The sequence below is a fragment of the Geodermatophilus sp. URMC 63 genome (genome assembly GCF_053502565.1).
Map to the genome: position 1 here is coordinate 1,586,512 of NZ_CP199956.1, position 230,686 is coordinate 1,817,197.

Annotated in this window: 195 protein-coding genes, 1 tRNA gene, 3 rRNA genes and 7 pseudogenes (2 of these 206 running past the window's edge); 93 read left to right on the forward strand and 113 right to left on the reverse strand. The window is 74.6% G+C overall.

What is annotated here, in order from left to right:
* The 3 genes in view from ACWIZO_RS07740 to ACWIZO_RS07750 are tightly spaced (at most 49 nt apart) and all read right to left on the reverse strand, a layout consistent with a single transcriptional unit that may run on beyond the window.
* Positions 1-9: the 5' end (the start) of a carbamate kinase gene (locus tag ACWIZO_RS07740; protein WP_448641915.1), read on the reverse strand. The gene continues 945 nt to the left of window position 1, outside the view; only the first 9 of its 954 coding nucleotides appear in the window; it begins with the start codon at positions 7-9; the stop codon falls past the left edge of the window.
* A 49-nt stretch (positions 10-58) separates the two neighbouring features.
* On the reverse strand, positions 59-577 hold the full coding sequence (locus ACWIZO_RS07745; protein WP_448641916.1) for an N-acetyltransferase family protein: 519 nt from the start codon (positions 575-577) through the stop codon (positions 59-61).
* Positions 578-581: 4 nt separating this feature from the next.
* Positions 582-1,400, reverse strand: coding sequence for a PHP domain-containing protein (locus tag ACWIZO_RS07750; protein ID WP_448641917.1), 819 nt, complete (start codon positions 1,398-1,400; stop codon positions 582-584).
* A 79-nt stretch (positions 1,401-1,479) separates the two neighbouring features.
* Between ACWIZO_RS07750 and ACWIZO_RS07755 the strand changes: the two genes are divergently transcribed.
* The 5 genes from ACWIZO_RS07755 (at position 1,480) to rrf (ending at position 10,100) form a co-directional block, all read left to right on the forward strand.
* Positions 1,480-3,705, forward strand: a complete 2,226-nt coding sequence (locus ACWIZO_RS07755; protein ID WP_448641918.1) for a DEAD/DEAH box helicase — start codon at positions 1,480-1,482, stop codon at positions 3,703-3,705.
* Between the two features lie 38 nt (positions 3,706-3,743).
* Positions 3,744-4,367, forward strand: coding sequence for an alpha-ketoglutarate-dependent dioxygenase AlkB (locus ACWIZO_RS07760; RefSeq protein ID WP_448641919.1), 624 nt, complete (start codon positions 3,744-3,746; stop codon positions 4,365-4,367).
* A gap of 331 nt (positions 4,368-4,698) precedes the next feature.
* Positions 4,699-6,221: ribosomal RNA gene (locus ACWIZO_RS07765) — 16S ribosomal RNA — on the forward strand.
* 471 nt (positions 6,222-6,692) lie between these two features.
* Positions 6,693-9,837 (forward strand): 23S ribosomal RNA (locus ACWIZO_RS07770).
* 146 nt (positions 9,838-9,983) lie between these two features.
* Positions 9,984-10,100: ribosomal RNA gene (gene rrf, locus ACWIZO_RS07775) — 5S ribosomal RNA — on the forward strand.
* The 16S, 23S and 5S rRNA genes sit together here, the layout of an rRNA operon.
* 164 nt (positions 10,101-10,264) lie before the next feature.
* On the opposite strand, the gene ACWIZO_RS07780 is transcribed toward rrf, so the two are convergent.
* Genes ACWIZO_RS07780 through ACWIZO_RS07790 form a run of 3 tightly spaced genes read right to left on the reverse strand, consistent with a single transcriptional unit; the run spans position 10,265 to position 12,248 of the window.
* The gene (locus ACWIZO_RS07780) at positions 10,265-10,963 is read right to left on the reverse strand and encodes a hypothetical protein (RefSeq protein WP_448641920.1); all 699 of its coding nucleotides are present in this window, start codon (positions 10,961-10,963) and stop codon (positions 10,265-10,267) included.
* The gene (locus ACWIZO_RS07785) at positions 10,960-11,889 is read right to left on the reverse strand and encodes an ATP-binding cassette domain-containing protein (RefSeq protein WP_448641921.1); all 930 of its coding nucleotides are present in this window, start codon (positions 11,887-11,889) and stop codon (positions 10,960-10,962) included. Before ACWIZO_RS07785 ends, ACWIZO_RS07780 begins: the two co-directional genes overlap by 4 nt.
* Positions 11,886-12,248 (reverse strand): GntR family transcriptional regulator, encoded by a 363-nt coding sequence (locus ACWIZO_RS07790; RefSeq protein WP_448641922.1) that lies wholly within the window; start codon positions 12,246-12,248, stop codon positions 11,886-11,888. The genes ACWIZO_RS07785 and ACWIZO_RS07790 overlap by 4 nt, the downstream gene beginning before the upstream one ends.
* Positions 12,249-12,356: 108 nt before the next feature.
* Here ACWIZO_RS07790 and ACWIZO_RS07795 point away from each other — a divergent pair, with 108 nt between their 5' ends.
* From ACWIZO_RS07795 to ACWIZO_RS07825, 7 genes are read left to right on the forward strand one after another with little or no spacing between them, the layout of a single operon-like run.
* Entirely contained in the window at positions 12,357-13,487 is a 1,131-nt protein-coding gene (locus ACWIZO_RS07795) for an epoxide hydrolase family protein (RefSeq protein ID WP_448641923.1), read from the forward strand.
* Between the two features lie 57 nt (positions 13,488-13,544).
* Complete coding sequence (locus ACWIZO_RS07800) at positions 13,545-13,847, forward strand: urease subunit gamma (protein WP_091364026.1); 303 nt, start codon at positions 13,545-13,547, stop codon at positions 13,845-13,847.
* 32 nt (positions 13,848-13,879) lie between these two features.
* Positions 13,880-14,182, forward strand: coding sequence for an urease subunit beta (locus tag ACWIZO_RS07805; RefSeq protein WP_448641924.1), 303 nt, complete (start codon positions 13,880-13,882; stop codon positions 14,180-14,182).
* Positions 14,182-15,903 carry an urease subunit alpha gene (locus ACWIZO_RS07810; protein WP_448641925.1) on the forward strand — a complete coding sequence of 574 codons (1,722 nt, stop codon included), beginning with the start codon at positions 14,182-14,184 and terminating at the stop codon, positions 15,901-15,903. The genes ACWIZO_RS07805 and ACWIZO_RS07810 overlap by 1 nt, the downstream gene beginning before the upstream one ends.
* On the forward strand, positions 15,903-16,532 hold the full coding sequence (locus ACWIZO_RS07815; RefSeq protein WP_448641926.1) for an urease accessory protein UreF: 630 nt from the start codon (positions 15,903-15,905) through the stop codon (positions 16,530-16,532). Before ACWIZO_RS07810 ends, ACWIZO_RS07815 begins: the two co-directional genes overlap by 1 nt.
* Before the next feature lie 18 nt (positions 16,533-16,550).
* A complete protein-coding gene (gene ureG, locus ACWIZO_RS07820) occupies positions 16,551-17,225 on the forward strand; it encodes an urease accessory protein UreG (RefSeq protein ID WP_448641927.1) in 675 nt (224 codons plus the stop codon).
* On the forward strand, positions 17,222-17,905 hold the full coding sequence (locus ACWIZO_RS07825; RefSeq protein ID WP_448641928.1) for an urease accessory protein UreD: 684 nt from the start codon (positions 17,222-17,224) through the stop codon (positions 17,903-17,905). Before ureG ends, ACWIZO_RS07825 begins: the two co-directional genes overlap by 4 nt.
* Positions 17,906-18,161: 256 nt before the next feature.
* Here ACWIZO_RS07825 and ACWIZO_RS07830 read toward each other — a convergent pair whose 3' ends face one another.
* Positions 18,162-18,323 carry a hypothetical protein gene (locus tag ACWIZO_RS07830; protein WP_448641929.1) on the reverse strand — a complete coding sequence of 54 codons (162 nt, stop codon included), beginning with the start codon at positions 18,321-18,323 and terminating at the stop codon, positions 18,162-18,164.
* A gap of 171 nt (positions 18,324-18,494) precedes the next feature.
* On the opposite strand from ACWIZO_RS07830, the gene ACWIZO_RS07835 reads away from it, so the two are divergent.
* Positions 18,495-19,238: an SDR family NAD(P)-dependent oxidoreductase gene (locus ACWIZO_RS07835; RefSeq protein WP_448641930.1), complete on the forward strand. Its 744-nt coding sequence runs from the start codon at positions 18,495-18,497 to the stop codon at positions 19,236-19,238.
* Positions 19,239-19,293: 55 nt separating this feature from the next.
* On the opposite strand, the gene ACWIZO_RS07840 is transcribed toward ACWIZO_RS07835, so the two are convergent.
* Genes ACWIZO_RS07840 through ACWIZO_RS07850 form a run of 3 tightly spaced genes read right to left on the reverse strand, consistent with a single transcriptional unit; the run spans position 19,294 to position 23,029 of the window.
* Positions 19,294-21,678 carry a molybdopterin cofactor-binding domain-containing protein gene (locus ACWIZO_RS07840; RefSeq protein WP_448641931.1) on the reverse strand — a complete coding sequence of 795 codons (2,385 nt, stop codon included), beginning with the start codon at positions 21,676-21,678 and terminating at the stop codon, positions 19,294-19,296.
* On the reverse strand, positions 21,675-22,163 hold the full coding sequence (locus tag ACWIZO_RS07845) for a (2Fe-2S)-binding protein (RefSeq protein WP_448641932.1): 489 nt from the start codon (positions 22,161-22,163) through the stop codon (positions 21,675-21,677). Before ACWIZO_RS07845 ends, ACWIZO_RS07840 begins: the two co-directional genes overlap by 4 nt.
* Positions 22,154-23,029 (reverse strand): FAD binding domain-containing protein, encoded by an 876-nt coding sequence (locus ACWIZO_RS07850; RefSeq protein ID WP_448641933.1) that lies wholly within the window; start codon positions 23,027-23,029, stop codon positions 22,154-22,156. Before ACWIZO_RS07850 ends, ACWIZO_RS07845 begins: the two co-directional genes overlap by 10 nt.
* 101 nt (positions 23,030-23,130) lie before the next feature.
* Between ACWIZO_RS07850 and ACWIZO_RS07855 the strand changes: the two genes are divergently transcribed.
* Positions 23,131-24,507, forward strand: coding sequence for an 8-oxoguanine deaminase (locus ACWIZO_RS07855; RefSeq protein WP_448641934.1), 1,377 nt, complete (start codon positions 23,131-23,133; stop codon positions 24,505-24,507).
* On the opposite strand, the gene egtE is transcribed toward ACWIZO_RS07855, so the two are convergent.
* From egtE to egtA, 5 genes are all read right to left on the reverse strand, one after another.
* Positions 24,508-25,638, reverse strand: coding sequence for an ergothioneine biosynthesis PLP-dependent enzyme EgtE (gene egtE / locus ACWIZO_RS07860; protein ID WP_448641935.1), 1,131 nt, complete (start codon positions 25,636-25,638; stop codon positions 24,508-24,510).
* Between the two features lie 102 nt (positions 25,639-25,740).
* Positions 25,741-26,718: an L-histidine N(alpha)-methyltransferase gene (gene egtD, locus ACWIZO_RS07865; protein WP_448641936.1), complete on the reverse strand. Its 978-nt coding sequence runs from the start codon at positions 26,716-26,718 to the stop codon at positions 25,741-25,743.
* A 20-nt stretch (positions 26,719-26,738) separates the two neighbouring features.
* Positions 26,739-27,428: an ergothioneine biosynthesis protein EgtC gene (egtC, locus tag ACWIZO_RS07870; RefSeq protein WP_448641937.1), complete on the reverse strand. Its 690-nt coding sequence runs from the start codon at positions 27,426-27,428 to the stop codon at positions 26,739-26,741.
* A 2-nt stretch (positions 27,429-27,430) separates the two neighbouring features.
* Complete coding sequence (gene egtB / locus ACWIZO_RS07875) at positions 27,431-28,705, reverse strand: ergothioneine biosynthesis protein EgtB (protein WP_448641938.1); 1,275 nt, start codon at positions 28,703-28,705, stop codon at positions 27,431-27,433.
* Positions 28,702-30,024, reverse strand: a complete 1,323-nt coding sequence (egtA, locus tag ACWIZO_RS07880; protein WP_448641939.1) for an ergothioneine biosynthesis glutamate--cysteine ligase EgtA — start codon at positions 30,022-30,024, stop codon at positions 28,702-28,704. The genes egtB and egtA overlap by 4 nt, the downstream gene beginning before the upstream one ends.
* 169 nt (positions 30,025-30,193) lie before the next feature.
* Here egtA and ACWIZO_RS07885 point away from each other — a divergent pair, with 169 nt between their 5' ends.
* The 4 genes from ACWIZO_RS07885 to ACWIZO_RS07900 all read left to right on the forward strand — a co-directional run bounded on the left by ACWIZO_RS07885 (position 30,194) and on the right by ACWIZO_RS07900 (position 33,744).
* Complete coding sequence (locus tag ACWIZO_RS07885) at positions 30,194-30,676, forward strand: DUF309 domain-containing protein (RefSeq protein WP_448641940.1); 483 nt, start codon at positions 30,194-30,196, stop codon at positions 30,674-30,676.
* A gap of 40 nt (positions 30,677-30,716) precedes the next feature.
* Positions 30,717-31,157, forward strand: coding sequence for an SRPBCC domain-containing protein (locus ACWIZO_RS07890; RefSeq protein ID WP_448641941.1), 441 nt, complete (start codon positions 30,717-30,719; stop codon positions 31,155-31,157).
* An 84-nt stretch (positions 31,158-31,241) separates the two neighbouring features.
* A complete protein-coding gene (locus ACWIZO_RS07895) occupies positions 31,242-32,753 on the forward strand; it encodes a malic enzyme-like NAD(P)-binding protein (protein WP_448641942.1) in 1,512 nt (503 codons plus the stop codon).
* A gap of 136 nt (positions 32,754-32,889) precedes the next feature.
* On the forward strand, positions 32,890-33,744 hold the full coding sequence (locus ACWIZO_RS07900) for an Fpg/Nei family DNA glycosylase (protein WP_448641943.1): 855 nt from the start codon (positions 32,890-32,892) through the stop codon (positions 33,742-33,744).
* A gap of 10 nt (positions 33,745-33,754) precedes the next feature.
* Here ACWIZO_RS07900 and ACWIZO_RS07905 read toward each other — a convergent pair whose 3' ends face one another.
* Positions 33,755-34,969: an MBL fold metallo-hydrolase gene (locus ACWIZO_RS07905; RefSeq protein WP_448641944.1), complete on the reverse strand. Its 1,215-nt coding sequence runs from the start codon at positions 34,967-34,969 to the stop codon at positions 33,755-33,757.
* 58 nt (positions 34,970-35,027) lie between these two features.
* Positions 35,028-35,588, reverse strand: a complete 561-nt coding sequence (locus ACWIZO_RS07910; RefSeq protein ID WP_448641945.1) for a hypothetical protein — start codon at positions 35,586-35,588, stop codon at positions 35,028-35,030.
* 100 nt (positions 35,589-35,688) lie between these two features.
* Here ACWIZO_RS07910 and ACWIZO_RS07915 point away from each other — a divergent pair, with 100 nt between their 5' ends.
* The 3 genes from ACWIZO_RS07915 (at position 35,689) to ACWIZO_RS07925 (ending at position 38,684) form a co-directional block, all read left to right on the forward strand.
* A complete protein-coding gene (locus tag ACWIZO_RS07915; protein WP_448641946.1) occupies positions 35,689-36,258 on the forward strand; it encodes a MarR family transcriptional regulator in 570 nt (189 codons plus the stop codon).
* Between the two features lie 361 nt (positions 36,259-36,619).
* The gene (locus ACWIZO_RS07920; protein ID WP_448641947.1) at positions 36,620-37,036 is read left to right on the forward strand and encodes a DUF485 domain-containing protein; all 417 of its coding nucleotides are present in this window, start codon (positions 36,620-36,622) and stop codon (positions 37,034-37,036) included.
* The gene (locus tag ACWIZO_RS07925) at positions 37,029-38,684 is read left to right on the forward strand and encodes a solute symporter family protein (protein WP_448641948.1); all 1,656 of its coding nucleotides are present in this window, start codon (positions 37,029-37,031) and stop codon (positions 38,682-38,684) included. The genes ACWIZO_RS07920 and ACWIZO_RS07925 overlap by 8 nt, the downstream gene beginning before the upstream one ends.
* Before the next feature lie 271 nt (positions 38,685-38,955).
* Here the strand turns inward: ACWIZO_RS07925 and ACWIZO_RS07930 are convergent, their stop codons facing one another.
* The 3 genes from ACWIZO_RS07930 to ACWIZO_RS07940 all read right to left on the reverse strand — a co-directional run bounded on the left by ACWIZO_RS07930 (position 38,956) and on the right by ACWIZO_RS07940 (position 41,046).
* The gene (locus ACWIZO_RS07930) at positions 38,956-39,222 is read right to left on the reverse strand and encodes a hypothetical protein (protein ID WP_448641949.1); all 267 of its coding nucleotides are present in this window, start codon (positions 39,220-39,222) and stop codon (positions 38,956-38,958) included.
* Positions 39,223-39,320: 98 nt separating this feature from the next.
* A complete protein-coding gene (locus ACWIZO_RS07935) occupies positions 39,321-40,181 on the reverse strand; it encodes a manganese catalase family protein (RefSeq protein ID WP_448641950.1) in 861 nt (286 codons plus the stop codon).
* Positions 40,182-40,293: 112 nt separating this feature from the next.
* A complete protein-coding gene (locus ACWIZO_RS07940) occupies positions 40,294-41,046 on the reverse strand; it encodes a sensor histidine kinase (protein ID WP_448641951.1) in 753 nt (250 codons plus the stop codon).
* A 117-nt stretch (positions 41,047-41,163) separates the two neighbouring features.
* Between ACWIZO_RS07940 and ACWIZO_RS07945 the strand changes: the two genes are divergently transcribed.
* Positions 41,164-41,817 (forward strand): response regulator, encoded by a 654-nt coding sequence (locus ACWIZO_RS07945; RefSeq protein ID WP_448641952.1) that lies wholly within the window; start codon positions 41,164-41,166, stop codon positions 41,815-41,817.
* Between the two features lie 103 nt (positions 41,818-41,920).
* On the opposite strand, the gene ACWIZO_RS07950 is transcribed toward ACWIZO_RS07945, so the two are convergent.
* Together ACWIZO_RS07950 and ACWIZO_RS07955 are read right to left on the reverse strand one after the other, a co-directional pair.
* Positions 41,921-43,459 (reverse strand): PH domain-containing protein, encoded by a 1,539-nt coding sequence (locus tag ACWIZO_RS07950; protein ID WP_448641953.1) that lies wholly within the window; start codon positions 43,457-43,459, stop codon positions 41,921-41,923.
* Positions 43,456-43,971, reverse strand: a complete 516-nt coding sequence (locus ACWIZO_RS07955; protein WP_448641954.1) for a PH domain-containing protein — start codon at positions 43,969-43,971, stop codon at positions 43,456-43,458. Before ACWIZO_RS07955 ends, ACWIZO_RS07950 begins: the two co-directional genes overlap by 4 nt.
* A gap of 69 nt (positions 43,972-44,040) precedes the next feature.
* Here ACWIZO_RS07955 and ACWIZO_RS07960 point away from each other — a divergent pair, with 69 nt between their 5' ends.
* Positions 44,041-44,370 carry a rhodanese-like domain-containing protein gene (locus tag ACWIZO_RS07960; RefSeq protein ID WP_448641955.1) on the forward strand — a complete coding sequence of 110 codons (330 nt, stop codon included), beginning with the start codon at positions 44,041-44,043 and terminating at the stop codon, positions 44,368-44,370.
* On the opposite strand, the gene ACWIZO_RS07965 is transcribed toward ACWIZO_RS07960, so the two are convergent.
* The 3 genes from ACWIZO_RS07965 to ACWIZO_RS07975 all read right to left on the reverse strand — a co-directional run bounded on the left by ACWIZO_RS07965 (position 44,261) and on the right by ACWIZO_RS07975 (position 48,573).
* Entirely contained in the window at positions 44,261-45,502 is a 1,242-nt protein-coding gene (locus ACWIZO_RS07965; protein WP_448641956.1) for a glycoside hydrolase family 6 protein, read from the reverse strand. The two genes, ACWIZO_RS07960 and ACWIZO_RS07965, sit on opposite strands and share 110 nt — an antisense overlap.
* 163 nt (positions 45,503-45,665) lie before the next feature.
* Positions 45,666-47,282 carry a long-chain fatty acid--CoA ligase gene (locus ACWIZO_RS07970; RefSeq protein WP_446758206.1) on the reverse strand — a complete coding sequence of 539 codons (1,617 nt, stop codon included), beginning with the start codon at positions 47,280-47,282 and terminating at the stop codon, positions 45,666-45,668.
* Between the two features lie 94 nt (positions 47,283-47,376).
* Positions 47,377-48,573, reverse strand: a complete 1,197-nt coding sequence (locus ACWIZO_RS07975) for a cytochrome P450 (protein ID WP_448641957.1) — start codon at positions 48,571-48,573, stop codon at positions 47,377-47,379.
* 186 nt (positions 48,574-48,759) lie between these two features.
* On the opposite strand from ACWIZO_RS07975, the gene ACWIZO_RS07980 reads away from it, so the two are divergent.
* Both ACWIZO_RS07980 and ACWIZO_RS07985 read left to right on the forward strand, forming a co-directional pair.
* The gene (locus ACWIZO_RS07980; RefSeq protein WP_448641958.1) at positions 48,760-49,692 is read left to right on the forward strand and encodes a DUF5926 family protein; all 933 of its coding nucleotides are present in this window, start codon (positions 48,760-48,762) and stop codon (positions 49,690-49,692) included.
* 201 nt (positions 49,693-49,893) lie between these two features.
* Positions 49,894-50,529 (forward strand): hypothetical protein, encoded by a 636-nt coding sequence (locus tag ACWIZO_RS07985; RefSeq protein WP_448641959.1) that lies wholly within the window; start codon positions 49,894-49,896, stop codon positions 50,527-50,529.
* A gap of 6 nt (positions 50,530-50,535) precedes the next feature.
* Here ACWIZO_RS07985 and ACWIZO_RS07990 read toward each other — a convergent pair whose 3' ends face one another.
* Entirely contained in the window at positions 50,536-51,756 is a 1,221-nt protein-coding gene (locus tag ACWIZO_RS07990; protein ID WP_448641960.1) for an arginine deiminase, read from the reverse strand.
* A gap of 128 nt (positions 51,757-51,884) precedes the next feature.
* Here ACWIZO_RS07990 and ACWIZO_RS07995 point away from each other — a divergent pair, with 128 nt between their 5' ends.
* Positions 51,885-52,652 carry an SDR family oxidoreductase gene (locus ACWIZO_RS07995; protein ID WP_448641961.1) on the forward strand — a complete coding sequence of 256 codons (768 nt, stop codon included), beginning with the start codon at positions 51,885-51,887 and terminating at the stop codon, positions 52,650-52,652.
* A 13-nt stretch (positions 52,653-52,665) separates the two neighbouring features.
* On the opposite strand, the gene ACWIZO_RS08000 is transcribed toward ACWIZO_RS07995, so the two are convergent.
* Positions 52,666-56,028, reverse strand: coding sequence for a BTAD domain-containing putative transcriptional regulator (locus tag ACWIZO_RS08000; RefSeq protein ID WP_448641962.1), 3,363 nt, complete (start codon positions 56,026-56,028; stop codon positions 52,666-52,668).
* Between the two features lie 167 nt (positions 56,029-56,195).
* Entirely contained in the window at positions 56,196-57,899 is a 1,704-nt protein-coding gene (locus tag ACWIZO_RS08005; RefSeq protein WP_448641963.1) for an FAD-binding oxidoreductase, read from the reverse strand.
* Positions 57,900-57,937: 38 nt separating this feature from the next.
* On the opposite strand from ACWIZO_RS08005, the gene ACWIZO_RS08010 reads away from it, so the two are divergent.
* Positions 57,938-59,440: a glycerol-3-phosphate dehydrogenase/oxidase gene (locus tag ACWIZO_RS08010; protein WP_448641964.1), complete on the forward strand. Its 1,503-nt coding sequence runs from the start codon at positions 57,938-57,940 to the stop codon at positions 59,438-59,440.
* Positions 59,441-59,465: 25 nt separating this feature from the next.
* Here the strand turns inward: ACWIZO_RS08010 and ACWIZO_RS08015 are convergent, their stop codons facing one another.
* On the reverse strand, positions 59,466-60,503 hold the full coding sequence (locus ACWIZO_RS08015) for a diguanylate cyclase (protein ID WP_448641965.1): 1,038 nt from the start codon (positions 60,501-60,503) through the stop codon (positions 59,466-59,468).
* A 208-nt stretch (positions 60,504-60,711) separates the two neighbouring features.
* Complete coding sequence (locus ACWIZO_RS08020) at positions 60,712-61,884, reverse strand: DUF222 domain-containing protein (protein WP_448641966.1); 1,173 nt, start codon at positions 61,882-61,884, stop codon at positions 60,712-60,714.
* 130 nt (positions 61,885-62,014) lie between these two features.
* Here ACWIZO_RS08020 and ACWIZO_RS08025 point away from each other — a divergent pair, with 130 nt between their 5' ends.
* A complete protein-coding gene (locus ACWIZO_RS08025; RefSeq protein WP_448641967.1) occupies positions 62,015-62,698 on the forward strand; it encodes a maleylpyruvate isomerase family mycothiol-dependent enzyme in 684 nt (227 codons plus the stop codon).
* Between the two features lie 134 nt (positions 62,699-62,832).
* Here ACWIZO_RS08025 and ACWIZO_RS08030 read toward each other — a convergent pair whose 3' ends face one another.
* Positions 62,833-63,423: a TetR/AcrR family transcriptional regulator gene (locus ACWIZO_RS08030; protein ID WP_448641968.1), complete on the reverse strand. Its 591-nt coding sequence runs from the start codon at positions 63,421-63,423 to the stop codon at positions 62,833-62,835.
* Between the two features lie 121 nt (positions 63,424-63,544).
* On the opposite strand from ACWIZO_RS08030, the gene ACWIZO_RS08035 reads away from it, so the two are divergent.
* Positions 63,545-64,120, forward strand: coding sequence for a dihydrofolate reductase family protein (locus ACWIZO_RS08035; protein WP_448641969.1), 576 nt, complete (start codon positions 63,545-63,547; stop codon positions 64,118-64,120).
* A gap of 51 nt (positions 64,121-64,171) precedes the next feature.
* Here ACWIZO_RS08035 and ACWIZO_RS08040 read toward each other — a convergent pair whose 3' ends face one another.
* From ACWIZO_RS08040 to ACWIZO_RS08060, 5 genes are read right to left on the reverse strand one after another with little or no spacing between them, the layout of a single operon-like run.
* Positions 64,172-65,599, reverse strand: coding sequence for a glycosyltransferase family 2 protein (locus tag ACWIZO_RS08040; RefSeq protein ID WP_448641970.1), 1,428 nt, complete (start codon positions 65,597-65,599; stop codon positions 64,172-64,174).
* The gene (locus ACWIZO_RS08045; RefSeq protein WP_448641971.1) at positions 65,599-66,678 is read right to left on the reverse strand and encodes a HEAT repeat domain-containing protein; all 1,080 of its coding nucleotides are present in this window, start codon (positions 66,676-66,678) and stop codon (positions 65,599-65,601) included. The genes ACWIZO_RS08040 and ACWIZO_RS08045 overlap by 1 nt, the downstream gene beginning before the upstream one ends.
* Complete coding sequence (locus ACWIZO_RS08050; RefSeq protein WP_448641972.1) at positions 66,675-67,061, reverse strand: response regulator transcription factor; 387 nt, start codon at positions 67,059-67,061, stop codon at positions 66,675-66,677. Before ACWIZO_RS08050 ends, ACWIZO_RS08045 begins: the two co-directional genes overlap by 4 nt.
* On the reverse strand, positions 67,058-68,656 hold the full coding sequence (locus ACWIZO_RS08055) for an ATP-binding protein (RefSeq protein WP_448641973.1): 1,599 nt from the start codon (positions 68,654-68,656) through the stop codon (positions 67,058-67,060). The genes ACWIZO_RS08050 and ACWIZO_RS08055 overlap by 4 nt, the downstream gene beginning before the upstream one ends.
* Entirely contained in the window at positions 68,653-71,217 is a 2,565-nt protein-coding gene (locus ACWIZO_RS08060; RefSeq protein ID WP_448641974.1) for an ATP-binding protein, read from the reverse strand. Before ACWIZO_RS08060 ends, ACWIZO_RS08055 begins: the two co-directional genes overlap by 4 nt.
* A gap of 173 nt (positions 71,218-71,390) precedes the next feature.
* Between ACWIZO_RS08060 and ACWIZO_RS08065 the strand changes: the two genes are divergently transcribed.
* Positions 71,391-72,185, forward strand: a complete 795-nt coding sequence (locus ACWIZO_RS08065) for a methyltransferase domain-containing protein (RefSeq protein WP_448641975.1) — start codon at positions 71,391-71,393, stop codon at positions 72,183-72,185.
* Positions 72,186-72,216: 31 nt separating this feature from the next.
* On the opposite strand, the gene ACWIZO_RS08070 is transcribed toward ACWIZO_RS08065, so the two are convergent.
* The gene (locus tag ACWIZO_RS08070) at positions 72,217-73,308 is read right to left on the reverse strand and encodes an FUSC family protein (RefSeq protein ID WP_448641976.1); all 1,092 of its coding nucleotides are present in this window, start codon (positions 73,306-73,308) and stop codon (positions 72,217-72,219) included.
* A gap of 121 nt (positions 73,309-73,429) precedes the next feature.
* Complete coding sequence (locus ACWIZO_RS08075) at positions 73,430-74,185, reverse strand: MerR family transcriptional regulator (RefSeq protein ID WP_448641977.1); 756 nt, start codon at positions 74,183-74,185, stop codon at positions 73,430-73,432.
* Between the two features lie 106 nt (positions 74,186-74,291).
* On the opposite strand from ACWIZO_RS08075, the gene ACWIZO_RS08080 reads away from it, so the two are divergent.
* Complete coding sequence (locus ACWIZO_RS08080) at positions 74,292-75,203, forward strand: haloalkane dehalogenase (RefSeq protein ID WP_448641978.1); 912 nt, start codon at positions 74,292-74,294, stop codon at positions 75,201-75,203.
* A 4-nt stretch (positions 75,204-75,207) separates the two neighbouring features.
* Here ACWIZO_RS08080 and ACWIZO_RS08085 read toward each other — a convergent pair whose 3' ends face one another.
* Complete coding sequence (locus tag ACWIZO_RS08085; protein WP_448641979.1) at positions 75,208-76,050, reverse strand: helix-turn-helix domain-containing protein; 843 nt, start codon at positions 76,048-76,050, stop codon at positions 75,208-75,210.
* A 27-nt stretch (positions 76,051-76,077) separates the two neighbouring features.
* Between ACWIZO_RS08085 and ACWIZO_RS08090 the strand changes: the two genes are divergently transcribed.
* Positions 76,078-76,554 carry a VOC family protein gene (locus ACWIZO_RS08090; RefSeq protein WP_448641980.1) on the forward strand — a complete coding sequence of 159 codons (477 nt, stop codon included), beginning with the start codon at positions 76,078-76,080 and terminating at the stop codon, positions 76,552-76,554.
* An 84-nt stretch (positions 76,555-76,638) separates the two neighbouring features.
* Here the strand turns inward: ACWIZO_RS08090 and ACWIZO_RS08095 are convergent, their stop codons facing one another.
* From ACWIZO_RS08095 to ACWIZO_RS08105, 3 genes are read right to left on the reverse strand one after another with little or no spacing between them, the layout of a single operon-like run.
* Positions 76,639-77,466 carry an ABC transporter permease gene (locus ACWIZO_RS08095; protein ID WP_448641981.1) on the reverse strand — a complete coding sequence of 276 codons (828 nt, stop codon included), beginning with the start codon at positions 77,464-77,466 and terminating at the stop codon, positions 76,639-76,641.
* Positions 77,463-78,431 (reverse strand): ABC transporter ATP-binding protein, encoded by a 969-nt coding sequence (locus tag ACWIZO_RS08100; protein ID WP_448641982.1) that lies wholly within the window; start codon positions 78,429-78,431, stop codon positions 77,463-77,465. The genes ACWIZO_RS08095 and ACWIZO_RS08100 overlap by 4 nt, the downstream gene beginning before the upstream one ends.
* A gap of 42 nt (positions 78,432-78,473) precedes the next feature.
* Positions 78,474-78,866 (reverse strand): hypothetical protein, encoded by a 393-nt coding sequence (locus tag ACWIZO_RS08105; RefSeq protein ID WP_448641983.1) that lies wholly within the window; start codon positions 78,864-78,866, stop codon positions 78,474-78,476.
* A 77-nt stretch (positions 78,867-78,943) separates the two neighbouring features.
* On the opposite strand from ACWIZO_RS08105, the gene ACWIZO_RS08110 reads away from it, so the two are divergent.
* Positions 78,944-79,522, forward strand: coding sequence for a TetR/AcrR family transcriptional regulator (locus ACWIZO_RS08110; RefSeq protein WP_448641984.1), 579 nt, complete (start codon positions 78,944-78,946; stop codon positions 79,520-79,522).
* Here the strand turns inward: ACWIZO_RS08110 and ACWIZO_RS08115 are convergent.
* Together ACWIZO_RS08115 and ACWIZO_RS08120 are read right to left on the reverse strand one after the other, a co-directional pair.
* Positions 79,503-80,963, reverse strand: coding sequence for a diguanylate cyclase domain-containing protein (locus ACWIZO_RS08115; RefSeq protein WP_448641985.1), 1,461 nt, complete (start codon positions 80,961-80,963; stop codon positions 79,503-79,505). The two genes, ACWIZO_RS08110 and ACWIZO_RS08115, sit on opposite strands and share 20 nt — an antisense overlap.
* Positions 80,964-81,013: 50 nt before the next feature.
* Positions 81,014-81,613: a TMEM165/GDT1 family protein gene (locus ACWIZO_RS08120; protein ID WP_448641986.1), complete on the reverse strand. Its 600-nt coding sequence runs from the start codon at positions 81,611-81,613 to the stop codon at positions 81,014-81,016.
* Between the two features lie 322 nt (positions 81,614-81,935).
* Here ACWIZO_RS08120 and ACWIZO_RS08125 point away from each other — a divergent pair, with 322 nt between their 5' ends.
* On the forward strand, positions 81,936-83,045 hold the full coding sequence (locus tag ACWIZO_RS08125; protein ID WP_448641987.1) for an MFS transporter: 1,110 nt from the start codon (positions 81,936-81,938) through the stop codon (positions 83,043-83,045).
* 170 nt (positions 83,046-83,215) lie between these two features.
* Here ACWIZO_RS08125 and ACWIZO_RS08130 read toward each other — a convergent pair whose 3' ends face one another.
* Both ACWIZO_RS08130 and ACWIZO_RS08135 read right to left on the reverse strand, forming a co-directional pair.
* Positions 83,216-85,981 (reverse strand): diguanylate cyclase domain-containing protein, encoded by a 2,766-nt coding sequence (locus ACWIZO_RS08130; protein WP_448641988.1) that lies wholly within the window; start codon positions 85,979-85,981, stop codon positions 83,216-83,218.
* Positions 85,978-87,732, reverse strand: coding sequence for a diguanylate cyclase (locus ACWIZO_RS08135; RefSeq protein WP_448641989.1), 1,755 nt, complete (start codon positions 87,730-87,732; stop codon positions 85,978-85,980). Before ACWIZO_RS08135 ends, ACWIZO_RS08130 begins: the two co-directional genes overlap by 4 nt.
* A 122-nt stretch (positions 87,733-87,854) precedes the next feature.
* On the opposite strand from ACWIZO_RS08135, the gene pheA reads away from it, so the two are divergent.
* Positions 87,855-88,790 (forward strand): prephenate dehydratase, encoded by a 936-nt coding sequence (gene pheA, locus ACWIZO_RS08140; protein WP_448641990.1) that lies wholly within the window; start codon positions 87,855-87,857, stop codon positions 88,788-88,790.
* A gap of 109 nt (positions 88,791-88,899) precedes the next feature.
* On the opposite strand, the gene ACWIZO_RS08145 is transcribed toward pheA, so the two are convergent.
* Positions 88,900-90,996, reverse strand: coding sequence for an MMPL family transporter (locus tag ACWIZO_RS08145; protein ID WP_448641991.1), 2,097 nt, complete (start codon positions 90,994-90,996; stop codon positions 88,900-88,902).
* Between the two features lie 57 nt (positions 90,997-91,053).
* Between ACWIZO_RS08145 and ACWIZO_RS08150 the strand changes: the two genes are divergently transcribed.
* Positions 91,054-91,515 (forward strand): MarR family winged helix-turn-helix transcriptional regulator, encoded by a 462-nt coding sequence (locus ACWIZO_RS08150; RefSeq protein WP_448641992.1) that lies wholly within the window; start codon positions 91,054-91,056, stop codon positions 91,513-91,515.
* An 18-nt stretch (positions 91,516-91,533) separates the two neighbouring features.
* Here ACWIZO_RS08150 and ACWIZO_RS08155 read toward each other — a convergent pair whose 3' ends face one another.
* The 3 genes from ACWIZO_RS08155 to ACWIZO_RS08165 form a co-directional block, all read right to left on the reverse strand.
* Positions 91,534-91,869 (reverse strand): GroES family chaperonin, encoded by a 336-nt coding sequence (locus ACWIZO_RS08155; RefSeq protein ID WP_448641993.1) that lies wholly within the window; start codon positions 91,867-91,869, stop codon positions 91,534-91,536.
* 80 nt (positions 91,870-91,949) lie between these two features.
* Positions 91,950-92,297 (reverse strand): metallopeptidase family protein, encoded by a 348-nt coding sequence (locus ACWIZO_RS08160; RefSeq protein WP_448641994.1) that lies wholly within the window; start codon positions 92,295-92,297, stop codon positions 91,950-91,952.
* Positions 92,294-93,730: a GuaB1 family IMP dehydrogenase-related protein gene (locus tag ACWIZO_RS08165; protein WP_448641995.1), complete on the reverse strand. Its 1,437-nt coding sequence runs from the start codon at positions 93,728-93,730 to the stop codon at positions 92,294-92,296. Before ACWIZO_RS08165 ends, ACWIZO_RS08160 begins: the two co-directional genes overlap by 4 nt.
* A gap of 112 nt (positions 93,731-93,842) precedes the next feature.
* Here ACWIZO_RS08165 and serS point away from each other — a divergent pair, with 112 nt between their 5' ends.
* The 3 genes from serS to ACWIZO_RS08180 are packed head-to-tail and all read left to right on the forward strand — an operon-like array spanning position 93,843 to position 96,854.
* Complete coding sequence (gene serS, locus ACWIZO_RS08170) at positions 93,843-95,135, forward strand: serine--tRNA ligase (RefSeq protein WP_448641996.1); 1,293 nt, start codon at positions 93,843-93,845, stop codon at positions 95,133-95,135.
* Positions 95,132-96,058, forward strand: coding sequence for an HAD family hydrolase (locus ACWIZO_RS08175; RefSeq protein WP_448641997.1), 927 nt, complete (start codon positions 95,132-95,134; stop codon positions 96,056-96,058). Before serS ends, ACWIZO_RS08175 begins: the two co-directional genes overlap by 4 nt.
* The gene (locus ACWIZO_RS08180) at positions 96,051-96,854 is read left to right on the forward strand and encodes an HAD family hydrolase (RefSeq protein WP_448641998.1); all 804 of its coding nucleotides are present in this window, start codon (positions 96,051-96,053) and stop codon (positions 96,852-96,854) included. The genes ACWIZO_RS08175 and ACWIZO_RS08180 overlap by 8 nt, the downstream gene beginning before the upstream one ends.
* Positions 96,855-96,953: 99 nt before the next feature.
* On the opposite strand, the gene ACWIZO_RS08185 is transcribed toward ACWIZO_RS08180, so the two are convergent.
* Together ACWIZO_RS08185 and ACWIZO_RS08190 are read right to left on the reverse strand one after the other, a co-directional pair.
* Entirely contained in the window at positions 96,954-97,955 is a 1,002-nt protein-coding gene (locus ACWIZO_RS08185; RefSeq protein ID WP_448641999.1) for a type IV toxin-antitoxin system AbiEi family antitoxin domain-containing protein, read from the reverse strand.
* 153 nt (positions 97,956-98,108) lie between these two features.
* On the reverse strand, positions 98,109-98,648 hold the full coding sequence (locus tag ACWIZO_RS08190) for a bacterial proteasome activator family protein (RefSeq protein WP_448642000.1): 540 nt from the start codon (positions 98,646-98,648) through the stop codon (positions 98,109-98,111).
* A gap of 98 nt (positions 98,649-98,746) precedes the next feature.
* Between ACWIZO_RS08190 and ACWIZO_RS08195 the strand changes: the two genes are divergently transcribed.
* Positions 98,747-99,973 carry a cysteine desulfurase-like protein gene (locus ACWIZO_RS08195; RefSeq protein WP_448642001.1) on the forward strand — a complete coding sequence of 409 codons (1,227 nt, stop codon included), beginning with the start codon at positions 98,747-98,749 and terminating at the stop codon, positions 99,971-99,973.
* Here the strand turns inward: ACWIZO_RS08195 and ACWIZO_RS08200 are convergent, their stop codons facing one another.
* The 5 genes from ACWIZO_RS08200 to folP form a co-directional block, all read right to left on the reverse strand.
* Positions 99,974-100,966 (reverse strand): NAD(P)H-quinone oxidoreductase, encoded by a 993-nt coding sequence (locus ACWIZO_RS08200; RefSeq protein WP_448642002.1) that lies wholly within the window; start codon positions 100,964-100,966, stop codon positions 99,974-99,976.
* Between the two features lie 70 nt (positions 100,967-101,036).
* Complete coding sequence (locus tag ACWIZO_RS08205) at positions 101,037-102,635, reverse strand: AMP-binding protein (RefSeq protein WP_448642003.1); 1,599 nt, start codon at positions 102,633-102,635, stop codon at positions 101,037-101,039.
* 82 nt (positions 102,636-102,717) lie between these two features.
* Complete coding sequence (locus ACWIZO_RS08210; protein ID WP_448642004.1) at positions 102,718-103,140, reverse strand: PaaI family thioesterase; 423 nt, start codon at positions 103,138-103,140, stop codon at positions 102,718-102,720.
* 190 nt (positions 103,141-103,330) lie between these two features.
* On the reverse strand, positions 103,331-103,909 hold the full coding sequence (locus tag ACWIZO_RS08215) for a universal stress protein (RefSeq protein WP_448642005.1): 579 nt from the start codon (positions 103,907-103,909) through the stop codon (positions 103,331-103,333).
* Between the two features lie 179 nt (positions 103,910-104,088).
* On the reverse strand, positions 104,089-104,949 hold the full coding sequence (gene folP, locus ACWIZO_RS08220) for a dihydropteroate synthase (protein ID WP_448642006.1): 861 nt from the start codon (positions 104,947-104,949) through the stop codon (positions 104,089-104,091).
* 85 nt (positions 104,950-105,034) lie between these two features.
* Between folP and ACWIZO_RS08225 the strand changes: the two genes are divergently transcribed.
* Positions 105,035-105,496: a MaoC family dehydratase gene (locus ACWIZO_RS08225; RefSeq protein WP_448642007.1), complete on the forward strand. Its 462-nt coding sequence runs from the start codon at positions 105,035-105,037 to the stop codon at positions 105,494-105,496.
* Positions 105,497-105,600: 104 nt separating this feature from the next.
* Here the strand turns inward: ACWIZO_RS08225 and ACWIZO_RS08230 are convergent, their stop codons facing one another.
* Together ACWIZO_RS08230 and ACWIZO_RS08235 are read right to left on the reverse strand one after the other, a co-directional pair.
* Entirely contained in the window at positions 105,601-106,857 is a 1,257-nt protein-coding gene (locus ACWIZO_RS08230; protein WP_448642008.1) for a serine hydrolase domain-containing protein, read from the reverse strand.
* A gap of 155 nt (positions 106,858-107,012) precedes the next feature.
* Positions 107,013-107,297: an HU family DNA-binding protein gene (locus ACWIZO_RS08235; RefSeq protein WP_446758248.1), complete on the reverse strand. Its 285-nt coding sequence runs from the start codon at positions 107,295-107,297 to the stop codon at positions 107,013-107,015.
* A gap of 276 nt (positions 107,298-107,573) precedes the next feature.
* Between ACWIZO_RS08235 and ACWIZO_RS08240 the strand changes: the two genes are divergently transcribed.
* A complete protein-coding gene (locus tag ACWIZO_RS08240; protein WP_448642009.1) occupies positions 107,574-108,500 on the forward strand; it encodes an aldo/keto reductase in 927 nt (308 codons plus the stop codon).
* A gap of 81 nt (positions 108,501-108,581) precedes the next feature.
* Here ACWIZO_RS08240 and ACWIZO_RS08245 read toward each other — a convergent pair whose 3' ends face one another.
* Complete coding sequence (locus tag ACWIZO_RS08245; protein ID WP_448642010.1) at positions 108,582-109,679, reverse strand: EAL domain-containing protein; 1,098 nt, start codon at positions 109,677-109,679, stop codon at positions 108,582-108,584.
* 163 nt (positions 109,680-109,842) lie between these two features.
* On the opposite strand from ACWIZO_RS08245, the gene ACWIZO_RS08250 reads away from it, so the two are divergent.
* A complete protein-coding gene (locus tag ACWIZO_RS08250) occupies positions 109,843-112,581 on the forward strand; it encodes a SpoIIE family protein phosphatase (protein WP_448642011.1) in 2,739 nt (912 codons plus the stop codon).
* Between the two features lie 158 nt (positions 112,582-112,739).
* Here ACWIZO_RS08250 and ACWIZO_RS08255 read toward each other — a convergent pair whose 3' ends face one another.
* Both ACWIZO_RS08255 and ACWIZO_RS08260 read right to left on the reverse strand, forming a co-directional pair.
* Positions 112,740-113,969: a saccharopine dehydrogenase family protein gene (locus ACWIZO_RS08255; RefSeq protein ID WP_448642012.1), complete on the reverse strand. Its 1,230-nt coding sequence runs from the start codon at positions 113,967-113,969 to the stop codon at positions 112,740-112,742.
* Positions 113,970-114,060: 91 nt separating this feature from the next.
* Positions 114,061-114,777: a trimeric intracellular cation channel family protein gene (locus ACWIZO_RS08260; RefSeq protein WP_448642013.1), complete on the reverse strand. Its 717-nt coding sequence runs from the start codon at positions 114,775-114,777 to the stop codon at positions 114,061-114,063.
* Positions 114,778-115,145: 368 nt separating this feature from the next.
* On the opposite strand from ACWIZO_RS08260, the pseudogene ACWIZO_RS08265 reads away from it, so the two are divergent.
* From ACWIZO_RS08265 to ACWIZO_RS08310, 10 genes and pseudogenes are all read left to right on the forward strand, one after another.
* Positions 115,146-115,910: pseudogene (locus ACWIZO_RS08265) on the forward strand (diguanylate cyclase domain-containing protein); the annotation flags it as partial.
* A gap of 19 nt (positions 115,911-115,929) precedes the next feature.
* Positions 115,930-116,028, forward strand: a pseudogene (locus ACWIZO_RS08270) (hypothetical protein); the annotation flags it as partial.
* A 21-nt stretch (positions 116,029-116,049) separates the two neighbouring features.
* Positions 116,050-116,931: a putative bifunctional diguanylate cyclase/phosphodiesterase gene (locus tag ACWIZO_RS08275; RefSeq protein WP_448642925.1), complete on the forward strand. Its 882-nt coding sequence runs from the start codon at positions 116,050-116,052 to the stop codon at positions 116,929-116,931.
* Positions 116,928-117,827, forward strand: coding sequence for an ABC transporter substrate-binding protein (locus ACWIZO_RS08280; RefSeq protein WP_448642014.1), 900 nt, complete (start codon positions 116,928-116,930; stop codon positions 117,825-117,827). Before ACWIZO_RS08275 ends, ACWIZO_RS08280 begins: the two co-directional genes overlap by 4 nt.
* 123 nt (positions 117,828-117,950) lie before the next feature.
* A complete protein-coding gene (locus tag ACWIZO_RS08285; protein ID WP_448642015.1) occupies positions 117,951-119,708 on the forward strand; it encodes a glycoside hydrolase family 2 protein in 1,758 nt (585 codons plus the stop codon).
* A gap of 115 nt (positions 119,709-119,823) precedes the next feature.
* Complete coding sequence (locus ACWIZO_RS08290; protein WP_448642016.1) at positions 119,824-121,350, forward strand: ABC transporter substrate-binding protein; 1,527 nt, start codon at positions 119,824-119,826, stop codon at positions 121,348-121,350.
* A gap of 8 nt (positions 121,351-121,358) precedes the next feature.
* Positions 121,359-122,291 carry an ABC transporter permease gene (locus ACWIZO_RS08295; RefSeq protein WP_448642926.1) on the forward strand — a complete coding sequence of 311 codons (933 nt, stop codon included), beginning with the start codon at positions 121,359-121,361 and terminating at the stop codon, positions 122,289-122,291.
* Positions 122,288-123,238 (forward strand): ABC transporter permease, encoded by a 951-nt coding sequence (locus tag ACWIZO_RS08300; protein ID WP_448642017.1) that lies wholly within the window; start codon positions 122,288-122,290, stop codon positions 123,236-123,238. Before ACWIZO_RS08295 ends, ACWIZO_RS08300 begins: the two co-directional genes overlap by 4 nt.
* Complete coding sequence (locus tag ACWIZO_RS08305) at positions 123,235-124,233, forward strand: ABC transporter ATP-binding protein (protein ID WP_448642018.1); 999 nt, start codon at positions 123,235-123,237, stop codon at positions 124,231-124,233. Before ACWIZO_RS08300 ends, ACWIZO_RS08305 begins: the two co-directional genes overlap by 4 nt.
* Positions 124,230-125,303, forward strand: a complete 1,074-nt coding sequence (locus ACWIZO_RS08310) for an ABC transporter ATP-binding protein (protein WP_448642019.1) — start codon at positions 124,230-124,232, stop codon at positions 125,301-125,303. Before ACWIZO_RS08305 ends, ACWIZO_RS08310 begins: the two co-directional genes overlap by 4 nt.
* Before the next feature lie 10 nt (positions 125,304-125,313).
* Here the strand turns inward: ACWIZO_RS08310 and ACWIZO_RS08315 are convergent, their stop codons facing one another.
* Entirely contained in the window at positions 125,314-127,251 is a 1,938-nt protein-coding gene (locus tag ACWIZO_RS08315) for a helicase-related protein (protein ID WP_448642020.1), read from the reverse strand.
* 358 nt (positions 127,252-127,609) lie between these two features.
* Here ACWIZO_RS08315 and ACWIZO_RS08320 point away from each other — a divergent pair, with 358 nt between their 5' ends.
* Positions 127,610-128,212 (forward strand): hypothetical protein, encoded by a 603-nt coding sequence (locus tag ACWIZO_RS08320; RefSeq protein ID WP_448642021.1) that lies wholly within the window; start codon positions 127,610-127,612, stop codon positions 128,210-128,212.
* Between the two features lie 15 nt (positions 128,213-128,227).
* Here ACWIZO_RS08320 and ACWIZO_RS08325 read toward each other — a convergent pair whose 3' ends face one another.
* A complete protein-coding gene (locus ACWIZO_RS08325; protein WP_448642022.1) occupies positions 128,228-129,199 on the reverse strand; it encodes a DMT family transporter in 972 nt (323 codons plus the stop codon).
* 30 nt (positions 129,200-129,229) lie between these two features.
* Between ACWIZO_RS08325 and ACWIZO_RS08330 the strand changes: the two genes are divergently transcribed.
* From ACWIZO_RS08330 to ACWIZO_RS08340, 3 genes are all read left to right on the forward strand, one after another.
* Positions 129,230-129,781 carry a helix-turn-helix domain-containing protein gene (locus ACWIZO_RS08330; protein ID WP_448642023.1) on the forward strand — a complete coding sequence of 184 codons (552 nt, stop codon included), beginning with the start codon at positions 129,230-129,232 and terminating at the stop codon, positions 129,779-129,781.
* A 57-nt stretch (positions 129,782-129,838) separates the two neighbouring features.
* Entirely contained in the window at positions 129,839-130,378 is a 540-nt protein-coding gene (locus ACWIZO_RS08335; protein ID WP_448642024.1) for a putative immunity protein, read from the forward strand.
* A 175-nt stretch (positions 130,379-130,553) separates the two neighbouring features.
* A tRNA-Ser gene (locus ACWIZO_RS08340) sits at positions 130,554-130,640 on the forward strand.
* Positions 130,641-130,676: 36 nt separating this feature from the next.
* On the opposite strand, the gene ACWIZO_RS08345 is transcribed toward ACWIZO_RS08340, so the two are convergent.
* Positions 130,677-132,632, reverse strand: a complete 1,956-nt coding sequence (locus ACWIZO_RS08345; protein WP_448642025.1) for a methyl-accepting chemotaxis protein — start codon at positions 132,630-132,632, stop codon at positions 130,677-130,679.
* Positions 132,633-132,844: 212 nt separating this feature from the next.
* On the opposite strand from ACWIZO_RS08345, the gene ACWIZO_RS08350 reads away from it, so the two are divergent.
* Entirely contained in the window at positions 132,845-134,521 is a 1,677-nt protein-coding gene (locus ACWIZO_RS08350; RefSeq protein ID WP_448642026.1) for a purine-cytosine permease family protein, read from the forward strand.
* A gap of 19 nt (positions 134,522-134,540) precedes the next feature.
* Here the strand turns inward: ACWIZO_RS08350 and ACWIZO_RS08355 are convergent, their stop codons facing one another.
* Complete coding sequence (locus ACWIZO_RS08355; RefSeq protein WP_448642027.1) at positions 134,541-135,662, reverse strand: NAD(P)/FAD-dependent oxidoreductase; 1,122 nt, start codon at positions 135,660-135,662, stop codon at positions 134,541-134,543.
* 107 nt (positions 135,663-135,769) lie between these two features.
* On the opposite strand from ACWIZO_RS08355, the gene ACWIZO_RS08360 reads away from it, so the two are divergent.
* On the forward strand, positions 135,770-136,312 hold the full coding sequence (locus ACWIZO_RS08360) for a mycothiol transferase (protein WP_448642028.1): 543 nt from the start codon (positions 135,770-135,772) through the stop codon (positions 136,310-136,312).
* Between the two features lie 4 nt (positions 136,313-136,316).
* Here ACWIZO_RS08360 and ACWIZO_RS08365 read toward each other — a convergent pair whose 3' ends face one another.
* The gene (locus ACWIZO_RS08365; protein ID WP_448642029.1) at positions 136,317-136,895 is read right to left on the reverse strand and encodes an LOG family protein; all 579 of its coding nucleotides are present in this window, start codon (positions 136,893-136,895) and stop codon (positions 136,317-136,319) included.
* Between the two features lie 52 nt (positions 136,896-136,947).
* Entirely contained in the window at positions 136,948-137,406 is a 459-nt protein-coding gene (locus tag ACWIZO_RS08370; protein ID WP_448642030.1) for a MaoC family dehydratase, read from the reverse strand.
* Between the two features lie 48 nt (positions 137,407-137,454).
* On the opposite strand from ACWIZO_RS08370, the gene ACWIZO_RS08375 reads away from it, so the two are divergent.
* Complete coding sequence (locus ACWIZO_RS08375) at positions 137,455-137,988, forward strand: NUDIX domain-containing protein (RefSeq protein WP_448642031.1); 534 nt, start codon at positions 137,455-137,457, stop codon at positions 137,986-137,988.
* On the opposite strand, the gene ACWIZO_RS08380 is transcribed toward ACWIZO_RS08375, so the two are convergent.
* The gene (locus tag ACWIZO_RS08380; protein ID WP_448642032.1) at positions 137,966-138,787 is read right to left on the reverse strand and encodes an endonuclease/exonuclease/phosphatase family protein; all 822 of its coding nucleotides are present in this window, start codon (positions 138,785-138,787) and stop codon (positions 137,966-137,968) included. The genes ACWIZO_RS08375 and ACWIZO_RS08380 overlap by 23 nt on opposite strands.
* 247 nt (positions 138,788-139,034) lie before the next feature.
* Between ACWIZO_RS08380 and ACWIZO_RS08385 the strand changes: the two genes are divergently transcribed.
* The 4 genes from ACWIZO_RS08385 (at position 139,035) to ACWIZO_RS08400 (ending at position 142,321) form a co-directional block, all read left to right on the forward strand.
* Positions 139,035-139,925 (forward strand): 1,4-dihydroxy-2-naphthoyl-CoA synthase, encoded by an 891-nt coding sequence (locus ACWIZO_RS08385; protein ID WP_448642033.1) that lies wholly within the window; start codon positions 139,035-139,037, stop codon positions 139,923-139,925.
* A 32-nt stretch (positions 139,926-139,957) separates the two neighbouring features.
* On the forward strand, positions 139,958-140,302 hold the full coding sequence (locus tag ACWIZO_RS08390) for a hypothetical protein (RefSeq protein WP_448642034.1): 345 nt from the start codon (positions 139,958-139,960) through the stop codon (positions 140,300-140,302).
* Between the two features lie 117 nt (positions 140,303-140,419).
* Positions 140,420-141,016, forward strand: a complete 597-nt coding sequence (locus tag ACWIZO_RS08395) for a TetR-like C-terminal domain-containing protein (protein WP_448642035.1) — start codon at positions 140,420-140,422, stop codon at positions 141,014-141,016.
* Positions 141,017-141,655: 639 nt separating this feature from the next.
* Positions 141,656-142,321, forward strand: coding sequence for an HAD family hydrolase (locus ACWIZO_RS08400; protein WP_448642036.1), 666 nt, complete (start codon positions 141,656-141,658; stop codon positions 142,319-142,321).
* A 54-nt stretch (positions 142,322-142,375) separates the two neighbouring features.
* Here ACWIZO_RS08400 and ACWIZO_RS08405 read toward each other — a convergent pair whose 3' ends face one another.
* The 4 genes from ACWIZO_RS08405 to ACWIZO_RS08420 all read right to left on the reverse strand — a co-directional run bounded on the left by ACWIZO_RS08405 (position 142,376) and on the right by ACWIZO_RS08420 (position 147,057).
* The gene (locus ACWIZO_RS08405; RefSeq protein WP_448642037.1) at positions 142,376-143,350 is read right to left on the reverse strand and encodes a glucosyl-3-phosphoglycerate synthase; all 975 of its coding nucleotides are present in this window, start codon (positions 143,348-143,350) and stop codon (positions 142,376-142,378) included.
* Positions 143,351-143,438: 88 nt separating this feature from the next.
* Positions 143,439-145,601, reverse strand: coding sequence for a phage holin family protein (locus ACWIZO_RS08410; protein WP_448642038.1), 2,163 nt, complete (start codon positions 145,599-145,601; stop codon positions 143,439-143,441).
* Complete coding sequence (locus ACWIZO_RS08415) at positions 145,598-146,236, reverse strand: DedA family protein (protein ID WP_448642039.1); 639 nt, start codon at positions 146,234-146,236, stop codon at positions 145,598-145,600. Before ACWIZO_RS08415 ends, ACWIZO_RS08410 begins: the two co-directional genes overlap by 4 nt.
* Entirely contained in the window at positions 146,233-147,057 is an 825-nt protein-coding gene (locus ACWIZO_RS08420) for an MBL fold metallo-hydrolase (RefSeq protein WP_448642040.1), read from the reverse strand. The genes ACWIZO_RS08415 and ACWIZO_RS08420 overlap by 4 nt, the downstream gene beginning before the upstream one ends.
* A gap of 108 nt (positions 147,058-147,165) precedes the next feature.
* Here ACWIZO_RS08420 and ACWIZO_RS08425 point away from each other — a divergent pair, with 108 nt between their 5' ends.
* The 5 genes and pseudogenes from ACWIZO_RS08425 to nrfD all read left to right on the forward strand — a co-directional run bounded on the left by ACWIZO_RS08425 (position 147,166) and on the right by nrfD (position 153,555).
* Positions 147,166-147,420: a hypothetical protein gene (locus ACWIZO_RS08425; RefSeq protein ID WP_448642041.1), complete on the forward strand. Its 255-nt coding sequence runs from the start codon at positions 147,166-147,168 to the stop codon at positions 147,418-147,420.
* A gap of 85 nt (positions 147,421-147,505) precedes the next feature.
* Complete coding sequence (locus ACWIZO_RS08430) at positions 147,506-147,883, forward strand: MmcQ/YjbR family DNA-binding protein (RefSeq protein ID WP_448642042.1); 378 nt, start codon at positions 147,506-147,508, stop codon at positions 147,881-147,883.
* A gap of 221 nt (positions 147,884-148,104) precedes the next feature.
* Positions 148,105-151,395: pseudogene (gene fdh, locus ACWIZO_RS08435) on the forward strand (formate dehydrogenase).
* A gap of 28 nt (positions 151,396-151,423) precedes the next feature.
* Positions 151,424-152,488, forward strand: a complete 1,065-nt coding sequence (locus ACWIZO_RS08440) for a 4Fe-4S dicluster domain-containing protein (RefSeq protein ID WP_448642043.1) — start codon at positions 151,424-151,426, stop codon at positions 152,486-152,488.
* A gap of 5 nt (positions 152,489-152,493) precedes the next feature.
* On the forward strand, positions 152,494-153,555 hold the full coding sequence (gene nrfD / locus ACWIZO_RS08445; RefSeq protein ID WP_448642044.1) for an NrfD/PsrC family molybdoenzyme membrane anchor subunit: 1,062 nt from the start codon (positions 152,494-152,496) through the stop codon (positions 153,553-153,555).
* Positions 153,556-153,570: 15 nt separating this feature from the next.
* Here the strand turns inward: nrfD and ACWIZO_RS08450 are convergent, their stop codons facing one another.
* From ACWIZO_RS08450 to ACWIZO_RS08465, 4 genes are all read right to left on the reverse strand, one after another.
* The gene (locus tag ACWIZO_RS08450) at positions 153,571-155,652 is read right to left on the reverse strand and encodes a SpoIIE family protein phosphatase (protein ID WP_448642045.1); all 2,082 of its coding nucleotides are present in this window, start codon (positions 155,650-155,652) and stop codon (positions 153,571-153,573) included.
* Positions 155,653-155,934: 282 nt separating this feature from the next.
* Complete coding sequence (locus tag ACWIZO_RS08455) at positions 155,935-156,441, reverse strand: hypothetical protein (protein WP_448642046.1); 507 nt, start codon at positions 156,439-156,441, stop codon at positions 155,935-155,937.
* Between the two features lie 91 nt (positions 156,442-156,532).
* Positions 156,533-156,991 (reverse strand): hypothetical protein, encoded by a 459-nt coding sequence (locus ACWIZO_RS08460; RefSeq protein WP_448642047.1) that lies wholly within the window; start codon positions 156,989-156,991, stop codon positions 156,533-156,535.
* A gap of 25 nt (positions 156,992-157,016) precedes the next feature.
* Positions 157,017-157,544: a hypothetical protein gene (locus tag ACWIZO_RS08465; RefSeq protein ID WP_448642048.1), complete on the reverse strand. Its 528-nt coding sequence runs from the start codon at positions 157,542-157,544 to the stop codon at positions 157,017-157,019.
* A 212-nt stretch (positions 157,545-157,756) separates the two neighbouring features.
* On the opposite strand from ACWIZO_RS08465, the gene ACWIZO_RS08470 reads away from it, so the two are divergent.
* Positions 157,757-157,963: a hypothetical protein gene (locus ACWIZO_RS08470; protein ID WP_448642049.1), complete on the forward strand. Its 207-nt coding sequence runs from the start codon at positions 157,757-157,759 to the stop codon at positions 157,961-157,963.
* A 21-nt stretch (positions 157,964-157,984) separates the two neighbouring features.
* Here ACWIZO_RS08470 and ACWIZO_RS08475 read toward each other — a convergent pair whose 3' ends face one another.
* Positions 157,985-159,199, reverse strand: a complete 1,215-nt coding sequence (locus ACWIZO_RS08475; RefSeq protein WP_448642050.1) for a glycoside hydrolase family 3 N-terminal domain-containing protein — start codon at positions 159,197-159,199, stop codon at positions 157,985-157,987.
* 103 nt (positions 159,200-159,302) lie between these two features.
* On the opposite strand from ACWIZO_RS08475, the gene ACWIZO_RS08480 reads away from it, so the two are divergent.
* Positions 159,303-159,989, forward strand: a complete 687-nt coding sequence (locus ACWIZO_RS08480) for a TVP38/TMEM64 family protein (RefSeq protein WP_448642051.1) — start codon at positions 159,303-159,305, stop codon at positions 159,987-159,989.
* A gap of 54 nt (positions 159,990-160,043) precedes the next feature.
* Positions 160,044-161,108: an LCP family protein gene (locus tag ACWIZO_RS08485; RefSeq protein ID WP_448642052.1), complete on the forward strand. Its 1,065-nt coding sequence runs from the start codon at positions 160,044-160,046 to the stop codon at positions 161,106-161,108.
* Positions 161,109-161,183: 75 nt separating this feature from the next.
* Here the strand turns inward: ACWIZO_RS08485 and ACWIZO_RS08490 are convergent, their stop codons facing one another.
* The 11 genes and pseudogenes from ACWIZO_RS08490 to ACWIZO_RS08540 form a co-directional block, all read right to left on the reverse strand.
* Positions 161,184-161,816 (reverse strand): IS630 family transposase, encoded by a 633-nt coding sequence (locus ACWIZO_RS08490; RefSeq protein WP_448642927.1) that lies wholly within the window; start codon positions 161,814-161,816, stop codon positions 161,184-161,186.
* A complete protein-coding gene (locus ACWIZO_RS08495) occupies positions 161,726-162,268 on the reverse strand; it encodes a winged helix-turn-helix domain-containing protein (protein ID WP_448642053.1) in 543 nt (180 codons plus the stop codon). Before ACWIZO_RS08495 ends, ACWIZO_RS08490 begins: the two co-directional genes overlap by 91 nt.
* Positions 162,269-163,287: 1,019 nt before the next feature.
* Entirely contained in the window at positions 163,288-164,694 is a 1,407-nt protein-coding gene (locus ACWIZO_RS08500) for a hypothetical protein (RefSeq protein ID WP_448642054.1), read from the reverse strand.
* Positions 164,695-164,718: 24 nt separating this feature from the next.
* Positions 164,719-165,498 carry a glycosyltransferase gene (locus tag ACWIZO_RS08505; protein WP_448642055.1) on the reverse strand — a complete coding sequence of 260 codons (780 nt, stop codon included), beginning with the start codon at positions 165,496-165,498 and terminating at the stop codon, positions 164,719-164,721.
* A 139-nt stretch (positions 165,499-165,637) separates the two neighbouring features.
* Entirely contained in the window at positions 165,638-166,783 is a 1,146-nt protein-coding gene (locus tag ACWIZO_RS08510; protein ID WP_448642056.1) for a polysaccharide pyruvyl transferase family protein, read from the reverse strand.
* Positions 166,780-167,883: a glycosyltransferase gene (locus tag ACWIZO_RS08515; protein WP_448642057.1), complete on the reverse strand. Its 1,104-nt coding sequence runs from the start codon at positions 167,881-167,883 to the stop codon at positions 166,780-166,782. Before ACWIZO_RS08515 ends, ACWIZO_RS08510 begins: the two co-directional genes overlap by 4 nt.
* Positions 167,864-168,880 (reverse strand): hypothetical protein, encoded by a 1,017-nt coding sequence (locus tag ACWIZO_RS08520; protein WP_448642058.1) that lies wholly within the window; start codon positions 168,878-168,880, stop codon positions 167,864-167,866. Before ACWIZO_RS08520 ends, ACWIZO_RS08515 begins: the two co-directional genes overlap by 20 nt.
* Before the next feature lie 331 nt (positions 168,881-169,211).
* Complete coding sequence (locus tag ACWIZO_RS08525; protein ID WP_448642928.1) at positions 169,212-169,826, reverse strand: glycosyltransferase family 4 protein; 615 nt, start codon at positions 169,824-169,826, stop codon at positions 169,212-169,214.
* Positions 169,827-169,832: 6 nt separating this feature from the next.
* Positions 169,833-170,405 (reverse strand): annotated as a pseudogene (locus ACWIZO_RS08530) (glycosyltransferase); the annotation flags it as partial.
* Entirely contained in the window at positions 170,395-171,372 is a 978-nt protein-coding gene (locus ACWIZO_RS08535) for an NAD-dependent epimerase/dehydratase family protein (protein ID WP_448642059.1), read from the reverse strand. The pseudogene ACWIZO_RS08530 and the gene ACWIZO_RS08535, both read right to left, overlap by 11 nt.
* Before the next feature lie 500 nt (positions 171,373-171,872).
* Positions 171,873-172,696, reverse strand: a pseudogene (locus ACWIZO_RS08540) (HARBI1 family protein).
* A 330-nt stretch (positions 172,697-173,026) separates the two neighbouring features.
* On the opposite strand from ACWIZO_RS08540, the pseudogene ACWIZO_RS08545 reads away from it, so the two are divergent.
* The 5 genes and pseudogenes from ACWIZO_RS08545 to ACWIZO_RS08565 all read left to right on the forward strand — a co-directional run.
* A pseudogene (locus ACWIZO_RS08545) lies at positions 173,027-173,263 on the forward strand (Wzz/FepE/Etk N-terminal domain-containing protein); the annotation flags it as partial.
* 432 nt (positions 173,264-173,695) lie between these two features.
* A complete protein-coding gene (locus tag ACWIZO_RS08550; RefSeq protein WP_448642929.1) occupies positions 173,696-174,394 on the forward strand; it encodes a CpsD/CapB family tyrosine-protein kinase in 699 nt (232 codons plus the stop codon).
* 315 nt (positions 174,395-174,709) lie between these two features.
* Positions 174,710-176,065, forward strand: a complete 1,356-nt coding sequence (locus tag ACWIZO_RS08555) for a sugar transferase (protein WP_448642060.1) — start codon at positions 174,710-174,712, stop codon at positions 176,063-176,065.
* Between the two features lie 17 nt (positions 176,066-176,082).
* Complete coding sequence (locus ACWIZO_RS08560) at positions 176,083-176,706, forward strand: arsenate reductase/protein-tyrosine-phosphatase family protein (RefSeq protein ID WP_448642061.1); 624 nt, start codon at positions 176,083-176,085, stop codon at positions 176,704-176,706.
* 109 nt (positions 176,707-176,815) lie between these two features.
* Positions 176,816-176,977: a hypothetical protein gene (locus ACWIZO_RS08565; RefSeq protein WP_448642062.1), complete on the forward strand. Its 162-nt coding sequence runs from the start codon at positions 176,816-176,818 to the stop codon at positions 176,975-176,977.
* 28 nt (positions 176,978-177,005) lie between these two features.
* Here ACWIZO_RS08565 and ACWIZO_RS08570 read toward each other — a convergent pair whose 3' ends face one another.
* Positions 177,006-178,079 (reverse strand): LCP family protein, encoded by a 1,074-nt coding sequence (locus ACWIZO_RS08570; protein ID WP_448642063.1) that lies wholly within the window; start codon positions 178,077-178,079, stop codon positions 177,006-177,008.
* Positions 178,080-178,490: 411 nt separating this feature from the next.
* Between ACWIZO_RS08570 and ACWIZO_RS08575 the strand changes: the two genes are divergently transcribed.
* The 3 genes from ACWIZO_RS08575 (at position 178,491) to galE (ending at position 181,130) form a co-directional block, all read left to right on the forward strand.
* The gene (locus ACWIZO_RS08575) at positions 178,491-179,810 is read left to right on the forward strand and encodes a UDP-glucose dehydrogenase family protein (protein WP_448642064.1); all 1,320 of its coding nucleotides are present in this window, start codon (positions 178,491-178,493) and stop codon (positions 179,808-179,810) included.
* A gap of 63 nt (positions 179,811-179,873) precedes the next feature.
* On the forward strand, positions 179,874-180,065 hold the full coding sequence (locus tag ACWIZO_RS08580; RefSeq protein ID WP_448642065.1) for a hypothetical protein: 192 nt from the start codon (positions 179,874-179,876) through the stop codon (positions 180,063-180,065).
* Between the two features lie 75 nt (positions 180,066-180,140).
* On the forward strand, positions 180,141-181,130 hold the full coding sequence (galE, locus tag ACWIZO_RS08585) for a UDP-glucose 4-epimerase GalE (protein WP_448642066.1): 990 nt from the start codon (positions 180,141-180,143) through the stop codon (positions 181,128-181,130).
* 18 nt (positions 181,131-181,148) lie between these two features.
* Here galE and ACWIZO_RS08590 read toward each other — a convergent pair whose 3' ends face one another.
* The 4 genes from ACWIZO_RS08590 to ACWIZO_RS08605 form a co-directional block, all read right to left on the reverse strand.
* Complete coding sequence (locus tag ACWIZO_RS08590) at positions 181,149-182,225, reverse strand: putative glycoside hydrolase (RefSeq protein WP_448642067.1); 1,077 nt, start codon at positions 182,223-182,225, stop codon at positions 181,149-181,151.
* A 52-nt stretch (positions 182,226-182,277) separates the two neighbouring features.
* Positions 182,278-183,870 (reverse strand): DUF4832 domain-containing protein, encoded by a 1,593-nt coding sequence (locus tag ACWIZO_RS08595; RefSeq protein WP_448642068.1) that lies wholly within the window; start codon positions 183,868-183,870, stop codon positions 182,278-182,280.
* Between the two features lie 335 nt (positions 183,871-184,205).
* On the reverse strand, positions 184,206-186,242 hold the full coding sequence (gene pelF, locus ACWIZO_RS08600) for a GT4 family glycosyltransferase PelF (RefSeq protein WP_448642069.1): 2,037 nt from the start codon (positions 186,240-186,242) through the stop codon (positions 184,206-184,208).
* Positions 186,243-186,364: 122 nt separating this feature from the next.
* Complete coding sequence (locus ACWIZO_RS08605; protein WP_448642070.1) at positions 186,365-187,759, reverse strand: hypothetical protein; 1,395 nt, start codon at positions 187,757-187,759, stop codon at positions 186,365-186,367.
* Between the two features lie 374 nt (positions 187,760-188,133).
* On the opposite strand from ACWIZO_RS08605, the gene ACWIZO_RS08610 reads away from it, so the two are divergent.
* The 5 genes from ACWIZO_RS08610 (at position 188,134) to ACWIZO_RS08630 (ending at position 194,281) form a co-directional block, all read left to right on the forward strand.
* On the forward strand, positions 188,134-188,991 hold the full coding sequence (locus ACWIZO_RS08610) for a hypothetical protein (protein WP_448642071.1): 858 nt from the start codon (positions 188,134-188,136) through the stop codon (positions 188,989-188,991).
* A gap of 188 nt (positions 188,992-189,179) precedes the next feature.
* Complete coding sequence (locus ACWIZO_RS08615; protein WP_448642072.1) at positions 189,180-190,328, forward strand: glycosyltransferase family 4 protein; 1,149 nt, start codon at positions 189,180-189,182, stop codon at positions 190,326-190,328.
* Positions 190,325-191,212 (forward strand): glycosyltransferase family 2 protein, encoded by an 888-nt coding sequence (locus tag ACWIZO_RS08620; protein WP_448642073.1) that lies wholly within the window; start codon positions 190,325-190,327, stop codon positions 191,210-191,212. The genes ACWIZO_RS08615 and ACWIZO_RS08620 overlap by 4 nt, the downstream gene beginning before the upstream one ends.
* A complete protein-coding gene (locus tag ACWIZO_RS08625; RefSeq protein ID WP_448642074.1) occupies positions 191,209-192,612 on the forward strand; it encodes an O-antigen ligase family protein in 1,404 nt (467 codons plus the stop codon). Before ACWIZO_RS08620 ends, ACWIZO_RS08625 begins: the two co-directional genes overlap by 4 nt.
* Positions 192,605-194,281, forward strand: a complete 1,677-nt coding sequence (locus ACWIZO_RS08630) for an oligosaccharide flippase family protein (protein ID WP_448642075.1) — start codon at positions 192,605-192,607, stop codon at positions 194,279-194,281. Before ACWIZO_RS08625 ends, ACWIZO_RS08630 begins: the two co-directional genes overlap by 8 nt.
* Positions 194,282-195,484: 1,203 nt before the next feature.
* Here the strand turns inward: ACWIZO_RS08630 and ACWIZO_RS08635 are convergent.
* From ACWIZO_RS08635 to ACWIZO_RS08645, 3 genes and pseudogenes are all read right to left on the reverse strand, one after another.
* Positions 195,485-195,946 (reverse strand): annotated as a pseudogene (locus ACWIZO_RS08635) (glycosyl hydrolase family 28-related protein); the annotation flags it as partial.
* Positions 195,947-195,957: 11 nt separating this feature from the next.
* The gene (locus ACWIZO_RS08640; protein WP_448642076.1) at positions 195,958-197,124 is read right to left on the reverse strand and encodes a glycosyltransferase; all 1,167 of its coding nucleotides are present in this window, start codon (positions 197,122-197,124) and stop codon (positions 195,958-195,960) included.
* 58 nt (positions 197,125-197,182) lie between these two features.
* Positions 197,183-198,214 (reverse strand): glycosyltransferase family 4 protein, encoded by a 1,032-nt coding sequence (locus tag ACWIZO_RS08645; protein WP_448642077.1) that lies wholly within the window; start codon positions 198,212-198,214, stop codon positions 197,183-197,185.
* Between the two features lie 475 nt (positions 198,215-198,689).
* Between ACWIZO_RS08645 and ACWIZO_RS08650 the strand changes: the two genes are divergently transcribed.
* Positions 198,690-200,225 carry a polysaccharide biosynthesis tyrosine autokinase gene (locus ACWIZO_RS08650; RefSeq protein WP_448642078.1) on the forward strand — a complete coding sequence of 512 codons (1,536 nt, stop codon included), beginning with the start codon at positions 198,690-198,692 and terminating at the stop codon, positions 200,223-200,225.
* A gap of 59 nt (positions 200,226-200,284) precedes the next feature.
* Here the strand turns inward: ACWIZO_RS08650 and ACWIZO_RS08655 are convergent, their stop codons facing one another.
* Positions 200,285-200,980, reverse strand: a complete 696-nt coding sequence (locus ACWIZO_RS08655; RefSeq protein ID WP_448642079.1) for a hypothetical protein — start codon at positions 200,978-200,980, stop codon at positions 200,285-200,287.
* A gap of 525 nt (positions 200,981-201,505) precedes the next feature.
* On the opposite strand from ACWIZO_RS08655, the gene ACWIZO_RS08660 reads away from it, so the two are divergent.
* Positions 201,506-202,189, forward strand: a complete 684-nt coding sequence (locus ACWIZO_RS08660) for a glycosyltransferase (protein WP_448642080.1) — start codon at positions 201,506-201,508, stop codon at positions 202,187-202,189.
* 139 nt (positions 202,190-202,328) lie between these two features.
* On the opposite strand, the gene ACWIZO_RS08665 is transcribed toward ACWIZO_RS08660, so the two are convergent.
* The 5 genes from ACWIZO_RS08665 to ACWIZO_RS08685 all read right to left on the reverse strand — a co-directional run bounded on the left by ACWIZO_RS08665 (position 202,329) and on the right by ACWIZO_RS08685 (position 210,560).
* The gene (locus ACWIZO_RS08665) at positions 202,329-203,369 is read right to left on the reverse strand and encodes a lipid II:glycine glycyltransferase FemX (RefSeq protein ID WP_448642081.1); all 1,041 of its coding nucleotides are present in this window, start codon (positions 203,367-203,369) and stop codon (positions 202,329-202,331) included.
* Positions 203,370-203,409: 40 nt separating this feature from the next.
* Positions 203,410-204,018 carry a sugar transferase gene (locus ACWIZO_RS08670; protein ID WP_448642082.1) on the reverse strand — a complete coding sequence of 203 codons (609 nt, stop codon included), beginning with the start codon at positions 204,016-204,018 and terminating at the stop codon, positions 203,410-203,412.
* A 212-nt stretch (positions 204,019-204,230) separates the two neighbouring features.
* Positions 204,231-205,352: a DegT/DnrJ/EryC1/StrS family aminotransferase gene (locus ACWIZO_RS08675; protein WP_448642083.1), complete on the reverse strand. Its 1,122-nt coding sequence runs from the start codon at positions 205,350-205,352 to the stop codon at positions 204,231-204,233.
* Entirely contained in the window at positions 205,349-206,536 is a 1,188-nt protein-coding gene (locus ACWIZO_RS08680; RefSeq protein ID WP_448642084.1) for a Gfo/Idh/MocA family protein, read from the reverse strand. The genes ACWIZO_RS08675 and ACWIZO_RS08680 overlap by 4 nt, the downstream gene beginning before the upstream one ends.
* A gap of 142 nt (positions 206,537-206,678) precedes the next feature.
* Positions 206,679-210,560, reverse strand: coding sequence for a hypothetical protein (locus tag ACWIZO_RS08685; protein WP_448642085.1), 3,882 nt, complete (start codon positions 210,558-210,560; stop codon positions 206,679-206,681).
* An 806-nt stretch (positions 210,561-211,366) separates the two neighbouring features.
* On the opposite strand from ACWIZO_RS08685, the gene ACWIZO_RS08690 reads away from it, so the two are divergent.
* On the forward strand, positions 211,367-212,413 hold the full coding sequence (locus ACWIZO_RS08690; protein WP_448642086.1) for an alpha-hydroxy acid oxidase: 1,047 nt from the start codon (positions 211,367-211,369) through the stop codon (positions 212,411-212,413).
* A gap of 21 nt (positions 212,414-212,434) precedes the next feature.
* Here ACWIZO_RS08690 and ACWIZO_RS08695 read toward each other — a convergent pair whose 3' ends face one another.
* Positions 212,435-215,401 carry an acetoacetate--CoA ligase gene (locus ACWIZO_RS08695; protein ID WP_448642087.1) on the reverse strand — a complete coding sequence of 989 codons (2,967 nt, stop codon included), beginning with the start codon at positions 215,399-215,401 and terminating at the stop codon, positions 212,435-212,437.
* A complete protein-coding gene (locus tag ACWIZO_RS08700; protein ID WP_448642088.1) occupies positions 215,398-216,099 on the reverse strand; it encodes a 4'-phosphopantetheinyl transferase family protein in 702 nt (233 codons plus the stop codon). Before ACWIZO_RS08700 ends, ACWIZO_RS08695 begins: the two co-directional genes overlap by 4 nt.
* Positions 216,100-216,399: 300 nt before the next feature.
* On the opposite strand from ACWIZO_RS08700, the gene ACWIZO_RS08705 reads away from it, so the two are divergent.
* A complete protein-coding gene (locus tag ACWIZO_RS08705) occupies positions 216,400-219,030 on the forward strand; it encodes an alpha/beta fold hydrolase (protein ID WP_448642089.1) in 2,631 nt (876 codons plus the stop codon).
* 95 nt (positions 219,031-219,125) lie between these two features.
* Entirely contained in the window at positions 219,126-220,193 is a 1,068-nt protein-coding gene (locus ACWIZO_RS08710; RefSeq protein ID WP_448642090.1) for a glycosyltransferase family 2 protein, read from the forward strand.
* A 45-nt stretch (positions 220,194-220,238) separates the two neighbouring features.
* Here the strand turns inward: ACWIZO_RS08710 and ACWIZO_RS08715 are convergent, their stop codons facing one another.
* Positions 220,239-220,838: a glycoside hydrolase family 16 protein gene (locus tag ACWIZO_RS08715; RefSeq protein WP_448642930.1), complete on the reverse strand. Its 600-nt coding sequence runs from the start codon at positions 220,836-220,838 to the stop codon at positions 220,239-220,241.
* Between the two features lie 49 nt (positions 220,839-220,887).
* Entirely contained in the window at positions 220,888-221,226 is a 339-nt protein-coding gene (locus ACWIZO_RS08720; RefSeq protein ID WP_448643022.1) for a hypothetical protein, read from the reverse strand.
* Between the two features lie 576 nt (positions 221,227-221,802).
* Between ACWIZO_RS08720 and ACWIZO_RS08725 the strand changes: the two genes are divergently transcribed.
* The 3 genes from ACWIZO_RS08725 (at position 221,803) to ACWIZO_RS08735 (ending at position 223,991) form a co-directional block, all read left to right on the forward strand.
* A complete protein-coding gene (locus ACWIZO_RS08725) occupies positions 221,803-221,994 on the forward strand; it encodes a hypothetical protein (protein ID WP_448642091.1) in 192 nt (63 codons plus the stop codon).
* A 312-nt stretch (positions 221,995-222,306) separates the two neighbouring features.
* Positions 222,307-222,966, forward strand: coding sequence for a glycoside hydrolase family 16 protein (locus tag ACWIZO_RS08730; RefSeq protein WP_448642092.1), 660 nt, complete (start codon positions 222,307-222,309; stop codon positions 222,964-222,966).
* A gap of 80 nt (positions 222,967-223,046) precedes the next feature.
* Complete coding sequence (locus ACWIZO_RS08735) at positions 223,047-223,991, forward strand: endonuclease/exonuclease/phosphatase family protein (protein ID WP_448642093.1); 945 nt, start codon at positions 223,047-223,049, stop codon at positions 223,989-223,991.
* 74 nt (positions 223,992-224,065) lie between these two features.
* On the opposite strand, the gene ACWIZO_RS08740 is transcribed toward ACWIZO_RS08735, so the two are convergent.
* The 6 genes in view from ACWIZO_RS08740 to ACWIZO_RS08765 are tightly spaced (each overlapping or abutting the next) and all read right to left on the reverse strand, a layout consistent with a single transcriptional unit that may run on beyond the window.
* The gene (locus ACWIZO_RS08740; protein ID WP_448642094.1) at positions 224,066-224,605 is read right to left on the reverse strand and encodes a serine acetyltransferase; all 540 of its coding nucleotides are present in this window, start codon (positions 224,603-224,605) and stop codon (positions 224,066-224,068) included.
* Positions 224,602-226,452, reverse strand: coding sequence for a hypothetical protein (locus tag ACWIZO_RS08745; protein WP_448642095.1), 1,851 nt, complete (start codon positions 226,450-226,452; stop codon positions 224,602-224,604). The genes ACWIZO_RS08740 and ACWIZO_RS08745 overlap by 4 nt, the downstream gene beginning before the upstream one ends.
* Positions 226,449-226,853 carry a hypothetical protein gene (locus ACWIZO_RS08750; RefSeq protein WP_448642096.1) on the reverse strand — a complete coding sequence of 135 codons (405 nt, stop codon included), beginning with the start codon at positions 226,851-226,853 and terminating at the stop codon, positions 226,449-226,451. The genes ACWIZO_RS08745 and ACWIZO_RS08750 overlap by 4 nt, the downstream gene beginning before the upstream one ends.
* Positions 226,850-227,461 carry an acyltransferase gene (locus ACWIZO_RS08755; RefSeq protein ID WP_448642097.1) on the reverse strand — a complete coding sequence of 204 codons (612 nt, stop codon included), beginning with the start codon at positions 227,459-227,461 and terminating at the stop codon, positions 226,850-226,852. The genes ACWIZO_RS08750 and ACWIZO_RS08755 overlap by 4 nt, the downstream gene beginning before the upstream one ends.
* On the reverse strand, positions 227,458-228,837 hold the full coding sequence (locus tag ACWIZO_RS08760) for a lipopolysaccharide biosynthesis protein (RefSeq protein ID WP_448642098.1): 1,380 nt from the start codon (positions 228,835-228,837) through the stop codon (positions 227,458-227,460). The genes ACWIZO_RS08755 and ACWIZO_RS08760 overlap by 4 nt, the downstream gene beginning before the upstream one ends.
* Positions 228,834-230,686, reverse strand: partial view of a glycosyltransferase family 2 protein gene (locus tag ACWIZO_RS08765; protein ID WP_448642099.1) — the 3' portion only. The gene runs 709 nt beyond the window's last position; the window shows 1,853 of its 2,562 coding nt (coding positions 710-2,562); its start codon lies off the right edge, out of view; it ends in the stop codon at positions 228,834-228,836. The genes ACWIZO_RS08760 and ACWIZO_RS08765 overlap by 4 nt, the downstream gene beginning before the upstream one ends.

Consider the following 230,686-nt stretch of genomic DNA (forward strand, 5'->3'; position numbering starts at 1 on the left):
GGAGGACACCTCGCGCACCGTAGCGGGAGATCTCTCAGCGCTGAAGTACCCGGCGGGATCAGCGCAGCGGGCCGGGTGGGCCGTCGTTCCCGAGCGGCCGCTGGGCGAACGCGACGTCGTGCCAGCGGCCGTCCTTCCAGCCCACCCTCCGGAAGACCCCGACCGGCTCGAACCCCAGGGCGCGGTGGAATGCCTCGCTGGCCGGGTTGGGCAGCGTCACCCCGGCGACCGCGACCCGGTACCCGCGGTCGGCCAGGCGCGCCATCAGCGCCTCGTACAGCGCGCGCCCGCCGCCGCCGCGCCGCCGTCCGGCCGCCAGGTACACGCTCACCTCGCACGACCACTGCCACGCCGTCCGCGTCCGGAACGGGCCGCCGTAGGCGTAGCCGACGACGCGGCCGTCCTCCTCGAGCACCAGCCAGGCGTGCGACTGCTGCGCGACGGCGATCCGGCGGGCCATCTCCGCGGGCGGAGGCGGCTCGGCCTCGAAGCTGACCGCGGTGCCGGTGACGTAGGGCGCGTAGACCGCCGCGCAGGCCCCGTCGTCGTCGGCCGTGGCGTCGCGGACGGTCGCCACCACGTCAGCGGCGCCAGAAGTCGAAGCGGTCCCGCCCGGGCCGGAAGCCGGCCGCCTCCACGACGTCGACGGCGAGGTCGAAGCGCTGGCCCACCGCGGCCGACTGGTGGGCGTCGCTGCCGAAGCTCACCGCCTCGCCACCCTCCTCGCGGAACCAGCGCACCTGGTCGGCCGAGGCCAGCGGGCTGCTGGTGTTCACCTCGAGCGCCCGGCCGGTCCCGGCCAGCGCGCGGAACACCGCCCGGTACTCCTCCTCGTAGTCCTTCTCCACGTACCGGTGCGAGCCGCCGGGCCAGTACCGCCGCGGGAAGTCCACGTGTGCGAGCACCTGGAAGACGTCGCTGCTCTCCACCATGTCGACGACCTCGGCCAGGTAGCGGCGCATCGTGCCGTCGGCGTCGCTGTAGAGCAGCTGCCCGACGCCGTAGAGCCGGCCGGCCTCGTACAGCGAGTGCAGCGAACCGAGGACCCGGTCCACCGGGGCATCGCGCAGGTGCGCCGCGACGCTGGCGGAGAACAGGTGGGGCTCCCCGGCCTCCACGCCCGACCAGATGCGCAGCTCGGGGAAGCGCTCCCGCACCTCGGCGAGCTCGGCCCAGTACCCCTCGGTGTCGATCGGCTGGTGGCGGGAGGCGTGCCGGTCGACCAGGCCGAGCGTCGTCGCCCGGTCGTCGGGGCCCCAGACGGTGAAGTCGAGGTGCTCGGTGAAGGCGATCGCCGGCAGCCCCTGGGCGACGGCCCGCTCGCACGCGCGGGCCATCGTCACCGAGCTGGGGGTGTCCCACGACCACCCGGTGTGCACGTGGTTGTCCGGCGGCCGCATCGTCCCCAGTCTGCCCGTCGTCCCCAGGTCCCGCTCGGACGGACCCGGCTGTCGGCGGCCGCACCTACTGTCGGGAGCCGTGAGCACCGTCCTGCCCTCCGCCTCCGTGACCGACGAGGCGCTCGGCGTCCTCCGCGAGCTGACCGGCCGGCCCGACGCGGGGTTCCGCGAGGGCCAGGACGCCGCCGTCGCCGCGCTGGTCGAGCGCTCCGAGCGTGCCCTGGTCGTGCAGCGCACCGGGTGGGGCAAGTCGGCGGTCTACTTCGTCTCCACCGCGTTGCTGCGCCGCCGGGGCGCCGGCCCCACGCTGCTGGTCAGCCCGCTGCTGGCGCTCATGCGCGACCAGGTGGCCGCTGCCGCCCGCGCCGGCATCCGCGCGGTGGAGATCTCCAGCGCCAACGCCACCGAGTGGGACGACGTCGCCGCGCGGCTGGCCGCCGACGACGTCGACGTCCTGCTCGTCTCGCCCGAGCGGCTGACCAACCCGCGCTTCCGCGAGGAGCAGCTGCCCGGGCTGGTCGCCCGCTGCGGGCTGCTCGTCGTCGACGAGGCGCACTGCGTCTCCGACTGGGGGCACGACTTCCGCCCCGACTACCGCCGCATCCGCGACCTGCTGGGCACCCTCCCGGCCGGCACCCCGGTCCTGGCGACGACGGCCACCGCCAACGAGCGCGTGGTCGCCGACGTCGCCGAGCAGCTGGGCGCCGGCGGTGTCGGGGTGACCACCGTCCGCGGGCCGCTGGCGCGCGACTCGCTGCGCCTGGGCGTGCTCCGCCTGCCCACCGACCGCGCGCGGCTGGCCTGGCTGGCCGCTCACCTCGGCGACCTGCCGGGCAGCGGCATCGTCTACACGCTCACCGTGTCCGCGGCCGAGGAGACAGCGGCGCTGCTGCGCGACGCCGGGCACGACGTGCGCGCCTACACCGGCCGCCTCGACGACGCCGACCGCAAGGACGCCGAGGAGGCGCTGCGGGAGAACCGGGTCAAGGCCCTGGTCGCCACCTCGGCGCTGGGCATGGGCTTCGACAAGCCCGACCTCGGCTTCGTCGTCCACCTGGGGGCGCCGTCGTCCCCGGTCAGCTACTACCAGCAGGTGGGCCGCGCCGGCCGCGCCGTCGAGCACGCCGACGTGCTGCTGCTCCCCGGCCCGGAGGACCTCGCCATCTGGCAGTGGTTCGCCACCTCCTCGATGCCGCGGGAGGACCACGCCGCCGCCGTCCTCTCCGCGATGGCCGACGGGAAGGCGTGGTCGGTGGCGCGGCTGGAGACGGTGGCCGACGTCCGCCGGTCCCGGCTGGAGCTGCTGCTCAAGGTGCTCGCCGTCGACGGCGCGGTGGAGCGGGTGCAGGGCGGCTGGCGGTCCACCGGGCGGCCGTGGGTCTACGACGCCGACCGCTACGCGCGCGTCGCCCGCACCCGCGAGGCCGAGCAGCGGGCCATGATCGAGTACGCGCGACCGGTCGACGAGGCGCGCTGCCGCATGGCGTTCCTCCAGGAGGCGCTCGACGACCCGACCGCCGCGCCGTGCGGCCGCTGCGACGTCTGCGCCGGCCCCTGGTACCCGACCGAGGTCCCCGCGGGTGCCGCCGAGGCCGCCTCCGCCGCCCTCGACCGCCCCGGCGTGGAGCTCGCGCCCCGCGCCCAGTGGCCCACCGGCGCCGACCGCCTGGGCGTCTCGGTCAAGGGGAAGATCGCGCCTGCCGAGCAGCTCGACCCGGGCCGCGCCGTCGCCCGGCTCACCGACCTCGGCTGGGGCCAGCGGCTGCGCACCCTACTCGGCGACGACGGCGTCGGCGGGACCGTCACCCTCGACCTGGAGGCGCCCGGCCTCGAGGAGGACCCGGACGCGGCCTTCGACGTCCCCGTGCAGCGCTCGGTCTCCGACATCCCGCCCGACGAGGACCTGCTGCGCGCCTGCGGGCGTGTGCTCGGTGCCTGGGACTGGGCCGAGCGACCGGCCGCCGTGGTCGCGGTGCCCTCGCGGCGCCGTCCCCGCTTGGTGACCGGGGTGGCGCAGGGGCTGGCGCGGCTGGGTCGGCTGCCCTACCTGGGTGAGCTGTCGCTCGCGCACGGCGGGCCGACCGGCGGCCCCGGCGGCAACAGCGCCTTCCGGCTGGCGGGCGTGTGGCAGCGGATCGTCGTCGGCCCGGAGCTGCGGGCGCGCCTCGACGAGCTCGGCTCCGTCCCGGTGCTGCTGGTCGATGACCTCGCCGACTCCCGCTGGACGATGACCGTGGCCGGCCGGGAGCTGCGGCTGGCCGGCGCCTCCCGTGTGATGCCCTTCGCGCTCGCACTGACCGCCTAGGACTCGTACACACGTTCGATCCGGCGTAGCCTGCCGCCATGTCGCTCGCGCACCAGCCGTCGATGTTCGACGTCGCCGAGGAGGCCGCGCTCACGCCGCTGGTGGTGACCCGTCACCGGCTCGGCCGCGGCGCGTGGGTCGACCACCTGCCCGGCTGGGTCGCGGGGTCGGACGAGGTGCTCGAGGTGCTCCTCGGTGACATCGGCTGGCGGGCCGACCGTCGGCAGATGTACGACCGGGAGGTGGCCGTCCCGCGCCTGTTGCGCTGGTACGGACACGGCGAGGTGCTGCCCCACCCGCTCCTCATCGAGGCCCGCACCGCACTCGACGCCCACTACGCGCCCGAGCTCGGCGAGCCCTTCGTCACCGCCGGCATGTGTCTCTACCGGGACGGCCGGGACAGCGTGGCGTGGCACGGCGACCGCCTGGGGCGCAGCCGGACCCAGGACACGGTGGTCGCCATCGTCTCCTTCGGATCCCCGCGACCGCTGCTGCTCCGGCCGGTCGGTGGCGGCGCGACGCTGCGCTTCCCCCTGGGGCACGGCGACCTCGTCGTCATGGGCGGCTCCTGCCAGCGGACCTGGGAGCACTGCATCCCCAAGACCGCGCAGCCGGTCGGCCCGCGGGTCAGCGTGCAGTTCCGGCCCGCCGGCGTCGCGTGAGGTCACTGGGACCCCCGTGCACGACCCCTCCGAGGGCGTGTATGGTCCTTCCTGCACCTCGCGAGAACGGACCGGGCCGCCAGCCTGGTCAACCGCCGGGAGGGTCCCCGAGGCCCGACTGCTGCGGAGCGGGTGTACAGTGAGGACACCGCCTCGAACGAAGGCCGAAAGGCCGGAGTACGAGCGCGTCCGCTCCTTGAGAACTCAACAGCGTGCCGAAAGTCAGTGCCAAGTAGTAACCCCGGCCTGGGCCCTGTGGGGTCTGGGTGGGATTCCTTTGGTTGATGTGATCGAGATCTGTCAGGTCTCGGTTCTCGGCCTGGTTCAAGCATCTACGGAGAGTTTGATCCTGGCTCAGGACGAACGCTGGCGGCGTGCTTAACACATGCAAGTCGAACGCTGATCCATCTTCGGGTGGTGATGAGTGGCGAACGGGTGAGTAACACGTGGGCAACCTGCCCCCGGCTCTGGGATAACTCCAAGAAATTGGGGCTAATACCGGATGTCCTCTGCTGGCCGCATGGTCTGGTGGTGGAAAGGGTTTCCGGCTGGGGATGGGCCCGCGGCCTATCAGCTTGTTGGTGGGGTAGTGGCCTACCAAGGCGACGACGGGTAGCCGGCCTGAGAGGGTGACCGGCCACACTGGGACTGAGACACGGCCCAGACTCCTACGGGAGGCAGCAGTGGGGAATATTGCGCAATGGGCGGAAGCCTGACGCAGCGACGCCGCGTGGGGGATGACGGCCTTCGGGTTGTAAACCTCTTTCAGCTCCGACGAAGCGGAAGTGACGGTAGGAGCAGAAGAAGCACCGGCCAACTACGTGCCAGCAGCCGCGGTAATACGTAGGGTGCAAGCGTTGTCCGGAATTATTGGGCGTAAAGAGCTCGTAGGCGGTCTGTTGCGTCGGCTGTGAAAACCCGGAGCTCAACTCCGGGCCTGCAGTCGATACGGGCAGACTCGAGTGTTGCAGGGGAGACTGGAATTCCTGGTGTAGCGGTGAAATGCGCAGATATCAGGAGGAACACCGGTGGCGAAGGCGGGTCTCTGGGCAACAACTGACGCTGAGGAGCGAAAGCGTGGGGAGCGAACAGGATTAGATACCCTGGTAGTCCACGCCGTAAACGTTGGGCGCTAGGTGTGGGGGCCATTCCACGGTCTCCGTGCCGCAGCTAACGCATTAAGCGCCCCGCCTGGGGAGTACGGCCGCAAGGCTAAAACTCAAAGGAATTGACGGGGGCCCGCACAAGCGGCGGAGCATGTTGCTTAATTCGATGCAACGCGAAGAACCTTACCTAGGCTTGACATGCGCGGAAATCTCGCAGAGATGCGGGGTGCCTTTGGCGTCGTGCACAGGTGGTGCATGGTTGTCGTCAGCTCGTGTCGTGAGATGTTGGGTTAAGTCCCGCAACGAGCGCAACCCTCGTTCCATGTTGCCAGCACGTGATGGTGGGGACTCATGGGAGACTGCCGGGGTCAACTCGGAGGAAGGTGGGGATGACGTCAAATCATCATGCCCCTTATGTCTAGGGCTGCAAACATGCTACAATGGCCGGTACAAAGGGCTGCGATACCGTGAGGTGGAGCGAATCCCAAAAAGCCGGTCTCAGTTCGGATTGGGGTCTGCAACTCGACCCCATGAAGTTGGAGTCGCTAGTAATCGCAGATCAGCAACGCTGCGGTGAATACGTTCCCGGGCCTTGTACACACCGCCCGTCACGTCACGAAAGTCGGTAACGCCCGAAGCCGGTGGCCCAACCCCTTGTGGGAGGGAGCCGTCGAAGGCGGGATCGGCGATTGGGACGAAGTCGTAACAAGGTAGCCGTACCGGAAGGTGCGGCTGGATCACCTCCTTTCTAAGGAGCATCTCGCTCGGCAGCCGGATGGTTGTCGGGTGCAGAGCTGTGCGCGGGTCGTGACGGTCGCCCACTACCGGGTGGCCGCGGGTGCTCGTGACAGTGCTCGAGGGTGGAACGCTGACCAGTTCGGCCGGCAGCTGCTGCTGCTCCTAGTACGGCGTCATCTTCACTGGTGGCGTGGGGAACGGGGTGGCAGGGGTGGGTCGGTCGTAGGCACGCTGTTGGGTCCTGAGGGAGCGGGCGACCGTTTCTTCTGTCCGGGCCTTCCTGGTCTCAGACCGCCATGCGCGCCTCGTTGGGGTGGGCGTGGGCTGGTGGGGTCGTGTGGAGGGTTTGCGGGTTGGTCGTTGAGAACTGCACAGTGGACGCGAGCATCTTTTGATCTCTGTTTCGCAGAGTGTTTGCTTGTAGGTGTCCTGCCTCGGTCGTCGGCCCGTGTGGGCTGGTGGTTCGGGGTGGGTTGTGTGTGGTCAAGATGTTGAGGGCACACGGTGGATGCCTGGGCACCAGGAGCCGATGAAGGACGTGGGAGGCTGCGATATGCCTCGGGGAGCTGCCAACCGAGCGTTGATCCGAGGGTGTCCGAATGGGGGAACCCCGCACCAGTCATGTGGTGTGACCCGCGCCTGAACACATAGGGCGTGTGGAGGGAACGTGGGGAAGTGAAACATCTCAGTACCCACAGGAAGAGAAAACAACCGTGATTCCGTGAGTAGTGGCGAGCGAAAGCGGATGAGGCTAAACCGATGGCATGTGATAGCCGGCAGGCGTTGTGTCGTCGGGGTCGTGGGACAGTCGTGTCGCCTCTGCCGGGGTGGCGGGGAGTGAGAAAGCGGTCGGGTTAGCCGAAGGCCTCTGGAAGGGGTCGCCGTAGAGGGTGAGAGCCCCGTAGGTGAAAGCCTGTCGTCTCCTTGTTTCTGTATCCCAAGTAGCACCGAGCCCGTGGAATTCGGTGTGAATCTGGCGGGACCACCCGCTAAGCCTGAATACTCCCTGGTGACCGATAGCGGACGAGTACCGTGAGGGAAAGGTGAAAAGTACCCCGGGAGGGGAGTGAAATAGTACCTGAAACCGTGTGCCTACAAGCCGTGAGAGCCGTGAATCCGCGCTTCGTGTGCGGGCGGTGATTGCGTGCCTTTTGAAGAATGAGCCTGCGAGTTAGTGGTGCGTGGCGAGGTTAACCCGTGGGGGGTAGCCGTAGCGAAAGCGAGTCCGAACAGGGCGGTTTCTAGTCGCGTGTCCTAGACCCGAAGCCGAGTGATCTACCCATGGCCAGGTTGAAGCGCGGGTAAGACCGCGTGGAGGACCGAACCCACCAGGGTTGAAAACCTGGGGGATGAGCTGTGGGTAGGGGTGAAAGGCCAATCAAACTCGGTGATAGCTGGTTCTCCCCGAAATGCATTTAGGTGCAGCGTCGCGTGTTTCTTGCCGGAGGTAGAGCACTGGATGGCTGATGGGCCCCACAAGGTTACTGACGTCAACCAAACTCCGAATGCCGGTAAGTGAGAGCGCGGCAGTGAGACTGCGGGCGATAAGGTTCGTAGTCGAGAGGGAAACAGCCCAGATCATCGGCTAAGGCCCCTAAGCGTGTGCTAAGTGGAAAAGGATGTGGGATCGCAGTGACAACCAGGAGGTTGGCTTAGAAGCAGCCATCCTTGAAAGAGTGCGTAATAGCTCACTGGTCAAGTGGTTCCGCGCCGACAATGTAGCGGGGCTCAAGCACACCGCCGAAGCCGTGGCACTCCACCGATAGCCCGCCGGCATCCTTCGGGATGGCGGCCAGGTGGTGGGGTGGGTAGGGGAGCGTCGTGTGGCGGGTGAAGCGGCGGAGGGATCCAGCCGTGGACGCCATGCGAGTGAGAATGCAGGCATGAGTAGCGAGAGGGGAGTGAGAACCTCCCCCGCCGGAAGACCAAGGGTTCCTGGGCCAGGCTAATCCGCCCAGGGTGAGTCGGGACCTAAGGCGAGGCCGACAGGCGTAGTCGATGGACAACGGGTTGATATTCCCGTACCCGCGAAGGAACGCCCATGCTGGACCCAGCGATGCTGACCCACCGAAACCGGTGGCTCGTCTTCGGACGGGTCGCGGGGAGTAGCTGGGGACCCGGACTGGTAGTAGGCAAGCGATGGGGTGACGCAGGAAGGTAGTCGGGCCGGTGAGTGGTAGTACCGGTGCAAGGGTGTGGCCCGTCTGGTAGGCAAATCCGCCGGACATGCAGGGTGAGGCCTGACGCATAGCCGAGTGAGGCGAATCCGATGATCCTATGCTGTCGAGAAAAGCCTCTAGCGAGTTCCGAGCGGCCCGTACCCCAAACCAACTCAGGTGGTCAGGTAGAGAATACCGAGGCGATCGAGCGAACTGTGGTTAAGGAACTCGGCAAAATGCCCCCGTAACTTCGGGAGAAGGGGGACCCCTGACTGTGACCATCCGTGCGGTGGGTAGCGGTGGGGGGTCGCAGAGACCAGTGAGAAGCGACTGTTTACTAAAAACACAGGTCCGTGCGAAGTCGTAAGACGATGTATACGGACTGACGCCTGCCCGGTGCTGGAACGTTAAGGGGACGGGTTAGTGCGCCTTCGGGTGTGCGAAGCTCAGAACTCAAGCGCCAGTAAACGGCGGTGGTAACTATAACCATCCTAAGGTAGCGAAATTCCTTGTCGGGTAAGTTCCGACCTGCACGAATGGCGTAACGACTTCTCAGCTGTCTCAACCACAGGCTCGGCGAAATTGCACTACGAGTAAAGATGCTCGTTACGCGCGGCAGGACGGAAAGACCCCGGGACCTTCACTACAGCTTGATATTGGTGTTCGGTTCGGCTTGTGTAGGATAGGTGGGAGACGTGGAAGCGGGCACGCCAGTGTTCGTGGAGTCGCCGTTGAAATACCACTCTGGTCGAATTGGATGTCTAACCTGGGTCCGTGATCCGGATCAGGAACAGTGTCAGGTGGGTAGTTTAACTGGGGCGGTTGCCTCCCAAAGGGTAACGGAGGCGCCCAAAGGTTCCCTCAGCCTGGTTGGCAATCAGGTGTCGAGTGCAAGTGCACAAGGGAGCTTGACTGTGAGACCGACGGGTCGAGCAGGAGCGAAAGCTGGGACTAGTGACCCGGCACCGGCAGGTGGAAGCGGTGTCGCTCAACGGATAAAAGGTACCCCGGGGATAACAGGCTGATCTTCCCCAAGAGTCCATATCGACGGGATGGTTTGGCACCTCGATGTCGGCTCGTCGCATCCTGGGGCTGGAGTAGGTCCCAAGGGTTGGGCTGTTCGCCCATTAAAGCGGTACGCGAGCTGGGTTTAGAACGTCGTGAGACAGTTCGGTCCCTATCCGCCGTGCGCGTAAGAGACTTGAGAAGAGCTGTCCCTAGTACGAGAGGACCGGGACGGACGAACCTCTGGTGTGCCAGTTGTACCGCCAGGTGCACTGCTGGTTGGCTACGTTCGGCAGGGATAACCGCTGAAAGCATCTAAGCGGGAAGCTCGCTTCGAGATGAGGTCTCTCACCCAGTCAATGGGGTAAGGCCCCCGCCCAGACCAGCGGGTTGATAGGCCGGAAGTGGAAGCACCGCAAGGTGTGGAGCTGACCGGTACTAACAGGCCGAGGGCTTGACCACGCCACACCACCGGTCAAGCCACCAGCAAGCAGCAGAAATGTGTCGCGTCCACTGTGCGGTTCTGAACGCACCCAACCCGCCCCACCCCGCCCGCGGACATCCGCGCCGGGGGTGTGGGGGCCGGGGGTTGGTCACGTTCACAGTGTTACGGCGGTCATGGCGAGAGGGAAACGCCCGGTCCCATTCCGAACCCGGAAGCTAAGCCTCTCAGCGCCGATGGTACTGCCCTGGAGACGGGGTGGGAGAGTAGGACACCGCCGGACAACCATTCCAGGAAGGGCCCCCACCACCCGGTGGGGGCCCTTCCTGCATCCTGCGGCACCGGTGGTGTCCTCCCGGCGGCGCGCCGGCAGCACGACCACGAGCGGGCCCCGGCTCCGTGACCACGGAACCGGGGCCCAGTCGTGTGGAGCGACGGTCGCACGGGTCAGGGGACGACCCGGCGGAGGCCTGCGAAGGACAGCGCTGCCGTCGCCAGCGCCAGGACCGCCGGGATGGCGACCGCCAGCGTCACCATCGACTGCTCCAGCACCCAGGTCCCGAGGTCGTCCCAACCGTGCCGCCAGGAGATCAGGATCGCCAGGCCGCCGAGGAGGACGATCGTCGCCACGGAGAGGCTCCAGAGGCCGGTCGTGCCCCACCGCTTCATGACCACGCCGATGGCGACGCCGATGAAGGCGGCGGCGAGCATCGGAGCTCCGGAGACGACGACCTGCAGAGCGGCGTCGTCGACGTCGAACGGTCCGGGGGACCAGAAGGCGAGCCGCACACCCCACCCGCCGGTGGCGTCCTCCACGGCGGTCAGGACCGAGAGCGCGAGGCCGTAGGCCAGGGCGGTCACCACGGCGGTGAGCGCGGTGCCCAGGTAGAACGTGCGCCGGCTCAGGCTCATCCCCATCGCGAAGGGCAGCAGCTGGGTCACCGACTGGACGTAGATGACCAGCACCGTGATGTAGAGCGAGACGACGCCCCCGGTGAAGCCACCGTGGGGCTGGTCCGAGGCGGCGGTGAAGGCCCAGACCGGCAGGTTGATGGCGAAGCTGAGCAGGGCGATCCCCCACGGGATGCCGATCGTCTGCAGCGGGTTCATCAGGTGCAGGCGCGCTGCGGCCAGGACACGGTTCACCGGGTGGCCTCCTGTCGGTGGTCGGAGCGGGTGGCGGTGCTGCGGACCGCCGGCGCAGCGGCCGGTGCGGAGCGCGTGGTCAGGGCGACGACGAGCTGCTGCAGGGGCGTGCGCTCCGCCGTCAGCCCGGCGGGGAGGTCGGCCGGGTCGACCGGGCGGCGCAGGCGCACGATGGCCCGGCTGGAGCCGCCGAGGGTGTCGGTGGAGAGGAGCTCGTGCTCCCGGGCCAGTGCCGCGACCCGGTCCGCCGGCCCGGTGACCGTGAGCGCGGTGGCACGCAGGCCGTCCGCGTCGTCGTCCAGCAGGACCCGGCCGACGTCCAGGAGCAGGACGTGCTCGAGCAGGCCGCTGATCTCCTCGATCAGGTGGGTGGAGAGGACGACGGTGCGTGGGTTCTCGGCGTAGTCGGCGAGCAGTCGGTCGTAGAACAGCTGCCGCGCGACGGCGTCCAGGCCCAGATAGGGCTCGTCGAAGAGCGTGACCGGTGCCCGCGAGGCCAGCCCGATGGTGATGCCGACCGCCGACACCATGCCGCGGGACAGCTTCTTGACCGGTCGCCGGGACGGCAGGTCGAAGTCGGCGACCAGCGAGCGGGCCAGGTCCTCGTCCCACCCGGGGAACAGCGTGGCCGCCGCCGCGAGGGCGTCGCGCACGCGGAAGTGGTCGGGGTAGCGCTGCCCCTCCTTGACGAAGCAGACGCGCCGCAGGACGTCGTCGTTCTCGTAGGGGGCGGCGCCGAGCACCCGCACCTGGCCGCGGGTGGGTACCCGGTGGCCGGTGAGCAGCTGCAGGAGCGTCGTCTTGCCGGCGCCGTTGCGGCCGAGCAGGCCGGTGATGCCGTCCCGCTCGATCGAGGCGGTGACGCCGTCGAGGGCCGTGTGCTCCCGGAAGTGCACGGTGACGTCGGTGAGCGTGGCGGCGGTCATCCCTCGTCCTCCCAGCGGTCGATCATCGTGGCGAGCTCGGGGACGGAGATGCCGAGCTTCTGCGCCTCGGCCATCAGGGGGCGGACGTACTGGTCGGCGAACTCGCTGCGCCGCCGCTTGAGCAGCTGCTCGCGGGCGCCGGTGGCGACGAACATCCCGACTCCTCGTCTCTTGTAGAGGACCCCGTCGGCCACCAGTTGGTTGAGGCCCTTGGCCGCCGTGGCGGGGTTGATGCGGTGGAAGGCGCTGAGCTCGTTGGACGAGGGCGCCTGGCTCTCCTCGGGGAGGGAGCCGTCGACGATCGCGTTCTCGATCTGCGCGGCGACCTGCCGGAAGATCGGGCCGGCGTCCTCGTTCACCAGGGGTCCTGGGCGGTACCAGGGCCGTCCCGGTCCCCGGGTTCATTACTCATGTAATGAACCGTAGAGGTGATCGGTGCGCGCCGTCAACGGGTCTACGGTGACGCCGTGGACGACGCCGTCAGCCCCTTCGCCGTCGACGTGCCGCCCGAGGCGGTCGCGGACCTCCGCCGCCGGCTGCTCGGCACGCGGTGGCCGGAGGAGGCGACGGTCGGGGACTGGTCCCAGGGCGTCCCGCTGGACTGGCTCCGCGAGGTCTGCCGGTACTGGGCCGAGGACCACGACTGGGCGGCCGCGCAGGCGCGGCTCAACGCCTTCCCGCAGGTCACGACGGTGGTCGACGGCGTGGCGGTGCACCTGCTGCACGTCCGCTCGCCGCACGAGAGCGCCCTGCCGCTGGTGCTGACCCACGGCTGGCCCGGCTCGGTGCTCGAGTTCCTGGAGGTCATCGGTCCGCTGACCGAGCCCGAGGACCCGCGGGACGCCTTCTCCGTCGTCGTCCCCTCGCTGCCCGGCTACGGGTGGAGCGGCAAGCCCGACGCTCCCGGCTGGGGGCCGGGGCGGACCGCCGACGCGTGGGCGGAGGTGATGCGCCGGCTCGGGTACGAGCGCTTCGGCGCGCAGGGCGGGGACATCGGGTCGTTCGTGTCGGCCAACCTGGGTGCCCGGCACCCCGACCGGGTGGTCGGCGTGCACCTCAACATGGTGGTGACCGGCCCGCCCGAGGGGCAGACGGAGTTCGACGAGCGCGAGCAGCGGGCGCTGGACCGGCTGCGGGTGTTCCGGACCGACGGCTCGGCCTACAGCCACCAGCACCGCACCCGACCGCAGACCCTCGGCTACGGGCTCACCGACTCCCCCGCCGGCCAGGCCGCCTGGATCCTGGAGAAGTTCCACGCCTGGACGGACTGCGACGGTGACCCGGTGGCCGCCCTCGGCATCGACCGGCTCCTCGACGACGTCTCGGTGTACTGGTTCACCGGGACGGCGACGTCGTCGGCGCGGATGTACTGGGAGATGGCGCGCGCACCGGAGGAGCGCGCGCCGCAGGTGGACGTGCCCACCGGCGTCTCGGTCTTCCCGCACGAGATCTTCCAGCCGCCGCAGGCGTGGGTGGAGCGGCAGCTCACCGACCTGCGCGCCTGGCGCGAGCACGACAGCGGCGGCCACTTCGCGGCGATGGAGCGGCCGGTGGAGGTGGTGGCCGACGTCCGGGAGTTCTTCCGCCCGTTACGGTGACGGCCGCGACACATCCGCCGGTCAGCGTCCGGACTCCCCACCCCCGGAGGACCCCGCGTGCACCTCTCCCCGCACGAGCAGGAGCGCCTGCTGCTCTCCTACGCCGCCGAGCTGGCCCGCCGGCGGCGGGCACGGGGACTGCGGCTGAACCTCCCGGAGGCGACGGCGATCGTCACCGACCACGTGCTGGAGGGCGCCCGCGACGGCGTGCTCGTCGCCGAGCTCATGCAGTCGGGCCGGACGGTGCTCACCCGCGACGACGTGATGGACGGCGTCCCCGAGCTGCTGGAGGAGGTGCAGGTGGAGGCGACCTTCCCGGACGGGACCAAGCTGGTCACGGTCCACCAGCCCATCCCGTGAGCGTCAGCGAACGGGACCGTCGAGCAGGGCCCGTGATCCCCGGCGAGGTGATCCCGGCCGACGGCGTCATCGAGACGCTGCCCGGGGCGCCGCGGATCGAGCTCGAGGTGACCAACACCGGCGACCGGCCGGTGCAGGTGGGCTCGCACGTCCACTTCGCGCAGACCAACCGGGCGCTCGCCTTCGACCGCGACGCCGCGCGCGGGCACCGGCTCGACGTCGCCGCCGGCACCGCCGTCCGCTTCGAGCCCGGCATCACCCGCACCGTGACCCTCGTGCCGCTGGCCGGGGCGCGCGTCGTCCCCGGCCTGACCGCCGAGGGAGGGCTGCACTGATGGTCCGGCTGTCCCGCGAGCGCTACGCCCAGCTGTACGGCCCCACCACCGGCGACCGCGTCCGGCTGGCCGACACCGACCTGCTCGTCGAGGTGGAGGAGGACCGCTGCGGCGGTCCCGGCCGGGCCGGCGAGGAGGCGGTGTTCGGCGGGGGCAAGGTGATCCGCGAGTCGATGGGGCAGGGCCGGGCCACCCGCGCCGAGGGCGCGCCGGACCTGGTGATCACCGGCGCCGTCGTCCTCGACCACTGGGGGGTCGTCAAGGCCGACGTCGGCGTCCGGGACGGCCGGATCGTGGCGCTGGGCAAGGCGGGCAACCCCGACACGATGGACGGCGTCCACCCGGACCTGGTGATCGGGCCGGGCACCGAGGTCGTGGCCGGCAACGGCCGGATCCTCACCGCCGGCGCCGTCGACTGCCACGTGCACTTCATCTGCCCGCAGATCGTCCCGACGGCGCTGGGCTCGGGCGTGACGACGCTCATCGGCGGCGGCACCGGCCCGGCGGAGGGGTCGAAGGCCACCACCATCACCCCGGGCGACTGGTACCTGGCCCGGATGCTCGAGGCGATGGACCCGTGGCCGGTCAACGTCGCACTGCTCGGGAAAGGCAACACCGTCTCGCCGGAGTCGATGGAGGAGCAGCTGCGCGGCGGGGCGAGCGGCTTCAAGCTGCACGAGGACTGGGGATCGACACCCGCGGCGATCGACGCCTGCCTCACCGTGGCCGGGCGCCACGGCGTCCCGGTGGCGCTGCACTCGGACACGCTCAACGAGACCGGGTTCGTCGAGGACACCCTGGCCGCGATCGCCGGGCGGAGCATCCACGCCTACCACACCGAGGGTGCCGGGGGCGGGCACGCGCCCGACATCATCACCGTCGCCGGGCACCCGAACGTGCTGCCGAGCAGCACGAACCCGACGCGGCCGCACACGGTGAACACCCTCGACGAGCACCTCGACATGCTCATGGTCTGCCACCACCTGGACAGCTCCGTGCCGGAGGACCTCGCCTTCGCCGAGAGCCGGATCCGGCCGACGACGATCGCGGCCGAGGACCTGCTGCACGACCTCGGCGCCATCTCGATGATCGGCTCGGACGCGCAGGCGATGGGCCGGGTCGGCGAGGTGGTGCTGCGCACCTGGCAGACCGCGCACGTCATGAAGCGCAAGCGCGGGTCGCTGGCGGGGGACGGCGCGGCGGACAACGCCCGCGCCCGCCGCTACGTCGCCAAGTACACGATCTGCCCGGCCGTGGCGCACGGGATCGACGGCGAGGTCGGCTCGGTCGAGCCCGGCAAGCTCGCCGACCTGGTGCTGTGGGACCCGCGGTTCTTCGGCGTCCGCCCGCACGCGGTGCTCAAGGGCGGCGTCATCGCCTGGGCGCAGATGGGCGACGCCAACGCCTCCATCCCCACGCCGCAGCCGCAGCTGCCACGGCCGATGTTCGGGGCGTACGGCCGGGTGCCGGCGCGGACGTCGCTGCACTTCGTGGCGCCCGCGGCGCTGGAGGCCGGGCTGGGCGACCGGCTCGCCGTCGACCGGCGGCTGGCCGCGGTCACCGACACCACGCGGCTGACCAAGGCCGACCTGCCGGAGAACACCGCGCTGCCGGACATCCGGGTGGACCCCGACACCTTCACCGTGCGGGTGGACGGCGAGGTGTGGGAACCCGAGCCGGTGCGCGAGCTGCCGATGGCCCAGCGGTACTTCCTCTTCTGATGACGGCCGCCCTCCTCACGCTGGCCGACTCGCGGCTGCCGGCCGGCGGGCACGCGCACTCCGGCGGGGTGGAGCAGGCGGTCGCGGCCGGCCTGGTGCACGGCCCGTCGTCGCTGGCCGCCTTCCTGCTGCGCCGCCTGCAGACCGCCGGCAGGGTCGGTGCAGGACTGGCCGCTGCCGGGTGCCGCGGAGGAGACCTCGATGCCCTCGACGCGGAGGCCGACGCGCGGACGCCGTCGCCGGCGCTGCGGGCGGCGTCCCGACAGCAGGGGCGCGGGCTGGTGCGGGTGGGCCGCCGTGCCTGGCCGTCGCCGGTCTGGGACGCGCTGCCGGCCGCGCCGCACCACCCGGTCGCGCTCGGCGTCGCCGCGGCCGCGGGCGGGCTGACGCCCCGGGACGCGGCCGCGGCCGCCGCCTACCTCTCGGTCAGCGGCCCGGCGACGGCGGCGCAGCGGCTGCTCGCGATGGACCCGCTCACCGTCGCCGCCGTCACCGCCCGGCTGGCCGGGGAGATCGACGCCGTCGCCGACGCGGCGGTCCGGGAGGGACTCCCCGCCGACACCGACCCGCTCCTCGACCTGCTCGCCGAGGTGCACGCCACGAGAGGGGACCGCTTCTTCGCGTCATGAACACCACCGGGAGTGCGCATGCCACCTGACCACAACCTGACCGACTACGTCGACGCGGAGGTCCCGCACCGGCACGGCGGGCCGCTGCGCGTGGGGCTCGGCGGCCCCGTGGGATCCGGCAAGACCGCGCTGGCCGCGGCGCTGTGCCGCACGCTGGGCGCCGAGTACGACCTCGCCGTCGTCACCAACGACATCTACACGACCGAGGACGCCGACTTCCTGCGCCGCCACGCCGTCCTCCCCGACGACCGGATCGAGGCGGTGCAGACCGGCTGTTGCCCGCACACCGCGATCCGCGACGACATCACCGCCAACCTCGACGCCGTCGAGCTGCTCGAGGCGCGCCACCCGGGCCTGCAGCTGGTGCTCGTCGAGTCCGGCGGGGACAACCTGACGGCGAGCTTCAGCTACGGGCTGGTCGACGTACAGGTGTTCGTCGTCGACGTCGCCGGCGGGGACAAGGTGCCGCGCAAGGGCGGGCCGGGGGTGACCGCGTCGGACCTGCTGGTGGTGAACAAGACCGACCTCGCGCCACTGGTGGGCGCCGACCTCGACGTCATGCGGCGCGACTCGGCCGCGGTGCGGGGGGACAGGCCGACGCTGCTCGTCTCGCTGCGGGAGGACCCGGCCGCCACCGAGGTGGCCGAGTGGGTGCGCGCGCAGGTGCGCGCCCGCGCGCTGCAGCAGGCGTGAGGACCCGGGTCGAGGTCGTCGCGCGGCGCGGCCCCGGCGGGCGGACGGTGCTGCCGGTGCTGCGCGCGAGCGGTCAGCTGGCGGTGCGCCGGACCGGACCGGCGTCGGTGCACCTGGTGGCGACGGCGTTCGGCCCGCTGGGCGGTGACGACGCGGAGGTCCGGCTGGTGGTCGAGGAGGGTGCCCGGCTGGCGGTGCGCTCGGTGGCCGCCGCCGTCGCGCTGCCCGCCCGGGACGGCGACCGGCCCTCCGTGCAGCACGTCGTCGCGGAGCTGGCCGGGGAGCTGGACCTGCGGCCCGAGCCGACCGTCGTCGCGCGCGGCGCACACCACCGGGCCTCGGTGGTGGCCACGCTCGAGCCCGGCGCCGTCCTCACCGCCACCGAGCAGGTGCTGCTCGGCCGCACGGGGGAGGAGCCCGGCCGCTGGACCGGCACGACGCGGGTGGTCGTCGGCGGGCGGCCGCTGCTGCACACGACCGTCGGTCTCGGCCCGGGCGCGCCGGCCTGGCTGCCGCCGGTGGCGCCCCGTGCGTACGCGTCCACCGTGCACGTCGGGCAGGCCGCGGGGGTGTCGACCGCCGAGGACGCCGTCCGGCTGCCGCTGGAGGGCGGCTGGGTGGCCACCGCGTGGGGCGCCGAGCTACACCGCGTGCTGCGCGCGGTGCAGACGGTCGCGTGAGCCTCGTCGTCCGGGTCCGGCGGGCGGTGCTGCCGTTCACCGTGGGCCGGCTCGAGCACCGCAACCCGGTCCCGCCCCACGCGGGCCGCCAGCTCATCGGCGTCGTCCGGCGGACCTGGCGGCGCGGGCAGCAGGCCGACGGCAGCCCCTCGGCGGCTGCCGAGCCGAGGCTGGGAGGACCCCCTCCTCCCCACCCTCGCTCCGCTCGGGGCGGTGCCCTGGAGGGGGCCGGAGGGTGCGGAGGAGGGTGCTCCGCTCAGCTCTGCTGCTCACCCTCCTCGCGGGCGGCCTCGTCGAGGACCTGGGGGTCGTCGGTCACGCCGCCGGCGGGGTCGGCGTTGCCCAGCGCGGTCTCGGCGGGCAGCTGCTGGACGTGCTCGCGGGCGCGCTCGCGCAGGTCGTCGGTCGGTTCGGACACGGGTCCTCCTCGGGTTCTCGCGGTACGCGGGAGCCCTACCCCACCCGTGACACGGTGACCCCCGCGGCCGACGCGTTCGACCTGCCCGACCTCGCCGTGCGGTCCCAGCGCGGTGCCGTGGTGGCCCTGCAGCACCGGTGGGAGGCCACCGCTCGCGGGTAGGCCCGCACCATGGCGACCATCGCGATCACCGGCTCCACCGACGGCATCGGGCGCGCGGCGGCCCGGCGGCTGCTCGGCGAGGGGCACACCGTCGTGCTGCACGCGCGGAGCGAGGCGCGCGGCGCGCCCGTCGCCGAGGAGCTCGGCCGGCTCGGCGACGTCCGGCTCGCCACCGGCGACCTGGCCGACCTCGACGAGGTGCGCGCGCTCGCCGGGCAGCTCGGGGACGTCGACGTGCTCGTCCACAACGCGGGTGTCTGGCCCGACGAGGGGGCGCCGCCGAGCCGCCAGGGCCACGAGCTCGCGTTCGCGGTGAACGCGCTCGCCCCGCACCTGCTCACCGCCCTGCTGCGCGACCGGGTGAACGAGCGGCTGGTGTTCCTCGGCAGCGGGATGGTCGGCTCGGGGCGCGTCGACCCCGACGGCCTCGGCAGCCCGCGCGAGCCGGGACGCGCCTACGCCGACTCCAAGGCGCTCGACGTGGTCCTCTCGCTCGGCTGGGCCCGGCGGCTGCCCGGGCTGCGCGTGGGCGCGGTCGACCCGGGCTGGGTGCGCACCAAGCTGGCCTCCGCGGGCGCACCGGGGGACGTCGAGGACGGCGGGGCGCGGGTGGCGCTGGCCGCGGCCGGCGACTGGCCCGGCGGCTACACCGCCGGCCGCCGCCCGGCGCGGACGCCGCGCGCCCTGGAGGACACCGGCCTGCAGGACCGGGTGTTCACCGCGATGGACCGCCTCGCCGGGATCGCCGGCTGAGCCTGTGCGCCGACGCTTCGCTCGCGTGCGTGGAGTGCGGCGTCAGCGCACACGCTCAGGTCCTGGTGACGTGCTCGGGGCGGACGGGGACGCGGCGCAGCGGCAGCCCGGTCGCGGCGCGGATCGCGGCCAGCACCGCCGGGCCCGAGGAGATGTTGGGCGCCTCGCCCACCCCGCGCAGGCCGTACGGGGCGTGCGGGTCGGCGCACTCCAGCACCTCGATGCGCATCGGCGGCACGTCGAGCACGGTCGGGATCAGGTAGTCGGTGAACGACGGGTTCTGCACCCGGCCGTCGCGCACCAGGATCTCCTCCATCACCGCCAGCCCGAGCCCCTGCGCGGTCCCGCCCTGGATCTGCCCGATCACCGCCTGCGGGTTGATCGCCTTGCCGACGTCCTGGGTGCAGGCCATCTCCACGACCTTGACCAGCCCGAGCTCGGTGTCGACGTCGACCACCGCCCGGTGCGCGGAGAAGGCGTACTGCACGTGCGCGAAGCCCTGCCCGGTCTCGGGGTCGACCGCTTCGGTGGGCCGGTGCCGCCACTCCAGGGTCTCCTCGACCGCCTCGTCGCCGAGCACGTCGGCCAGCGGCAGCTCCAGGCCCTCGGCCACCACGGCGCCGTCGAAGAGCCGCAGGTCCCCGGCCGGGCGGCCGGTCAGCCCCGCGGCCCGTTCCAGCACCCGGGCGCGCACCGCCTCGCAGGCGGCCTTGACCGCGCCGCCGGTGACGTAGGTCTGCCGGGACGCCGACGTGGAGCCGGCCGACCCGACGCCGGTGTCCTTGGGGTGGACGACGACGGCGTCGACGCCGAGCTCGGTGCGCACGATCTGCTGCTCGACGGTGACCAGGCCCTGGCCGACCTCGGCGGCCGCGGTGTGCACCGTGGCGACCGGCTCCCCGCCGGCCACCTCGAGCCGCACCCGGGCGGTGGAGTAGTCGTCGTAGCCCTCGGAGAAGGCGACGTTCTTGTACGCCACGGCGTAGCCGACGCCGCGCCGGACGCCCTCGCCGTGGGTGGTGTTGGAGACCCCGCCGGGCAGGTCGCGGAGGTCGAGGGTGGTGGGCGGCGCGGGCAGCGGCATGGCCTGCAGCCGGCGCAGCAGCTCGGCCACCGGCGCCGGGCTGTCGATCACCTGGCCGGTGGGGGTCGGCGAGCCCTCCTCCATCGCGTTGCGGCAGCGCAGCTCGACCGGGTCCATGCCGAGCTCGGCGGCGAGCGCGTCCATCTGCGCCTCGTAGGCGAAGGCGGTCTGCACCGACCCGAAGCCGCGCATGGCGCCGCACGGCGGGTTGTTGGTGTAGGCGCCGTAGCAGTCGACGTGCACGTTCGGGACGACGTAGGGGCCGACGCCCATCGTCCCGCCGTTGCCCACGACCGCCGGGGTGCTGGAGGCGTAGGCGCCGCCGTCGAAGTAGATCGCCGCCCGCACGTAGAGCAGGTCGCCGTCGCGGGTGGCGCCGTGCTCGTAGCGCATGGTCGCCGGGTGCCGGTGCACGTGGCCGAAGAAGGACTCCTCGCGGTTGTAGGACATCTTCACCGGCCGCCCGGTGCGCAGTGCCAGCAGGCAGGCGTGCACGTGCATCGAGAGGTCCTCGCGGCCGCCGAACGCGCCGCCCACCCCGGCCAGGGTCAGCCGGACCCGCTCGGGCGGCAGGCCCAGCGCCGCGCAGATCTGCCGCTGGTCGACGTGCAGCCACTGGGTGGCCACGTACAGGTCGACGCCGCCGTCCTCGGCGGGCACCGCCAGCCCCGACTCGGGGCCGAGGAACGCCTGGTCCTGCATGCCGACCTCGTACTCGCCGACCACGACGACGTCGGCGGTGGCGTCCGGGTCGCCCCTGCGCACCTTGAGGTGGCGCACCAGGTTGCCCTGCGGGTGCAGGTGGGCGCTCTCCCGGCTCAGCTCGGTGACCGGTGCCGCGGACTCGTGCACCTGGTCCCTGGGTGGGGACGTGTCCGGGTGGTCGGTTGTGGGGTGCCCCAGCGCCGTCCGGGCGTCGGTGACCGGCTCCCACGGCTCGTAGTCGACGGCGATCCGCGCCGCGGCCCGGCGGGCGGTCTCGGGGTGGTCGGCGGCGACCAGCGCCACCGGCTCGCCCTGGTAGCGCACGACATCGAGGGCGAGCACCGGCTGGTCGGCCAGCTCGAGGCCGTAGACCTTCTCGCCGGGCACGTCGTCGGAGGTGAGGACGGCGTGCACCCCGGGGACGGCCAGCGCCGGGCCGACGTCGATCGAGCGGATGCGCGCGTAGGGGTGCGGGCTGCGCAGCGTGACGCCCCACAGCATGTCGTCGGTCCACAGGTCGCTGCCGTAGGCGAACTCGCCGCGGACCTTGAGCACGCCGTCGGGGCGCGCCGCGTCGTCGCCGACCCGCCCGCCGCCGGGGCCGGTGAGGTGCGCGGGCGCGCCGCTGGGGGTGCGGGTGGGGCTGCTCATCGCGTCTCCTCCGCCGTGCGGTCGGCGGCCAGCCGGACGGCGTCCAGGATCTTCTCGTAGCCGGTGCAGCGGCAGAGGTTGCCGGCCAGCGCCTCGCGGATCTCGGCGTCGGCGGGCCTGCGGCCCTCGGCCCGCGCGCGGGCGAGCAGGTCGTCGGTGGCCACCAGCAGGCCGGGGGTGCAGAAGCCGCACTGGACGGCGCCGGCGTCGAGGAAGGCCTGCTGCACCGGGTGCAGCCCGTCCTCCCCGGCCAGCCCCTCCACGGTGCCGACCTCGCGGCCCTCCGCCTGCCCGGCGGCGACCAGGCAGGCGCAGACCGGCAGCCCGTCGAGGTAGACGGTGCACGAGCCGCACTCGCCCTGCTCGCAGGCGTTCTTCGAGCCGGGCAGTCCCATCCGCTCGCGCAGCACGTAGAGCAGGCTCTCGCCCTCCCAGACGTCGTCCACCTGGTGCTCGGTGCCGTTGACGGTGCAGGTCAGGCGCACGTGCGGTCTCCCTCCCGGTACTCCGCCCAGGCCCAGGTCAGCGTGCGGCGGGCCATGACCGACAGCGCGTGGACGCGGTAGCGGGCGGTGCCGCGGACGTCGTCGATGGGGGCGGCGGCCCCGGCGACCAGCTCGCCGAAGCGGGCGGCGGTGGTGGCGGGCAGCTCGGCGCGGGACTCCCAGAGCCCGTCGAGCTCGCCGGCGAGGAACTCCTCCGCCTCGGGTGCCCGGCGGGGGGTGGGCGCGGCCGAGCCGATGCCGGTGCCGACGGCGCGGCGGTCGGGGTGCAGGGCCAGCCCGAACGCGGCGACGGCGATCACCATCGCGTTGCGGGTGCCGATCTTGCTGTACTGCTGCGGGCCGCTCGGCGGGGTGATCCGGACGGCCGCGATGAGCTCGTCGCCGGCCAGGGCGGAGCGCTTGACGCCGCGGTAGAAGTCGGCGACCGGGATGCGGCGGGTGCCGCGGACGCTCGCCACCTCGACCTCGGCGTCGGCGGCCAGCAGTGCGGGGTGGGCGTCGCCGGCCGGGGAGGCGGTGGCCAGGTTGCCGCCGACGGTGCCGCGGTTGCGGATCTGCGGCGAGCCGATGGTGCGGGCGGCCATCGCCAGGCCGGGCAGCCGGTTCCCGAGCTCGGTGATGACCCGGGCGTAGGGGACGCCGGCGCCCAGCCGCACGACGCCGTCCTCGATGTCCCACTGCCGCAGCTCGGGGACCCGGGTGAGGTCGAGCAGCCGCGGCGGGCGCAGCCGGCCGAAGTTGACCGCGACCATGACGTCGGTGCCCCCGGCGATCGGGACCGCGTCGGGGGAGGCGGCCTTCGCCTCGACCGCCTCCGCCCACGTCGTGGGCTGCAGGAACTCCATGCGCCGCTCCTCCTGGTGCACCGGGGGAGGGCCACGGTAGCGCCGCTGCGTCACAGGAGGGTCGCGCGTCGCGGTCGGTCCCCCGTGGGCAGGATGCGCTCGTGGAGACGACTGCCGACCTGCTCGTGCACGATGCCGACCTGCTGGCCACCGTCGACGACGACCGCCGCGAGCTCGCCGGCGGCTGGGTCGCCGTGACCGGCGGGGTGGTGAGCGGGGTCGGGGGACCGGGCGACCCGCGGCCGGCCGCCGTCCGCACGGTCGACGCGCGCGGCTGCCTGGTGACGCCGGGGCTGGTCAACACCCACCACCACCTCTACCAGAACCTGACTCGCTCCTACGCCCCGGCGCTGACCGGCGGGCTGTTCGACTGGCTGGTCACCCTCTACCCGCTGTGGGCGCGGCTGGACGAGGAGGCCGCGTACGTGTCGGCCTACGTCGGGCTCACCGAGCTCGCGCTGGCCGGCTGCACCACCTCCACCGACCACCTCTACGTGCACCCGCGCGGCGCCGGCGACCTGATCGCCGCCGAGGTGCGCGCGGCGCAGGACCTCGGCGTCCGCTCGCAGTTCACCCGCGGGTCGATGTCGCTGTCGGAGAAGGACGGCGGGCTGCCGCCGGACTCCGTCGTCCAGGACGACGACGAGGTCCTGGCGGACTCCGAGCGCCTGGTGGCCGCCCACCACGACCGGTCCCCGCACGCGCTGACCCGGATCGCGCTGGCGCCGTGCTCGCCGTTCAGCGTGTCGCCGGCGCTGATGAGCCGCACCGCCGAGCTGGCCGAGCGGCTCGACGTCCGGCTGCACACGCACCTGGCCGAGACGCAGGACGAGGACGCGTACTGCCTGGAGCGCTTCGGCCGCCGCCCGGTCGACCACCTCGCCGACGTCGGCTGGATGAGCGACCGGGTCTGGCTGGCGCACGTCGTCTGGCCCTCGCCGGACGAGGTGGCCCGGCTCGGTGCCGCGCGGGTCGGGGCGGCGCACTGCCCGTCGTCGAACATGGTGCTGGGCAGCGGGCTGGCGCCGGTCGCCGAGCTGCGGGCGGCCGGGGCGCGGGTGGGGCTGGGCGTGGACGGGTCGTCGTCGGCGGACGCCGCCTCGCTGTGGCTGGAGGCCCGCACGGCGATGCTGCAGGGCAAGCTGCGGCACGGCGCGGCCTCGTTCACCGCCCGCGACGCACTGGAGATCGCCACCCGCGGCGGGGCGGCGTGCCTGGGGCGCGCCGGCGAGATCGGGCAGCTCTCGGTCGGGGCGTGCGGCGACCTGGCGGTGTGGCCGCTGACCGGCGTGGCGTTCGCCGGGGCCCTGTCGGACCCGGTGGAGGCGTGGCTGCGCTGCGGGCCGGTGGCGGCGCGGCACACCGTCGTCGGCGGGCGGTTCGTCGTCGAGGACGGCGTCCCGGTGCACCCGGGCCTGGACGAGCAGCTCGCCGTCCACCGCCGGGTGTCGGAGCGCATCCAGGCGGCGACCGACTGACTACAGGGCCGCGGCGAGGGCCTCGAGGTCGTCGACGGTGCCGTCGAGGTGCGGGGACACCCGCAGGACGGGGGAGGTCATCTCCTCCGGCGCCCGCTCGGGCAGCGCGGCGGTCGTGACGATGCCGTGCTCGCCGAGCAGCCGCGCCCGGGTGGCGACGACGTCGACGCCGTCCGGCGGCCGCAGCGTGGTGGTGGCCGTCGGCTCGTCGAGCGGCTCGACCACCCGCCAGCCCGCGGCGCCGTCGAGCACCGTCCGCGCGGCCCGGCCCAGCGCGGACAGCCGCGCGCGCACCCGGTCGGGCCCGGCGGCCAGGTGCTCCCCGACGGCGAGCACCAGCCCGACGCGGCCGGCCACGTGGGCCTCGCCGCTCTCCAGCGCGCGCAGCGGCGGCAGGTCGGCCGGCGCGGGCAGCACCGGCGTCAGCTCCGCGGCCACCGCCGGGCGCACGCACAGCACGCCCACCCCGCGCGGCCCGGCCAGCCACTTGCGCGAGGTCGAGTACACGACGTCGGCACCGAGGTCGACGTCGACGTGGCCCAGCGACTGCGCGGCGTCGAGCACCAGCGGCACCCCGTGCTCGCGACACAGCGCCGCGACCTCCGCCGCCGGCTGGACGACGCCGCGGTGGCTGGCCACGTGGGTCAGGTGCACGAGGCGCGGGGGGTCGCCGGCCAGCAGCCGTTCCAGCGCGGCCACGTCGGCCCGGCCGTCGCCGTCCACGGCCAGCGGCACCGCCTCGAGGCCCGCGTCGCGCAGCATCGCGGCGTTGGGCGCGTACTCGCCGGGCAGGCAGGCCACCCGGGACCCGGCGGGCAGCCGCCACGCGGCCAGCAGCGCCGAGAGCGCGGCCTGAGCCGACTCGACGAAGACGACGTCGGCCGCGGCCATCCCGACCAGCCCGCCGAGCACGCTGCGCCCCTGCTGGAGCAGGTGCTCGGCGGCCGCCTCGGCCACGTACCCGCCGAGCTCGGCCTCGCGCCGGGCGTGGTGGGCCACCGCCTCGAGCACCCGGGTGCTCTGCCGGCTGCACGCGGCGGTGTCCAGGTGGCGCCCGGCCGGGCGGGGGCGCGCAACCCGCCAGGCGTCGCCGAGGTCCTCGTGGGGGAGCAGCAGGTCCAGCGCGGTCACGGCGCCGACGGTAGGCGAGACGCCGGACGGTTCGCCCGGGTGCGGGACCGTCCCCGGCGCGGTCGTGCTCTGCCCACACCGGTGGGCAGAGCACGACGGCGCTCAGACCTCCTGCGCGGGGACCGACAGGGAGACGCCGAAGTCGCCGTCGGGGTCGGTCCACCAGTGCGTCAGGCGCAGGCCCGCCGCGGCGAGCTCGTCCTCGACCCGCTCGCGGCGGAACTTCGCCGACACCTCGGTGCGCAGCTCCTCACCGGCGGCGAAGGGGACCTCGAGGTCGAGGGCGGCGACCCGCACCACCTGGTCGGTCCGCGAGCGCAGCCGCATCTCGATCCACTCGTGCCCGGCGTCCCACACCGCGACGTGGTCGAACGCGGCGGGGTCGAAGTCGGCGTCCAGCTCCCGGTCGAGCACGGCCAGCACGTTGCGGTTGAACTCCGCGGTCACGCCGGCCGCGTCGTCGTAGGCCCGGACCAGCCGGGCGGGGTCCTTGACCAGGTCGGTGCCGAGCAGGAAGGAGTCCCCGGGCTGCAGGGTGGCGGCCAGGTCGCGCAGGAACGTCGCCCGCGGGCCGGGCTCGAGGTTGCCGATCGTGGAGCCGAGGAAGGCCACCAGCCGCCGGCCGGAGCGGGGCAGCAGGCCCAGGTGTCGGGTGAAGTCGCCGACGACGGCGTCGACGGCCACTCCTGGGTACTCGGCGGTGATCGCCGCGCCGGCCGCCTCCAGCACCGACGGGTCGACGTCGAAGGGGACGAACCGCCGCAGCGTTCCGGCCTCGCGCAGCGCGGTGAGCAGCAGGCGCGTCTTCTCCGAGGTGCCGCTGCCGAGCTCGACCAGCACGTCGGCACCCGAGGCCGCGGCCATCGCGCCGGCGTGCGCGTGCAGCACGGCCCGCTCGGCGCGGGTCGGGTAGTACTCGGGCAGCCGGGTGATCTCGTCGAACAGCGCGCTGCCGCGGGCGTCGTAGAACCAGCGCGGCGGCAGCGACTTCGGCGTCGACGTCAGCCCGGCCAGCGCGTCGGCGCGCAGCACGGCAGCGGTGTCGTCAGGGGCTAGGTGGCGGGCCTGGGTGTCGGTCACGGAGGCTCCTCGGTGCGGGGTCAGGTCAGCGGGGTGACGGTCAGCCCGTCGGGTGTCACCTCGACCAGCGAGCGGTCGGGGACGTCGGTCCAGGACGGGTCGTCGTCCCACGGCTCGCTGGCCAGCGCGGTCCCCTCGTCGGTGACCAGGGCCGAGAGCGTGTCGCCCCAGGTGGTGGCCAACAGGCGCGTGCCGTCGGCGGCGAGCAGGTTCAGCCGGGCGGCCGGGTCGGCGGCGCCCACCTCGCGGACGACTTCGCCGATCCGCTCGGGTCCGCGGTCGAACACGAGGGCCGCCAGCAGCGCGCTGTCGACGGTCGACTCCGCGTCGCGCACGGCGGGCAGGACCGCGCGGTCGACCCGGCCGTTGTGCGACAGCAGCCAGCGGCCGTCGGTGAACGGCGCGACGGCGCTCTCCTCCAGCGGCATGCCGACGGTGGCCGAGCGGACGGCGGCGACCACGCACCCGGAGGAGAGCACCGGCGCGACGGAGACGAAGGACGGGTCGCCCCACAGCGGCCGGGCCGAGCGCCAGCGGGCCGGCTGCGGCCGGTCGGGTGAGAAGAAGCCCACGCCCCAGCCGTCGGCGTTGACCGTGCCGTACCGCTGGCGGCGCGGCGCCCAGGACTGCACCAGCAGGGACGACGGCGGCTCGAGCACCAGGTCGGCCAGCGTGCGCGGCCGGCCGAGCCAGGCGAGGTGACGGCACACGCCTACGCGTCCCAGGCCAGCCGGAAGCCGCTGAAGACCTGCCGGCGGATGGGGTGGTCCCAGTTGCGGAAGCTCGACCGCAGGATCGAGGACGCCACCGACCACGCCCCGCCGCGCAGCACCTTGTAGTCGCCGCCGAAGAAGGGCGCGGAGTAGTCGGCGTAGAGCATCGGCGTGAAGCCCGGCCAGGCGGTGAAGTCCGACGACGTCCACTCCCAGACGTCGCCCACCAGCTGCTCGGCGCCGTACGTCGAGGCGCCGGCCGGGTAGGCGCCCACGGGTGCCGGCCGCAGGGCGGTGCCGTCGAGGTTCGCCAGCGCCGGGCTCGGGTCGGACGTGCCCCACGGCCAGCGCCGGCGGCGCCCGGCGGCCGGGTCCCAGACGGCGGCCTTCTCCCACTCGGCCTCGGTGGGCAGCCGCGCCCCGGCCCACGCGGCGTGGGCCTCGGCCTCGAAGAACGTGACGTGCTGGACCGGCTCGTCGGGCGGGATCTCCTCCAGGACGCCGAAGCGGGTGCGGGTGCCCTCGGGGCTCCAGAACTGCGGCCGCTCCAGCCCGGCCTCCACCCGGTGCGCCCAGCCCCGCTCGGACCACCAGCGCCGGTCGCCGTACCCGCCGTCGGCGACGAACGCCGCGTACTCGGCGTTGGTGACCGGCACCCGGCCGATGCGGAAGGCGGGGACGTCGACGACGTGCGCCGGGCGCTCGTTGTCCAGGGAGAACGGCTCGTCGACGGCGTCCACGCCGAGCACGAACTCCCCGCCGGGCACCAGCACCGACGTGCCGGCCACGCCCGGCCGGCCGGGCGGCAGCGGGGTCCCGGCGCCCAGCAGCGGCGGCCCGGCGCGCAGGTTGAGCGCCTGCAGCATCGTCTCGTCGTGCTGCTGCTCGTGGCTGACGACCATCGCGAAGTCGAACGGGTCGTCGTCCGCCCCGAGGCGCTCGAGCCGGTCGAGCACCCGCCCGCGCACCTCGCCGCAGAAGGACCGCGCCTCCACCGGCGGCAGCAGCGGCAGCCGCGCCCGCACCGCGCGGGGGTGGGTGAACGCGTCGTAGAGCGCCTCGACGTCGGCCGGCAGCAGCCCCGGGCGGCGGGCGTCGCCGCGGCGCAGCAGCCAGAGGTCCTCCTGCTGGCCGATGTGCGCGAGGTCCCAGACCAGCGGGCTGAGCAGGGGGGTGTGCTGGCGCAGCAGCTCGGGCTCGTCGTGGTCGGTGAGCAGCAGGGTGCGCGCCCGGGCGGCCGCCAGGTCGCGGGCGAGCTGCTCGGTCGTCGTCACGGGTGCACCTCCGGGGTCTCGGTGACAGCGGTCTTGTCAGCGGCGGTCTCGGTGGCGGCGGTCTCGGTGGCGGTGGTCTCGGTGGCAGCGGCCAGGGCGGCCGCCGGGCCGCCGGCGCGGGCGGCGTCGGACAGGGCGTCGCCGGGGCTGCGGCCGCGCTCGGCCAGCTCGGTGAGCGCGGTGACGTCGTCGCGCAGGGACGGGTCGACGGCGGGCAGCGCCGCGGCCAGGCAGTGCCGCGCGGCGGTGCACAGCTGCGGGTCGGCCAGGCCGTCGCGGGCGGCGCGGGTCCAGGCGCCGGCGACCGGCGCGGTGACGTCGGCCGCGGTGTCGGCGGCGGCCGGGTCGTCGAGCAGCGCGGCGGTGACCGCGGCCAGCGCCGGCCACCACGGCTCGGGCGCGGCGTCGAGGTAGCGGATCTCCAGGTAGCCGCGGGGGCGCACCGGCGGGAACAGCGTGGACAGGTGGTAGTCGAGGTCGGCCGCCGTCGGGCGGCGCCCGGCCAGTGGGACGGCGCCGGTGACCCAGTCGGCGAAGGGAGTGCGGCCGAGCACCGGCTGGGCGTCGCCGGTGTCCGGGTCGCGCACCATCATCACCGGCGCGGCCAGGGCGTAGGCCGCCCACTCACCGGCCGGGTCGGCGCCGCCGAGCAGCGGGCCGCAGCGGGCCTGGTCGAGGGCGCCCCACACCTGCTGCCGCGACGAGCGCCAGCCGGTGGCGCGCCCGTCGGCCAGCGGGGAGCACGCCGAGACGGCCACCAGCACCGGCCCGAGCTGGTGGGCCAGCGCGACCCGGCGGCTCCACCCGGCGGGCGGGCCGGCGTCCAGGTTGACCTGCAGCGACGCGGTGGCCGTCATCATCGCGGTCCCCGGCCCGCCGCAGCCGACGGCGGCGAAGTGCTGCTCCATGGCGCGGTACCGCGGCGCCGGGCACACCCGGGCCGGCGGCCGCAGCGGATCGGCGCCCACCGGCGCCAGCCCGAGCCGGGCGCCGGCCAGCGCCGCGGCGAGGACGGCGCGGTCGGCGCGCAGCGCGGCCACCGCCGCGCCCGCGCCCGGCGCCGGCGGGCCGGAGAGCTCCACCTGCCCGCCGGGCTCGACCGTGACCCGGCTGCCCCCGGGCAGCGGAGGCAGGGCGGCCAGCGCGGCGGTCACCCGCCCCCAGGGCACCCGCGCGGCCGGGCGGTCGAGGTCGAGCAGGTGCGCCTCGAGCTCCAGACCCACCCGGCCGAGGGGCCCGGGGCGCAGCGCCACGTCGGCGACGGTGGCCAGGGCGGTGTCCAGGTCGAGCGCGGTGCGCTCCTCCACGGCAGGCGGCACGTGCCCACCCCCTCCAGGTCCGGACCGGTCGACGTCGACCGCGGGTCGGTGCGGGGGCGACCTGCACGGCCGTCCTCGACTCCATCCACGCACGCCACGGTCCCGGTGACAACCCCCCGGCGGGTCACCGGGCCGCGCCGTCCCCCGGTGTTCGGGAGACACTGCCGAGGTGGATGTCCGCCGCGACCGCGACGCCGCGGGACGCGCGCGCAACGCCCGCCCCCGTGACGCCCTCGGCCGACCGCTGCCGCACGGCGCCGAGGGCGTGGACCGGGCGCCGGAGGGCGTGCCGCGGACGCCGGACGAGGCGCTGGCCGAGGCCCAGCGGCTGCTCGACGCCGGCCGTCCCTTCCACGCCCACGAGGTGCTGGAGGACGCGTGGAAGACCGCGCCGGAGCCGGAGCGGCAGCTGTGGCGGGGGCTGGCGCAGCTGGCCGTCGGGCTGACCCACGCCGCCCGGGGCAACGCCCGCGGCGCGGCCCGGCTGCTGGAGCGCGGCGCGGCCAACGTGGCGCCCTACGCGCAGGCGCCGCCGCACGGCCTCGACGTCCCCGGACTGGTGGCCTGGGCGCAGGAACCCGGCCGGGTGCGGGCCGACGGACCGCCGCGGCTGCGCGGGGCCGGCCCGGCGGCCCCTGGCCCGGCCCGCTGACCCGGAGCAGACTGCGGAGCGGGCCCACGGGAGGGGAACGATGAGGAGCTACGAGGCGGTCACGCGCATCGACGCGAGCCCGGAGGAGGTCTGGCGGCACCTGGTCGACGTCGCCAGCTGGCGGGACTGGGACTCCGGCCTGGACCGGGTCGAGGGCCGGGTGGCGCTCGGCGAGCGGCTCACGATCTACGCGACCATGATCCGCAGCCGGCCCTTCACGGTCACCGTCACCGAGCTGCGGCCGCGGGAGGCCATGCGCTGGCGCGGTGGGCTGCCGTTCGGGCTGGCGGTCATCGAGCGCACGTACGGCCTCGACGCGCAGGAGGACGGCTCGACGGTGCTCACCGTGCGCGAGGACCAGACCGGGCCGCTGGCCTGGGTGACCGAGCGCGCGACGCCCGACCTCAACGCCTCCTTCCGCCAGTTCTGCGCCGGCATCAAGGCCCGCGCCGAGGCGAGCTCCGCGCGCGCCTCGGGCTGAGCGCCCGCCGGGACCGGCCGGCGGCTGCGAACACTGTGACCGCAACCACGCCGCGGTCCCGCCCCGGGTGCAGGATGGGGACTCGTGAGCACCGTCACGAGCACCGGTCCCGCCCCTGCCGGAGGCGACGCGTCGCCAGGTGACCCGGCCGCCGCGCCGCGCGGGCCGGTGACCTCGGCGTCCTACTCGATCACCGTCCGGCTCACCGCCGACGGCGACCCGGCGTCGATCGGCCGCATCGCCACCGCGGTGGGCCAGGCCGGCGGCGCGGTGACCGCCATCGACGTCGTCGAGTCGCGGTCCGACGGGCTGACCGTCGACGTCACCTGCTCGGCGGCCGACGCCGCGCACTCCGAGGAAATGGTCGACGCGCTGCGCGCCGTCCCCGGCGTGACCGTGCGCAAGGTCAGCGACCGCACCTTCCTGCTGCACCTGGGCGGCAAGCTGGAGGTGGCCTCGAAGGTCCCGCTGCGCACCCGCGACGACCTGTCGATGGCCTACACGCCCGGGGTGGCGCGGGTCTGCCTGGCGCTGGCCGAGCACCCCGAGGACGTGCGCCGGCTGACGATCAAGGGCAACACGGTCGCCGTCGTCACCGACGGGTCGGCGGTCCTCGGGCTCGGCGACCTCGGCCCGGGCGCGGCGCTCCCGGTGATGGAGGGCAAGGCCGCGCTGTTCAAGCGGTTCGCCGACATCGACGCCTGGCCGATCTGCCTGGACACCCAGGACGTCGACGAGATCGTGCGCACCGTCGAGCTGCTCGCCCCTGGCTTCGGCGGGATCAACCTCGAGGACATCGCCGCTCCGCGCTGCTTCGAGATCGAGGCCCGGCTGCGCGAGAAGCTCGACATCCCGGTCTTCCACGACGACCAGCACGGGACGGCGATCGTCGCGCTGGCCGCGCTGCGCAACGCCCTGCGCGTGGTGGACAAGCAGTTGCCCGACGTGCGGATCGTCGTCGCCGGGGCCGGCGCGGCGGGGACGGCGATCGTGCACCTGCTGCTGGAGGCCGGCGCCGGGCAGGTGCTGGTCTGGGACCGCGAGGGCGTCCTCTCACCCGACGACGACCGGCTCTCCCCGGCCAAGCGGGCGCTGGCCGAGCTGACCAACCCCGCGTGCACCCGCGGCGAGCTGCCCGACGCCCTGGTCGGCGCCGACGTCTTCATCGGGGTCAGCGCGGGCAACGTGCTGCCGGTCGAGGCGCTGGCCGGTATGGCCGAGCGCGCGGTGGTGTTCCCGATGGCCAACCCCACGCCGGAGGTCGACCCGGTGCGGGCCCGGCAGCACGCCGCCGTCGTCGCCTCGGGCCGGTCGGACCTGCCCAACCAGATCAACAACGTGCTGGCCTTCCCCGGCGTCTTCCGCGGCCTGCTCGACGCCCGGGCCACCGAGATCAGCGACGGGATGCTGCTGGCCGCGGCCGAAGCGCTCTCGGCGGTGGTCCGCGACGACCAGCTCAACGCCAACTACATCATCCCGAGCGTGTTCGACCCCGCCGTCACGCCGGCCGTGGCCGCGGCGGTGGCCGAGCAGGCCCGCACCGAGCCCGGCGCCACCGCCGAGGTGAGCGGGGTGGAGACGCTCACCGAGCACTGACACGGTCGGTTTCTCGCGTGATCATGGCGCCGTGACCACCGATCCCGCGCGGATCGTGGTCGCGGCGCCGTGATCGTCGCGAACGGCCACCCGATCGAGGACGGCGGGGACGCGGCCGGGCGGGGATCATGGCCGGGTGCCCGAGTTGCCCGAGGTGGAGGCGCTGGCCGCGTTCCTCCGCGCGAACGCCGTCGGCCGGGTGGTCGCGCGCGCCGACCTGACCGCGCTGCAGGCGCTCAAGACCTTCGACCCGCCGCTGTCGGCGCTGTCCGGCCTCGAGGTCACCGGCGCCTCCCGGCACGGCAAGTTCCTCGACCTCGACGTCTCGGGGCTGCACCTGGTGGTCCACCTGGCCCGCGCCGGCTGGCTGCACTGGCGCACCGGGCTGCCGACCGCGCCGCCGAAGCCGGGGAAGGGGCCGCTGGCGCTGCGCCTGCACCTCGACGACGGGAACGGCTTCGACCTCACCGAGCAGGGCACCCGCAAGGGGCTGGCCGTGTACGTCGTCCGCACGCCGGCCGACGTCCCCGGCATCGCCCGGCTGGGCCCCGACGCGCTCGCCGTCGACCGCGACGCCCTCGCCCGGCTGCTGGCCGGCCGGTCCGGCCAGCTCAAGGGTGCGCTGACCGACCAGACGCTCGTCGCCGGGATCGGCAACGCCTACTCCGACGAGATCCTGCACGCCGCCCGGCTCTCGCCGTTCAAGATGGCCGACCGGCTGACCGACGCCGAGCTGGTCCGGCTCCACGACGCGGTGCGGGGCACCCTCACCGACGCCCTCGGGCGCCAGGTCGGGCAGGCGGCGGCCACGCTCAAGGGCGAGAAGCGCTCCGGCCTGCAGGTGCACGCCCGCACCGGCCTGCCCTGCCCGGTCTGCGGCGACACCGTGCGCGAGGTCAGCTTCGCCGACACCTCGCTGCAGTACTGCCCGACCTGCCAGACCGGCGGCAAGCCGCTGGCCGACCGGCGGATGTCGAAGCTGCTGCGGTAGCCGGGCGCCGTCAGGACGTGCGCGAGGCCCGCCAGGCCGCCAGCCGCGCGACCGCCGCGCTGCCGAGGCCGGCCTCGCCGTGGGCCTCCGGGCCGGCCGAGCCCACGTCGCTCCACCAGTCCTCCAGCGGCGGCGGGGCCAGGACGTCGACCCGCTGCCCGGGCCGGGGCACGACGACCTGCACGTCGGAGCGCTCGGCGGCGACCAGCAGGCGCTGCACCGGCTCGGCCCAGCGGTGGAAGGCCAGGTTGAAGGTGGCCCAGTGGATCGGCAGCAGCACCTGCCCGCCGAGGTCGCCGTGCGCGCGCACCGCCTCCTCGGGGTCCATGTGGATGGTCCGCCAGGCCTCGTTGTAGGCCCCGACCGGCAGCAGGGCGAGGTCGAAGGGCCCCAGCCGCGCGCCGATCCCGGCGAAGGCAGGTGTGTAGCCGGTGTCGCCGCCGAAGAAGACGCGGTGCCGTGGCCCGGCGACCACCCACGACGACCACAGCGTGGTGTCGCGGGTCAGGTACCGGCCGGAGAAGTGCCGCGCCTCGGTGCAGGTGATCGTCAGGTCGCCGACCGTCGCCGCGCCGTCCCAGTCCAGCTCGACGACGCGGTCCTCGGGGACGCCCCAGTGCCGCAGGTGCACCCCCACCCCCAGCGGGACGACGAACGGTGCGTCCTGCTGCTCGACCAGCGCCCGCACCGTGGGCAGGTCGAGGTGGTCGTAGTGGTCGTGGCTGACCAGGACGGCGTCGACCCGCGGCAGGGTCTCCAGCGGCACCGGCGGCTCGTGCAGCCGGGTCGGCCCGAACACCGGCGACGGCGAGACGCGGTGCGCCCACACCGGGTCGACCAGCACGCGCGCCCCGTCGACCTCCAGCAGCGCGCTGGAGTGCCCGAACCAGGTGACGGCGAGCTCGCCGGCCTGCGCCGGGATCTCCGGGCGGGCCAGCGGGATGGGCTGGGCGGGGAGGCCGACGTGCCGGTCGTCGTGCCACTGCCGCAGCAGGCCGCGCCGGGCGTTGGGCGGCGGCACCGACGGGGTCGGCAGGGTGTTGTGGAAGCGCCCCTCCGACCACTGCGGGGAGCCGGCCACCGTCGGGCGGATCTCCCGCCGGCCGGCGCCGATGGCGGTGGGCAGTCCCCAGGCGGCGCGGGCGACCCACCCCGCGGGGACGGCGAGCGCGGCGGCGGTCAGGACGGCGCGGCGGAGCGGCTTCCGGCGGGCGGCGGCTGGCACGCTCCCCAGCATCCCAGCCGGCTCCCGGAGGCGGCCGCCGGCGCGGGTGAGTCGCAGGTCACGAGGTGGGGTCCTCGGCGGGGTCCGGGAAGTCGTAGGTCGGCGTCGGGTCCTGCCGCTCGGCGGCGACCACGGCGTCGATCGTCACCTCGCCGGCCTGTTCGAAGACGAACGTCACCGGGATCGACTGCGAGGAGCGCAGCGGCTCCTGCAGGCCGGTCAGCGTGATGGTGGGGGCGCCCTCCGCGCCCACGTGGACGTCGTCGTCGGCGGCCACGGGGATCGCGAACTCCCCGCCGTCCCCGTCGACGGCGTCGGCGAAGGGCCCGGTGACGTCGACGAGGACGTCGTCGGTGCTGCCGCTGTTGGCGATGCCGAGGAACAGCCGGGCGTCCTCGCCCTCCTCGTAGGCGCCGTCGAGCGGGTACTCGAGCTGGACCTGCAGCAGCGACAGGTCGCCGGTCACCGCCTCGTCCGGGCCGATCGCCCCGCCGGAGACCTCGGGTCCGGGCGTGGACAGCGGCTCCTCCGTGCTGCAGGCGGCCAGCGACGGGCCGAGCGACAGGGCCAGGATCAGCGCGGCCGGCCAGGTGGGGCGACGGCGGGGCGTGCGGGACATGCTCGTCCTCCTCGACATCGGGATCCGGTGCCGTACGGTTACCCCGCGACGTGTGAGCGACGCCAACTGTTGCCGTAATGCAACACACAGGGGGGTCCCCGTGGACGAGGTGCTCGTCGAGCTGGCCCGCACCGTCGTCGGGGTGTCCACCCGGGCGGCCGGGCAGCTCGGCGGGGTGTCGCTGGTGCAGCTGCGCGCCCTCACCGTGCTGCACGAGCGCCCCGACGCGCCGCTGGCCGACCTCGCCCAGGGCGTCGGGGGGAGCGTCTCGACGACGAGCCGGCTGGTCGACCGCCTGGTGGCGGCCGGCCTGGTCGACCGGCGGCCGTCCCCGACCAGCCGGCGGTCGGTCAGCCTGCGTCTCACCCCCGCCGGCGAGGACCTCCTCGACCGCTACGACCGGCTGCGGCTGGGAGAGCTGCGGGCCGCGGTCGCCGAGCTCCCCGCCGGGCGCCGCGACGCCGTGCTCGCGGCGATCGGCGAGTTCACCGCGGCGGCCGGCGTCGTGCGTCCGGGCGTCCGGCCGGCGGTCGCTCCGCACGACGGGCGCGACGAGGGCGGGGAGTCGGCCTGCTTCCTGCACCGGGTGTGCCCGGTCTGCGGCCGGGTCGCCGACGAGGAGCCGCCGACGGTGTGCGCCGGGTGCGGCGCGGAGCTCGAGGGAGCCTGAGCCGGCGCCGGGACGACGTCCTCCCTCACCGCAGCGCGTCCTCCCCGACCGTGGACGGTGAGGGAGGACGCGCCACGATCAGGTCCCCTGATCGTGGCGCGGCTCCCCAGCCTGCGGTGCAGCCGTGACCGTCTCCGCCGCGGACGTGCCCGTCGTGGTCGTGCCCGTCGTCGTCGTGCCCCAGTGCGGCGCCGGTGCGCTACCGGGACATCACGGCCGGTGGAAGCCCAGGTCACGGTCCCGTCGGCAGGTCACGGTCTGATCCCGTTGCACACAATCGGACCGGACCGGCCGCTATGGTGAGCGCGCTCACACCATGGCGACATCTCGCCCGTGGCCCACGACGACGAGGGAGCACCCCGTGACACCACCCGCCGAGCGGCGGTTGTTGACGCCGGAGGAGTACCGGCAGGCGCAGGACTCACCGGAGTTCACCGAACTGCGACGGCGCTTCCGGCGCTTCGCGTTCCCGATGACCGTGGCCTTCCTGGCCTGGTACCTCCTCTACGTCCTGCTCTCGACCTACGCGCCGGACTTCATGGCCACCCGCGTCTTCGGCAACGTCAACCTCGGCATCCTGCTGGGGCTGGCGCAGTTCGTGTCGACCTTCGTGATCACCCACCTCTACGTGGCGCACGCCAACCGGCGCACCGACCCGATCGCCGACGAGATGCGCGAGCGGCTCGAGCACCACGAGTACGCCGCGGGCCGTCACCGCACCGCCCCGGGTGCCGGCACCACAGGGGCCGACCTGGGCGAGGGGGCCACCCGTGCGTGACATCGTCCTCGCCGCCGACGGCGCGGCCACCGAGACGATCGGCAACCCGGCGATCAACATCTCGATCTTCGGCGTCTTCGTCCTGATCACCCTGGTGATCACCTTCCGGGCCAGCCGGAACAACGCCAGCGCGGCGGACTACTACGCCGCCGGCCGCAACATCAGCGGCACCCAGAACGGCCTCGCCATCGCCGGTGACTACCTCTCGGCGGCGTCGTTCCTCGGCATCGCCGGTGCCATCGCCGTCTACGGCTACGACGGGTTCCTCTACTCGATCGGCTTCCTCGTCGCCTGGCTGGTGGCGCTGCTGCTGGTCGCCGAGCTCATGCGCAACACGGCGCGGTACACGATGGCCGACGTCCTGGCCTTCCGGATGCGGCAGGGGCCGGTGCGCACGGCCGCGGCCATCTCGACGCTGGCGGTGTCGCTGTTCTACCTGCTGGCCCAGATGGCCGGCGCCGGCGGGCTGGTGACCCTGCTGCTCGGCGTCACCGGTGAGGCGGCCCAGGCGCTGACCGTCGTCCTCGTCGGCGCGCTGATGATCGTCTACGTGCTGGTCGGCGGCATGCGCGGCACCACGTACGTGCAGATCATCAAGGCCTCCCTGCTCATCGCGGGCGCGCTGGTCATGACGCTGTGGGTGCTGGGGAAGTTCGGCTTCAACCTCTCGGCGCTGCTCGGCGGCTCGGTGGAGAACGCCGTGGAGGGCCGCGACGTCCTCGCCCCGGGAGCCCAGTACGGCGCGACGGGCACGTCGAAGCTGGACTTCGTCTCCCTCGGCCTGGCCCTGGTGCTCGGGACGGCGGGCCTCCCGCACGTGCTGATGCGCTTCTACACCGTGCCGACGGCGAAGGACGCCCGTCGCTCGGTGGTCTGGGCGATCTGGCTGATCGGCATCTTCTACCTGTTCAGCCTGGTGATCGGCTACGGCGCCGGCGCGCTCGTCGGGCCGGAGACCATCCTCGGCGCCCCCGGCGCGGTCAACTCCGCCGCTCCGCTGCTGGCCTTCGAGCTGGGCGGCACGGTGCTGCTCGGCATCATCGCCGGCGTCGCGTTCGCCACGATCCTCGCGGTGGTCGCCGGCCTGACCATCACCGCGTCGGCGTCCTTCGCGCACGACGTCTACGCGTCGGTGATCAAGAAGGGGCAGGTGTCGCCCAACGGTGAGGTGCGGGTCGCCCGCTTCACCGCCGTGGTCATCGGGGCGGTCGCCATCGGGCTGGGCATCCTGGCGCTGCAGGCCGGGCTGAACATCGCCTTCCTGGTGGCGCTGGCCTTCGCCGTCGCCGCGTCGGCCAACCTGCCGACCATCCTCTACACGCTGTTCTGGAAGCGGTTCACCACCCAGGGCGCGCTGTGGTCGATGTACGGCGGGCTGATCGCCTGCATCGTGCTGATCGTCTTCTCGCCGGTCGTCTCGGGTGCGCCGGTCAACCCGGCCACGGGCCTGTCCCCGTCGCTGTTCCAGGACGTGGACTTCCACTGGTTCCCGCTGAACAACCCGGGCATCGTGTCGATCCCGCTGTCGTTCTTCCTCGGCTGGCTGGGCACGATCCTGTCCAAGGAGAAGCCCGACCTCGACAAGAACGCCGAGCTCGAGGTCCGGTCGCTCACCGGCATCGGGGCGGAGAAGGCCGTCCAGCACTGAGGAAGGACCCCCGTGCCCCCCCGCCACTCGCAGGCTCGCGGCGGGACCCCGCACGGGGCCGTTCCAGCACCTCACGTGCCCGGGACGGGACCCTGCTAAGGGCCGTTCCAGCACGTCGCCAGCCAGGCGCGCGTCCCCCACCCGGGGGCGCGCGCCTCGCGCGTTCACGGCCGGCCACGACGTCCTCCCTCACCGCAGCGCGTCCTCCCCGACCGTGGGCGGTGCGGGAGGACGCGCGACGATCAGGTCCCCTGATCGTCGCGGGCGGGACTCAGGCCGTGCGGATGGCGGGGGCCGGGGCCGGATCGACGGCGAGCGCCGGCTCGATCAGGGCGGCGTCGACCGTGCGGACGGCGGCCGCGGTGGTCGGTGCGGTGCGGCGGGAGCGGCGTACGGCCCAGCGGCCGACCAGGGCGGCCAGGACGACCAGGCCGGCGAGGGTCTGCGGACCCGGGGCGGTGACGGTGGTGGCGACGGCGACCGCGAGGGCCGCGGCGTAGACCACGGTGAGCAGGACGGCGGGGGCGGGCAGGTGCACGGGGACCTCCGGGGGAGAGGCGCCCGCCGGCCGGCGACCGGGCTGCGGGGAGCCCGGCCACCGGCGCGGCGACGGCGCGGGAGAGCGGGGTCAGCGCCTCACTTGAGGAGGTCCTTGGCCTTCTGCAGCATCGTGTGGGCCTCGGTCTGCGGGGTGCTGTAGAGCCGCGGGTCGCCCGGGGGCAGCGTCGGGGCGTCGGCGGTCGCCTCGATGGCCGCGGCGCGGAAGGTGCCCTTGCCGTCGATCGAGGGACCGGAGGCCCAGCGGCCGTTGGCGGCCTCCGGGCCGTCGGAGGCCTGGATGAACGTGAAGCCCAGGTCGCCGACCTCCTCGGACAGCGGGAAGGCCTCCGGCACCGGCAGCCCCTCGATGCCGTCCTCCTTGAGCTGCTCGAGGGCGGCCAGCCACTGCTGCTGGTGCATGTGGTCGCGGGTGATGAGGAACCGCAGCATGTCCTTGACGCCCGGGTCGTCGGTCATGTTGTAGAGCCGGGCGACCTGCAGCCGGCCCTGCATCTCGGCCGTGGCGTTGTACATGAAGTCGGCGTACAGGTTGCCGCTGGCGGTCACGTACGCCCCGGTCCACGGGTTGCCCATGCTGTCCATGTAGGACGCCGCCTGCCCGTTCTGGATCAGGTGCTGCGGGTTGTGCTGCCCGTAGCCGGCCGCGGCCTCCTTGGTGCGGTCGGCCGAGTCGGGCTTGAGCGGCACGTGGTCGAGCAGCCGGTCGATCATCGTGATGATCATCTCGACGTGCGCCAGCTCCTCGGTCCCGATCGAGAGCAGCATGTCCTTGTACTTGCCGGGCAGCCGGCAGTTCCAGCCCTGCAGCAGGTACTGGGTGGCGACGGTCATCTCCCCCCACTGGCCGCCGAGGATCTCCTGCATCTTGCGGGCGAAGTCCGGGTCGGGGCCGTCGGGCTTGGCCTCGTACTGCAGGGCGTGGGTGTGCGTGAACACGGGCTCTCCTCGGTGCGTCGTCGCGTCACCGCCACTGCGGTGACACCGGAGGTCTGCCCGCGCCCGGTGGCCCACCCGTGCCGTCCCCTGGCCCCCTCGTGCCAAGTCCCCGTCAGCGGTCGGGCAGCTGCACGGTCAGCGTGAGCCCGGCGTCACTGGAGTCCCAGGCGACGTGCCCCCCGAGGTCGTGCGCGTGCCGCTGCACCGACCACAGGCCCAGCCCGGTCAGGTCGACCGGCGGGGCATCCCCGCGCAGGTACTGCACGACCCGGTCGGGCTGCACGACGTCCTGGGTGACGGCGAGGCGGACCCAGCCGGCGCGGCAGGTCACGACGAGCAGCACCGGGGCGCCGTCGCCGTGCCGGTGGGCGTTCTCCAGCAGGTTCGTGAGGATGCGCTGCACCCGTGCGTCGCCGACGGTGACGTCGCAGGCACAGTCCTGCACCGCGACCGTGAGCCGGTCGGCCGGCAGGCCGGCGGCGGCCGCCGACGCACGGAGGACGTCGCCGAGCAGCCGCCGGGACGGGCCGCGCCGCACGGCGCCGCCGCTGGCGTCGGCCGTGCGCAGCATCGAGGACAGGTGCGCGGTCTGCGCGCGGGCCAGGTCCAGCAGCTCACCGCGCTCGGGGCCGGGGTCGGGGGCGGCGCGGTCCAGCATGCGCAGCACGGCCTCGAGGGCGGCCAGCGGGCTGCGCATGTCGTGGCACATCGCCCGCAGCAGCGCGCTCTCGGGGGTGGGCGGGGACTCCTGCCCGGGCCGCGGGCCGCGGGCGGCGCGGGCCAGGTGGACGCGGAGCACGCGGGCGAGGTCGGTGAGCAGTCCGCCGGATCGGTCGGTGACGGGGGTGTCGGGGGCCAGGGTCACGGGCACCTCCAGGGGTGCGCTCGGTCAGCTCCGCCGGGTGCGACGGGCCGGACGAGGAGGGTCGTGGGGTCGACCGACGCCGGAGCTGGGCGCCAGGCTGGTGGGCAGCAGAGCCACGTGGACGTGGTCGTCGTCGACGACCACCCGTTGTTCAGCCGGGGGCTGTCGCTGCTGCTGCCGGGGGTGAGCGAGGGCCGGGTGCGCGTCGTCGCCACCACCGACGACGCCTCGGCGGCCGCCGCGCTGGTGCGCCGGCACCACGCCGACGTCGCCGTCGTCGACCTGCACATGCCGCCTCCGGGCGGCGTGCGGGCGATCGCGGCGATCCGCCGGGCCGATCCGATGGTGCGGGTCGTGGCCCTCTCCGGGCTGGCCGAGGCCGATGCCGCGCTGGAGGCGCTGCGCGCCGGGGCGGCCGGCTTCCTGCCCAAGACCGCCGATCCCGAGACGCTGGTCCGGCCCCTGCTGGCGGTGCTCGACGGCTGGTCGGTGGTGCCGGAGTCCCTGCTGCGCCAGCTGCTGGAGGAGGCCGCCCCGGCCGGCGAGCAGAGCGTCGCCGACCGCCTGACCAGCGACGAGCGGCGGCTGTGGCGGCTCGTGGCCGACGGCACGAGCACCGTCGACATCGCCACGACCCTGCACGTGTCCGAGCGCACCGCCAAGCGGCTGGTGGCCGCGCTGCTGCGCAGTCTCGGGGTGGCCACCCGCGTCGAGGCGGCGGCGCTCGCCGGACGCGCCGGTCTGGGGAAGGGGACCGGCGGACCCGGCTGAGCGGCGGACGTGCCGCGGAGCGGTCGTCATCGCGGGCAGCTACCCGGCCGGGAGATCGACACGCTCCGGTTCCGCTGAACTGGCCCCGAGGGGCCAGCACCGGTCAGCCGGCCGGGACCGGTCCCCCGCTGCCGGACGCGGTGGCCCACGGACCCGACGCCGCCTCGGTGAACCGCCCGACGTCGGCCGCCGCCACGTCCACCGCCGCGTAGCCGCCGGTTCCGGCGCCGACGCAGGCGACGACGGTGGCCAGCCCCGCCCGCCGCTGGACGACGCTCTGCCGGACCTGCCAGCCGACGACGGCGCGCCGCTGCAGCACCGCCTGCTCGCGCACCAGCAGCCCGCTGCGCACGCTGAACGACCGCGGGCCGACGGCGTGGCCGAGCGCCGCGTAGCGCCCCAGCCCCAGCGGCACGCCCAGGACGGTGAGGACGATCCCGGCGGCCAGCAGCCCCCACCAGCCGGTGGCCGCGGTGAGCACCGCCCCGGCCGCCGTCACCAGCACGCCGGAGCCCACCGCGCGGACCAGCTGCCGGCGGCGGGCGGCCGGCGGGTGCGCCACCAGCGGGCCCGGGTCCTCGGCCAGCACGCGCAGCAGCCGGACGGCCTCCGTCCGCGGCCCCAGCGGCAGCAGCTGCCCCCGCCGGTTGGCCGCCCCCAGGCCGGTCACCAGTGCGTTGACGCGGGCGGCGCGCACCAGGCGCATGCCCAGGCCCTCCACCAGCGTCCCGCCGCGGACGCGGTCGACCTCGAGCTCGGTGTGCCGGTGGGTGACCAGCCCGCGGACGGCGACCAGCGAGCCCCCGCGGCGCACCAGCCGGAAGCCCCAGTTGACCACCGCCGCGCCGAGCACCGCGCCGAGGGCGAGCAGCAGCAGCGCGACGACGACGCTGACGGCCAGGACGCGCGCGTCGCTGAGGTCGGGGCCGGTCAGGTCCGGACGCAGCTCGCGGGGCAGCTCCTGCAGCAGCCGGGACAGCGCGCCGACCCCGGCCAGGGGCACCGCGAGGTAGCCGGCCACCAGGGGCGCGTAGAGCAGCCAGCGCGGCCGGAACCGGGCCAGCTCCACCTCGGCCGGGGTCTCCTCCGGCAGCGGCGGGGCGAGCGGGTCCGGCCCGCCGCCCGCCGTCCGGCGGTGGGTGAGGACGGAGGCCCGCAGCCGGTCGCCCTCCGCGCGCGGGACGCCGTCGACGACGACCTCCTCGTCACCGCCGGTGCTCGACCCGGCGGCGGCGTCGACGCGCACGCGGACCAGGCCGAAGAGCCGGTGCAGCGCCGGGGCCTCGACCTCGACACCGCGGATGCGGTCGTTGGGCACCGTCCGCACCGAGCGGGCGAGCAGACCGCGGGTGACCACGACCGCCGCCGGGGTGTCGACGTAGGTGGTGCGCCACCACGACAGCGCGGCGAACAGCAGCGACAGCGCCGTCACCACGACGACGAGGGCCACGGCCACCCCGGGACCGTCGGGCCCGACCGCGGCGACGACCGGGATGGCCGCGGGCACCACCTGCCGCGCCTGCCGGAAGGTCACGGTGTGCACGAGCACGATGCGGGGGGAGCTGCGGCGGGGCGCGGACGGCGGCGCGCCCACGGACGCCGGCACCGGGACGGCCGGCGGCGGGGCTCCGGGGACGGTCACGTGGCCTCGTCGCGGACCTGCTCGGCCCGGCGGGCGAGGTCGTCGGCCACCCGCTCGGCGACGGCGACCTCCAGGTGCGGCACCCGGACGGTGCCCTGCGAGGAGGCGGTGAGCACCGCGACGCTGGCCAGGCCGTAGAGCTGCTGCAGGACGCCGCGAGTGACGTCGACGGTCTGGATCCGCGCGACCGGCACCAGCGTCCACGTGCGGGTCAGCCAGCCGGTGAGGGCGTGCACCGTCTCGGCGGTGACCTCCCAGCGGTGCACCCGGTAGCGCACCCACGGCCGGACGCCGATGGCCAGCACCGCGTAGACGGCGAGCAGCACGGGCAGCAGCCACCGCAGCACCGGCACCGGGCCGCCGACCCACGACGGCACGGCCAGCACCACGACCGCCACGAGCGCGCCGTAGACCAGCGTGCCGACCACGCCCTCGGTGACCCACAGCCAGATGGCCGAGCGGGACACCGACCAGGCCGGCTCGCGGACCGGAGGTGCAGCAGGAGCGGACATCGCCGCCCATCCTCCCAGGCGGCGCAGGGGGTGGCGCGGACCTGCGGGGCTGCGAGGATGGGGTGCGTGATGCCGCAGCAGGTCCCGACCGTGCCCGCCGCCGAGGTGCCCGAGGACGCCGTGCTCCTCGACGTCCGCGAGGACGGGGAGTGGGTCGCCGGCCACGCCGAGAGCGCCACCCACATCCCGATGGGCGACGTGCCGGCCCGCCTCGACGACGTCCCCGAGGGCGACCCGGTCTACGTCGTCTGCCGCAGCGGCGGCCGCTCGGCGCGGGTGACCGCCTGGCTCAACCAGAACGGCTACGACGCGGTGAACGTCGGCGGCGGGATGGGGGAGTGGGAGGCGGCCGGCCGGCCGCTGGTGAGCGAGACCGGCGCGCCCCCGACCGTCGTCTGACGCCGGCGGCGGGGGTGACCGCTACGCCGCCGCGCACGAGCTCCACCGCGTAGGCGGGCCAGAACGTCCCGGCCGCCGGGCCGCCGTTGCACGGGCCGTCGGACTCGCCGGGCCGCTTCACCCAGAGGTAGGCGTCGAGCCGCGGCTGCCCGGTCGAGCCCGTGGGGCGCTGTCCGACGGCGCACCCGGGTGGGTTGCACCAGTCGCTGCCCGGGCCGTTGCCGTTGCGGCTGGTGTCGACGACGAAGTGGACGCCGCCCGGCAGGGACGACAGCTGCTGGCCGTAGGTCACGTTGCTCGCCGTCGTCTGGGTGTTCGAGACGTTGAGCGCGAACCCGTCCGCGCCGGTCACGCCGGCCGCGCGCAGCCGCTCGGCCATCGTGGCGGCGTCGATCCAGGTGGGGTTGCCCGCGTCGAGGTGGGTGTGCGTCCCGGGGTTGCGCTCGAGCGTCTCGACGGCGGAGCGCAGCATCGCCGTCCGCCCGGCCGGGTCGCTGCAGAGCATGGCGAGCGCGTCGGGCTCGACGACCACGACCACCTCGGCGGTGCCGATGCCGTCGGCGATGCCCTGCACCCACCGGGCGTACTCGGCAGCGGAGCCGGCACCGCCGGCGGAGTACCAGCCGCAGTCACGGTCGGGGTGTCGTACGCGACGAGGACCGGCACGTGGCCGCCCGCGCGGGCCTCGGCGACGACCCCGCGCACCGTCGCGGTGACGTCGCCGCTCCAGGACCCCAGCCAGGTGGCGGTGGGCACACCGGCCAGCTCCTGCAGCAGGGCGGCGTCCTCCGGGCTGGTGCCCGGCTGCACCGCGGCCTCCGCGGCGCCGGTGTTGACGCCGTGGAAGGTGTCCCCCGCGAGGGGGCTGTCCGTCGCCGGGGTGGTGGGCTTCGTGGTGGGCGCCGTGGTGGGCGCCGGCCGGCGGGACCGCACCGGCAGCGCCGCGCTGGCCGCGGCCTCCTCGGTCAGGAGCTGTGCGGAGCCCGGTCCGGTGGCGGACACGTCGGGGGCGGCCACGGACGGGGCGACCAGCCCGGCGCCGAGCACCGCGGCGGCCACGCCGGAGGTCCACAGCCACCGCCGGCCGGTCCGGTGGCGGCCCGGAGCGCGCCGGCGGGACCCGTGTCCGCACGGCGGACCGGCCGGTCGGGCGGGTCGCTCACCGGGCAGGGCGGATGCCATGCACGGAAAGTTGCCGAGCCTCTGCGGTGTGTCAGGGCTCCTTCAGGAGAGCGCGCGTGTCGTCCCCGCGGGCGGGCAGGCACCGGACCGTCCGCGGGGACGACCGCCGGTGCTCAGCTCGAGGGCGCGTAGTCCGCGAACCGGTCGCGCAGGTCCTTCTTCGAGAACTTGCCGACGCTGGTCTTGGGCACCTCGTCGATGAACTCGACCGCGTCGGGCATCCACCACTTGGCCACCAGCGGGCGCAGGTGCTCGAGGATGTCCTCCTGCGTCGCCGTCTGGCCCTCCTTGAGCACGACGCACGCCAGCGGGCGCTCGTCCCACTTGGGGTGCGGGATGCCCACGACGGCGGCCTCCTTCACCGCCGGGTGGCTCATGATCGCGTTCTCCAGGTCGACCGAGGAGATCCACTCACCGCCGGACTTGATCAGGTCCTTGGTGCGGTCGGCGATCCGGATGTTGCCGTCGGGGGACATCGCGGCGACGTCGCCGGTCTTCATCCAGCCGTCCGGCGTCGTCAGCTCCACCCCCGCGTCGGGGTTGTAGTACGCCGCGGCGCACCACGGGCCGCGCACCTGCAGCTCGCCGGTGGCCTTGTCGTCCCAGGGCTGCGGCTCGAGGGTGTCGGCGTCGACGATGCGGGCCTCCACGCCGAGGAACGGGATGCCGGCCCGGGCCCGCCAGGCGGCCTTGGTCTCGTCGTCGGCGTCGTCGAAGGCGCGGGACAGGACGCCGGAGGAGGCCACCGGGTGGGTCTCGGTCATGCCCCAGGCCTGCAGGATCGGCAGCCCGACCTGCTCCCGGTAGGCCTCCGACAGCGCCTTGGGCACCGCCGAGCCACCGCAGCCGATCTCGCGCAGCTTGTGCGGCCGGCCGGCCAGGTGCGGCAGCACCCCCTGCCAGATGGTGGGGACGCCGGCGGTGAAGGTGACGCCCTCCTCGACGATCAGGTCGGCGAGCGCCTTGGGCTGCATCATCGAGGCCGGCATGATCATGGCCGCGCCGGAGGCCGGGCCGGCGTGCGCGAGACCCCAGGCGTTGGCGTGGAACATCGGCACGACCGGCATCGCGGCGTCCCGGACGCTGAGCCCGAACGCGTTGGGCGACATCACGCCCATCGTGTGCAGGTAGGTCGAGCGGTGGGAGTAGACGACGCCCTTGGGGTTGCCGGTCGTGCCGCTCGTGTAGCACATGTAGGCCGCCGAGCCCTCGTCGGTGACGTGGAAGTCGACCGGCTGCGCGTCGGCCAGCAGCGTCTCGTAGTCGAGGACCCGCGGGTCGTCGGGGATCTCGGTGTCGCCACCGTCGTCCATCACGACGACGTGCTGGACGGTCTTCATGGTGTCGATCAGCGGCCACAGCAGGTGCAGGACCGTGCGGTCGACGAAGACGACCTCGTCCTCGGCGTGGTTGGCGATGTAGGTCAGCTGCTCGGGGAACAGCCGGATGTTGAGCGTGTGCACCACGCGGCCGGTGCACGGGCCGGCGAAGTACAGCTCCAGGTGCCGCTGGCTGTTCCACCCGAAGGTGCCGATCCGGCCGTCGGCGGAGATCCCGAGGGTGTCGAAGACGCCACCGAGCCGCCGGGTCCGCTCGGCCCACTCGGCGTAGGTGGACCGGCTCCGGCCGGCCGGGCCGTCGGTGACGATCGGGACGTGGCCGTGGTGCTGCTCGGCGTGCCGGAAGATCGTGTCGATGGTGAGGGGGACGTCCTGCATCAACCCGCGCATGGCCGCATCGTGCCAGTGACCGTGCTCACCCTCCACCGGGGAGCGCGCCGCTCCGGCTCCCGCAGGGCGGCGGCCCGCTCCCGGGTGACGGCCGCTACCGGGTCAGGACGACGGGCAGCTCGGCCAGGCCGCGGATGACGAACTCCGGACGGCGCCGCGCCGGGCGGGCGAGCTCGATCGACGACGCACACCGCAGCAGCGCGGTGAAGGAGGCCTGCAGCTCGACGCGGGCCAGCGGTGCACCGATGCAGAAGTGCACGCCCGCCCCGAACGAGATGTGCGCGTTCTCGGCCCGGCCGACGTCGAGGGTGTCGGGGCCGGCGAAGACGGCGGGGTCGCGGTTGGCGCTGCCGAGCAGGGCGGCCACCTTCTGCCCCTCGCACACGGTGACGCCGCCCACCTCGACGTCTGCGGTGGCCGTGCGCTCGAACAGCTGCAGCGGGGAGTCGAAGCGCATCAGCTCCTCGACCGCGGTCGGCAGCAACCCCGGGTCCGCGCGGAGGCGGGCCAGCTGGTCGGGGTGCTCCAGCAGCGCCAGCAGGCCGTTGCCGCTGACGTTGACCGTCGCCTCGTGCCCGGCGTTGAGCAGCAGGACGCAGGTGGTGACCAGCTCGTCCTCGGTCAGCCGGTCGCCCTCGGCGTCGCGCACCTGCACGAGGTGGGAGAGCAGGTCCTCGCCGGAGGCCCGCCGGCGCTCGGCGGCCAGCGCGCGCAGGTGGGCGACGAACTCGGCGGCCGCGCGCTCGGCGGCGTCCTCGACCTCCGCCGTCCGGCCGTACTCGTACATCTTCACGATCGCGTTGGACCACGGCCGCAGCAGCGGCCGGTCGGCCTCCGGCACGCCCAGCAGCTCGGCGATGACGCCCACCGGCAGCTGCTCGGCCATCCCGGACAGGACGTCGACCGGTTCGGTGCCGCCGGAGCGCTCCACCAGACCGTCGGCCAGCTCCCGCGCGTAGTCCTCCACCCAGGGTCGCAGCCGCTCGACGTGCCCGCGGGCGAAGGCGGCGCTCACCAGCCGGCGCAGCCGGGTGTGGTCGGGCGGCTCCATCTCCAGCAGCGCGTTGCGGTGGACCAGGTTGAACGCGTCGAACCGCTCGGCGGGCTCCCGGTCCCGCCAGATCCGCCCCAGCCGCCGGTCGCGCAGGACGGCGTTGCTCTCCGCGTGGGTGAACGCCAGCCACAGGCCCAGGCCCTCGTGCCACTGCACCGGGGCGACCGTGCGCGCGGCGGCGAAGGCCGGGTAGGGGTCGGCGACGACGGCCGGGTCGGTGAGGTCGAGCGGTCCCACGGCGGCACCCTAGTCAAAGGACCCCCGTCCCCCTCCCGCCTCGCACGCTCGGCGCGAGCCTCTGGACGGGGGCCGCCCGTGGCCCCCACCGCTCGCAGGCTCGCGGCGGGGCCCTGTCAGGGGGCCGTTCCAGCACCTCACGCGCTCGCGGCGGGAGGCCGTGCGGGGCCGCTTAGCCTTGGGCCCATGGCCCGAACCGCGACCCGCCGCCCCGCGTCCGCCGCCGCCGACGGCGGGATCAACCCCAAAGCCCCCTGCCCGTGCGGCTCGGGCCGCCGGTACAAGCACTGCCACGGCTCGGGCTACGCGCCTCCGGTCACCCGCCCGTTCGAGGGCCTGCCGGGCGAGCCGGACTGGGTGGCGCTGCGTGAGCTGGTGCCCGCCGCGACCGCGCCGCTGCGGACGGCGGACGGCCAGGAGGTGACACTGGCCAGCGTGCTGCCCGGGGGCGCTCCCGCCCTCGTGCGCAGCAACGGCGAGATCCTGCTCGGCGTCCAGCTGCAGACCTCGTCCGACGACGTCAGCCGCGACATCGGCACCGCGCTGGCCGCGGCGCTGGAGTCCCCGGCGGGCGCGCCGGTGGACCCCGGCCCGATCGGCGCCGCTGGCTCGGCCGGCCCGCGGCTGCAGGAGCTGCTCGACCTCTCGGCGCCGCTCGAGGTGACCGTGCACGAGGACTTCGGGTTCTGGCTGGAGGGCACCGACGCCGGTGCGGCCGCCCGGGCGGGTCTGGAGCGGGCGAACGAGGCGGTGCTGCCCACCGAGCGGCTCGAGGGGCTCGGGGCGGCCTACTGGGTGCGGCCCGGCCACGAGCGGGCGCACCTGCGCTGGGTGCGCCCGGAGGCCGAGGAGCCGCTGCTCGACGCGCTGGCCCGGCTCTCGGCGTCCGAGCAGCTGCTGCTCGGGGAGGGCACCCGGTACGCCGGGGCCTTCCGTGCCCACGGGCTGGTCGTGCCGGTGTGGGACCTGCCCGCCGACACCTCCGCCGCCGAGTGGACCGGCCCGGCCACCGAGTTCGGCGCCAGGCTCGAGCAGGCGCTGGCGGTGACCGGCCCGCTGAGCGCCGACGAGCGCCGCGCCCGCGCCGGCCTGCTCTCCCGCCAGGTCACGCTGCGCTGAGGCGGGGGCCCACCTGCCCGACGGGCCGGCGGACCCCTCCCCGTCGCTCCTTCGTGCTCTGCCCACGGTGGTGGGCAGAGCTCGAAGGAGTACGGCACACCTGTCCGGCCGCTCCTCGTGCTCTGCCCACGGTGGTGGGCAGAGCACGACGGCGCTCCGGAGGTCCCCACACGGGCGGCCGACGCCGTACCTTGCCCCGCCGTGTCGACGGTGGAGATCGGGAAGCCGCAGGAGGGGCGGGGACGGCGGCGCGGCGAGCGACGGCCGCCCCACGACGGTCCGGAGGCGGGCGCGCCGCCGCTGAGCTGGGCCCGCCGGTTCACCCCGCTGGGCGTCGGCCGCCGCCGCGTGCGCCTGCAGGTGTCGGGCGGCCGGCTGGCCGTCGTCCGCACCGGCCCGCTGGGCGGTGAGCGGCTGGTGGTCGAGGCCCCGCTGGCCGAGTTCCACAGCCTCGCGCCGTCCCGGGGTGGCCGCGGCCTGCACCTGTGGCACCGCGAGCGGCTGTTCCGGTTCACCGGGCGGTCGACCGCCGACACCGGCGGCGGCAGCAACGACGTCACCACCTCCGGCGACGACCCGATCAGCGGGCTGATCGCGCTGGTCCTGCTCCCGGTGTACCTGTTCGCGGCGCTGGCGGCGTACACGGAGAAGCTGGGGTCCGAGCGCGCGGGCGTGGCGACGACGCTGCGCCGGCTCGGCCCGGTGGTCGGCCCGCCGCCGCCCGGGCTGACCGTGCGCCCGCCCCTGCCCGGCGGGTGGCTCACGGCGGCGCGCTGGCTGCTGCGCCTGGCCGTCCTCGCCGCGCTGGGCGGCGCGACGGTCCTCCTGGCGCGGTGACCGGGGTCAGAGCGGGTCGCGCCACACCGGGCAGGACATGCACCGCGGGCCGCCGCGGCCGCTGCCGAGCTCCGACCCCGGGATCCGCACCACCTCGATGCCGGCCGCCTCGAGCGCGGCGTTGGTGACGGTGTTGCGCTCGTAGGCCACGGCCAGCCGCGGGGCCAGCGCCAGGGTGTTGTTGCCGTCGTCCCACTGCTCGCGCTCCGCGGTCACCGGGTCCAGGCCGGTGTCGATCACCCGCAGCCGGTCGATGCCCATCGCGGCGGCCGCGGCGATGACGAACGGCCGCGGCCCGGAGACGGTGAGCTCGACGGTGTCGGCGTCGTCCGGGAGCTCGTCGCCGGCGGTGACCGTCCAGGCGACCAGGGAGTCCGCGACCGCCGGGTACATCACCATGGCGTCGACGTCGACCATCGTCGCGATCGTGTCCAGATGCATGGTCGCCCGCTCCTGCGCGATCGGGACGACGAGCACCGTGTGCGCCAGGCCGCGGGCGAACACCCGGCGGGCCAGCCGCTCGGCGCCGCCCGGCGTCGTCCGCTCGCCGACCCCCACGGCCAGCACGCCGGGGCCGAGCAGCAGGACGTCGCCACCCTCCAGGTGCTCGAGCGAGGCGTCGTAGAGCTGGCCGGTGCCGGCGAAGCGCGGGTGGTGGGTGGCCACGGCCCGGGTGATCGTGCTCTCCCGGTGCCGCGCGGGCATGGCCAGCGACGTGATCGCCACCTGGTCGCCCACCCACACCGAGGAGTCGCGGGTGAACAGCAGGTTGGGCAGCGGCGGGACGACGAAGTCACCGCGGTCCATGAGCCGGTAGGCCAGCCCGCGCCCGCCGCGCAGCTCGTCGTGCGCCAGGCCGGCCATGAGCGTGGTGGCGAGGTCGCGCGGTGCCAGCCCGGACAGGTGCGCCACCGCGGCGCGCTGCAGGGTGGCGCCCAGCCGCGGGTCGTCGACGGCGGCGGCCACCAGCTCCTCGCGCGCCTCGGGCCGGGCGAGGACCTCGGTGAGCAGCGCGTCGAGGTAGAGCACCTCGACGCCGCGGCCGGTCAGCTCGGCGGCGAACGCGTCGTGCTCCTCCTGCGCGCGGGCCACCCACGGCACGCCGTCGAAGAGCAGCTGGTCGTTGTTGCGCGGGGTGAGCCGGCGCAGCTCCGCGCCCGGGCGGTGCAGGAGGACCGTCCGCAGCCGCCCGACCTCGCTGGTCGCGCCGAGGGGCCGGGGGGTCATGCCACCGGAGGCTGGCACAGCGCGGTGCCCGCTGCCGGTCGGGACCACCCGATCGGGCCTGGCTATCGTCCGGGACCGGGGCCGGCCGAGGACCCCGCCGTCCCCCACGACGCTCCTGGAGGCCCCGCGTGGACCTGTTCGACCTCACCGGCAAGGTCGCCGTCGTCACCGGCGGCACCCGCGGCATCGGCCTGATGATGGCCCGCGGCCTGCTGCAGGCCGGGGCCTCGGTCTACGTCTCCTCGCGCAAGGCCGACGCCGGTGAGCAGGCCGCCGCCGAGCTGTCGTCGTTCGGCCGCGTGGCGTCGATCCCCGCCGACGTCAGCACCGAGGCCGAGTGCGTGCGGCTGGCCGAGGAGGTGGGCCGGCGCGAGGAGCGGGTGCACGTGCTGGTCAACAACGCCGGCGCCACCTGGGGGGAGCCGTTCGAGACCTTCCCGGCCTCGGCGTGGGACAAGGTGCTCGACCTCAACGTCAAGGCGCCCTTCTTCCTCACCCGCGCGATGCTCCCGCTGCTGGAGGCGGCGGCCAGCGACGACGACCCGGCGCGGGTGGTCAACGTGGGCAGCATCGACGGCCTGCACGTGCCGCAGCTGCCCACCTACTCGTACTCCTCGAGCAAGGCCGCGGTGCACCAGCTCACCCGGCACCTGGCCAAGGAGCTCGGGCCCAGGCGGATCACCGTCAACGCCGTCGCCCCGGGGCCGTTCGAGTCCAAGATGATGGCCGCCACGCTGGCCGCGCGCGGCGACGAGATCGCCGCCAGCTCGCCGCTGGGCCGCATCGGCCGTCCCGACGACATGGCCGGCGTCGTCGTCTACCTGGCCAGCCGGGCCGGCGCCTACGTCACCGGCGCGGTCATCCCCGTCGACGGCGGGCGCGCCACGACCCTCTGAGGAGGTCCGGGGGTCAGGCCGTGCGGGCCGGACGACGGCGGGGCGGGCGCTGCGCCGTCCCGGCCGGCACCCGCGCGAGGTGGGCCTCGGCGAGCGCCACCTGGCGCGGTGAGCCGACCCGGCGGCCCTGCTCGCGGGCCGCCGTCCACCAGTCGCGCGCGGCCACGGTGTCGCCGGTGTGCTCGGCGATGCGGCCCAGCAGCTCGTCGTAGGCACCCAGGCTGAACGCCGGCGTCCCGAGGACCGCCTGCCGGCCACGGAAGGGCAGCAGCCCCACCGTGGCCATGGTGACCTCGGCCTCGTCGCCGAGGTGCAGCGCGGTCTCGGCCTGCAGCAGCACCGCGACGTCGCTGGCCCAGTCGCGGATGACGGTGCGCCCCCAGCGGGCGCGCAGCCGGCGCGCCTCGGCCGGGTCGCCGGACTCCGCCGCGGCGAGCACGGCCATGAGCTGCAGCAGCGGGTTGCCCTCGTCGCCGGTCTCGACGAGCAGGTCGACCGCCTCGGGCAGCCGGCCGTCGGCGCGCCGCAGCGCGAACAGGTGGGCGGCGAAGGCGTGCCGCGCGTGCGGGGTCACCCGCCGGTAGAGCTCGTGCGCCTCGGTGGTCAGCTCCTCGGCGCGCGCGGTGTCCCCGGCCAGCCAGGCCGCGCCGGCCTGCTGCCACAGCACGTGCGGGCGCACCTCCGGCCCCGACAGCGCGGACGCCAGCCGCCGCCCGGCCTCCAGGTCGGCCTCGAACCCGGCCCGGTCGGTGAGGTGCAGCCGGATCGCCGCCCGGTGCAGCCGGGCGTAGAACTCGGTGCGCCGGGGCAGCCCCCGGCCGGCCAGGGCGAGTGCCTCGTCGGTGGCGGCCAGCCGCAGCTCCGCCGCACCCGGGCGGCCCCACACCGCCAGCGCGTAGTTGTTCAGCACCCGGCCCAGCAGCTCCGGGTCGCCGACGCGCCGCGCCAGCGCCACCGCCCGCTCGGCGTACCGGACGCCGCGCTGCAGGTCCTCGCTGAACGCCAGCTCCACCCCCAGGGTGCCCAGTAGCCGCGCGGTGAGCCGGTCCCGCTCGGCGTCGTCCGGGGCGATCTCGTCGTCGTGGGCGAGCAGGTCCTCCAGCAGCGCCACCATCCCGGTGTCGACGACGCCGTGCGGCCGCCAGTTCTCCAGCGTCTCCGAACCCCAGACGGCGGCCGCCTCCAGCACGCAGCGGCGGTCGCCGAGCTCGCGGGCGACGGCGGCGATCGCCTCGGCCACCACCTCCTGGGCCTCGGTGCGCTGCCCGCTGCGCAGCAGGTCGTTGCCCAGCGCGGTGAGCAGGTCGTGCCGCGTGCGGGCCGCGCTGGGCCGCGCCGGGTCGACCAGCCGCAGCGCCCGCCGGGTGTGCGCGGCCGCCTCGCCGTCGGCCAGCCGGGCGCGGGCCACCTCGGCCGCCGCCCGCGACCACCGCAGCGCGGGCCCCGGCCCGGTCACCGGCGCGGCCGCCACCGCGTGGTGGGCCAGCCGCTCGACCAGGGCGTCGTCGGCACGGCCGCCGGGTGCGCGCTGCTCCAGGGCGGCGGCCAGCCGGGCGTGCAGCCGCGCCCGCCGCAGCGCCGGCAGGTCGCCGGCCAGCACCTCCTGCACCAGCGCGTGGCAGAACCGCCAGCTCCAGGGTGCGCCGCCCGGGGTGAGCAGCCCGGCGGCGACCGCGGCGTCCAGCGCGCCGAGCGCCGTCTCGGCCGGCTCCCCGGCCGCCTCGAGCAGGTCGAGGGTGACCTCGCGCCCGGCGAGGGCGGCCAGCTCCAGCACCGGGCGCGTGCCCTCGGGCAGCCGGGCCAGCCGGGTGCGCAGCACCTCACCCACCGACGGCGGCACGGCCACCCGGTCCGGGTCGCCGCCCCCGCGCACCCACCGCGACAGCTCGACGACGAAGAACGGGTTGCCGGCGGTGCGGTCGTGCACCGCGCCGGCCAGCGCCGGGGGCGCTCCCTGCGCGGTGAGCAGCCGGGCGACGTCTCCGGCGGCCAGCCCGTCGAGCACCAGCGTGGTGACGGCGGGCTCGCGGGCCAGCCGGGCCAGGCCGTCGGCGACCGCCGCGGGCAGGTCCTCCCCGACGTTGCGCACCGTGACGAGGACCAGCAGCGGCACCCGCGGCAGGTGGCGGGCGAGCAGGCCCAGCAACTGCACCGAGGTGGTGTCGGCGCCCTGCAGGTCCTCGAGCACCACCAGCGCCGGGCGGGCGGCGGTGGCGGCGACCAGGCGGGCGCGCAGGTCCTGGAAGAGCCGAAAGCGGGCGGCGTCGGCGTCGGCCCCGCCGTCCGCGGGAGGGACCGGGTCCTGGCCGAGCTGCTCGAGCACCTGGGTCCAGGGCCACAGCGGCGGGGCGCCGCCGTCGTCGGCACAGCGGCCCTCGGCCACCGACCAGCCGGCGACCCGGCTCATGGCGGCCACCGCCTCGGCCAACCGGGTCTTGCCGATGCCGGCCTCCCCGCCCAGGACGACGACGGCGGCCCGCCCGGCGGCGGCCTGCTCGGCGAGGGCGCGCAGCCGGGCCAGCTCCTCGCCGCGGCCGACCAGCGTCGCGTCGTCCGGGACGGCGAGCGGGGCGGGGGACGGCGGCGGCGCCACCACCGGTCGCGGCACGCGGCGGGAGAGGCCCGGGTCCTGCCGCAGCACCGCCCGCTCGAGCTCGCGCAGCTCCGGGCCGGGGTCGATGCCGAGCTCGTCGCGCAGCAGGGTGGTGCAGCGGCGCAGCGCGTCGAGGGCGTCGGCCTGCCGGTCGGCGGCGTAGAGCGCGGTGACCAGCCGGGCCCACAGCCGCTCGCGCAGCGGGTGCTCGGCCACCAGCCGCTGCAGCTCGGGCACCGCGGCGTCGGCGCGGCCCACCCCGGCCAGCGCCTCGGCGCGGCGCTCGCGGGCGCGCACGTGCAGCTCGGCCAGCCGCACGCGCTCGGCGGCACCGGGCCCGTCGCCGAGCTCGGGGAGCGGCTCGCCGCGCCACAGCTCCAGCGCCCGGTCGAGCACGGGCAGCGCGCGGGCGGGGTCGCCGGCGTCGAGGGCGCGCTCGCCGTCGGCCACCAGCGCGGCGAACCGCAGGCTGTCGAGGTCGGTCGTCTCCACCTGCACCAGGTAGCCCGGCGCCCGGGTGAGCAGCACGCGGGCGGCCTGCCGCGGGCCGCGCTCGGGCTCGAGGACGCGGCGCAGGTGGGAGACGTAGGCCTGCAGGGTGCCGATGACCGTGGGCGGCGGGTCCTCGCCCCACAGCGCGCTCACGATGCGGTCGACCGGCACCACCCGGCCGGCCTCGGCCAGCAGCAGCGCCAGCAGCGCGCGGGGTTTGGCGCCGCCGACGTCGAGGGGCCGGCCGTCGGGGTCCGTGACCTCGAGGGGGCCGAGGACGCGGTACCGCACGGGCCGGATCCTCGCAGGTCCGCCCGGGGAGCGGCAGAGGGCGAGGCCCCCACCAGGTCGCTCCCCGGTCGCCACGATCAGGGTCCCTGATCATCGAGCGTCCTCCCGCACGTCCCACGGTGAGGGAGGACGCTCCACGATCAGGTCACCTGATCATCGCGGGGCGCTCAGTCGGGCAGCAGGACGCCGGGGTTGCAGACGCCGCGCGGGTCCAGCCGGTCCTTGACCGCGCGCAGCACCTCGACGCCGAGCGGGCCGATCTCGCGCTCCAGCCACGGCCGGTGGTCGGCGCCGACGGCGTGGTGGTGGGTGAGCGTGCCGCCGGCGGCCAGCAGCGCCTCGGTGGCCGCCCGCTTGGCGGTGAGCCACTGCTGCAGCGGCAGGTCGTCGTCGCGGTCGGCGAGCACGGTGACGTAGAGGGAGGCGCCGGTGGCGTAGCCGTGCGAGACGTGGCTCATCACCAGCGGCTGCTTCCCGCGCCGGCCCAGCGACCCGCGCAGCGCCGCGCGGACGGCGTCGTACACGGCCGGCAGCGCCGTCCAGGTGGCCGCGGTCTCCAGCGTCTCCACCAGCAGGCCGGCGTCCAGGAGCCGGTCGCGCAGGTAGGGAGCGGCGTACCGGTGCCGCCGCCACGACTCGCCGATCCGGCGGCCGACCCGCACCGCGCCGTGCTCGCGCAGCACCGGCACCGCGGCCCGGCGGCGGGCCCGCACCAGCGGCGGCAGCCCCTCCCAGCCGACGACGAGCAGGCAGCCCCCGCCGCGGCGGCGGGCGCGCAGCGAGCCGCGCAGCAGCCGGGCGCCGGCGCCCCCGGCGTTCAGCAGGGTGGCGCGGGTCTCGTCGGGGTCCGAGAGCCGGACGACGTCGGGCAGCAGGTCGTGCCGCGCGAGCCGCTGCAGGCCGGCCAGCCCGTCGGCCCAGGTGCGGAACGACCAGCCCTCGTAGCGGCAGGCCCGCGGCTTGGGCCGCACCCGCAGCCGCAGTTCGGTGATCACGCCCAGGGCGCCCTCCGAGCCCAGCGCCAGCCCGAGCAGGTCGGGCCCGGCGGCCGACGCAGGCGGGGAGCCGAGCTCGAGCACCCCGGACGGCGTGGCCAGGGTCAGGCCGGCCACCAGGTCGTCGAAGCGGCCGACGCCGGTGGAGGCCTGCCCGGCCGAGCGGGTGGCCGCGTAGCCGCCGAGGGTGGCGAACTCCCAGCTCTGCGGCAGGTGGCCCAGCGTCAGGCCGTGCTCGTCGAGTGCCTCCTCCAGCGCCGGGCCGCGCAGTCCGGGACCGGCGGTGACCAGCGAGGAGGCGACGTCGACGTCGCCGACCGCCGTCATCCGGCCGAGGTCGACCGCCACGGAAGGCCGATCGTCGGGGTCGATCCCGGACAGCCCGCCGACCACGCTGGTGCCGCCGCCGAACGGGACGACGACGACGTCGTGCTCGCTGCACAGCCGCAGCAGCGCGGCGGTCTCCTCGGTGGTGCCGGGCAGCACCACTGCGTCGGGTGCGTCCGAGGCATCGCCCTCGCGGCGGCGGAGCAGGTCGAGGTAGCTCTTTCCGCCGGTCCGGCGCAGCCGAGCCGCGCGGTCGGTGTGCACGTGCTCCTCGCCGAGCAGGCCGACCAGCGCCGCGCGGACGTCGGCGGGCAGCCGGCTGGGCGCCAGCCGGATCTCCTCGACCGGGACCGGCGGCGTGGACCGCGGCGTCCAGCCCAGCTCCCGGGCCAGGTGGCGGCGGGCGGCCCCGGGCAGTGCGGTGCCCAGGTCGGGGTCGGGCGCGAGCTCCAGCCGGCCGTCCTCGGCGCCCGCGGACCCGGTCACGGTGGCCACACGGGAGCTGCCCGGCCCCCACCCCTGGACGGTCAGTTCCGGCTGCTCGGCCACCGCTACAGTCTGCCGGTGCTGCACCCCGGGGCCGTGCGGTGAGCGACGGTGCCGACCTCACCGCGGCCCGCCGCGCGGCCGACCTCGCGGCGCTGACCGGCGGGGACGTCGACGTCGTGGTGGTCGGCGGGGGAGTGACCGGCGCCGGCGTGGCCCTCGACGCGGCCGCCCGCGGGCTGTCGGTGGCGCTGCTGGAGCGGGCCGACCTGGCCTCGGGCACCAGCCGGTGGTCGAGCAAGCTGGTGCACGGCGGCCTGCGCTACCTCGCGCACGGCGAGCTCGGGCTGGCCCGGGAGTGCGCCCGCGAGCGCGCCGTCCTGATGCGGACGACGGCGCCGCACCTCGTGCGGCCGCTGCCCTTCCTGGTGCCCGACGTCGCCGGCCGCGACGCCAGCGCGGCCGGCGCGCTCGGCGGCCGTCTCGGTGACGCGCTGCGCGCCACGGTGCGCGGCGGGCGCGGCTCGCTGCCCCGCACCCGCCGGGTCGGCGCCGCGGAGGTGGCCCGGCTGACCCCGGCGGTGCGACCGGGCCGCGGCGGGGCGGTGTTCTGGGACGGCCGGCTCGCCGACGACGCCCGGCTCGTCGTCGCGCTGGCGCGCACGGCGGCGGCGCACGGCGCGCGGGTCCTCACCGGTGCCCGGGTGGTGGCCGCCGACGGGCGCGAGGTGCACGCGGTCGTCGACGGGGAGCCGGTGACCGTGCGGGCCGGCGTGGTGGTCAACGCGACCGGGGTGTGGGCGCAGGCGCTGGCACCCGGGGTGCGGCTGGCGCCCTCGCGCGGCTCGCACCTCGTCGTCCGCGCCGCCCGGCTCGGTGACCCGACCGCGGCGCTCACCGTGCCGCTGCCCGGCTCGCGGTCGCGCTACGTCTTCGCGCTGCCGCAGCCGGGCGGGCTGGTGCACCTGGGGATCACCGACGAGCCGGTGCGGGGACCGGTGCCCGACGAGGACCCGGTGCCCTCCGACGCCGAGGTGCGGCAGCTGCTCGACACGGTCGGCCGGGTGCTGAGGGAGCCGCTGACCGGGGACGACGTCGTCGGCGCGTACGCCGGGCTGCGTCCGCTGGTGCTCCCGGACCCGGCCGGCGCGGGACCGGGGGACGCCACGGCCGACCTGTCGCGGGAGCACCTGCTGCGGTGGGACGGACCGGTCCTGTCCGTCGTGGGCGGAAAGCTCACCACCTACCGGGCGATGGCCGAGGAGGTCGTCGACGCCGTCGTCGCCCGGCTCGGCCGGGGGGCCCGGCGCTCGCCGACCGCCCGGCTGCCGCTGGTCGGCGCCGCGCCGCCACCGGTGCTGGCGGCGGTCGGGGCCCCGGCGCGGCTGGTGGCCCGCTACGGCACCGAGGCGCCGCGGGTGGCCGCCCTGGGCGTCGAGCCGGTGGTCGAGGGGCGGCCGGAGACGGTGGGGGAGCTGCGGTTCGGGGTGCTCGCCGAGGGGGCGCGCACCGTCGGCGACCTGCTCGACCGCCGGGTGCGCACCGGCCTGGTGCCCGCTGACCGCGCGGCCGCCGTCCCCGCCGCGGAGACCGCGCTCGGGTGAGCGGCCGGGTCGCCGCCCGGGGTGGTCAGCAGGCGAGGACGGCGCGGCCGCGCCCGGCCCGCTTGGCCTCGTACAGGGCGCCGTCGGCGGCGGCGTAGAGGGTGCGCAGGTCGGCGGCGTGCTGCAGGGCATGGGCGACGCCCACGCTGACCGACAGCGCGAGCAGCGTCCCGTCGGCCAGGTCCAGCGGGGTGGCCCGGACGGCGGTGACCAGCTGCTCGGCCCGCTCGGCGGCGGTCGCGAGGGAGCAGCCGGGCAGCAGCACGGCCAGCTCGTCGCCGCCCAGGCGCCCCAGGACGGCGTCGCCGGAGCGCACGTGCTGGCGCAGGAGACCGGCCAGGTGCACCAGCGCGTCGTCGCCGACCGGGTGGCCGTGGGAGTCGTTGATGGACTTGAAGGAGTCGACGTCGACCAGCACCAGCGCCGTCCCCTCGGAGGTGGCGGACGCGGACAGGGCACTGGTCAGGGCCTCGTCGAGGACCCGCCGGGTCACCAGGCCGGTGAGCGCGTCCACGGCGGCCTGCTGGTGCAGGGCGCCCATGAGCCGCTCGACCCGGTTGCTGAACAGGATGATGAGCCCGGCGGTCGCGGCGAGGACCGAGCCGATGAACACCGCGTCGACCAGCGCCTCCGCCGGTGGCTCCAGCAGCGCCAGCACCGTGACGTCGCAGCCGGTGGTCAGCACGGTGACCGCGATGGCGACGGGAGCGCGCAGCTGGGAGGCGGTGTAGAGGATGACCAGCCCGAAGAGGGGGTGGGCCAGGTCGAGCCGCTCGGGCATCAGCACCGCCACGGTGCTGATGACGCCCAGCCCCGCGACCGGCAGCACCACCCACGCGCACAGGAGGGTCAGCACCGACGGCGGGACGGTGACCAGCGCGACGCCGCAGGCGGCCAGGCCGGAGAGCAGCCCGGCTGCGACCGTCAGGCCGCCCTCGGGGAGGGGCGTGGGCTGCACCAGCACGTAGGTGACGAGCAGCAGCGCGGCGCCGAAGAACATCGCCGCCAGGGCTCGGGCGGCGAACACCTCGTCACGGGGGTGCAGGATCGGAGGCGGGCTCACGACACCTCCTTCGGCGTGGCGGCGGTCGAGGTGGAGGGATCGTCCCGGACGGTTCACCCCCCAGGGTCACGACTCGCGGAGCCGCGGCCGCTGCGGGCGAGGGTCCGTGGCCGGGTCGGCGACCGTTGACGGCCGGGATCGCGCCGGGTGGACGGGAGGCGCAGGCTCACGTGCGATCGTCCGCCGGATTGGCGGGCAGCCGGGCAGGTCAGGCAGCGGGAGCCAGTGAGGCCGGGGTGGTGATCTCGGTGCCGTCGGGGCGCCAGGTGCGCCAGCGCCCGTCGGGTTGTCGTTCGACCCGGAAGCCGTGGTGGACCTCGGCGTGGTGCCGCTCGCACAGCAGCGCGGAGTTCTCCAGTGATGTCCCGCCGCCGTCGAGCCAGTGCACCAGGTGGTGCACCTCCGCCCACCACGTCGGGGCGTCGCACCCGGTGAACACGCAGCCGCCGTCGCGCAGCTCCACCGCCCGGCGCAGGTACCGGTCGGCCAGCCGGTGCTCCCGCCCCAGGTCGAGCGGGGCGCCGTCGGGGCCCATCACCACCCGGGACACGGTGGCGTCACAGGCCAGCCAGCGGGCGCGGGCGGCAGAGATGGCCGCGCCGAACCCCATCCGCCCGGCAGCAGGACCGCCGCTGCCGGCGGCGAGGTCCTCGTGGTCGATGACGACGGCCACGTGCGGCTTGACCGTGCGCAGCACCGGCAGCGACCCCGACGCCAGCCGGTTGTCGCACAGCTGCACGAAGGCATCCCCCAGCCGCTGGGCGCGGCAGCGCTCGTCGCCGGCGGGGCGGTCGGCCTGCACGTGCGACTCCAACGCGGCCTGCACCTTCTCCCCACCCACCGGGTCGAGCTCGGCGCGGATCGTCACCGACCCGTCGGCGTGCCGGGTCAGGGTCAGCCGTCGACCCTCGGTGGGATCGGGCTCGGGCCCATCGGGATCCAGATCGGCCAGGTAGTGGCGCACCACGGTCACGAAGTCGGCGTGGGGCTGCTCGACGGCGACCCCGGTCAGCACGGCGTCCAGGACGGCCAGGTCGACCCCGGCGGCCGCGGCGGCGGCCAGCCGCTCGGGCGTGACGATGCGGGCCACCGCGGCCACCTGCTCGGCACTGACCAGCCCGGCGTCGTGGGCCTCGGCCAGCGCCGGCAGGTGGGCCAGGGTGCGGCCGTTGCGCACCAACCGGGCGGCCTCGGCCGCCGACAGCCGGCAGTGCCCGCGCAGCCACGAGGCCATCGACCGCAGCCCGTCGCGCTCGGCCGCCTGGGACAGCTCCGCGGCGCGCACCAGCCGGGTCAGCCGGGCGTCGCGACGGTTGCGCTCGGCGACCAGCGCGGCGACGTCGTCCAGCACGTCACCGCCCAGCGGATCACTCGAACACATGTACGAAGTCTATCGGACTCCACCCAGTCGCGCAGTACGAATCCCCAGTTCAGCGCCCTGATGTGGACGTCAGGGACCAGCTCATCCACGCCCATCGATCGACGTCGGACTGCGCCCCTAGGGTCGGGACATGGGCACGGACCCCGAAGTGATCTACCGGAACGCGACCGAGAACCGGCTGCTCGCAGCCGAGCTGTTCGCCGGCCTCACGCCCGAGCAGTGGCGCACGCCCAGCCTCTGCGCCGGGTGGACGGTCCGTGAGGTCGCGGCCCACCTGCTCGAACCCCTCGAGACGCAGGTCGGCGCGCTGGGGCTGCTCGTCGCCGTGGTGCGCTACCGCGGCTCGCTGGACCGGATGGTCGACCACACGACCCGCCGGGTCGCGGCCCGGTCCACCGACGAGATCGTCGCCGGCCTGCGCGAGCACGCCTCCGCGCGCCTGGCACCGCCGGTGGTCGGGCCGCTGGGGCCGATGACCGACACGTGCATCCACCTGCGGGACGCCGCCCGTCCGCTGGGCGTCGACGTCGGCCCATCGCCGGCCGGCTGGCGGCCGGCCCTCGACTTCCTGGTGTCCCGCACGGCCGGCAGGGGCTTCGTCCCCCGCCAGCGGATCGCCGGACTGCGCCTGGCGGCCACCGACCAGGACTGGGGGCACGGTGACGGAGCCGAGGTGCGCGGTTCCAGCGAGGCCCTCGCCATGGCGGTCTCCGGACGACCGGCCGCGCTGGAGGACCTGACCGGTCCGGGCGCCGACGTGCTCCGCGCCCGGATCGCACCCTCCCCACCGGCCGGGTCACGACAGCGCCACTGACCGGCGGCCCGCACCACCCCGCCGGCGCCCCGGACGGCGGCGGAGTGACCGGCGTGCAGCGCCGCACTGCGCCTCCCCCGCCGACGGCGCCTCCCGCAGGAGCCTCTTCGGGCTCGACGGCCGGACCGGGAGGGTCAGGGCGGGGGAGCGCCGTCCAGGATGCGGTCGACCACCGCGCCGAGGAGCTCCTCGGCGCTCATGCCCTCCACCTGGTCGAGGACGGCCGGCAGGGTGAGGTGCTCGACGATCAGTCCGTTGACGGCCAGGTAGAGCAGCACCGCGGTGGTCGCGTCCCCGGGTAGGCCCGTGTCCAGGTGGTAGGCGACGTTGGCCTCCAGGTCCTCGCGCACGGTGGCGGTGAGCACCTCGCGCAGGGCAGGGCGGCGGCTCGCCTCCAGGCGCAGCTCGAGCAGGGCCAGCCAACCGGTGCGGTGGGCCTCGATGCGCCGCACCACCTCTCGGACGAGGTCGGCGACGCGCTGGCGGTCCCTCGGTCCGGTCAAACTGCGCGCCAGGGTGGCGGGGTCGGGAGCGAGGCGCTGGTACACGCGCCCGCCGGCCTGGGTGAACAGCTCGTCGCGGGTGGCGAAGTAGTTCGAGGTCGTGCCCGCCGGCGCTCCGGCCTGGGCGTCGACCGCGCGGAAGGTCAGACCACGGGCGCCCCGGGCGGCCAGGACCTCGATCGCGGCGTCGACGAGCGCCTGGCGGCGCTGGGGATTGCGCACCCGTCCACCTCATCCTCCCGCGACCACGCCAACTGTAGTGGTCGAGCCGTGCTCCACGGACTACTGTGCCTGTAGTGGTTGGGAGGCCTGCGAGTGCCTCCACCGGAGAAGGGCAGGACACGTGCGCACGCTGACCTACTACGTGGGGACGACCCTGGACGGGTACATCGCCGCACCCGACGGCTCCTTCGACTTCTTCCCGGTCGACCGGGCGCTGCTGGACGCCATCGGCGAGCGGTTCCCCGAGACACTGCCCACCCACGTGCGCGAACAGCTGGGGATCACCGCGTCCGGGGAGCGGTTCGACACCGTGGTGATGGGCCGGGCCACCTACACCCCCGCCCTGGAGGTGGGGATCACCAGCCCCTACGCCCACCTGGACCAGTACGTGGTCTCCACCACCCTGCCGGCCGGCCCGGACCCGCGGGTGCGGGTCGTGGCCGAGGACCCGGTCGGCCTGGTCCGCCGCCTGAAGGCCGAGCCGGGCGCCGGGATCTGGCTCGCCGGTGGTGGCCGCCTGGCCGGGGCACTGCTGCCGGAGATCGACCAGCTGGTCCTCAAGCGCTACCCGATCGTCCTCGGCGCGGGCATCCCGGTCATCGCTGCCGGGCAGAGCCGTCCCTGGCACTTCACCGTCACCGACGACCACCCCCTCGGGGAGGGCGCCACGATCACGACCTGCACCCGCACGGCCTGACCACCACCGCCCGCCGAGCCCCGCGAGGTGGTCCCGGCGTCGCCGGAGCCCCTACGCCTCGACGGTGGTGAAGCCGGTGCGGGGCATCGCCGTCCACACCGGGTCCCGGCGGGCCAGCGCCGCGAGCAGTCCCCGCAGCCGGTACCAGGCGTGCAGCTGCCGGTACCCCAGGTTCTCGACCGCCCCGGCCAGCAGCAGCGCGCGCAGGTCCCGGCCGCTGCGGTAGCGGTGGAAGGTGAACTCCTCCACGGCGACGACCGCGGTCGACACCAGCACCCCGAGCGCCAGCGCTACGCCGACCATGAGCGCGGCGGTGCCGGGGTCGAGCAGCCCGAGGACGGCGGCCACCGCGACCGAGGCCAGCCCGGCGACCTCCACGACCGGCCCGAGCAGCTCGAACACCAGGAAGAACGGCAGCGCCAGCAGCCCGACCGCGCCGAAGCGGGGGTTGCCGACCATCCGCCGGTGCTTCCAGAGCAGCTGGGCCAGCCCGTGCGACCAGCGCTGGCGCTGCCGGCCGAGCACCGACCACGTCTCGGGCACCTCGGTCCAGCAGACGGTCTCGGGCACGAACACCATCCGCGAGGGCCGGCCGGCGCGGCGCAGGTGCTCCTGCAGCGTGACGACGAGCTCGGCGTCCTCGGCCAGCGACCGCGGGTCCAGCCCGCCGACCTCCACCACGGCGTCGCGGCGGAACAGCCCGAACGCGCCGGAGATGATCAGCAGCGCGTCCGCGTCGGCCCAGGTGGTGCGGCCGAGGAGGAACGAGCGCAGGTACTCGACGGCCTGGATGCGCACCAGCCAGCGACGCGAGAGCCGCGGCTCCACCACGGCGCCGCGGTCGGTGAGCGCCGCGTTCGCCGTCCGGATGACCCCGCCGGCGCCGACGACGTGCTCGGGGTCCTCGATGAAGGGCCGGGCCACCTTGAGCAGCGCGTCGGGCTCGAGCAGCGAGTCGGCGTCGACCATGCAGACCAGCGGGTGCCGGGCGAGGTTCAGCGCGACGTTGAGCGCGTCGGAGCGGCGCTTGACGCTGGTCTTGCGGACGACGGTGAGCGGGTCGCCGGTGGTGGCCCGGTGCACCGAGAGCACGCGGCCCTCGACCGGGGTGTCCGCCGTCCACCGCGGGGTGACCGGGGTCAGGCCGTAGCGCTCGGCCACCAGGTCGAAGGTGCGGTCGGTGGAGCCGTCGTCGACGAGGACGACCTCCAGCAGCGGGTAGCGCTGCGCCAGGACGGCGGCGAGCGTGTCGAGCACGCCGGCCTCCTCGTCGTGCGCCGGCACGAGCACCGAGACGCCGGGGGTGAGCGGGCTGGCGAAGACCCGGTCGAGCCCCTCCGACCCGACCCAGCGCAGGTTGGTGACCACCCGCCGGGCGCCGACCAGCACCAGCAGCAGCATCGAGGTGTCCAGCAGCAGGACGTAGCCGAGCACGCCCCAGTTGAGCGTGGTGACGACGCCGGTCAGGATCTCGCGCATCACGCCGCCGTCCGGATCCGGGCGTCGCGCGGGCGCGGCCGGTTGGACAGCGCCGCCCGGGCGGCCTCCCCGACGGCGCCGGAGCGCCAGGCGTGCGCGGCCAGCCGCGCGCGGCCGTCCTCCCCGGCGCCGGCCAGCGCGTCGGCGCACGCGGCGCGCACGGCGTCGTCGTCCCCGGCCACCGCGGCGGCCAGCAGGTCGATCGCCGCGTCGTCGCCGACCCGGCCCAGGGCCTCGGCGGCGGCGCGGCGCAGCGCCGGCACCGCCGCCTCGGCCAGCGCCGCGCCCAGCGCCGGGCTGGCGGTGGGGACGCCGATCCGGCCGAGTGCGGTGGCGGCGCTGCAGCGGACGGCGACGGGGCGGGCCCGGTCGGCGACCAGGCCGAGCAGCGGGGCGAGCGCCTCGACGTCGCCGTGCAGGCCGAGCAGGTCGGCGGCCAGCGCCTGGGCGGCGGGGGAGGGCGCGGCGGCGACGGCCGCGCGCAGGTCGGGCAGGACCGGCGTGCCGAGGTCCAGCAGCGCCATGCCGACGACACCCGCGGGCACCCGGCGCGAGCGCGCGAGCGCCTGCAGCAGCGGGCCGGCGGCCCGGGGGTCGCCGGCCTTGCCCAGTGCGCGGGCGGCCGCGCAGCGGACGTCGGGCGCCCGGTCGGCCAGCAGCGCGGTCAGGGCGGCGGTGTGCGCGGGGTCGGCGGCGTTGCCCAGCAGCGCGGCCGCGCGGCCCCGCCGCCACGGCGCGCGGGCCGAGAGGTCGGCCGCCGCACGGGCCACGACGCCGCGGCGGACCAGCAGCCGGCCCAGCGCCGCGCGGTCGGCGCCGCGCAGCTGGGGCAGCAGGTCGAGGACCAGGTCGTCGAGCGGCGCCGGCGCCTGCTCCAGTCCGGCGAGGGCCGCGGCGCCGTCCTCGTCGTCGTCGAGGGCGGCGTACACCAGCGGGGTCAGCTCGGCGCGGCGGCGCTCGTCGGCGGCCGCGCGCCGGCCGCGGCGGGCGTGCTCGACGGCGACCGCGGCGAGCAGGAGCAGCACCGCGGCGGTGAGGACGAGCGTGGCGACGACGGCCGCCGCCGACAGCGTGCTCACGCGCCGAGGCTGCCCGGCGGCAGGGCGGCCGTGACCCGGCTGACCAGCTCGCGGGGGCTGAACGGCTTGACCACGTAGTCGGTGGCGCCGGCCACGAAGCCGCGCTCGACGTCGCTCTCCTGGGCCTTGGCGGTCAGCAGGATGACCGGCACGCCGGCCACCTGCGGGTCGGCGTCGGCGCGCAGCGCCGAGCAGACCTCCAGGCCGTTCATCCGCGGCATCATCCAGTCGAGGACGACGAGGTCGGGGCGCAGCTGGCGGGCCGCGGCCAGGCCGGCCTCGCCGTCGGCCTCCACCGTGACGCGGGCACCGAGCCGGCCGATCTTGAAGGCGACCAGGCTGGCGATGGCGGGGTCGTCGTCGACGACCAGGACGTGGGTCATGCGAGGCTCCGGAGGAGGTCGGGGACGGCGGCCGCGGGCGCGGTCGCCGGGAGGCGGACGGTGAAGACGGCGCCGTCGGGGCCGGACTCGGCCGCGACGCTGCCGCCGTGCGCGGCGACGGTGTGGGCGACCAGCGACAGGCCCAGGCCGGTGCCCGGGAGGGCCTGCTCGCCGGCGTGGGCGGTGCGGAAGAAGCGGTCGAAGACGTGCGGCAGCTCCGCGTCGGGGATGCCCGGGCCGGAGTCGGCCACGACGACGAGCACGTCGCCGCCGTCCGCGCCGCACGACAGCCGCACGACGGCGCCGGCCGGGCTGACCTTCGCGGCGTTGGACAGCAGCTCGGCGACGGCGCCGCGCAGCCCGCCGGCGTCGCCGCGCACCCAGGCCGGCCCGGCGAGGTCCGGGACCAGGCGCTGGCCCCGGCGGGTCAGCTGACCGGCGACCTCGCGCGCCGCGGCTGCAGCGACGGCGGCCAGGTCGACGTCGGCCACCTCGGGCGCGGTCGCCGCCCCGGACTCGATGCGCGCCGTCGTCAGCAGGTCCTCGATGAGCCGGCGCAGCCGCTGCGACTCGCGCTCGACGGTGGCGAGCATCAGCGCCTGCATCGGGGTGAGCGGGCCGGCGTCGCCGTCGAGCAGCACCTCCAGGTTGCCGAGGATGCCGGTCATCGGCGTGCGCAGCTCGTGGGAGACGGCCGAGACGAAGTCGCCGCGCAGGGTCTCCAGCCGCCGCTGGTGCTCGGCGGCGCGCCGCTCACCGGCCAGCGCCTCGGTGAGCGCCCGGTGGGTGGCGAGCTCCGCGGTGGTGTCGCGCAGCACGAGCACCAGCTCGGTGCGCACGGTGCCGTCCGGGGCGGTGGCCGGCAACGGCGGGGAGCTGGCGGCCGACACCGGCACCCGCGTGCCGTCGGCGTGCCGCAGCCAGGTGTCGACGGCGAGGTCGGTCTCCCCGCGCAGCGCCCGCTCGACGAGCCCGGGCAGCTCCGTGCCGACCAGCTGGCCGGCGGCCGCGGCGGGGCCGACGTCGCAGCCGAGCAGGTCCCCGGCGGCCCGGCCCACGAGCCGGGTGAGGGCCGTGTTGACCTGGGCCACCTCGGCGAGTGCGGGCGCGGCGGCGGCGACCAGCAGCGCCATCGGCGTCGGCGCGGTGTCGAAGGCGGTCCGGAACCGCTGCTCGCTGCTGGTGCGGGCGGCGTCGCCGATGCGGGCGCCGACCACGTCGCGGCAGGTCAGCAGCACCATCGGCGCACCGTCGGGGGTGGCCACCGGCGCGGCGGTCATGTCCCACACCGCGGTCGGGGCGCCGCTGACGGCCGCGTAGTCGACCACGAACTCCGCCTGCCCGGGTCGCCCGGCCAGCGCCGCGCCCACCAGGTCGTCGACACCCTCGGAGAAGGAGGACAGCACGACGTCGCGGATCGTGCGGCCCAGCACGTCCACGGCGGTCAGGCCGCGGCGGGTCAGCCAGGGGCCGTGGCAGAGGACGAAGCGGTGCCCGCGGTCGAGGACGCAGACGGTCAGGTCGGGCACCTGGTCGGCGAACGCGGGCAGCAGCGCGAGCCAGTCCGGCAGCGCGCGGGCGGGGGCGGTGGTCACGAGGCGTCCCGGGGCAGGGGGGCGGTCGGGGTGGTCAGGACGGGCGCGGAGAGCTCCGCCAGCCCGGGCGCCAGCGCGGCGAAGGTGGCCGCGAGCCGGTCGGTGGGCGGCGGCGGCCCGAGGGCGCCGGAGACCCCGGCCCGCTCCTCGACGGTGGCCGCGAGGGCGGCCAGCGCGGCGGCGCCGACCGTGCCGGCGCTGCCCTTGACCGCGTGCGCGGCGGCGGCGACCGCGGCTCGGTCGCCGGTGGCGGCGGCCGCGGTGAGGTCGGCGAGCAGCTGCGCCGTCCGGTCGAGGAAGGCGGTGAGCACCTGCCGGCGCACCGGGGCCGCCTCCGCGGGGTCGACGTCCTCGAACAACTCGTCGAGGCGCGCGCGGACGGCGCCGAGGTCGTCGCCGCTGGTACCGAGGGCGTCGCCGGTGACCGGCAGGGCCGCAGCCGCGGCGGTGGGCGGGGTGCCGGACACCGCCGCCCGCACCAGGTCGAGGGCCAGCTCGAGCTCCTCGGCGGTCCAGGGCTTGGGCAGGAAGCCGTCCATCCCGGCCTGCCGGTAGCGGAGCTGGTCCTCGACCAGGGCGCTGGCGGTCAGCGCGATCACGAGCAGCCGCGGGCGGCCCTCGGCCGCCTCGAGCGCGCGGATCCGGCGGGTGGCCTCCAGCCCGTCCACGACCGGCATCCGGCAGTCCATGAAGACGGCGTCGTAGTCGCCGGTCAGCACGGCGGCGACCGCGGCGGCGCCGTCGGGGACGACGTCGACCCGCATGCCGCGTGCCTCCAGGGTCGTCCGGGCCACCAGCTGGTTGACCTCGTTGTCCTCGGCGACCAGCACGCGGGCGCCGCCGAGGTCAGCCCGCACGGCGGCGGCCGGCGCGGCGGCCGGAGCGGTCCCGCGGACGGCGGGCAGCGGCAGCTCGACGCGGAAGGTGGTGCCCTGGCCCGGGGCGCTGCAGACGGTGATCCGCCCGCCCATCCGCTCGACCAGGCCCGACGTGATGGACAGCCCGAGCCCGGTACCCCCGAAGCGCCGCGTGGTGGAGGCGTCGGCCTGGGTGAACGGCGTGAAGACGCGTCCGAGCTGGGCGCCGGTCATGCCGATGCCGGTGTCGGCGACGCTGAGCGCGAGCTCTCCGGCGTCCCCCTCCACGGTGACCGTCACCGAGCCGGTCTCGGTGAACTTCACCGCGTTGGACAGCAGGTTGCCCACCACCTGGCGCAGCCGGGTGGGGTCGCCGGTGCGGCGCGCGACCAGCCCCGGGGCCGTGGTCACGACCAGGTTCAGCCCGCGGCCCTCGGCGGCAGCGCGCACTGGCAGCGCCGCCTCCTCGAGGACCTCGTGCAGGTCGACGACGACCTCCTCGAGGTCGACCGCGCCGGCTTCGATCTTGGCCGTGTCCAGGACGTCGTTGACGATCCGCAGCAGCGCCTGGCCGGACCGGTCCGCCGCCGTCACCCAGGCCCGCTGCCGGTCGTCGAGGTCGGTGTCCCGCAGCAGCGTGGTCAGCCCCAGGACGCCGTTGAGCGGCGTGCGGATCTCGTGGCTCATGGTGGCGAGGAAGGCCGACTTGTGCGCCATCGCCTGCTCGGCGAGACGGGCCTGCGCGTCGGCGTCGGCGCGGGCGCGCTCCAGGCGGGTGATGAGGCGCTGCCGCTCGTCCCGGTGCAGGGCGAGGACGAGGGCCACGAGGCCGGCGACGGTGACGAACGCCTGGGCCAGCAGCACGCGCACCCACGCGTCGCCGACGGCGAAGGGGCCCCGCCCGTCCATGGTGAGCGCCACGACGAAGACCCCGGCCACCAGCACGTGCAGGGCGGCGACGGTCGTGTCGAACCGGAGGGCGAGCCACATGCTCAGCGGGAGGAGGAGGAAGGCCAGGGGCAGGTGCACCGGCTGGCCGAAGACGGCGGTGTAGCCGACCGCAACAGCCAGCCCCACGGCGGCCAGCTCGGCACCCTGGCGCGCGTCGCGGAGGACGGGGGGCAGCCCGGGGTCGGCCAGCCGCAGGACGACGGCGCCGAAGACGAAGGCGCCCGCCGCGTTGCGCAGGATCCAGGCACCCATCGTGGTGGGCAGGTCGACGCCCTGGACCGACCACAGCGCGACCGGCCCGACGGCCGCCGCGGCTGCCGAGCCGGCCAGGGCGGCCAGGACCAGCGCCCCCAGGTCGGCGCTGCGGCGCAGCCGCCACGGGGTCGTCCCCCAGCGCTGCTGCAGCGTGCGGAGGACCCAGCAGGCGACCACGGACAGCAGCACGTTGGACAGCCCGAGGAGCACGGCCAGACCCGGCGACGCGCCCGTGAGCGCGTTCACCACCGAGGCGACGGCGCCCAGCACGACCGTGTCGACGACGAGCCGCCGCCGGTGCCGGCCCCACGACAGGGCCAGCCAGAGGATGCCCACCGCGGCGGCCGGCCAGACCAGCGCCAGGGGTGAGCCCTCGATGCGGGTGAGCCGCCCGAGGAGGACGGTCCCGGCGTAGGCGGCGGCTGCGCCGGCCGTGACGGCCGGCCAGGGCAGCCGGCCGAGGAGGGCCCCGGGACCGCTGGGGCGGGTGTGACTCACGGGACGAGCATCGGCAGGAGGGGAGCCGGGGTGAAGCGTCGTGTCCAACCGGATGACGAACTGCCCGATCGGCGTCCCTCAGCGATCGACATGTGCCCGCGGCGGACCACCGGTCATCCCATCTGACGAGAAAGCCGTTCCGTCAAATGGGATGGCGGTGCAGGATCCGGAGCGTGGACACCTACACGCACGGCCACGCCGAGCCGGTCCTGCAGGCGCACCGGTGGCGCACGGCGGACAACTCCGCCCGGTACCTGCTGCCGCACCTGCGACCCGGCCTCGACGTGCTGGACGTGGGGTGCGGGCCGGGCACGATCACCGTCGACCTGGCCCGGCGGGTGGCCCCGGGTCGGGTGCTGGGACTCGACGTCTCCGCCGACCCGCTGGCCGAGGCCCGCGACCTCACCGCCCGGGAGGGCGTGCCGGCGACCTTCGCCGTCGGCGACGCCTACGCCCTCGACGTCCCCGACGACGCGTTCGACGTCGTCCACGCCCACCAGGTGCTGCAGCACCTGACCGACCCGGTGGCCGCCCTCCGCGAGATGGCGCGGGTGTGCCGGCCCGGCGGGCTGCTCGCGGTCCGCGACGCCGACTACGCGACGTTCACCTGGTACCCGGCCGACGAGGGGCTCGACCGCTGGCTGGACCTCTACTCGCGGGTGGCCCGCGCCAACGGCGCCGAGCCCGACGCCGGGCGCCGACTCGTCGCCTGGGCGCACGCGGCGGGGTTGCGCGACCTCATCGCGACGACCGGCTCCTGGTGCTTCGCCACGCCCGCCGAGCGGCAGTGGTGGGGTCGCTCGTGGGCCGGCCGGGCGAAGGCCTCCTCCTTCGCCGAGCAGGCGCGCGCCCACGGCCTGGCCACGCCGGCGGAGCTGGAGGAGGTCGCCGCGGCGTGGCTGCGCTGGGCCGCCGCGGACGACGGCTGGCTGGGCGTGCTGCACGGCGAGCTGCTCGTCCGCGTCTGAGCGCGCGCCGCGGGCTCCCCCACCGCCTGGCTCAGGCCACCGGTGCCCGCCGGGTGTGCGCGCCGAGCGCCATCAGCCCGCGCCGGACACCCACCGCGACGGCGCCGAGGGCGAAGAACCCCTCCTCGTCGGAGACCGTGCTGTCGCGCAGCAGGTCGACCAGCCGGTCGAGGGCGGCGACCGCGGTGGCGATGCGCTCGTCGCGCTCGTCGGCCGTCGTCCCGTCGGTGCGGTGGTGCGGCGTGCAGACGACGCCGGCCAGCCCCTCGAGGGCGTCGGCGAGCACCCAGCCGGTGCCGGCGTCCACCCGGTCGATCCCGCGGCGGTGCGGGGCGAACTCGACGACCAGCGAGGTGAGGTCGTCGACGAGGACGGCGACGCGGTCGAGTGCGCGGCTCTGCTCGCGGATGCCGGAGGCCCGCCCCTGCCACCGGTGCGCCCGCGGGTTGGCCCGGCGGGCGCGTTCGACCTGGGCCTCGGCGGAGCGCATCCGGTCGAGCGCGCGGTCGAGCGCCGCGGAGCGGTCGGCCCACTCGGCGGGGTCGGGCACCCGGCCCTCGCGCAGCGTCGCGGCGACGTCGTGCAGGTGCGCGGCGAGCGCCGAGCGGGTGCGGGCGATCCGCTCGACCGCGCGGGTCAGCTGCAGCGGCGGGAACAGGACGGTGGTGACCAGCACCCCGATCGCCGCGCCGAGCAGGGTGAGCCCGGCGTAGCGGAGGACGTAGGCGGTCGGGTCGTCGAGGCCGACGGTGAGCATGAGGACGGCGGCGAAGCTGACCCAGCTCGCCTGCTCCCGCCACAGCCGCGCCTGCTCCACGGCGACCGCCAGCGCCACGATGAGCGCGACGGTCAGGGCGCTCGGCGCGGCCCGGGCCGCCTCGTGGACGGCGACGGTCAGCGCGAAGCCGGTGAGGATGGCGAGCACGCTGCGCCAGGCCGCGCTCGCGGAGTCGGCGATCGTCGGGTGCACCGCGATCACCGCGCCCAGCGGCGCGTAGTAGGCGTAGTCGGACAGCAGCGGCGGGAGCAGGACGGCGACCTGCCAGGCCAGCCCGGCGGCGACCGCGGCCCGCACCCCCCGCTGCACGGGCGGACGGCGCAGCAGCGCCCACACGGTCTCCACGGAGAACCAGGATGACCGGCTCAGCAACGGACCGTCACACCGGGGTGGCGCTCCGCTCACGCCTTCCGGGCACGTCCGCGGAGGTGCGCGGAGCACCTCCGCGGACGTGCGCTGGAGGACCTCAGGCGCCCTGGCGGGCGGCGTTGGCCTGCACGGCGGCGCTCACCCACTGCGCCAGACCGGGCGCCCGGCGCTCGTAGTGCGCGGTGAACCGCTCGTCCTCGACGTACATCCGGCCGATGCCGGCGTGCATCTGCGGGGAGCAGTCGTAGAAGTTGCGGCTGATCTGCTGCCGCGCCTCCTCGGCGAGGTCCATCGCCTGCGGCGAGTCGGGCGCGACGCCGGCCCGCAGGGCCTCGGCCATCCGCGCCTCGACCTGCTCGCCCTCGGCCTGGACCCGCACCCAGTCCTCCTTGGTGTAGGAGCGGGTCCGCGCCTGCGACTGCGACCACGCCTCCGTGTCACCCCAGCGCTCCTCGGCCTCCTGCTCGTACTCCTCGGGGAGCCAGTCCCCGAACAGCTCGAACCGCTCCTGCGGGGTCAGCGAGATCCCCATGGTCATCGCCTCCATCTCCTTCTCGACGGCCGCGACCATCGCCTGCGTCCGCTCCAGTCGGTCCCGCAGCAGCCGGTGCTGCCGGCGCAGGTGCTCGGCGGGGTCGGCCGACGGGTCGTCCAGCAGGGTCGCGACCTCCTCGAGGGGGAACCCGAGCTCGCGGTAGAGCAGCACCTGGTGCAGCCGGTCCAGGTCCGCCGCCGAGTAGCGGCGGTAGCCGGCCGCGGTGCGGCCCGACGGTGACAGCAGGCCGATGCGGTCGTAGTGGTGCAGCGTGCGCACCGTGACGCCGGCCAGCGCGGCCACCTCTCCCACGTTCACGCAGGTCCTCCTCCCTGACGACGACGAGTGCACAGCCTGACGTCGCGTCAGGGTCAAGCGCGATCCCCGGACGGCGCGGCGACGGCGCCTGGGTGAGGATGCCGGGGTGACCGCCCAGGACGACCTCTCCGCCGACGACCGGGTCTCCCCCGAGGACCACTTCCCCCGTCAGCGGGTGACCGTGCGCGGGACGCAGATGGCCTACGTCGACGTCGGCGAGGGTGACCCGATCGTCTTCCTGCACGGCAACCCCACGTCGTCCTACCTGTGGCGCAACGTCATCCCGCACGTCCAGCACCTGGGGCGCTGCATCGCGCCGGACCTCGTCGGCATGGGGGAGTCGGGCAAGCTCCCGCACCCGCAGCGCGGCACCTACTCCTTCTTCGCCCACGCCGCCCACCTGGCCGACTTCCTCGAGGCCGTCGGCGTCGAGCGCCGGGTCACCTTCGTCCTGCACGACTGGGGCTCCGCGCTGGGCTTCGACTGGGCGCACCACCACCCCGAGGCGGTCCGCGGCCTGGCGTTCACCGAGGCGATCGTCAGCCCGCTGACCTGGGCCGACTGGCCGGCCGACGCGCGGAAGATCTTCCGCACCATGCGCGGGGACGACGGCGAGGCGGCCGTGCTCGACAAGAACGTGTTCGTCGAGCGGATCCTCCCGGCCTCGGTGCTGCGCGGGCTGAGCCCGGAGGCGCACGAGCGCTACCGGCAGCCCTTCCGCGAGCGCGAGGACCGCTGGCCGACGCTGGAGTGGCCCCGGCAGCTGCCCATCGAGAACGTCCCGCCGCTGGTCCGCGACGTCGTCGCCCAGTACGGGTACTGGCTGCGCACCAGCGCCGTCCCGAAGCTGTTCCTCGACGCACAGCCCGGGTCGATCCTGGTCGGCCGGCCACGGGCGCTGGTCCGCAAGTGGCCGTCGGTCACCGAGGTGACGGTGCCCGGGTCGCACTTCGTCCCCGAGGACAGCCCGCACGCGATCGGCCGGGCGCTGGCCGACTGGATCCCGACCCTGCCCTGAGCGGTCAGCCGTCGGCGCGGGCGCGGGCCAGGTAGGCCGACGGCGGCACGCCGACGACGGCCCGGAAGTCGCGGCTGAAGTGCGCCTGGTCGAACCAGCCCAGCGACGCCGCCAGCCCGGCCAGGTCGCCCTCACCGGCGTCGATCGCGGCCGCGGCGTCCTGCAGCCGGTACCGCGCGAGCACGGCCTTCGGGCTGACGCCCACGTGGCCGGCGAACAGCCGCTGCAGCGACCGCGTGCTCGTACCGGCCAGCACCGCGACCTGGTCGACCCGCACGAGCGAGCGGTCGGCGGCCATCCGCTCGAGCAGCACCCGCAGCTCGGCGTAGGCGGGTGCCGGCTCCGGGGCCAGCGGCGCGAGCGCGGCGTCGAGGACGGCGGCCCGCGCGTCGTCGTCCTCCTCGGCCAGGACGGCGGCCAGCAGCGCGCCGGGGTCGAGGCGCGGGTCGGCCGGGGGGACGACGCGGTCGCGGGCCGGCTGCCGCCCCCCGAACGCCACCCAGCCGCCGGGGCGGAACTTCGCCGCGGTCACCCGGCCGGCGCCGGTGAGGTCCACGGAGAACCGCCGGGTGACCACGCCGTGCAGCAGGACCGCCGGCAGCGGCGTCCCGAAGCGCGGCTCGGTGCCGGTCTCCACCGACAGGTTGACGCTGGGGTGGCTGAGCACCTCCGAGCGGAACGGCGGCTGCCCGGCGCGGTCCCAGCGCACCGACCAGTAGCGCTCCACGAAGGGCTCGAGCGCCGGGTGCACCGGGGCGTCGCGGCGCAGGTCGGCGACCCGGGCGGTCGCCGCGGGCCGCAGGACGCCGCGGGTCGTCGGGGCTGTCGCGTTCGTCCAAGACGGCACGGCCGGAGCCTAGGCAGGCTCACCGACATGGCGATCACCGACGGCCGGCCCGACGGCTACACCACCCTCACCCCGTTCCTCGTCTGCTCCCCGGCGGCCGAGGCGATCCGCTTCTACGAGGAGGTGTTCGGCGCGACCACGGTCAGCCGCATGGACGGGCCCGACGGCACCGTCCCGCACGCCGAGCTCGACCTCGGCCTCGGCCGCCTGCAGCTGGGGGACCCGGACCCGCGGTTCGGCCTGACCGCGCCCAGCCGCGAGGGCGACCTGGTCAGCAGCTCCACCTGCGTCTACGTGGCCGACGTCGACGCCGTCGTGGCGCGGGCGGTCGAGCGCGGCGCCACCGTGCGCGAGCAGCCGGCCACCTTCGTCACCGGTGACCGGTTCGCCTCGCTCTACGACCCGTTCGGCCACCGCTGGGCGGTCATGACGCGCGTCGAGGACGTCAGCCCCGAGGAGGCCGAGCGCCGCCTCGCCGAGTGGGCCTCGTCGGGGAGCCTGTGACCTGCGTCGGAGACGTCCGGTCAGCCGGCCTCCTGCAGGGCCCCGCCGCGAGCTCGCGAGTGGTGGGGGCAGGGGGTCCTTCCCCTAGTCGAGCGCCCGGCGGCGGAAGCCGACCAGGCCGAGCCAGCCGAGGACGACGAGGAAGCCCGCCAGCGCCAGGGCGCACAGGCCCAGCGGCAGGTGCGGCACCTGCGGCGCCATCTCCGCCCGCAGCGCCTCGCTGACGTAGGTGAGCGGGTTGACCGCGCACACCACCTGGAACCAGCGCAGCTGCTCCAGGGCCGGCCAGGGGAACTGGGTGGAGCCGGTGAACAGCAGGGGCGTCAGGACGACGGCGAAGACGACGTTGATCCGGTTCGGCTTCACGAAGGTGCCGAGCACCATGCCCATGGCGGCGCCCACCAGGGAGCCGAGCACCAGGAACGCGGTCAGCAGCGGGACGTCGGACCAGGTCACCGGCAGCGAGCCGAGCACCCACCGGCCGATCGGGAACATGACCGCGGCCGCCACCAGCGCCCGCAGCGCCGCGAACACGATCTTCTCGACGGCGACCAGCGCGGTCGGCAGCGGCGCGAGCAGCCGGTCCTCGATCTCCTTGGTGAAGGAGAACTCGATGACCAGCGGGAGCGCGGTGTTCTGCAGGGCGGTGAGGAAGGCGGCCAGCGCGACGACGCCGGGCAGCAGGACGTCGGCGTAGCCGCTCGTGGTGAAGCCGAGCTCGGTGAGCACCTTGCCGAAGACGAACAGCAGGAACACCGGCTGGAGCACGACCTGCAGCAGGAAGGGCACGAACTCGCGGCCGGTGACGAACACGTCGCGCCACAGCAGCGCGGCGAACGCCCTCCCGACGGCGGGCCGCGCGACCCGCCGCGGGGCGGCGGCCGGCGTGCGCGGTGTCTCGACGGCGGTCATCGCAGCTCCCGTCCGGTCAGGCTGAGGAAGACGTCCTCGAGGCTCGGCTCGCCGATCCGCACGCCGGTCAGCCGGGCGCCGCGGGCCACCAGCGTCTCCGACACCGGGCCGACGGTGCTCGCCGCGTCCGCGGACAGGTACAGCCGGGCGCGCAGGGCCGCCGCGTCGGTGACCGGCTCCACCCGCTCGGTCTGGGGCAGGGCGCCCAGCGCGGCGAGCACGGCCTCGTCGGTGTCGTCGTCGGCGCGCTCGACGTCGACGTCGAGCGTCGCGCTGCCGGGCAGCGACCGGGTCAGGGCGGCCGGGCTGTCCAGGGCGAGCAGGCGGCCGTGGTCCATGATCCCGACCCGGTCGGCGAGCTCGGCGGCCTCCTCCATGTCGTGCGTGGTGAGGACGACGGTCACGCCGTCGGCCCGCAGCTCGCGCACCCGCTCCCACACGAACAGCCGCGCCTGCGGGTCGAGCCCGGTGCTCGGCTCGTCGAGGAAGACCACCTGCGGCGCGTGCATCAGCGCCCGGGCGATGAGCAGCCGCTGCGCCATGCCCCCCGAGTAGTCGTCCACCTTGTCGCCGCCGCGGTCGCCCAGGCCCAGCCGCTCGAGCAGCTCGTCGGCCCGGCGGTTGCGCTCGGCCCGGCCGAGGCCGTGGTAGGCGGCGTGGAAGACCAGGTTCTGCCGGGCGGTGAGCGACCGGTCGAGGTTGGATCGCTGCGGCACCACCGACAGCCGGCTGCGCGCGGTGACCGGGTCGGCGGCCACGTCGACGCCGGCCACCCGGGCCGTCCCGCCGGTGGGCAGCACGCGGGTGGTGAGGACGCCGATCGTCGTCGTCTTGCCCGCGCCGTTGGGGCCGAGCAGGCCGAACACCTCGCCGCGGGCGACCGTGAACGAGACCCCGGCGACCGCGTCGACCGGCCGGCCCGGGTAGCGCTTGACGAGGTCGGCGACCTCCACGGCGGCATCCATCCCCGGCGATGGTGCCACCCCGGGCAGGTCCTGCCGCGGGGACTACGCCGAGGGCGCAGCGGCGGCCGCGGCGAGGGCGCCGTCCACCGTCGGCGGCGTGCCGTCCCCGGGCAGGGTGCGGTTGGAGAAGGCGGTCAGCCGGGGCGTCCAGTACCGCATCGCGCCGCGGTGCGGGTCGGTGCGGGCGAAGGCCCGCACCGCGGTCTCGTCGTCCCACCACGACACGGTCGTGAACGTGCGGGCCAGCGGCCGGGCGCGCAGCAGCAGCGCCCGCGCGCCGGGGGAGCCGGCCACCTGGCGCTGGATGGACATCGAGGCGAAGAGGAAGGCGGGGACGTCGACCAGCCGGCGCAGGTGCAGCTCGGTGACCAGGACGACCCCCGGGCCGTCGGCCGGACGACCGGAGGACCAAGGCAGGTCGGGGATGAGTGGCATGGCAGGCTCCTCGCTTCTTAACGCGTGTAAAGCACTGCAACCGTAGCGCTCTGCTTAACGCATGTAAAGTGCAGATCATGACCCGCACTCCGGGGCGGTTGCACGCCGAGCTGCTCGCCGCCGCCACCACCCTCCTCGAGCGAACCGGGTCGGTCGAGGCGGTGTCCCTGCGCGCGGTCGCGCGGGAGGCGGGCGTCAGCGCCCCGGCCGTCTACGGGCACTTCGCCGACCTGTCCGCGCTGCTCGACGCGGTGGTGGACCAGGGCTTCGCCGAGCTCGTGGCGGCGGTCCGGTCGGCGACGGCGGACCTCGCCGACCCGGCCGACCGGCTGCGCGCGGGGTGCCGCGCCTACGTGCGGGCGGGACTGGCCGCGCCCGCGCGCTACCGCGCCATGTTCGGGCCGCGCCGGACCGCCTCCGGTGGCGGGGCCTTCGACGTCCTGGTCGGCGCCGTGCAGGCCTGCGCCGCCACCGGCCGCTCGGCCAGCCGGGACGCGCGCGCCGACGCCGTCCTGGTGTGGACGGCGCTGCACGGGGTGGTCACCCTGCGCGCCGGCGGACCGGACCTGCCGTGGCCCGACCTCGACGCGCAGGTCGACGCGCTGGTGACCCGCCTGGCGCTGCTGTCCCCGGCGGTCAGCGGCGCGAGCGCTTGACCTCGTACATCGCCGCGTCACCGCGCCGCAGCAGGTCGTCGGCGGTGTCCCCGCGGCGGGAGAGGGCGACCCCGGTGCTCGAGTGCAGCGCCGGACCGCCGTCGGCGGGGGCGTCGAGGATCCGCCCGATCCGGGCGGCCAGTGCACGGGCCGCCGCCTCGGTGGCGGCGCCGGGGCAGAGCACGACGAACTCGTCGCCGCCGATGCGGGCCACGGTGTCACCCGGGCGGACGGTGTCGCGCAGGACGGCCGACATCCGCAGCAGCGCCGCGTCCCCGGCGGCGTGGCCGAGGGTGTCGTTGATCGTCTTGAAGCCGTCCAGGTCGCAGTAGAGCAGCGCCGCGGGCACCCCGTCGCGCTCCTGTGCCCGCAGGGCCAGCTCGATCCGGTCGAGGAGCAGCGCCCGGTTGGGCAGTCCGGTGAGCGCGTCGTGCAGGGCCGCCGCGCGCAACCGGCTCTCCAGCTCCCGCTGGTCGGTGACGTCGGTGACCGCGATGACCGCGCCCGCGGGCCGGCCGTCGGTGCCGAGCACCCGGGCGCCCGAGGAGCGCAGGTACCGCACCGGCTCCCCGGGTCGGGTGATGGCCAGCTCGGCGTCGCGCACCCGCCCCTCGGTGTACACGCGGGCCAGCGGGACCTCCGCGAGCTCCAGGGGCCGGCCGGCCGGGGTGCTCAGGCCGGACGCGCGCACGGTCTCGTCGGTGAGCCAGGTGTCCCCGGCGGCGTCGGCCCCGTCGTCCGGGAGCCCGAGCCAGCCCCGGCCCACCCGGTTGAGGAGGGTGATCCGCCGGTCGGCGTCGGCGGCGACGACCGCCACGGGCAGCGCCTCCAGCAGTGCCCGGGTGAACGCCTCCGACCGGGCCCGGTGCGCCGCGGCGGCCTCGGCCTGGTCGCGCGCGGCCGCCGTGGCCACGGCCAGGTCGGCCAGCCGGCGGGACTGCCGGCGGCGCTGGAAGAGCGCGACGACGACGGCGGCCAGGTCGGCCAGCCGGTCCCGGGTCTCCGGGGGGAAGACGTGCGGCTCGCTGCCGAAGACGCACAGCGTGCCGACGGTGAGGCCGTCGACGACCAGCGGGGCGCTGGCGTAGGCGCGCACGTGCGCCCGCCGGCCGTCCACCCAGGGGTTGCCCGCGTGCACCGGGTCCGCGGCCAGGTCGGGGTGCGCCTGCACCCGCGGCGGCCCCGCGGTCATGGCCGAGCACAGCGACTCGTCCCGGGGCGTCGAGGCCCCGGCGAACCCGTGGGTCACCAGCTGGTGCTGCCGGCAGGTGTCGAGCAGGTTGACCGTCGCGTGCGGCAGGCCGGTGACGGCGGCGGCCAGCCGGACGACGGCGGCGAGCTCGGCGTCCTCCCCGGCGTCGAGCACGTCGAGGTCCCGCAGCAGCTCCGCCTGTCGGGCGCGCAGCGCGGTGCGCTCGTCCGGGAGGGTCGAGACGGTCATGCCAGAAGCAACGGCCGGCACCGCCGGCGGCTGCAGCGCCGTTCCCCCGATCAGGTGAGGGCGCGCACCGTCTCGACCACGGCGAACAGGGCGAAGACGACGAACAGCACCGCCGCCACCCGGCGGATGAGCGCGACCGGCAGCCGGTCGGCCAGCGTCTTGCCGAGGAACACCGCCAGGCCCGACACGGTGAGCAGCGCCGCCCAGGCCCCCACGAACACCGACAGCGGCGCGTCGAAGCGGGCGGCCAGGCCGGCGGTGGCCAGCTGCGAGAGGTCCCCCCACTCCGCGGCGAACAGCACGCCGAAGGAGATGGCCGCGGCCCGCAGGAACGACGTCCGCTCCCGCGCGTCGGCCGCCTCCCCGCCGTCCTCGGGCCCCTCGGCCGCACTGCGCCAGAGCAGCACCGCCCCGACCAGGAACAGCACCGCCACCACGCCGGTGACCACTGCCTGCGGCAGCAGGCTCAGCAGGCTCCCGGCGGTGACCGCGATGGCCACCTGCAGGCCGAAGGCGGTGCCGACGCCGACGAAGACCGGCAGCGGTGCGAAGCGGGTGGCCAGCACGAGGCTGGCGAACAGCGTCTTGTCCGGCAGCTCCACCGGCAGGACGAGGGCGAACGCGGTCGCGACGACCGACAGGACCAGCACGGGGACTCACTTCTGCTCGGCACCGCCGGGCGGGGGCGCGCGCCTCCGACCGGCAGTGGGGACACTGCTGCGGTCGAAGGTCTCGCCCACCCACGCCGCGGCGCGGGCCCGCTGACCGGGCGGCCACCACGGGTGGCGCGCCAGCATGTCGACCAGCGGACGGGGGGCTACTCCCCTTCTCGGCCGTCGAGCCTAGCCGACGGGCGGCGGCAAACCGCGTGCGTGCGGGTGTGGCCCCCGTTACCGTCCGGCCATGCCGTTCCGTTGACGCACCGCCCGTGACCCCCTCCCGGCGGCTGCCCGGCCGCTCGCCCGCCTCGCGGTGGGCTGGACCGCCCTGTCCGGGCTGGTCCCGGTGTACCCGCTGTACGCGCTGCTGTTCCTCGACTCCGGTCTCTCGCCCGCGCAGGTCTCCGGGCTGTTCGCGCTGTGGTCGGTCACCGCCCTGCTCGCCGAGGTGCCGACGGGGGTCCTCGCCGACCGCTGGTCCCGGCGGGGCGCGCTGGTCCTGGGCGGCGTCGGGGAGGCGGCCGGCTTCGCGGTCTGGACGGCGGCCCCCGGGCTGGCCGGCTTCGCCACCGGCTTCGTGCTCTGGGGCGTCGGCGGTGCCCTGGTCTCCGGCGCGGCCGAGGCGCTGGTCTACGACGGGCTGGCCGCCGTCGGCGCGGAGTCGTCCTACGCCCGCGTCCACGGCGCGACGACGGCGGCCGAGCTGCTCGTCCAGGTGCCCACGGCGCTCGCGGCCGGGGCGCTGCTGTCGCTGGGCGGCCACCCGCTGGTCGGGTGGGTCAGCGTCGCCGTGTGCCTGGCCGCGGCCGGGCTGGCCACCCGCTTCCCCGAGCCGCCCCGGACGGACGGGGACGACGAGGCGGTGCCGCCGACCACCGCGGTGCGGACGGCGCTGCGCGTCCCGGGACTGCGGCTCGTGGTGGCCGCCGTCGCCCTGCTCGGCGGGCTCGACGCCCTCGAGGAGTACTTCCCGGTCATGGCCCGCGACCGCGGCGTGGACACGGCGGTCGTGCCGCTCGCCGTCCTCGGCGTGGCGCTGGCCGGGGCGGCCGGTGCCGCGCTGGCCGGCCGGGTCGGGCGGCTGCCGTCGCGGGCGCTGCCCGGTCTACTGGCGCTGTCGGCGGCCCTGCTGGCAGCCGGTGCGCTGGGGTCCCGCCCGGCCGCGCTGGCCGCCGTCGCCGTGGCGTACGGCCTCTACCTGGCGGTGCTGGTCGTGGGCGAGGCCCGGCTGCAGGAGCAGGTGCCCGCGGCCGTCCGGGCCACCGTCACCTCCGTCGCCGGTCTGGGGGTGGAGGTCGCCTCGCTGCTGGTGTTCGCCGCCTGGTCGCTCGGCGGCGCGCTCGCGGTGGCGGTGCTGTTCGCCGCGACCGCCCCCGTCGTCGCCCACGGTCTCGCCGTCCGGACGGTCCCCGTGGGGAGGTGAGCCGCCCTGCGGGGCGGCGGGAGGAGTGGGGCCCGGAGGGTCCCGCGATCGAGCGCCGGGACGGGCTCAGCGCGGCCCCCTTCCGGGTCCCGCCCCGAGCGGGCGAGGGGTGGGGAGAAGGGGGTCCTTCCAGGCTCCCGGCCGCGGTGCCGTCCGGTAGGACGGCGATGTCATCGCGCGGTGCGGCGGGCGATGCGGGCGGCGAACAGGCCGGCGGCGTGGCCGTTGTCGATGTTGCTCACCACGACGCCCGGCGAGGCGGAGGTGAGCATGGTCAGCAGCGCGCCGAAACCGCCGAAGGAGCCCGGGTGCCCGGTCGAGGTGGGGACGGCGACGATCGGGACGTCGGTCATCGCGCTCACGGTGGCCGCCAGCGAGGCGTCCAGGCCCGCGACCACCACGAGGCAGTCGGCGTCGTCGAGCAGCGTGCGGTCGGTGAGCAGCGGCCGCAGCCGGCTGCCGCCGACGTCGTCGACGCGCACCACCTCGGTGCCGGTCACCCGCGCGACGAAGGCGGCCTCGGCGGCGACCGAGGCGTCGGCGGTGCCGGCGCACAGGACGCCGACCCGGCCGCGCGGCTCGGGGATCGGGCCGACGGCGGCCGACATCGCCGCGGCGTCGACGGTGGTGTGTGCCTGGTGCTCGCCGGCCAGCGCGACGAGGGCGTCGGCCGTCGCGCGCACCACCAGCGCCGGCCGGTCGGGGTGCTCGGCGCGGGCCTCGCGGACCAGCGCCAGGATCTGCGCGGTGCTGCGGCCCACGCCCCAGATGACGTCGGGCTCGGCCGGCACGAGGCGGGCCGGGGGGACGGGTGCGGGCTCGGCGGCGGGCGGCAGCGGGGCCAGCGTCGGGTCGGCCGGGCCGCCGGTCGACAGCGGCGGGTCCAGCGGGCGCGCCGGCTCGGCGAGCAGCGCGGCGAAGCCCCCGACGGGGTCCAGGGCCGGCTGCGGCGGGGCGACGCCGACCGCGGACGCCGGTCGCGCCGGTGCGCCGGGCTGCTCCCCGGGCGGGGCGTCGGGCGCGCGGGTCTGGGTCACCGTGGACAGCCGGACGACGCGGTCGCGGCCGCTGCGCTTGGCGTCGTAGAGCACGCCGTCGGCCGCCGCGAACAGCGTGCGGCGGTCGTCGCCGCGGGTGGCCGAGGCGATGCCGACGCTGATGGTCACCGGGACGGAGACCCCCAGGGCGGCCCAGTCGTGGCCGGCGACGGCCCGGCGGATGCGCTCGAGTGCCCGCTCGGCCTGCTCGGCGGTGGTGTCGGGCAGCAGGACGACGAACTCGTCGCCGGCCCAGCGGCACACCTCGTCGGTGTCGCGGCATCCGGCCAGCAGCAGCTCGGCGACCGCCCGCAGCACCGCGTCACCGCCGGGGTGCCCGACGGCGTCGTTGATCGACTTGAAGCGGTCGACGTCGACGACGGCCAGCGCCGGCGTCGTCCCCGCGCTCAGCAGGCCGTCGAGGCGCGCCTCGGCGTAGCGGCGGTTGGGCAGGTGGGTGAGCGGGTCCTCGTAGGCCTGGCGGCGCAGCTGGCCGGCGGCCCGCTCGTTCTCCAGCAGGCTCTTGCGCCGGCCGAACAGCTCCACCCAGCGGGTGCGCCGCTCGTCGACCCGGTCCAGCTCGTCGGCCAGGTAGGCCTGCAGGTAGGGCAGCGCCCGGCCGGCGTCGTCGAGCTCGGCGTGCAGCGTGCACAGCTCGCGCAGGGCGGCCCGGCGCAGCCGCGGCAGGCCGTGCTCGGTGGCCAGGGCCAGGGCCTTGGCCAGCTGCTCGTCGGCGCCGCGGCCGTCCCCCTGGCGGCGCAGCGCCCGGCCGAGGGCCAGCAGCGCCGAGGCCAGCAGGGCGCGGTCGCCGGTGGCGCTGGTGATGCGGACGGCGGCGCGCAGCGGGCCGGCGGCCGCGGCGTGCTCGCCGAGACCGACCAGCGCCCAGCCGTGCACGACCTGGGCGGCGACGATGCCGTCGGCATCGGGGGGCAGCTGGGCCAGGGCCCGCTCGGCCAGCCGGCGCGCCTCGGCGAAGTGCGGGCCGGCCGGCTCCGGGTCGCCGTCGTCGAGCAGGGCCTCGCCCAGCTCGGCGCACAGCTCGCCCAGCGCGGTCGCCGCGCGGGCGGCGAGGACGGCGGGGTCGCCGTCCTCGGGCTCGAGCGCGTCCCGCTCGGCGGCCGCGGTGGCCGCCTCCAGGGCGCGGCGCTGGTAGTCCAGCGCGAGCGGCATCAGCTCGAGGTCGGCCAGGACGCCGGCGAGGCTGCCCAGGGTGTCGACCAGCAGGGCGCTGGGCGGCAGGCCGGGGTCGAGCAGGCTGGCGGCCTCGACCGCCTCGTCCATCGCCGCGTCGATCCGGCGGGACAGCAGCTCGATGCGGGCGTGCCGGACCAGGCCGGCGGCGCGCTGCAGGTCGTCGTCGGAGGCGTCGAAGGCGGCCTTGGCCGAGCGGACCAGGGCGATCGCCAGGGCGGCGTTGGAGGCCGACTCCGAGCGGGGGTCGCCGTCGGCGCCGTCCTCGGCGCCGCCGAGCAGGCCGGCCACGCCGGCGTGCAGGTCCAGCGACTCGGTGGCCTCGGGGGCGTCGAGCGGCTCGCCGACGAGGGTGAAGCCGGCGACGCGCAGCCGGCGGACGAGCAGCTCGGCGCGCAGGGTGTCGGCCCAGGCGCGGACCAGGGGCGGCGTCGCCGGGTGCTCGTCCGCGGCGCGCCGGTCGCCCTCGGAGGACCCGGCCTCGTACGGCGAGGAGCTGTCGACGACCGACAACAGCCGCTCGGCGTCGTCGAGCTGCCAGTTGGCGAGGGCGGCGGTCACCCGTTGGTGCAGGGCTCCGGGTGGCACCAGCGCACTGTGCACGTCGGTGCGGGGGGAGTCGAGCACCGCCGGGCGGGCGCGCCGGGCGGAGGCCGTCCCGCCGTCCGTCGCGTCACTGGTGTCCCAGACGCCGGGTCCGGTCACGCCGGCGTCCCCTCGGACGGGACGCCGGCCACCGCGGCCGCGGGTCCGGCACCGACGCCGTCGTCGTCGGCCCCGCCGTCGACCCCGCCGTCGACCCCGCCGTCGACCCCGCCGTCGACCAGGCCGGGCGCCCGGACCCGGTTGCGCCCCCCGCGCTTGGCGGAGAACAGGTGCAGGTCGGCGGTGTCGAACAGCGAGCGCCAGGCGACCGGGTCGGCGGCGTCGTCGTCGACCGCGGGGGCGGTGGCCACCCCGATGCTCACCGTGATCGGCTCGGACAGCGGCAGGTCGCGCCAGTCGGCCTCGGCCACGGCCGCGCGCAGCCGCTCGACGGCGGCCAGCGCCTGACCCTGCGTGGCGGTCGGCAGCACCACGAGGAACTCGTCACCGGCCCAGCGGTAGACCTCGTCACCGGTGCGGCTGTGCTCGCGCAGCAGCGCGGCCACCCGGCGCAGCACCTCGTCGCCGTGCAGGTGCGAGGCGTCGTCGTTGACCTCCTTGAACCGGTCGACGTCGACGACGGCCAGCGACAGCGGCTCACCGCCCAGCCGCAGGGTGCTCAGCCGGCGCTCGGCGCTGCGCCGGTTGCCCAGGCCGGTGAGGGGGTCCTCGAGGGCGTGCTGGCGCAGGAGGGCGGCCTGCCGCTCGGCCTCGCGCAGCCGGCTGCGGCGGACGAACATCTCCGCCCACAGGGCGCGGCTGCGCGCGTGGGCCCGGCCGGTGTCGGAGCGGTAGGCGTCCAGCCAGTGCAGTGCCTCGGCGGGCCGGCCCATGGCGGCGGTGGTCTGGCCCAGCTCGAGCAGGCACTGGCGGTAGCGGCGCCGGTCGGCGGTCGCGGCGAAGGCGCCGGCGGCGTCGACGAGCAGGTCGGCGGCCTCCTCGGCGTGCCCGCCGCCGCTGTGCTCCTGGGAGAGCCGGCCGAGCAGCCGGGCCAGCGCCAGGTCGGTGTAGCCGCGCAGCCAGGTGCTGCCGGTGCGGTGCACCCGCCGGTGCACCCGGCGCAGCGGGCCGACGGCGTCGTCGAGGTCGTCGTGGCAGGCCAGCGCCCAGGCCTGGACGACGTCGAGCAGGTCGAGGTCGTCGGGGTCGGGCTCGACGTCGAGGCGGCGGGCGCCGGTGGCGCAGGTCAGCGCGTTCTCGGCCAGCTCGCGCGAGCGCGTGACCTCCCCGCGGCGGCGCAGGGTCTGCGCCAGCTCGGTCGACTGCTGGGCGCACAGGCGCAGCAGCCGCCAGCGGTCGGTCAGGTCGGGGAGGGCGTCGGCGATCCGCTGGCCCTGCTCGGCCTGGGCGAGGGCGAGCTCCTCCAGGTCCAGCGCGGTCAGCGTCAGGGAGAGCCACAGGTGCGCCTGGTGCAGCGCGCGCGAGCCCTCGCCGTCGGCCGGGGTGGGCGGGGTCAGCTGCTCGGTGAGCAGGCTCCCGTCGACGGCCAGCAGCATCGCCGCGTCGAGGTGGTCGGCGGCGGCCTCCACGTGGGCCAGGTAGGCCAGCACGAGCGCGGTCGCCTCCGACGGACGGCAGGCGCCCAGGGCCCCCCGGGCGGCGACGACGGCCGCGGCCGCGGCGTCCCGGTCGCCGTCGAGCAGCCCGCGGCGGGCGTCCAGGGCGTGCCGCCAGGCGGCCCACCGCGGCTCGCTCGCCGCGGCGAGGGCAGGCTCGACGGCGTCGAGCTCGGCACGGAAGGCGGTGAGGTCGTCCCGTCCGCTCGCGGCCAGGACGCGCCACAGCGCAGCGTCGAGGTCACCGTGGGTCACGGGAGTCGAGCCGGGGGTCACTCATCCCTCCCACTCGATGCGGATGATCCGGTCACGGCCGGCGGTCGGGCGGCTCTCCCCGACGAGGCCTGCGCCCCTGCCGACCGCACTACCCTCGTCGGGTGCTGCAGACGCCTCCGACACGGTTCACCTATCTCGGTCCCGAGGGTACCTTCGCCGAGGCGGCGCTCAGCAGTGCCGTGGCACCGGGCGAGGGGGTGCGCCGGCCCGCGGTGAGCGTCCCCGCCGCCCTGGCCGCCGTCCGCGCGGGTGAGGCGGACGCGGCGCTGGTCCCGCTGGAGAACTCGGTGGAGGGCTCGGTCCCGACCACCATGGACGGTCTCGCCGACGGCGCCCCGCTGGTCATCACCCGTGAGGTGTTCCTCACCGTCGCGTTCGTCCTCGCCGCCCGCGCCGGCACGCGGCTCGCCGACGTCCGCGGGGTGGTCAGCCACCCCCACGCGCTGGCGCAGACGGCCCGCACGCTGGCCGAGCTGCTGCCCGGCGTCCCGACGCTGCCGTCCTCCTCGACCGCCGTCGCGGCCCGGGCGGTGGCCGACGGTGAGCACGACGCGGCGGTCTGCGCGCCCATCGCCGCCGAGCGCTACGGCCTCGTCCCGCTGGCCGAGGACGTCGCCGACCACCCCGGCGCGGTGACCCGGTTCGTGCTGGTCAGCCGGCCGGGCTCGTTGCCGGCGCCCACCGGCAACGACAAGACCTCCCTGGTGGCCGTGGTCGGCGACCGCACCGGGGCGCTGCTCGACCTGCTCGGCGAGTTCGCCGCCCGCGGGATCAGCCTCACCCGCATCGAGTCGCGGCCCACCCGCGAGCGCCTCGGCGTCTACTCGTTCTCCCTCGACTGCGAGGGCCACGTCGCCGACGCCCGGGTGGGGGAGGCGCTGGCCGCGCTGCACCGGGTGTGCGACGACGTCCGCTTCCTCGGCTCCTACCCGCGTGACGACGGCCGCACCAACCGCCCGGTGCCCGACGTCGCCGCCGACACCGCGTTCGCCGACGCCGGGGCCTGGCTCGCCCGCCTGCGCGCCGGCCAGGTGTGAGGGGCCGGCTCCCCACCCCGTCGTCCCCGTGATCACCGGCGGGTGGCTGCCGCCGCCGGCGTGTCCGACCGCCACCCGCCGATGATCACGACCGAGGGGTCCGTCGGCCTCAGACGCGCTCGAGCTCCCGCTCGGGCTCGGGGTGCGGCCGGCGGGACAGGGAGCTCGGCCACCAGGTGCGGTCGCCGAGCAGCGCGACGGCGGCGGGCACCAGCAGCGACCGGACGACGAAGGTGTCGAGCAGCACGCCGAAGCCGACCAGGAACGACAGCTGGGTCAGGAACAGCAGCGGCAGCACCGACAGCGCGCCGAACGTCGCCGCGAGCACCATCCCGGCGCTGGTGATGACCCCGCCCGTGACGGCCAGCGCCCGCAGGACGCCGTCGCGCGTGCCGTGCCGGGTGGACTCCTCGCGGGCCCGGGTCATGAGGAAGATGTTGTAGTCGATCCCCAGGGCGACGAGGAACACGAACCCGATGAGCAGGATGCCGGGGTCGCTGCCGGGGAAGCCGAACACGTTCTCGAACAGCAGCGCGGCCACGCCCACCGTGGCGCCGACGCTGAGCACCACCGTGGCCACCAGCAGCAGCGGTGCCACCAGCGCGCGCAGCAGCAGCGCCAGGACGACGGTGATCACCACCAGCACGCTGGGCACGATCACCCGCAGGTCGCGCGCGGCGGTCTCCCGGGCGTCGAGGTTGCTCGCGGTGTCGCCGCCCACCAGGGCCTGCGGGTCGGCGTCGTCGAGCTGCGTGCGCAGGTCCTGGACGACGTCGATGGCCTCGGTGCTGTCGGCGGCCACGGCGAGCGTGACGTCGAGGCGGACCAGCCCGTCGGCCACGACCGGGTCGCCGCCGGGCGCCCCGCCGGTGAACGGGGCGACGGACGCGACGCCGTCGGTGGCCGCCGCGGCCTCGGCGACCGCCTGCCACGAGTCCTCCGGCGTGACGACGACCGTCGGGTTGCCCGAGCCGGCGTCGAAGTGCCGCGCCAGCGCCTCCTGCCCGTCGACGCCGTTGGACTCCCCGCGGATGGCGTCGCTGAAGGTGATGCCCGAGGCCTCGTAGGTCGGCGCGAACACCGCGGCGGCGAGCAGCGCCAGCGTGCTGACGGCCAGCACCCGGCGGGGACGCCGGCCGACGAGGGTGGCGACCCGCTGCCAGCCCCGGCCCCGCGGGGGCTCGCTGCCGTACCTCGGCCGGAACGGCCAGAACGCGGCGCGGCCGAGCAGGGTGAGCGCCGCGGGCAGGAAGGTCAGCGCGGCGACCACCGCGAGCGAGACGCTCACCGCCGAGATCGGCCCGAGGCCGCGGTTGGACGACAGGTCGGAGAACAGCAGGCACAGCACGCCGAGGACGACGGTGGCGCCCGAGGCCACGATCGGCTCCCACGACCGGCGCAGCGCCGTGCGCATGGCGGTGAACCGGGACTGCTCCCGGCGCAGCTCCTCGCGGAAGCGGGAGACCAGCAGCAGGCCGTAGTCGGTGGCCGCGCCGACGACGAGGATCGAGGCGATGCCCTGGCTCTGGCCGTTGACGGTGATCAGGCCGCCGTCGGCGAGCAGGTAGGCGACCGCGTTGCCGGCGGTGAGCGCCAGGCCCGCGGTCCCGATGACCAGGAAGGGCAGCAGCGGGCTGCGGTAGACGACGAGCAGGATCAGCAGGACGACGCCGAAGGCGGCCAGCAGGAGCAGCCCGTCGATGCCGGCGAACCCGTTGGCGAAGTCGGCGAAGATGCCGCCGGGGCCGGTGACGAACGACGACGTCCCGTCGACGGCGATCGTCGACCGGAGGTCCTCGACCACGGGCACGATCTCGTCGCCGATCTCGGGCGTCAGCGGCAGCAGGGCCTGCACGGCCGCGCCGTCCTGCGACGGGATCGGCGGGGAGGGCTGACCGGCCAGGAACCCGGCGTCCTCGGCCACGGCGGTGGCCTCCTGCACGCGCTGCTGGATCTCCCCGAGCGTCGCCTGGTCGAGGGGCCCCTCGCCCTCCCACAGGAGGATCGCGGGGATGGCCTGCACCGGGGAGAAGTCCTGCTGCAGGTCGGCCACCCGGGTCGACTCCGCGCTGTCGGGGAGGAAGGCGGCGGTGTCGTTCTCCTGCAGCCCGGTCAGCTTGCCGCTGAGGACGCCGAGCGGCCCGGCGGCTCCGATCCACACCAGGACGACGAGCAGGGGGAGCAGCCAGCGGACCCGGCGGGCCATGATGGAACCTCTCGACGACCTATCATCTCGACGATCGAGAGATTAGGGGGTGCCGGCGTGGCGCGCAACGACGCGGAGCGGGTCGAGGTGGGCCTGCTGCTGCGCCGGCTCAGCGTCGAGCTCGACGCGGTCGGGCAGCGCTTCGCCGAGCTGCACGGTCTCGGGCGCACCGACGTCCGGGCGCTGGTGGCCATCATGGACGCCACCCGCCGCGGTGAGCCGCTCACCGCGGGCGGCCTCGGTGCGGCGGTGTCGCTGAGTTCGGCGTCGGTGACCGCGCTGGTCGACCGGCTCGAGCGCGCCGGCCACGTGCTCCGGGTGCGCGACCCCGCCGACCGCCGCCGCGTGGTGCTGGGGATGACCCCGACGGCGATGGCCGCGGGGACGGCGTTCTTCGGCGAGCTGCAGCGCGACCTGGTCGCGGCGATGGACGGGTACTCCGACGCCGACCTCGCCGTCGTCCGCCGCTTCCTCACCGAGATGACCGAGGTGGTCGCCGCCCACGCCGCCGAGGCGTAGGAGGGCCGGGCCAGGCCGCTACAGGTAGAGGCCGGTGGACTCCTCGATCCGCTCGGCGGCGACGGCGTGCACGTCGCGTTCGCGCAGGATGATCAGCTCCTCGCCGTGCACCTCGACCTCGTGCTGGTCCTCCGGGGAGAAGAGCACCTGGTCGCCGACCTTCACCTGCCGCACGCTCGACCCGACGCCGCGCGCCTCGCCCCACACCAGCCGCTTGGCCACCTGCGCCGTCGCCGGGATGAGGATGCCGCCGGTGGAGCGGCGCTCGCCGTCCTCCCGGCGCAGGGCCACCAGAATCCGGTCGTGCAGCATCTTGATCGGCAGCCCGCTGCTCCTGGCGATGTCGGAGGGCACAGCGGTCACCGTACGCGGAGAGGTGACTCCTCCCGGCTGGGTGGCCTCCCTGCAGAGGCGGGGGGCAGGGAGGTCCTTCCTCAGCCCCAGCCGAGCTCGTGCAGGCGCTCCTCGCCGATGCCGAAGTGGTGGGCGATCTCGTGGACCACGGTCACCGTCACCTCCTCGACCACCTCCTCGGCGGTCGAGCAGACGTCGCAGATCGCCTCCCGGTAGACCATGATCCGGTCGGGCAGCGCCCCGCCGTACTGCCAGCCGCGCTCGGGGAGCGCGTACCCCTCGTAGAGGCCAAGCAGCTCCGGTTCGTCCTCGTTGCGGTCCTCCACCAGCACGACGACGTTGTCCAGCAGCGCCATCAGCTCGGCGGGGACGGCGTCGAGCGCGTCGGCGACCAGCGACTCGAAGACCTCCCGCGGCAGCGGTCTCACCAGCTGGTCGGCAGCGGCCGGCCCTCCTCGTAGCCGGCCGCGCTCTGCACCCCCAGCACCGCGCGCTCGTGGAACTCGTCGACCGTGCGGGCGCCGGCGTAGGTGAACGACGAGCGCACCCCGGCCACGATCTGGTCGACGAGGTCCTCGACGCCGGGGCGCGCCGGGTCCAGGTACATCCGCGACGAGGAGATGCCCTCCTCGAACAGCCCCGCCCGGGCCCGCTCGAAGCCGCTCTGCGCCGCCGTCCGCGCCCGGACCGCGCGGGCCGAGGCCATGCCGAAGGACTCCTTGTAGAGCCGGCCGCTGCCGTCGTCGTGGATGTCGCCGGCCGACTCGTAGGTGCCGGCGAACCAGGAGCCGACCATCACGTTCGCCGCACCCGCGGCCAGCGCCAGCGCGATGTCGCGGGGGTGGCGCACGCCGCCGTCGGCCCACACGTGCTTGCCCAGCCGGCGGGCCTCGGCGGCGCACTCCTCGACGGCGGAGAACTGCGGGCGCCCGACGCCGGTCATCATCCGCGTGGTGCACATCGCGCCCGGCCCGACGCCGACCTTGACGACGTCGGCCCCGGCCTCGACCAGGTCGCGGGTGCCCTCGGCGGTGACCACGTTGCCGGCCACCACCGGCACCGGCCCGGCCACCGACCGCACGGCGCGCACCGCCTCGACCGCCTTCTCCTGGTGGCCGTGCGCGGTGTCGACGACGAGCACGTCGACGCCGGCGGCCAGCAGCGCCGAGGCCTTGCCCGCGACGTCGCCGTTGATGCCGACGGCCGCCGCGGTGAGCAGCCGGCCCTCGGCGTCGACCGCGGGGGTGTAGAGCGTGGAGCGCAGCGCGCCCTTGCGGGTGATCACACCCAGGAGCCGGTCGCCCTCGACCACCGGCGCGGCGCTGACCCGCTCCTCGGACAGCACGTCGAAGACCTTGGGCAGGTCGGTGCCGGCGGGGATGGTCAGCGGGTGGGCGGCCATGACCTGGGAGAGCTGGCTGAAGCGGTCCACGCCCTGGCAGGCGCCGTCGGTGACCACGCCCAGCGGCACACCGCCCTCGTCGACCACCACGACGATCCCGTGCGCCCGCTTGGTCATCAGCGACAGCGCGTCGCCGACCGTCGACGTCGGCGCCAGCGTGATCGCGGTGTCGTACACCGGGTGGCGCGCGTGCACCCACGAGACGACCTCGCCGACGACGTCGACCGGGATGTCCTGCGGCAGCACCGCCAGCCCGCCGCGGCGGGCGACCGTCTCGGCCATCCGCCGGCCGCTGATCGCGGTCATGTTGGCGACCACGACCGGGATGGTCGTGCCCACCCGGTCCGGCGTGGTCAGGTCGACCTCGAGCCGGGAGCCCACGGTGCTGTGGGCGGGCACCATGAAGACGTCGGCGTAGGTCAGGTCGGTCGCCGGGCGCTGACCGTTGAGGAACCGCATGCCCCCAGTGTCCCGCACGCGGCGTCGGGCGAGATCGCGCGATCTCGCCGGGAGGGGTGAGCGTCTCCGGTGGGGACCGGGCGCTCCTCCGGCACCTCTCTACGATCGGGGGGTGATCGACCTGCGCCTGGTGCGCGAGCACCCCGACGTCGTCCGTGCCAGCCAGCGTGCCCGCGGCGCCGACGAGTCGCGGGTCGACGCGCTGCTGGCCGCCGACGCCGCGCGCCGCGAGGCCGTCAAGCGGGCCGACGACCTGCGCGCGGAGCAGAAGGCCGCCTCGCAGGCGGTGAGGAAGGCCGCGCCCGAGGAGCGACCCGCCGTGCTCGAGCGGGCCCGCGCGCTGGCCACGCAGGTCAAGGAGGCCGAGGAGGCGCAGCGGGCGGCCGACGCCGCGCTGCGCGAGGTGCACCTGTCGATCCCGAACGTCGTGCACGACGGCGTGCCGCCCGGCGGCGAGGACGACGCGGTGACGCTGCGGACCGTGGGCGAGGTGCCCTCCTTCGACTTCGAGGTGCGCGACCACCTGCAGATCGGCGAGGCGCTCGGCGCGATCGACACCGAGCGGGGCGCGAAGGTCTCCGGCGCCCGCTTCTACTTCCTCACCGGCCCCGGCGCGCTGCTGGAGTTCGCCCTCGCCCAGCTGGCGATCAGCCGCGCGGTGGCCGCCGGGTTCACCCCCGTCGTCGCCCCCGCGCTGGTCAAGCCCGAGGCCATGGAGGGCACCGGCTTCCTCGGCGAGCACGACGAGGAGGTCTACAAGGTCGAGCGCGACGACCTCTACCTCGTCGGTACCTCCGAGGTCGCCCTCGCCGGGATGCGGATGAACGAGGTGCTCGACCTCTCGGCCGGCCCGCTGCGCTACGCCGGCTGGTCCTCGTGCTTCCGCCGGGAGGCCGGCAGCTACGGCAAGGACACCCGCGGGATCATCCGCGTGCACTGGTTCGACAAGGTCGAGATGTTCAGCTTCTGCGCTCCTGCGGAGGCCGCCGCCGAGCACCTGCGGCTGCTGGCCTGGGAGGAGGAGTTCCTCCAGGCCCTCGAGCTGCCCTACCGGGTGGTGGACATCGCCGCCGGCGACCTGGGCACCAGCGCCGCCCGCAAGTACGACATCGAGGCGTGGTTCCCGTCGCAGGGCACCTACCGCGAGCTGACGTCGACGTCGGACTGCACCACCTTCCAGGCCCGCCGACTGGCCATCCGCCACCGCGACGAGGACGGCCGGCCGCAGACCGCGGCCACCCTCAACGGCACCCTGTGCGCGATCGCCCGCACCATCGCCTGCCTGCTCGAGGTGCACCAGCGCGCCGACGGGTCGGTGCACGTGCCGGTGGCGCTGCGCCCCTGGCTGGGCGGGGTCGAGTCGCTCACGCCGGGCATGACCCTGGCCGCGCCGGTGCCCGCGTGACCGGGGCCGCGCCCCGGCCGGTCATCTCCGGGCACGTCCCCTCACCCGAGTCCGACCGGGTGGTCGAGCTCGGCGACCTCGGGAGCTGGCGACCGAAGCTCGTGGCCACCGACCTCGACGGCACCCTGCTCACCTCCCAGGGCGTCATCAGCCCGCGCACGCGGGCGGCCCTGGAGACGTGCTGGGCCGCCGGCATCCCGGTGGTCGGCGTCACCGGGCGGGGGCCGCGGCTGCTCGACAGCGTCCGGACCGCCCTCGACGGGCGCGGCATCGCGGTGCTCGCGCAGGGCGGCTACGTCGTCGACCTCGAGCGCGACGAGGTGCTCCGCACGGTCGGGCTGCCCCGCTCGCAGGCCACGGCGGTCATCGAGCGCATCGAGGCCGTGGCCGGCGAACTGGTCGTCGCGGTCGAGGACGCCGCCGAGCAGGCCGAGTCACGCGAGGGGGCGCACGCGCCGCTGCGGGTGCAGCACGGGTTCGACTGGCCCTATCCCGAGCCCGCCTCCCTGCTGCCGCGCCACCAGGTCCTGCCGCAGGGCGCCGTCCTCAAGGTCTTCCTGCGCTCCCCCTCGGTCGGCCAGGACGAGCTGCTGGCCCGCGCCCTGCGGGTGGTCGACCCGGCCGAGGCCGAGGTGACCCACGCCGGGCTCGGCTTCATCGAGGTCCTGCCGCCCGGCGTCACCAAGGCCACCGGCCTGGCCGTCGCGCTCGAGCGGTACGGCGTCGGGTTCGGTGACGTGCTCGTCTTCGGCGACATGCCCAACGACCTGCCCATGATGTCCGCGGTCACCCGGGCCGGCGGTCGCGCGGTCGCCGTCGCCAACGCCCACCCGGCCGTGCGGGCGGCCGCTGCCGGGGAGACCGGAGGGCACGACGCCGACGGCGTCGCCCGCTACCTCGAGGCGGTGCTGGCCGGTGTCTGACTGGCGTCCGCGGCTGATCGCCAGCGACATGGACGGCACGCTGCTGCGTTCCGACGACACCGTCAGCGACGCGACGGTGGCCGAGCTGGAGCGGTGGCGGGCCGCCGGCGTGCCCGTCGTCCTGGCCACCGGCCGGCCGCCCCGGTGGATGAGCAAGATCAGGCGGGTGCTCGGCTCGGGCACCGCGGTCTGCTGCAACGGCGCGGTGCTGTTCGACCTCGAGCGCTTCGAGGTGCTCGAGGAGGACGCGCTGCCGCCCGAGCTCCTGCGGACCGTCACCGCGGCCCTGCGCGCCGAGCAGCCCGACACCGGGTTCGCCGTCGAGTACGGCCTGGAGTTCCGGCACGAGCCGGTGTACCAGCCGCGGTGGGACGTCGGCGGGCCCGGCGTGGCCGCCGCCACCCTCGAGGAGATCGTCGCCGCGCCCGCGGCCAAGCTGCTCGCCCGCCACGAGACCATGGACCGCGACCCCTTCGTCGCGCTGGTGCAGCGCGTGGTCGGCGACCGCGCCACGGTGACGACGTCGTCGGAGAACGCGCTGGCCGAGATCTCCGCGCCGGGCGTCACCAAGGCCACGGGCCTGGCGCGGGTCGCGGCGCGGCACGGGCTGGGCCCGGAGGACGTCGTCGTGTTCGGGGACATGCCCAACGACGTCGCGGCCTTCGACTGGGTCCGCGAGGGCGGCGGCCGGGCCGTGGCGATGGCGCAGGCGCACCCCGAGGTGCTGGCCGCGGCCACCGACGTCACCGGCACCAACGACGACGACGGCGTCGCCGCGTTCCTCGCCTCCCTCTGACGTCTCCGACCGGAGCGATGATCAGGTGACCTGATCATGGCGCGTCCTCCCTCACCGCCCACCGTGAGGGAGGACGCGCTGCGGTGAGGGAGGACGGTCTCAGGCGGCCGCATCGGCGGGACCGGGCTCCGGGCGGCGGACGACGGTGAAGCGCCGCGGGCCGGGGAGCGGCGTGGCGAGCAGGCCGGCGAGGCGGGCGGCCACCGCGTGCACCGCGCTGAGGTCCTCCTGGGCGACGCGCACCATCCGGACGTCGAGCTCGCGGATCCGGTCCTCGCGGCGCTTCTCCTCCCACAGCACGTCACCGGCGGTGCGACCCGACCGGGGATCGAGGTACTTCACCCGCCCGTCGAACTCCACGGCGACAGCGGCGTCGTCGAACCAGGCGTCCACCCGCGCGACGAACCCGCGGGGCCCGTGCAGTTCCACCTGCAGCTCGGGCCGGGGCAGCCCCGCCGCCAGGAACGCCAGCCGGCCCCGCGTCTCCAGGGGCGACTCGGCGCGTCCGTCGGCGAGGTCCACGGCCCGCGCCGCCTCCCCGATGCCCAGCCAGTGCGACTGGGCGAGCACGGCCGTGCGGAGGTCGTCGCGCCGGACCCGCTCGCTGTGCAGCGCCTCGTCGAGGGCGACGACGGCGTCGGCGAGGGCCCACTCCCGGGCGCAGTCCACCAGCGTGCGTGCCACACAGGTCACGGCGAGCGGGGCGTCGTGGACGACGTCCCCGGTCGGCAGCTCGGCCGCCGCGATCCGGTAGCCGCGTCCGCGGCGCCACGCGTCGGGATGGGTCAGGCGGACGGCGCCGTCGGGGGAGCGGGGCAGGACCAGCTGGTGGAACCGGGCGGCGGAGTCGTGGCTGACGACGGGGCCGGGACCCAGCACGGTGAGGGCGGCCGCGCACTCGACGAGGTGCCGGGCCCGGGGGTCGTCGGCGAGGGCGAGCCAGGTCGCCGTCTCGACGTAGACGCCGCGGCGCAGCCGGTGCCAGCGGCCGGTGCCCACGGCGGAGCGGATCTCGTCGGGCCGGCAGCCGGCGCGGCGGGCGTCGGCGACGGTGAAGACGCCGAGGCGGCGCCGGGCGGCGGACTCGAGGAGCGGGTGCACGCGAGCAGTCTGCGAGCGTGGCGTCCGAGGGGAACCCGGTCAGCCGGATCTGTGGACGACGCCGTCCTCCCTCACCGTCGCGCGTCCTCCCTCACCGCCCACCGTGAGGGAGGACGCGCCACGATCAGGTGACCTGATCGTGGCGCCGCCACCTCACAGGTACTGGCCGCCGCCGGGACGGGGCTCGGCGGGCACGGCGCCGCTGGGCAGGGCGCGACGGCGGATCTCCTCCAGCTGCGCCCGGGCGGCCATCTGTTGCGCGAACAGGGCCGTCTGGATGCCCTGGAACACGCCCTCCAGCCAGCCGACCAGCTGCGCCTGCGCGATCCGCAGCTCCGCGTCGGAGGGGGTCTCGCCCTCGGTGAAGGGAGAGGTGATCCGCCGCAGCTCGTCGCTGAGCTCGGGCGCGAGCCCCTGCTCCAGCTCGCGGATCGAGGAGGCGTGGATGTCGCGCAGCCGCGCGCGGCTGGGCTCGTCGAGGGGCGCGGCGCGCACCTCCTCGAGCAGCTGCTTGATCATCGTGCCGATCCGCATGACCTTCGCCGGCTGCTCGACCATCTCGCTCAGGCCGTGCGTGCCGTCGCCGTCCTCCGCCCCGCCGGCGGGCACGGGCATCGCGCCGACCGGCCGGCCGTCAGGACCGACGACGACGACCTGCTGCGGACGCTCGCTGCCGTTCTGCGGTGCCGTCATGCCCTCCATCCTGCCCCTCGTCCGGCGGGGTCGAACGCGCGGCGCCCGGGTGCCGCCAGGACGTGGCCGGCAGAACCGCTCCGTCTAGGGTCGCCCGCATGGGACCGGGGGAGCCACGGCTGGACGTCGCGCGCGTCCGCGGCCTGTTCCCCGGCCTGTCCGACGGGTTCGTGCACACCGACGCGCCCGCCGGCACGCTGGTGCCCGAGAGCGTCGTGCACGCGGTCTCCTCGGCGATGCGGGTGCCGGTGGCCAACCGCGGCGGGGTCTTCCCGTCCTCGGCGCGCACGGAGGGCCTGCTGGCCAGCGCCCGCGCGGCGGTGGCCGACCTGGTGGGCGGCGTCTCCACCGGGGTGGTCCTGGGCGCCAACACCACGACGCTGACCTACGCCCTCGCCCGGGCGCTGGCGCGCACGTGGCGCTACGGCGACGAGGTCGTGGTCAGCCGCCTGGACCACGACGCCAACATCCGCCCGTGGCTGCAGCTGGCCGAGCAGGCCGGCGCCGTCGTCCGGTGGGCCGAGGTGGACATCGAGACCGGTGAGCTGCCGGCCTGGCAGTACGACGAGCTGATCACCGCGCGCACCCGCCTGGTGGCGGTGACGGCGGCCAGCAACGCGATCGGCACGCGTCCCGACGTCGCCGCGATCGCCGCCCGCGCCCACGCCGTCGGGGCGCTGGTGTTCGTCGACGCCGTCCAGGCCGCCCCGCACGTGTTCCTCGACCGGGCCGCGCTGGGCGCGGACTTCCTGGCGGTGTCGGCCTACACCTTCTGCGGGCCGCACGTGGGCGCGGTGGTCGCCGACCCGGCGCTGCTGACCGAGCTCGTCCCCGACCGGCTGCTGCCCGCGCCGGACCGCGTGCCCGACCGCTTCGAGACCGGCACCCCGCCGTTCGAGCTCTACGCCGGCGTCACCGCCGCCGTCGACCACCTCGCCGGCCTGTGCGAGGACGCCACCGGCAGCCGGCGTGACCGGCTGCGCGCCTCGATGGCCGCCGTCGCCGCCTACGAGGGCGGTCTGTTCGACTGGCTGGACCAGGCGCTGCGGGCCATGCGGCACGTGCAGGTGGTCGGCTTCCCCGAGCACACGACGCCGACCCTGTCGTTCACCGTCCCGGGCATGCGCCCCCGGCAGGTGGCCGCCGAGCTCGCCCGCCGCGGGGTCTGCGCCTGGGACGGCGACTTCTACGCCCGCGAGCTGTTCGACGCCCTCGGGGTCAACGAGGCCGGCGGAGCCATCCGGCTGGGGCTGGCGCACTACAACACCGCCGAGGAGGTCGGCTACGTGATCGACTCGGTGGCGGCCCTGCGCGGCGCCCTCTAGTCAGGCGTCGGGGAGCAGCAGCACCTTCCCGACGTGCTCGCTGGCCTCGACGACGCGGTGCGCCTCGGCCGCCCGCGACATGGGCAGCCGCCGGTCGACGATCGGCCGCACCACGCCGCGCTCGACGTCGGGCCACACCTCGGCGCGCACCGCCGCGACGATCTCGGCCTTGCCGCCCGGGCCCGTGGCCGGCCGCGAGCGCAGCGCGGTGGCGTGCACCGACGCCCGCTTCGCGAGGAGCTTGCCGAGGTCGAGCTCGGCCCGGGTGCCGCCCTGCATGCCGATGACGACCAGCCGGCCGCCGACGGCGAGGGCGTCGACGTTGCGGGGCAGGTACGCGGCCCCCATGTTGTCCAGGACGACGTCGACCCCCGCGCCGTCGGTCTCCTCGCGCACCCGCTCGACGAAGTCCTCGTCGCGGTAGTTGATCGTGACCTCGGCGCCCAGCTCCCGGCAGAACTCGAGCTTGGCCGCCGTCCCCGCGGTGGTGGACACCCGGGCTCCGGCCCGGACGGCGAGCTGGATCGCCATCGTGCCGATGCCGCTGGACCCGCCGTGCACGAGGGACGTCTCGCCGCGGCGCAGGCGGGCCAGCTGGAAGACGTTGGACCACACGGTGCAGGTGACCTCGGGCAGCGCGGCGGCGGTGGCCAGCTCCACTCCGGCCGGGCGGGGGAGCAGCTGCACGGCGGGGACGGCGACCCGCTCGGCGTAGCCGCCACCGGCGAGCAGCGCGCACACCTCGTCGCCGACCGACCAGCCGGTCACGCCCTCGCCGACCTCGCTCACGACCCCGCTGCACTCCAGGCCGAGGACCTCGCTGGCGCCCCTCGGCGGCGGGTAGTTCCCCGCGCGCTGCAGCAGGTCGGCCCGGTTGACCGCGGTGGCGGCGACGTCGACGACGACCTCGCCGGGGCCGGCCACCGGGTCGGGGACCTCGCCCCAGCCGAGGACCTCGGGGCCGCCGGGACCGTCCATGGTGACCGCACGCATGCGCCGACCTTAGAAGCCCCCCTGCCCCGTGCCGACGCGAGCCCGCGAGCGGTGGGGCAGGGGGCCTTCGTCAGACGCGGGCCTTGAGGTCCTTGCGCAGGATCTTGCCGGCCGCGGACTTGGGCACCTGCTCGATGAACTCGACCGCGCGGATCTTCTTGTGCGGTGCGAGCCGGCTGCCGGCGTAGTCCATGACCTCCTGCTCGGTGATCTCCGCACCGGGCGCCCGGACGACGAACGCCTTGGGCAGCTCCTCGCCGGTCTCCTCGTCCTTGACGCCGATGACGGCGGCGTCGGCGATGGCCGGGTTGCCCAGCAGCACGGCCTCGAGCTCGGCCGGGGCCACCTGGTAGCCCTTGTACTTGATCAGCTCCTTGACCCGGTCGACGACGGTGTAGCAGCCGTTCCCGTCGACGATCGCGACGTCGCCGGTGTGCAGCCAGCCCTCGGCGTCCAGCGTCTCGCGGGTGGCCTGCTCGTTGTTGAGGTAGCCCTTCATGACCTGCGGGCCGCGGACCCAGAGCTCACCGCGCTCGCCGGGGGCGGCGTCCTGGCCGGTGGAGGGGTCGACCAGGCGGCACTCGGTGTTGGGCAGCGCCAGGCCGACCGAGCCCTTGGGGACCGCGGGAACCCCCTCGGGCAGCCGGGTGGCGTCGGGCGTGGTGTGCGAGACCGGCGACAGCTCGGTCATCCCGTAGCCCTGGGCGACCACGACGCCGTCGGCCGCGCCCTTGCGCAGCCGGTCCTGGGCGGCCTGGGCCAGCGCCTCGTCCAGCGGCGCGGCGCCGGAGGTGATGCTGCGCAGCGAGGACAGGTCGAACTGGTCGACCATCGGGTGCTTGGCCAGCGCCAGCACGATGGGCGGCGCGACGAAGGCCCGGGTGATCTCCTGGTCCTGGATGGTGCGCAGGAACTGCTCGAGGTCGAACCGCGGCAGGGTCACCACGGTGCCGCCCCACTGCAGGCCCTGGTTCATCAGCACGGTCAGGCCGTAGATGTGGAAGAACGGCAGGACGGCGATGATCCGCTCGTCGCCCTCGTGCAGCTCCACCAGCGGGCGGGACTGACTGACGTTGGCCACCAGGTTGCGGTGGGTGAGCATGACGCCCTTGGGCAGGCCGGTGGTGCCGCTGGAGTAGGGCAGCGTGACCAGGTCGTCCGCCGGGTCGACGTCGACCTGCACCGACGGCGCGTCGCTGGAGATGAGGTCGAGCAGCGAGGCGTGCCCCTCGGCGCCGTCCATGACGACCACCTCGTCGACCGGCGACTGCTCCACGGCCTCCAGCGCCCGGTCGAGGAACGGCGAGACGGTGATGAGCACCTTGGCGCCGGAGTCCTTCAGCTGGAAGGCGACCTCGTGGGCGGTGTAGAGCGAGTTGATCGGGCTCATCACGCACCCGGCCCGGGCGATGCCGTGGAAGACGACCGGGTACCACATCGTGTTCGGGCAGAGGACGGCGACGACGTCGCCCTTGCGCAGCCCGCGGGCGGCGAGCGCGGCGGCGACGCGGTCGACGTAGGTGGCCAGCTGACCGTGGCTGATCGAGTCACCGGTCAGGCCGTCGACGAGCGCCGGGGCGTCGGGGCGCGACGCGCCGCCGGCGAGCACGAACTCGGGGACCGACAGATCGGGGATCTCGATGTCGGGGTAACGACTGGCCAGTGCCACTGGGGGCTCCTCCTCGGGGACGGGTGACGCCAGTCTCACACCCCCGGGGTGTCGCGGGACACGGGGTTACTCGCCAGTCACCTCATCGTGGCCACAGCACCGACTGGGTGCAGCGGAACAGCGCGAGGGTCTTCCCGGCGTCGGAGGAGACGACGGCGTCCCACACCTGGGTGCTGCGGCCGGCGTGCGCGTTGGTGGCCACGGTGCTCACCCGTCCCTCGCGCACCGTGCCCAGGAAGTTGCTCTTCAGCTCGATGGTGGTGAACCCGGCCGAGCCCTCCGGCAGCAGCGCGCGGGTGGCCAGACCGCAGGCGGTGTCGGCCAGGGCGACGACGGTGGCCGCGTGCAGGTAGCCGTTGGGCGCGAGCAGGTCCGGGCGGACGTCGAGCGTGGCCGCCAGCCGGCCGGGCTCGTGCGCGGTGACGGTGAGGCCGAGCAGCCCCGGCAGCGTGCCCGGCAGGAGCCCGTTGAGCTCGTCGGCGGTGAGGAACCCGGTGGCGGCCATGCGGAGCAACCTAGCTCCGGTGGGTGCGCGCCACGATCAGGTCACCTGATCGTCGAGTGTCCTCCCCGACGTCCCACGGTGAGGGAGGCCGCGTCACGGTGAGGGAGGACGCGCCACGATCAGGTCACCTGATCATCGCGGCGCCCGCGCCGGGGCCCGTGCCGGCGGCCGGCCGGCCGCAGCGGATGGGTCAGGGTCCGGTGAAGTCGGCCGTGGCCCCCCGGAAGCGCCGGCGCCGGGCGCGCACCCGCTCCCCGCCGTTGCGGCGGCGCAGGTGCAGCCGCTCGTGGTGCGACTCGGACGAGTGGACGACGGTGACCGGGCACGGCGCGTGCAGGACGCAGTGCATGCTCGTCGACCCCAGCAGCATGCTGGAGAACCCGCCGTGCCCCCGGCTGCCGACCACGAGCAGGTCCGCGCCGGCCGACTCGCGGATGAGCGCGTCCGCCGCCGAGCCGAGGACGGCCGTCACGTGGATCTCCGGGTGCGGCTCCGGGACCTCGTGGAGCACCTCGGCGATGAACACCTCGGCCCGCTCCACCGCCTCGGCCTCGGCCTGGTCGTAGTCGAAGCCGCCGACCGCGTCGAAGTCCATCCACGCCTCGGGTGGGCGGTGGGAGGTGACCGCCTCGACGGGCACGCCCCGGCGGACGGCGTCCTCGACGGCGAACCGCAGCGCCGCCTGCGCTCCTGCCGACCCGTCGACGCCCACCACCACGCGCCGTCCTCGTGCCTGGGGTGCGTCGATCCCCGTGGCCTGCTCGGACATGACGGCCTCCTCAGCGCCGCCGCCGTGGGGCCCGCTGCCGCCACGGGCGACCCGATCATCGCCCGGTCGGTCCCCCGGCACCAGGGACCTCCGTCGTCCCCTCGGCGCCCCGCGAGGGCGGCCCCCTCGCAGGGGCCCGCCGCGAGCTCGCGAGCGGTGGGGGGCGAGGGGGCCCTTCTTCAGGCCAGGCCGCGGACGGTGCGGGCCGGGGGACGGTCGCCGCGGATGGCGGCCACCATGTCGAGCGTCTGCCGGGTCGCGGCGACGTCGTGGGCGCGGAACACCCGGGCACCCAGCCAGGCGCTGACCGCCGTCGCCGCGAGCGTCCCGGTGAGCCGCTCCTCCAGGACGACGTCGAGGGTCTCGCCGACGAAGTCCTTGTTCGACAGCGCCACCAGCACCGGCCAGCCGGTCGCGACCAGCTCGTCGAGCCGCCGCGTCGCCTCCAGCGAGTGCCGGGTGTTCTTGCCGAAGTCGTGACCCGGGTCGACCAGCACCCGCTCGCGGTCGACGCCCGCGGCCACGGCCGCCTCGGCCAGCGCCGTCGTCCGGCGCACCACGTCGGCGACGACGTCGTCGTACTGCACCCGGTGCGGCCGGGTCCGCGGCGGCAGGCCGCCGGCGTGCGTGCACACGATGCCCGCGCCCGCCTCGGCGGCGACGTGCGCCAGCTCCGGCTCCACGCCGCCCCACGCGTCGTTGACGACGTCGGCCCCGGCGGCCAGCGCCTCGCGGGCGACCTCGGCGCGCCAGGTGTCGATCGAGATCGGCAGCTCCGGGTGGGCGGCGCGGATGGCGGCCACCAGGTCGACGGTGCGGCGGATCTCCTCGGCGGCGTCGACCTCCTCGCCGGGCGCGGCCTTGACCCCGCCGACGTCCACCACGTCCGCGCCCTCGGCCACGACCCGGTCCACGCGCTCGACGGCGGCGGCCAGCTCGTAGGTGGCGCCGCGGTCGTAGAAGGAGTCCGGCGTGCGGTTGACGATCGCCATGACGAGCAGCCCCCCGTCGGGCACGTCGAGCCGGCCCAGTCGCAGCACCCGTGTCCCCCGTCCCCGCCGTCGGTGTGGTGGAGTCAGCCAACCAGACCACAGCGACACGGACCGAGGACACAGGAGGACGGCGATGGCGCAGACCACCGTGGACGGCGTCGAGGGTGTGCAGGGGCTCGTCGGCCAGCACCTCGGCCACAGCGACTGGGTGACCGTGACCCAGGAACAGGTGCAGCAGTTCGCCGACGCGACCGGGGACCACCAGTGGATCCACGTCGACGTCGAGCGGGCGAAGCGGGAGAGCCCCTTCGGGGGTCCCGTGGCGCACGGCTACCTGACGCTGTCGCTCGTCCCGTCGCTGCTGCCGCAGATCGTGGAGATCACCGGCTTCCGCATGGGCGTCAACTACGGCACCGAGAAGGTGCGCTTCCCCTCGCCGGTGCCGGTGGGCAGCCGGGTCCGGGCCGGCGCGACGCTGGCCTCGGCCACGCCGCTCGAGGGCGGGATCGCGATGAACATGGACGTCACCGTCGAGGTCGAGGGCGCGTCGAAGCCGGCGATGGTCGCCACCGTTGTCTACCGCCGCTACCTGTAGGACCACGCGGTCGACATCGCGTAGGACCACGCGGTCGAGATCGCGCGATCTCGTACGCCCACGGCCGCTGGGACGTGCGAGATCGCGCGATCTCGACCGCTGTGTCAGGTGACGATCGCCTGGTTGACCAGGGCGCGCAGGTAGGCCCGGATCGGCAGGGTCGACGAGGGCAGCAGCTGCGTGAAGAACGTGACGACGACGTCCTCGACCGGGTCGACGTAGAACGCCGTCGACGCCGCCCCGCCCCAGCTGTAGTCGCCGACGCTGGCCACGCCGCCGTAGCGGACCGGGTCGATGACCATCGAGAAGCCCAGGCCGAAGCCGACCCCGCGCAGCGGCGTCTCGGCGAACAGCGGCCGGCCGAAGGTCTCCAGGTCCGCGCCGCCGGGCAGGTGGTTGCGGGTCATGTGCGCCAGCGTCCGCGGGCCCAGCAGCCGCCCGCCGTCGAACGAGCCGCCGCGGCGGAGCATCTCGGCGAAGCGCACGTAGTCCGCGGCGGTGGACACCAGGCCGCCGCCGCCGGAGAGGAACGCCGGCTTGCTGTGCGCCGCGGCGCCCATCGCGTCCAGCGGCGCGAACCCGGTGGCCGGCCCGCCCGGCGTGCCGGGGACGGCGGCGTAGAGGCGGGCCAGCGAGGTGACGTCGTCGTCCTCGCGCAGCCCGAAGGACGTGTCGGTCATCCCCAGCGGGCCGAAGACCCGCTCCTGGAAGAAGACGTCGAGCGTCTGTCCCGAGACCACCTCGACCAGCCGGCCGAGGACGTCGGTGGAGACGCCGTAGTTCCACTCCGAGCCGGGCTGGAAGACCAGCGGCACCGAGGCCCACTGGCGGCAGACCTCGGCGGAGTCGGCGCCGGGCGGGGTGCCCCACTCGTGGCCCATCGCGCGGTACATCGCGTCGACCGGGTGGGCGTGGTGGAAGCCGTAGGTCAGCCCCGAGGTGTGGGTGAGCAGGTGCGCCACCCGGATCGGCTCGATCTGCGGCTGGGTGACCGGCTTCTGCGCCGACCCGGCCACGTAGACGCGGGTGTCGGCGAACTCGGGCAGCCACTTGGTGATCGGGTCGGTGAGCTCGAGGAGGCCCTCCTCGTAGAGCATCATCGCCGCCACCGAGGTCACCGGCTTGGTCATCGAGAAGATGCGCCAGCGGGTGTCCTCCTCGACCGGGAGGCCCTCCTCCACGTTGCGGGCGCCGTGGCGGCCGACGTGGGCCAGCCGGCCGCGCCGCGACACGGTGACGAGGAAGCCGGGCAGCTGCCCGTCGTCGACCCAGCGGGTCAGCCGCCGGTCGAGGCGCTGCAGCCGGGCGGGGTCGAGCCCCACCTCGGCCGGGTCGGTGTCCAGGGTCAGTCCGCTGCTCACGCGCTCCTCCGTCCCGCGCCGTCCGCCCGCCGGGCGGCGCCTGCCCTCGCATCCTCACCCACGCGGACGTGGGACCGGTCACAGGGGGCAGGCGCCGCCCCGGCCCGGCGGCACGGGCGGCCGGTCGGACCGGGACGTCCGTGGGCGGCCGCCGATCAGACCGGGACGTTGCTGGCGGCCTTCTTCAGGTTGGAGCCGGCGGTCACCTTGACGGTGTTGGCCGCGGGGATGTCGATCGACTCGCCGGTCTGCGGGTTGCGACCGGTGCGGGCCGAGCGCTGGGTCCGCTCGACGGTGATCAGCCCGGAGACGGCGACCTTCTCGCCGCGGGTGATCGCCTCGACGAGCTCCTCCTGCAGGCCGGCCAGGACGGCGTCGACGGTGCCGCTGGGCACGTCGGCGCGCTTGGCGATGGCGGAGACGAGTTCGGCCTTGTTCACGGGGATCCTCTCGGAGGTGTCGCGGCCGCGCGGTCTCGGCGGGCCGCCGTGGTGTCGCCGGCCGCGGTGCGCGGCCGGGCGTCCCGGGCGGGAGCCCGGAGGACGGGCCGGAGCCCCGTCGAGGCGGCCCGGCCCGGGGCACCGTGTCACGCCGACGGGCATATGGCCAGTCCGGGAGGCCTGCGGCACCCGGCCGCCCCGCCGGTCCCAGCCGCCCCAGGACGGGGCGCCGACGCTCCGGAGCAGGTCCGTCGGCGGCGACATAGCGTGGGGCGCATGCCGCAGCTCCCCGGGACCGACCTGACCGTCAGCGACCTGTGTCTGGGCGGCAACGTCTTCGGCTGGACGGCCGACGAGCCGACGTCGCACGCCGTCCTCGACCGCTTCGTCGACGCGGTGCCCGGCGCGCTGCGCCCGTTCGTCGACACCGCCGAGATGTACGGCGACGGCCGCTCCGAGCAGATCCTGGGCGGCTGGATGGCCGAGCGCGGCCTGCGCGACCGCGTGGTCGTGGCCACCAAGGCCTCACCGCAGCAGAAGGCGCACCCGCTGGCGGCCGGCGAGATCCGGGAGGCGGCCGAGCGCTCGCTGCGCAACCTGCGGACCGACCGCATCGACCTCTACTACGCGCACTACGACGACGAGACGACGCCGCTGGAGGAGACGCTCACCGCCTTCGACGAGCTCGTGCGCTCGGGCAAGGTGCTGCACGTCGCGGCGTCGAACTACTCCCCGGCCCGGCTCACCGAGGCGCTGGAGACCTCCGAGCGGCTGGGCCTGGCGCGCTACGTCGCGCTGCAGCCGCACTACAACCTGCTCGAGCGGCCGGCCTACGAGGACGGGCTGCGCGACGTCGTCGCGGAGCACGGGCTGGGCTGTCTGCCCTACTTCTCGCTGGCCAAGGGCTTCCTCACCGGCAAGTACCGGGCCGGGGAGCGGGTCGACTCACCGCGCGCGAAGGGCGCCATGGCCTACGCCGGCGGGCGCGGCGACCGCGTGCTGGCGGCGCTGCAGGAGGTGGCCGACGCCCACGCGGTGACGCCGGCCGCGGTGGCGCTGCGCTGGCTGGCCGACCAGCCCACCGTCGTCGCCCCCATCGCCAGCGGCCGCGACGTCGACCAGCTCGCCGACCTGCTGCCGGTGCAGGACCTGGTGCTCGCCGACGACGAGCGCGCCGCCCTGACCGCCGCCAGCGCCTGGTGACGGACCCTCCGGGAGAACGGGCGGCCCTCTGCAGGGTCCCGCCGCGAGCTCGCGAGTGGTGGGGGGCAGAGGGGTCCTCACTCAGCAGCGGGCGGAGGCGGCCGAGGCGAGGTCCTCGACCCGCAGCAGCCCGAGGACGCCGCCCTCGGCGTCGGTGCAGACCACCGGGTCGAACCGGTGCGCCGGAGGCCGGGTCAGCGCCCGGTGCAGGGTCTCGGACACCCCGTCGGCCGGCTGCGCGCACAGCGAGACCGGGGCGGTGTGCACCTCGCCGGTGCGCGGGTCGGCCAGCCGGAGGGCCAGCGGCTCGCCCCGGGGACCGACCAGCACCAGCGGCGGCAGGCCGGGGGAGGGCTCGGTGGCGTCGCACTGCCGCACCGGGCGCAGCAGTCCCGCCAGGCCGCCGGCCCGCCGGGCGCGTGCGACCTGGCTCCGGACCAGGTCGGCCACGTCGGCCGACAGGGGTGCGAAGCCCGGCGTCGGGCGGCCCAGCAGCCAGCCCTGCGCGAGCGGGACACCCAGGCGGGCGACGGCGGCCAGCTCGCCGCGGGTCTCGACGCCCTGGGCGAGCAGCCAGGCGTCGGTGCGGCCGGTCAGCGCGCCCAGCACCTCGGCGATGGCCTGGCGCACCGGGTCGGTGTCGACGCCGGCGACCAGGGAGCGGTCGAGGGTGACGAGGTTCGGCCGCAGCGCGGCGACCTGCTGCAGCCCCGACCACCCCGCACCGGTGTCGTCGAGGGCCACCAGGGCCCCGCGGGCGCGCAGCGCGGCCACGTGGCCGCGCACCGCGGTCAGGTCGGCCACCGGGGCGTGCCCGGTCAGCCCGAGGACGACGCCCCGGAGGTCCGGCCGGCCGGCCAGCGCGGCCTGCACCGGGCGGGTGCCGAGCAGGTGCGGCCCGACGTTGACCGACAGGAAGGTGCCCGCGGGCAGGTGCGGGACGGCGGCCAGGGCCCGGTGCAGCGCCAGGGCCTGCAGCTCGGCGGCGACGCCGGCGTCGGCGGCCGCGGCGAACCAGGCCTCGGGGGCCGCGGTGCCGGGGAAGCGGGCCAGCGCCTCGTAGCCGGCGACACGGGCGCGGGCGAGGTCGACGACGGGCTGGAAGACGAGGGTGAGGTCGCCGGGGTCGGCCAGCAGCGGCCGGCAGTCCGGTGGGCGCGTGGTCAGGGTCCCCGGCATGGGGGAGGCATCGACCCGCCCCCGCGTGCGCTCGACCGGCGCGGCCGCGCATCTCACCCGACCGGGGGACCTGCCGACCGGACGCGTTCGTCCGTATCCGGGTCCGCGCGTGGCACGATGGTCCGCTGCGGCCGCTGGGGTCGCGCGCGCACGAGGAGGCGTCGTGGCCGTCCCCGTGCCGCTGCAGGGCCCTGACCTGCTCCGCGACGCCCATCGCGTCGCCGCCGCCCGCCGGCTGCTCGTCGAGGTGCCCGGACCGGCGGCCTACGACCGGCTCTCCGCACTGGCCGCCCGCCTGCTCGGCGCGGGCCACGCCAAGGTCACCCTGTTCACCGACGAGGACACCGTGGTCGGCGGCCACGGCCTGCCGCCGGGCGTCGTCGGCGGCCCGGCGCTGCTGACCGGCGCGCTGTCCGCGCGGGTCGTGCAGGAGGAGCGCGCGCTGGCGGTGCCCGACGCCCGGGCCGACGCCCGCGTGGCCGACCTGCCCGCCGTCACCTCCGGCGCGGTGGCGTCCTACCTCGGCTCACCGCTGGTGTCGGCGTCCGGGCGGGTCGTCGGCGTCCTCGCCGTGTACGACGAGGCGCCGCGCGCGTGGTCGGACGACGACGCGGCGCTGCTGGAGCACCTGGCCGCCTCGGTCGTGGCGGAGTTGGAGCTCTCGGCGGCGCGCTCGGCGATCGGCGCCTCGCTGGCCCGGCTCGACGTCGCCCTCGAGGCGAGCGAGGTGGGCATCTGGGAGAACGACCTGCGCGCCGGCGTCCTCTCCTGGGACGAGCGGTGCGCGGCGGTGCACGGCCTCGAGGGCGCACGGGAGTTCACCGACGTCGACCGGGTGCTGGCCGACCGCATCCACCCCGACGACCACGCCGCCGTCCGGGAGGCCATGGCCGAGGCCCTCGCCGGCTCGGGCGAGTACGTCGTCGAGTGCCGGGCCCTGCACACCGACGGCTCGGTCCGCTGGACGGTCTCCCGCGGGCGGGTGGTGCGCGACGCGCGCGGTGAGCCGGTGCGGGTCCTGGGCACCGTCGTCGACGTCACCGACGCCCGCGAGCAGGCCGACCGGCGGATGGCGGCGGTGCAGCGGGCCGCCGCGGTGGCGGAGGTCGCCGCGGAGCTCGCGAACGCGACGGCGCTGTCCCAGCTGGCCGAGATCGCGCTGCGGGGCGCCCGGGTGCTGGGGGCCGCCTCCAGCGCGCTGGCCGCCTTCGACGACGCCGACGGGACGTTGCGGCTGCACCTGGCGCGGCGGCTGGCCGACTCCGTGGCCACGGCGGCCGCGGAGTCCGACGTCGAGGTGGACCTGGGCGACCGGGGCGTGGCCGTCGATCTCGACGACGACCTGCCCACCCAGTACGCCGCCCGCCACGGCGAGCGCTTCCTCTTCACCCGCCTGCAGGAGGCGGTCGCGCGGTTCCCGCGGATGGCCGAGGTCGGGCCGCTGCTGGGCCTGCGCGCGCTCGCCGCGCTCCCCCTGCGGGTGGAGGGCCGGCTGCTCGGCAGCTTCGTCGTCGTCTGGGACACCGACCACGTCTTCCCCGACACCGACGTCGAGCTGCTCGAGGCGCTCACCGCCCAGATCGCGCTGAGCGTCTCGCGGCTGCGCTCGCAGGCCGAGCGGGCCGCCGCCGTCACGGCGATGGCCGCGGCCAACCGGCGGCTGCAGCTGCTGGCCGACGCCGGCCGGGTGCTCTCCGGCAGCCTCGACATCACCGACCAGCTCGACCGCCTCGCCGGCCTGGTCGTCCCGGCGCTGGGTGACTGGTGCTGGATCGTCGTCACCGACGAGCAGGCCCGGCTGCACGAGGTCGCCGCGGCGCACCGGGACCCCGGCCGCCGGGACGACGTGGCCGGCTACGTCCGGGCCATGGTCGCGGGGATGGGCGACGAGCACGCCGCGCGGGTGGTGACGCGGACCGGCCGGCCGCTGGTGGTGCCCGAGATCGACGCCGCCCGGATCGCCCGGGCGCTGCCCGAGCCGGCGGGGCAGGAGGCCCTCGCCCGGCTGGCGCCCCGCTCGGCGCTGGTGGTGCCGCTGCTCGCCCGGGGGGAGGTCATCGGCGCGCTCGGCCTGGCCAACGGAGCCGACCGCGGCCCGCACGCGCCGGCCGAGGTGGAGACCGCCGTCGAGATCGGCCGCCGGGCGGGCCTGGCGCTGCAGTCGGCGCGGCTGTTCGAGCAGCAGCGCGACCTCGCCGACGCCCTGCAGCGCAGCATGCTCACCGCGCCGCCCCGGCCCGAGGGCTGCGACATCGTCGTCCGGTACCTCCCGGCGTCCGAGGGCGCCGAGATCGGCGGCGACTGGTACGACGCGTTCGTCGAGGCCGGGGGCGACACGGTGCTCGTCATCGGCGACGTCGTCGGGCACGACCGGCACGCCGCCGCGGCGATGGGGCAGCTGCGCGGCCTGCTGCGCGGCATCGGCTACGCCGGCGGCGCCTCGCCGGCCGGGGTGCTCGCGCAGCTGGACCGGGCTGCGTCGGGGCTGGCCATCGGCGCGATGGCGACGGCGCTGGTGGCCCGGCTGGAGCGGCTGCCGGGGGAGGCGGCCCGGCTGCGCTGGTCGAGCGCCGGGCACCCGCCGCCGGTGGTGGTCGACCCCGACGGCGGGGTGCGCCTGCTCGATCCCGGCCCGGCCGACCTGCTGCTCGGCGTCGACCCGGGCCGCGCGCGCACCGACCACGACGCCGTCCTGCCGGTGGGCAGCACCGTCCTGCTCTACACCGACGGGCTGGTCGAGCGCCGCGACCGCCACCTCGACGCCGGCACCGACGAGCTGCTCGCCGTCCTGCGCGGGTGCGCGGGCGTGCCGCTGGAGCAGGTGTGCGACCGGGTGCTGCGCCGGCTGTTCCTGCCCGACGCCGAGGACGACGTCGCGCTGCTGGCCGTCCGGGTGCTGTGACGTCCGGGTGCTGTGACGTGCGGGTGCTGTGACGTCCGGGGTCGGGTCGGACCGCCCGATCCGCCGTCCTCCCTCACCGCAGCGCGTCCTCCCTCACGGTGGGCGGTGAGGGAGGACGCGCGATGATCAGGTTCCCTGATCGTGGCGCGCCCCCGGCGTCAGGTCGGGGTGACCTCGTAGGTGTGCCCGGCGGCGCGCAGCCGCTCGACCAGCACGTCGCCCAGTGCCGTCGCCGGGGTCAGCGAGCCGGCCCGGTCGGGCAGCCGGTCGCCGTCGAGCGCCAGCCCCAGCGCGACCTCGCCGAGCATCACCGACGTGGCCTTGTACCCGGGGTCGCCGGGGCCGGACGCGGTGGCCCGGTAGTGCCGGCCGCTCTCGGTGTCGGCGTCGACCACCATGCGGAAGAAGCCCTTCTCGCGGGCCGCCTCCGACGGGCCGCTGCCGGGCGCGGGCAGCACCCGGTCGAGCAGTGCGCGGGTGGGGGCGAAGGCCAGTGCGCCGAGCCCCGCGGCCAGGCCCGTGGTGATGCCGGCGGCGGTGAGCGCCCCGGTGAGGCCGCGCCCGGCGCTCATCGCCTCCCCGTAGCGCATGCCGCGGCCGTAGGCCCACTGCTGCAGCGCGTTGCTGCGCCGCACGATCCGGGTGTTGAACGGCGCCATGACGAACGGCGCGGTCCACCGGCCGTCGGCGGCCAGGGCCGGCGGGGCGGCGTCCGGGGGCTGGCGGGTGCCGGGTTCGGTGGCGCGGTCGGGGGAGAGGGCGTAGGGGTCGGCGATCACCCGGCGCAGGTCCCGGTCGGTGGCCATGGCCTCGATCTGGGCGCGCATCGAGTCGATCGTGCCGCCGCTGACCCCGCCGCGGGCGCTGGCCACCAGGCGGACGTCGGTGAGTCCGCCGGCGCCGTCGGCGCGGGCCCGCTCCGCGAGCAGGTACACCGACAGGTCGGAGGGGATGGAGTCGTAGCCGGCGGCGTGCACGAGCCGGGCGCCGGTCTCCCGCGCCACGGCGTCGCAGCGGTCGATGGCCTCGCGGACGAAGAGCACCTCGCCGGTGAGGTCGGCGTAGTGCGTGCCGGCCCGGGCGCAGGCCTCGACGACGGGCAGCCCGTACCGGGCGTAGGGCCCGACGGTGGTGACCAGCACGCGGGTGCTCTCCGCCAGCCGGGTCAGCGACGCCGGGTCCCCGGTGTCGGCCTCCAGGAGCGGCCAGTGCCGCCCGGCCGCCGGCAGCTCCGCCGCCACGGCGGCCAGCCTCTCCCGCGACCGGCCGGCCAGGGCGACGCGCAGGCCGGGCGGCGCGGCCTCTGCCAGGTAGCCGGCCACCAGCCGGCCGACGAAGCCGGTGGCACCGAAGAGGACGACGTCGTGCTCGCGCGCGGGCTCGGTCACACGGGCCATCCTCGCCGTCCCCCGCCGGTCCGCGCGACCGCGTCGCGTCCACCGTGCCGGAGGGGCCCCGCCGCTCCGGGCGCCGGGGCCCTCAGCGCGTGCGGCGCCTGGTCCGCCGGCGCCCGTCGGGCCGGTCGCCGCGGTCGCGGGCCAGCCGCTGGCGGGCCCGGTCGGGCAGGTCGACGGCGACCGGCGCCTCCCAGCCGCGCCACACCGCGAGCACCCGCAGGGTGGCCACCAGCCCGATGACCAGCAGGGCCACCGGGATGGGCTCGAGCCCGGCGGGGCCGGCCAGCACGGTCAGCGCCATGGCGCCCAGCAGCGCGGCGACGGCGTTGTAGGGCCCGGGCTGCACGATGTCGGCCCGCTGCGCCAGCAGGACGTCGCGGATCACCGCCCCGCCGACGGCGGTCAGCGTGCCGATGAACACCACCGAGGCGCTGGGCAGCCCGGCCAGCTGCGCCTTCTGGGCGCCGATGACGGTGAACAGGCCGAGGGTGACCGCGTCGAGCGCCACGAGCAGCGGGTTGAGCCGGGAGAGCCAGCCGGAGAAGTAGAAGGTCACCGCCGCGGTGATCGCCACGGCCGGCAGGTACGCCGGGTCGGTCAGCGCCACCGGCGGGCCGGCGGCCAGCAGCACGTCGCGGATCAGCCCGCCGCCCAGCCCGCCGCTCACCGCCAGCAGCAGCACCCCGGAGACGGCGAACCCCTCGCGCGCGGCGAGCAGCCCGCCGGTGAGCGCGCCGACGACGATCGCGGCGAGGTCGACCGCGGCCGGCACGTGCAGGGTCTCGGTGGCTGCGGCCACGGTGCTCACGGCAGGGTGCTCACGGCAGGGCGCTCACGGCCGGGGTGCTCACGAGCGGTCATCATCCCGCCCGGGAGCGGCGGTCCGGCAGCGCGGCTCCCCCTCCGGGGGGAGCTGCGCTGTACCCGCCGGCAGGAGCGGCCGATCAAGGGCGCATGAGCCGGTCCGGGAGCACCACCGCGGTCGGCACCCGGCTGTTCGCCGCCTACGCGGCGGCCAGCCTGGTTCCGGTGGTCGTGCTGGGCGGGGTGCTGGCGGCGGGCAACCGGCAGGACGCCGTCGACCGCGCCCTCGAGTACGGCTCCGCGCAGGCCGCGGTGGTCGAGGAGATGGCGATCGCGCCGGCGCTGCGCGGCCAGGACCTCGCGATGGGGCTCACCGGGGCCGAGCGCGAGCGGCTGCAGGTCGCCACCGACCTCGCCGTCTTCCGCGGGTCGATCCTGCGGCTGCGGCTGCGCGACTTCTCCGGCGCGGTGGTCTTCGCCGACGACGGTTCCGGCGGGCCGGTCGAGGCCCTGCCGGACTACCCCCCGGGCGAGGGCGTCGTCCCGGCCACCGGGCCGGCCTTCACCGCCGCAGCGGACGGTGGCACCGACGTGGCGCTGCTCGACGACGACGGCCTGGCCGTCGGGCGGGTGATCCGCGTGCTCCAGCCCATCGTGGCCGACACCTCCGGCCGCTCGGTCGGCGTCCTGGAGCTGCTGCTGCCCTACGACGCCGTCGCCGCCGAGGTCGAGGCGGCCACCGCGCGCACCTACTGGCGCCTGGGCGCGGGGCTGGGCGTCCTCTACCTGGTGCTGGGCGCGATCTCCTGGTCGACCACCCGGCGGCTGCGCCGGCAGGCCGCGCAGGCCGCCCACGACGCGCTGCACGACCCGCTGACCGGCCTGGCCAACCGCGAGCTGTTCGCCCGCCGGGTGACCGCGGAGCTCGACCGCGGCACCCCGGGCGCCGTCGTCCTCGTCGACCTCGACCGGTTCAAGGAGGTCAACGACACCCTGGGGCACCACGCGGGGGACCACCTGCTCCGCGAGGTCGGCCGCCGGCTGGCCGCCACGGTCCGCTCCGGCGACACCGTGGCCCGTCTGGGCGGCGACGAGTTCGGCCTGCTCCTGCCCGGGGTCGACGGCGCCGCGGACGCCCGGGAAGCTCGTGCAGCGGGTCAGCGACGCGCTGTCGGTCGAGACCGTCGTCGACGGCGTCCGGCTGACCGTGGAGGCCAGCTGCGGCATCGCGATGCACCCGGCCGACGCCGCCGACATCGAGACGCTCATGACCTGCGCCGACGCGGCGATGTACCAGGGCAAGCGCGGCGCGACCGGCGTCGTCGTCTACGACCCCCGCTCGACCGCCCCCTCGCCGCACTCCCCGGCGCTGCAGCACGACGTCCGCCGCGCCTTGGAGGACGGTGACCTGCGCCTGCACTACCAGCCGCAGGTGGACCTGGCCTCCGGCCGCACCACCGGCGTCGAGGCGCTGCTGCGCTGGCAGCACTCGCAGCGCGGGCTGGTCGGGCCCGGTGAGTTCCTGCCGGCCCTGGAGCAGTCCGGCGTCATCGGCGCGCTCACCGAGTGGGTGCTCGGCCGGGCGCTGGCCGACTGCGCGGCCTGGACCGCCGCCGGTGAGGACTGGACCGTCTCGGTCAACGTCTCGGTGCGCAACCTCGAGCAGCCCGGCTTCGCCGACACCGTCGCCCGGCTGGCCGCCGCCGCCGGGGTGCCGCCGTCGCGCCTCCACCTGGAGGTGACCGAGACGGCGCTGCCGGCCGACCTCGCCGCCGCCTCGGCGTGTCTCGCCGAGCTGGCCGCGCACGGCTTCGGTGCCGCCCTCGACGACTTCGGCGTCGGCTTCGCCAGCCTGTCGCACCTGCGCGAGCTGGCGCTCACCGAGGTCAAGGTCGACCGGGTCTTCGTCACCGGGGCCGCGGCGCACGCCGAGGACGCCGCCGTCGTCCGCTCGCTGGTCGAGCTCGCGCACGGCCTGGGGCTGTCGGTCTGCGCCGAGGGCGTGGAGACGGCCGAGGTCGCCGCCTGGCTGCGCGCGGTCGGCTGCGACCGCGCCCAGGGCTGGTACTTCTCCCGGCCACGCCCGTGGCCGGACCTCGTCCGCGCGGACCCCCCGGTGCCCGCGCCGTCCGTGGAGGTCCTCGCGTGACCCGCTCCTCCCGTGTCCTCGCCGGCACCGCCGTGCTCGCCGCCGTGCTCGCCACGGCCGGTTGCGACGGGACCGACCACGCCGCCGCGGCGGTCGGCCCGACCGTCACCCTCGACGAGACGCTGCACGCCGCACTGCCCGAGGACGTGCGGGAGGCCGGCGTCCTGACCGTCGCCAACGACCCGTCCTACCCGCCGGCCTCCTCGTTCGGCCCGGACGGGCGCACGATCGTCGGCTTCGAGCCCGACCTCGGCGCCGCGCTCGGCGACCTGCTCGGGATGGAGGTGGAGTTCCGGGCGTCGTCGTTCGACACGCTGCTCGACGACCTCGCCGCCGACCGGTTCGACCTGGTCATGAGCGCGGTCACCGACACCGCCGAGCGCGAGCAGCAGGCCGACTTCGTCAACTACTTCCGCGCGGGGTCCTCGATCGTCGTGTCCCGCGGCAACCCGCTCGGGATCCACGACCTCGCCGGGCTCTGCGGCCGCGGCGTGGCCGTGGAGGCCGGGACCGTGCAGGTCGGCCTGCTCGACCGCGCGCAGGCCGGGTGCACGCGGCGGATCGACGTCCGCGAGGTGGCGACCAACGACGACGCGCTGCTGGAGCTGCGCACCGGGCGCGCGGACGCGGTGCTCGCCGACTACCCGCCGGCCGTGTTCGTGACCACCGACCCGCGCACCCAGAACAGCTACCAGCTGGTCTCCGACTCCCAGTACGAGCCGGGGCTCTACGGCATCGCCGTCGCCCCGGACCGGACGCAGCTGCGCGACGTCCTCACCGAGGCGCTGCAGCGGCTGGTCGACGACGGCGTCTACCAGGAGCTGCTCGACCGATGGGACGTCGGCCACGGCGCCGTCGCCGCGGTGACCGTCAACGGCGCCCTGCCCGCCGGCTGACCCGGACCGTCCGGTGACGTGCCGGAACGGCCGTCCGGCAGGACAGGGGGTCCCCTGCCCGGGCGGGCCCCGCGCGTCGTCCCCGGGAGTGCAGGGGGTCCCCGTCTCCGGTGAGGTGGGGACGTGGACCACCGCGACGACCCGATGGACCCGACCGCCCACCCCCGCCCGCTGCTGCGCCGGCCCTGGACGTCGCTGGAGGGGGAGTGGCAGTTCGCCGCCGACCCCGACCTGGCCGCCACGGTCGGCAGCGTCGCCTTCGACCGCCGCATCCGGGTCCCCTACGCACCGGAGACCCCGGCGAGCGGTGTGCACTCGACCGGCCCGCTGCACCGCGCCTGGTACCGCCGCCCGCTGCCGGGCCGCGCCGGCGACCGCCGCACCGTGCTGAACTTCTCCGCGGTGGACCGCGTCTGCGACGTCTGGGTCGGCGGCGCGCACGTCGCCTCCCACGAGGGCGGCTACACCCCTTTCCGCGTCGACGTCACCGAGCACCTGGGCGAGGGCGGCGCGGACCTCGTCGTCCGGGCCGACGACGACCCGCGCGACCTCGAGGCGCCGCGCGGCAAGCAGGACTGGCGGGACGAGCCACACGAGATCTTCTACCCGCGCACCACCGGCATCTGGCGCACGCCGTGGCTCGAGCAGGTGGCGCGCGCGCACGTCGCCGACGTCGTGTGGCGCGGCGATCCGCACACGCTGCGCGTCGACGTCCGCGTGGAGCTCTCGGTGCCGGTCCGCGGCGCCCGGCTGCACCTGCGGCTGCGGGCCGGTGACCGGCTGCTGGCCGACGACGTCGTGCGGGTCGACGGCGCCGTGGTGGAGCGGACCCTGCAGGTGGGGGAGGGCGGCACCGACGACCGCTGGCACCTGACCTGGGAGCCGCACCGCCCGGTCCTCCTCGACGCCGAGCTGGCGCTGGTGACCGACGGCGGCGAGGTGCTCGACGAGGTGGCCAGCTACACGGCGCTGCGCTCGGTGGCCGCCGAGGACGGGCACCTGCTGGTCAACGGCCACCCGGTGCCGCAGCGGCTGGTCCTCGACCAGGGGTACTGGCCGGCCACCGGCGCCACCCCGCCCGACGTCGCGGCGCTGCGGCGGGACCTGGAGTTCACCCGCGCGCTCGGGTTCACCGGCGCCCGCAAGCACCAGAAGACCGAGGACCCGCGCTGGCTGGCCCTCGCCGACCGGGCGGGGCTGCTGGTCTGGGCGGAGATGCCCTCGGCCTACCGCCCGGGACCGACGGCGGCCGCCCGTCTGCTGCGCGAGTGGCCCGAGGTGGTCGCCGCGCACCGCGGCCACCCCAGCGTCGTCGCGTGGGTGCCGCTCAACGAGTCGTGGGGCGTGCAGGAGGCGGCCACCGACCGGCGCCAGCGGGGACTGATCAGGGCCCTCGCGGCGACCGCGGACGCGCTCGACGGCACCCGACCGGTCTCGGCCAACGACGGCTGGGAGGCCCTCGGTGGCGGGATCCTCGGCGTCCACGACTACGTGCAGGACCCCGCCGTGCTCGCCGCCCGCTACGCCACCCGCGAGGACGTCGAGCGCGCCGCGACCGGACGGCGGCCCGACGGCCGCCTCACCGACCTCGACCGGGCGGGGATCGCCGGGCGCACCGTCGTCCTCTCGGAGTTCGGCGGCGTGGCGCTGCGCTCGGCGGAGGCCGGGGGCTGGGGATACGCCGACGCCTGCTCCCCGGAGGACCTGCTGGCCCGCTACCGCGACCAGTGGGCGGCCGTGCACGCGAGCAGCGCGCTGGCCGGGGCGTGCTGGACGCAGCTGACCGACACCTACCAGGAGGTCAACGGGCTGCTGACCGCCGACCGGGTGCCCAAGTGCGACCTCGAGCAGCTGCGGCGGGCCACCCTCGGGGAGGCGTGACGGGCCGGTCACGGGCGCGTCACGATCACCGCCCCGACCTGCGGGACCCGTCCGGCCGGGCCAGGGTCGGGGCGGACGAAGCTGCTGACCCTGCCGCCGAGCTGTGGAGGTCCCCGTGCGCGCCAACCGGATCCTGCCCCTGGCCGCTGCCGCGGCGCTGTTCCTCTCCGCCTGCGGTGGGGGCGGCGAGAGCGTCGACACCGGCGGGGGCGGCGGCGGGGGCGAGAACACGCTGGTCGCGGCGGTCAGCGCCCAGCCCGACCAGTTCGACCCGCACGTCACCAACGCCTACGCGAGCTTCCAGGTGCTGGAGAACGTCTACGACACCCTCGTCGTCCCCAGCGCCGAGGACCTCACGATGCAGCCGAGCCTGGCCGAGTCGTGGACGACCAGCCCCGACGGCCTGACCTGGACGTTCACCCTGCGCGACGGCGTCACCTTCCACGACGGCAGCGGGTTCGACTCCGCCGACGTCGTCTACAGCTACCGGCGGATCATCGACGAGGACCTGGCCAACGCCTACCGGTTCGCCACGGTCGCCGACGTCACCGCGCCCGACCCGCGGACCGTCGTCCTCACCGTCACCCGGCCGACGCCGAACCTGCTCGAGCTCATCGGGTCGTTCAAGGGCATGGCGATCCTGTCGGAGAACGCCGCCGACGAGTTCGACCTGAAGACCGAGGCCAACGGCACCGGCCCCTTCCGGCTGGAGAGCTCCGACGCCAACGGCACCGTGCTGACCGCCTTCGAGGACTACTGGGGCGGCGCCCCCAGCATCGACGGCGTCGAGTTCCGCTACATCCCGGAGGCCAGCTCCGCGCTCACCGCGCTGCGCAACGGCGAGGTGCAGTGGACCGACAACGTCCCGCCGCAGAACGTCGAGGACCTGTCGAGCGACGAGGAGGTCGAGCTCGGCTCGGTCACCAGCGTCGAGTACTTCTACATGTCGATGAACTACCAGGTCCCGCCGTTCGACAACCGCGACGTGCGCCGGGCGATCGCCACCGCCGTCGACCGCGACGAGGTCACCCAGGCCGCCCGCTTCGGCGCGGCGCAGACCAACGAGACGGCGATCCCCGAGGGCAGCCCCTGGTACCTCGACTACGCGCCGTTCACGCCCGACCAGGACGCCGCCCGCCAGCTGCTCGAGCAGGCCGGCGTGCAGACGCCGATCACGATGGGCCTGATGGTCACCGACGAGTACCCCGAGACCGTCGCCGCCGCCCAGGTCATCGCCAGCCAGCTGGAGCCGATCGGGATCGAGGTGGAGATCCAGGAGGAGGACTTCGCCACCTGGCTGGACCGCCAGTCCCAGGGTGACTTCGACGCGTTCATGCTCAGCTGGATCGGCAACATCGACCCGGCCGACTTCTACGAGAACCAGCACCTGTCCAGCGGGGGCAGCAACTACCAGAAGTACAGCAACCCCCAGGTCGACGACCTGCTGACCCGGGCCGCCACCGAGGTCGACCAGGCCGCGCGCAAGGACCTCTACGACCAGGCGGCGCGGATCATCGTCGACGACGTCTCCTACCTGTACCTCTACAACCCCGACGAGGTGCAGGCCTGGGTGCCGGGGCTGACCGGCTACCAGGTGCGGGCCGACGCGGCGATCGACTTCGAGACGGTGCAGCTGCCCTGACCGGGTACCTGCTCCGGCGGGCCGGCCAGGCCCTCGTCGTCCTGGCCGGCGTGAGCGTCCTGGTCTTCTCGCTGATCCACCTGGTGCCCGGCGACCCGGTCCGCCTGGCCCTGGGCACCCGGTTCTCCCAGGAGACCTACGACGCCCTGCGGGAGCGCAGCGGGCTGGACCTGCCGCTGCTGCAGCAGTACCTCACCTGGGCCGGGCGGGCGGTCACCGGTGACCTGGGGGTCAGCTTCCGCAGCGGCGAGACGGTCACCTCGCTGATCGCCGAGCGGCTGCCGGCCACGCTGACCCTGGCGCTCGCCGCGCTGGTGGTGGCGCTGGTCATCGCGCTGCCGCTGGGCATGCTCTCCGCGCTGCACCCGCGCTCGCTGGTCGACCGGGTGGCCACCGTCGTCAGCCAGTTCGGCATCTCCGTGCCGGACTTCTGGCTGTCGATCATGCTGATCCTGGTCTTCGCCGGGACGCTGGGCGTGCTGCCCTCGGGCGGCTACGTCCCGATCACCGAGGACCCGCTGGGCTGGCTGCAGCGCCTGGTGCTGCCCGCGGTGGCCACCGGCGTCGTCTCCGGCTCGGTGATCACCCGGTTCGTCCGGTCGAGCATGCTCGAGGCGCTGGGCGCCGACCACGTGCGGACGGCGCAGGCCAAGGGCGTGCCCACCCGGCAGGTGCTCACCTGGCACGTGCTGCGCAACGCGCTGCTGCCGCTGGTCACGGTAACCGGCGTGCAGCTGGCCTACCTGCTCTCGGGCGTCGTCGTCGTCGAGATCGTCTTCTCCTGGCCGGGGCTGGGGCAGCTGGCCTACCAGGCGGTGCGCGACCGCGACTTCCCGGTGTTGCAGGGCGCGGTGCTGCTCTTCGCCCTCGTCTTCCTGGTCATCAACCTGCTGGTGGACCTGCTCTACAGCCGCATCGACCCGAGGATCGCCCGCCGATGACGCAGCTGCCGACGCCGGGCGCCACCCCGGCCGCACCGCCGCCGTCCGAGCCGCCGTCCGGGCCGCTGCCCACCGTGGTCCCGCCCCGGCCGCGGTGGCGGGAGACGCTGGGCCTGCTGGCCCGCAACCCCACCGCCGCGGTCTCGGCCGTCGTCCTCGTGCTGATCGTGCTGATGGCGGTCTTCGACGAGACGCTGGCGCCCGACGGGCCCAACGACCAGGACCCGTCGCTGCAGCTGCAGCCGCCGAGCTGGGCGCACCCGTTCGGCACCGACGAGTTCGGCCGCGACGTGCTCAGCCGGGTCGTCCTGGGCGCGGCGACGTCGCTGCGGGTCGGGTTCGCCTCCGTCGCGTTCGCGCTGGTGGTCGGCACGCTGATCGGCCTGCTCGCCGGCTTCTACGGCCGGTGGGTCGACGACGTCCTCATGCGGGTCATGGACATGGTGTTCGCCTTCCCCGCCGTGCTGCTGGCCATCGCCATCGTGGCCATCCGCGGCGCCGGGCCGGGCAACGCGATCCTCGCCATCGGGATCGTCTACGTGCCGATCTTCGCCCGGGTGACGCGCGCCAGCGTGCTCGGCGTCCGCGAGGAGGTCTACGTGCGGGCGTCGCGGTCGGTGGGGGCCTCGGACTGGCGGCTGATCACCCGGCACGTGCTGCCCAACGCCGCGCCGCCGATCATCGTGCAGACCTCGATCAGCCTGGCCTTCGCCGTGCTGGCCGAGGCGGCGCTGTCGTTCCTCGGCCTGGGCCCGCGCCGGCCCAGCCCGTCGTGGGGGCTGATGCTCGCCGACGGCCGCGGCTTCATCGACCAGGCGTGGTGGTACACGGTCTTCCCCGGGCTGGCGATCGTGGTGACGGTGCTGTGCTTCAACCTGCTCGGCGACGGGCTGCGCGACGTCCTCGACCCGCGGCAGCGCACGCTGATGGCCGGGGGCGGCCGGTGACGGCGCCGGTGCTGGAGGTCGAGGACCTGCGGGTGGACCTGCGCACCCCGCGGGGGACGGCGCACGTGGTCAACGGGCTCTCCTACACCGTCGGCGCGGGGGAGACCGTCGCCGTCGTCGGGGAGTCCGGCAGCGGCAAGAGCGTCTCGGTGCTCGCGCTCGTGGGGCTGCTGCCCCCGCGGACGGCGACGGTGACCGGCCGGGCGCTGCTGCACGGCGAGGACCTGCTGACCATGGCGCCCGAGCGGCTGCGCCAGGTGCGCGGCCCCGGCGTCGGCATGGTGTTCCAGGACCCGATGACCTCGCTCAACCCGGTGCTCACCGTGGGCCGGCAGCTCACCGAGGGCCTGCGCGCGCACGGCTCGCCGTCCAGGGCCGCCGCCCGGCGGCGCGCCGTGGAGCTGCTCGGCGAGGTGGGGCTGCCCGACCCCGCGCGGGCGGTGGACCGCTACCCGCACGAGCTCTCCGGCGGCATGCGGCAGCGGGTGGTCATCGCCATCGCGCTGTCGAACTCGCCGGGGCTGCTGGTGGCCGACGAGGCCACCACCGCCCTCGACGTCACCGTGCAGGCGCAGATCCTCGACCTGGTCGAGCGGCTGCGGACCGAGCACGGCACCGGCGTCATCTGGATCACCCACGACCTCGGCGTCGTGGCCGGCATCGCCGACCGGGTGCTGGTGATGTACGGCGGCCGGTGCGTGGAGGACGGCACGGTCGACGACGTCCTCGAGCGGCCGGTGCACCCCTACACCCGCGGCCTGCTCGGCGCGCTGCCCGACCTGGCCACCGGCGCCGACCAGGACCTGGCGACCATCCCCGGGACCCCGCCGCCGCCCACCGACCTGCCCGCCGGCTGCGTGTTCTGGCCCCGCTGCCCGGTGCGGGGGGACGCCCGCTGCGAGACCGAGCAGCCGCCGCTGGCCGTCGTCGGCACCGGCAGGCGCGGGCTGCCGCACCGGGCGGCCACGTGGTGCGCGGAGGGGGAGGCGTCGTGACGTCGCGGTCGGAACCGGAGGTGCTCGTCTCGGCCCGCGGGCTGGAGGTGCACTTCCCGATCCGGGCCGGCGGGCTGCTGCGCCGCACCACCGGCGTGCTGCGCGCCGTCGACGGCGTCGACCTCGACGTGCACCGCGGCGAGACGCTGGGGCTGGTCGGGGAGTCCGGCTGCGGGAAGTCCACGCTGGGCAACGCGCTGCTGCAGCTGGTGCCGCCGACCGGCGGGACGGTCACCTTCGGCGGCGCCGACGTCACCCGGATGTCCCGGAGGGAGCTGCGCGACCTGCGCCGGCGGGCCGGGATGGTGTTCCAGGACCCGTTCGCCTCGCTCGACCCGCGGCGCACCGTGGCGCAGACGGTGAGCGAGCCCCTGGAGGTGCACGGCCTGCACCCCGGCCGGCAGGCGCGGGCCGCCCGGGTGCGCGAGCTGCTGGAGCTGGTCGGCCTGGACCCGGCGGTGGCCGACCGCTACCCGCACGAGTTCTCCGGCGGGCAGCGGCAGCGGGTCGGCATCGCCCGCGCGCTGGCCGGCGAGCCGGACTTCCTGGTCTGCGACGAGGCGATCGCCTCGCTCGACGTCAGCGTGCAGGCGCAGGTGCTCAACCTGCTGCGCCGGCTGCAGCGGCAGCTGGGGCTCACGCTGCTGTTCATCTCCCACGACCTGTCGGCGGTGCGGCACGTGTCCGACCGGATCGCGGTCATGTACCTCGGGCGGGTCGTCGAGGTCGGGCCGGCCGCCGCCGTCGCCGCCGACCCGCAGATGCCCTACACGCGCGCGCTGCTGTCGGCGGTGCCGCTGCCGCACCCGGCGCTGGAGCGCTCGCGGCAGCGGATCGTCCTGCGCGGCGACGTCCCCTCGCCGTCCCGGGTGCCGAGCGGCTGCCGCTTCCGCACCCGCTGCCCCGACGTCTTCGCGCCCTGCCCCGACGTCGACCCGGCGCTGCAGCCGGTGGGCTCCGCGCCGGGCCACGCGGCCGCCTGCCACCTGCACGGCGTCGTCGGGACGCCGGTGCAGCGGGAGGAGCCCGCCGCGCCGGTGGACGCCGGCGACCCCGCCGCCCGGCCCTGAGCCGGGCGGGTCAGCCGCGGCCGCTGCGGGTGGGGCGCCGTCCCTGCCGGGAACCCGACCGGGAGCCGGGACGGCTGCCCCGGCCGTGACCCCGGCCGCCGTCCCGGCCCGTGTCCCGGCCCGTGTCCCGGCCCGTGTCGCGGCCGCCGTGGTGGCCGGCGGAGGAGCCGTGGCTGCGGGGCGCGCTGCACGGGCGGCAGGTGCTGAACCACGGGGCGATCGCGGTGCCGCACTCGGCGCACCGGGCCGACCGGCTGATCGCGATGGCGTCGGGCAGCAGCTCGCTGATGGCCTCGGCGCACTCCTCCTCGACCCAGGCGGCGTCGTCGCCGGAGAGGCCCGCGACCCCGGGGAACTGGCGCAGCAGCGTCTGGGCGTCGCGGGCGGCCGCGGCGGCCTGCTCGTACGCCTCGACCGAGCCGCCGACCGGGACGTCGGGCAGCACGAGCTCCGGGGGCACGGGCAGGCCGACCGCGTGCCGCAGCGCGGCCCGGGCCAGCACCAGCCAGCGGGTCCGGCGTGGGGGGCTGTAGTCGATGGCGAGGTTGACCAGCCGCCAGACGGTGTGCAGGTCGCCGGCGGCGCCGAGCGGTCCGCGCAGCAGCGGCAGCAGCGCCTGCACCCGCAGCACCAGGCCGGTGACGTCGTCCGGCGTCATCGCCTCGTCGCGGGTGGCCGCGCGGGCCCAGGCCTGCCAGCGGACCAGGGCCTCGGGCAGGTCGACCGCCTCGAAGGCGCCGAGGTCCTCGAGCTCGGGGCGCAGCCGCGGCGCCCGCCGGGGCAGGTCGCTCGCCTGGTCGCCGCGGGCCACGGCGGCGCCGGCGGCCACGAGCGCGGCGGCCGGCCGGAGGCCCGGGACGCCGGTCAGGACGCCGACCGTGCCGTGCGCGGTGAGGCCGTAGCGCCCGGCCCGCCCGGCGATCTGGGCGGCCTCCCAGCTGCGCAGCGGGCGCAGCTCGGTGCCGTCGAACTTCGTCGTCTCGGCGAACAGGACCGTCCGGGCCGGCACGTTGATGCCGTGCCCGATGACGTCGGTGGTCACCAGGACGTCGAGCTCGCCGGTGGCGAACCGCTCGATGACCTCGCGCCGGGTGGCCGGGGGGAGTGCCCCGTAGAGGACGCCGACCCGGCCGGGCCGGCGCCGGTCGAGCTCGGCGGCGACGGCGTAGACGGTCCTGCGGGAGAAGGCGACGACGAGCGTCTGCGGCCGGACGCCGGTGGGGCGGACGGGGGCGGGCAGCACGTCGAGCCGCGACAGCCGCTGGTGGTGCACGACCTCGACGTGCTCGGCGTCGGCCACCAGCGGCGCCAGCAGCGGGTGCGCCTCGGCGGCGGAGACTAGGTGCATCTCGCGGTACTCGCCGGTGAGCAGCAGCCGCGCCCAGGAGTGGCCGCGCTCGGGGTCGGCGACCCAGTGCGACTCGTCGAGCACCAGCAGCTCGCCGCGCAGCGGGGCCTTCTCCACGGTGCAGCAGACCACCGGCGCCTGCGGGTCGATCTCCTCCTCGCCGGTGGACAGGCCCACGGTGCCGGCGGGCAGCTGCGCGGCAAGGGTGGCGTAGGCCTCGTGCGCGAGCTGGCGCAGCGGTGCGGCGTAGACGCCGGAGCCGGTGGCGGCCAGCGCCTGCAGCGACTCGTACGTCTTGCCGGAGTTGGTCGGGCCGAGGTGGAAGACCACCCGCTCCGGCGGGGTGGCGCGGACCGGCAGCTCGGGTGCGGCGCCCTCGACCCACGACTGCTGGGCGCGGCGCTCCTCGCGGGCGGCCGCACGGTCGGCGGCGCGGTCGGCGGCGCGGTCGGGGCCGGTCGCCGGGCGTTCGCCGGCGGTCAGCCGCCGGCGACGGCGGGCGGGGGACTGCGGGGGGACGGTCTCGGGCAGGGGGTGTCCTTCGGTCGGCGCGGGCGGTGAGGTCGACACGAGGAACCCGCGGACCACCGGACCCAACACCGGCCGGGCCCGGATCATGCCCGCCGTCCGGCCGCCGGGCCCGTGCGGCCAGTGGGTGGACTCCCGGCGACACGCCGGTCGCGTCGTCGCCGCGACGGGGTCACCGCCCCGGTCCGGTGCCCGGCCACGCTCGGCCGGGGCCGGGACGGTCGACAAGTGGCGGGTCCGGACGGCGGGTCACCGGCTCCGATCGGTGCTCCGGCAACGATCCGTGCACGCAGGCGTCCCGGCCCGTCCCGGCCGGGCGTCCGGCGGGACACGCGGCCCTACCGTTTCGTCACTGCCTGCGGACGGGAACCCGACGGAGGCAGGGCCGGCGACTTCCCCGCCGGCCGGTGCGATCTCGGGGGTGGTCATGGTGAGCGGCGTCAGCGCGCGGTCCGGTGGTGAGGTGCTCGTCGGCGGTGTCCGGCAGGGCTGGTGGCTCGTCGCCGGCGGTGAGGGCGCCCCGGAGCGGGTCGTCGCCGGGCCGTTCGCCGACCGGGCCGAGGCCGGCTGGGCGGCCGGCGCGCACGAGGAGGGGGCCCGGCTGGTGCACGGGGCCCGCCGCGCGGACGGCGTCGTCACCCGGCGGCCGTCGCCGCAGGACGGGGCGTGGCTGGCGCACCTCGGTGAGCAGCTCGACCGGCTGCCCGAGGAGTGGGACGCCGTCCTGTCCGACGACGACGCCGACCTGGGCACCCTCGTCGTCGAGGTGACCGCGGCCCTCTGCGAGGCCGGGCTGGGCCTGCACGACGCCGCCGGCACCGGCGGGGCCTGCCTGCTCCCCGAGCCCGTGCTCGGCGGCATCGTCGTCAGCTGGCTGCAGCACGACCGGATGGGCGTCGAGCAGGTCCACGGCGACATCGCCCACGCGCTGGTGCAGCAGGCGATGAACCAGACCCTGGCCGACGTCCTCGCCGTCCGCGGCTTCGCCGTCGACCCGCTCGGCGGCGCCCACGTGGTCCGCCGGGCCGACTGACCCGGGCGAGAGCCGTCAGGAGGGCTCGCCCACGGGCCGGGCGGCGGTGCCGGGCGCCGGCCGGTCGCCGCGCCACCTCCCGCGCCGCTCCCGAGGGCGGGGCTTCAGCTCGCTGACGAGCACGCCCGCGACGACGAGCGCGGCACCGGCGACCGCGAGACCGGGCAACCGGTCACCGGCCAGGCGGCCGACGATCCCGCCCCACACCGGCTCGCCGGCGTAGATCACCGTCGCCCGGGTCGGGGACACCGACTGCTGCGCCCAGTTCATGGTGACCTGGATGAGGCAGCTCACGACCCCGAGCCCGACGGCGGCCAGCAGCCACGCCCACGAGAACGGCGGGACCGCCTCGCCGGCCACGGGCATCGCCGCCAGCGAGAGGCCGCCGCCGACGAGCAGCTGCACGACAGTGACCCGGCCGAGGTCGACCGTGCCGGCGAACCGGCCGATGAGGACGATCTCCGCGGCGATCGCCACGGTGCTGACCAGCGTCACGACCTCCCCGGCGCTGAGCGTGAGCCCCGTCGCGCCGGGCCCGGCGAGCAGCACCAGCCCGCCGAAGGCGAGTGCCACCCCGGCCAGGGCCGCCGGTGCGGGTGGGCGGCGGAACACGGCCCACTGCAGCAGCGGCACGATCGGGACGTACAGCGCGGTGAGGAAGGCCGACGTGCTGCTGGGGATCGTCTGCAGGCCCACGGTCTGCAGGGCGTAACCGAGGAAGATGGTCACGCCGATGGCCGCGCCGGCCGCGAGCTCGCGCCGGGTGAGCCCCGCCAGGGTCCGGCGGAACACGACCACGCTGATCAGGCCGGCGGTGAGGAACCGCACGCCGACGAAGAGCAGCGGCCCGCTGTGCTGCACGGCGAGGTGGACGACGAGGAACGTGGCACCCCAGACCGCGGTGACGGCCACCAGCGCGAGCTCCTGCCGGCTCAACCGCAGCGACGCGCGACGAGGAGGTGGTGAACGGTCGGCGGAGTGCAGCATTCTGCACACGCTATGTGTAGGATCCTGCACGTGCAAGCCGCGCGCCGGGACGTGCTCGTCCACGTCGGGGAGAACCTCCGGCGGCTCCGCCAGGCCGCCGGCCTGAGCCAGTCGACGCTGGCCGAGGCGTCGGGCCTGAGCCGGCGGACGATCATCAACCTCGAGGCCGGCGAGGCCAACGTCAGCCTCTCCGGCCTCGACCGCCTCGCCGAGGCGCTGGGCGCGACCTTCGTCGACCTGGTCAGCCCGCCCGCGGCGTCCACGCGCGACATCGGCGCGGTGGCCTGGCGCGGATCGGCGCCGGAGAGCGAGGCGGTGCTGCTGGGCAGCGCGCCGGCCCGCAGCGAGGCGCAGCTGTGGTCCTGGGTGCTCGGCGCCGGCGAGCGCTACGACGCCGAGCCGGACCCGGCGGGATGGCACGAGATGGTCGTCGTCACCGCGGGCAGGCTGCGGATCGAGCGGGACGAGGGCCCGGTCGAGCTCGCGCCCGGCGACCACGCCGTCTACTCCAGCGCCCAGGACTACGCCTACGTCAACGTGCACGACGGTGTCACCCGGTTCGTCCGCACCGTCGTCTCCTGACGCCGCCGCGGGCACCGGCCCACCCGGCGGCGCCGGTCGTGGGTGAGGGTGTCACCCGTGGCCGACGGGACCCGCGAGATCGAGCTGAGTGCGGAGGACCTGCGTGCGGTGGCCGCCTTCGCCGCCCGGTGCGCGCGGGAGGTGCTGGCGGTCTTCGCGGCGGCGCACCCGGACGACCCGCGGCCGCGCGAGGCGGTCGACGCCGCGGAGGCGTTCGCCCGAGGGGGCCGACGCGGCAAGGTGCTGCGCGACACCGCGTGGGCGGCGCAGCGGGCGGCCCGGGAGGCGGGCGACCCGGCGGTGGGCCACGCGGCGCGGGCCGCGATGGTCGCGGCGTCGGCGGCCTACCTGCACCCGCTGGCCGACGCCGCCCAGGTGAAGCACGTCCTGGGGGCGGCGGCGCACGCGGCGCGGGCGGCCGAGCTCCTGGCGGGCGACGACCCGGACGTCGGCGTCCGCCACGTCGAGCGGGCCGGCCGGCACGCGACGCCGGCCGTCGTCGACGTGCTCAGCCGGTACCCCGCCGCACCGCCGGGCGGCGGGCGCGTCGGGAAGCTGCTGCGCCACCTGGACCGGGCCCTCCGCGGCCGCTCCTGACGGCGTCAGCGCGGTCCGGCGGAGGGGAGGCCGGCGCCCGCCGCTCCGGGTCCGGCCGCGTCGGCCGGTGACCGCGCGGGGTCCGTAGCATGGCGCTGGGCGTGCACCCCTCGGGCGACGGGCGGGGGCACGACCGAGGAGCACGGGTGCGGATCCATGCGCGCCGGTGCAGCCAGGAGGGCTCGCCTAGTGGCCGATGGCGGCGGTCTTGAAAACCGCTATGGGGTCAAACCCATCGTGGGTTCGAATCCCACGCCCTCCGCTCCGTCCGCTCTCCAGCGCCGTCCGGGCGGCGTCGTCAGACCCTGAACTGCGCCACCAGCCGGGACAGCTCGGCGGTCACCTCGGCCACCCCGTCGGCGGCCGACCGCGCCTGCAGGGCGTCCTGCTCGGTCTCGGTGCTCACCGTCGAGACGGTGACGACGGCGTCGGCGATCGACCCGGTGCCCTGGGCCGCCTCGGTGACCCCGCGCGACATCTCGCTGGTGGTCGCGGTCTGCTGCTCGACGGCGCTGGCGATGGTCGTCTGGTAGTCGCTGATCCGGGTGACGACCTCGTCGATGCGGGCGATCGCGGCCACGGCGCTGTCGGTGTCGCCCTGGATGGCCTGGATCCGGCGAGTGATGTCCTCGGTGGCCTTCGCCGTCTCCTGGGCCAGGTCCTTGACCTCGGTGGCCACCACGGCGAAGCCCTTGCCCGCCTCCCCGGCGCGGGCGGCCTCGATCGTGGCGTTGAGGGCGAGCAGGTTGGTCTGCTCGGCGATGCCCGTGATCACCCGCACCACCTCGCCGATGGCCCGGGACGAGTCGCCGAGCCGGGCCACGGTCTGCTTGGTCGACTGGGCGACACCCACCGCCTCGTCGGCGATCCGGGCCGCCTCGGAGGCGTTCGAGGCGATCTCGCGGATGCTCACGCCCATCTCCTCGGCCCCGGCGGCGACGGTCTGCACGTTGCGCGAGAGCTGCTCGGCGACGGCCGACACCTGCTGGGCCTGTGCGCTGGTCTGCTCGACCGACCCCGCGAGCCGCCCGGAGACGCCGGACATCCCCGCCGAGAGCTCCACCAGCGACCCCGACGCCCGGCCGATGCCGGTCACCGTCTCGGCCACCTTGGCCACGAAGCGGTTGAACGCCGCGCCGAGCCGGCCGATCTCGTCCGTGCGGGTCTCGTCCACCCGGGCGGTCAGGTCGCCGTCGCCGTCGGCGATCTCCTCCATCCGGGAGCGCAGCGCGTCCAGCGGCGCGACGGTGCGGCGCGCGACGAGCAGGGTGGCGCCGGCGGCCAGCAGGAGGGTGACCAGCGCGCCGACGAGGATCGTCGTCCGCAGCCGGTGGGCATCGGTGAGGATCGCGTCCTCCGGGATCTCGACGAGCACCGCCCAGTGCTGCCCGTTCCCCACCTCGATCGGCGCGGCCACGGAGACGGTGCGGCCCTCATCGCCGTCGAGGGTGCGCTGCACGGTCTCGCCGCGCTCGACGGCGGCCGCGGCGATCTCCGCCTCCGGGCCCGCGGCGGCGGAACCGGCCTCGTCCCCCGGCCGGTTGCTGCCGACCACCAGCCCCTGCGACGACACCAGGGTCGCCGAGCCGACGTCGTAGGGGCGGATGGCGCCCACCTGCTCCTGGACCGCGGCCAGTGGCACGTCGACGCCGGCGACGCCGATCGTCCGGCCGCCGACGGTGACGGGCGTGGCCAGCGAGGTGATGAGGACCTGCTCGCCGGCCACCTCGTAGAGGTAGGGCTCGATCGCCACCGACCGGCCGGTGTCCCGCGGGAGCAGGTAGTAGTCGCCCGCGCCGGGGGTCTCGTAGTCGACGAGGGCGGTCACCGCGATCGCGCTGCCGTCGCGGTACCAGTAGGGGACGTAGCGGCCGCTCGCGTCGGTGCCAGCCGTGCCGGCGAAGGCCTGGTCGTACCCGTCGAAGGCCTGCGGCTCGAAGGCCGTCCAGACCCCGACCAGCGCGGGGTCGGCGGCGAGCAGCCGCTTGAGCAGGGCGTCGGCGTAGGGGCGCTCGCCCCGCCGGCCCTCGGTCTGGGCGGCCAGCGCCTGCGCCAGGGACTCGGCGGTGCGGCGCTGCCGGCCAAGCGTGGCCTCGACCTGGTCGGCCTGCTCGACCGCCACCGCCGTGGCGTTGCGCAGGCCGTCCCGCTGCGCCTGGCCGGTGGCGAGGGTGGCGATCACGGCCACCAGCCCCGCCAGGGCGATGGTGAGGACGGTGACGATGCTGACCACGAGGCGGGTTTTGACGCTCACAGGACGCTCCCAGCAGGACGCGCGACAGAGGCTGTGCACCCCGTACATCGGCCGCCCGCGTGTGAGGTTGATCGCAGTCGGCCGCGAAGTGTACGCGGCCGCCGTCGGGCGACACACCGGTCACAACACCGAGTCAACAGGGAGGTCATCGGGGGGTAACACGGCGTCGTCAGGCTCGCCGGGACGTCCAGGACGGCCCACGGGGGAGACGCGTGACCCAGAGCGAGCTCGACGAGAGCACCACCACCGCAGCGGCGCCGGCGACCGGGCGCGGGACACCCTCACCCGACGCCGCCACTCGTGAGACCCTCGAGGACTACACGCTCCGGTTCGCTCCGCGCAGCTACCGGCGCTGGTCGACCGGCGTTGTCGCGGTCTCGGCCCTGGGCGGCATCGCCTACCTCGCCGACTTCGCCATCGGCGCCAACATCGGCATCAGCTACGGGACGACGAACGCGCTCTGGGGCATCGCCGTCTTCGCCGTCGTCGTGATCCTGACCGGTCTCCCGCTGGCGTACTACGCCGCCCGCTACAACCTCGACCTGGACCTGATCACCCGGGGCAGCGGCTTCGGCTACTACGGCTCGGTGGTCACCAACGTCGTCTTCGCGACGTTCACCTTCATCTTCTTCGCCCTCGAGGGCTCGATCATGGCCCAGGGCCTGCGGCTGGGCCTCGGCGTCCCGCTGTGGCTCGGCTACGCCGTCTCCACGCTCGTGATCTTCCCGCTGGTCGTCTACGGCATGAAGGCGTTGTCCACGCTGCAGGTGTGGACGACGCCGCTGTGGCTGGTCCTGATGGTGGTGCCCTTCGCCTACCTGCTGATCAGCCACCCGGAGTCGGTGTCGGCCTTCTTCGCCTACCGCGGCGAGGACGGCACCGGCACACCCGACGTCGGCTCGGTGCTGCTGGCCGCCGGCGTCTGCCTGTCGCTCATCGCGCAGATCGCCGAGCAGATCGACTACCTGCGCTTCATGCCGCCGAAGACGCCGGAGAACCGCCGCCGCTGGTGGACGGCGGTGCTGCTGGCCGGGCCGGGCTGGGTGCTGTTCGGCGCGGTCAAGCAGGTCATCGGGCTGTTCCTCGCCGTCTGGGTCATCGCCACCGTCGCCGACGGCGCCGCGGTGGCCAACCAGCCGGTGCACCAGTTCCTCGAGATCTACCGCGACCTGATGCCGGCCTGGCTGGCGCTGACCCTGGCCGTCGTCCTCGTGGTGATCAGCCAGGTGAAGATCAACGTCACCAACGCCTACTCGGGCTCGCTGGCCTGGACCAACAGCGTCACGCGGGTCACCGGGCGCTACCCGGGCCGGCTGGTGTTCCTCGGCGTCAACCTGGCCGTCGCGCTCGTGCTGATGGAGGCGGACATGTTCGCCTTCCTCAACGCGATCCTCGGCTTCTACGCCAACTGCGGCATCGCCTGGATCGTCGTCGTGGCCACCGACATCGCCGTCAACAAGTACCTGCTCGGCCTCTCGCCGAAGCAGCCGGAGTTCCGCCGCGGCATGCTCTACGCGGTCAACCCGGTCGGCTTCGTGTCCATGCTGGTGGCGGCCGGGGTCTCGATCGCCTGCTTCTTCGGCGGGCTGGGCGCCACGCTGCAGCCGTTCTCGCCGCTGGTCGCCATCGGCCTGGCGTTCGTGCTGCCGCCGCTGCTGGCCGTGGCCACCCGGGGCCGTTGGTACCTGCGCCGCACCGACGACGGCATCGACGCACCGATGCTGGACGAGCACGGCAACCCCTCGGACGCCGTCCTGACCTGCCACGTGTGCCGCCAGGACTACGAGCGGCCCGACATGGCCGCCTGCCCCACCCACGGTGCGCACGTCTGCTCGCTGTGCCTGTCCACCGACCGCGTCGGCGACCACGTGCTCCCCCTGCAGCGCTGACCTCGGCTCAGGCCTGACGTCAGCGCAGCGTCCGGGCCGCCGCGGCGAGGGTGCGGGCGGTGAGCCGGCCATCGGCCAGGCCGAGGGCGACGACGTCGTCGAACACCGCCTGGTCGGCCGCGGCGGCGCGGAAGGCGGCGTCCATCACCTGCGGCCACCGGCTGACCCACGACGCGGCCGAGGCCGACCGGTGGTGCGCGCCCAGCCGCCGCCGCAGCGCCCGCCGGTGCGCAGCACCCGCACCGGCCCCGGCCGCGGCGGCCCGCCCGGCCAGCGCCCCCGACAGGACGGCGTAGAAGATCCCCTCGCCGGTCATCGGGTTGATCAGCGACGCGGCGTCGCCGGCGAGCAGCACCCGCCCGTCGGGCTGGCGCGGGCGGCCGGTCGACAGCGGCAGCCGGTGCGCGCGCAGGCCCTCCGGCGCCCCGTCCGCCCAGCTGCCGGGCAGCAGCCGGTGCAGCCCCTCGACCAGGGCCGCGCGGGTGGCGCCGCCGCTGACCAGCTCGCCGTAGCCGACGTTGGCCCGCCCGTCGCCGAGCGGGAACGACCAGGCGTAGGCCGGCCAGCGCTGCTCGGTGGTCACCAGCACCTGCGTGCCGGCCTGCCCGGGGAGCTCGGGCGCGTACCCGCGCATCGCCACCGCCATCCGGTCGTCGCGGTTGCGGGGCAGGCCCAGGGCCCGGCGCACGACGGACTCCGCGCCGTCGGCCCCCACCAGCACCCCGGCCCGCAGCACCCCGTCGACGTCGACGCCGTCGGGCCCCAGGGTCACCGAGCGGACGGCGTGCCGGCGGAACCGCACGCCGCGGTCGAGCGCGGCGGCCAGCAGGCGGGCGTCGAACACCTCCCGCGGCACCACCGACGACGGGCGGTGGGTGGCCCGCTCGACCGTCACCCCACCGGGCGAGCGCAGCGAGAGCCTGGGTGCGGGCGCGTAGCCGGCGGTGAGCGCCGCGACGTCGACGCCGAGGCCGGCCAGCACGTCGAGCGCCTCGGGGGCGATGCCGTCGCCGCAGACCTTGTCGCGCGGGAAGTCCGCCCGGTCGAGCACGAGCACGGAGGCCCCGCCGCGCCGGGCGGACAGCGCCGCGGCCGCTCCCGCCGGGCCGCCGCCGACGACCACGACGTCCCAGCGCTCCACGACGGCGACGCTAGGCAGCCGACCGGCCGCCGGCCAGCCGGGGCCGCTGGCCCGGTCCCGTCGATGCCCGGACGCAGGATGCCGGCACCAGCCGAGAGGAGCCGCCCGTGTCCGCGTCCCCCGACGAGCGCGAGGTCCTGCTGCGGGTGCTCGCCGACCAGCGCACCGCCGTCCGCACCGCCCTGCTCGGGCTCTCCGAGGAGCAGGCCCGCGCCACCCCGAGCGCCAGCTCCCTGTCCCTGGCCGCGCTGGTCGAGCACCTGACGCAGGGGGAGCGGGCGGGCATCGCCGGCCGGGTCGGCGGGCGGCCGGCCGCGCTCGCCGCCGACCCGCAGGCCGACTGGCTGGCCGGCTTCGACGTCGCCGCGGAGGAGACGGTCGCGGTGCTGCTCGACCGGTGGATGGCGGTGGCGCGGGAGACCGAGGAGGTCGTGCGGGCCGAGCCCGACCTCGACCGGGTGGTCGAGCTCTCCGACGACGTCGCCCGCTGGATGCCGGCCGACACCGTGTTCGAGGTCCGCTGGATGGTGCTGCACCAGATCGAGGAGCAGGCGCGGCACGCCGGCCACGCCGACGTCCTCCGCGAGTCGATCGACGGCGCGAGCGCCCGGCAGTTGGCCGCCGAGGCGCAGGGGGCCGGGGCGCCGTAGCGGTTCAGGGGCGGGGCGGGGCTCCGTCGGCCCACGTGCGCGGCGGGTGCTCGTAGCCGGCGACGAAGCCGAGCAGGCCGGCGGCGTCGGACACCACCCCGAGCGCGTCGAGCCGTCGCCGCTCGAGGTAGCCGTCGTCGGCCATCCGCCGCAGCTGGCCGAGCAGCGGCTGCCAGAACCCGTCGACGTCGAGCAGCGCCACCGGCTTGGCGTGCAGGCCGAGCATGCCCCAGGTCCAGGCCTCGAACAGCTCCTCGAGGGTGCCCGCGGCGCCGGGCAGCGCGACGAAGGCGTCGGCGAGCTCGGCCATCCGGGCCTTGCGCTCGTGCATGGAGGCCACGACCTCCAGCTGCGACAGCCCCGGGTGGGCCACCTCGTCGTCGAACAGGTGCTGCGGGATGACCCCGACCACCTCGCCCCCGGCGGCCAGCGCGGCGTCGGCGACGGTGCCCATCAGCCCGACGTGCCCGCCGCCGTAGACGACCCCGACCCCGGCCTCGGCCAGCCCGGCGCCCAGCGCCGCGGCCGCCTCCCGGTGGGTGCCGGGTCCCGGCCGGCTACCGGTGAAGACGGCGATCCGCATGTGGGCACCGTAGGCACCCCGCTGCCCGGCCGCCCCGCAGGAGGGCCCTCCCTCAGCCGCCGTGGTAGCGGTAGACCGGCTCGGCGATGCAGGCCGGCTTCTCGCTGCCCTCGCGCTCGATGACGGCGGAGCAGGTCAGCTGCAGCCCGCCGGCGACCTGCTCGACGTCCCTGAGCGTGGCGGTCAGCCGCACCCGCGAGCCCACCGGCACCGGCGAGGGGAAGCGGACCTTGTTGAGGCCGTAGTTGACGCCCATCGCGGTGTCGGAGACCACGAGGACCTGCGCGAACAGCGGCACCAGCAGCGAGAGCGTGAGGTAGCCGTGCGCGATCGGCCCGCCGAAGGGGCTCTCGGCCTTCGCGCGCTCGACGTCGACGTGGATCCACTGGTGGTCGCCGGTGGCGTCGGCGAAGGTGTCGACCCGGTCCTGGGTCACCTCGAACCAGTCGCTGGTGCCCAGCTCCTGTCCCACCAGGCCGGAGACCTCGGCCATCGTCGTCGTGGTGGTCACGGACCCTCCCGTTCCTCGGCTGCTGCTCCGCGGCCGATCCTGCCAGTCGTGATCCGGCGGCTCGCGGGGCGACTGCGGTTCACTGGTCGGGTGCTGACCAGCGGGCTGACCCCCACCGACGGCTGGACGACCTGCGCCCTCGGTCACCGGCACTGGGGCCGCGCGGGCGCCGCCGGCCTGCTGGTGCACCGCGACGGCGACGACGGCCCCGAGCTCCTGCTGCAGCACCGGGCGCTGTGGTCGCACCACGGCGGCACCTGGGGGACCCCGGGTGGCGCACTGCACCTCGGGGAGTCGCCCGAGCAGGGGGCGCTGCGGGAGGTCGAGGAGGAGCTCGGGCTGCCCGCCGCGGCCCTCCTGCTCGGGGACCGCTCGGTCGACGACCACGGCGGCTGGGCCTACACCACCGTGCTGGCCCGCCCGGCCGGCCCGCTCGACCCCGCCCGGCTGCGGCTGGACGGCGAGAGCACCGGGGTGGCCTGGGTGCCGCTGGCCGGGCTGCACCAGGTGACCCTGCACCCGGGCCTGGCCGCGTCGATGGACCGGCTCCGGCCCCTGCTCACCGCGTCGCCGGCGGCCTGACCGTCACCGTCAGCGCCCGGTGGTCGCCCACCGGCAGGTCGTGCGCGGCGGCACCGGTCCCGGCCAGCCCGTCGTCGAGGGCGAGCAGGTGGTCGAGCTGGGCGCGCGGCGCGCCCGCCGGGAAGCTGGCCTCGCTCACCAGCCGGGTGCCCCGCGCCAGCCGCGCCGGCAGTCCGCCGGGCAGGTTGAGATCGCCGGCCAGCACCACCGGGCCGGGCAGCGACGCCGCCCACCGCCGCAGCCGCCGCAGCTGCCGGATCGCCGTGGGCGGGGAGAACGACAGGTGGGTGGACACGACGGTGAACCCGTCGAGGCAGGCGGCGACGGCGATCCGCGGCTCGTCGGGGACCCACCACAGCCGCGGCCGCCCGGTGCGCGGGTCGGGCGCCCGCACCGGCAGCCGCGCGCGCCCGGTGCCCAGCCCGAGCGACGCCCACCCCCGGACCGGGCGGCGGCTGACCAGCGCGATGCCGTAGGCGGGCGCCGTGACCGGGGTGCCCGGTCCGCGCAGCGCGGCGGGGTCGGCGGCGGTCCAGGTGCCGCGGAAGGGGCTCGGGGTGCCGGTGAGCGTGGCGGCGGCGCGCCAGTCGGCCCCGCCCAGCGCGCCGGCGAGGACGGCGGCCTGGTCGGTGCCGCCGGACCGGGGCTGGCCGGCGTCGACCTCCTGGAGGGCGAGCACGTCGACGTCGAGGCCCTCGACCGCGTCGGCCAGCCGGGACGCCGTCAGGACGCGGCCGTCGGGGCCGCGGCCGGAGGCCAGGTTGAGGGTGCCCACGCGCAGGGCGGCGCCGTCGGGCACCCGCCCGACGCTACCGGCGGCCCCGCGCCACCGCCGTCCGTCCGCGGCCCGGGGCCCGGCGGCGCACCGGCATCCTCCCGCACCGGACGTCGTCCTCCCTCACTGCAGCGCGTCCTCCCTCACCGTGCACCGTGGGGGAGGAGGCGCCACGATCAGGTCCCCTGATCATCGCCGCCCCTATCGCCGCCCTCCCCCGCCCCGGCCGCGCGGTCAGGCCGGTCGGGGCGGGCGCGGCTAGGTTGCTGGCATGAGCGCCCGCGACGACGTCTCGGAGATCTTCGACAGCGCGGCGTGGCGGCCCGTCGAGGGCCTGGAGTTCACCGACGTCACCTACCACCGCGCCGTCGACGCCGGCGTCGTGCGCATCGCCTTCGACCGGCCCGACGTCCGCAACGCCTTCCGCCCGCAGACGGTCGACGAGCTGATCACCGCCCTCGAGCACGCCCGGCTGTCCACCGACGTCGGCTGCGTGCTGCTCACCGGCAACGGGCCCAGCCCGCGCGACGGCGGCTGGGCGTTCTGCTCCGGCGGCGACCAGCGCGTGCGCGGGCGCCACGGCTACGAGCACGAGAAGGGGCGCACCAGCGGCCGGCTGCACGTGCTCGAGGCGCAGCGGCTCATCCGGTTCATGCCCAAGGTCGTCGTCTGCGTCATCCCCGGCTGGGCGGCCGGCGGCGGGCACAGCCTGCACGTCGTCTCCGACCTCACCCTGGCCAGCGCCGAGCACGGGCGGTTCAAGCAGACCGACGCCGACGTGGGCAGCTTCGACGGCGGCTTCGGCTCGGCCTACCTCGCCCGGCAGGTCGGCCAGAAGTTCGCCCGCGAGGTCTTCTTCCTCGGCGAGGAGTACTCCGCCGCCGACGCGCACCGCATGGGCATGGTCAACCGCGTCGTCCCGCACGCCGAGCTGGAGGCGACCGCCCTGGACTGGGGACGGCGGATCGTGGCCAAGAGCCCGACGGCGCAGCGGATGCTCAAGTACTCGTTCAACCTGATCGACGACGGCCTGGTCGGTCAGCAGCTGTTCGCCGGGGAGACCACCCGGCTCGCCTATGCCGCCGAGGAGGCCGTGGAGGGGCGGGACGCCTTCCTGGAGAAGCGCGACCCCGACTTCTCCCGGTTCCCCTGGCACGTCTGAAGGGCCCCGAGGGCTCCTGGGAGGAGACGAGCATGATCGTCGAGGTGGTGACGGGCGCTGACGAGCGTCCCGAGGTCCGGGTGGTCGACGTCGACGACCTCGCGCGGCTGCACCTGGCCCTGGGGCAGGTCACCGACGAGGAGGCCGACGAGGCCCTGCGCGCGGCCGGCCTGGGACGGCTGGAGGACGGGGAGTCCGGCGTCCTGGACGCCGCGGCACTGCGGGCCGCCGCGGAGGCCCAGGCCGGGTCGCCGGCCGGGGCGGGCGACTGGGGCCGCCGCTGGGAGGACCTGCTGGCGACGGCCCGGGACCGCGGCTGGACCGCCGACGACGGCGCCGGTCTGAAGGTGCACGTCGAGAGCGCGGCGGGTGCCTGAGACCGGGGGTCGTGGGGAGCCCCCGGGTGAACGGTGCGCCGGGATCGTTGTGGTGACTCCGATGACACGTCAGTATGTGGGTGTGCACAACCTGATGACGCACGAACGGTCCGGCCCGTGAGCGGCACCCCGGGGCGTCCGCTGAGCTCCGAGCTGTCCGAGCAACTGGTCGCGGTCGCCGTCGACATCCTCGCCGAGGAGGGCTGGGGTCGGCTCAACAGCGACCGCGTCGCGGCCCGCGCCCGAGCGGGCAAGGCCGGCATCTACCGGCGCTGGCCGTCGATGTCGGCGCTGGCGCGTTCGGCCGTGGCGCGCTTCACCCTGGTCGGGGTCCCCGAGGACGAGGGGTCGGTGCGTGGTGACCTGACCGCCCTGGTCGCGTCCTGGCGGCGGCCGCTGACCCGCGAGGAGCGCGCCGTCGCCAGCCTCGTCGGCGCCGCCCGGCACGACGAGGACCTCCGGGCCGGGCTCGACGCCGCGCTGGTGCGCCCGCTCACCGAGGCCGTCGACGAGCTCGGCAAGCGCTGGGCCGACCGCGGCGAGGAGGTGCCGGCCGTGCGGCTGGCCCTGCTCCGCTCGGTGCTCGAGGCCTTCTGGTGGCAGCGGCTGACCGCCGCGGGCGACGGCGCGATGGTGGCCGAGCACGTCGAGCAGGTGGTCGACGACGTCCTGCTGCCGATCCTGGCCCCGGTCGCGGAGCCCGCCCGCCGCTGAGCCGCCCGGCTCCCCGAGCGCGCGCCCCGAGGGGCGTGCGCTCCTGTTCCGTGCCCGCCGGGCACTGCTCAGCAGGCCCGCAGCGCCTCTGCCACCGGGTGGCGCGCGGGGACGAACCGCTCCGTCACGTCGGCCTCGAAGCGGACGAACAGCCGCGCGGCCAGCCAGCTCCCGGGCCGCCGTCAGCCCCGGGACGTCCTCCGGCGCGAGCAGGGGGTCGCGCGGCCCGGTGACCAGCACCCGCGTGGTGGCGATCCAGGTGGCCGCCACCAGGCCGGCGGTCACCTCCGGGCGGACCGGGCACGGCTCCTCGGCGCCGGGGCCGGTCGAGGCCTCCAGCAGTGCCGCCCGGAGCCGCTGCTCGGTCTCGTGGACGAGCTCGCGCTCGGCGGACTGCAGGCCCGGCGAGGAGCCCATCACGGTGACGAGGCGGCGCCCCTCCGGACCGGCCAGCCCCTCGACGTGGTCGGCGACGGCCGCGACAGGTGCTCACGCAGGGCCCGGAGGGCCGGCACCCCCGGCCGGCCGCTCCCGGACGGCCGTCTCCGGGCCGACGACCCACGGCGTCCGCTCGGACCAAGGGACGGGCCGGTTCGGGGGCGGGGTTCGCCCGCACCGGCGCTGGGCAGAGGGCCCCGTGTGAGCTCACCCCTCGTCGCGGTCCTCGACGTCGACGGCACGCTCGTCGACACCAACTACCAGCACGCGCTGGCCTGGTACCGGGCGTTCCGGTCGCTGGGGGAGACCTTCCCCGTCTGGCGCATCCACCGGCTCATCGGCATGGGCGGTGACCAGCTGGTGTCGGCGATCGGCGGGGACGAGCTGGAGGAGCGGATCGGCGACGAGGCGCGCGAGCGCTGGGTGGCCGAGGTCGACCCGATGATCGAGGAGGTCGCGCCCCTGCCCGGCGCCCGCGACCTGCTCGCCGGGCTGCGGGAGCGCGGGCACCGGGTGGTGCTGGCCAGCTCGGGCAAGCCGCACCACGTCGACCACTACCTCGACCTGCTCGACGCCCGCGACGTCGCCGAGGCCTGGACGACGAGCGGCGACGTCGAGGCGACCAAGCCGGCGCCGGACCTGCTGCAGGTGGCGCTGCGCAAGCTGGGCGAGCCCGAGGACGCGGCCAGCGTGCTGGTGGGCGACTCGGTGTGGGACGTGGAGGCGGCGAAGAACGCCGGCATGCCCGCGGTCGTCGTGCGCTCGGGCGGCTTCGGCGACGACGAGCTGCGCGACGCCGGGGCCGTGGCCCTCTTCGACACCCCCGGCGACCTGCTCGCCGGCATCAACGGCACGCCGCTGCGGTGACCTCCGGGGGCGCCGGCAGCACGGCTCGAGCTGCGGCCTGCCGGCCGCCGGACCTCAGACGGCGCCGGCGCGGCTCGCCCGGTACTCGGCGACGGTGACCATCGGCGGCCGCTCGTCGACGGCGACCGGCGTGCTGACCGGCACGAGACCGGCGCCGTCGCTGCGGAACTGGGTGAGCAGCCCGCCGCGCTCCGTGGGGCCGGCGGGCGTGCGGGACAGCACGGCCGACACCACCTGCCCGGCCATCCGGCCGAGCGCCTCCTGGTCCTGCGAGGTGTGCCGGCGGACGCCGAGGTCCACCTGCGCGAGTCCCGACAGGCCCAGCAGCCCCAGCAGGTCGACCAGCAGGCCGACCTCGACGCCGTAGCCGGACAGGAACGGCACCCGCTCGAGCGCCGAGCGGCGGCCGGCGTACTCCCCGCCCAGCGGCTGGACGAACCCGGCCAGCTCCGGCCACAGCGCGTTGAGCAGCGGCCGGGCGGTCAGCTCGGTGACCCGGCCGCCTCCGGTGGGGGAGGTGTGCCCGGCGAGCTCCAGCGGCCGGGTGTAGCAGCCCTTGACGTAGCCGACCTGCGGATCGGTGAGCAGCGGTGCCAGCAGGCCGGGCACGTAGTGGCCGACGTCACCGAGCAGGTCGGCGTCCAGGAAGACCAGCAGGTCGCCGGTGGTGGCCGCCAGCGACTTCCACAGCGCCTCGCCCTTGCCCGGCCGGGTCCCCCAGCCGGGCAGGACGTCGGCGCTGGCGACGACGCCGGCCCCGGCGGCCCGCGCGACCTCGGCGGTGCGGTCGGTGGAGTCGGAGTCCACGACGAGCACCTCGTCGACCAGCGGGACCTGCCGCACCCACCGCTCGACCAGGTCCCCGACGAGCCGGCCGACCGTGGCCTCCTCGTCGCGCGCGGGGAGCACGACGCTCACCACGGAGCCGGTCCGGCGCTTGGCCCGCAGCAGACCCCCGAGGTCGAGGTCGGCGACGGAACGGGCGCGGGACGTGCGGCCGGTGAACCAGGCGCGGGCGTCGGGTCGCATCAGTCCACTGTCGGGGACGCCCGGGCGGGACCGCCACGGTGGGCGGGTGCCGTTCACGTCCCCGTGGCCGGGGGTTCGCGGCCGGCGGTCACACGCGGCTGGGGTCGGCCGCCCGCAGCGCGGCCGGGCTGTCGGCCCCGACGGCCGCGCCCGCGCCGTCGGGCTCGGGGTGGCCGAGCTCGGTCAGCCAGCCGCGCAGCACCCGGTGCAGCTGCTCGGCGCCGACGATCTCGCCGGGTGCGCGCAGCTGCCGCGGGTGGGCGAGGAAGCCGCGCTGCTGCGGGCCGCCGAGCCCGCCGTGCGAGCCGACGTGCGGCTCGAAGGGCGAGGCCTCGTCGGTCTCGGGGTCGTAGCGGCTGTTGACCATCACGTCGGGGCAGTGCGGGAAGGCCGACACGCGGGCCACCAGCGCCGCGGCGTGCTCGCCGTAGGGCGCCAGCGGGTCCTCGCCGAGCACCTCCCCGGTGGCCAGGCGGTGCACGCCGTCGCGGCCGAGCACGACCGGTCCCTGCTCCTCGGAGTGCACCAGCAGGAAGCCGACGCCGTCGTGGTCGACCAGGGCCGGCAGCAGGTCGGGCCAGTGGTGCTCGATCTCCTCCAGCGGCACCCGGCCCGGCAGGTCGGCGAACGAGACGCCCGCGGTGTGCCCGGAGACGGTGACCACCACCCCCGGTGCCACCCGGGCGACGCGGCCGGGCTGCCCCGACGGCGTGCGGTGCCGGTGCTCGCCGGCGCCGGTGGTCTCCACCCGTTCGCGCAGCCGGCGGGCGATCACGCCGGGCCCGGACGCGGCCTCGGCCAGCGCGGAGGCCACCTGCCAGCCCTCGGCCGGGCGGCGGCTGTCGCGGGGCTCCCCGCTGCGCTGCCCCGGTGGTGGGGAGCCGCCGCAGTGCCGCCCGACGAAGGCCTCGATCGTCTCGCCGAACCGCTGCGCGAACGCCTCGCCCTGGGTCTGGCCGTGGTCGGAGAGCAGCACCAGGTGGTACGGGCGGGGGGCGAGCTCGGCGGCGCGCGCCAGCCGGCCGATCTGCTGGTCGATGCTGCGCAGCACCGCGAGGGTGTCGAAGCGCTCGACGCCGCTGTGGTGGGCGACCTCGTCGTAGCCGAGGAAGTCGGCGTACACGGCCGGCCGCCCGGCCAGCATGTCCTCCACGATCGCGGCGACCACGACGTCGCGGGCGATGACCGTCGTCCCCGGCCGGGCCAGCGGGTAGAGGCCGCCGCGGCTGACCCGCGGGCGGACGTCGGCCCGGCGCTGCCGGGCGGCGGCGGCGAGCTCGCGGCCGACGTCGGCGAGCGAGGTCCCGAGCGTGCGGACGGCGTTCACCGGGTTGGCGAAGTAGGCGTAGTAGCCCGCGCCCACCCGGTCGCGGCGCCGTCCGGCCCGCCGCGGCGCCACCAGCGGCAGCGAGCTCATGGTCAGGCTGAGGAAGGGCGCGTCGCCGCTGAACAGGTTGCCGCGGCTGGCGCCGCCGCCGGCGAGCAGCCCGCGGCCGTCGGAGTGCCGCCGCTCCACCTCGGCGGCGTCGGCGGGGTGCGACACCGCGACGACGTGGTCGCGGTCCTTCTCGTACCAGCGGAACCCGACGACGTCGTGGTTGGACCCGTGCAGGATGCCGCACACCGAGGCGCCGGTCTGCGAGCTCCAGTCGGTGTGCCACCAGGTCAGCGCGTGGCTGCCCGAGCGCAGCCACGCGGCGAGCGTGGGCATCGACCCGTCGCGCACGGCACGGCGGGCGACGTCGGCGCCGAGGCCGTCGATCTGCAGGAAGACCACCCCGGGCGGGCACGGCCGCAGGGTCGCGGCGGTGCCGGCGCGGCGCCGGGCGCGGCGGAAGAAGACCTCGTCCTCGTCGAGGGCCAGCGCGCTGCTCACCACCGCCGTCACCGCGGCCATGGCGACGACGACCAGCACGCCGGTGCGCAGGTCGGCCACGACCACGCCGGGGATGGCGAAGGAGACGGCCAGCACCGCCGCCCCCAGCAGCAGGAAGCTGCCCAGGCCCAGGGTGAACACCGCGACGGGCAGGACCACCCGCAGGACCAGCGGCCACACCACCCCGGCGAGCAGGCCGAGCAGCAGCGCGGCCAGCGGCGGCTGCCACCAGCCACCCATGGCGAAGCCGTCGAGCCAGCGGTCGAGGACGACGAGGGCCAGCGTGGTCAGCAGCCAGGTGAGCAGCACGCGCGCCGTCGCCCGGCCGCGGCCGAGCACCCGGCCACCGGAACCGCCGTCGGAGGACCGGCTCACGCCGGGCCGCACGGTGTCGGGCGGGACGTGCGGTCCGGCTCCGGCGCGGGGCGGCGTCGCCGGTGCGCACCCGCCAGGTTGAGCACCGCGCCGACGACCAGGACGAGGACGGTGGCCACCAGGGTGGCCACCAGCGGGTTGTCGAAGACGCCGCCGCTCACGACGCCGAGCAGCGCGTAGGCGACGGCCCACAGCGCGGCGGCCAGCAGGGACGCCGGCAGCAGCCGCCGCCACGGGTAGGCGAGCGCGCCCGCCGCGAGCAGCACCGGGATCCGCCCGGCGGGCAGCAGCCGGCCGATGACGACGAGCTGCCAGCCGTGCCGGCGGAACTGCTCGCGCACCTCCTCGATGCGGTCGGCGTGCTGGCCGCGGGCCACCCAGCGCACCGCGGCCGGCCCGCCGGAGCGGCAGACGGCGAAGGTGACGACGTCGCCCAGCCACGCGCCGAGCGTCGACAGCAGGAGGACCGGCACCAGGTCGAGCCGGTCGCTGCTGGTGGCCAGGGCCGCGGCCGCGCCGACCACCGCCCCGGTGGGCACGACCGGCACCACCGAGCCGAGCAGGACCCCGCCGAGGACCACCGGGTAGCCGAGCGAGGAGCCGTCGGTCCAGCCCGAGGCCAGGGTGGCGCTCACGGCGCACCCGCCGCGGCGGGCAGCGCGATCCGCTCGCCGAGCCCAGGCACGACGACGGAGGTCGGTAGGCCCCGGGCGGCGACCGCGGCGGCGAAGGCGCGCGGCGGGTCGGTCAGCAGCCGGCGGTACCGCGCGGCCAGCCCGGGCAGCCGCGTCCCGCCCGGGACGGTGAGCGTGCCCCAGTGCACCGGGACGGCGACCGCCGGGCGCACCCGCGCCACCGCCTCGGCCGCCCGCCGGGGGTCGAGGTGGCCCGGGCCGAGCGTGGGGCCCCAGCCCCACACCGGCACGAGCGACACGTCGATCGGGCCGCCGTCGACGCCGCGCTCGCCGACCCCGGCCATGCCGTCGTGGAGGTCGGTGTCGCCCAGGGCGTGGACGGTGCGCCCGTCGCCCTCCAGCAGGTGCCCGACGGCGGCGGTGTCGGGACCGTGCGTCAGCCGCGGACCCCACCGGTGCCCGCTGTGCACCGCGGGGACGGCGGTCACCCGCAGCCCGCCGTGCACCAGCGACTCGCCCGGCGCCAGCTCGTCGACCCAGCGCACGCCGCGGGACCGCAGCCAGCCGGCGGCCCCGCGCGGGACGACGACGCGCGCGCCGGGGTCGAGCAGCCGCAGCGAGGGCAGGTGCAGGTGGTCGCCGTGCAGGTGGCTGACCAGCACGAGGTCGACGCCGGCCCACGACGCCGGGGGCGGCAGCGGGACGACCCGGCGCAGCGGGCCGACCGCGCGGGTGAGCACCGGGTCGGTGAGGACGGTGCTGCCCGCCAGCTCGACGCGGACCGTCGAGTGGCCCAGCCAGTGCAGTCCGATCCCGCCCACCGGACCAGTATCGACCCGGGCACCGACGCCTCCGCGTCGTCGTCCCCCGTCCGGGACGCGAGGGCGTTCCGGGTGCGGCCCGGCCCGGCGGGTCCCACCATCGCTGCCATGACCTCAGCGGGAGAAGACCCGGGGTTGTCGCGACCGGGGACCGAGCTGTCGGGGGAGCTGCGCCGCATGGCGCTGCACCTGGAGACCGCCGCGGTGCTGGAGCTCAAGGCCGCGCGGGCCGAGCCCCGGCAGCGCGCGGTGCTGAGACGGCGCGCCGAGCAGCGCCGCCGGGAGGCGGCGCGGCTGCGTGAGCGGCTGGCCGCGTGCGGCGTCGCCCTGCCCCCGCGGGCACCGCGGGCCGCGGCGCCGTAGCGGCCCCGGGCACGTCCGGGGAGCCGGGCGTGCCGGCGGGAGGCGCACCGACGCCCGCGCGAGACACCCGGCGCCAGCCTGCGGCGTGGCCACCTGGGCGGACGTGCGGCGCCTGGCCCTCGCCCTGCCCGAGACCAGCGAGGGCGTCTCGTGGGGCTCGGCGTCGTGGGAGGTGCGCGGCAGGGGGTTCGTGTGGGAGCGCCCGCTGCGGCGGGCCGACCTCGAGCACCTCGGGGACGCCCCGGTCGGTCCGGTCCTGGGCGCGGCTGTGCCCGACGAGGGTGCCGAGCTGGCCCTGGTCGCCGTCGACCCCGCCGTCTACTTCACGACGCCGCACTCCGACGGGTACCCCGCGGTGCTGGTGCGGCTCGAGGAGATCGACGTCGCCGAGCTGGTCTCCGAGGCCTGGCTGGCCAGGGCGCCGAGGCGGCTCGCGCAGCAGCACCTCGCCGGCGGCTGCTGACTCGGGTCCCGCGACGTCGCCGTCTGTGCTGCACTGCCGGGATCCCTCGTGCACTGCGGGCGCTGCAGCACCGGTACTGCACGAGGAACACCCGCAACGGCGCCCCTGGGTACGTCCCCGAGCTCGGCCGGCGCCCGCCGGACGGGACCGGACGATCCCGTCCGGCACCGTCCGGTGCCATCCGCGCGCCGGATCCGCCGCGTGGTGGCACAGTTCACGCCGTGAAGACCTGGCTCGACGCATGGCCGGTGTTCCGGCAGCTGACCGGCCCCGACCCCCTCGGCCGCGGCGCGGCCGCGCGCAGCAAGGCGACGGAGGGCGTGGTGAGCCGCACGGCCACCGCCGACCGCGTCGTGCGCAGCGTGTGCCCGTACTGCGCGGTCGGGTGCGGCCAGCGGATCTACGTCAAGGACGAGCAGATCGTCCAGATCGAGGGCGACCCGGACTCGCCGATCAGCCGCGGCCGGCTGTGCCCCAAGGGCAGCGCCAGCAAGCAGCTGGTCACCAGCCCGACCCGCGTGACGACGGTGAAGTACCGCCGTCCGTTCGGGACGGAGTGGGAGGACCTCGACCTCGACACGGCGATGCACATGATCGCCGACCGGGTCCTCGAGGCCCGCCGCAAGGGCTGGCAGGACGAGAACGACGGCAAGCGCGTGAACCGCACCATGGGGTTGGCGAGCCTCGGAGGGGCGACCCTCGACAACGAGGAGAACTACCTCATGAAGAAGCTCTACAGCGCCATGGGCGCGATCCAGATCGAGAACCAGGCGCGCATATAGCACTCCGCCACGGTGCCCGGTCTGGGTGCCTCGTTCGGTCGTGGCGGCGCCACGAACTCCCAGGAAGACCTCGCGAACTCCGACTGCATCGTCATCGAGGGTTCGAACATGGCCGAGTGCCACCCGGTGGGTTTCCAGTGGGTGAGTGAAGCCAAGGCGCGTGGAGCGAAGATCGTCCACGTCGACCCGCGGTTCACCCGCACCAGCGCGATCGCCGACCTGCACGTGCCGCTGCGCATCGGCACCGACATCGCCTTCCTCGGCGGGCTGATCCGCTACGTGCTCGACAACGACCTGTACTTCAAGGAGTACGTCGTCGCCTACACCAACGCCGCGGCGCTGGTGGGCGAGTCCTACGTCGACTCCGAGGACCTCGACGGCCTGTTCTCCGGCTTCGACCCGGAGAACAACCAGTACGACGAGGCCAGCTGGCAGTACGAGTTCGAGGAGCCGCCGCACTCCGGCTCCGACGACCCGGCCGGTGCCGCCGAGCAGGACCGGCGGGAGCAGCACCCGGAGGTCAAGAAGACCGACCACGCCCAGGCGTCGGGCAGCGGCGGCCCGCCGATCGCGGCCAAGCCCAAGCGTGACGAGACGCTGCAGCACCCGCGCTCGGTGTTCCAGATCCTCAAGCGGCACTTCGACCGCTACACGCCGGAGATGGTGGCCGAGGTCTGCGGCGTCGAGCCGGAGGTGTTCCTGCAGGTCGCCCGCTGGGTGACCGAGAACAGCGGCCGCGACCGGACGACGGCGTGGGTGTACTCGGTGGGCTGGACGCAGCACAGCGTCGGCGCGCAGTACATCCGCACCTGCTCGATCCTGCAGACGCTGCTGGGCAACATCGGCCGTCCCGGCGGCGGCATCCTGGCGCTGCGCGGGCACGCCAGCATCCAGGGCTCGACCGACGTCCCGACGCTGTACAACCTGCTGCCGGGCTACCTGCCCATGCCGCACGCGCTGCAGCACGGGAGCCTCGACGAGTACTGCGCCGACGCGGCCGGCAAGGCCGGCTTCTGGGGCAACAAGCGGGCCTACACGGTGAGCCTGCTCAAGGCCTGGTGGGGCGAGGCCGCGACGCCGGAGAACGACTTCTGCTTCGACCACCTGCCGAAGATCGACGGCGACCACAGCTCCTACCGCACGATCGCCGACATGATCCAGGGCAAGGTCTCCGGCTACTTCCTGGTCGGGGAGAACCCGACGGTCGGGCACCCCAACGGGCGGATGAACCGCTTCGGGCTGGCCAACCTCGACTGGCTGGTCGTCCGCGACCTGCAGATGATCGAGTCGGCGACCTTCTGGAAGGAGTCGCCGGAGATCGAGACCGGCGAGCTGGCGCCCGAGACGATCGGCACCGAGGTCTTCTTCATGCCCGCGGCGACGCACGCGGAGAAGGAGGGGACCTTCACCCAGACGCAGCGGCTGCTGCAGTGGCGGCACAAGGCCGTCGAGCCGCCGAACGACGCCAAGAGCGACCTGTGGTTCTACTTCCACCTCGGTCGCATCCTGCGCGAGCGGCTGGCCGACTCCACCGACCCGCGCGACCGCCCGCTGCTCGACCTCACCTGGGACTACCCGACCCACGGGCACGACCAGGAGCCCAGCGCCGAGGCCGTCCTGCGGGAGATCAACGGCGTCGGCCCCGACGGGCGCGCGGTGTCGGGCTACCTCGACCTCGAGGACGACGGGTCGACGACGTGCGGCTGCTGGATCTACTCCGGCGTCTACGCCGACGAGGTCAACCAGTCCGCGCGCCGCAAGCCCGGCCGCGAGCAGGGTCCGGTGGCCTCCGAGTGGGGCTGGGCCTGGCCGTACAACCGGCGGATCCTCTACAACCGCGCGTCGGCCGACCCCGACGGCAAGCCGTGGAGCGAGCGCAAGAAGTACGTGTACTGGGACGAGGAGGCCGGTCGCTGGACCGGCCCGGACAACCCGGACTTCGAGGCGACCAAGCGGCCGGACTACGTGCCGCCGGAGGGGGCCAAGGCGCAGGACGCGATCGGCGGGGCCGACCCGTTCGTCATGCAGGGCGACGGCAAGGCATGGCTGTTCGCGCCGGCGGGCGTGGTCGACGGCCCGCTGCCGACGCACTACGAGCCGGCCGAGTCCGTCGTCGAGAACGCCCTGTACAAGCAGCAGGCCAACCCGACGCTGGAGCACATCGAGGGGCCGTGGAACCGGGAGAACCCGCCGCTGTCGGACGTCTTCCCGTTCCAGGTGACCACCTACCGGCTCACCGAACACCACACCGCCGGCGGGATGAGCCGCACGCTGCCCTACCTGTCGGAGCTCCAGCCGGAGTTCTTCGTCGAGGTCAGCCCCGAGCTCGCCGAGCTGCGCGGCCTGACCAACGGCGAGTTCGCCACGCTGGTCAGCTCGCGGACGGCGATCGAGGCGAAGGTGCTGGTCACCGAGCGGATCCGGCCGATCCGGCTGCGCGACGGCCAGGTCGTGCACCAGATCGGGATGCCCTACCACTGGTCCTACAGCGGCATCTCGACCGGCGACGGGGCCAACGACCTGCTCGGGATCGTGCTCGACCCGAACACCCACATCCAGGAGGACAAGGTCAGCACCGCCGACATCCGGCCGGGACGGCGCCCGCGCGGCCCGGAGCTCATCGACTTCGTGGAGGGCTACCGGCGGCGGGCCGGGGTGCCGTCGGGGCGGGTCGGGGTCAACGGCCGCGACCCGGTCGAGGCGAACGCCGGCGAGGGGTCGACGCTGTGAGGACCGGAGCACGAGGGAGGAGGCCGGCGTGACCCAGGTCAGTTCGGCGAGCCCGGCCTTCACCGGGCGGGACCCGGAGAACCGGCTGTTCGGGCCGCTGCCCGACGTCCAGGCCGAGGCCGGCTACGACACCGACCACCCCGCGCGGGTCGGCTTCTTCACCGACACCTCGGTGTGCATCGGCTGCAAGGCCTGCGAGGTGGCCTGCAAGGAGTGGAACACCCTGCCGATGGACGACGCGCACGGCGTGCGCGACACCATGGGGCTCTCGGGGATGTCCTACGACAACACCGGGCAGCTGGGCGCCAACTCCTGGCGGCACGTGGCCTTCATCGAGCAGACCCGCACCGTCGACCTGCCGATGCCGACCTTCGGGCGGCCGGGGGACGACCGGCAGGACGCCGGACGCTCGGTCGCCGACGGCGCGAACGACGAGAGCCTGGCGCACGCGCAGCAGTCCAGCGTGCTCAACGCCGAGGCGCTGTCGGAGTTCGACCCGCAGACCGGGCAGTCGGGGTCGGACAAGCAGATCCGCTGGCTGATGAGCTCCGACGTGTGCAAGCACTGCACGCACGCCGGGTGCCTCGACGTCTGCCCGACCGGCGCGCTGTTCCGCACCGAGTTCGGCACCGTCGTCGTCCAGGGCGACATCTGCAACGGCTGCGGCTACTGCGTCCCGTCGTGCCCGTACGGCGTCATCGAGCAGCGCAAGGGCGACGGCCGGGTCTTCAAGTGCACGATGTGCTACGACCGGCTGACCGACGGCCTGCAGCCGGCGTGCGCGACCGCCTGCCCGACCCAGTCGATCCAGTTCGGCAACCTCGACGAGCTGCAGGCCCGCGCCGACGCGCGGCTGGCTACGCTGAAGTCGCAGGGTGTGGAGACCGCGCGGCTCTACGGTCGCGACGAGGACGACGGCGTCGGCGGCGCGGGGGCGTTCTTCCTGCTGCTCGACGAGCCGGAGGTCTACGGCCTGCCGCCGGACCCGGTGGTCACCACGCGCGACCTGCCGGCGATGTGGCGGTCCGCCGCGGCCGCGGCGGCCATGATCGTCGGGGTGGCGCTGTCGGCCGTCCTCGGCTCGCGGAGGTAGGGGACGTGACCGACGGGATCACCACGCCCGGCGCCGGCTGGCGCCGGGCGGACGGGCCGCCGGCGCAGCAGCGCCAGAAGCGGCGTCGCCGGCGCGGCGGCGGCCGCCCCGGCGGTGAGGTGGCGATGGTCGAGGAGGCCCAGTTCACCTCCTACTACGGCCGCCCGATCATCAAGCCGCCGGTGTGGAAGTCGCCGGACGTGCCGCTCTACCTCTTCCTCGGCGGCGCGGCCGGGACCTCGTCGATCCTGGGGGCGATGGCCGACCTCAGCGACCGGCCGACGCTCACCCGCAACTCCCGCTACCTCTCCGGGGGCGCGGCGCTCGCCTCGGTCGCGTTCCTGATCCACGACCTCGGCCGGCCCGAGCGGTTCCTGCACATGCTGCGGGTCATCAAGCCGACGTCCCCGCTGTCGATCGGCTCCTACATCCTGGCGCCATTCAGCGCGGCGGCCAGCGCGACCGCGGCGGTGGAGGTGCTGGGCTGGTTCCCGCGCCTGAAGCGCTTCGGCGGGGTGGTGGCGGCGCTGTTCGGCGGCCCGCTGGCCACCTACACCGGGGTGCTGTTCGCCAACACCGCCGTCCCGTCGTGGCACGCCGCGCACCGGGAGCTGCCGTTCGTCTTCGGCGCGTCCGGCATGGCCGCCGGCGGGGGGCTCTGCATGGCGCTCACGCCGCTGGACGAGGCCGCGCCGGCGCGCAAGATGGGGATCATCGGGGCCGGCATCGAGCTGGCGGCGCTGCGCCGGGTCGAGCACAGCGGCAGCATCGTGTCCGAGCCGTACCGCATCGGTCGCGCGGGCGTGCTGATGCGCGCGGCGCGGGCGTGCACGGCGTCGGGGATGGGGCTGGCGATCCTCGGCGGGCGCACCCGGCTCGGCGCCGTCGTCTCGGGCACGCTGCTGGCGACCGGGTCGCTGCTCACCCGCTTCGGCGTCTTCGAGGCGGGGATGGCCAGCGCCAAGGACCCCAAGTACACCGTCGTCCCGCAGCGCGAGCGGCTCGCCGCCCGCGAGGCCGGCCAGCAGGTCGCGCAGAACGGGCACGCGCCGACCGTCACCCGCTGACCCGGGCGCTCGGCGTCAGGACGACGCGGGGTCCGGCGGCACCAGGTCGGGGACACGTCGCCGGCCCGCCGACGCCGGCCGGGGGCGGTCCTGCCGGTGCAGGCGCACGGCGACCAGCGCGACGTCGTCGGTCGGGTGGCCGTCGACCATGCGCTCGACGAGCCGGTCGCACATCTGCTGCAACGGCAGACCGCCGAGGTCGGCCAGCGCCGTGGCGAGCCGGGTCTGGCCGTCGTCGAGGTCGGCGTCGCGCCGCTCGACCAGGCCGTCGGTGTAGAGCAGCACGGTCGAGCCCCGCTCCAGGACGGCGACCGACTCGCGGCGCGGGGCGTCCGGGTCCACCCCGAGCAGCAGGTCGGCGCGAGGTCCCCGGAGCACCGAGACCGCGCCGTCCGGGGTGATGAGCACCGGCGGCGGGTGGCCGGCGTTCGACCAGCGCATCCGGGTGACGCCGCGGTCGATCTCCTCGGGCGTCTGCTCGAAGCGGGCGACGGCGGCGGTGGCCAGGGAGCCGAGCTGCAGCAGCGCCATGGCTCGGTCGAGGTCGCCGAGGACGGCGGCCGGGCCCTCGCCGGTGCCGATCGCGATGCCCCGCAGCAGGCTGCGCAGCTGGCCCATGGTCGCGGCCGCGGCGCTGTCGTGGCCGACGACGTCGCCGATCACCAGCGTCGTCGCGCCGTCGGCCTGCAGGAAGGCGTCGTACCAGTCGCCGCCCACCGCGGCGCCCTCGGCCGCCGGGAGGTAGCGCACGACGATCTCGGCGTGGTCGGGCTCGGGTGGCGCCGTGAGCATCGAGCGCTGCAGTTCCAGCGCCAGCTGCCGCTGGGTGCCGTAGAGGCGCGCGTTGTCCAGGGCGGTGCCGAGGCGGTCGGCGACGTCGGACAGCGTCGCCACCTCCTCGGCGGTCGGGACGCGGCCGCCGGTGTAGAGCAGCGTCAGCAGGCCGAGGGTGTGCCCACGCCCGCGCAGCGGCAGGGCGAGGGCCGCGCTCGGGGCCAGCCGGCTCAGCAGCTCTCGCGGCTCCCCGGCCGGGGTCGCGGCCAGGGCCTCGGCGCCGGTGAGCTGCACGGCCTGCCCGGTGGAGATGGCGCGGGAGACCGTGGGGAGCGTGGGGAGCGCGGCCAGGCGGGACCGCGCGTAGCGGTCCAGCAGCTCGCGGGCCGTCTCCTCGGCGTGCCAGGTGCTCGCGGAGGACGCGCGGCCCTGCGGGTCGAGGACGCTGACGATGCACGCGTCGGCCAGCACCGGGACGGCGAGGCGGGGCACCTGCCCGGTGGCCACCTCGGCGTCCATCGACCCGGCCAGCTCGGTGCTGATCCGGGCCACGGTCGCCACCCGCTCGGCGGCCCGGCGGAGCTCCTCCTGCGCGCGCACCCGGTCGGTGACCTCGAGGAAGTAGACCGACAGCCCGTCGTCGGTGGGCCAGGCGCGCAGCTCGTACCAGCCGTCCAGCGGGGCGGGGTAGTACGCGTCGAAGGAGACCGGCCGGCCGGTGTCGACCGCGCGGCGGTAGCTCTCCTCGAACACCGAGTTGACCGCCGCGGGGAAGGCGTCCCAGATGACCTGGCCGAGCAGGTCGGCCCGGGAGTGGCCCAGCAGCCGCTCGGCCTCGGCGTTGACGTGGGTGAAGCGCCAGTCGGGGTCCAGCGAGTAGAAGCCGGCGGGCATGGCGTCGAGGACCCGGGCCACCCCGAGGTCGTCACCGCGCTGCCCGGTGGCGTCGCACGCGACGCCCAGCAGCCGGGTGGCCGCGCCACCGGCGTCGCACAGGGCGCGGCCCCGGGCGGTGACCCAGCGGAGGGCGCCGCCCGGCAGGCAGACGCGGTACACCGCCTGGAAGTCGCCGCACGTGTCGAGGGCGTGCTGGATGGCCTCCGCCACGTCGTCGCGGTCGTCCGGGTGCAGGCGGCAGACGAACCCGTCGATGGTGCGGTCGAAGGTCGTCGCGTCGTGCCCGAACAGCGCCAGGCAGCGCTCGTCCCAGTCGAGGACCCCGGTCTGGAGGTCCCAGTCGAACGTGCCGAGGCCGGCGGCCTGTGCGGCCAGCTCGGTGCGTGACGCGGCCGCGGTCTCCCCGGCGTGACGTCGTGCCGGCAAGAGCCGCGTGTCCAGCGGCCCGTTCCGTACTGCGTTCACGTCGTGCCTTTCCCCGGTGCTGGGGATCCGTGGTCCGGGTCGGACCCTCCCGGTGGTTCGAGACACGGATCGGCTCTTGTGTACAACACAGGTTCCGTTGTGCGCAATGCAACCGTGGGGAACGTCTCCCTGGAGTAGCTGCCGGCGGTGGTGCTGGAGGTCGCCTGGCACGGGAGCCGGCCTCGTTGAGCCGCCCTGGCCCTCGGTGCGTCCGCCCCGTTGCGGACGCCGGCCGGGGGAGGGTCAGCGGACGCCGCTGTAGCGGATGACGGTGCCGGCGCCGCCCGAGCGGGCGGTGGTCAGGCTCAGCGTGGCGCGGCGCAGCGTCTCGGTCGCGGCGACGCCGTGCTCGAGGACGGCGATGCCCGCGCCCGCCCCCAGGCCGGGGAAGCCCAGTGAGGCGACCTGGGTGGTGAGCCGGGCGGCCACCGTGTCGGCGTCGGACGGCGAGCCCTCGACGAGGACGGCGAACTCCGTCGGGCCCGAGCGGCCGATCCAGTCGTCGCCGCGCAGCGAGGCGGCCACCAGGCGCGTCGTCGCGTCGAGCGCCGACGCCGCCGTGGGCCAGGTGTCGTCGCGGCGGAGCAGCCCCACCACGAGGAGCGCGCCGGGCCGCCGGGCGGGGTCGGCCAGCCGCCCGGCCAGCTCGGTGAGGACGGTGACCCGTCCGGGCAGCAGCGCGGCGCAGCCGTCCTCGACCGCGGCTGCAGGCGGTGCGACGGGGGCGACGGGGTTGTGCGTGATCGTCATGCCGGAGGCATCGGCCGACGGGGAGCGGGCGCACACCCGGCGGCGGGCCGGGACCACTCACAGGAGGGAGGCCGGTCGCTCCGCGAGGCCCTCAGGCGGTCGCCGGGGACCAGGGCGAGGGCGGGCCGACCCAGCGGACGTTGACCGGCGTGACGGTGTAGCGGACGGTGCCCACCGAGACCGTGGCGACGTCGGTGCACGACAGCCGGGTGCCGTCGCTGGCCGGGTGGGCGACACCGGGGACGCCGTTGGCCGACGAGCCCGCGCAGGTGCCGCTGGAGACCAGGCCGGCACCGAGCAGGCTGCTGTCGCGGGTGACCTGCCAGCCGGTGACGGGGACCCCGCCGGCCGGCGGCACGGGCCAGGTGACGGTGAACGTGCGCGAGGTTGCCGGGCCGCTGCCGGTGACCGACGGGGCCGCCGCGGAGACCAGCTTCCCGGCGCGGGCGGCGCCGGTGCCCGAGCCGGGGACGCTCCAGGCCGCCTGCGCCGGGACGGCCGGCACGAGCAGCGCGGCCACCAGCAGCAGCCGGCAGGCGGCGCGCGTCACGGCGTCCCTCCCGAGGGCCGGACGGTCAGACCAGGACGCCGGAGACGGTGAGGGCGACGCTGAAGGAGGCGCCCTGGCAGCCGTCGTCGGCGTTGGCCAGCATCTCCAGCGCGCCGGGGACGGTGACCTGCACGCCGCCGGACCCGGCGGGCACGCGGACGGCGGGGGACAGGACGACGGAGGACTGGCTGGGCACGACGCTGCCCGCCGCGCAGGTCCGGCCCGCCAGCGGGACGACGGTGACCGTGCCCAGCGAGGCGGTGGTCAGGTCGACGGCGAAGACGTTCGGGTTGCTGACCGTGGCCACGACCGTGCCGGCGGTCGTCGAGCCGTAGCCGCCGGAGGGCTTCGGGTAGAGCGTCGCGGTGGGGACGGCGGCGGACACCCCCAGGTTCTGCACCGTGGCGGCGCGGGCCGCGCCGTCGCCGGTGCCGACCGCCAGCCACGACGCGGTGGACACGCCGGCGCCGAGCAGGAACACGGTGGCCGCCAGCACGACGCCGACGCGGCGGCGGGTCCGGCTGCCGGTGCCGGAGCGGCCGGTGCGGGTCATGTCGTGCCTCCGGTCGGACGTGCGGGGGATGGGGACACGCCGTCCCGTCGTGCACGATCAACGGCCGCACGACCGTGCTGCTTGAGTCCAACCGCCGCGGGGATCCCCCGGGCGGACGGCGCTCGCCCGTACGGACGCACGGGGAGCCTCGATCGGTGGGGATGGGGTCGTCCGTCCGCTGTCCGGGCCGAACCTGCGGCTACCGTCGTGGAGTGCTCCGCTGGCTCTGCGCCCTCCTCGTGGCGGCGGTCCTCTCCGGGTTCATGTTCCTGCTGGTGACCGGCCGGTACATCAACGACGGCCCCGTCCTCGTGCGGTTGACGACGACGCACGGGCTCCACCTCGGCGACCTCTTCGTCCTGACCGGGTGGGTGCTGGCGATGCTGGCGGTCACCAAGCTCACCGCCCTGGCCCGGTAGTTCTCCGCGGGCGCCGCACCGTCAGGCGAGCAGGCCGGCGCGCGCCTTGGCGGTCAGCGCGGTGCGGACCGCGGCGTCGACGGTGGCGGAGAAGGCAGGATCGGCCTCCGCGCGGGCGAGGACGGCGTCGACCATGGCCGGGAGGACGCCGGCGTCCACGGTGAGCACCAGCGTGCCGCCGGCCTCGAGGAACCGGGTCGCGCGGTCGCCGGGCGGCACGTCCTGGAACGCCACCGCCACGCCGACGTCGTCGGTGACGACCACGCCGTCGAAGCCGAGGAAGCCGCGCAGCAGCGTGCGGATCACGGTGGGGGAGAAGGTGGCCGGCGCGGCCGGGTCGAGGGCCGGGTACGTGGCCGAGGAGACCATGACGAACGGCTCGGCGGGGGAGGCGGCCAGCTCGCCGAACGCGGCCACCTGCTCGCTGTCGGCGGTGGTGACCGGGTCGGTGACGCCGGCGACCTCGTCGGTGTTCTCGCCGACCAGGCCCAGGCCGGGGAAGTGCTTGAGCGTGGCGGTGACGCCGTGGGCGGCCAGGCCGTCGACGACGGCGCGGACGTCGGGGACGACGTCGGCGGCGGTGCTGCCGTACTGCCGGCCGAAGGCGCCGATCGGGTCGTTGTCGGTCTCGGTGCCGGCCGGGACGACGTCGGCCACCGGCGCGAGATCCAGGTCGACGCCCGCCGAGGCCAGCGAGGTGCCGAGCCCGTCGGCCAGCGCGGCGAGCTGGTCGGGAGGCAGCCGGCCCTGGTCCGCGGCGGCTGGCAGCCGCTCGAACCCGGGCCCCTGCAGCGCCTGCACCTGACCGCCCTCCTGGTCGACGGCGACCCACGGGCGGGGGCCGGGTGCCGCGCCGGCCCAGCGGCCGGTGACCGCGGCGAGGTCCTCGGCCGCGGCCTGCGATCGGCCGGCGAGGAAGACGCCGCCGACGCCGTCGTCCACGAGGGCGTCGCCAGCGTCGAGGTCGTCGAGCTGCACGCCGACGACGAACAGCTGCGCCACCTGCGCCCGGCGGTCGAGGCCGGCGAGCGCGGCGTCGACCTGCTGGTCGAGCGGTGCGTCGGCCGGGAGCGCCGGCGTCGTCGGCGCGGTCGTCGTCGGGGCGGCGCTGGAGGACGCCGGGGACGACGAGCCGGCGGTGGACGACATCGACGACGGGCCGGTGCAGGCGGCGAGGAGCAGGCAGAGCAGCGCGCAGAGGACCGGCGCGGGCCGGGTGGGCGCGGGCGGGCGCATGGTGCTCCTCGGACGGCGGGCGGGGATCCGACCCAGTGTGCCGAGTGGGCCAGCCGGGGCCGGGGGCGCCTCCGGCACCATGGGCGGGGTGCGGAGGGCGGGGGTGCGGGCAGCGGTCCTGCTCGCCGTCCTGGCTGCGGCGGTCGTGGCGGTGCTCGTCGTCGACCTGCCGAGCGCGGCGGCGGTGCGGTCCTGGCTCGACGGGACCGGTCCCCTCGGGGTGGTCCTGCTCGTGCTCGGGGCGGCCCTCGCGCTGGTCGGCCCGGTGCCGCGGACGGCGCTGTCGCTGCTGCTCGGCGCCGTCGTCGGGTTCTGGACCGGCCTGGTCGTCGCCGTCGCCGGGGGCGTGTTCGGCGGGCTGGCCGCCTTCGGGCTGAGCCGGGCGCTGGGCCGCGACGCGGTCACCCGGCTGGCCGGCCGGCGGCTGGCGGCGGTGGACCGCCGGCTCGGCGATGGCGGCTTCGTCGCCGTCCTGCTGGTCCGCCTCTCGCCGCTCTCTTTCACGCTGACCAGCTACGCAGCCGGGCTGACCGGGATCCGGCTGGTGCCCTACGCGCTGGGCACGGCGCTCGGCATCGTGCCCGGGTCGGTGCTGCAGGTGGGCGTGGGCGCCTCGGCCGGGTGGCTGTCGGGCTGGGCCACCTCGACCGGTGGGCTGCTGGTCGAGGGGGCGCTCATGCTGGCCGTCTTCGTGGGCGGCGTCTCGTGGTGGTGGTGGCGACGCCGCAGCGCCGCGGGGACGCGGCCGGGTCGAACCCGGGACGTCCCCTGCGTCGACCCGAATTCGTGAGAAGTCCGCTACGGAAAGTGGCAGTCGATCTCCACACCGCCCAGGATGGGGCGCGTGGCAGAGGAGGCCGGCCCCCGGCACCGCGCGCCGGAGGAGGCCTGCCACGCCCCCGCCGACTACGTCCCGTCGGTGCCCGCTCGGCGGGAGGGGCGCCAGCCCTCCCGGTCGGAGCAGCGGCGCGCGCGGGTGGCCGCCGAGCGCTCGCGTCTGCGGAAGGTGATCATCGGCCTGGTCGGCGCCCTAGTGGTGGGGGCCGGCCTGGTGATCGGGCTGGGCACACTGCGGGTCCAGGGCGTGGCGGAGGACGTGGCGCGCCTGGAGGACCCATTCCCCGCCGAGGCGGGGCGCCCGCCGGCGGCCACCACGGAGGCGCTCACCTTCCTTGTGGTGGGCGTGGACCCGTCGGACCGGACGACGGGTACCACCCGGGCGGAGGCGGCCCTGCTGCTCCGGCTCACTGGCGACCGGCAGCACGCGCAGGTGGTGTCGATCCCTCTGGACACCTGGGTGGCCGAGAGCTCGACGACCATAGAGGACGCCTTCGGCGATGCAGGGCCGGCAGGTGCCGTGGGCGCGGTGGAGACGTTGACCGACGTGCGGGTGGACCACTACGCCGAGCTCGACTACGCCGGCCTCCGCTCGGTAGTGGACACCCTCGGCGGGATCACGGTGGACGTGCCCGAGCCCTACAGCAGCCAGGGCCGGTCCTTCGCCTCCGGGCCGCAGGAGATGAGCGGCGCGGAGGCGCTTGCCTACCTACGTGACGCTAGCGCCGGAAGCCGCGCCGGCGCTGCGGGGAGGCAGCAGCGGGTGGGGCAGGCGCTGTTCGATCGCATCGCGCAGCGCGACGCTCTGACCGACTTCGGTGACTTGGGCAGCCTGCTAGGTTCCGTCACGGACGCCATCCGGGTGGACGAGAGCCTGGCCGACGAGGCCCTCGTGGCCACCGCGTGGGAGTTTCGCGCAGTGGGAGACCCGGAGTTCCTCACCGCCCCCCTGGCTGGCTCGGGAACGGAGGCGGGCCGCCAGGTGCAGTACCTCGACGATGGCCGTGCGGCGGCCCTGTGGGGGCAGCTGCGCGACGATAAGCTCGCCGCCCATCTAAGTGACTTCAAGTGATTGCAATGCTCCGCTCTGCGGGCCGCCGCTCACTGTCATCGGCAGTATGCCTTCCTGGACTACTGCTAAAGATCATTAACGGCTGGTGTTCAGGAACGGGCCGAACTCGAGCCCGGTACTGGCGAGGAAGCCGTCCAGCAGGACGGGGCGGTACTGCATCCGCTTCAGGCGGGTCTTCGCCAGCGCGGTCAGCTCGGCGAGGCTGTGTTTGGTCAGGTTGGCCAGCGACCGCTTCAGATGCGCCCACACCGGCTCCACCGGGTTGAACTCGTGGGCGTAGGGCGGCAGCCGGAACACCGTCAGCCACGGCCGGGCCGCGATCAGCTCGGTCATCGCGGCGCTGGTGTGGGTGTTGAGGTTGTCCCAGACCAGCACGATCGGCCCGCCGAGCTGGGAGTGGGCGGCGTCGAGCAGGTTGGCGTAGTCGGCCTCGGTGAAGCCCTTGCGCCCGCCGCTTCCGCGCCGTCGCGGTCGATGGGTGCGGTGGATCAGCCGCGGCCGGTGGGCCGGCTTCACGGCCACCAGCGCGGCCACCGACAGCCGTGGCGCGTTCTGTGCGGTCACCCGGACCACCGGCGTGCGGCCGCGCCGGCCCCAGGTGCGTCCCTTCGGCGGCCTCAGCCCCTGGCCGGACTCGTCTTCGAAGACCAGCCAGGCGCCCAGGTCCGCCGCGGTCGTTTTATCGCCGGCCAGGTCTCCTCCCGCCAGGCGGCGATCCGCTCCTCGTCGCGCTCGGCCGCTTGGCGGGCCGGGACCTGCACGCTCCAGCCCATGCGGTGCAGCAGCAGGTCCATTCCGGGCAGGGTGTAGTCCACGCCGAAGCGTTCGCGCACGACGGCGGCGATGCGCGGCAGCGTCCAGCACTGATCGGCCCAGCCCCACGCCGCCGGGCCGGCGTCGAGCAAGACCTGCAGCTCGTTCAGTTGGGTGGGGCTGAGCCGACAGCGGGCCCCACCGGCTCCCTTCGACGCCAGCGCCGGCCGACCGCCGTCGGCCAGCGCGCGCCGCCAGCGGTTGGCCGACATCCGGGTGACCCGCAACCGGGTGGCGACCTCCTGGTCGGAGGCGCCCTCCTCGATCCAGTTGGCCGCGGCCAGCCGCACCTGTTCTCGCCGGGCCCGCTCATCAGCGGTCAGCCCGCCGCCCTGGGCATAGCGCATGCCACCGGGATAGCGCAGGCCGCGGCGCCTGTCAGCAGCATCCAACCGACGATCACCAGAGCCCGGAACTTCCGCCGTTAATGATCTTTAGTGCGCGCGATCCCTTTATGCTGGGTGGGTCGGGTCGATCACCTGAAGGCTCATCTGATGTCTCTTGAAATATGCAGTTACGGAGTCCCACAGTCCTCTACGTCGATACAGCATAATGTCGAATCGATTCGGCCCCACTGCATTAGTGGTCAGCGTTCGCGCATACAACCTCCCGCCATGAGGAGCGGACTCCCCCCGTCCTGGTTGTAGGTCCGCGTATTGCCATGATTCTGATCGGCCGGTGAGGTTATATTGCAGCGCAACGAAACCCCTATAGGGCTCAGAGGACAGTCGGATCTTGCCTCGAATGTAGAGCCATTCATCGGTCTTGTAGGGGATGAAACAAGCTTGGCCATAGCCTACCCCAGAGGCATCCGCCCTCTTCCAAGAAAGCATTTTCTCCCTCGTGGACACCCCTAGCTTGAAGGGTGGGGACCCCCCGTATGGCGGACCGTAAAGCTGGCAGACGTTGATGAACGGGACATCTCGACCGTCGGACGGCGGCAGTCGCGACGGGAAGTCAGCGGGCAACAGAATCGCAAAGCCGAAGTAAAAGGTGTCGCCGTTCCGTAATGAGCCCGGAGGCTCCAATTGCGCCCTAGGATTGTCGGTCGGCCCGACTGCTGAGTCGGGCACAGTGCAGCGCAAGACCATCTCGTCGACTCCCGTCGGGTCTTCGACCACCGACACTGTCTCGGGATGGATCACATGGGAATATGCGCTAAGGCCCTTTAAGCCGACGTCGGCACTGAAGATCGGAGCCCCTGAGCCACAACTTTCCTCGAATTCTGCGACTGCGCACGCGGATTGCCCCCTCCCCAACAATAGGTGGAGGCCCGCAAGCCCCGAAGCACTCAACACGGCACGGCGCGAGACACGAAGTGGCGTTGTCGACATACACTGATTCAATGCTGGTGGCGCTTCTCGCTTCATCGCTCAACTATCCTGGGCTGTGCTTCAATCTTGGACTCTGGCCCTGACGCAGCGGCCATTGACATGCACAGGCCCAGAATAATTAGGAGTGCAGGGTTGCCCTCGAGGCCGTTGTAATTGCCGATTGAGACGGTGAATGCCAACATGCCAGCGATTGCGCCGACAGCCGAGCCCCGAATCCCGACCCGTAAGTGCAGAGCGACCCACAGGATTACGGGAACGGCAAAGACTCCGCCCGAGATGAGCAACTGAAGGAGCGAATTCTCCAGTATCGCTCCGTAGCGCTCAGTGAACAGGTAAACGGACGTCCCGAACCCACTTCCGAGAGGCAAGGTATCGAACAACATTTCGAGGCCTCGGTCGAATACAGCGTAGCGGTACTGTAGGGACCCCTCCCCACCACTACTGAGCGATCTCTCGGCGAGCAAAGGTGATTGTGAGATCAGGAACACGGCCCCCATTGCTGACGCCGCGAAGAGAACTCCCCAAGGTCTTTGCGCTGGCAGTCGACCGATTGCGCTCCCACGCCCTATAACAATGACGGCCGCGCCAATAGCAATCGCAACGAGGCCCGACCGAGACACGGAAAGCGCTACGGCGGAGAGCGATAACGTCGCCGATATTGCTGCCGCCAACCTGGTCCGCCCCTTGCTTTCGACGAATGCCCAAAGCGCAATCATGAAGCATACTGAGCCGATCAACGAGAGAACTAGGGGGTGACCCACGCTCGCCTTCGCTCGGAAAACAGACCAATCCCTGCCGCCGACCTGACTAGAATAGAGGGCCAACCACGGATTGACCCCTGTGCTGAACTCAAAGAAAGCAAGCGTCCCTAAGACGCTACCTGCGCCGATGAAGGCTGAGCGCGTCGTTCCAATGTCCCCCTGAGGCACATGGCGCGCGACGATGGGTGCGGCCACTATGCAGACGAGCATCACTGTGCTCCAGTAGAGCGTGGCGGCACGATTTTCACTCACGATGAACGACCCGACAGGCGCGGCAGAAACAAGGATTAGAGTGACGAGCTCCAGCGTCGACCATCGACGCTGCCGCACGACATGAAGTGAGCAACGGGCTACCCAAATTGCCATGATGACAACACTGGGGTGGAAGTACCGGCCTAACAGCCGTGGCACATCCATGAATCCTAAGGGCAGCAGGACCATTGACCACAGCGCTAAAGCCGGCAGGAGTCGACGGGGGAGCGCAATAAGCATTGAGGCCGCACCCGAGAACAAGAGCATTGCGAGCACGTAAGGGGGAGCAAGTGCCGAGAACCCTCCGAGGATCGCTCCCGCTACCGTCGCGGCAACAAACTGGACACCTACGTCGCCGCGCCACATTGGCCGCCTAGCGCGGGGGTTGGTGATGAACAGTAGGCCTCGCTTGTGCATCCTGCTCATGCGGCCCGTGCCGAAGGTTTGCATCTACTCGCGTCTGACGACCATGTAGCTCGCCGCCTGTGCGATGTGCTCGGTTGAGAGAGCCTCGACGGAAACGGTGAGAGCCAACGAACGAGTCGCCAAATAGTCAGCGATTTGGCACTGATGATCATCGATGTGCTCATTCCGCCTAGCCCGACGCGGCACGAGTATTGGGTACTTGCCCAATTCCAACAGCCGAATTGCGCTACCTACACCCGCATGACTGATAACGACGTCCGCCGCCGTGGCGTACGCGTCGAATTCCTTCTGCGTGATGAAGTCCCTTACCTCACCAGGTAAGCTACCCGACGGAGTGACTCCAAGCTGCCAAGCAATTCGGTCGCTGCTCAAGCCCGTCGCCTGGACGGCCTGCACGAGTCGCTCAAACGGATACCGCTTGAGCGTGCCAAGGGTTACGAACAGGGAGGGTGCCTTCGCGCCTTCGTCCGCGTGCTTCGGTATCCGCTCAAAAGCATCCAGCACAGAGAAGGCGTGTTGCCATCTGCCACGAACCCACGCAGGGTGCTGACTGTAGAGCTCGTTTGCGAGCCTTGAACGCGCAACGAGCCGGCCAGTTAGCGACGGACCGAGCACGCGAGAGACGCTCTCAATATAGGTAGTCTGCAACCTAAGCCGCTTGGCCGCGATGAACGCAGGGAGGGCGATTGCGGCTCCAGTGCTGACGCATTCGTCGATCCTCTCCCGTCTCATCAGTTCAACGAATCGGGGAACCGACTTTACGACCCCCGCAATGTCCCGCTGAGTAACGTCCGGCACTGTCACCCAGGGCATGCCAGCGAGTAGGGATGTCGCCTGTGGGGTGTCTGGCGTTGCGAAGATTGGCTCGACTGCTGAGAAGCGAAGCCGCTGTAGGCGCACGATCTGCTCGAGGTGTCCCCCGGGCGAGGCGACGAACATAACCTTATGCATCTCGCTCCAGTCCATTGCTCTGCCCCACCGCCGACACTCGCGCCGATATCAGTCTCTCGACGCTAGCAAGTCGTGCACGATAAGCCGAGACGAGTTCAACAACGGCGTCTGCCTTCTCAACTTGCTCGCCGAGGAACGACTGAAGAGCCGCCGGTGACGCAGGTCCGCTCGTTCGGGGCCCTAGGCGAGCGTCGGATGACGGCAGGAGTGCGAAGTGGCGTTCAATCTTGGCGTTCGGTCCGTCTAGAAGCGCGGCTGGCACCGCACCCTCGGTGGCGGCAGCGATCAGCACATGCAGGCGGTCACTCACCACGACGACTGACTGCGCGTAAGCGCGCCGGAGTCGCTCTTCTTGAGAAAGGAGATCATAATCGTTCCACTGTATCGCGGAACAGCGCAGGCGCGCGGCGAGGTCCCTGGTCATCGTGTCATCCCTCGCTACCTGGCTAACGACAGTCGGGATCAGCCTCGCTGATGACGCAAACCTCGCGATGGCCGTTACGACAGCGTTTGACGGTGCTGGACGGTCGCCTCGATACGATATGACCAACTTGCTTCGCGCGTGCAATATGCGATCCCGCAACTGGTTGTTTGATGATCCCTGCGCGAATGCGAGGTCCGGCACCCACCCGTCGCCATGGAGGTGGCGATGGGTGTCGGGGTCGCGCCAATAACACACGTCAGACTGTCTTGCAATCTGGCGAAGCATGAAGGTCCACGGTTGCTCGAAGGTACGAAGTCCTGCTCCAACACGAATAGCCAAGCCACCACGTCGCCGCAGAAGCACCACGAAGGGGAGAGTGGCCACATGTTCGCGCATCCCGGAGAAGGATGCTTGCAATTCTCCCGGCTTCCCCACGATGACGGCTCCCTGTGCACTGCTTGCCGTGGCCGTCATGAGCCACCGACTTAGGGATTGGTACTCGATCATGTCGGGGACAGCTTGAGCGAACGCCTCGGCGTAAGGCCTTGGCGCCCTCCCCAGGTAGGCGTGGACCCGCCCGACCTCAGCGAGCCACTGCAAGAGCGTTCGTCGCAGAATGATGTCCCCGAGATTGTCATACTGGCCAACAAGCGGAACAAAGATGTTGGTGACCTGCGACAATTGTCGGACGTCGCGTGAACTGCGCGCGGTCAAAGCGGTGCCCCCAAGACATCACGGACGACCGTGTCTGCTCGCAGATGATGAACGCTCGCGAGAGCACCCTCCCTCGTCATGGTCGACGATGCCTCGATGGCATGAGCAAGTACGGCCGGCTCGCGGGACGTCCTGACGCCATTGCTCCTCCCATCGAGCAGGCCGTTTGGATCGGCGCCATCTGTCGCTACTACAGGCAAACCGCTTCCTAGTGCCTCGACCATTGCCCGTGGGAAACCTTCGAAATGCGAGGTCATAAGAAAGAGATCGTTCTTCCTGAGCTCCTCGCCCACCACGCTCTTCTTCACGAGGCCGGTTAGCGTCACCCTCCGCGCTAGTCCGAGCGCCTCGACCCGAGATTTGACGGAGGCTTCCAGAGTTCCGGACCCCACCATAGTCAAGCTGTATGGTTCAGGAAGCCGCGTCAACACCTCCAGGGCGAGGTGCGGATCCTTCGCCGGCTCTAGACGGCCTACCCATATCAACCTAGTCCGCGCGGTTGAATCACTGCCCGCACCTGGATAGACAGTCTCAGGATCAAACCAAGTTGGTGAAAAGCGGACATTTGCTGACAGCGCCTGCAGACGTGTCGCCCCTTTGGAACTGAAGACGACTACATCGCGGGCCTGCAATACGGCGACATGTTCCATTGCCCGATATGCCCACTTCGCGCCTTTGAAGAAGGACCGACTGGCGGGTCCTAAATTCTCAACCCCGCTGCTGTGGATGAATTGCACCAACCTGGATTGCGGGAAAAGCCCTCTGAGTGCGACGCCCGTGTTGACCCTATGGGCCTGGACTACCGAGTCGGATATGTCCCGCCGAAACTTGAACACGCCTCTTAGCAGGGCCACGGAGTGAGGTACCGCGCGCCGAAGATCGGCATGGTCGAGCCTGGCGACGGCCATAAACTCGAATTCGCGCCCGTCAACATGCTCAATGGACCACTTGCCCAAGACTCGGTCTCCGATAGCATCGACCCCGACAACCCTTAGCCGCATTCCTGAGGGCTTGTACTTGAGCAGCCCCCTTATGCAGGTGTCGATTCCACCAGCCTTCTCGCGCCGTGGGTCGAACTGCTCAATCAGCGTTCTGTTCACGAAGGACGCCCCCCTCAATCATGGAAATCCGCGTAGTTAGCGCAGCGCTTGTGGATGACGACAGAGTCATGTATAGGAAGATGCAGCCAACGATGACTCTCACTATCAGCGTCGACACAAGCACGCCCGTGGGACCAATTAGGCCAAATATGACCCAATTCATGGCCAGATTCGTTATGACGGATACCATAGCTATGGGGGTCAGCACAGATGCTCGGCCCGCCAGGACCATCACTCGGGCGCCGAACGTGTTGAGGGCGACAAACGGAAGTGAAACGAGCAGCAAGGCGCCCCATAGAAGTGCCTGCGCAAGGACGAGAGATGTCGGTGCGTATGCCCACGCTACGACCAGTACCAGGCTTGGTCCAAGGCCGAGAGCAATGCCAGGGAGGGTCACTGCACGGATTTCGCGCACGAGACGCGCCCGGTGCGGCCCACGGCCCACCACTGTGGGTAGGCGAGCAACGCGAGGAAGGATGCGAAGGTTGTTCAGGACTTGATTGCTGGCGAAGAAGAGCTTGTCGGCAATCTCGCTCGCCGCGACGGATCCGGAGGGTCCGGCGACCAAGAACGCTTTATTGACGACAGGATTGGTTTGCGTTACAGACATCGACGTCACCTGGTGGAGAAGGGAGGCGAAGCTTGGTAAGGCGTACTCCTGCTGTCGGGGCTGCGGCTGGCGGTCGCATAGACGTCGACCAAGTGCGGTGAGTGTTGACACCCGAACCGCCTCCCCGAGCAGGAAGGCAAGAACGATCAGCGTGAGGTCATCCGACGCCGCCAGGATGGTCAGGGGGATTGCATAGCGAAATGCTTGTGGCCATAGCGTCGCGGCCACTCTGCCACTGGTCAATAGAATAGCGTAATACGGAGATGCTAGTGATCCGATGATTGGATACAGCGCTACACAGATTGATGGAACAATGATCGTGCTTAAGTTTTGTTGCGGTGAGCTGGAGACGCTGTATATGGCAAGGATGCTAGGGGTGAGGACCACTGACATCAGGGTGCAGAAGTGCGCTGCTCGCCGCTGCGCGTCCCGTACTAGGGCCGCCGGTACCGACCTCTGGTGAGCCAAGATGGTGCTGAAAGTTGCAACTAATGAGACCTCCTGCGTACTTGTTGCGATATTACTAACTATTATTCCTGTGGAGGAGAGCAGAAGCAGTCGGTCGACGTCGATTGGGGCAAGCACGATCGCGGCCGAAAGCGGAAAAAGGAGCCCGGGTATGTTGCCGACCGCCAGTGAGGCGAGCCGTCCTACCTGAGTAGCTGTCCCTCGATATCGGCGGAGTGCTACGTTTCCCTGATCCCTCACGCGAGGATCCTCAAGTCATTCGTTGACAAGATCGCGCTGCTACTGCCGCCGCCAAGGTCCTCTCATAGGCCGTCGCAATGTGGTCCCAGTCGTACAGCTCACGAGCCTTCCTAACATTTTGCCGCGAGATCTCCTTATACCGTTCTTCGTCGCGAAGCAGGGAAAGCACAGCGGTAGCGGCCGCTTCTAGATCTCCAGGGGGGAAGAGTATCCCATTTACCTCGTCCTCAATGACGAGAGGGATCGAACTTGTGCGTGCCGCAACAACTGGTAGGCCAGTAGCCATGGCCTGCGCGAAGGTGACTCCGAAGGTCTCAAACATGGAGTGAGACAGGAAGAGATGTGCTGACTTAAAGAGGTCCGGAAGTTGTTCGTCCGGCACATAACCAAGCAATTCCACGCTTCCGTCCGGTAGGTTCCTCGCTTGCTCGGCGAGTGCGGCATGCTCAGGCCCTTTGCCGACTACAAGAAGCTTGACGTTGGCGCCAGAATCTCGAAGCACCCTGGTCAACTCAATCAACATGTCCACCCGTTTGACTGGTGACAGCCGCTGTACGGCAAGCAGCTTCAGGTGTCGCCCAAGATCAAGCGTTTCTGCGGGGGGAGTGAACTGACGACTGTCCACGCCGTAGGGGATGACTTCACTAGATCGCGCCCATCTTGTTCCAGACGTGTAAAAGCGCGAGTTCTCAATGACTTGGGTTGCTGCCCTCAGGGTGAGCTCGGCATGGATGCGCGACGCGGGGGGGAGAAGGCGTAGGACATCGCTGCGTCCGACCAGTGACACCACGACCGGAATCCGGTAGACCATACAGAAAAGGACGGCCGCTAGTCCTGCTGGCCTGATGAAGTGTAAGTTGATGACGTCGACGGGGCAATTGCGGTGAACCTGGCGCATCCGCCTAAAGAAGGGTATTCCGGTCGCCGTCAATAGCCGTCTTGCCCATCTAGGGGCGGTGCGCCGCCAGGGATGAGTAAAGCGTACGACCTCGTAATTGTCCGAGCTGCTGGTGGTTCCACCCGATGTGCCCACGCGGTCCGCTGAGAGTCGAGGCGTAAGGACCGTCACTCGATGTCGCGTCCCCAGGCGATCGTAAATCTCATGCAAGCCGAGCTCCGCGCCGCCAGCGACGGGGAGGAAAGTTGGAGTGCAGACCAGAATATGCAGCCTCGGTGGAGCGTCGGCTGGTCGGTTATCGGTCATTGTCAAGGAGGTCGCGAGAGGTAAGTGAGCGCACCCAATCCAATTGTTGTCGAAGTCCGTCGCGCAGGTCAGTGCGTGGCTGCCAACCTAAGATCTGCTGCGCCCGAGTCGTATCTCCTCCAGTGCGAGCCGCGTCGCCGCGTGATGCGGCGACATACTCCGCCTTCACCGGAGCGCCAAGTTCTTCCCCAAAGATCCTGAGAATACTATTGACGCTGGCGTTAGTCCCCCCGGCAATGTTTATGACCGCGCCAGCTGGAACATTCGGATGAGTCGCCGATAGAAGGTTGGCGTCGACGACGTCATCGATGTAGGTGAAGTCTCGTACTTGCTCACCGTCGCCAAAGATTCGTACAGTCTCGCGGGTGTCCGCGGCTCTGCAGAAACGGGTAAAGGCCATGTCAGGTCTTTGGCCCGGACCATACACTGTGAAGTAGCGCAACGAGACTGTATGCACCCCGTGCGCTTTGGCGTAGAGGACGCAGAGGTGTTCCGCAGCGAGCTTGGTCACGCCATAGGGACTTACGGGAGAAGGAAGTGCAGTCTCCAGCGTTGGGAAAGAGGTGGCCGTGCCGTAGACTGAGGACGAGGACGCATAAACGAATTTGGGCGGACTGGGCACTCCGGCGGCGGCCTCGAGGAGTCGTTGAGTCGCAATTATGTTATTCATCGTATACGCGTTAAAGCCCGACGACCAGGAGGCTCGCACGCCGGGCTGTCCCGCCTGGTGGAATATTACGTCGACGTCCCTGAGGATCTCGGACACAGGGGCGGCCGTCAGGTCGAGGTTGATAAATTCGAGGTCTCCGGCGACGGAGGTCAACTCGTCCCGCCGTTGCAGCTTGAGTATCGGAGAATAGTAATCGGTGAAGCAGTCGATCCCGGTTACCCTATGGCCCTCTCGGAGCAAGCGTGCAGTCAAGTGACTGCCAATGAAGCCGGCGGCCCCTGTGACGACACAATGCATGCGGGTGCTCCTCGGTGTCAGAACTTCACGTTTCGGCTGTTGCTTGATCGTCGGCAGGTCGACAATTGGAAGCTTCCGCCCTCAGGGGGCGGAGCGCTCGTGCGGCGAATGATAGGCAGTATTGAGTGCTGGCGCGACTTGTCCCGTGCAGGCCGTCGAACGTGGGCGCGTGCTTGCGCGATTGCGCAGGTCGCACGGGAGCGGGTGGTCGCAGCGTTCGATCTCACTGCGCAGGGTTGGCGCTGTAGCCCGGGTGTAGGGACGTCGATGATCTCGCGGGTCAGGTGGTAACCGGTCGACTGCTTGGGTACGTAGGGACGGCAGGTAGTCCGCGTGCTGCTGGGCGTCGGCCAGGGCTTCAGCGTGTCCCGGTCATCGCGCATGCATCGGGGGCGCAGTCGGCCAGCGACCGATCCTCGCCGTAGCGGCTGCATCGGATGCAAGCGGACTAGCGGCCAGGCAGTGAGCCATTCCCAGTAGCGGCTGGGCCAGGTCGTTGATCACGTCGTGCGGCCGTGCTCGTGATGGAGGAGGACAAGGGCGGCGGCGGTGATCGCGCCGATGCGCCAGGGGCAGAGGCTGACCCGGCGCAGCGCCTTGAAGGTGGTCTTGAGTAGCGAGTTGCCGCGTTCGGCCGGGGCGCGGGTGGCCGCGTGCAGCAGGTTGACGGTGCGCTGGTCGGCGGTCAGCGGCGCGTCGGCGGTCTTCTTGATCGGCGTGGTCAGCGCCGCCCGCTCGCCCTCGTAGCCCAGATCGGCCAGCACGGCGTGGGTCTCGTCGGTCCACTCGGCCAGCAGCGGCAGCGCCTCGGTGTGCAGGCGCAGGGCAGTGGTGTCGTGCTCCCGGCCCGGCCGCACCGCAGACGTCCACAGCGGCCAGCCGTCCGGGGCGGCGATGACCTGCACGTTGCCGCCGTGGGCGGCGTGCTTGCCCGACCACCATAGATCGACCCGGTGCTCGGGCCGATCCGCGCGGGCAGTTGGCCCGGCGACACGACACCGATCGGTACGGACCAGCGTGCCGTCCACCGTCACATGGGCATGGCCGGCGGCGCGGGCGGCCAGCAGCGCCCCGCGCAACCCCGGTGCTGCGGCGGCCAGGACGTCGATGCCCTCGTGCAGATACCGGTAGGCCGTGGAGCGGCCGATCCGGTTGTCGCAGGCCAGCTGCGCCAGCCGGGTGCCGTCGAGGACCAGCGCAGCACGAGCACCGCCTGCCGGTAGCAACCCAGCGCCCGGCGCCGGCCGCGGGTGCCTCGTCGCCGGCGTTCGGTGGCCAGCAGGCCCGACACGAAGTGCACGGTCTCCTTGGCGACCGGAAGCACAGCGGTGTAGGTGACAGGATCGGACACAGCAGGACCTCGGGTGGGGAAGACGATCCGTGAGAAGACGTCCCTCCTACCGAGGTCCTGCGCTTCCTCCCGTCACCTCGCCCTCGTCGGCGTGTCCGGTCTGACCTACCAGCCGCCCGCTACTGGGAAAGGCTCAGTGGCTTCGCCAACGGCTGCCACCAGCCACCTCGAGCGCTGGCTGGTGGCAGGAGCGCCTATCGTCCGGGGCGGCGGCACGACGGGGACGGCAGTTGTCTAATCGGCGAGCAGGACGGCGACAGCGACGGCGACGGCGAGAGCGGGGTTGCAGTGGGGTACAGGGATATGTTGACGGCGCTGCGGTCAACATGGTGGCTGCCCGTTGTGGCTTGCGTGGCGGGAGGTTGTGCTGCACTCCTCGTGAGTCTGTTGCAGACATCTATGTATACGTCGGAGACGCAGCTGTTCGTGTCGACTAGGGATACCGGCTCAAACGCCGCAGTATTCCAAGGTAGTCAATTCTCGCAGGGACGGGTGGCATCGTATGCGCAACTCATCACAGGCGAGGAGATGGCTGGCCGCGTCATCGAAAGGTTGGACCTGCAGGAAAATCCGGCTGAACTTGCGGAGCGCATCGCGGCGACTGGGGTCGCGGATACAGTATTAGTTGATGTATCTGTAACCGACGGGTCGCCTAGGGAGGCGCAGCGTATCGCAGCAGCGGTGGGTGAAGAGTTCCCATCCTTTGTGACGGAGCTCGAGACGCCGGATGAGGGGGGCTCCTCTCCTGTCACCGTTCGAGTCACCGAACGCGCTAGTCTGCCGCAGGAACGTAGCAGCCCTAAGACAGCCCGCGACATTGCGGTTGGCCTGTTGGCGGGACTTCTTGCTGGCTTGGGCTTCGTAGTTGGCCGGGCTCGACTGGATCGCACCGTCAAGGACCCGGACGAGATCGTCCGGTTAGCAGGTGCCCCGGTCATTGGGGCGGTACTCCGCGATGAGCAATTGGACAAGATGCACACCATTGACCACGCGCCGAACACGCGTACGGCTGAGGACTATCGGCAATTACGTAACAACCTGCAGTTCCTCAAGGTCGACGAGCCGCCCAAGGTCATCATGGTCTCGAGCGCCCTCCCCTCGGAGGGCAAGACCACCGCGGTGGTCAACCTCGGTCTGGCCCTTGCCGACGCCGGCCGGCGGGTGACCATCGTTGAGGCGGATCTCCGCAAGCCCAAGGTGACCCGCTACCTCGGGATGGTCGGCGGCGTCGGGCTCACCAACATCCTCTCCGGCAGCGCCGACCTCGACGACGTCGTGCAGAAGCACGGCACCGGCGACCTGCACGTCATCGCGGCCGGCCCCACCCCGCCCAACCCGGGCGAGCTGCTGTCGTCGAGCCACATGTTCTCGCTGCTCGACAAGCTGCGCGGCCAGAACGACTTCGTGCTCGTCGACGCCCCGCCGCTGCTGCCCGTGGCCGACTCCACCGGCCTGTCGGTTTACATGGATGGCGTACTGCTCTCCGTCCGCTACGGCAGCACGCACAAGGAGCAGCTCCAGCAGGCCGCGGCCACCCTGGAGCGGGTGGGCGCGACGCTGCTCGGCGTCATCCTCAACATCGTGCCGCCCAAGGCCGAGCTCGCCACCGCGTACGGCTACGGGTACGGCTACGGCTACGACACCGGGACGGGTCCCGCCACGGCGAGCTGAGTCACCTACGGCAACTCGTACCGGACGCTGTGTTGCCGTAACCCCTTCCGGGTGACGCCCCGTAGAGGTACGGTCACGGTGCTGGTCGAACGATGACGTTCCCGGCTGTTGAACGTGACTGCCCGGGCACGCACTCGGGTGTCGACCACGGGGGAAGCCATCATCACGTCCGAGCTCCGTGACGAGTCGGTCCGTCACTCTGAGCAATCGATTGCTCGCGGTTGGTACCTGTTTGCTCCTCGGCTACGGGGTGAGGGCACCGCTGCGCGGCGTGCGTGGCGCTCGGCCTACGTCCGTCGCACGGTCGTCACCGACGTGCTGTGCGCCGCCGCCGCCGGACTGACCGGGTACCTGGCCCACCTCGGCTCCGACAGCGTGGTCGAGGCTCCCACGTCGGCGTGGGTGGTCGCCCTGCTCCCGCTGGTGTGGGTCCTGTGCATGCACGTCGCCCGCAGCTACGAGCAGCGGTTCCTGTGGGTGGGGCCTGAGGAGTTCCGCCGCGTGTTCGGCGCGGCGGTCATGCTGCTCGCCGCCGTCGGCACCGTCTCCTGGGCGTTCGAGCTGGACGTCGCCCGCGGCCTCGTCGTCGTCGCCCTCCCGCTGGCCACCTTCCTGACCCTGGTCTCCCGGTACGCGCGCCGGCAGCGGCTGCACCGCCAGCGCGGCCGGGGCCGCTACCAGCAGACCACCGTGCTGGTCGGGCACCGCAGCGCCGTCGCGGCGCTCGACGCGCAGATCGCCCGCGAGGCCTACCACGGCCTCCGGGTGATCGGCTGCTGCCTGCCCAGCGGGCACGACACGGTCACCGACGCCTTCCAGGGCCTGCCCGTGCTCGGCGGCCTCGACGAGGTCGCCGCGGTCGTGGCCGAGTACGAGGTCGACACGGTGGCCGTGCTGCCCTGCCCCGAGCTCGACGGGCCGGCCCTGCGCCGCCTCGGCTGGGAGCTGGAGAGCACCCAGGCCGAGCTCCTGCTCGCGCCCGCCGTCACCGAGGTCGTCGGCCCGCGCGTCCGCATCCGTCCGGTGAGCGGGCTGCCGCTGCTGCACATGGAGCGGCCGGAGCTGCGCGGCGTCCGCCGGCTCACCAAGGAGGCGTTCGACCGCACGAGCGCCCTGCTGGGGCTGCTCGTGCTCAGCCCGCTGCTCCTCGGCGCCGCCCTCGCGGTGCGGCTGGACAGCCGCGGTCCGGTGTTCTTCCGCCAGGAGCGCGTGGGGCGCGACGGCCGGACCTTCTCGATGCTCAAGTTCCGCAGCATGGTCAGCGGTGCCGACCGCATGGCCGAGCAGCTCGCGGCCGACAACGACGGCAACGGCGTGCTCTACAAGAAGAAGACCGACCCGCGGGTGACCCGCGTGGGGCGGGTGCTCCGCCGCTTCTCCGTCGACGAGCTGCCGCAGCTGGTCAACGTCCTCCGCGGCGACATGTCCCTCGTCGGCCCGCGCCCGCCGCTGCAGCGAGAGGTGGAGCAGTACGGCTACGACATGCGCCGCCGCTTCCTGGTCAAGCCGGGCCTGACGGGCCTGTGGCAGGTCAGCGGACGGTCGGACCTGTCCTGGGACGACTCCGTGCGCATCGACGTCCGGTACGTCGAGAACTGGTCGCTGACCTTCGACTTCATGATCCTCTGGAAGACCGTCGGGGCGGTCCTGCACGGGTCGGGGGCGTACTGACCGCGCATCATGAGCGCGTGCCCCGCCACCGATCGCACCAGCCGGTGCTCACCGTGCTCCTGGTGTGCACGGGCAACATCTGCCGCTCGCCCCTGGCCGAGCGGCTGGGCCGGGCCTACCTCGCCGACGCGCTGGGCGAGCAGGCGTCCGACGTGCGGCTGGTCAGTGCCGGCGTCGGCGCCGTCGTCGGCTCGACCATGCACCCTGACAGCGCGCTCGTCCTCCGCGGGCTCGGCGGGGACCCCGGCGACTTCCGGGCGCGCCAGCTGGTCGACGCCATGGCGATCGACGCGGACCTCACCCTCACGATGACCCGCGCCCACCGGCGCACCGTGCTGCAGCTCGCGCCGCGCGCGCTGGCCCGCACCTTCACCCTCCGCGAGGCGGCCGACCTGGTGACCCTGGTCGGGGAGGGCGCCGACCTGCCGGACGGCCCCCTCGCCGACCGCGCGCGGGCGCTCGTCGCGGCGCTGCACGCCGCCCGCCCGCGCCGCACGCCTGGCCGCGACGACGACATCAGGGACCCGATCGGCCAGACCCTCGAGGTGCACCAGGAGGTGGGGGAGGCGGTCGCCGCGGCGCTCGTGCCGGTGCTGTCGCGCATCGCCGCGCTCCGGGAGCCGGCGCCGAGCCGGGAGTGACGCACTCATCGGCCCGGAGGGGTGCCCCGGCGTCGTCCGCCGGTGCGATGCTGGACCGGTGGGGGAACGAGTTCGTGTCGAAACGGGGCTGAGCCCGCGCGCGTGCGACGTGTGCGGCACCAGCCCCCTGCGCGTCATCGAGTCGTGGCGCAAGAGCCGCGGAGCGGCGCTGCTCGGCCTGCGCCGGCGGGCGCACCGGCGCACCTACGAGCTCTGCCCGGGCTGCGGCTGCCGCTATCCGCTGGAGGACGGCGAGCGGGCCGTCCACTGAGCCGCGGCCCGTCGCCGGCGCGCCGTCCTCAGCGCGGCACCTCCGGGAGGGCCTCGTCGGCGAACTCGTCGGCGTTCTGCGACAGCGAGTCGTTGCGCAGGTAGGTCCACATCCGCTCGCCGGCCACCGGGTCGAGGTAGACGACGCTGGCCGGGCCCTCCGTCCCGGTGCCGAGCACCGGGGCGGTGAAGGAGTCGACGGCCTCCGGCCGCAGGTCGCGCAGCGAGTAGGCCAGCCCCAGCAGGTCGGTGTCGCCGAGGGTCTCGTCCACCGCCACCGCGCCGGTCACCGCGCGCAGGGCGGAGTCCAGTCGCCCGGGGTCGGTCAGCGTGCCCGAGCTGAACAGCTGCGCGAACACCGCCTCGAGGAACTGCTGCTGCCGGCGCACCCGGTCGAAGTCGCCCCCGGCCAGTTCGTGGCGCTGCCCCAGGTACCAGCGCGCCCGGTCGCCGTCGAGGTGGTTCACGCCGGCCGGGAAGGTGTAGGGCCCGTTGGTGGTGGTCTCGGCGACGACGACGTCCACCCCGCCCAGGTCGTCGGTGACCTCGACGATCCCGCCGAAGTCGATGGCGACGTAGTGGTCGATGCGCACCTCGGTGAGCTGCTCGACGGTCTGGATCAGCAGCGACGGCCCGCCGTACGCGTAGGCGGCGTTGATCTTGTCCGTGCCGTGACCCGGGATCTCCACCCAGGAGTCGCGCGGGATGGACACCAGCTGGGCGTGCCGCCGGTCGCCGGAGAAGCGGGCGAGCATGACCGCGTCCGAGCGGCCGCCCTCGGCGATGCCCTCGTCGGCCGTCTCCCGCGTGTCCGTGCCGACGAGCAGAAAGGTGACCGGCGCGTCCCCGGACGACGCGGCCGCGGAGGCCGGCGCCGGGCGGGTGTCCTCGTCCAGGCCGGCGAAGACGCCGGCGACGCGGTCGACGTTGCCCGCGTAGCGGTCGGTCAGGTACCAGGCGCCGCCGCCGACGACGGCCACGAGGAGGGTCAGCAGGACCCCGAGGGCGACGAGGAGGCGGCGCAGACCGCGGCGCCGTCGCGGGAGCGGGTCGTCGGACGCCTCCCCGGGCAGCAGCCCGTCGCGCTCGTCGTCCTCGTCCACGCCGGCCCCCGTTCGTCCACCACCGAATCCGAAGTCGGGGCCGTCCCGCCGCCGGGACGGGCGCCGGCCCGCCCGCGGGCCGGACGGCCCCGCCGTCAGAGACCGGGTCGCACGGCGCCGCAGCGACAGGCGTACAGGCTCGGGCCGCCGAAGGAGTCCTCGCCGACCCACCGGAAGCGGTGCAGGTGCCACCTGCCGCGGAGGCGCGCAGGGTCCTCCGCTCCGGGCGGGCGACGGCGGCCGGTCACGCACCCGAGTGTGACAGCCACGCCCCGTCACGTCACCTGCCGTCCCGCTGTGCGGTGCGCTCCGGTGACCCGGCTGGCAGCCGATCGGGCCGCCGTCCTAGGGTCGGGGGTGCCCGTCCGGCACCGGGTCGTCACCGTCCGTCTCGTCCACTGCGGAGTCCCCATGAAGATCTCGGTCATCGGCTGCGGCTACCTCGGCGCCGTGCACGCGGCCTCGATGGCCGAACTGGGCCACGAGGTGGTCGGGATCGACGTCGACGAGCAGAAGATCGCCGCGCTGCGCCAGGCCCGCGCGCCGTTCTACGAGCCCGGGTTCGAGGAGCTGCTGGCCCGCACCCTGGCCACCGGCCGGCTGCGCTTCGGCACCGACGTCACCGAGGCGGCCGGCGCCCAGGTGCACTTCGTGTGCGTCGGGACGCCGCAGAAGCGCGGCGAGTACGCCGCCGACCTGCGCTACGTCGAGGCCGCCGTGGAGTCGCTGCTGCAGGTGCTCGCGCCCGGTGAGCTGGTGGCGGGGAAGTCGACGGTCCCGGTGGGGACGGCGGCCCGGCTGGCCGAGCTGGTGGTGGAGAAGGTCCCCGGCGCGCTGCTGGCGTGGAACCCGGAGTTCCTGCGGGAGGGGTTCGCCGTCCAGGACACCCTGCACCCCGACCGGCTGGTCTACGGCCTGCCCGCGGGCGACGACGGCGAGACCGCCGAGCGCCTCCTCGACGAGGTGTACGCACCGATCGTCGAGCGTGGGACGCCCAAGGTGACCACCGACCACGCCACCGCCGAGATGGTGAAGACGGCGGCCAACAGCTTCCTCGCCACGAAGATCTCCTTCATCAACGCCATGGCGGAGCTGTGCGAGGCCACCGGCGCGGACGTGAAGCTGCTGGCCGACGCCATCGGCTACGACGACCGGATCGGGCGCAAGTTCCTCAACGCCGGGCTCGGCTTCGGCGGCGGCTGCCTGCCCAAGGACATCCGCGCGTTCATGGCCCGGGCCGGTGAGCTGGGCGCCGACCAGGCGCTGACCTTCCTGCGCGAGGTCGACAACATCAACATGCGCCGCCGGATCCGCATGGTCGAGCTGGCCCGCGAGGTCTGCGACGGCTCGCTGCTGGGCAAGAAGGTCGCCGTCCTGGGTGCGGCGTTCAAGCCCGACAGCGACGACATCCGCGACAGCCCGGCGCTCAACGTCGCCGCTCAGCTCCAGCTGCAGGGGGCCGTCGTCCGGGTGACCGACCCTGCCGCCGTCGAGAACTGCCGGCACCTCTGGCCGCAGCTCGACTACGCCGACACCCCCGAGGAGGCCGCGGCCGGCGCCGACGCCGTCCTCGTCCTCACCGAGTGGCGGCAGTACCGCGAGCTCGACCCGGTCGCCTTCGGCGAGGTCGTGCGGCAGAAGCGGGTCCTCGACGGGCGCAACGCCCTCGACCGCGAGGCCTGGACCGCCGCCGGCTGGACCTACCGGGCGCTGGGCCGCCGCGCCGGCTGACCCCACGCGCCCCTCCCGCACCGACGACCCCGTCCGCACTGCGACCCGCGCCGGATCCGGCGGGTGGCTGCCGATGACGCGCGTGTGTGGACGTGGGTGCTCGGCGGACTGCTGGTCTGGACCCTGATCGCGGTCGCCTCCGGCGTCGTCCTGGGCCGGGGCGTCCGGCTGGCCGACCAGCGGTCGGCGGCTGCCGGGGTCGACCGGGCGTTGACCGCGGCCCTGCTCCGCGGCACACCGGCGCCGGGGAGCTGACCGCCGCACGGGACGCCGGCGTCGTGTGACCGGACGAACCCCCGGCAACCGCCCGGCGGCGCCTAGGCTCGTCCGGTGACCTGGCTCGTGACCGGCGGCGCCGGCTACATCGGTGCGCACGTCGTGGCCGCCATGCAGACGGCGGGCGAGCAGGTCGTCGTCCTCGACGACCTCTCGACCGGGGACGCCGGGCGGGTCCCCGGGGTCCCGCTCGTCGTCGGGAGCGTCCTCGACGGCCCCCTGCTGCACCGGGCGCTGCGCGAGCACGGCGTCACCGGCGTCGTGCACCTGGCGGCCAAGAAGCAGGTCGAGGAGTCGGTCCGCCGTCCCCTGCTCTACTACCGCGAGAACGTCGAGGGCCTGCGCGTCCTGCTCGAACGGGCCGGGGACGCCGGCGTCGACCGGTTCGTCTTCTCCTCCAGCGCGGCGGTGTACGGGATGCCCGACGTCGACCTCGTCGGCGAGGACACCGAGTGCCGGCCGGTCAACCCCTACGGGACGACGAAGCTGGTCGGCGAGCGGATGGTCGCCGACGTCGCCGCGGCCACCGGCCTCCGCCACGTGAGCCTGCGCTACTTCAACGTCGCCGGGACGGCGGCGCCCGAGCTCACCGACCGCGGCGTGTCCAACCTCGTGCCGATGGTCTTCCAGCGTCTCTCCCAGGGGCAGCCACCGCTGGTCTTCGGGGACACCTACGCCACCCCCGACGGCACCTGCATCCGCGACTTCATCCACGTCGCCGACGTCGCCACCGCGCACGTCGCCGCGGCCCGGGCGCTGCGCGAGGGGCGGGTGAGCGCGCTGACGGCCAACATCGGCCGCGGCGAGGGCGTCTCGGTCCGGGAGATGGTCGCGACCATCCGCTCGGTCACCGGGACGGCGCAGGAGGGTTGGGCCGAGCCGGTCGTCGCCCCGCCCCGCCCCGGCGACCCGGCCCGCGTGGTGGCCTCCGCCGACACCATCCGCTCGGCGCTCGGCTGGAAGGCGGAGCACGACGTCCACGACATGGTGTCCTCCGCGTGGGCCGGGTGGACCGCCTCCGGGGGCGGCGTCCGCCGGTCCTGAGCGGCCACCGGTCCGGCGTCAGCGCCGGTAGAGGACGCCCTCGTGCGGCTGCAGGGTCACCTTCGACGGCGCGGGCTCCCCGCTCGCCGTCCGCAGACCCGCGGGCACCGACAGGGAGACCTTGCGGCGCTTGTTCTCGTTGAGGTTCACCGCCGCCCACCCGTCGGCGAACTCGCGCGACCAGGCGTTGCCCTTCTGCTGGGGGCCGCCGCGCGCTTCCCCCAGGTCCCACTCCAGCTCGGGCCGGAACGGGGTCCCGCTGTAGCCGTCGTGGTCGGTGGCGGAGAAGCAGGCCTGCTCGCCGGCGCCGAAGACCCACAGCGCCGCCAGGCCGTACAGGAAGTTCGGGTGGTCGTCGCGGCCGTCGGTTGCGGTCCGCATGATGCTGATCCCCGGGCCGCGCAGCTCGTCCATCTGCGCCAGCGCACTGGCCGGGTCGAGGAAGTCCTGCGGCCCCCAGGCCAGCCAGACCTCCTCGAAGCCGCCGCCGTAGGCCGCGTGCCGGTCCCAGCGGCCGGGGTCGCGCCGCGACTCGGCGATGTTGGGCACGAGCAGCTTGTCCATGCCGTTGAGCCGCTTGCCGGCCTGCGGCACGAACTCGTCCATCACCCGGCGGAGGTCGGCCATCGTCCGGCCGCCCTCGATCGGCGGGCGCAGGCCGTAGTAGTCGTCGAAGACGTCGTTGTCGGCCATGACGCCGTCCCACGGGGTGTCCTCGAGGAAGTCGGCGACGTTGTCGCACCACCGCTCCCGGTACTCCGGCTCCCACACCGCCATCTGCCAGTGCCCCGGGTAGGTCGCCCACTGGATGCGGCTGCCGTCCTCCCGGTGGGCGAACCACTCCTCGCCGGCCTCCTCGGCCTCCTCGAGGCTGACCCCCGAGGTGTGGATCGGCCCCTCCTCGAAGTCGCGCACCGACGACAGGCACTTGTAGGCCAGCACCGTCATGTCCGGCCGCTGCTCCTTGAGCCGGCCGGCGGCCTCGGTCTCCCAGGGCTGCAGGATGGCGGCCTGGTAGTGCTCCGCCGCGAAGTCCAGCTGCTCGTCCGACAGGGGGTCCTGGTAGCGGATCCAGGCGCCACGGCGGGTGACCATGCGCCCAGCCTGTCACGCGGCCCCGGGCGCGCCTCCCGACCCCGGGGCCGGCTCAGCCGACCGTGAGCGTGTGCCGCAGGTCGTTGCGGCCGGTCGCCGGGTCCCACAGCCCCTGGTTGGCCAGCCGGACGGCGTAGGCCGGGTCGGACGCCAGGGACGGCGCGTCGTCGGGGAGGGCCAGGGAAAGGGCCCACGCGCCCGGCGCGGTCGGCGCCGGCACGTCGAGCTGCACCGTCCGGGTCACCCCCGGGGTGAGCTCCCGCACGTGCAGCGGCACCGGCACGCTCACCGTCTGGTCGCCCTGCCGGAACACGACGTCGACCGGCCGGTCGGTCAGCGGCGCGGCGTAGCCGTCGTTGGTGAGCGTGAGCTGGACGCGCACCGTCTGTCCCGGCCGCGCCGTCGCCGGGAAGGAGCCCGACACCAGGCGCAGCCGGTAGCCCAGGGACCGCGCCGCGGTCGTCAGACCCGCCGATCCCCAGGAGTCCAGCACGGCGCGGTGGAAGTCCGCGTTGAGGAAGCTCCAGTGGTAGCGCGCCAGCTCCGCGGCGGCGGTGGTCCACTGCGACCGGGTGCCGTTGGTCCCGCACGTCTCGCCGCCGACCGGCACGCTCCCCGACTGGGTGGCCAGCCACGTCCGGTCAGCGTCGCTGTTCAGCGTGCCCATGTCGGTGTCGCTGGCGAGGAAGCAGTCATTGTGGACGCCGACGCGCGGGGCGTCCGCGGCGTCCACCAGGCGCTGCTTGATCGCCGGGTAGCGCACCTGCACCCAGATGTCGGGCGACGTCGCGTCGAGCAGCGCGTCGAGCACCTGCCCGCGGCGGGACCAGTCGTCGGCGGTGAGCTCGTACGGGCGCGACGGGTCGGCGGTGTACTGGTCGGAGTAGTACCACTCGCCCCAGCGGCCGACGAAGCCGGCCTGCAGCACCAGCACGACGTCGGAGGCCGCGTTGAGCACCGGCGCCAGCTGGCGGATCTGGGCGACGGCGCGGGCCGGCGGCGCGTCGCGGCCGTCGTCGGGGGAGTAGGCGAACCGGACGACGAGCTTGACGCCCGCGGCTCGGGCGGTGGTGAGGTCGGCGGCCACCTGTTCGAGGAAGCGGGCGTCGACGGTGTCGGAGTCGACCAGGCCGCCGAGGTAGAAGACGCGGTAGACCAACGTGACCGCTTCGGTCGTGCGCCACGACGTCAGGGTGGCGGCGTCCAGCGGGGTGTAGGCGCTGCCGTCCGGGGACCAGCGGGTCTCGGTGTAGTGGAAGAAGCCGCGCTCGGGGTTGGCGATGACCTCGTCGGTGCCGGCGTACGTGACCTGCACCGGCGCGGGCCCGGCCGGGGTGGACGCCGTCGTGGCGGCTGTCGTCGTGGTGGCTGTCGTCGTGGTGGGCGCCGACGAGGTCGTGGGCGCTGCCGGGGTCGTGGTGGGTGCCGAGGTCGTGGGTGCCGGTGCCGGCGCCGGCGCCGTCGACGTGGGGGTCGTGGTCGGACGGGTGGTCGGCACCGGGACCCGCCAGCGGGTCCCCTGCAGCGCCTGCGCGCCGAGCGCGCGGGTGGCCGCGGCCGACTCGGGCTGCCCGGCCGCTGCACCCTCGGAGGAGGGCACCACGCCCACCGCGATCGCCACTGCCACCGCCAGGGCGCTCGCCACCACGGACAGCCGGCGGAGGTGCCGTCCTGCGGCGCGGGGTGCAGGAGCGGGGACGGTGGCGGGCCGGGAGTGCCGTGTCGACGGCTCCGGAGCGTTCGGGGACGGGTGCCTGCCCACGGGGGACCTCTCCTGCCGCCGGACGTCGCGGCTGGCCGGGGACGACCGGCCGGCCCGTCGAGGGAGCAGCGGGAGCCGTGTACGTCCGTATGCGGAGAGTAGTCCAACAGGCGCGCAACGCTGCGTCCACTGGGAGGGCGCAGTCGTCCCAGGAGTCACACGCGTCCCAGGAGTCACACGCGACCCGGGCGGAGAGCGGTCCTCGGGCCGGGCGGCGGCTACCGCCCGGCCGGCTGCGGCAGGCGGGACGGGAGGGCCTCGCCCCACCAGTCGTCGGGATCGACCCGGGGCAGGACCGGTCGGGGAACCGGCGGAGGAGTCCACGCCGGCACGGCGGTTCCCGGCGTACGGGGAGGACGCCGTCGACCGCCCAGCCAGGGCAGCACCGACAGCGCACCGAGGACCAGCAGGGCGACCACGGGTCCTGCATCGGCAGGTCCCGCGCGGTCCTTGACCCCGCCGGCGGCAGCGGTCGGCGGCGGCCCTAGGTCGCCGGGCGCACGTCCAGGAAGCCCGGCCGCAACCGCGGTCGGCGCGGAGCGGTGCGGACCCCGGGACGGACCGGCTCCTGTTCGGCCACCGGCTCGACGGCGACCGGCTCCGGGGTCACCGGCTCGACGGTCGGCACCGCGCCGGCGCCGGGGCCCGTCGCCCGGGCCTCGTCGCGGGCCGGCAGCCCACCGAGCTTCCCGGTAGAGGTCGTTGTACGCGCGCATGGCGTCGGTGAGCTGGAAGAAGTCCTCGACCCTGCCCCGGGCGTTGCGCGCCAAGCGCTCGTACAGGGCGGGGTCGCCCATGACGGCGGCCAGTCCGTCGGCCAGCTGCTCGGCCATGTTGGGCGCCTTGTGCAGCGGGTCGACGAGGATGCCGCACGGGCCCCAGGTGTGCCCCGCCGGGGTGGTCAGCGGGTCCTCCACGAGCTGCGCCATCCCGCCGACCTCGGTGCCCACCGTCGGGATGGCGGCCGTCATCGCCTCGAGGACGACGATCGGCTGGCCCTCGTTGTAGCTGGGCAGGACCAGCACGTCGTAGCTGCCGATCTCGGCCTTCACGTCGACGACGCCGCGGAAGGTCACGTGCGAGCCCAGGCCCAGCCGCTTGACCTTCTCCACACACGCCGCGAAGTAGTCCGGGGTGTGGTCCGTGGGGCCCAGCGCGTCGAGGTGGAAGTTCGTCACGCCCCGCTGCAGCAGCAGGTGGACGGTGTCGAGCAGGTCGAGCATGCCCTTGATGGGCACGATCCGGGCGATGTACGCCAGCCGCCACACCCGGTCCGGCGACCCGCCGGCGATCTCCTCCAGCGCCCGCAGCCGCTGCTGGTACGCCGGCTCGACCGCCGCGGGCACCATGCCGTTGGGGATGACGACGCTCTTCTCGACCGGCGCGCCGAGGTCCGCGGCCTCGGTGATCGCCTTCGGGTACAGGTAGGTGATCACCTCGGCGCTGGGGTAGCAGAGCCGGCCCATCTCGATCCACCAGGTCATCCAGGCGCGCTGGATCGGGGCGACGGAGAAGGTCCGCCAGTCGGTCGCGGTGACCGGCAGCGCCATGTCCCGGTCGAGCAGGAGGTTGACGGTGTCCCGCACGTAGAGGTTGTGCTCGGTCAGCAGGAACCGGGTCCCGTTCTGCCGGGCCGCCGCGGCACCCATGAGCGAGGCGTAGCCGGTGGTGTGGGCGTGGTAGACGCGGGCCCGCGGCAGGTCGTTGCCGAGGACGGCGCAGGCCAGCGAGAAGAACTCGCGCATCAGCCAGAAGGTGTCGACCAGCGGGAGCCCGAGGCCGGAGAAGCGCCGGGCGAGCACCTGCATGAACTCCTGCGTGCCGAGGAGGGCCCACAGCGGGTACTGCCGCGTGCGCGGGTTCATCCCCTCGTCGTAGAGCGACCAGACCGGCGCCGGGTCGCCGGCCACCACGGACTCCAGGGCGTCGAAGACCCGGTGGGCGAGCGCCGTGCGCGCCCGGCTCCGCATCCCGAGGTCCCGCGGCCGCAGGTCGCGGAAGTCGGCCTGGTGCTCGCCCATGCTCAGGTAGACCGGGTGCACCCAGCGCACGTTGGCCGGGACGCCGTAGAGGTCCTCGGTCGGGCTCGTCGAGTCCCACGTGATGTGGATGATCCCGAAGGTCAGGTCCGGGTTCTCCACCACGATGTCGTGCACGACCGCGGAGACCCCGCCCTTGAGGTAGGGGTAGGTCGACTCCATGACGATCGCGACGTCGACGTCGACGTCGACGTCGTGGACGGGCTGGGACGACATCCCGGCGGGTCTCCTCGTGGTCGGTTCGGGCCCGCTGCTGGGCGCCGGTCAGGGGAAGGGAGCGGGACGGGGCCCGCGGGAGGATCGAGGGGGCGGAGACGGCCCGGTGCGCGGGCCGCGGCTCACCAGGAGGTCGCGTGCCGCCAGAAGAGGCTGTACTCCGGCCGGCCCCAGTGCTTCGCGCAGCTGTGCACCGCGACACCCAGCAGCACCAGCTCCACGCCGGCGAGGACCAGGTAGACCGTGGCGCCCGGCGGGAGCACGGTGAAGGCCGCGACCACGGCGAGCAGGTGCAGCGCGCCGATGCCCTGGGCCACCGTCCGCTGCCCCACGTAGTCCAGCTTGTAGGAGACGACCGTCGTCATCATGAACGTCCACGACGCCACGGCCACCGCGGACGTCAGGCCGGCGGCCCCGGGCTCCCAGGCGACGACGCCGCCGGTGACCAGGAGGACGAGCGCCGCTCCGGCCATCCCCGTCTTGACGATGCCGGACGTGACCGTGCCGGCGAGGCGAGCCGAGTGCAGGTGCAGGCGGTCCAGCGGCTCGGCCTCCATCGCCGTGCGCATCGCGCTGACCTGCAGGTCGAAGCGGGGCGCGAAGAAGACGAAGTAGGCGTTGTAGGCGAGGATCGCCGGCAGCAGTGCCAGGAACACGACGTCGACGGCGAAGTCGCGCCCGGCCGCCAGCAGGAACACGAACTTGTCCGACCACAGCACCGCGCCCAGGAGCAGCCCCCGGACCAGGTCGGAGGCGACGTCGCGGCGGTCGAGCACCAGCGGGTCGGCCAGCCGGCGGACGTGGTGGCGCAGCGGCACGAGCAGCACGAGGATCCCGAGCAGTGGGGGCAGCGCCCACACCGTCGGGGCGACGAAGAGCGCGGCCGCGTATGCGGTCCACGCCGCCGCCCACATCCCGCGGTGGTCGGGGCGGTTGGTGAGGACGAGCAGCTGCACGAACAGCAGGTGCAGGACGGTGAGCACCAGGTAGGCGCCGAGCACCCGGAGCGGCCAGTCGAGCACCAGCTGCACGGGGACGGCGAAGAGCAGGACGACCGACAGCGAGCGGAGGGCGATCAGCGGCCAGGCGCGGCAGAAGCCGGCCAGCAGGGCGTCGCGGTCGCCCCGGTGCAACACCTCGCCGATGCCGCGGTACAGGGGCATGCACACCGACTGGCTGAGCCACGGGACGGTCATCGAGGAGGCCAGCACCACGCTGGTCAGGCCCACGCCGCCGATCCGGGCGCTCCCGATCTCGTCGTCCACCAGCGGGAAGACGGTCGTCAGCAGCAGCACCGGAGTGAGGTGCAGGACCAGCTGGCCGACGGTGCCGAGTGATCGGCGGCTCCGGGTGCCGGTCCTGGTCCTGGGCCACGCGACGACGACGGCGCCGAGCACCGCCACCGCGACGACCGCGGTGGTCGCGACGACCAGCCCCCGGTCCGACGTCAGGGGGAAGGCCAGGGTGGCGGCGAGGAGGAGGACGGTGACCGCGACACCGGTCGCGTGGCTCCCCACCGTCTCCGGACGGGCGTGTGCTCCGCTCGGACGGGTGGTGTGCGCAGTGTCGAGCAAGCCGATTCTCCCCCGTGTGCAACAGCCGGACCTCGCCTGTCGGCACTGACAAGGCGGCAACCGGACTGTGCCATGCAGATGCCGGTACGCGGCAGTACACGAACCTGACCTGCAGACTCTCCGCGACAGGGGCCGTGCGAGCAGTGAAGGGCACGCGTAACGGAACCGGGCGGTGTGGCCGAACTCACCAGCGTGGCAGAACGAGACCTCGCCAGGCAGCGGACCTCTGCATCGTCTCACCCGACCGGGTGACCCCCTCTCACCCGGTCGGGTGCCGAGGGGTCACGACGGCGCCCCCGGCTGCCGATGACACGCTCGTGTGGACGTGGATCGCCGGTGGGCTCCTCTCCTGGGTCGTCGTGGCCGTCGCCCTGGGCGTCGTCGTCGGCAAGGGCATCGCCCTGGCCGACCGCCGGACCCCGGGCACCGCACAGGACGAGCCGCTGACCGCCGAGGCGCTCAGCGGCCCCCGTCCCGCTGGCCCGGCGGTGCGCCGGCGCCTGCCCCTCCCGCCGTTCGGGATCGTCCTCGCCCTGGTCGCCGTGGCGCTGGAGACGGTCGGCTGCGTGCTGCGGCTCACCGGTGCCCGCGGCCAGGTCGCGCAGACCCTGTCCATGGACGCCCCGCTCTCGGTGCCGCGCACGTACGTCGCCGCTCTCTTCGCCGCGGCGGCGCTCGCCGCGGTCGTCGGCGCCGGCCGCAACCCCGGCCGGCGCACCTGGTGGCTGGCCGTGGGGGCGGTCACCGCGGGCATCGCGGTGGTCAAGGCCGGCGGCACGGTGCACGTGACGGCGGTGCACTGGTTCGCCGACCGGACGTCGTCCACCGCGGCAACGGTGGTCAGCGTGCTACTGGCCGGCGCCGTCCTCGCCGTCCTCGCACTGGTCAGCCGCGCCGAGCGCCGCGACCGGCGCCGGGTGCTCACCGCCCTGGGTCTGTACGCCGCTGCGGCGGTGCTGCTCTCCGCCGTCTCCGGCGTCGTGAGCGGCCCGGCGGCGGTGACGGCGACCTTCCTCGAGGAGTCGGGGGAGGCGCTCGGCGGCGTGGCCGTGCTGGTCGCCGTCCTGGTCGGCGTCGCGCCGCGGCTGGTGCTGCCGGCGTCCTGGCTGCGCCGTCGCGACGACGACCTGTCGCTCGAGGTGCCGGCGCTCAGCACGCCTACGCCGCGGGCCTGAGCGGACGCCCTGCGCAGCAGGCCGCTCACCGACCGGCCCACGCGCTGACCAGCACGTCGACGGGCCGGGTCGCCGGAGCTGCCCACCCCCGAGCGGGAGGCCGAGTCGTTCTCGGCTGTATGGGCAAGAGCGGGCGCGGCTCCTAGAGTGCGCCGGGACGGCGGCTCCCGGCCCGAGACGGTGGTTCGATGCGGTTGACGATGCTCACCGACGAGTTCGCCGGCGTGACGCACTACACCGGTGGCATCGGCACCCACTTCCGCGCCATCGCCCGCGCCGCGCGGGACTCCGGGTGGGACATCCGGGTCCTGCTCGGGCACGACCCGCGAGCGGGGGAGCTCAGCCTCGGGGAGGACGACTTCGCCGTCGAGGTCCTGCCCGTCCGTCCCTGGCGTCAGGTCGTGCGGGCTCGGTGCATGGCCGTGGCCTTCGACGAGCGACTGTCGGCCCTCACCGAGGACGACGTGGTACTGGCCCCGGAGTGGGGCGGCTGGGCGTCACGGCTCACCGCGAGGGCACCGCGTCCGTTCCGTCTGGTGACCAACCTCGCGACCTCGCTCGCCCAGGTGCGCGCGATCGAGCCGTTGAGGGGTGCGCGGCTCGAGCAGCGAGTGCAGGACCTCGCGCAGGTCCGAGCCGAGCGGCGACAGGCGACCGACTCGTCGGCGCTGCTGGCGATCAGCAGCCACATCCTCGACTGGGCGAGGCGGCTGTGGCCCCTCGACGGTGTTCCCGCCGCGGTCATACCCAACTTCCTGGACGCCGGAGAGATCGCCCGGATCGAGCCCCGCCGGCCGCCCCAGGTACCTCAGGGAGCACCGCTCATCGCCTACTGCGGACGCGTCTCGCGGTGGAAGGGCGCCGACGTGGTCGCCGCGGCGATGCCGTCCGTGTGGGCGGAGCACCCCGACGCCCGGGTCGTCTTCGTGGGTCGTCTGCCCGACCACGATCCCGACATCCTGTCCGCCGACCCACGAGCGGTCTACCTGGGGAACCTGCCTCGGGACGAGGCCCTAGGAGCGGTGGCTGCGGCCGACGTCGGCGTCTTCCCCTCCCGATTCGAGGGATTCGGCATGGCCGCTCTCGAGGCGAAGGCCCTCGGCGTCCCCGTCGTCGCCACGACGGGCAGCGGTTTCACCGACTTCTGCACCGACGGGGTGGACGCGGCACTGGTGACGCCCGGGGACCCCTCGGGCCTCGCGGACGCCGTCATCGGGCTGCTGTCGGACGACGAGAGGAGACGGTGTTACGCCGAGGCCGGGAGACGTCGGGCCGAGGCGTTCACCGCGGAGGCGGTCGGGCCGACTCTGGTCCGGTTCCTGCGAGGCGACCGGTGACCCCGGGCCCGCGGGTCTCCGACACTCCGGTGATCTCCGTCGTCATCCCCGCCCGGGCAGTTGCCGCCACCCTCGGTCAGCAGGTCGAGGCCGTCCTGCGGCAGTGCGTCGACGTGCCGTTCGAGCTGGTGATCAGCGTCAACGGTCCCGACGACGGCACCCGAGCCGTCGCGGAGTCCTACACACGGGCGCACGCGAACGTCGTGGTGGCCGACTGCGGCCTCGCCGACGGCATCAACCGCGCCCGGAACGTCGGTGTGCATGCCGCACGAGGGAGCCTCGTCGCGCTCTGTGACGCGGACGACGTGGTGCAGCCGGGCTGGCTCGCGGCCATCCTCCGTGCCCACCGGGAAGGCGCGGACCTGATCGGTGGTGCGCTGCTCCGCGTGTCCTCGGCCTCGGACCGGCCAGGACGCTTCACCGTCCCCGCCGAGGAGGACAACCTGCACTTCCTGCCGTGGGCCGTGGGGGCCAACTGCGCGTTCACGCGGGCGCTGTACGACGAGGTCGGCGGGTTCGACGAGTCGTTCCGGGGAGGAGGGGACGACGCAGACTTCTGCTGGCGTGCCCAGCTGCGAGGACACCGTCTGCACTCCGTCCCGGACGCCGTCGTCCTGTACTCCGAGAGGTCCTCGCTGCGGGAGCTCTGGGCGCAGCACCTCAAGTACGGCGAGTCCCAGGTGGCGCTGTACCAGAAGTTCTCCGCTCACGGCATGCGGCGGAGCTCGGCGGCCCGTGCCGTCGGCCGGGTCGTCCGCGCTGCCGTGGTCCTCGGCTGGGTCAGGCGCGGGGAGCCGCTGCAGCGCCGCTGGGCGGTGGGCGCCCTGGCGGTCGGGCTCGGGCGGTTCCGAGCCTCGCTCAGGCGCCGGGTCCTCTACCCATGACCTGGCTCCCGCACGCGGTACCGGCCCGGTCCGCGCACGCCAGAGGACGGGCCGCTGCACCGCTCCTCGCCGCCGGCGCGGGGCTGGCCGTCCTCGTCAGCCTCCTGTTCGCCGGTGGCTCCTCCTATGCCGTCGTGCTGTTGGGCGCTCTCCTGCTGGCGCTGTGTGTCGCCGTCGTGCCGGTGGAGTGGGCTCCGTCGTTGGCTCTGGCCGGCACGGTGCTCATACCCGTCGAGTACGCGCCCGTGCCCCAGGAGGTCGCCAGCCTGACGCCCTTCGTCCTTCTATTCGCGAAGCCGGTGTTCGTCACCTTCTGGCAGCGTCGGTGGCAGCCGGGCCTCACGCCCGCCGTCGTGGCGAGCGTCCTCCTCGCAGGTGTCCTCGCCGCGATGGTCCCGTTCTCACCGGACCCGGACTACGGCAGACGGTGGGTGGTGGCCTTCGTCCTCGGGGTGACGGTCCCGGTGCTCTGGGCCTGCCGCGGTGGCCGGACCCGGAGGCTGAGGGCGACCTTCGAGGTGTTGGCGGGAGTCCTCGGCGGCTACGCGGTCGTGGAGACGACCGTCGGGTCCAACTTCCTGCTCGGCAGCTTCTTCGCCGGCAGTCCACTGGCCCTCGGGGACGCCTGGTCCACCTACCGTGCCACCACGACCCTGGGTCACCCGCTGGTCAACGCGGCCTTCCTCGCCTGCGGTGCGGCGCTGTCCCTCGGGTCGTACCTGGACCGTGGCGACCGGGCGCGGCTGGGTCTCGCCGTGGCGGCAGCCGTGGGAGTGGCCGCAACCGCCTCGAGATCGGGTATCGCCGCCATGGCCTGCGCGCTGCTCGTGACGCTGCTCCTCAGCGCCCTCGATCGAGCGGCCCGCGTACGGGCGTTCATGGTCACCGCCGTCGGCACGCTGACGGTGCTCTTCCTCGGCGCCACCCTTCTCGGTGCCGTCATCAGCAGGAGCGCTTCCACCGAGGGTGCCGAGTCGAGCGCCTGGCGTGAGCAGCTCTGGCGGGGAGGCCGTCTGCTGGCGGAGACCCGGCCGTGGTTCGGGCACGGGCCGGGGAGTCTCTCCTCACTGTCGCAGCAGATGGGCCTGGGGCCGACCGGCAACTTCGAGAACTCCTGGCTCGACGTGCTCCTGATGAGCGGCCTCGTGGGCGTCGTCCTGATGGCGTGCTTGTTCGCCGCAGCAGGGGCGCGAGCCCTCCGCCACCGGGATCCCGGCGGCGTGGGAGCCGTGCTCGCCCTGGCGATCACCGCAGGGGCGTTCAACCTGTGGGCGGGCCACCCCACGCTCCTCCTGCTGACGGGGACCGTCCTGGCGATCGCGCTGTCCCCCGCCCGGGAGGACCGGTCCCCCGACCGGCCCGTGCGCTCGGCCACCCGCGCGAGCGTGGCCGATGGCTGAGTCGGCCTGGCTCGTCCTGGGCATCGTGGTCAACCGGACTGCCGGCCTGCTCACCACCGTCGTCCTGGCCAGGCTGCTGGCGCCGGTCGACTTCGGCGCCTTCGCGCTGGCCTGGTCGATCGCCGGGGCCCTCCTGGTCCTGGGCGACCTGGGGCTCAGCGCGTCCTTGATCAGCCGCCCCGAGAGCAGCCGCCAGGAGGAACGCCTGCTGGCCGGGACGATGGTGCTGGTGGCCGCGCTGCTGGGGTCGGTCGGCCTGGTGGCCGGCGCGGTGCTCGAGGTGGTGTCCGGCGACGGGACCGGGGCGCTCGTAGCGGCGCTCGCGGCCGTGTTCGGAGCGAGCGGCTACTCGGGTTTCCTGATGGCGTGGGTCCGACGCCGTCTGCGGTTCCGCACGGTCTGCGCCGGTCAGGTCCTGCAGGCGTTGACCAGCGCTGCGGCGTCCATCGGTGCGGCGCTGCTCGGGTGGGGGGTCTGGTCCTTCATCGCGGGCCAGGCCGGTGGGGTCCTGGTGTTGACCGTGTTCCTGGCACTCGCCGCACGCGGCGGCCGTGCACTCGCACTCCGGATCCGTCCTGCACTGGCGCACGTTCGTGAGGCGAGGGCCTTCCTGGCGCAGGGAGGCATCGGCTTCCTGAGCCAGAACGTAGACAACTACGTCGTCGGCCTGCTCAACGGCAAGGTGGCGCTGGGTTACTACTCGATGGCCTACCGGTTGTCCGAGCTGCCGTACGTGGGTCTCGCGGACCCCATGGGCCAGGCCCTGTTCGCCACGGCGGCCCAGGAACCGGACGAGGGACGCCGACGGCGGCTGCTCCTGGGGACCGTCGCCGTCGTCGCCGGTGTCGTCGCGCCGGCGATGCTGCTGCTCTGCGTTCACGCCCCCGTCGTGGTCCGTGTGGTCCTCGGCGAGCGATGGGTGCCGATGACCGGGATCCTGCAGGTCCTGGCGGTGTGGGGGCTGCTGCGTGCCGTGCAGGGTGTCTTCGGCTGGTACCTCAACGGGGTGGGGCACGCCGGCTGGATGGCGCGCTTCGCGGCTTGTCTCCTGCCGCTGTCCGGGATCGCGATCGTCATCGGCGCTGTCGTCGGAGGACCGCTGGGGGTCGCTCTGGCCATGGTGCTGGACATGGCCGTCAGCACGGTCGTGCTCGCCGCGCGCGTCGTCGCGGTGCACCGCCTGCCCGTCTCGGCCCTCGGCCGGGCGGCGGCCACACAGGGTCTGGCGCTGCTCGCGATGGGCGTCAGCGTGCTCCCGTTCGTGCTGTCCGGGTACGCCACCGGCTGGCCGAGTCTGGTGGTCGCCGTGGTCGTCCCGCTGCTCGTCTACGTCCTGGCCCTGGCAGGCGCCGCCGTGGCGCTCGGCGTACCGACGTGGCTCGGGCTCGTGCGCCTGCCGTCGCGGAGAACGACTCGGCCGTCCCCGTCAGAGGGCGTGGACGGTCACCCGGCGGAGGTGGACCCGGGAGCCCCCCGGGGCGTCTCCCCCGGGCACCACGACCGACACCAGCCCGCTCCCGATCGAGTCGTCCCCGTCGTCGGAGGTGACGGTGCTGCCCGGTTGCTCGCCCGCACCGTCCGGCCAACAACCCCACGCGACCTGCCTCCCCTGGGTCCGGAGCCGGAACCACCAGCGGCTTCCCGGTTCCAGGGGCAGGTCGGACCGTGAGTCCACCTTGGTCCACGTGCCCTCCGTGGACCGCAGCAATGCCACGACACCCCTCGCCGCCGAGACCTCCAGCGCGTGGCCCTTGCCGGTCGGGACGTCCGGGGCCGAGCCGCGGACCACGAGCCGGAAGTGGGACTCCGAGCCCCTGTCACCCAGCTCGACCTGCACGGTCACCTGGACGTCGCGGATCGGGGGCAGCGTGCTCACGACGGCCACCCGGTCCTCGCTCGGATCGCCGGTGGTCCCGGACGCGAGCAGAAGCCGGTTGCCGTCGATCCCCACGGTCGCGCCGGCACCGGACCCGACGAGGGCGGTCCACCGGTCCGCGGAGGGCAGGGCACCGTCCGTGCCGAGGAAGCGGTCGTAGAGGTCCGGGGGGGTCTCGAGGGCCAGCCCCAGGACGGCGGTGGGGGCGAGGGCGCTGGTGTGGGTTGCCACCGTGCCGATGATCGTCGTCTGAGACCGATCCCCGACGACGTCGGCGGCGAGGCGGTGCCGTGCGTCCCCGCCCTGGCAATGCAGCCCCTCGACGAGAGAGACGGCACCGGGCGTTGCGACGTCCACGCCGTTGGCCTCGCCGTCGGTGCCGGTGTGCGGTGAGTTGTAGACCTTGGGAGCGATGAGCCGGGCCCCGTGGCCCCCCATCGAGAAGCCGGTGCCCCTGGGGGTGTCGGCGATGCAGCCGATGTAGGCGTTGCCGTACGCCCCGTCCGACTCGCGGAAGCAGGCGACCATGTTGTTGCCGGTGCGGACCTGGCCGTCCACCACGCCGTGGTTCCAGGCGTGGACGGCGATGAGGGAGTTCCCACCGGTCTCGGTCGAGACGCCGATGTCGCAGCCGTTCACCGTCCCCGACAGGACCGTGCAGTCGCCCGCGTTGCGCAGCCAGATCCCGATGCTGTCCGGGGGGACGGCCCGGCCGTTCGGGCGCCACACAAAGGCTTCGCTGACGTGCCCCTCGTAGGACCTGCGAGCAGAGGCCGGATCCCCCAGGACGATGCCGTACTGCACCGGGGACTGGACGTGCGGTGTGCGCAGACGGTAGGCGGCGAAGGACCGCAGGTAGACCCCCACCGTGGCCAGGTCGTTGCAGTCGAGGACCCCCTGGCAGTCGATGAACTGGTCCTGGGCGAGCTCGTCGACCGCCGTGTCCAACAGCGGCCCCATCGCCGCTCCTGCGCGCAGGACGGCACCGGGCCCGATCAGCACGTCGACGCCCGACGGGATCGTCACCGTGTCGGTCAGCACGTAGACGCCGGGCGGGAAGGCGACGGCCTGCCTGCGCGGTCGAGCCGTCACGCCGTCGTAGGCGTCGGGGACGCTCCAGATCTCGCCGGCGGCGGCGAGAGCGGCTCGGATCGCGCGGGTGTCGTCCGTGCTCCCGTCTGCCGTGGCGCCGTGGTCGGTGACGTGGACGTACTCCTCCGTCCGGTCCCCCGACGCCGGCCGTGGTGTGCGGTCCGCGCCGAGAGCCGCACCGACGACCGCACCTGCGCCGGCGCTCCCGCCGTAGGCCAGGAGGCGACGGCGGTTGACCATCCGGCCGGGTCCGGGGGTGTCCGCAGGAGCCTGCATGTCGGCGCTCGGGGGAGCGCCTGGCCCGCGTCCCGCGGGCGGCGCGGGGACGGGGTCCTCCGATGACGGGTCCGGTCGGCGGGTCGACATCGCGGCAGCGATCAGGAACCGGTCGCCAGGTCCGCCACCGACCGAAGAAACCGCTCCCGGGAGAAGCGCTCCTCCAGGACCTGCCGTGCGCGACGGGCCGCCTCCGCGAGGGCCTCGGGGGTGAGGGACGTCAACGCGATCACGAGCTCCTCGGGCGTCCGGACGACCCGTGCGGCGGCGTCGTGGGGGACCCCTTCCATGGCGACCGGCGTCGCGATCAGTGGTACGCCCAGGGACATGAGCGTCAACGTCTTCAGCTTGACGCCCGCACCTGACCAGACCGGGACCACCGCCGCAGCCACCCCGACGCAGGCGTCGGCGAGGTCCTCGACGAATCCGCGGTAGTCCACGCCCGGGAACCTCGTGAGCCGTTGCACCTGCTGCGGCGTCGCGCCCGTCCCCACGACCCTCACCGTGAGGTCCCCGGAGCTCAGCAGTGGCTCCGCGGCGCGGAGGAAGGTGAGCAGCCCGTCCCAGTTCGGGAGGTAGCCGAAGGTGCTCATCCACAGCACCGTCCTGCTGCCGTGGTCGAGACCAGGGGCGAGCGGCAGGGGGTCGACGGCCGACGGGACGACGGTCGTCGGGACGGCCCGGAAGTACCGCCCCAGCCGCCGCCCCTCCTCGTCGGACGTCACCACCACCCGGTGGACGCTCTTCAGCACCCGCCGCTCGAACACGTAGCTCAGGGGGAGGCTGGCCAGGGCCCGGACCTTGCCGTAGGGGGAACTGATCGTCCGGAGGGCGTCGACCGCCGACGCCGTGACGACGTTCGACTTGTCCAGGACGACCTGGGTCGCACGGACGTCCGGGGCGCACAGGCCGGCCGGCTCGCCCACGAGGACGGCCAGGTCGAAGGGCGAGGTGCGGCACAGGGACGCCACCTGGCGGCCCAGTGCGGGGCTCCACTGCCGGTACGTCCACGGGGGGCTGGCCGTGGCGATCCCGCGGAGCACCCGCCTGGCCCGGGCTGCCGGCCGCCGCGGGTCGGCCTGCCAGAGGGGGAGGGTGATCAGCTCGACGCCGGGTAGCCGCTCTCTCAAGTCGTCGACGTCGCGCTGCGTCGTCCCGGGGCGCGAGACGCACACCGCGGTCAGAGCGGTTGACGAGGCCAGCCCCTCGAGGACCATCAGGCGGCGCAGCGCATCCCCGTGGTCCTGGGGCACCGGGAAGAAGGTCACGACCGCGAGCGCCCGTGGCCGCTGCTCCCCGGGGACGTCACGGTCACCGACGGACGTGTCACCGGCCGACGACAGTGCGGTACACCTCCTCCAGGCGCTCGACCTGACCTCGTGGCGTGAAGCGGCTCAGATAAGCCCGCCGGCTGGCACGGCCCATGCGCTCCAGCGTCTCCCGGGCCAGGACCGGGGCCACGAGGGCGGCGATGGCCGCAGGAGAGCTGTCCACGTCGAAGAGGAGCCCGTTCTGCCCGTGCTGGACGACGGTGGGACAGCTCCCGATCCGGGGTGCGACGAGTGGCCGCCCCATGGAGGCGGCCTCGAGCAGTGAGAGCGGCAACCCCTCCTGCCGGGAGGTCAGCATCACCAGGTCGGCTCGGCGGAGGAATGGAACGACGTCCCTGTGTTCCCCCACGAAGGACAGTCCCGGCACCCGTCTGCGCTCGACCTCATCGACGCACTCGCGCCACAGGTCCCCCGTCCCCACCCACACGGCCTCGACCCGCTGCTGTCCCGCGTTGAGCTCGGAGACGACGTCGATGAACCGGTGCGGGTCCTTCGCCTGGGTGACGCGGGCGACGACGAGGACGCTGGGCGGCCGCCCTCCCTGGCTGACGGGCAGGGGAGGTGGCGTCCCGCCGCTGAGGTCCGGCACCGAGTTGACGACGGTGGAGATCCTGTCCGGCGGGCGACGGAAGTCCCGCACGAGCATGTCGGCGACCGCCGGGCCGCACGCGACCAGGTGATCCCCACGGAAGGACACCCACGTCTTGTGGTCAGGGGTGAAGACGTTGTGCACGTGCTCGACGACGCGCAGCCGGGTTGCTGCCCGTGCCACCCGTGCCTGCAGGGCGACCGTCCGCTGGTGTGCGTGCACGACGTCGAACCGCCCACTCCGCAGCGCCCGGGCGAGCCAGAGGAAATAGTGCAGCTTCTGGAGACGGGTCTCCCGTGCTGGGGAGGCCAGTCGCCGCACGCCGTCCGGCAGTTCCCCCCAGAGCTCCCCACCGGCTGCGGCCACGACGGTCACGGCGTGTCCCCGAGCGCACAGCTCGCGGCTGAGGTCGACCACCACCCGTTCCAGGCCGCCCACGCCAAGACCGTTGGTCAGCATCATCACCCGATACCGCGGGGAGCCGGACGGCGTCGTGGGGTCCGAGCCGCCTGACACCGTGACGGCGGCGCCGAGAGGCGGCACCTCGGTGAGCGGCCGGGACGACCCCGCCACTCGACCAGCCCGACGTCGTCCGCCGGTGCCCGGCCGGACGGTGGGGTGCCGGCCCGGGAGATGCTCGGGCAGCGCCGGCCTCCGGACGGCCGCCCGCCGGTGAGGACCCATGGACCCACCTCCCTCCCGTGAGCGGGGCCCCTGCGAGTCAGGCACGAAGGGCTCCAGTCGCACGCCGAGGAGGCAGCCGTGACAGCCCGTCGTCGTGACGGGCACCGATGGTGGCAGCGCCGGCACGGGACAGGCAACAGGCCCGGCCGCGGACCAGGCACTTCACCTCGCGGTGCCGCCCGGGCGCCGGTAACGGTGGTACGGACGCGCTGTCTTCCGACCACCCTGCGTGACCACAGCGCTCAGCTGGGGCCCTCGCCCGGCGAGGAGGCCGCTCAGAGCCCGGTACGGCAGCGAACGCCCTTCCCCGCGCAGCGAGCGGCCCATATGGTCCGGCAGTCCGGGCGTCCGGCGCCCGTCCAGTGCCGCGGCCACGAGAGCAGGACCCACCTTGCAGATCCGAGATGTCCTCCCCGCCCTGAGGTCGGGATGGTGGCTGTGGGTGGCCGTCGGCCTCCTCGGCGCCGTCACCGCGTTGGTGGTGAGCCAGCTGACCACGCCGCTGTACACGTCGAGCATCCGGCTGTTCGTCTCCGCCACCGGCTCGACGTCGGCTTCCGAGGTCTTCCAGGGCAGCCAGTTCTCGCAGCAGCGGGTCACCTCGTACGCGGAGGTCCTCCGGGGCGAGGAGCTGGCGGCCCGCGTCGTCCGTAGGCTGGATCTCGACGAGACCCCCGAGGAGCTGAGACAGCGCATCACCGTCGCGACGGTCCCCCAGACGGTGATCCTCGACGTCTCCGTTCAGGACTCCTCACCCGAGGCTGCGCAGCAGATCGCCGGAGCGCTGAGCGACGAGTTCATCCGTCGGGTCACCGAGCTCGAGGCGACCGACACCGGCGGCGTCGTACCGGTCAAGATCACGGTGTCGGACGGCCCGGACCTCCCCGACGGGCCGAGTGTGCCGCGGACCCGCCTCAACGTCGCCGTCGGGTTGTTCGCGGGATTGCTCATCGGCGGCATCCTGGCCGTCGCGCGCGCCCGGTTCGACCGCACGGTGAAGGACCCGGAGGAGGCGGTGGCCGTGACGGGGAGCCCCGTCGTCGGCCTGGTGGTGGAGGACCGCTCCCTCGGGAGGACGGGTGCGGCCGTCCGCGGCAGGACGGACGGCGCGACGGAGGACTACCGGCGGTTGCGCGTCGGCCTCCGGCGGCTACCCGCGCAGGAGGAGCCCAGGGTCGTGCTCTGCACCAGCCCGCTGCCCTCTCAGGGCACCACCACGACCGTGGTCAACCTCGGGCTGAGCCTAGCCGAGGCCGGACGGCGGGTGACCGTCGTCGACGCCGACCTGCGCGACCCGGCCGTTGCCCGGTACCTCAAGATGGCCGACGGTCCCGGCCTGGCCGACGTCCTGACCGGTGGCGTCGGCCTCGACGACGTCGTCCAGCGCCGTGGTCCCGACGGGCTGCGCGTGATCGGGGCCGGGTCGGCGTCGGCCGATCCCGGTGAGGTGCTCACCTCCGACCAGATGGGCACGGTGCTGGACAAGTTGCGCGCAGGGAACGACTACGTGCTCATCGACGCGCCACCGGTGCTGTCGGTGGCCGACGCTACGGCGGTGACAGCGCACGTGGACGGGGTCCTGTTCGCGGTGCGCTACGGCAGAGTCCGGAGCGAGCAGCTGCTCGAGGCCGCCGAGGCCGTGGAACTCTCCGGCGCGCACCTCCTCGGAGTGGTCCTGACCATGGTCCCCCGATCGGTTCGGTATCGATCCCGGGGCTACGGCCACGAGTCGGCCGACGACCACAGCGGAGCCCACCGGGCGTAGCTGGGCCCCGCCCGGCGTGCCGGGGATCTGGGCAGCCACGGATCGCGAGCCTGAGTGCTTTAGCGCGCCATGGAGCTGCGCAGCCAGGCTGCGCGGTCTCCGTCGGGCCCCTCGGCCGGGGTGATAGCCACGCGCATGCGCCAGACGGGGCCGGACATCCGCATCGTCGCCACGGCACGGAAACCGACCTTCTCGATCGACCGCTGTGTCACCTCGTTGTCCTGGGCGATCTTCGTGATGATCGTCCTGACGCCCTCCTCGGCCGCGAACGCGTCACCGAGCGCCGACCATGTGCCCGGCGCCACGCCGCGGCCCCGGAACTCCGGCGACGCGATCGAGTCCTCGAGCAGGACGACGTCGTCCGGTAGGGGCACGCGGTGGTGGGGCGCGCCCGGAGCGGGCGCCCAGCCCCGGAAGATCCAGCAGCGGAACGCGAGCCGGTCGTCCTCGACGGTGAGCCACAGCTCGCTCCCGGCCGCCAGACGCTCCTGGACGAGCGCCGGCGTCATCTGGGCGACCGCCTGGTCGCTCGGGATCTGGTCGAGCAGCCACATGTCGTCGAGCGAGCCTCGGCGCACCACGAAGGTCTCGTCGAGCCTGCGGCGTGGCCGGTCCGGATCGGTCACGTCGAGCGCCATCCAGACCATCTCCTCAGCCCACGAAGTCCCCGGCAACAGACGGAGGGCGGCGCGCTTGGCGGCACCGACCGGACCGAGCCGACGAACGAGCTCGTGTGTGCGGGACAGCGTGCTCATGGCACGCACCTCCGTGAGTCGGGGCGGCTTGCACCGCCACAGCTGGGCACCTGACCTGCTGGGTCGGTCGGGTCCGGGTGCGAGCGCTGGTCAGGGAGGCGGATCGTGGAGACGGTTGTACTGGATCGGCTCCACCCGTGGTGGGTCCCGGCGCACGGAGGTGGTGGCGGACGCGGAGGACGGGCGACCGCCGAGGCGAACGCCCGTGGGAGACGGACCCCGGATCCCGGGTCCGCACGGCTAGGGTGAGTCGCCGTGCCCAGGCACCTCCTCGCCGTCTGTTCGACCGGTGGCCACCTGACCGAGCTGCTGCAGCTCGTGCCACGGCTCTCCCCGTCGTTCTCGTCGGTCGACTGGGTGACCTTCGACACGCCGCAGTCCCGGTCCCTCCTGGTCGACCAGTGCGTCCACTACGTCCCGGCGACACGGACCCGCGACCTGCGCCACGTCGTCACCAACGTGCCCCGCGCGGCAAAGCTGCTCCTCCGCCGACGACCGGATGCGGTCATCAGCACGGGTGCGGGCGTGGCGCTGTCCTTCCTGCCACTCGCCCGTACCCTGGGCATCCCTGCTCACTACGTCGAGAGCGCGACCCGCCTCGACGGCCCCTCGTCGACGGGGCGGCTCCTCGCCGCGGTCCCTGGCCTGCGGACCTACACCCAGGACGCGCGGTGGGCCGATGAGCGGTGGGTCCACCGTGGCTCCGTCCTCGACAGGTTCGCGGGTGTCCGACCGGTGCCCGCACGACCTGTCCGTCGGGTGGTGGTGGTGCTTGGGACGAACCCCTACGGCTTCCGTCGGGTGTTGGAGCGTCTCATCGCCATCCTGCCGCCCGAGGTCGAGGTCCTGTGGCAGACCGGCGTGACCGACACGACCGGGTTGCCGATCCGGGCGCGCGCGGCCGTACCGGCTCGCGAACTGCACGAGGCCATGAGCCGGGCGGACGTCGTCATCGCCCACGCGGGGATGGGAGCGGCGCTCGCGGCTCTCGAGGTCGGCCGCGCACCCGTACTCGTACCGCGTCGCGCCCAGCGCGGTGAGCAGATCGATGACCACCAGGAGGTCCTCGGGGCGGCCCTGGCAGCTCGTGGGCTGGCGATCGTGGTGGACGCGGATGACCTGGCGGGCGAGGTCCTCACGGCCGCGGCTGCCCTCCGGGCCGTGACCCGTCCCGACCCACCCGCGTTCGTGCTGGCTGAGACGCACTGACCAGGGTGCCCGCCGGGCGACCTCCTCCGTTCGGGTGGACGCCACGACCGCCGGCCGCATCCTGCCGTGGGCGCTCAGCGCGCCGTCAGCCGCCAGACTCACCTGCTCGGGTGAACACCCACCAGGACACGCGGTGGGGTCAGCAGAAGAAGCGGTAGAGGGCTGCACCGGCCCGAGCGGTGACGGGGTCGGGCACGGAGGGATCGGTCAGCAGCTCGGTCACGACGCGCAACGTCTGCTCGACCTCGGCGGAGCGGCCGAGTGGTGGTCCGCCGGCGTTCAGCAGGTGGATGCGGCGCTCGACACTGGCCCACTTGCGCTTGTACGCGCACAGCCCCGGCTGGTCGAGGTCGGACAGGCCCCAGTCCAGTGCCCGCAGTCCCCGCTCGTGGGCCCACCGGATCAGGTGCCAGTGGATCGCGTCGTTGGGCCGCAGCGGCAGGAACTCGGCCATCGAGGCTCCGAACTTGTAGTAGACCGTGTCCTGCCAGACCAGGTAGACCGCTCCGGCGACCGGCTGTCCCTCGACGAGGGCGAGGACCGTCCGGATGCCGTCCGACGGTGCGAACGCCGTCCAGACCCGGTCGAAGAAGTCCAGCGGCTGGGCCAGCAGCCGGTACTTGCGCTTCCGGAGCCCGACGTGCAGCCGGTGGTACTCGGCGACCGCCTCCCGGTCGGGATGGATCACCACCTCGACCCCGCTCCGTTCCGCCGTGGCGATGTTGCGCCGGGTCTGGGACGCGAACGCCCGGTGCAGTTCCTCCAGCGTCCGGTCCAGCGGCGTCATGTGCCAGGCCGTCGTCCCCACGGTGGTGAAGCGCGGGTCGTCCACGACAGCGGACGTGTCCAGGCAGCGCAGGCTGAAGGGCAGGTCCCCGGCGAACGCGTCGGACGCCGTCTCCGCCCAGACGGCGTCATCGGTCAGGATCGGGTCGGCTCGGTCGGAGAAGGGCAGCGCCAGTCGACGCCGGCCGCGCACGTCCCGCACGTCGACCCAGGCCAGGCCGCCGACCGGCCGGCCGGTCGGTGCGACGGCGACCCGCGCCGTCGGCTGGAAGCCGTACGTGTCACTGACGGCGCCGATCCACGGTGGCGAGGTGAACAGGGAGGCCCCGGCCCCGCAGGCCAGCTCGGCCCAGAGCGGGTCCGTGCGGGGGTCGACGGCGTGCACCGTGCTCACGGTCTCAGTCCCGGTCCCGGGGCGGGTGGTCCTCCGCGTGTCACCGTGCACCGTCACCGCGCAGCATCGAGGGGATCGTCCGCAGCAGGATCGAGAGGTCCCGGGTCAGCCGCCGGTCCCGCACGTAGGCCAGGTCGAACTCGAGCATGTCCAGCGTGCCGAGAGTCGTGCGTCCGTTGACCTGCCACAGCCCGGTCAACCCCGGACGGACGCTGAAGCGGTCGGCGTAGCGCGCGGGGAACATGTCGGCCTCCCAGGGCAGGCAGGGCCGCGGGCCGACCAGCGACATGTCCCCGCGCACCACGTTGAACAGCTGCGGGAGCTCGTCGAGGCTGGTCCGGCGCAGGAACGCCCCGCAGCGCGTGACGCGCGGGTCGTCGTGGACCTTGGTGCTCCCGCCGTGCGCCGTGTCCTCACCCCGCAGTTCCGCCTCGATCAGCCGGCGGTGCACGAGGTCGTCGCAGTCGACGCGCATGGAGCGGAACTTGTAGAGGACGAAGGGCCGGCGGTGGAGGCCGACCCGCTCCTGCCGGAGCAGCGCCGGGCCAGGGCTGCCCCGCCGGACCCACGCGCCGATCGCCAGCAGCAGCGGTGACAGCAGGACCAGTGCGAGCGCCGCGAGCACCACGTCGACCACCCGGCGGACCACCCGCTCGCCCGCCGGGTCCTGGCGCTGCCCACCGCTCCCCGCGGTCGGCAGCGCCCCTCCGGCGACCGTCGTGTGCGGGCAGCAGCCCGCACACGACGGTCCTCGACGACGGCCCCGGCACGTACCGGCACGGCCACCGTCATCGGTGGTACCTCCCGCGGCAGGCGACCGGGCACAGGAGCTCCGTGCGCGTCGATACCCCTGGACGCCGGTCACGGCTCGACCACCGCGGCGAGGACCTCACTCACCCGGTCCACCTGCGCGTGGGTCGCGGTGGGGGACATCGGCAGCGACAGGATGTGCTCAGCCGCCCGTTCCGCCACCGGCAGGCTGCCCTCGGCGAACTCCGCGTACGCCGGCTGCCGGTGACAGGGCACGGGGTAGTGCAGTCCCCAGCCGATGCCGGCCGCATCCAGCGCAGCGGTCGCCGCAGCCCGGTCGGGGACCTGGACGACGGCGAGGTGGTGGACGGACTCGGCCTGCGGGTGCTGGGCCAGAGGGACACAGCCGGCGGGTAGACGCTCCCGGTATCGCTGCACCAGTGAGCGCCTGCGGTCGTTGTCCTCGTCGAGCCGACCCAGCTTGATCGCCAACAAGGCGGCCTGCAGGCTGTCCAGCCGGCTGTTGCGGCCGCGCACCTCGTGCAGGTACCGGCCGCTGTGCGCCCGCCCGTGATCGGCCAGCTGACGGATCCGCCGCACGAGCGCCTCGTCGCCGGACGTGACGGCACCGCCGTCCCCCAGCGCCCCGAGGTTCTTCCCCGGGTAGAAGCTGAAGGCGGCGGCGACCCCGACGCTCCCGGCACGGCGCCCGCCGAAGCGGGCGCCGTGCGCCTGGGCGGCGTCCTCGACCAGCGCCAGGCCGTGCCGCGTCACCACGGGGGCCAGGCGGTCGAGGTCGACCATCTGCCCGAACAGGTGCACCGCCATGACCGCCGCCGTCCGCGGCCCGATGGCAGCGGCGACCGCGTCGGGGTCGATCTCCAACGTGTCCGGGAGCACGTCGACGAACCGGGGGCGCGCGCCCACGGCGCAGACCGCCTCGGCGGTGGCGACGAACGTGTTGGCGGGGACGATCACCTCGTCACCCGGACCGATGCCCAGTGCGGCGAGGACGAGCTCGAGCGCGTCGGTCCCATTGGCCACCCCGACGCAGTGGCCTGCCTCGCAGTACTCGGCGAACCTCTCCTCGAAGGTCTCCACCTCCGGTCCGCCGATGAAGCGTCCGTGGGTCACGATGCGCTCCCAGCATCGGTCCAGGTCCTCACGGACGAGGTCGGTGACGCCCCGGACGTCGAGGAAGGGGATCGGCGTGGCGGTCAGCACGTCCGTCACCGTGGCGAGGGCAGCGGACGGCGAGCGACCTGCGGCGGGATGCCGAGGGCGCCGGGTGTCGCCGCCTCCGCGGACACGGGCACGCCGCCGCCCACGGTCACGTCGGCCAACCGGTCGGTCGAGGCCAGCACGCGCACCACCTCAAGACCACGCTCCCCGGGGGTGTCCGGCCGCCTCCCCGTGCGGATGCACTCGACGAAGTGCTGGTCCTGGAGGAGGAGCGGCTCCTGGAACGGGATGTACGGGGAGACGATGTCCCCGGTGCGGTACGTCACCGGGAGGGCGTGCGCCTCCGCTGGGTCGTCGATGTCCTGCACGTCGACGCCGATGTCGTAGATGCGGATGCGCTCGTTGTCCGACATGTCGTCGTAGACGGCCATCTTCTTCTCCCCGACCACGGTGACCCGGCGGACCTTGTTCGGGGTCAGCCAGCTGACGTGGACGTAGGCGCGGGTCTGCGACCGGGGGAAGTCGAAGCGCAGGTAGGCGACGTCGGCGTGCTGCCGGCTGATGTGGCTGTGTGCCCACACCGTCGCGCAGGACGGCATCTCGCCGAGGACGTAGGACACGATCGAGATGTCGTGCGGGGCGAGGTCCCAGATGACGTTGACGTCGCTCTGGTACCGGCCGAGGCTCAGCCGGGCGGTGTCGACGTAGAGGATCCGTCCCAGTGCGCCGGACTGCACGAGCTCCCGGAGCTTCCACACGGCGGCGTTGTACTCGAAGGTGTGCCCGACCATCAGCTGGACGCCCTGGCGCGCCGCGGTCTGGACGAGCAGCTCGGCGTCCTCGACGGAGGTGGCGAGCGGCTTCTCCACGAGCACGTGCTTGCCGGTCTCCAGCGCGCGCAGGGCGATCCCCGCGTGACTGCCCGGCGGTGTGGCGACGACGACCGCATCGACCTCGCTGAGGACGTCGTCCAGCCGTGGCGCCATGCCGGCGGACGGGTGGTGGGCGGCAGCCTCCACGAGCCGGAGCGGATGGCCGTCGACGACGGTCACGTCCACTCCGGGGACGCTGCTGAGGACGCGGACGTGCTTCGAACCCCAATAGCCGTAGCCGACAACGGCGACGCGGACGCGGCCGGAGGCGGCGCGGGGCTCGGGGTGGGCTGCCGGGCGGGGGGTGATGAGGTGGATGCCGAGGTCGGATCGGTGGGACGGAGAAGGCGTGATCTGCCTCATGTCACAAGTCCTTGAATGTGTGCCCGCTGGTACGGGCGGTGGGGTGAGCTCGGAGGGAGGAGCAGCAGTAGTCGGGGGGAGCCGGCTCGGCCGGCTCGGGTGAGGAGGTGGACACGTCGATCGGGACGAGCGCGGGTGCACCTCAGCCGGGGCGGGACTCCGGAGCGCTGGGCCGGTTGAGCGCCCGGTCGCCGATGCCGGATCCGAAGCGGGCAGTGGCCTGCGCGGTCGAGGTCAGGACGGGGTCGGTCGTCACGGCGACGTCGTCACCGGGGTCGGAGCCACCCCCGGAGCCGCCACAGGTCGAGGAACCGCTCACCGAGCCCAGCGGAGCAGCAACGGGCGGCAGCGCGGGGACAGGAGGTGAGGGCAAGGGCAGCGGTTGCGGTGTCTCGATGGGGAGGGACGTCGCGCCCACGGCCGTCGGGGCCGGACCACCGAGGCGTGCAGCACCACCGGCGTCACCGTTCGGACCAGGTGCTGGGGCGCTGTCCGGGTCGGTGGAGCAGACGGCGATCCCCGCCGGTGTGAGCCGCAGGACGCCGTAGGCCGCCATGGTGTTCGCCGGATCCGCGCTCTGTCGCGCCTCGGCAGGGACCGCGGTCGCGGTGTGGGGCACGGCGGCCGACTGCGTGCCGGTGCCGGTGCCGGGGGTGGGACCGATGGTGAGAGCGGTTGCCGCTGAGGTGGTGTTGCCCTTGGTGGTGGCCGGCGGTGGTGCGACGCCGGTGTGGCTGTCAGCCGATTCGGCAACTGCCGAGGCTGCACCGTTGCCCTTCCTGGTGGTGGTGACGCTGGTGGGCTGGGCGGCGGGTGGGGTGGCCGACGAGGCGGCTCCGGTGTCGGCATTGGCGCTCAGGCCGGCGCCGACGTCACCGCCGCCGGTTCTGACGATCGACTGGGTGACCGGCGGGGCAGTGGCGGTCTTGCCGTTGGCGGACGCGTCGGCCGGCGGGGCGGTGGTGCCGCCGGTGAGGGTCGGCTCGGTGACCTGCAGGGCGGTGGTGAGTTTGCTGCTGCCAGGCGCGGTGACTGGCGGGACGTCGTTGTCGCTGCCGGTGGCGGTGGTCGGCGAAGTGTCGTGATCAGGCGCGGTAGCGGGCGATGTGCCGTTGCCGCTGCCGGGCGTGGTGGCCGGCGGACCATCGGTGTCGGTGCTGTTCAGCGGCTCGATGACCGGTGGGACGCCGGTGTTGTTGCCGTTGCCGGGCGGGGCGACCGATGGAGTGTCGTTGTTGGTGCCGTTGCCGTTGCCGTTGCCGTTGGCCGACGGCGCGTTGCTGTTAGAGCCCGCCGGCGGAGTGGCCGGCGGGGTGGTGTTGCCGGTGCCGGGCGGGGTGGCGTTGCCGTTGGCCGGCGGGGTGGCGTTGCCGCCGGTGCCGGGCGGGGTGCCGGTGCCGTTGGCGGGCGGGGTGGCGTTGCCGTTGCCGTTGCCGTTGCCGTTGGCGGGCGGGGTGCCGGTGCCGTTGGCGGGCGGGGTGCCGGTGCCGTTGGCGGGCGGGGTGCCGGTGCCGTTGCCGGTGGCGGGCGGGGTGGCGTTGCCGTTGCCGGTGGCGGGCGGGGTGGCGTTGCCGTTGCCGGTGGCGGGCGGGGTGGCGTTGCCGTTGCCGGTGGCGGGCGGGGTGGCGTTGCCGTTGCCGTTGGCGGGCGGGGTGGCGTTGCCGTTGGCCGGCGGAGTGCCGACGGCGTTGCCATTGCCGTTGGCGGGCGGGGTGCCGTTGCCGCCGGTGCCGGGCGGGGTGCCGGTGCCGTTGGCGGGCGGGGTGGCGTTGCCGTTGGCCGGCGGGGTGGCGTTGCCGTTGGCCGGCGGGGTGGCGTTGCCGCCGGTGCCGGGCGGGGTGCCGGTGCCGTTGGCGGGCGGGGTGGCGTTGCCGGTGCCGTTGGCGGGCGGGGTGGCGTTGCCGTTGCCGTTGGCGGGCGGGGTGCCGGTGCCGTTGGCGGGCGGGGTGGCGTTGCCGTTGCCGGGCGGGGTGGCCGGCGGAGTGCCGACGGCGTTGCCATTGCCGTTGCCGTTGCCGGGCGGGGTGGCGTTGCCGTTGGCCGGCGGAGTGCCGACGGCGTTGCCGTTGCCGTTGGCGGGCGGGGTGGCGTTGCCGTTGCCGTTGGCGGGCGGGGTGGCGTTGCCGTTGGCCGGCGGAGTGCCGACGGCGTTGCCATTGCCGTTGGCGGGCGGGGTGCCGTTGCCGTTGCCGTTGGCGGGCGGGGTGGTGTTGCCGGTGCCGGGCGGGGTGCCGGTGCCGTTGCCGTTGGCGGGCGGGGTGGCGTTGCCGTTGCCGTTGCCGTTGCCGGGCGGGGTGCCGTTGCCGTTGCCGTTGGCCGGCGGGGTGGCGTTGCCGCCGGTGCCGGGCGGGGTGCCGGTGCCGTTGGCGGGCGGGGTGGCGTTGCCGTTGGCCGGCGGGGTGGCGTTGCCGCCGGTGCCGGGCGGGGTGCCGGTGCCGTTGGCGGGCGGGGTGGCGTTGCCGTTGCCGTTGGCGGGCGGGGTGCCGGTGCCGTTGCCGTTGGCGGGCGGGGTGCCGTTGCCGTTGGCGGGCGGGGTGGCGTTGCCGTTGCCGGGCGGGGTGGCCGGCGGAGTGCCGACGGCGTTGCCATTGCCGTTGCCGTTGCCGGGCGGGGTGGCGTTGCCGTTGGCCGGCGGAGTGCCGACGGCGTTGCCATTGCCGTTGGCGGGCGGGGTGGCGTTGCCGTTGCCGTTGGCGGGCGGGGTGGCGTTGCCGTTGCCGTTGGCGGGCGGGGTGCCGGTGCCGTTGCCGTTGGCGGGCGGGGTGGCGACGGCGTTGCCGTTGCCGTTGCCGTTGGCGGGCGGGGTGCCGTTGCCGTTGCCGTTGGCGGGCGGGGTGGCGTTGCCGTTGGCGGGCGGGGTGCCGGTGCCGTTGGCGGGCGGGGTGCCGTTGCCGTTGGCGGGCGGGGTGGCGTTGCCGTTGCCGTTGGCGGGCGGGGTGCCGGTGCCGTTGCCGTTGGCGGGCGGGGTGGCGACGGCGTTGCCGTTGCCGTTGCCGTTGGCGGGCGGGGTGGCGTTGCCGTTGGCCGGCGGGGTGGCGTTGCCGCCGGTGCCGGGCGGGGTGCCGGTGCCGTTGGCGGGCGGGGTGGCGTTGCCGTTGCCGTTGGCGGGCGGGGTGCCGGTGCCGTTGCCGTTGGCGGGCGGGGTGCCGTTGCCGTTGGCGGGCGGGGTGGCGTTGCCGTTGCCGGGCGGGGTGGCCGGCGGAGTGCCGACGGCGTTGCCATTGCCGTTGGTGGACGGCGCCTCGCTGGTAGGGTCCGCCGGCGGGGTGGCCGGCGGAGTGCCGACGGCGTTGCCATTGCCGTTGGTGGACGGCGCCTCGCTGGTGGGGTCCGCCGGCGGGGTGGCCGGCGGAGTGCCGACGGCGTTGCCGGTGCCGTTGGCGGGCGGGGTGGCGTTGCCGTTGCCGTTGGCGGGCGGGGTGGCGACGGCGTTGCCGTTGCCGTTGGCGGGCGGGGTGGCGTTGCCGTTGGCCGGCGGGGTGGCGTTGCCGCCGGTGCCGGGCGGGGTGGCGTTGCCGTTGGCCGGCGGGGTGGCGTTGGCGGGCGGGGTGGCGTTGGCGGGCGGGGTTGCATCGCCAGGCGGAGTGGCGGGCGGAGTGTCGTTGGCGGGCGAGGTGGCCGGTGGCGCGGCGTTGCCGTTGGCCGCCGGGGTGACCGGCGGAGTGTCGGTGCTGACGCCCGGAGTCGCTGGTCCAGCGTCCCCACTCGCGTCACCAACCAGCGTCGGTGCATCCGGAACGGGAGCCGACGGCTCCGGGGACGGCTCGAGCTCCGTGGTCTCCGGAGCGGGGGATGAGGTCTGCGGGACGCTCGTCACCGCGGCCGGCTGTCCCGCGTCGGCGTCGGCCTCTGGGGTCGGCTCCTCAGCAGCGGTCTCCGTCGGAGCCGCCGCCTGGGTCGTGGGCGAGGTCGCCTGGGTAGTGGGCGAGGTCGGGAGGACCTCCGGCTCGCCTGTGTCGGCGTGCGCCCGACCGGCCAGGGCGAGCACCAGCACCCACAGGGCAGCCGCGAGGATGACGGTCACGAGCAGGTGACGTCGCGACGGCGCACGGGAGGGCTGGTCGCCCGGTGAGCGCGCGCCGTCCATCCGAGACGCGCTGTACGGCAAGGCTCGTGTAACGGGGAAGACCACGGAAGGACGACGGGCGCCACGGAGGCCTGGCACCGCGGTGCCCGACGGTCTCCCCCGTGTGTCCCCGTCCAAAGCGAGCCCCCTACATCACCGCGCCGGTGCGGACCCAACTGGGCCACACACGATCACTCGCGGTTGCGTGAAGGGCACCCTTGAGGAAGGTCCTTCGAGCTTCAACCCCTCGGCGTGGCATGCGGAACGCGCCGAGAGGACTGACGGCTCGGCACTACTCTTCGTGAGTGATCCTGAGAGGAGTGACGTGTCCTCAAAGGTCATGGCCTCGTCGCATCTCCACCGATGACGGGGATTTTCACTCTGCGTGAGAAAGCCATGTCAACGCGCAATTTGCCGACTGACCCTCGATCCTCGTTCGTGCCCCGGACCAGGCGAGGTGGCCACAGCCGGTGTCCACCGGCCTGCCACCACTCTCGCTCCGTGGTCCGACGCCTGGGTGCTGCCGACACGGGCGACAGCCGTCCCCACCCGCCGCGGCGCCTGTGCCGGAGGGTCGTGGACCGGTCAGGCGCTGGGGCTCCTGGGCGAGGTGACGCGCACGGACGGGTGCCTCTGTGAGCCGCGCGGGGTGAGCGCACCGACGCGCTGCTCGCCGCCGCCAGTAGCCTCGGCGGTCCGTCCAGGCCGGCGCTCCGGCCGGCACAGGAGAGGAGGTGGGTCGGGTCACGCCCGGCCCACGGTCCATGCTCGCCTTGCTGCGTGACCACCGTGAGACCGCTCGCGTCCGGCTGCGGCCGGAGGTCTGGGACTATTACGAGGCCGGGTCAGGCGAGGAGGTGACCCTCGGCGAGGCGACGGCCGGCTGGCGCGGGTACCGCCTGCGGCCGCGGGTGCTCCGCGACGTCTCCACCGTCGACCTCACCACCGAGCTGCTCGGGACGACCGTGCGCTCGCCGTTCGCCGTTGCGCCGGTGGCCTTCCACGCGCTGGCCCACCCGGACGCCGAGTGCGCCACCGTCCGCGGGGCAGGCGACGCCGGCTGCCTGACGGTCGTCTCCACGCGGGCCTCGCGGACCATCGAGGACATCGCCGCCGCGGCGACCGGCCCCTGGTGGTTCCAGGCCTACCTCATGCGCGACCGCGGCCTCACCGAGGCGCTCGTGCAGCGGGCGGCCGCGGCCGGTGCCCGCGCCGTCGTCCTCACCGTCGACACTCCCTATGTGGGGCGCAAGCACCGGGTGGACGGTGTCCGCATCGCCGTGCCCGACGACGAGTACCTGGTGAACCTGGCGCAGCACCTGGTCCCGGGCGCCGTGGGTCGGGAGTCCGCGGAGCAGGACCCCTCCGCGACCCCCGACGTCATCGGCCGGCTGGCCGAGGTCGGCGGCCTGCCGGTCCTGGTCAAGGGCGTGCTCCGCGGCGACGAGGCGCTGCGCTGCGTCGAGGCGGGGGCGGCGGGGGTCGTCGTCTCCACCCACGGCGGCCGCCAGCTCGACCGGGCCGTGGCCAGCGCGCAGGCGCTCCCCGACGTCCTGGACGCCGTCGGCGGGCGGGTGCCCGTGCTCGTCGACGGCGGCATCCGCACCGGCACGGACGCCCTCGTGGCCCTGGCCCTGGGCGCCGACGCCGTCCTCGTCGGCCGGCCGGTGCTGTGGGCGCTGGCCGCCGGTGGGGCGCAGGCCGTGCGCGACGGTCTCGACGCCCTGGCCGAGGACCTCGCGCACGTCCTGGCCGTCGCCGGCGCCGCCCGCCCGGCCGACCTCGACCCCAGCACGGTCACGACCGGCTGAGGACCGGGCCGGCCGGGGGCCTCAGCGGGACGACGATGCCTGCAGCGCCTCGTCGAGACGGGCCGCCAGCTCCGGCGTGTGCTCGCCGCTGAGCAGGACGTGGTGCGACCCGGGGATCTCGACGACCCGCAGATCGCGCACGTTCCGGCGCCAGAGGTAGAGCAGGTTCGCGATCACCGGCACGCGGAACCGGGCCCGGAAGTAGGTGACCGGCCCGTCGTAGGGCTCCCACTCGTAGGCGTTGAACACCCGGTAGGCAGTGGCGAACGTCCGCGCCTCCTCGTCCGGCGGGGCCGAGCGCCCGAGCCGGCGGCGCAGCACCCCGGCGACGGTGTCCTCCACCATCCCGGGCACCACCAGCGCGATCCACCAGGCGAGGGTGCGCAGCACCCGGGACACCCGCGAGAGCCGGCCGAACGGCGGCTCGGTGTCGATCAGGCCGAGGAACGTGACCGAGCGGCCGGCCGCGGTGAGCTGGCGGGCCATCTCGTAGGCCACCAGACCGCCGAAGGAGTACCCGGCCAGCCGGACGTCCCCGTCGGGCACCGTCTCCTCGACCGTGGCCACCAGCGGCGTGGCGATGTCCACGATCGTGATGCCCTCACGGGTGGCGATCTGCGGGTCCGAGGTCAGGCCGTAGACCGGCGCCGGGGTCTGCAGGGCGTCGACCATCGAGCGGTAGATGTCGACGTCGCCGAGGTAGCCGTGCACCAGGAACAGGGGAGCGGTCCCCGGCTCCCCCGGACGCAGGACCTCCACGGGGGAGTCGTGGGTGGCCGGGGCGGTCACCGCCCTGGTGACCCCCGCCACCGACGGGTCGACGAGGAGGTCCTCCAGCAGCAGCGGCCGGTGCAGCTCCATGCGCAGCCGCCGCATCAGCGTCATCGTCTGGCGCGACGTGCCGCCGGCGTCGAAGAAGTCCGCGTCGTCGGGCACGGGCGCCCCGAGCACGTCCGCGAACACGCGCGCGACGACGGCGTGCACGCCGTCGCCCTCCGCGTCGTCGGCCACCGCCGCGGCCCGGGCCGCCTCGGCGGAACGCGCGGCGGCGGCGATCGACTCCAGGGCCCCGGGGTTCTTCAGCGCCGCGACGTTGCGGACCGGCTCGCCGTCGAGCACCGCGCGCGCGGCGCTCTCGGAGCGCTTGCCGTTGTGGGTCAGCGGGATCTCGTCGACCGCCAGGATCACCGAGGGCACGTGCGCGGGTGACCCCTCCCGGCGCAGCGTGGCCCGGATCCGCCGGCTCAGCGCGTCGTCGAGGAGGTGGTCCCGCTGCAGCACCACGAGCAGGGCCAGGCGGCTGCTGCCCGGCGCGGCCGGGTCGCGGGTCTCGACCGCCATCGCGTCGGCCACGCCCGGCACGGTGCGCACGATCGTGTAGATCTCCGACGGGCCGATCCGGACGCCGTTGACGTTGAGGACGCCGTCGGAGCGGCCGTGCAACCGGGACGACCCGTCCGCGTCGATCTCGATGCGGTCACCGTGGGTCCACACGCCGGGGTGCTGGGCGAAGTAGGCGGCCCGGAAGCGCTCGCCGTCGGGGTCCTGCAGGAACCGGACGGGACGGGAGGGGAACGGGTTGCGGCAGACCAGCTCGCCCACCTCGCCGAGGACCGGGCGCTCCTGGTCGTCCAGGGCGGCCACGTCCAGGCCCAGGCTGATCGACTGGCAGCGCCCCGGCCGCACCGGGACCTCCGGGTGGCCGAGCACGAAGCAGCCCACGATGTCGGTGCCCCCGGAGATCGACTGGACCGGCACCGGCCCCACGTGCTCGGTCACCCAGGCGAACTGCCAGTCGTGCAGGACCGCGCCGGTGGACAGGACGGCCCGGACCGCGCCCAGGTCGACGGCGTCCTCCGGTGCGTAGCCCTCGTCCTCGCACAGCTGCAGGTAGGCCGGGCTGGTGCCGAAGACGGTGACCCCGTGCCGGGCCACGAGGTGCCACAGCGTCTTCGGGCCGCTGACGGCGCCGTCGTAGACGACGACGTGCGCGCCGACGGACAGGGCCGAGAGCTGCCAGTTCCACATCATCCAGGCCGTGGTGGTGTGGAAGTAGAGCGTGTCGCTCGGCCGCAGGTCGACGTGCAGGCGGTGCTCCTTGACGTGCTCGAGGAGCGAGCCGCCCACCCCGTGCACCATGGCCTTCGGCGGCCCGGTCGTCCCCGAGGAGAACAGCACCCATAGCGGGGCGTCGAACGCCTGCCGCGGCCACTCCGGCCCGGGGTCGTCGGCGGGGACGGTCGACAGGAGGTCGGCGAGGCGGGACACCTCCGGCCCGGGCACCTGCGGCAGCGGCAGGTCGTCGAGCAGCAGGACCCGCCGGACCGTGGGCAGGCCCGCCAGCAGCTCGGCCAGGTCCTCGTCGGCGACCCCCATCCCGGCCGGCCCGCCCCGGTCGATCACCGCGGTGGTCGCGCCGACCTGCCCGAACCGCCCCAGCAGCGTGCTGACGCCCATGTCCGGGGTGGCGGTCGACAGCGCCGCACCCAGGCCCGCCACGGCGAGTGCGGCCACGGCGACCCGGCCGTTGTTGGCGGCCACCGCCAGCACCGTGTCCCCGGCCCGCACCCCCGCTGCGGCCAGCGCTCGTGAGGTCCGGCGGACGGCCGTGCGCAGCTCCCCCCGCGAGAGCTGCTCGAACGAGCCGTCGCCGTGCACGGAGGTCAGCGCCGGCGCGCCGTCGTCCACCCCGGGGAGCGGGCGCAGCAGGTTCTCGGCGTAGTTGAGCCGGACGTCGGGGAAGAAGCGCGCGGTCCGCACGTCGCCGTCGGTGGTGACCGTCTCGGCGGAGCCCTCCCACGCGAGGTCGGCCCAGTCGAGGAAGGTGCGCCAGAACTCGCGGGAGGACGCCACGGACCAGGCGTGCAGCGCGGCCGCCGTGGGCAGCCCGCGACCGGCGACCGCCTCGCAGCGGGTCCGGAAGTCGGCGAGCTGGGACGGCGGCGCCGCTGTGCGCACCTCGTCCCGCGCCGTGACGGGCAGGGTCATCGACAACCTCCAGGTGACAGCACCACGGGATCGAGCAGGTCCGGGTCGACCGCGACCCCGACGGCGAGAGCGGCCACGTACCCGGCGGGGACCGGGATCGGCGACAGGTGCAGAGCGCCGACCCGGCCGCGCTCGGCGACCGGTGTCACGACGTCAACGGGCAGCCGGCGGATCCCGGTTCCCCGTGCCTTGAGCACGGCCTCCTTGTGCGTCCACGCGCGCGTGACCGCGGTGGGCCGGTCCCCGTCGGCCAGCCGGGCGAGCCGGGCGAGCTCGACGGCGGACAGCCAGCCCTCCTCGGCGGCGTCGCGGACGTCCTCGTCGCGGTGGCGCTGCACGTCGACCCCGACGGCGCGGTCCCGGGCCACCGCCACCAGCGCCAGGTCGCCGCTGGCCGAGCAGGAGAAGCGGAGCCCGTCGCCGGGCAGGACGGGGCGGCCGCGGTCGCTGTGCAGCGGGACGTCGGCCGGCGGCGTCCCGAGCAGACCGCCGAGCACGCGACGCAGGCCGGCGCGGACCAGGACGCGACGCCGGCGCACCGCGGGGGCGCCGCGGTCGGCGCGCGCCCGCTCGTCGCCGCTCAGGCAGGCGGCCTCGGCCGCGACGTCCCACCCCGGATCGGACAGGTCGATGGACCGGACGAGCACCGCAGGACGCACGCCGACGCGGCCGGACGCCCCCTCGCCGCCGAAATCCACCTGTGCTCCTGTCACGCTGCGTACACGCCACGGTCGTGCGAGCCGTGGAGTCCCCAAGCTATGACGCTCCGGGACGACTGCCAAGTGTGGGCGTCTCTGTTCCGCTGTCACTCCCCGTGACATCCCCCGGAGGGAGGAGGCGCCGGAGCGGGCGACGCGGACGCGGCGTCCGAGGACGTCGACCGCGGGCTGCCGGACGCCTGACGCGTCGTGCGGGCACGATCGGGTGAGGTCCGTTTCGTCGGTCCCGGCACCGGCGGTTAGCGTCAGGCGCCCAATTTCGGTGGAGAGATGGTGTACATGACTGCCCCTGCGTCCGGTCGGACCTCCGCGCCCGGCTCCCTGGTGGCCGCCGAGACCATCCCCTCGGCGCTCGCGGCGGTGGTGGCCGAGCGTGGCGAACACACGGCGATCAGCGCACCCGGCGTCACCGTGTCCTACCGGGAGCTCGGCGCGCGTGCGGCTGCCGGCGCCCACCGCCTGGCAGCGCTCGTGCCGGCGGACACCGCGCTCGACGCGCCCGTCGCCGTCCTCGCGACGTCGTCGGCGGACCTCGTCGTCGCCGTCCTCGCGGTCCTGCTCACCGGGCGGCCGGTCGTCGTCCTCGACGCGCAGCTGCCCGCGGGCCGCCTGCAGCAGATCCAGGACATGGCCGGCGCCGCGCTCTGCGTGGTCGAGCGCCGGTTCGCGCAGCGTGCCGCGGAGGTCCAGGGGTTCGCGGCACGCGCCGACCTGGACGCCGTGGTCGCCCCGCCCGGTCCCGGTGACGCGGTGCCGGACGCGGTGCCGGACGCCGTGCCCGCCCCCGGGCCCGACAGCCCGGCGACGATCGTCTTCACCTCCGGGTCGACCGGGCGGCCCAAGGGCGTCGTGCACACGCACGGGATGATCACCACGGAGGCGGAGATCACCGGCCGGCACACGGGCCTGACCGCGGGCGAGCGGCTGGCGCTGGTGCTGCCGCCCTCGTTCTCCCTCGGCGAGCACGCGGTCTTCGGCGCCCTGCTCACCGGCGCCAGCCTGCACGTGTACGACCCCCGCGACCGCGGCCTGCGCGGGCTGCCGGCCTGGCTGCGCGAGGAGCGGGTCAGCGTCCTGTCGATGACGCCGTCGCTGCTGCGCGCCCTGAGCGGGGCCATGCCGCCGGGGCGGCCGCTGGCCGACCTCCGGCTGGTCGTCACCGCCGGGGAGGCGCTGCAGGGGCGTGACGTGCGGGCCGCTCGCGAGCGGCTCGGCGCGGTCACCGTCGTCAACCACCTCGGCTCCTCCGAGACCGGTCAGCTGACCTTCGCCCCCCTGACGCCGGCCGATCCCCTCCCCGAGGGTGCGGTGCCGGCCGGACGCGTGGTGCCCGAGAAGGAGGTCCAGGTCCTCGGCGAGGACGGGGACCCCGTCCCCGTGGGGGAGGTCGGCACGCTGCGGGTGCTCGGCACCCACCTGGGCCGCTACCTCGAGGGCGGCCCGGACGGCCCCTTCGGGCGCGCCGAGGACGGCCGGGAGACCTTCAGCACGGGCGACCGCGGCCGCTACGACCAGCACGGCGTCCTGCACCAGACCGGCCGCACGGACGACGCGGTGAAGGTCAGCGGCTACCTCGTGGAGCCGGCCGAGGTCGAGGCCGCGCTGCGCACGCTGGACGGCGTGGCCGACGCCGCCGTCGTCGCCGTGGACAGCGGGACGGCGGCCGGCACCCGCCTCGTCGGCTACGTGGCGCCCGGCAGCGAGCAGCGCACGCCCTCACCCGCGCAGCTGCGCCGCGGCCTGACGGCCCTGCTGCCGACCTGGATGGTCCCGGCGGAGCTCCTGCTGCTGCCGGAGCTGCCGCGCAACGAGCGCGGCAAGGTCGACCGCGCGGCGCTGCCCCCGCCGCCCCGGGCCGGGGCCGTGCCGCCCCAGGGGCACTGGGAGCAGGTCCTCGCGGGGCTGTTCGAGGCCGTGCTGGCCCGCCCCGGCGTGGGCCGGGACGAGACGTTCACCGCCCTGGGCGGGGACTCCCTCAGCGTCGAGGAGCTGCTCACCCGCCTCGCCGAGGAGCACGGGGTGGTGCTGACCTCCGCGCACGTCGCCGAGGGCCCGACCGTGCGCGAGCTGGCCGCGCTCGCGGCCCGGTACGCGCCGGGTGCCGAGGGCGAGGCGCGCGGCGCCTCCCGGCGGCACGGCAGCGTCGTCGTCCTCCGCGCGACGGGCTCGCGACCGCCCGTGCTCTGCTTCGCCGGCGCCGGGGCGAGCGGCCAGGTCTTCCTCCCGCTGGCCGAGGCCCTCGGCAGTGACCAGCCGGTCTACGCCTTCCAGCCGCACGGCCTCGAGAACTGGGCGGTCCCCGACCTCAGCATCGGCATGGCGGCGCGCCGCCACCTGCGCCGGCTGCGGGCGGTCCAGCCGCACGGGCCCTACCGGCTGGTGGGGCACTCGATGGGCGGCCTGGTCGCGCTGGAGCTGGCCCGGCGGCTGACCGCGGCCGGCGAGGAGGTCGCCGAGGTGACGCTGGTCGACACCGTCCTCCCGCAGGGCCTCGTCGACCAGGCGTGGTGCCCCGACGAGGCGGCCGACGCCGGACGTCCGGCCGTCGCGCCGCTGCCCGGCGACGACCGGTACGGCCCGCCGCCGACGCGGCGCGAGCTGTGGCGGCGACGCCTGCTGGCGGTCGCGGCCTGCGTCCTGCCGCCGTCCGCGGCGCGCACCGAGGGGCTGCTCGAGCTCGGGGTGCGCATCTCCCTGGTGCACCGCCCGCGGACCTGGGACGGCCGGGTGACGGTGTACGTCAGCCACCTCAACGAGGCGAGTCTGGTGGTGTGGCGCCGGCTGCTGACCGGTGAGGTCACCCAGGTGACGCTGCAGGGTGAGCACAACTCGCTGCTGCGCCCCCCGTACGTCGAGGAGATCGCACGCGGCGTCGCCGCAGGACCCACCGGGCGTCCCGACGGGGCCTGAGCACGGCTCCGCACCGCCTCCCCGACAGGGTGATCCCGCCCACGAGGGGTACCCGTTCCCAGCCAACGCACAGCAACGCCCGTGACGCTGTACCGATGAGCGCTGAACAGCCGCAGGCCCAGCCCCGGACACCGGCGACGGGGATGCCGTCCGCGACGGCCCTCCTCAGCCGCCCGGCCGGTCCGCCCGCCCCGGTGCCGTCGGCCGGGACGGGGGCTGCGCACGAGGCCGGCCCCGAGCCGACGGTGTCGGTGGTCATCGCCTGCTACACGGAGGCGCGCTGGGACGGGCTGGTCGCGGCCCTCCGGTCCGCGGTGGACCAGGAGCGGCCCCCGCTCGAGGTGATCGTGGCGGTCGACCACGCTCCGGCCCTGCTGGCCCGGATCGAGCGGGAGTTCCCGCAGGTGCGCGTGGTCGCCAACACCGCCTCGCCGGGGGCGTCGGGCACCCGCAACGCCGGGGCCGCGGTGGCCCGCGGCGACGTGGTCGCGTTCCTCGACGACGACACCCGCGCCTCGCGGGCCTGGCTCACCCACCTGGTGCGCGGCCTGGAGGAGGTGCCCGACGCGGTCGGCGTCGGCGGCCGGGTCGGCGCCGGGTGGCCCGACGGCACGGCGCCGCGGTGGTTCCCGCCCGAGTTCCTGTGGGTGGTCGGTGCGACCTACGAGGGGATGCCGCGCACCCGCAGCCAGGTGCGCAACGTGTGGAGCGAGAACATGGCCGTCTGGCGCGCGGAGTTCGCCCGCGTCGGGGGGTTCCGCGACGGCTTCGGCAAGCTGGGCTCCAGCTCCCGCCCCGAGGACACCGAGCTCTGCATCCGGATCACCGGCCGGACCGGCCGCACCTGGCTGTACGTCCCCGACGCCGAGATCGTCCACGACCTCCCGGCCGACCGGGCCACCTGGTCGTTCTTCGTGCGGCGGTGCCACGCGGAGGGCAGGGGCAAGGCCGAGATGGCCGCGCTGGACGAGGGCACCGCGCTCGGGGACGAGCGCAGCCACGTGCTGGTCGCCATCCCGCGCGGCATGCTGCGGGACCTGGGCCGACTGCGTGCCGGTGACGTGTGGGGGCCGGCCCGGGCGGCCACGGCGGGCGTCGGCCTCGTGGCCGCGGGCTGGGGCTTCCTCGTCGGGCGGCTGGCGCTGCTCCTGCACCGCGGCTGAGACCGACGGCCGGCCCGGGGTGCCGGCCGGCCGTCGGTCGCAGCGTCAGGCCGGGGCGTAGACGGTCACCCAGTCGACCTGCATGCTCGTCGTGCCCGGGGTCCCCCCGCCGCACCCGAAGGCGGCGCCACCCTGGCAGCCACCCGGCTGGGTCTGGATCGCCAGGTGCATCGGCTCGTTCGGGACGCCCGGGTGGTCCGTCGTCGCCCACGGCCGTCCGTCGAGGGTGTAGACGACGCGACCCGGGGACCACTCGACGCCCATCGTGTGCCACTGCGTGAGGTCCGTGGCGACCCGCTCGCCGACCATCGCGTTGTCGGCGCCGTAGTGCAGGGTCGCGGTGGTGCCGCTGCGGTTCCCCCCGGCGTCCTCGGCGAAGTCGATCTCCGGTGGCCAGGTGGGGCCGTCCGGCCAGAGCAGCGCGGCGTACTTGATCTCGTCGCCGGCGTCGATGCGGAAGCGCATCTCCCACTTGCCGTAGGTCTGGCTGACCGTGCTGGCCAGTCCGCCGCTCACCCACTGGCCGTTCTGCAGGCCGTTGCGGAGGTTGAGGAAGCCGCCGGCCACCTGCACCTGGGAGGGCGACCACGTGCCGTACGGCGAGCCCCCCGGCTGGCCGGAGTAGGTCCGCCACCGCGACCCCAGTGAGGTGCCGGCGAAGTCGTCGGAGAAGACCTGCCGCCACCCGGGGAGGTCACCGGTCGGGGCCGTGCCGCCCGTCCCGGTCGCCGGAGGGGCCGCGGGCGCCGGCGTCGAGGCGGGTGCCGGGGTCGTCGAACGGGTGGGCGCCGCCGGCGCCGACGCCGTGCCCGTGCCGGAGGGCGCCGTGGTCCTCGGCGCCGCCGTCGTCGCGGGCGGGGCGGCCGGGGGCGGCGTCGTGGTCGTGGGGGCCGGGACGACCGGTGCCGGAGTCCTCGGCGGCGCGGACGGCACGGCGGACCCGGTCGTGGCCGGAGCGGGAGCCGGCGGGGTGCTCTGCCGGGGGGAGGTCGTGGCGGCTCCACCGCGCGTCCGGGTGCCGGACCCCGTCCACGGCGAGAAGGTCGCCGCCAGGGACGTGTCCTGCAGCTCGGCTCCCGCGTCGGCCGACGACGGGGACCGGGCGTCCACCACCAGGCCGGCGACACCGCAGGCAGCCGTGATCGACGTAGCCAGCGCGACGAGCCGCAGGGACCGACGCGGCCTCACCTTGCGAGGTTGCTCGACTACGGGGTGTGAATGCATGGGCGTCAGTAGACATGTCGACACGGCGCAACTGAAGGGATGACTCCCAGGAGTCACACGAGTCACACAGCTCCCAGCCCGCGTCCAGCTCCCTCCCAGGGAGGTGCGGGAGTGTCAGGCGCGTGGACGGGTGTCCGACGCCTCGAGGAGCCCTGTCGGGCTCCGCGGTGCCTCACTCCTCGGTGGCGTGTCGGAGCGCGCGTCTTCTACTGACCGTGACCGACTCGGTACGTTCAGGCGAACTACGGCGGAGGTCGTCCTCGGTCTCGCCGACTCGATCCAGAAAGTGGTGCGGCATGGTGGGCTGGTGGTGTAGGACGACGCCGTGTCAGGCGTGCGCGTCCTCGGATGGCGGCACGGACGTCGAGCGTCTGGGAGCGCCGCGATGAGCACCACCGACGTGCAGCGCCCGGCCCCCTCGGCGACCGGACGCGCGCCGCAGCTCCCCGTGACCAAGACCAAGCCGTGCAGCTGCGGGCACGTCCGCGCGGCGCACGAGCACTACCGCAGGGGCACCGACTGCGCCCTGTGCGGCTGCGGCCGCTACCGCGGGCGCCGCTGGTTCGGGTTGGGCTGACCGTCGGCGCCTCCGCGGCGCGTCCCCGCCGGCGAGCGGGCTGACTCGCCCGATCCAGTGGTGCTCCGCCCGTCGGCGGCCCGGCCTGCGCGGCGCGACTACCCTGGGAGCATCATGTCCTCGCGTGGCCCGACAGACGGGACCTCCACCCTGCCCGCGGACCGGCGCGGTGGCGGCCGGAGGCGGCTGCCGTGCTGGGCCTCCGCGCCCCTCGCCCTGGCCCTGACCCTGGCCTCCTGCACGAGCGACACCACGGTCGGCACCCCTGAGGGGCGCAACGACGCTCCCGGGCCGACGACCGCCGAACCGACCGTGCCGACGGCCGCGGACCGCCACGGCTGGAAGCAGCGCGGCGGGGACGAGTTCAACGGGTCGAGCCTGGACGCGGCCACGTGGCGGCTCTACGGCGGCACCGGGGCCAACGGCGTGGGCATCCGCAGCCCCCAGGCCGTCTGGGTCGGCAACGGCCTGCTCGGGATCTCCGCCAGCGGGAACGTCTCCGGTGGCCTGGCCTGGCAGGCCCCGCCGGCCACCACCTACGGCAAGTGGGAGTTCCGGGCCCGGGTCGAGCCCGGCACCGGCTACGCCCCTGCCATCCTGCTGTGGCCGGACTCGGACAACTGGCCGGTCGACGGCGAGATCGACGTGATGGAGATCGTCGAGGGCGATCGGCAGGCCAACCACACCACGGTGCACTACGGCGCGGACGACCAGCGCGACGAGGGCATCGTCACCGGCGACTTCACGCAGTGGCACACCTACGCGGTCGACTGGCAGTCCGACAGCATCACCGTCTACCTCGACGGCGAGCAGATCTACCGGAACACCAACCCGGCCGCCATCCCGCACGGCCCCATGCACCTCGCCATCCAGCTCGACGTGGGCCCCCAGGGCACGTGGATCCCCGCACCGGACGCGACGACCCCGGACGCGGTGAGCCTCTACGTGGACTGGGTGCGCATGTACCACTGAGCACCGCGGGCGCCGACCCGACCCAGCGCAGCGCACCGGGGCCGGATCGGCGGCGGACCCTCGCGCGCCGCGGCGCGGCTGTGCTCGGCGCGCTCCTCGGGGTGGTGGCGGTCGTCGGCGGGGTCGCCCACGTCTACCCCTCGGGCAGCAACCGGCTGGTCGCGCTCAGCGCCTTCTCCTCGTACCTGCTGGCCGCGAGCCCGCTGGCCACCGTCCTGCTGGCGCTGGCCCGGCGGCGGCTGGCCGCCGGTGTGGCCGCGGTGCTCACCGCCGTCGCCGTCGTCGTCCTGGCCCCCACCTACGTGGGCGGACCGGCCGACCCCGGCGGCGCGTCGCTCACCGTCCTGACGGCGAACGTGGCGCTGGGGGAGGCCGATCCGCAGGGCGTCGTCGCGGCCGTCCGCGACGCCGACGCCGACGTGCTGCTGCTGCAGGAGCTCACCCCGCCGCTGGCCGGCCGGCTGACCGCGGCGGGCCTCGACGAGCTGCTCCCGTACAGCGTGGTGGAGGCCCTGCCCGGCGCCGACGGGGTCGGGCTGTGGAGTCGCCACCCCCTCGCCGACGAGCAGCGCCACCCGGAGCTGACCTTCGCCTCGGTCTCGGCGCGGCTGGTCCTGGGCGACGGGCAGCCCAGCCCCACGGTGCTCACCCTGCACACGGCCGGGCCGTGGCCGCAGTCGGCCGACGACTGGGTGCGCGACATGGCCAAGACCCCCGACCTGCTCGGCCGGGTGGCGGCCGGGGCAGACGCGCACGGCTCCACCGTCCTGGTCGGTGGCGACTTCAACGCCACCTGGGGCAACGCCCAGTTCCGTGCGCTGCTGCAGGGCGGGTACCGGGACGCCGCCGAACAGCTCGGCGCCCCGTGGACGATGACCTTCCCGTCCGGGTGGGCCGTGCCGCCGGTCATCGGCATCGACCACGTGCTGGTCCGGGAGGCCGGTGCGGACGCCCTGCACACCATCGAGATCCCCGGTTCCGACCACCGCGGCCTCGTCGTCCGGGTGACCCTGCCGGGCAGCTGAGCGCGCCGGCCGCGACCACGGGCGAGGGGCGACCGCACGCCGGGGACCGGTCGGTGCGGTGGGCGCTCCGCGCCTCAGGCCGCCGACGCCCCCGGGTCGTCGACGCGGACCACCGTGGCCGGGTTGCCGACGGCCACCCCCCACTCGGGGACGTCCCGCAGCACCAGCGACAGGGCGCCCACGCGCGCGTGGGACCCGACGTGCAGGCCGCCGACGACGACGCAGCCGGCGCCGAACTCGACGCCGTCCCCGGCGCTGGCCACGCCCTTCTCGGTGCCGTCGCGGCGCACCACGTTGCCGATGGTCACGTGCTGACGGAGCACGCAGTCGGCGCCCAGCCGCACGCCGGGGTTGAGCACGATGCCGTGCGGGTGGTAGATCCGCAGCCGGGGCCCGACCTCCAGGCCCGGCGGCAGCTCGACGCCCACGAACAGCGACGTGACCAGCGAGTAGACGGCGGCGAACACCCGGCCGGGCAGGCCCCAGTTCCGGGCCGCCCACTGGGCGGCCCGGAACCACAGCAGCACCAGCCGGGAGTCGAGGTAGCCGGCGTTGACCGCCCAGTCCTGGGTGGTCCAGCGCAGGAAGCCCCCACCCGGCCGGGCAGCGGTCACTGCTCCGTCCCGACGTACTGGAACACCACCGCGTCCGACGTGCGGTGCACGGTCGTCCAGCCGGGCGCCGTGGCGAGCTCCTCCTCGAGCGCCTCCAGGGAGCCGTCGGGGAGCAGCCCGTAGTACCGGGCGTACTCGATCATCCCCCGCGAGATCACCAGGTACGGGCGATCGCCCTGGGTGGCCATGAACTCGTCGACCGCGGCCCGGTTCTCGGCGTCGAACATCACGCCGGACAGCCCCGCGTAGGTGATGAGGTCCGGGTCCCCGCCGGAGGACGGGACGCCGAAGGCGTTGTAGTTGCCCGCGAGCCGGCCGGGCCCGTTCTGCGCCCCGACGACGATCATGCGGCCCTCCTCCCCGTTCGCGTAGAGCCACTGCTGGGCCTGCACCTCGTCCTCGGAGAAGGTCGACCACGCCAGCGTGCCGTGCAGGCCCTGGATGCTCGCCAGCGAGGCGGCGACGAGGAACACCGCGAGGACCGGCATCAGCAGGCGCTGCCAGCGGATGCGCACCGCCGCCTGCGCGATGAGGAAGGCGGTGAAGGGCAGGGAGAAGAGGTAGACGCGGTAGATCGCCTCACCGCCGTAGCTCTGCCCGACGAGGATGAGGAAGGGCGCGAAGGCGAACGCGGCCGGCAGCAGGACCCGGCCGGGCCGGCGCCAGGACGCCAGCGCGGCCAGCAGCCCCAGCGACCAGACGCCCAGGGCCAGCAGGGTGGAGACCTGGCTGGTGAACACCTGCCCCGGCGTGCCGCTCGTCGTCGTCACCACGCCGCCCGCGTTCTCCCAGAACTTCAGGCTGTCCAGGAGGCCGTAGGCGCTGTTGATGAACTCCAGCCGGGGCGCGAGGAAGGCCACGGCGATGACCAGGCAGCCCAGCACCGTCCAGCGCGGCCGCACCAGGCCGAGCAGGGTGGCGAGCAGCAGGGCCGCGATCAGGATGTAGGGCGAGAGCTGGTGGGTGATCGTGATGGCGGAGAAGAGGAGGTACAGCGCCGCCAACGCGGCCCCCCGGGCCCGGCGCGAGGTCGGCGGGGCCTCCTCGGCGCCGCGGATCGACCACGCCTTGAGCCGGCGCAGCCACCCCGGCCCCCGTCGCCACTCCACCGGGGTGCGCCGCAGCCAGGCGACGACGACCAGGAAGCAGCCGAGGGCGAGCTGGAAGGCCAGGGCCTGGGGGGAGAGGTAGGAGGTGCCCACCCACAGGCCGGCGTGGAAGAGGAAGACGGTGATGAACGCGACGCGCCGGTCGTCGGACAGGTGCCGCACGATGGCGAACAGCGGCAGGCACGCCAGCAGGCTGAACGCCACCGGCGCCCAGGTGGCCAGCGCCAGGGAGCTGACGCCCGTGAGGTCGGCCAGCGCGGCCACCGCGGTGAACAGGGCCGGCCACTGCTGGTAGATGTCACGGGGGTCGGTGACCCCCTCGCCCTCGCGGAAGAACTCGACGACGCCGACGTGCTTGTACGTCCACGCGTACTCGGGGGTGCTGTAGAGGATCGGCACCGAGGCGTCGACGACCAGGACCAGGCCGATGACGCCGGCGGCCAGGACCGACGAGCGCCGCTGGTCGGCCAGTTCCAGGACGAAGCCGGCGCACAGCAGCGCCAGCCCCAGGGGGAACAGGGGACCGACCATGCCCAGGAGCCCGTAGTCCGAGCGGGTCGCGGTGTCGACCTGGGTCAGGCTGACCGCCCACGCGGCCAGCCCGAGCAGCACCAGCAGGGGAGCGCCCCAGCGGCGCAGGAACGGGACCCGCGGCGCGCCCGACCCGGCAGCCGGGCGTCGCGACGGGACTGCCTGCACGGTGTCCACCACGGCCTCCCCTGACAGCGTGCGGGTCATCGGGCCACCCGCCGGGCACAGAGCGCGGCCCAGCCGCACGAGGCGACCGTGGCGGCGGCGAGGACCAGCAGCAGGACCGACGGCGACCAGCGGTTGAGCCACGCGAGCACGGCCGTGCCGATGGCCCACAGGGCCAGCGACAGCACGTTGGTCAGCGCCCAGGCGGCGGACTTCCGGCCCACCGGGACGTGCGCCGTGACGGCCGCTCCGGGGCCGGCGCAGACGAAGGCCAGGACGGTCACCAGCCGCAGCCAGGACGGCGCGTCGAACAGGACGCTCGCGGCCGCCAGCACCGCGGTGACCAGGCCGGTCCACGCGATCAGCGCACGGGTGAACCGGTCGTCGCGGCCGCCGACCAGCGGCGGGGTGCGGTCCTCGAGGACCGCGGGGGTCGTGCTCATGCCATTGCCTTCCGTCCGAGCCGGGACGACTGCTCCACCTCGCGGATGCGGCGAGCGGGGACGCCGGCGTAGACGCCGCCCGGCGCGCAGTCGGACGAGACGACCGCGCCCGCGGCGACGATCACGTCGTCGCCGATCGTGACGCCGGGCAGGACCGTGGCCCGTGCCCCGATCCAGACCCGGTCGCCGATCCGCACCGGCAGGCCGGAGGCATCCTGCCGCCAGCCGCCGCCGGGCGCGCGGTGGTCGGAGGTGATGATCAGGACCTGCATGCCGATCGCGCAGTCGACGCCGATCTGCACCGGCGCCACCGCCTCCAGGTAGCAGTCGAGGTTGAGGTAGCTCCGCTCGCCGATCCGGACGTTGCGCGGGTCGCCCTCGATCCGCAGCAGCGGGCTGATCGCGTAGGAGTCGACCGCCATCCCGCTGGCGCGGTAGACGGCCCGGCGCAGCACCTTCGGCACGGCGAAGGAGGCCGCGATCCGGTTGAGCCAGACGTTGCGGCCGAAGACCCGCGCGTCGAGCCGCAGCGAGCCCAGCAGCAGGCGCAGCGACGCCCGCGGGGACCGCTCGGCCGGTTCGCCGGCGGTGGGGGCCGGGTGGATCACGAGGTGCTCCCTGAGGAGGTGGGTGGGCTCGCAGGCGGCCCGGTGGGCGGGGCGGCGGCGACGTCGTCACCGGCGGCGAGCTGGTCGGGTCCGTCGGACGCCGGGCGGGGATCCCCGCTCCCGGAGGCGAGCTCCCGGTAGAAGCGCAGGGCGACGGGCGCGACGGCGAGGGCGGTCCCGGCCTCGCAGACGAGGAAGAGCACGGCCAGCCCCTCGATGCCGAAGGAGTGCAGCCCCAGTGCCGTGACGGTCAGGAAGACCACGGTCTTGACGGCCAGCGACGAGATGAGCGGCACCAGCTTCTTGCGGGAGACGCTCAGGGCGGTGAAGAGCACGAAGCCGGCGCTGAACGGGAAGGACAGCCCGATCCACCGCAGCGCCGTGGTCCCCTCGTCGGCGTAGCCGGAGCCGAGGAGCGCCAGGATCAGCGGGGCGCCCAGCACGACGACGGCGCAGGCCGCGAGGCTGACGGCCGCGGTGAGCCGGACCGAGCGCCGGACCAGCCGGGAGATGGTGCCGCTGTCGGCGGCGTACTCGACGACGAAGGCCATCGCGATGTTCCACACCAGCGTCCCGAACTGCACGCCGATGAACCACGGGATGTAGAAGTACGCGGCGGCCTCGCTGCCGAGCTCGGCGGAGACCAGCACCGGCGGGAGCAGCGCGACGCAGCTGGCGAGCGCGCTGGCCACGTAGTCGCCGGCCACGAAGCCCCGGATCGTCCGCCAGCCCACGTCGGTGGAGGCGGTCGTGGTGGCCACGTGCCGGGGCACCAGCCGGCGGAAGACGAACCAGTTGACGACCGCGATCGCCACGACCGTCGGCGCGACCAGCGCCGCGAGCGCGCCCCACTGGGTCGACACCACGGCCAGGGCGAACACCAGCCCGACGCGCAGCGCGCCGGCCAGCAGGTTCTCCAGCGGCACCCACACCGCGCCGCCGAGCGCGGTCAGCGCGCCGTCCTGGACCAGGAAGACGGCGTAGCAGAGCACGGCCCCGAGGAAGACCAGGGGGACGAACCACTCGTTCCCGAGGATGTCGCTGCCGAGGCCGAGCGCCAGGAAGACGAGGGTCACCACCAACCCGGTGCCCAGGGCCAGCCCGTACGCGCGGGCGATGAACCCCCCGGTGGCGCGCCCGGCGCCGGGCACGAAGCGCAGCAGGACGCTGATGATGTTCAGCTGCGCCAGCCCGGCGAGGAACGTGATCGCCGAGAGCGCGGAGGAGGCCCGGCCCACCTCCGCCGGCGGCAGCAGCCGGGCGGCCGCGACCCAGAAGACGACGCCGAGCAGACCGGTCAGCACGGTCGAGGCCATCAGCGCGAGGGCGTTGAACTCCATGGCCCGCCGCTTGGGCGGGGTCACCGTCGTGGTCACGACGTCCTCCGGCGGGCGCCGAGGTAGGCGCGCGGGCCGGCCAGCATGCCGCGCACGCGCAGCCGGCCCAGCTCGGGCGGCAACCCCTCCAGCAGCGTGGTGACCTCCGGGTCGCGCCGCCCGAGGCGGGCGCGGAGCACGGGGACGGCCGCGGCGACCAGGCCGACCAGGTGGCGCAGGTCGCGGACGACCAGCGCGGTCAGCAGCGCGGTGAAGCCGGTCCCGTACCCCGACATCTGCCGGGCGAGCTCGGCGTCGCTGCGCCGGTGGACGTGGCTGGTGACGGCTCCCGGCTCGTAGCCCAGCGACCGGCCGGAAGCCAGCATCCGGACGACCATGTCGACGTCCTCGCCGCCGCGGCTCGGGGTGCCCGTGCCGAGCGCCTCGTCGAAGGGCCCCTGGGCCCGCAGCGCCGCGGTGCGGAAGGCCATGTTGGCCCCCATGAACGTGCCGAGCTGGTAGAGCGAGTGGGTGCGCACGACGTCGCCCGCCCGGCGGACCAGCACCCGGTAGCGGGCCGGGTGCCACGGGCCGGCGCCGGGCCGGTCCAGCGAGAAGGTCTCCGGCTGCAGGATCTTGTCGGTCCCGCCGCTGTGCCGCTCGAAGACCTCCTGCGCGGGGGTCTCCAGCTCACTGGGCAGGACGAGCCCGCCGATGCCGTCGAGCTCCGGCTCGGCCACGAACCGCTCGGCCAGCGCCCGGGTCCACCCGCGGTCGACCTGCACGTCGTCGTCGGTGAAGGCGACGACCTGGCCGACTGCCTCGGCCACCCCGCGGTTGCGGGCCGCGGAGATGCCGGGCTTCGGCTCGCGGAGCAGCCGCACGCGCGGGGCGGCGAGCTGCGGGATCGAGGCGCAGACCTCGTCGGGGCTGCCGTCGGGGCGGTTGTCGACGACGAGCAGCTCGACCGCGGGAAACTCCTGGTCGAGCAGCGCGTCCAGGCAGCGGGCCAGCTCCTCGGGGCGCTCGAGGACGGTGGGGACCACCACGGAGACGCCGGGCAGCGCGGCGGCCGGCGTCCGGGGGACGAGCGGCGGGAGCGTGGGCAGGACGCGGTGCAGCGCCTCCTCGCGGGCGGCGCGGTCGCGGGCCGCGGCCACCGGCAGGGTCAGCAGGGCGACCGGGCGGGCGGCGCGCCACACCACGACCAGGGCACTGCCGTGGGTGGCGGCGTCCCCGGCGCTCAGGCCGAGGTCGTCGGAGGGGGCGTCGAGGTCCCACCGCACGACCCCGGTCGGCTGCCAGGGGAGGTCCGCGGCCGGCGTGCCCGCGGGCGCTGCCGCGGCGGTGGAGGTGGCGGCGCGACGGTCCAGCAGGCGCTGGCGCACGTAGGCCCCGGGGCCGCGCTTCATGCCGGCCCGGTTGGCGGCCATCAGCTCGGGCGGGAAGTCCTCCGAGAGGCCCGACACCCGCAGGCTCGAGCTGCTCGTCATGTCCCGCACGGCCCGGCCGGCGAGTGCGGCCAGCCGGACGAGGACGAGGGGGGAGTCGGCCACGAGGGAGGTGTAGAAGGCCGTCAGCCCGGTGCCGTACCCCTCCATCTGCCTGCGCAGCCCGGCGAGGTCGCGGCGGTGGAAGTGGCGGGTGACCGCGCTCGGCCGGTACAGCGTCGCGCCGCCGGCGCGCAGCAGGTCGGTGAAGACGCGGGTGTCCTCACCGCCGTGGGTCAGGGTGCCGGCGCCCAGCGCCACGTCGAACCCCACCCGCCGCAGCGCGGCGGTCCGGAACGCCATGTTCGCGCCCACACCGAAGGAGGGCAGCGGGTACAGGGGGCTCTGCCGGTCGTCGCTGCCGCGGCCGAAGTCGGCCGGCGTGAAGCCACGACCCTTGCTGTGCCCACCGAAGCGCT

Coding starts and splice junctions, on each gene's coding strand:
- ACWIZO_RS07750 (WP_448641917.1), bottom strand. CDS start 1,400: ATGCGGCCGCCGGACAACCACGTGCACACCGGGTGGTCGTGGGACACC.
- ACWIZO_RS07760 (WP_448641919.1), top strand. CDS start 3,744: ATGTCGCTCGCGCACCAGCCGTCGATGTTCGACGTCGCCGAGGAGGCC.
- ACWIZO_RS07785 (WP_448641921.1), bottom strand. CDS start 11,889: ATGACCGCCGCCACGCTCACCGACGTCACCGTGCACTTCCGGGAGCAC.
- ACWIZO_RS07810 (WP_448641925.1), top strand. CDS start 14,182: ATGGTCCGGCTGTCCCGCGAGCGCTACGCCCAGCTGTACGGCCCCACC.
- ACWIZO_RS07815 (WP_448641926.1), top strand. CDS start 15,903: ATGACGGCCGCCCTCCTCACGCTGGCCGACTCGCGGCTGCCGGCCGGC.
- ureG (WP_448641927.1), top strand. CDS start 16,551: ATGCCACCTGACCACAACCTGACCGACTACGTCGACGCGGAGGTCCCG.
- ACWIZO_RS07835 (WP_448641930.1), top strand. CDS start 18,495: ATGGCGACCATCGCGATCACCGGCTCCACCGACGGCATCGGGCGCGCG.
- ACWIZO_RS07840 (WP_448641931.1), bottom strand. CDS start 21,678: ATGAGCAGCCCCACCCGCACCCCCAGCGGCGCGCCCGCGCACCTCACC.
- ACWIZO_RS07850 (WP_448641933.1), bottom strand. CDS start 23,029: ATGGAGTTCCTGCAGCCCACGACGTGGGCGGAGGCGGTCGAGGCGAAG.
- ACWIZO_RS07890 (WP_448641941.1), top strand. CDS start 30,717: ATGAGGAGCTACGAGGCGGTCACGCGCATCGACGCGAGCCCGGAGGAG.
- ACWIZO_RS07910 (WP_448641945.1), bottom strand. CDS start 35,588: ATGTCCCGCACGCCCCGCCGTCGCCCCACCTGGCCGGCCGCGCTGATC.
- ACWIZO_RS07955 (WP_448641954.1), bottom strand. CDS start 43,971: ATGTCCGCTCCTGCTGCACCTCCGGTCCGCGAGCCGGCCTGGTCGGTG.
- ACWIZO_RS07960 (WP_448641955.1), top strand. CDS start 44,041: ATGCCGCAGCAGGTCCCGACCGTGCCCGCCGCCGAGGTGCCCGAGGAC.
- ACWIZO_RS07970 (WP_446758206.1), bottom strand. CDS start 47,282: ATGCGCGGGTTGATGCAGGACGTCCCCCTCACCATCGACACGATCTTC.
- ACWIZO_RS07980 (WP_448641958.1), top strand. CDS start 48,760: ATGGCCCGAACCGCGACCCGCCGCCCCGCGTCCGCCGCCGCCGACGGC.
- ACWIZO_RS07990 (WP_448641960.1), bottom strand. CDS start 51,756: ATGACCCCCCGGCCCCTCGGCGCGACCAGCGAGGTCGGGCGGCTGCGG.
- ACWIZO_RS08020 (WP_448641966.1), bottom strand. CDS start 61,884: ATGTGTTCGAGTGATCCGCTGGGCGGTGACGTGCTGGACGACGTCGCC.
- ACWIZO_RS08025 (WP_448641967.1), top strand. CDS start 62,015: ATGGGCACGGACCCCGAAGTGATCTACCGGAACGCGACCGAGAACCGG.
- ACWIZO_RS08040 (WP_448641970.1), bottom strand. CDS start 65,599: ATGCGCGAGATCCTGACCGGCGTCGTCACCACGCTCAACTGGGGCGTG.
- ACWIZO_RS08050 (WP_448641972.1), bottom strand. CDS start 67,061: ATGACCCACGTCCTGGTCGTCGACGACGACCCCGCCATCGCCAGCCTG.
- ACWIZO_RS08090 (WP_448641980.1), top strand. CDS start 76,078: ATGGCGATCACCGACGGCCGGCCCGACGGCTACACCACCCTCACCCCG.
- ACWIZO_RS08095 (WP_448641981.1), bottom strand. CDS start 77,466: ATGACCGCCGTCGAGACACCGCGCACGCCGGCCGCCGCCCCGCGGCGG.
- ACWIZO_RS08100 (WP_448641982.1), bottom strand. CDS start 78,431: ATGGATGCCGCCGTGGAGGTCGCCGACCTCGTCAAGCGCTACCCGGGC.
- ACWIZO_RS08105 (WP_448641983.1), bottom strand. CDS start 78,866: ATGCCACTCATCCCCGACCTGCCTTGGTCCTCCGGTCGTCCGGCCGAC.
- ACWIZO_RS08110 (WP_448641984.1), top strand. CDS start 78,944: ATGACCCGCACTCCGGGGCGGTTGCACGCCGAGCTGCTCGCCGCCGCC.
- ACWIZO_RS08115 (WP_448641985.1), bottom strand. CDS start 80,963: ATGACCGTCTCGACCCTCCCGGACGAGCGCACCGCGCTGCGCGCCCGA.
- ACWIZO_RS08145 (WP_448641991.1), bottom strand. CDS start 90,996: ATGGCCCGCCGGGTCCGCTGGCTGCTCCCCCTGCTCGTCGTCCTGGTG.
- ACWIZO_RS08165 (WP_448641995.1), bottom strand. CDS start 93,730: ATGCGGTTCCTCAACGGTCAGCGCCCGGCGACCGACCTGACCTACGCC.
- ACWIZO_RS08190 (WP_448642000.1), bottom strand. CDS start 98,648: ATGACGGCACCGCAGAACGGCAGCGAGCGTCCGCAGCAGGTCGTCGTC.
- ACWIZO_RS08195 (WP_448642001.1), top strand. CDS start 98,747: ATGGGACCGGGGGAGCCACGGCTGGACGTCGCGCGCGTCCGCGGCCTG.
- ACWIZO_RS08200 (WP_448642002.1), bottom strand. CDS start 100,966: ATGCGTGCGGTCACCATGGACGGTCCCGGCGGCCCCGAGGTCCTCGGC.
- ACWIZO_RS08210 (WP_448642004.1), bottom strand. CDS start 103,140: ATGGCCGCCACCGGGTTCCTCACCGCCGACGAGCTCAACGGGCTCCTG.
- ACWIZO_RS08215 (WP_448642005.1), bottom strand. CDS start 103,909: ATGTCCGAGCAGGCCACGGGGATCGACGCACCCCAGGCACGAGGACGG.
- ACWIZO_RS08225 (WP_448642007.1), top strand. CDS start 105,035: ATGGCGCAGACCACCGTGGACGGCGTCGAGGGTGTGCAGGGGCTCGTC.
- ACWIZO_RS08240 (WP_448642009.1), top strand. CDS start 107,574: ATGCCGCAGCTCCCCGGGACCGACCTGACCGTCAGCGACCTGTGTCTG.
- ACWIZO_RS08245 (WP_448642010.1), bottom strand. CDS start 109,679: ATGCCGGGGACCCTGACCACGCGCCCACCGGACTGCCGGCCGCTGCTG.
- ACWIZO_RS08275 (WP_448642925.1), top strand. CDS start 116,050: ATGACCTGCGCCGACGCGGCGATGTACCAGGGCAAGCGCGGCGCGACC.
- ACWIZO_RS08300 (WP_448642017.1), top strand. CDS start 122,288: ATGACGCAGCTGCCGACGCCGGGCGCCACCCCGGCCGCACCGCCGCCG.
- ACWIZO_RS08325 (WP_448642022.1), bottom strand. CDS start 129,199: ATGCTGCACTCCGCCGACCGTTCACCACCTCCTCGTCGCGCGTCGCTG.
- ACWIZO_RS08365 (WP_448642029.1), bottom strand. CDS start 136,895: ATGCGGATCGCCGTCTTCACCGGTAGCCGGCCGGGACCCGGCACCCAC.
- ACWIZO_RS08385 (WP_448642033.1), top strand. CDS start 139,035: ATGAGCGCCCGCGACGACGTCTCGGAGATCTTCGACAGCGCGGCGTGG.
- ACWIZO_RS08390 (WP_448642034.1), top strand. CDS start 139,958: ATGATCGTCGAGGTGGTGACGGGCGCTGACGAGCGTCCCGAGGTCCGG.
- ACWIZO_RS08405 (WP_448642037.1), bottom strand. CDS start 143,350: ATGCGACCCGACGCCCGCGCCTGGTTCACCGGCCGCACGTCCCGCGCC.
- ACWIZO_RS08425 (WP_448642041.1), top strand. CDS start 147,166: ATGACCTCAGCGGGAGAAGACCCGGGGTTGTCGCGACCGGGGACCGAG.
- ACWIZO_RS08455 (WP_448642046.1), bottom strand. CDS start 156,441: ATGACGATCACGCACAACCCCGTCGCCCCCGTCGCACCGCCTGCAGCC.
- ACWIZO_RS08465 (WP_448642048.1), bottom strand. CDS start 157,544: ATGACCCGCACCGGCCGCTCCGGCACCGGCAGCCGGACCCGCCGCCGC.
- ACWIZO_RS08475 (WP_448642050.1), bottom strand. CDS start 159,199: ATGCGCCCGCCCGCGCCCACCCGGCCCGCGCCGGTCCTCTGCGCGCTG.
- ACWIZO_RS08495 (WP_448642053.1), bottom strand. CDS start 162,268: ATGCGCTATGCCCAGGGCGGCGGGCTGACCGCTGATGAGCGGGCCCGG.
- ACWIZO_RS08500 (WP_448642054.1), bottom strand. CDS start 164,694: ATGAGCAGGATGCACAAGCGAGGCCTACTGTTCATCACCAACCCCCGC.
- ACWIZO_RS08535 (WP_448642059.1), bottom strand. CDS start 171,372: ATGCATTGTGTCGTCACAGGGGCCGCCGGCTTCATTGGCAGTCACTTG.
- ACWIZO_RS08550 (WP_448642929.1), top strand. CDS start 173,696: ATGCACACCATTGACCACGCGCCGAACACGCGTACGGCTGAGGACTAT.
- ACWIZO_RS08575 (WP_448642064.1), top strand. CDS start 178,491: ATGAAGATCTCGGTCATCGGCTGCGGCTACCTCGGCGCCGTGCACGCG.
- ACWIZO_RS08590 (WP_448642067.1), bottom strand. CDS start 182,225: ATGGTCACCCGCCGTGGCGCCTGGATCCGCTACCAGGACCCCCTGTCG.
- pelF (WP_448642069.1), bottom strand. CDS start 186,242: ATGTCGTCCCAGCCCGTCCACGACGTCGACGTCGACGTCGACGTCGCG.
- ACWIZO_RS08615 (WP_448642072.1), top strand. CDS start 189,180: ATGCGGTTGACGATGCTCACCGACGAGTTCGCCGGCGTGACGCACTAC.
- ACWIZO_RS08625 (WP_448642074.1), top strand. CDS start 191,209: ATGACCTGGCTCCCGCACGCGGTACCGGCCCGGTCCGCGCACGCCAGA.
- ACWIZO_RS08630 (WP_448642075.1), top strand. CDS start 192,605: ATGGCTGAGTCGGCCTGGCTCGTCCTGGGCATCGTGGTCAACCGGACT.
- ACWIZO_RS08655 (WP_448642079.1), bottom strand. CDS start 200,980: ATGAGCACGCTGTCCCGCACACACGAGCTCGTTCGTCGGCTCGGTCCG.
- ACWIZO_RS08680 (WP_448642084.1), bottom strand. CDS start 206,536: ATGAGGCAGATCACGCCTTCTCCGTCCCACCGATCCGACCTCGGCATC.
- ACWIZO_RS08690 (WP_448642086.1), top strand. CDS start 211,367: ATGCTCGCCTTGCTGCGTGACCACCGTGAGACCGCTCGCGTCCGGCTG.
- ACWIZO_RS08695 (WP_448642087.1), bottom strand. CDS start 215,401: ATGACCCTGCCCGTCACGGCGCGGGACGAGGTGCGCACAGCGGCGCCG.
- ACWIZO_RS08705 (WP_448642089.1), top strand. CDS start 216,400: ATGACTGCCCCTGCGTCCGGTCGGACCTCCGCGCCCGGCTCCCTGGTG.
- ACWIZO_RS08710 (WP_448642090.1), top strand. CDS start 219,126: ATGAGCGCTGAACAGCCGCAGGCCCAGCCCCGGACACCGGCGACGGGG.
- ACWIZO_RS08725 (WP_448642091.1), top strand. CDS start 221,803: ATGAGCACCACCGACGTGCAGCGCCCGGCCCCCTCGGCGACCGGACGC.
- ACWIZO_RS08745 (WP_448642095.1), bottom strand. CDS start 226,452: ATGACCCGCACGCTGTCAGGGGAGGCCGTGGTGGACACCGTGCAGGCA.
- ACWIZO_RS08750 (WP_448642096.1), bottom strand. CDS start 226,853: ATGAGCACGACCCCCGCGGTCCTCGAGGACCGCACCCCGCCGCTGGTC.